This window comes from Micromonospora sp. NPDC023888 (assembly GCF_040639415.1).
GTDB lineage: Bacteria > Actinomycetota > Actinomycetes > Mycobacteriales > Micromonosporaceae > Micromonospora.
On the sequence record NZ_JBEZZW010000005.1, the window covers coordinates 57,672 to 246,789 of the forward strand.

At 70.6% G+C, this 189,118-nt stretch carries 150 protein-coding genes, 1 tRNA gene and 5 pseudogenes (1 of these 156 running past the window's edge); 88 read left to right on the top strand and 68 right to left on the bottom strand.

Going from position 1 to position 189,118, the window contains the following annotated elements:
• Together argG and AB0F61_RS06085 are read left to right on the top strand one after the other, a co-directional pair.
• Positions 1-988: the 3' portion of an argininosuccinate synthase gene (gene argG, locus AB0F61_RS06080; RefSeq protein WP_357803765.1), read on the top strand. Its footprint begins 464 nt before the window's first position; the window shows 988 of its 1,452 coding nt (coding positions 465-1,452); its start codon lies off the left edge, out of view; the stop codon is at positions 986-988.
• Between the two features lie 38 nt (positions 989-1,026).
• The gene (locus tag AB0F61_RS06085; RefSeq protein WP_357803766.1) at positions 1,027-2,835 is read left to right on the top strand and encodes a PucR family transcriptional regulator ligand-binding domain-containing protein; all 1,809 of its coding nucleotides are present in this window, start codon (positions 1,027-1,029) and stop codon (positions 2,833-2,835) included.
• Positions 2,836-2,938: 103 nt separating this feature from the next.
• Here the strand turns inward: AB0F61_RS06085 and AB0F61_RS06090 are convergent, their stop codons facing one another.
• Positions 2,939-4,288 (bottom strand): hypothetical protein, encoded by a 1,350-nt coding sequence (locus AB0F61_RS06090; RefSeq protein ID WP_357803768.1) that lies wholly within the window; start codon positions 4,286-4,288, stop codon positions 2,939-2,941.
• A gap of 82 nt (positions 4,289-4,370) precedes the next feature.
• Here AB0F61_RS06090 and murD point away from each other — a divergent pair, with 82 nt between their 5' ends.
• Positions 4,371-5,720: a UDP-N-acetylmuramoyl-L-alanine--D-glutamate ligase gene (gene murD, locus AB0F61_RS06095; protein ID WP_357803770.1), complete on the top strand. Its 1,350-nt coding sequence runs from the start codon at positions 4,371-4,373 to the stop codon at positions 5,718-5,720.
• A gap of 40 nt (positions 5,721-5,760) precedes the next feature.
• Here the strand turns inward: murD and AB0F61_RS06100 are convergent, their stop codons facing one another.
• Complete coding sequence (locus AB0F61_RS06100) at positions 5,761-6,789, bottom strand: sigma-70 family RNA polymerase sigma factor (RefSeq protein WP_357803772.1); 1,029 nt, start codon at positions 6,787-6,789, stop codon at positions 5,761-5,763.
• A 221-nt stretch (positions 6,790-7,010) separates the two neighbouring features.
• Between AB0F61_RS06100 and AB0F61_RS06105 the strand changes: the two genes are divergently transcribed.
• Positions 7,011-7,415 (top strand): SgcJ/EcaC family oxidoreductase, encoded by a 405-nt coding sequence (locus AB0F61_RS06105; protein ID WP_357803774.1) that lies wholly within the window; start codon positions 7,011-7,013, stop codon positions 7,413-7,415.
• A gap of 73 nt (positions 7,416-7,488) precedes the next feature.
• Positions 7,489-8,922, top strand: a complete 1,434-nt coding sequence (locus AB0F61_RS06110; protein ID WP_357803776.1) for an MFS transporter — start codon at positions 7,489-7,491, stop codon at positions 8,920-8,922.
• A gap of 42 nt (positions 8,923-8,964) precedes the next feature.
• Here AB0F61_RS06110 and AB0F61_RS06115 read toward each other — a convergent pair whose 3' ends face one another.
• Positions 8,965-9,930 carry a hypothetical protein gene (locus tag AB0F61_RS06115; RefSeq protein ID WP_357803778.1) on the bottom strand — a complete coding sequence of 322 codons (966 nt, stop codon included), beginning with the start codon at positions 9,928-9,930 and terminating at the stop codon, positions 8,965-8,967.
• Positions 9,931-10,002: 72 nt separating this feature from the next.
• On the opposite strand from AB0F61_RS06115, the gene AB0F61_RS06120 reads away from it, so the two are divergent.
• Positions 10,003-10,872 (top strand): hypothetical protein, encoded by an 870-nt coding sequence (locus AB0F61_RS06120; protein WP_357803780.1) that lies wholly within the window; start codon positions 10,003-10,005, stop codon positions 10,870-10,872.
• Between the two features lie 38 nt (positions 10,873-10,910).
• A complete protein-coding gene (locus AB0F61_RS06125; protein ID WP_357803781.1) occupies positions 10,911-11,717 on the top strand; it encodes a hypothetical protein in 807 nt (268 codons plus the stop codon).
• A 146-nt stretch (positions 11,718-11,863) separates the two neighbouring features.
• Here the strand turns inward: AB0F61_RS06125 and AB0F61_RS06130 are convergent, their stop codons facing one another.
• Both AB0F61_RS06130 and AB0F61_RS06135 read right to left on the bottom strand, forming a co-directional pair.
• Entirely contained in the window at positions 11,864-12,793 is a 930-nt protein-coding gene (locus AB0F61_RS06130) for an SDR family oxidoreductase (RefSeq protein WP_357803783.1), read from the bottom strand.
• Positions 12,794-12,882: 89 nt separating this feature from the next.
• The gene (locus AB0F61_RS06135; protein ID WP_357803785.1) at positions 12,883-13,875 is read right to left on the bottom strand and encodes a BadF/BadG/BcrA/BcrD ATPase family protein; all 993 of its coding nucleotides are present in this window, start codon (positions 13,873-13,875) and stop codon (positions 12,883-12,885) included.
• A gap of 201 nt (positions 13,876-14,076) precedes the next feature.
• Here AB0F61_RS06135 and AB0F61_RS06140 point away from each other — a divergent pair, with 201 nt between their 5' ends.
• Genes AB0F61_RS06140 through AB0F61_RS06160 form a run of 5 tightly spaced genes read left to right on the top strand, consistent with a single transcriptional unit; the run spans position 14,077 to position 19,110 of the window.
• A complete protein-coding gene (locus AB0F61_RS06140) occupies positions 14,077-15,030 on the top strand; it encodes a MurR/RpiR family transcriptional regulator (RefSeq protein WP_357803786.1) in 954 nt (317 codons plus the stop codon).
• Positions 15,027-15,776: an SIS domain-containing protein gene (locus AB0F61_RS06145; RefSeq protein ID WP_272612466.1), complete on the top strand. Its 750-nt coding sequence runs from the start codon at positions 15,027-15,029 to the stop codon at positions 15,774-15,776. The genes AB0F61_RS06140 and AB0F61_RS06145 overlap by 4 nt, the downstream gene beginning before the upstream one ends.
• Before the next feature lie 26 nt (positions 15,777-15,802).
• A complete protein-coding gene (gene ngcE, locus AB0F61_RS06150; RefSeq protein ID WP_357803788.1) occupies positions 15,803-17,254 on the top strand; it encodes an N-acetylglucosamine/diacetylchitobiose ABC transporter substrate-binding protein in 1,452 nt (483 codons plus the stop codon).
• An 18-nt stretch (positions 17,255-17,272) separates the two neighbouring features.
• The gene (locus AB0F61_RS06155; RefSeq protein WP_357803790.1) at positions 17,273-18,181 is read left to right on the top strand and encodes a sugar ABC transporter permease; all 909 of its coding nucleotides are present in this window, start codon (positions 17,273-17,275) and stop codon (positions 18,179-18,181) included.
• Positions 18,181-19,110 carry a carbohydrate ABC transporter permease gene (locus AB0F61_RS06160; RefSeq protein WP_357803792.1) on the top strand — a complete coding sequence of 310 codons (930 nt, stop codon included), beginning with the start codon at positions 18,181-18,183 and terminating at the stop codon, positions 19,108-19,110. The genes AB0F61_RS06155 and AB0F61_RS06160 overlap by 1 nt, the downstream gene beginning before the upstream one ends.
• 6 nt (positions 19,111-19,116) lie before the next feature.
• Here the strand turns inward: AB0F61_RS06160 and AB0F61_RS06165 are convergent, their stop codons facing one another.
• Both AB0F61_RS06165 and AB0F61_RS06170 read right to left on the bottom strand, forming a co-directional pair.
• Entirely contained in the window at positions 19,117-20,808 is a 1,692-nt protein-coding gene (locus AB0F61_RS06165; protein WP_357804108.1) for an ABC transporter ATP-binding protein, read from the bottom strand.
• Positions 20,809-20,858: 50 nt separating this feature from the next.
• Positions 20,859-22,586, bottom strand: a complete 1,728-nt coding sequence (locus tag AB0F61_RS06170) for an ABC transporter ATP-binding protein (RefSeq protein WP_357804111.1) — start codon at positions 22,584-22,586, stop codon at positions 20,859-20,861.
• 120 nt (positions 22,587-22,706) lie between these two features.
• Here AB0F61_RS06170 and AB0F61_RS06175 point away from each other — a divergent pair, with 120 nt between their 5' ends.
• Positions 22,707-24,416: a bifunctional 3'-5' exonuclease/DNA polymerase gene (locus AB0F61_RS06175; RefSeq protein WP_357804113.1), complete on the top strand. Its 1,710-nt coding sequence runs from the start codon at positions 22,707-22,709 to the stop codon at positions 24,414-24,416.
• A 367-nt stretch (positions 24,417-24,783) separates the two neighbouring features.
• Positions 24,784-25,377: a nucleotidyltransferase family protein gene (locus AB0F61_RS06180; RefSeq protein ID WP_357803794.1), complete on the top strand. Its 594-nt coding sequence runs from the start codon at positions 24,784-24,786 to the stop codon at positions 25,375-25,377.
• Positions 25,378-25,394: 17 nt separating this feature from the next.
• On the opposite strand, the gene AB0F61_RS06185 is transcribed toward AB0F61_RS06180, so the two are convergent.
• The gene (locus AB0F61_RS06185) at positions 25,395-26,456 is read right to left on the bottom strand and encodes a LacI family DNA-binding transcriptional regulator (protein WP_357803796.1); all 1,062 of its coding nucleotides are present in this window, start codon (positions 26,454-26,456) and stop codon (positions 25,395-25,397) included.
• A gap of 16 nt (positions 26,457-26,472) precedes the next feature.
• On the opposite strand from AB0F61_RS06185, the gene AB0F61_RS06190 reads away from it, so the two are divergent.
• On the top strand, positions 26,473-27,678 hold the full coding sequence (locus AB0F61_RS06190; RefSeq protein WP_357803798.1) for an MFS transporter: 1,206 nt from the start codon (positions 26,473-26,475) through the stop codon (positions 27,676-27,678).
• Positions 27,679-27,891: 213 nt separating this feature from the next.
• Positions 27,892-29,181 (top strand): choice-of-anchor A family protein, encoded by a 1,290-nt coding sequence (locus tag AB0F61_RS06195; RefSeq protein ID WP_357804116.1) that lies wholly within the window; start codon positions 27,892-27,894, stop codon positions 29,179-29,181.
• A 58-nt stretch (positions 29,182-29,239) separates the two neighbouring features.
• Here the strand turns inward: AB0F61_RS06195 and AB0F61_RS06200 are convergent, their stop codons facing one another.
• From AB0F61_RS06200 to AB0F61_RS06255, 12 genes are all read right to left on the bottom strand, one after another.
• Entirely contained in the window at positions 29,240-30,649 is a 1,410-nt protein-coding gene (locus AB0F61_RS06200; RefSeq protein ID WP_357803799.1) for a GH1 family beta-glucosidase, read from the bottom strand.
• Positions 30,646-32,877 (bottom strand): alpha-xylosidase, encoded by a 2,232-nt coding sequence (gene yicI / locus AB0F61_RS06205; protein WP_357803800.1) that lies wholly within the window; start codon positions 32,875-32,877, stop codon positions 30,646-30,648. The genes AB0F61_RS06200 and yicI overlap by 4 nt, the downstream gene beginning before the upstream one ends.
• Positions 32,874-33,761 (bottom strand): carbohydrate ABC transporter permease, encoded by an 888-nt coding sequence (locus AB0F61_RS06210; RefSeq protein WP_357803802.1) that lies wholly within the window; start codon positions 33,759-33,761, stop codon positions 32,874-32,876. Before AB0F61_RS06210 ends, yicI begins: the two co-directional genes overlap by 4 nt.
• A gap of 1 nt (position 33,762) precedes the next feature.
• On the bottom strand, positions 33,763-34,731 hold the full coding sequence (locus tag AB0F61_RS06215; RefSeq protein WP_357803803.1) for a sugar ABC transporter permease: 969 nt from the start codon (positions 34,729-34,731) through the stop codon (positions 33,763-33,765).
• 67 nt (positions 34,732-34,798) lie between these two features.
• Positions 34,799-36,103, bottom strand: coding sequence for an extracellular solute-binding protein (locus tag AB0F61_RS06220; RefSeq protein ID WP_357803804.1), 1,305 nt, complete (start codon positions 36,101-36,103; stop codon positions 34,799-34,801).
• Positions 36,104-36,180: 77 nt separating this feature from the next.
• Complete coding sequence (locus tag AB0F61_RS06225) at positions 36,181-37,212, bottom strand: LacI family DNA-binding transcriptional regulator (protein ID WP_357804119.1); 1,032 nt, start codon at positions 37,210-37,212, stop codon at positions 36,181-36,183.
• A gap of 294 nt (positions 37,213-37,506) precedes the next feature.
• Positions 37,507-38,418: an amidohydrolase family protein gene (locus tag AB0F61_RS06230; protein ID WP_357803806.1), complete on the bottom strand. Its 912-nt coding sequence runs from the start codon at positions 38,416-38,418 to the stop codon at positions 37,507-37,509.
• Positions 38,415-39,224, bottom strand: a complete 810-nt coding sequence (locus tag AB0F61_RS06235) for a metal-dependent hydrolase (RefSeq protein WP_357803809.1) — start codon at positions 39,222-39,224, stop codon at positions 38,415-38,417. Before AB0F61_RS06235 ends, AB0F61_RS06230 begins: the two co-directional genes overlap by 4 nt.
• A 103-nt stretch (positions 39,225-39,327) precedes the next feature.
• Entirely contained in the window at positions 39,328-40,950 is a 1,623-nt protein-coding gene (locus AB0F61_RS06240) for a protein kinase (RefSeq protein WP_357804122.1), read from the bottom strand.
• 128 nt (positions 40,951-41,078) lie between these two features.
• Complete coding sequence (locus AB0F61_RS06245) at positions 41,079-42,803, bottom strand: serine/threonine-protein kinase (protein WP_357803810.1); 1,725 nt, start codon at positions 42,801-42,803, stop codon at positions 41,079-41,081.
• Positions 42,804-42,886: 83 nt separating this feature from the next.
• Positions 42,887-44,221 (bottom strand): glycosyltransferase family 4 protein, encoded by a 1,335-nt coding sequence (locus AB0F61_RS06250; protein ID WP_357803812.1) that lies wholly within the window; start codon positions 44,219-44,221, stop codon positions 42,887-42,889.
• 138 nt (positions 44,222-44,359) lie between these two features.
• Positions 44,360-46,303, bottom strand: a complete 1,944-nt coding sequence (locus tag AB0F61_RS06255) for an amylo-alpha-1,6-glucosidase (RefSeq protein WP_357803814.1) — start codon at positions 46,301-46,303, stop codon at positions 44,360-44,362.
• Positions 46,304-46,345: 42 nt separating this feature from the next.
• On the opposite strand from AB0F61_RS06255, the gene AB0F61_RS06260 reads away from it, so the two are divergent.
• The gene (locus tag AB0F61_RS06260) at positions 46,346-49,051 is read left to right on the top strand and encodes a glucosidase (protein WP_357803816.1); all 2,706 of its coding nucleotides are present in this window, start codon (positions 46,346-46,348) and stop codon (positions 49,049-49,051) included.
• Positions 49,052-49,359: 308 nt separating this feature from the next.
• Here AB0F61_RS06260 and AB0F61_RS06265 read toward each other — a convergent pair whose 3' ends face one another.
• Entirely contained in the window at positions 49,360-50,016 is a 657-nt protein-coding gene (locus tag AB0F61_RS06265; protein WP_357803817.1) for an HAD family hydrolase, read from the bottom strand.
• 125 nt (positions 50,017-50,141) lie between these two features.
• Between AB0F61_RS06265 and AB0F61_RS06270 the strand changes: the two genes are divergently transcribed.
• Both AB0F61_RS06270 and AB0F61_RS06275 read left to right on the top strand, forming a co-directional pair.
• Positions 50,142-50,921 (top strand): hypothetical protein, encoded by a 780-nt coding sequence (locus AB0F61_RS06270; protein ID WP_357803818.1) that lies wholly within the window; start codon positions 50,142-50,144, stop codon positions 50,919-50,921.
• 84 nt (positions 50,922-51,005) lie between these two features.
• Positions 51,006-51,473, top strand: coding sequence for a hypothetical protein (locus tag AB0F61_RS06275; RefSeq protein WP_357803821.1), 468 nt, complete (start codon positions 51,006-51,008; stop codon positions 51,471-51,473).
• 5 nt (positions 51,474-51,478) lie between these two features.
• Here the strand turns inward: AB0F61_RS06275 and AB0F61_RS06280 are convergent, their stop codons facing one another.
• Positions 51,479-51,973, bottom strand: coding sequence for a GNAT family N-acetyltransferase (locus AB0F61_RS06280; protein ID WP_357803824.1), 495 nt, complete (start codon positions 51,971-51,973; stop codon positions 51,479-51,481).
• 11 nt (positions 51,974-51,984) lie between these two features.
• The gene (locus AB0F61_RS06285; protein ID WP_357803826.1) at positions 51,985-53,187 is read right to left on the bottom strand and encodes a low temperature requirement protein A; all 1,203 of its coding nucleotides are present in this window, start codon (positions 53,185-53,187) and stop codon (positions 51,985-51,987) included.
• Between the two features lie 217 nt (positions 53,188-53,404).
• Here AB0F61_RS06285 and AB0F61_RS06290 point away from each other — a divergent pair, with 217 nt between their 5' ends.
• The 3 genes from AB0F61_RS06290 to AB0F61_RS06300 all read left to right on the top strand — a co-directional run bounded on the left by AB0F61_RS06290 (position 53,405) and on the right by AB0F61_RS06300 (position 55,983).
• Complete coding sequence (locus AB0F61_RS06290; protein ID WP_357803829.1) at positions 53,405-53,983, top strand: TetR/AcrR family transcriptional regulator; 579 nt, start codon at positions 53,405-53,407, stop codon at positions 53,981-53,983.
• A 157-nt stretch (positions 53,984-54,140) separates the two neighbouring features.
• On the top strand, positions 54,141-54,851 hold the full coding sequence (locus AB0F61_RS06295; RefSeq protein WP_357803832.1) for an HAD family hydrolase: 711 nt from the start codon (positions 54,141-54,143) through the stop codon (positions 54,849-54,851).
• Positions 54,852-55,197: 346 nt separating this feature from the next.
• Positions 55,198-55,983, top strand: a complete 786-nt coding sequence (locus AB0F61_RS06300; protein ID WP_357803835.1) for a L,D-transpeptidase family protein — start codon at positions 55,198-55,200, stop codon at positions 55,981-55,983.
• Positions 55,984-56,007: 24 nt separating this feature from the next.
• Here the strand turns inward: AB0F61_RS06300 and AB0F61_RS06305 are convergent, their stop codons facing one another.
• From AB0F61_RS06305 to AB0F61_RS06325, 5 genes are all read right to left on the bottom strand, one after another.
• Positions 56,008-56,283, bottom strand: coding sequence for a hypothetical protein (locus AB0F61_RS06305; RefSeq protein ID WP_357803838.1), 276 nt, complete (start codon positions 56,281-56,283; stop codon positions 56,008-56,010).
• A gap of 47 nt (positions 56,284-56,330) precedes the next feature.
• Positions 56,331-56,762: a hypothetical protein gene (locus AB0F61_RS06310; protein ID WP_357803841.1), complete on the bottom strand. Its 432-nt coding sequence runs from the start codon at positions 56,760-56,762 to the stop codon at positions 56,331-56,333.
• 188 nt (positions 56,763-56,950) lie between these two features.
• On the bottom strand, positions 56,951-57,652 hold the full coding sequence (locus AB0F61_RS06315; RefSeq protein WP_357803843.1) for a VOC family protein: 702 nt from the start codon (positions 57,650-57,652) through the stop codon (positions 56,951-56,953).
• Between the two features lie 125 nt (positions 57,653-57,777).
• Positions 57,778-57,960, bottom strand: coding sequence for a DUF397 domain-containing protein (locus AB0F61_RS06320; RefSeq protein ID WP_357804124.1), 183 nt, complete (start codon positions 57,958-57,960; stop codon positions 57,778-57,780).
• A complete protein-coding gene (locus AB0F61_RS06325; RefSeq protein WP_357803846.1) occupies positions 57,954-58,754 on the bottom strand; it encodes a helix-turn-helix transcriptional regulator in 801 nt (266 codons plus the stop codon). Before AB0F61_RS06325 ends, AB0F61_RS06320 begins: the two co-directional genes overlap by 7 nt.
• A gap of 278 nt (positions 58,755-59,032) precedes the next feature.
• Between AB0F61_RS06325 and AB0F61_RS06330 the strand changes: the two genes are divergently transcribed.
• Positions 59,033-59,287: a flavin reductase gene (locus tag AB0F61_RS06330; RefSeq protein ID WP_357804126.1), complete on the top strand. Its 255-nt coding sequence runs from the start codon at positions 59,033-59,035 to the stop codon at positions 59,285-59,287.
• A gap of 14 nt (positions 59,288-59,301) precedes the next feature.
• On the opposite strand, the gene AB0F61_RS06335 is transcribed toward AB0F61_RS06330, so the two are convergent.
• Positions 59,302-59,997: a hypothetical protein gene (locus AB0F61_RS06335; protein ID WP_357803849.1), complete on the bottom strand. Its 696-nt coding sequence runs from the start codon at positions 59,995-59,997 to the stop codon at positions 59,302-59,304.
• Positions 59,998-60,000: 3 nt separating this feature from the next.
• Positions 60,001-60,378, bottom strand: coding sequence for a PadR family transcriptional regulator (locus AB0F61_RS06340; protein ID WP_357803852.1), 378 nt, complete (start codon positions 60,376-60,378; stop codon positions 60,001-60,003).
• A gap of 214 nt (positions 60,379-60,592) precedes the next feature.
• On the opposite strand from AB0F61_RS06340, the gene AB0F61_RS06345 reads away from it, so the two are divergent.
• From AB0F61_RS06345 to malQ, 5 genes are all read left to right on the top strand, one after another.
• A complete protein-coding gene (locus AB0F61_RS06345) occupies positions 60,593-61,879 on the top strand; it encodes an ABC transporter substrate-binding protein (RefSeq protein ID WP_357803855.1) in 1,287 nt (428 codons plus the stop codon).
• The gene (locus AB0F61_RS06350; RefSeq protein WP_357803858.1) at positions 61,876-62,859 is read left to right on the top strand and encodes a sugar ABC transporter permease; all 984 of its coding nucleotides are present in this window, start codon (positions 61,876-61,878) and stop codon (positions 62,857-62,859) included. The genes AB0F61_RS06345 and AB0F61_RS06350 overlap by 4 nt, the downstream gene beginning before the upstream one ends.
• Position 62,860: 1 nt before the next feature.
• Entirely contained in the window at positions 62,861-63,697 is an 837-nt protein-coding gene (locus tag AB0F61_RS06355) for a carbohydrate ABC transporter permease (RefSeq protein WP_357803862.1), read from the top strand.
• Between the two features lie 10 nt (positions 63,698-63,707).
• Entirely contained in the window at positions 63,708-64,916 is a 1,209-nt protein-coding gene (ugpC, locus tag AB0F61_RS06360) for a sn-glycerol-3-phosphate ABC transporter ATP-binding protein UgpC (protein WP_357803865.1), read from the top strand.
• A gap of 142 nt (positions 64,917-65,058) precedes the next feature.
• A complete protein-coding gene (gene malQ / locus AB0F61_RS06365; protein ID WP_357803868.1) occupies positions 65,059-67,275 on the top strand; it encodes a 4-alpha-glucanotransferase in 2,217 nt (738 codons plus the stop codon).
• A gap of 98 nt (positions 67,276-67,373) precedes the next feature.
• Here the strand turns inward: malQ and AB0F61_RS06370 are convergent, their stop codons facing one another.
• Complete coding sequence (locus tag AB0F61_RS06370; protein WP_357803871.1) at positions 67,374-68,483, bottom strand: winged helix DNA-binding domain-containing protein; 1,110 nt, start codon at positions 68,481-68,483, stop codon at positions 67,374-67,376.
• 137 nt (positions 68,484-68,620) lie between these two features.
• On the opposite strand from AB0F61_RS06370, the gene AB0F61_RS06375 reads away from it, so the two are divergent.
• The 4 genes from AB0F61_RS06375 to wrbA all read left to right on the top strand — a co-directional run bounded on the left by AB0F61_RS06375 (position 68,621) and on the right by wrbA (position 71,157).
• Positions 68,621-69,013 carry a hypothetical protein gene (locus AB0F61_RS06375; protein WP_357803874.1) on the top strand — a complete coding sequence of 131 codons (393 nt, stop codon included), beginning with the start codon at positions 68,621-68,623 and terminating at the stop codon, positions 69,011-69,013.
• Positions 69,014-69,133: 120 nt separating this feature from the next.
• The gene (locus tag AB0F61_RS06380; RefSeq protein WP_357803877.1) at positions 69,134-69,892 is read left to right on the top strand and encodes a HipA family kinase; all 759 of its coding nucleotides are present in this window, start codon (positions 69,134-69,136) and stop codon (positions 69,890-69,892) included.
• Complete coding sequence (locus AB0F61_RS06385; protein ID WP_357803880.1) at positions 69,889-70,257, top strand: DUF3037 domain-containing protein; 369 nt, start codon at positions 69,889-69,891, stop codon at positions 70,255-70,257. Before AB0F61_RS06380 ends, AB0F61_RS06385 begins: the two co-directional genes overlap by 4 nt.
• A 282-nt stretch (positions 70,258-70,539) precedes the next feature.
• Entirely contained in the window at positions 70,540-71,157 is a 618-nt protein-coding gene (gene wrbA / locus AB0F61_RS06390; RefSeq protein WP_357803883.1) for an NAD(P)H:quinone oxidoreductase, read from the top strand.
• 86 nt (positions 71,158-71,243) lie between these two features.
• Here wrbA and AB0F61_RS06395 read toward each other — a convergent pair whose 3' ends face one another.
• Entirely contained in the window at positions 71,244-73,163 is a 1,920-nt protein-coding gene (locus tag AB0F61_RS06395; RefSeq protein ID WP_357803885.1) for an anthranilate synthase family protein, read from the bottom strand.
• Between the two features lie 208 nt (positions 73,164-73,371).
• On the opposite strand from AB0F61_RS06395, the gene AB0F61_RS06400 reads away from it, so the two are divergent.
• The 3 genes from AB0F61_RS06400 to AB0F61_RS06410 all read left to right on the top strand — a co-directional run bounded on the left by AB0F61_RS06400 (position 73,372) and on the right by AB0F61_RS06410 (position 77,840).
• Positions 73,372-74,784 carry an FGGY family carbohydrate kinase gene (locus AB0F61_RS06400; RefSeq protein ID WP_357803888.1) on the top strand — a complete coding sequence of 471 codons (1,413 nt, stop codon included), beginning with the start codon at positions 73,372-73,374 and terminating at the stop codon, positions 74,782-74,784.
• Between the two features lie 99 nt (positions 74,785-74,883).
• Complete coding sequence (locus tag AB0F61_RS06405) at positions 74,884-77,421, top strand: nitrate- and nitrite sensing domain-containing protein (protein ID WP_357803891.1); 2,538 nt, start codon at positions 74,884-74,886, stop codon at positions 77,419-77,421.
• A 5-nt stretch (positions 77,422-77,426) separates the two neighbouring features.
• Positions 77,427-77,840, top strand: a complete 414-nt coding sequence (locus AB0F61_RS06410) for a roadblock/LC7 domain-containing protein (RefSeq protein ID WP_357407359.1) — start codon at positions 77,427-77,429, stop codon at positions 77,838-77,840.
• A gap of 81 nt (positions 77,841-77,921) precedes the next feature.
• On the opposite strand, the gene AB0F61_RS06415 is transcribed toward AB0F61_RS06410, so the two are convergent.
• Entirely contained in the window at positions 77,922-79,265 is a 1,344-nt protein-coding gene (locus tag AB0F61_RS06415; RefSeq protein WP_357803893.1) for a GH1 family beta-glucosidase, read from the bottom strand.
• Between the two features lie 842 nt (positions 79,266-80,107).
• On the opposite strand from AB0F61_RS06415, the gene AB0F61_RS06420 reads away from it, so the two are divergent.
• Positions 80,108-83,014 carry a glycoside hydrolase family 48 protein gene (locus tag AB0F61_RS06420; protein WP_357803896.1) on the top strand — a complete coding sequence of 969 codons (2,907 nt, stop codon included), beginning with the start codon at positions 80,108-80,110 and terminating at the stop codon, positions 83,012-83,014.
• A gap of 317 nt (positions 83,015-83,331) precedes the next feature.
• Here the strand turns inward: AB0F61_RS06420 and AB0F61_RS06425 are convergent, their stop codons facing one another.
• Positions 83,332-84,048, bottom strand: coding sequence for a DUF3159 domain-containing protein (locus AB0F61_RS06425; RefSeq protein ID WP_357803899.1), 717 nt, complete (start codon positions 84,046-84,048; stop codon positions 83,332-83,334).
• A gap of 83 nt (positions 84,049-84,131) precedes the next feature.
• Here AB0F61_RS06425 and AB0F61_RS06430 point away from each other — a divergent pair, with 83 nt between their 5' ends.
• Both AB0F61_RS06430 and AB0F61_RS06435 read left to right on the top strand, forming a co-directional pair.
• The gene (locus AB0F61_RS06430) at positions 84,132-85,019 is read left to right on the top strand and encodes a phosphatase PAP2 family protein (protein ID WP_357804130.1); all 888 of its coding nucleotides are present in this window, start codon (positions 84,132-84,134) and stop codon (positions 85,017-85,019) included.
• An 8-nt stretch (positions 85,020-85,027) separates the two neighbouring features.
• Positions 85,028-85,696, top strand: coding sequence for a maleylpyruvate isomerase N-terminal domain-containing protein (locus AB0F61_RS06435; protein ID WP_357803902.1), 669 nt, complete (start codon positions 85,028-85,030; stop codon positions 85,694-85,696).
• A 150-nt stretch (positions 85,697-85,846) separates the two neighbouring features.
• On the opposite strand, the gene AB0F61_RS06440 is transcribed toward AB0F61_RS06435, so the two are convergent.
• Positions 85,847-86,710, bottom strand: a complete 864-nt coding sequence (locus tag AB0F61_RS06440; RefSeq protein WP_357803905.1) for a DUF1028 domain-containing protein — start codon at positions 86,708-86,710, stop codon at positions 85,847-85,849.
• Positions 86,711-86,761: 51 nt separating this feature from the next.
• Positions 86,762-87,976 carry a low temperature requirement protein A gene (locus AB0F61_RS06445; protein WP_357803908.1) on the bottom strand — a complete coding sequence of 405 codons (1,215 nt, stop codon included), beginning with the start codon at positions 87,974-87,976 and terminating at the stop codon, positions 86,762-86,764.
• 153 nt (positions 87,977-88,129) lie between these two features.
• Here AB0F61_RS06445 and AB0F61_RS06450 point away from each other — a divergent pair, with 153 nt between their 5' ends.
• Both AB0F61_RS06450 and AB0F61_RS06455 read left to right on the top strand, forming a co-directional pair.
• Positions 88,130-89,113, top strand: coding sequence for an LLM class F420-dependent oxidoreductase (locus AB0F61_RS06450; RefSeq protein WP_357804133.1), 984 nt, complete (start codon positions 88,130-88,132; stop codon positions 89,111-89,113).
• Positions 89,110-89,901 carry an SDR family oxidoreductase gene (locus AB0F61_RS06455; protein WP_357803911.1) on the top strand — a complete coding sequence of 264 codons (792 nt, stop codon included), beginning with the start codon at positions 89,110-89,112 and terminating at the stop codon, positions 89,899-89,901. Before AB0F61_RS06450 ends, AB0F61_RS06455 begins: the two co-directional genes overlap by 4 nt.
• Positions 89,902-89,911: 10 nt before the next feature.
• On the opposite strand, the gene AB0F61_RS06460 is transcribed toward AB0F61_RS06455, so the two are convergent.
• From AB0F61_RS06460 to AB0F61_RS06480, 5 genes are all read right to left on the bottom strand, one after another.
• The gene (locus tag AB0F61_RS06460; protein ID WP_357803914.1) at positions 89,912-92,260 is read right to left on the bottom strand and encodes a transglutaminaseTgpA domain-containing protein; all 2,349 of its coding nucleotides are present in this window, start codon (positions 92,258-92,260) and stop codon (positions 89,912-89,914) included.
• Positions 92,236-93,405, bottom strand: coding sequence for a DUF58 domain-containing protein (locus AB0F61_RS06465; protein ID WP_357803918.1), 1,170 nt, complete (start codon positions 93,403-93,405; stop codon positions 92,236-92,238). Before AB0F61_RS06465 ends, AB0F61_RS06460 begins: the two co-directional genes overlap by 25 nt.
• A 14-nt stretch (positions 93,406-93,419) precedes the next feature.
• A complete protein-coding gene (locus AB0F61_RS06470; protein WP_357407216.1) occupies positions 93,420-94,415 on the bottom strand; it encodes a MoxR family ATPase in 996 nt (331 codons plus the stop codon).
• Between the two features lie 27 nt (positions 94,416-94,442).
• Complete coding sequence (locus tag AB0F61_RS06475) at positions 94,443-97,067, bottom strand: fibronectin type III domain-containing protein (protein ID WP_357803921.1); 2,625 nt, start codon at positions 97,065-97,067, stop codon at positions 94,443-94,445.
• A gap of 176 nt (positions 97,068-97,243) precedes the next feature.
• A complete protein-coding gene (locus AB0F61_RS06480) occupies positions 97,244-100,018 on the bottom strand; it encodes a tetratricopeptide repeat protein (RefSeq protein WP_357803924.1) in 2,775 nt (924 codons plus the stop codon).
• Between the two features lie 233 nt (positions 100,019-100,251).
• Here AB0F61_RS06480 and AB0F61_RS06485 point away from each other — a divergent pair.
• Positions 100,252-100,335 (top strand) — tRNA-Leu (locus AB0F61_RS06485).
• Between the two features lie 454 nt (positions 100,336-100,789).
• Here AB0F61_RS06485 and AB0F61_RS06490 read toward each other — a convergent pair.
• Positions 100,790-100,909, bottom strand: a complete 120-nt coding sequence (locus tag AB0F61_RS06490; protein WP_357804135.1) for a hypothetical protein — start codon at positions 100,907-100,909, stop codon at positions 100,790-100,792.
• A gap of 202 nt (positions 100,910-101,111) precedes the next feature.
• Here AB0F61_RS06490 and AB0F61_RS06495 point away from each other — a divergent pair, with 202 nt between their 5' ends.
• Positions 101,112-102,287: a metallophosphoesterase gene (locus tag AB0F61_RS06495; RefSeq protein WP_357803927.1), complete on the top strand. Its 1,176-nt coding sequence runs from the start codon at positions 101,112-101,114 to the stop codon at positions 102,285-102,287.
• A gap of 365 nt (positions 102,288-102,652) precedes the next feature.
• On the opposite strand, the gene AB0F61_RS06500 is transcribed toward AB0F61_RS06495, so the two are convergent.
• The 3 genes from AB0F61_RS06500 to AB0F61_RS06510 form a co-directional block, all read right to left on the bottom strand.
• The gene (locus AB0F61_RS06500) at positions 102,653-103,030 is read right to left on the bottom strand and encodes a DUF2254 family protein (RefSeq protein ID WP_357804138.1); all 378 of its coding nucleotides are present in this window, start codon (positions 103,028-103,030) and stop codon (positions 102,653-102,655) included.
• Positions 103,031-103,180: 150 nt separating this feature from the next.
• Positions 103,181-104,035, bottom strand: coding sequence for an alpha/beta hydrolase (locus tag AB0F61_RS06505; RefSeq protein ID WP_357803930.1), 855 nt, complete (start codon positions 104,033-104,035; stop codon positions 103,181-103,183).
• Between the two features lie 11 nt (positions 104,036-104,046).
• Complete coding sequence (locus AB0F61_RS06510; protein WP_357803933.1) at positions 104,047-104,880, bottom strand: alpha/beta hydrolase; 834 nt, start codon at positions 104,878-104,880, stop codon at positions 104,047-104,049.
• 208 nt (positions 104,881-105,088) lie between these two features.
• Between AB0F61_RS06510 and AB0F61_RS06515 the strand changes: the two genes are divergently transcribed.
• The 8 genes from AB0F61_RS06515 (at position 105,089) to AB0F61_RS06550 (ending at position 116,755) form a co-directional block, all read left to right on the top strand.
• Positions 105,089-107,962: a BTAD domain-containing putative transcriptional regulator gene (locus AB0F61_RS06515; protein ID WP_357803936.1), complete on the top strand. Its 2,874-nt coding sequence runs from the start codon at positions 105,089-105,091 to the stop codon at positions 107,960-107,962.
• A 92-nt stretch (positions 107,963-108,054) separates the two neighbouring features.
• Positions 108,055-108,639, top strand: coding sequence for a helix-turn-helix transcriptional regulator (locus tag AB0F61_RS06520; protein ID WP_357803939.1), 585 nt, complete (start codon positions 108,055-108,057; stop codon positions 108,637-108,639).
• A 260-nt stretch (positions 108,640-108,899) separates the two neighbouring features.
• Positions 108,900-109,166, top strand: coding sequence for a hypothetical protein (locus AB0F61_RS06525; protein ID WP_357804154.1), 267 nt, complete (start codon positions 108,900-108,902; stop codon positions 109,164-109,166).
• Positions 109,167-109,339: 173 nt separating this feature from the next.
• Positions 109,340-110,137, top strand: a complete 798-nt coding sequence (locus AB0F61_RS06530) for an ATP-binding cassette domain-containing protein (protein WP_357804141.1) — start codon at positions 109,340-109,342, stop codon at positions 110,135-110,137.
• Positions 110,134-110,895, top strand: a complete 762-nt coding sequence (locus AB0F61_RS06535; RefSeq protein ID WP_357803941.1) for an ABC transporter permease — start codon at positions 110,134-110,136, stop codon at positions 110,893-110,895. Before AB0F61_RS06530 ends, AB0F61_RS06535 begins: the two co-directional genes overlap by 4 nt.
• A gap of 45 nt (positions 110,896-110,940) precedes the next feature.
• Entirely contained in the window at positions 110,941-111,723 is a 783-nt protein-coding gene (locus AB0F61_RS06540; protein ID WP_357803944.1) for a MerR family transcriptional regulator, read from the top strand.
• Between the two features lie 521 nt (positions 111,724-112,244).
• On the top strand, positions 112,245-114,425 hold the full coding sequence (locus AB0F61_RS06545) for an MMPL family transporter (RefSeq protein WP_357803946.1): 2,181 nt from the start codon (positions 112,245-112,247) through the stop codon (positions 114,423-114,425).
• A gap of 362 nt (positions 114,426-114,787) precedes the next feature.
• Positions 114,788-116,755, top strand: coding sequence for an amino acid transporter (locus AB0F61_RS06550; RefSeq protein WP_357803949.1), 1,968 nt, complete (start codon positions 114,788-114,790; stop codon positions 116,753-116,755).
• 53 nt (positions 116,756-116,808) lie between these two features.
• On the opposite strand, the gene AB0F61_RS06555 is transcribed toward AB0F61_RS06550, so the two are convergent.
• The 3 genes and pseudogenes from AB0F61_RS06555 to AB0F61_RS06565 form a co-directional block, all read right to left on the bottom strand.
• On the bottom strand, positions 116,809-118,668 hold the full coding sequence (locus AB0F61_RS06555) for a KUP/HAK/KT family potassium transporter (RefSeq protein WP_357804144.1): 1,860 nt from the start codon (positions 118,666-118,668) through the stop codon (positions 116,809-116,811).
• A gap of 256 nt (positions 118,669-118,924) precedes the next feature.
• A pseudogene (locus AB0F61_RS06560) lies at positions 118,925-119,068 on the bottom strand (bifunctional D-altronate/D-mannonate dehydratase); the annotation flags it as partial.
• 68 nt (positions 119,069-119,136) lie between these two features.
• On the bottom strand, positions 119,137-120,123 hold the full coding sequence (locus AB0F61_RS06565) for a LacI family DNA-binding transcriptional regulator (protein ID WP_357803952.1): 987 nt from the start codon (positions 120,121-120,123) through the stop codon (positions 119,137-119,139).
• Between the two features lie 222 nt (positions 120,124-120,345).
• Here AB0F61_RS06565 and AB0F61_RS06570 point away from each other — a divergent pair, with 222 nt between their 5' ends.
• The 11 genes from AB0F61_RS06570 (at position 120,346) to AB0F61_RS06620 (ending at position 133,920) form a co-directional block, all read left to right on the top strand.
• Positions 120,346-121,668, top strand: a complete 1,323-nt coding sequence (locus AB0F61_RS06570) for an extracellular solute-binding protein (protein ID WP_357803954.1) — start codon at positions 120,346-120,348, stop codon at positions 121,666-121,668.
• Complete coding sequence (locus AB0F61_RS06575) at positions 121,669-122,664, top strand: sugar ABC transporter permease (RefSeq protein ID WP_357803957.1); 996 nt, start codon at positions 121,669-121,671, stop codon at positions 122,662-122,664.
• On the top strand, positions 122,661-123,515 hold the full coding sequence (locus AB0F61_RS06580; protein ID WP_357803960.1) for a carbohydrate ABC transporter permease: 855 nt from the start codon (positions 122,661-122,663) through the stop codon (positions 123,513-123,515). The genes AB0F61_RS06575 and AB0F61_RS06580 overlap by 4 nt, the downstream gene beginning before the upstream one ends.
• Positions 123,512-124,345, top strand: coding sequence for a TIM barrel protein (locus AB0F61_RS06585; protein WP_357803963.1), 834 nt, complete (start codon positions 123,512-123,514; stop codon positions 124,343-124,345). The genes AB0F61_RS06580 and AB0F61_RS06585 overlap by 4 nt, the downstream gene beginning before the upstream one ends.
• Positions 124,342-125,520, top strand: a complete 1,179-nt coding sequence (locus AB0F61_RS06590; protein ID WP_357803965.1) for a Gfo/Idh/MocA family oxidoreductase — start codon at positions 124,342-124,344, stop codon at positions 125,518-125,520. The genes AB0F61_RS06585 and AB0F61_RS06590 overlap by 4 nt, the downstream gene beginning before the upstream one ends.
• Positions 125,517-126,383 carry a sugar phosphate isomerase/epimerase family protein gene (locus AB0F61_RS06595; RefSeq protein ID WP_357803968.1) on the top strand — a complete coding sequence of 289 codons (867 nt, stop codon included), beginning with the start codon at positions 125,517-125,519 and terminating at the stop codon, positions 126,381-126,383. The genes AB0F61_RS06590 and AB0F61_RS06595 overlap by 4 nt, the downstream gene beginning before the upstream one ends.
• 229 nt (positions 126,384-126,612) lie before the next feature.
• Positions 126,613-128,856 carry a discoidin domain-containing protein gene (locus AB0F61_RS06600; RefSeq protein ID WP_357803971.1) on the top strand — a complete coding sequence of 748 codons (2,244 nt, stop codon included), beginning with the start codon at positions 126,613-126,615 and terminating at the stop codon, positions 128,854-128,856.
• A 259-nt stretch (positions 128,857-129,115) separates the two neighbouring features.
• Entirely contained in the window at positions 129,116-129,925 is an 810-nt protein-coding gene (locus AB0F61_RS06605) for a DUF1996 domain-containing protein (RefSeq protein ID WP_357803974.1), read from the top strand.
• Positions 129,926-130,186: 261 nt separating this feature from the next.
• On the top strand, positions 130,187-131,989 hold the full coding sequence (locus tag AB0F61_RS06610; RefSeq protein WP_357803977.1) for a discoidin domain-containing protein: 1,803 nt from the start codon (positions 130,187-130,189) through the stop codon (positions 131,987-131,989).
• 21 nt (positions 131,990-132,010) lie between these two features.
• On the top strand, positions 132,011-133,309 hold the full coding sequence (locus tag AB0F61_RS06615; protein ID WP_357803980.1) for a DUF1996 domain-containing protein: 1,299 nt from the start codon (positions 132,011-132,013) through the stop codon (positions 133,307-133,309).
• The gene (locus AB0F61_RS06620) at positions 133,306-133,920 is read left to right on the top strand and encodes a DUF305 domain-containing protein (RefSeq protein WP_357803982.1); all 615 of its coding nucleotides are present in this window, start codon (positions 133,306-133,308) and stop codon (positions 133,918-133,920) included. The genes AB0F61_RS06615 and AB0F61_RS06620 overlap by 4 nt, the downstream gene beginning before the upstream one ends.
• A 215-nt stretch (positions 133,921-134,135) precedes the next feature.
• Here the strand turns inward: AB0F61_RS06620 and AB0F61_RS06625 are convergent, their stop codons facing one another.
• The 4 genes from AB0F61_RS06625 to AB0F61_RS06640 all read right to left on the bottom strand — a co-directional run bounded on the left by AB0F61_RS06625 (position 134,136) and on the right by AB0F61_RS06640 (position 137,529).
• On the bottom strand, positions 134,136-134,789 hold the full coding sequence (locus AB0F61_RS06625) for a hypothetical protein (protein WP_357803985.1): 654 nt from the start codon (positions 134,787-134,789) through the stop codon (positions 134,136-134,138).
• 521 nt (positions 134,790-135,310) lie between these two features.
• On the bottom strand, positions 135,311-135,730 hold the full coding sequence (locus AB0F61_RS06630; protein ID WP_357803988.1) for a barstar family protein: 420 nt from the start codon (positions 135,728-135,730) through the stop codon (positions 135,311-135,313).
• Between the two features lie 275 nt (positions 135,731-136,005).
• On the bottom strand, positions 136,006-136,449 hold the full coding sequence (locus AB0F61_RS06635; RefSeq protein ID WP_357803991.1) for a GIY-YIG nuclease family protein: 444 nt from the start codon (positions 136,447-136,449) through the stop codon (positions 136,006-136,008).
• A 201-nt stretch (positions 136,450-136,650) separates the two neighbouring features.
• Entirely contained in the window at positions 136,651-137,529 is an 879-nt protein-coding gene (locus AB0F61_RS06640) for a pentapeptide repeat-containing protein (protein ID WP_357803994.1), read from the bottom strand.
• 278 nt (positions 137,530-137,807) lie between these two features.
• Here AB0F61_RS06640 and AB0F61_RS06645 point away from each other — a divergent pair, with 278 nt between their 5' ends.
• Positions 137,808-137,975 (top strand): hypothetical protein, encoded by a 168-nt coding sequence (locus AB0F61_RS06645; RefSeq protein WP_357803996.1) that lies wholly within the window; start codon positions 137,808-137,810, stop codon positions 137,973-137,975.
• A gap of 32 nt (positions 137,976-138,007) precedes the next feature.
• Here AB0F61_RS06645 and AB0F61_RS06650 read toward each other — a convergent pair whose 3' ends face one another.
• Positions 138,008-138,928: a helix-turn-helix transcriptional regulator gene (locus tag AB0F61_RS06650; RefSeq protein ID WP_357803998.1), complete on the bottom strand. Its 921-nt coding sequence runs from the start codon at positions 138,926-138,928 to the stop codon at positions 138,008-138,010.
• Positions 138,929-139,030: 102 nt separating this feature from the next.
• On the opposite strand from AB0F61_RS06650, the gene AB0F61_RS06655 reads away from it, so the two are divergent.
• Positions 139,031-139,981, top strand: a complete 951-nt coding sequence (locus AB0F61_RS06655) for an aldo/keto reductase (protein ID WP_357804001.1) — start codon at positions 139,031-139,033, stop codon at positions 139,979-139,981.
• Positions 139,982-139,993: 12 nt separating this feature from the next.
• Here AB0F61_RS06655 and AB0F61_RS06660 read toward each other — a convergent pair whose 3' ends face one another.
• Complete coding sequence (locus tag AB0F61_RS06660; protein WP_357804146.1) at positions 139,994-141,109, bottom strand: epoxide hydrolase family protein; 1,116 nt, start codon at positions 141,107-141,109, stop codon at positions 139,994-139,996.
• A gap of 98 nt (positions 141,110-141,207) precedes the next feature.
• On the opposite strand from AB0F61_RS06660, the gene AB0F61_RS06665 reads away from it, so the two are divergent.
• Positions 141,208-141,777 (top strand): TetR/AcrR family transcriptional regulator, encoded by a 570-nt coding sequence (locus AB0F61_RS06665; protein WP_357804003.1) that lies wholly within the window; start codon positions 141,208-141,210, stop codon positions 141,775-141,777.
• A 219-nt stretch (positions 141,778-141,996) separates the two neighbouring features.
• Here the strand turns inward: AB0F61_RS06665 and AB0F61_RS06670 are convergent, their stop codons facing one another.
• The gene (locus AB0F61_RS06670) at positions 141,997-142,932 is read right to left on the bottom strand and encodes a hypothetical protein (RefSeq protein WP_357804005.1); all 936 of its coding nucleotides are present in this window, start codon (positions 142,930-142,932) and stop codon (positions 141,997-141,999) included.
• 105 nt (positions 142,933-143,037) lie between these two features.
• Here AB0F61_RS06670 and AB0F61_RS06675 point away from each other — a divergent pair, with 105 nt between their 5' ends.
• The 3 genes from AB0F61_RS06675 to AB0F61_RS06685 all read left to right on the top strand — a co-directional run bounded on the left by AB0F61_RS06675 (position 143,038) and on the right by AB0F61_RS06685 (position 149,153).
• The gene (locus AB0F61_RS06675) at positions 143,038-145,260 is read left to right on the top strand and encodes an AAA family ATPase (protein ID WP_357804008.1); all 2,223 of its coding nucleotides are present in this window, start codon (positions 143,038-143,040) and stop codon (positions 145,258-145,260) included.
• Entirely contained in the window at positions 145,257-146,600 is a 1,344-nt protein-coding gene (locus tag AB0F61_RS06680) for a hypothetical protein (RefSeq protein ID WP_357804011.1), read from the top strand. Before AB0F61_RS06675 ends, AB0F61_RS06680 begins: the two co-directional genes overlap by 4 nt.
• Positions 146,601-147,008: 408 nt before the next feature.
• Positions 147,009-149,153, top strand: a complete 2,145-nt coding sequence (locus AB0F61_RS06685) for an MMPL family transporter (protein ID WP_357804013.1) — start codon at positions 147,009-147,011, stop codon at positions 149,151-149,153.
• Positions 149,154-149,355: 202 nt separating this feature from the next.
• Here AB0F61_RS06685 and AB0F61_RS06690 read toward each other — a convergent pair whose 3' ends face one another.
• The 3 genes from AB0F61_RS06690 to AB0F61_RS06700 all read right to left on the bottom strand — a co-directional run bounded on the left by AB0F61_RS06690 (position 149,356) and on the right by AB0F61_RS06700 (position 152,145).
• Positions 149,356-150,807 (bottom strand): HAMP domain-containing sensor histidine kinase, encoded by a 1,452-nt coding sequence (locus AB0F61_RS06690; RefSeq protein WP_357804016.1) that lies wholly within the window; start codon positions 150,805-150,807, stop codon positions 149,356-149,358.
• Complete coding sequence (locus AB0F61_RS06695; RefSeq protein WP_357804019.1) at positions 150,804-151,496, bottom strand: response regulator transcription factor; 693 nt, start codon at positions 151,494-151,496, stop codon at positions 150,804-150,806. Before AB0F61_RS06695 ends, AB0F61_RS06690 begins: the two co-directional genes overlap by 4 nt.
• Before the next feature lie 433 nt (positions 151,497-151,929).
• Positions 151,930-152,145, bottom strand: a complete 216-nt coding sequence (locus AB0F61_RS06700) for a hypothetical protein (protein ID WP_357804023.1) — start codon at positions 152,143-152,145, stop codon at positions 151,930-151,932.
• Positions 152,146-152,271: 126 nt separating this feature from the next.
• On the opposite strand from AB0F61_RS06700, the gene AB0F61_RS06705 reads away from it, so the two are divergent.
• On the top strand, positions 152,272-153,015 hold the full coding sequence (locus AB0F61_RS06705) for a VOC family protein (protein ID WP_357804026.1): 744 nt from the start codon (positions 152,272-152,274) through the stop codon (positions 153,013-153,015).
• Between the two features lie 260 nt (positions 153,016-153,275).
• Here the strand turns inward: AB0F61_RS06705 and AB0F61_RS06710 are convergent, their stop codons facing one another.
• Positions 153,276-154,196 (bottom strand): immunity 49 family protein, encoded by a 921-nt coding sequence (locus AB0F61_RS06710; protein ID WP_357804029.1) that lies wholly within the window; start codon positions 154,194-154,196, stop codon positions 153,276-153,278.
• Positions 154,197-154,563: 367 nt separating this feature from the next.
• On the opposite strand from AB0F61_RS06710, the gene AB0F61_RS06715 reads away from it, so the two are divergent.
• Positions 154,564-157,740, top strand: coding sequence for a BTAD domain-containing putative transcriptional regulator (locus AB0F61_RS06715; RefSeq protein WP_357804032.1), 3,177 nt, complete (start codon positions 154,564-154,566; stop codon positions 157,738-157,740).
• Here AB0F61_RS06715 and AB0F61_RS06720 read toward each other — a convergent pair.
• Positions 157,724-157,991, bottom strand: a pseudogene (locus AB0F61_RS06720) (ABC transporter permease); the annotation flags it as partial. The gene AB0F61_RS06715 and the pseudogene AB0F61_RS06720 sit on opposite strands and share 17 nt — an antisense overlap.
• Before the next feature lie 292 nt (positions 157,992-158,283).
• On the opposite strand from AB0F61_RS06720, the gene AB0F61_RS06725 reads away from it, so the two are divergent.
• The 5 genes and pseudogenes from AB0F61_RS06725 to AB0F61_RS06745 all read left to right on the top strand — a co-directional run bounded on the left by AB0F61_RS06725 (position 158,284) and on the right by AB0F61_RS06745 (position 162,707).
• A complete protein-coding gene (locus tag AB0F61_RS06725) occupies positions 158,284-158,901 on the top strand; it encodes a pyridoxamine 5'-phosphate oxidase family protein (RefSeq protein WP_357804035.1) in 618 nt (205 codons plus the stop codon).
• A 125-nt stretch (positions 158,902-159,026) separates the two neighbouring features.
• Positions 159,027-159,380 (top strand): annotated as a pseudogene (locus AB0F61_RS06730) (excinuclease ABC subunit UvrA); the annotation flags it as partial.
• Between the two features lie 224 nt (positions 159,381-159,604).
• On the top strand, positions 159,605-160,024 hold the full coding sequence (locus AB0F61_RS06735; protein WP_357804158.1) for a hypothetical protein: 420 nt from the start codon (positions 159,605-159,607) through the stop codon (positions 160,022-160,024).
• Between the two features lie 346 nt (positions 160,025-160,370).
• Positions 160,371-161,969 carry a GAF domain-containing protein gene (locus AB0F61_RS06740; protein WP_357804038.1) on the top strand — a complete coding sequence of 533 codons (1,599 nt, stop codon included), beginning with the start codon at positions 160,371-160,373 and terminating at the stop codon, positions 161,967-161,969.
• 144 nt (positions 161,970-162,113) lie between these two features.
• The gene (locus AB0F61_RS06745; RefSeq protein WP_357804040.1) at positions 162,114-162,707 is read left to right on the top strand and encodes a universal stress protein; all 594 of its coding nucleotides are present in this window, start codon (positions 162,114-162,116) and stop codon (positions 162,705-162,707) included.
• 313 nt (positions 162,708-163,020) lie between these two features.
• Here AB0F61_RS06745 and AB0F61_RS06750 read toward each other — a convergent pair whose 3' ends face one another.
• Positions 163,021-163,662, bottom strand: a complete 642-nt coding sequence (locus AB0F61_RS06750) for a response regulator transcription factor (RefSeq protein ID WP_357804151.1) — start codon at positions 163,660-163,662, stop codon at positions 163,021-163,023.
• Positions 163,663-163,876: 214 nt separating this feature from the next.
• Here AB0F61_RS06750 and AB0F61_RS06755 point away from each other — a divergent pair, with 214 nt between their 5' ends.
• The 6 genes from AB0F61_RS06755 (at position 163,877) to AB0F61_RS06780 (ending at position 169,280) form a co-directional block, all read left to right on the top strand.
• Positions 163,877-164,107, top strand: a complete 231-nt coding sequence (locus AB0F61_RS06755; protein WP_357804043.1) for a hypothetical protein — start codon at positions 163,877-163,879, stop codon at positions 164,105-164,107.
• A gap of 23 nt (positions 164,108-164,130) precedes the next feature.
• Positions 164,131-165,078 (top strand): universal stress protein, encoded by a 948-nt coding sequence (locus tag AB0F61_RS06760; RefSeq protein ID WP_357804046.1) that lies wholly within the window; start codon positions 164,131-164,133, stop codon positions 165,076-165,078.
• A 64-nt stretch (positions 165,079-165,142) separates the two neighbouring features.
• Positions 165,143-166,015 (top strand): slipin family protein, encoded by an 873-nt coding sequence (locus tag AB0F61_RS06765; protein ID WP_357804050.1) that lies wholly within the window; start codon positions 165,143-165,145, stop codon positions 166,013-166,015.
• Between the two features lie 123 nt (positions 166,016-166,138).
• Positions 166,139-166,822: a DoxX family protein gene (locus tag AB0F61_RS06770; protein ID WP_357804053.1), complete on the top strand. Its 684-nt coding sequence runs from the start codon at positions 166,139-166,141 to the stop codon at positions 166,820-166,822.
• A 456-nt stretch (positions 166,823-167,278) separates the two neighbouring features.
• On the top strand, positions 167,279-167,785 hold the full coding sequence (locus AB0F61_RS06775) for a flavodoxin domain-containing protein (protein WP_357804056.1): 507 nt from the start codon (positions 167,279-167,281) through the stop codon (positions 167,783-167,785).
• Positions 167,786-168,245: 460 nt separating this feature from the next.
• The gene (locus AB0F61_RS06780; RefSeq protein WP_357804059.1) at positions 168,246-169,280 is read left to right on the top strand and encodes a magnesium transporter CorA family protein; all 1,035 of its coding nucleotides are present in this window, start codon (positions 168,246-168,248) and stop codon (positions 169,278-169,280) included.
• A gap of 209 nt (positions 169,281-169,489) precedes the next feature.
• Here AB0F61_RS06780 and AB0F61_RS06785 read toward each other — a convergent pair.
• Positions 169,490-170,521 (bottom strand): annotated as a pseudogene (locus AB0F61_RS06785) (transposase); the annotation flags it as partial.
• 22 nt (positions 170,522-170,543) lie between these two features.
• Between AB0F61_RS06785 and tnpA the strand changes: the two are divergent.
• From tnpA to AB0F61_RS06810, 5 genes and pseudogenes are all read left to right on the top strand, one after another.
• Positions 170,544-170,959: pseudogene (gene tnpA / locus AB0F61_RS06790) on the top strand (IS200/IS605 family transposase).
• Positions 170,960-171,332: 373 nt separating this feature from the next.
• Complete coding sequence (locus AB0F61_RS06795) at positions 171,333-173,738, top strand: phosphoketolase family protein (RefSeq protein WP_357804062.1); 2,406 nt, start codon at positions 171,333-171,335, stop codon at positions 173,736-173,738.
• 38 nt (positions 173,739-173,776) lie between these two features.
• Positions 173,777-174,778 (top strand): nitroreductase, encoded by a 1,002-nt coding sequence (locus AB0F61_RS06800; RefSeq protein WP_357804065.1) that lies wholly within the window; start codon positions 173,777-173,779, stop codon positions 174,776-174,778.
• 104 nt (positions 174,779-174,882) lie between these two features.
• A complete protein-coding gene (locus tag AB0F61_RS06805; protein ID WP_357804067.1) occupies positions 174,883-177,666 on the top strand; it encodes a cation-transporting P-type ATPase in 2,784 nt (927 codons plus the stop codon).
• A complete protein-coding gene (locus tag AB0F61_RS06810) occupies positions 177,593-177,925 on the top strand; it encodes a cupin domain-containing protein (protein ID WP_357804070.1) in 333 nt (110 codons plus the stop codon). Before AB0F61_RS06805 ends, AB0F61_RS06810 begins: the two co-directional genes overlap by 74 nt.
• A gap of 135 nt (positions 177,926-178,060) precedes the next feature.
• On the opposite strand, the gene AB0F61_RS06815 is transcribed toward AB0F61_RS06810, so the two are convergent.
• Positions 178,061-178,405: a hypothetical protein gene (locus tag AB0F61_RS06815; RefSeq protein WP_357804073.1), complete on the bottom strand. Its 345-nt coding sequence runs from the start codon at positions 178,403-178,405 to the stop codon at positions 178,061-178,063.
• 173 nt (positions 178,406-178,578) lie between these two features.
• A complete protein-coding gene (locus AB0F61_RS06820) occupies positions 178,579-179,709 on the bottom strand; it encodes a LacI family DNA-binding transcriptional regulator (protein WP_357804075.1) in 1,131 nt (376 codons plus the stop codon).
• Positions 179,710-180,274: 565 nt separating this feature from the next.
• Here AB0F61_RS06820 and AB0F61_RS06825 point away from each other — a divergent pair.
• Positions 180,275-182,983, top strand: coding sequence for an RICIN domain-containing protein (locus AB0F61_RS06825; RefSeq protein ID WP_357804078.1), 2,709 nt, complete (start codon positions 180,275-180,277; stop codon positions 182,981-182,983).
• 97 nt (positions 182,984-183,080) lie between these two features.
• On the opposite strand, the gene AB0F61_RS06830 is transcribed toward AB0F61_RS06825, so the two are convergent.
• The 4 genes from AB0F61_RS06830 to AB0F61_RS06845 all read right to left on the bottom strand — a co-directional run bounded on the left by AB0F61_RS06830 (position 183,081) and on the right by AB0F61_RS06845 (position 186,191).
• On the bottom strand, positions 183,081-183,362 hold the full coding sequence (locus AB0F61_RS06830) for a hypothetical protein (protein WP_357804080.1): 282 nt from the start codon (positions 183,360-183,362) through the stop codon (positions 183,081-183,083).
• A 147-nt stretch (positions 183,363-183,509) separates the two neighbouring features.
• Entirely contained in the window at positions 183,510-183,773 is a 264-nt protein-coding gene (locus AB0F61_RS06835; RefSeq protein ID WP_357804083.1) for a hypothetical protein, read from the bottom strand.
• Positions 183,774-184,261: 488 nt separating this feature from the next.
• On the bottom strand, positions 184,262-185,095 hold the full coding sequence (locus AB0F61_RS06840; protein WP_357804086.1) for a hypothetical protein: 834 nt from the start codon (positions 185,093-185,095) through the stop codon (positions 184,262-184,264).
• Between the two features lie 484 nt (positions 185,096-185,579).
• Positions 185,580-186,191 carry a TMEM175 family protein gene (locus AB0F61_RS06845; RefSeq protein WP_357804088.1) on the bottom strand — a complete coding sequence of 204 codons (612 nt, stop codon included), beginning with the start codon at positions 186,189-186,191 and terminating at the stop codon, positions 185,580-185,582.
• A 598-nt stretch (positions 186,192-186,789) separates the two neighbouring features.
• On the opposite strand from AB0F61_RS06845, the gene AB0F61_RS06850 reads away from it, so the two are divergent.
• Entirely contained in the window at positions 186,790-188,163 is a 1,374-nt protein-coding gene (locus tag AB0F61_RS06850) for a peroxidase family protein (RefSeq protein ID WP_357804092.1), read from the top strand.
• Positions 188,164-188,259: 96 nt separating this feature from the next.
• Positions 188,260-188,994: an SDR family oxidoreductase gene (locus AB0F61_RS06855; protein ID WP_357804095.1), complete on the top strand. Its 735-nt coding sequence runs from the start codon at positions 188,260-188,262 to the stop codon at positions 188,992-188,994.
• The last annotated feature ends 124 nt before the right edge of the window (positions 188,995-189,118 follow it).

The following is a 189,118-nucleotide window of genomic DNA, read 5'->3' on the forward strand; positions in this document are numbered from 1 at the left end:
GCCGTGGCTCGACACCGCCTTCGTCACCGAGTTGGGTGGGCGTAAGGAGATGTCGGAGTGGCTGCTCGAACGCGGCCTGCCCTACCGGGACAGCACCGAGAAGGCGTACTCCACCGACGCCAACATCTGGGGCGCCACGCACGAGGCGAAGACCCTGGAGCACCTCGACACCGGCATCGAGACGGTCAGCCCGATCATGGGCGTCCGGTTCTGGGACCCGGCGGTGGAGATCCCGACCGAGGACGTCACCATCGGCTTCGACCAGGGCCGCCCGGTGACGATCAACGGCAAGGAGTTCGGCAACGCCGTCGACCTGGTGCTGGAGGCCAACGCCATCGGCGGCCGGCACGGCCTCGGCATGTCGGACCAGATCGAGAACCGGATCATCGAGGCCAAGAGCCGCGGCATCTACGAGGCGCCCGGCATGGCGCTGCTGCACTACGCGTACGAGCGGCTGGTCAACGCCATCCACAACGAGGACACCCTGGCGAACTACCACAACGAGGGCCGCCGCCTGGGCCGGCTGATGTACGAGGGTCGCTGGCTGGACCCGCAGGCGCTGATGCTGCGCGAGTCGTTGCAGCGCTGGGTCGGCACGGCGGTCACCGGCGAGGTGACCCTGCGGCTGCGCCGGGGCGAGGACTACTCGATCCTGGACACCACCGGCCCGGCCTTCAGCTACCACCCGGACAAGCTGTCGATGGAGCGTACCGAGGACTCGGCGTTCGGCCCCTCGGACCGGATCGGCCAGCTCACCATGCGCAACCTGGACATCGCCGACTCCCGGTCGAAGCTCGAGCAGTACGCCAACCTCGGCATGGTCGGCGGGGGCACCCCGCAGCGGATGGTCGGCGCCGCGCAGGCGGCCTCGACCGGGCTGATCGGCGCGATGCCGGAGGGCGGCGCGGAAGCCATCGCCTCCCGGGGCGTCGCCTCCGCCGACGACGAGGCACTCGACCGGGCCGCCATGGAGTTCGGCGTCGACTGATCGAACCCGCGCCGACCCTCCGTGACGTCGCCCGGCGAATGTCGAGATCCGGCGTCACGGAGGGTAGCGTGTCGGCCGTGTTCCCTACCGTGCGTGAGGTCCTCGCCCTGGACCCGGTCCGCCACGGCGCACCGCGCATGGTCGCCGGGGACGCCGGGCTGGACCGGCCGGTCCGCTGGGTGCACGTCGCCGAGGTGCCGGACATCGCCACCCTGCTCGGCGGCGGAGAGCTGGTGCTCACCACCGGCATCGGCCTGCCCGGGGACGACGCCGGGCTCCGCGCGTTCATCGGGGACCTGGCCGACGTCGGCGTCTCCGGCCTCGTCGTCGAGCTGGGCCGCCGTTACGTCAGCGGGGTGCCCCGGGTGATGGTCGCCGCCGCCGAGAGGCGCGGGCTGCCCCTGGTGGAGCTGCGCCGCGCCACCCCGTTCGTGCGGATCACCGAGGCGGTACACGCCCTGATCGTCGACGCGCAGCTCACCGAGCTGCGCGCCACCGAGGAGATCCACCAACGCTTCAACGACCTGTCCGTCGAGGGCGCCGACACCGCCGAGGTGATCCGGCAGGCGGCCGAGCTGTCCGGTTGCCCCGTGGTGTTGGAGAACCTGTCCCGTCAGGTGCTGGGGTACGACCCGGCCGGGGAGAGCGCCGAGCTGCTGCTGGACGGCTGGGAGCAGCACTCCCGGCGGATCCGACCAGCCGGTCGGACCGCGTACGACCCGGACAGCGGCTGGCTGGTGACGGTCGTCGGCGCCCGGGGGCAGGACTGGGGGCGGCTGTTGCTGCGCTGGCCGGCCAGCGGCGACGTGCCGAGCGCCCAGGCCAGCGAGCCGACCGCCGGCCCGCCCACCCGGTTGACCATCCTGATCGAGCGGGCCGCGTCCACCCTCGCGCTGGGCCGGTTGATCCGCCGCGACGCCGAAGGACTGGAACGGCAGATCCACCGCACCCTGCTCACCGCGCTCCTCGACCACTCCCGACCGGTGGACGAGGTCGCGCTGCGGGCCAAGGCGCTCGGCCTGGTGCTCGACCGCCGGCACCTGGTGGGCGTGATGGTCCGACACCGGGCTGAGGACCCGGCCGGGGAGAGCGGCCCGGAGGCCGCACCCGCCCGGCTGCGCGACCTGTCCGAGGCGGTCGGCCAGGCACTGCGTGAGGCGAAGCTGACCGCGCTCACCAGCGCGGTGGACGACAATTCGGTGGGTGTGCTGCTGGCCCTGACCGACCCGGCCGCCGAGGACCGCGCACTGTCCGCGTTCGCCACCGCACTACGTCGGGTACGCCTCGACGCCGGTGCCGGTCGCGCATCCTCCGGCGGCGACCCGGCACGGACGGCGGCCGGTATCGATCCGTCCCCTGTGCCGATCGGTGTCGATGGATCCCGGGGTGTCGGTCCAGGTGCCGTGATCGTGGCCGCTGGATCGGGGGTGGGCACCCTGCGGGAGGCCCGGCGGTCGCTGGTCGAGGCGCGGCAGATCGCCGAGGCGGCCCGGCGGGACCCGCGTGACCTGCCGATCTTCCGGCTGCCCCACGTCGGCCTGGCCGGGCTGCTGCACCTGCTGCGCGACGAGCCCCGGTTGCAGACCTTCGTGGAGCGCGAACTCGGCGCGCTGCTTGAGTACGACGCCCGCCACCCCCGGGAGCGGCTGCTCGACACCCTGCGCACGTACCTGGATCAGGGTCGCAACAAGTCCGCCGGTGCTGCCGCCGCCCACCTGTCCCGACCGGCCTTCTACGAACGACTGGCTCGCATCGCCCGCATCCTCGACGTGGACCTCGACTCGGTGGAGGCCAGCCTCTCCCTACACGTAGCCCTGCTGGCCCTGGAAGCAGTCCGAACCCCCTAACCCCCACCCATCGCCTGCGGTGATCAAGAGGTTTGCGTCAGAAATCTCGCGCACCATGACGCAAACCTCTTGATCAACCGGGCGCGGGCGGGTGGGGACCGGGTCAGAGGAGGGGGGTCAGGGCCTTGGCGTAGGTGGGGGGAATGTGGTTGGGGCCGCCCGGGGTGAAGACGTCCGAGTGGGCCACCGCGGACCAGGCCGTCGCCGGGACGGCGTCGACCAGGGCCCGGATCACCGGGGCGTCGCGCCACTGGTCCTGTTCGGCGAGCAGACCGAGGGCCACCACCGACTCCTCGACCTCGCCCACGCACTCGAACGGCTTGTGCCCGTCCACACCGAGCAGCTCGCGGTAGCCGGGGATCTGCTCCGGGTCGGCGAGCAGATCGCCGCCGAAGATGTGGGTGATCCGCTCACGCGGCATGAACGGCGCCATCGCCAGGAAGACGAACCGGCACTTCGGGCAGTCACGGCACCAGCGCTCGCTCGCGTCCCGCAGCTTGAACGCGGCGTTGCAGCTCGTCACCACGTCGTCGTACCTGGTGAACTCGGCGAACAGTCGGGCGATGTGCAGCTCGGACAGCGAGCGCAGCAGCGAGAAGTACGGTTCGGTGAGGCCGGCGTGCTCGGCCAGCGACGCCCGCAGCAGCCCCTCCGCCTCGACACCCTTGGACCACTGGTGGTTGATCTCGTGACCGTTCCAGACCAGGTTCGGGTCGGACGCCGAGCGCTCGTTGGACATCACCACCGGGCCCAGCCCGTGCAGCACCGCGGTCGCCACCGCGATCAGCGAGTTGATCGCGGTCACCGGGATGTGCCCGTTCAGCGCGCCGGCCGCGTTCAGGTCGAACAGCACCGGGTCGATCCGCCGACGGGCGGCCAACGGGACCAGTCCGGACGCCTCGTTCACCGAGACGATCACGTGGTTCGGGTTGACCGAGAACGGCACCGGATCCAACTCGGCCCGGCGCAGCGCCTCCAGGCTGACGATCGAGTCCTTGCCGCCGCCGACCGCCGAGAGCGGACGACGATCGGAGTCGTCGTGAACGCGCGGTGCGTCCGGTGAGCCGGCCGGCACCTCCGGGCGCAGCTCGAGCACGTGCGGCAGTTGGTTGCGGTACGCGTACTCGGCGAGGCCCTTGGTGTAGACGGCCGTGACGTAGTCGACGGTGGCCGCGCCCAGCGGCGCCGGCAGCACCAGCCGGGGCGGCGCGGCGGTCTTGTAGTAGCTGACCCCGGCGACCAGGTGCAGCACCTCCAGCACCCGGCCGAGGGTCGCCACCGTCTCGTCCGACGGCGGCTCCGCCGGCAGCGGAAGGGTGATCACCTCGGTGAACCGCTGCTCACCGGCCGGACCGGTGAGCGCGTAGTCGAACAACACCTCACCGGTGGCAAAGTCGATCGAGTAGGACGGGAAGGTGAAGGCGTCCATCCGCCGGAGCTGCTCGTTGGGCACACGCCATACTAGGCCCTGGTTCGTCCGGCCGTGTCCGGACCGGGCCCGCCCTGCTGCCGCCGCGACCCCCGAGGAGAGCCCAGTGCGCCTGTCTGACCTGCGCGGACGTACCGTCGCCGTCTGGGGCACCGGCCGGGAGGGCCGCGCCGCTGTGACGGCCATCGCCGCGCACGGCCCGGCCGAGCTGGTCGCCGTCGACGACAGCGCGAACTTCCTCTCCCTGCCCTGGGACGGCCCGCTGGCCGAGGCGGCGCCGCTGGTCACCGGTGAGGCGGGCTTCGTTCGGCTGGCCGCCGCCGACGTGGTGGTCCGCTCCCCGGGCGTGCCGCAAACCCACCCGTGGCTTGTCGAGCTGCGCCGACGCGGGGTCCTGGTCACCCAGGGCACCGCGCTGTGGATGGCCGACCACGCCGCGCGCACCGTCGGGGTCACCGGCAGCAAGGGCAAGAGCACCACCTCCAGCCTGATCAGCCACCTGCTCACCGCAATGGGCCGGCCGAACGTCTTCGGCGGCAACATCGGGGTGCCGACGCTGGACCTGCCGGAGGCCGAGCTGTACGTGCTGGAGCTGTCCAGCTACCAGTGCAGCGATCTCACCGACTCGCCCCGGGTGGCGGTCGTCACCGCGCTGTTCCCCGAGCACCTGGACGCGCACGGCGGGGAGCGGGAGTACTACCGGGACAAACTCAACCTGCTCGCCCACGACCCGCAGACGATCGTGGTCAACGGCGGTGACCCGCGGCTCGCCGCCGAGCTGGGGGACCTGCCGGCCGTCCGCGCCGGCCGCCCGGACAGCGTCCACGTCGCCGCCGGCACCGACGGCACACCCTGGTTCCACCTCGGCGACCAGCCGCTCTTCCCACGCGCCGTGCTGCCGCTCGTCGGCCGGCACAACGAGGGCAACCTGTGCGTCGCCCTCGCCGTGCTCGACGCGCTCGGCATCGACCTGGTGACCGAGAAGGATCACCTCGCCGTCGCGGTCGCCGAGTTCCAGGGGCTGGCCCACCGGCTCACCGAGATCACCGACCCGTCCGGGTTGACGTTCGTCGACGACACCCTGGCCACCAGCCCGTACGCGGCCATGCACGCCATCGACGCGTACGACGGGAGGCCGTTGACCGTGATCGTCGGCGGCAACGACCGGGGTCTTGACTACACGCCGCTGGCCGAGCACCTGGCCGAGCGGGAGCTGACCGTGATCGGGATTCCGGACAGCGGCACCCGCATCGTCGAGGCGCTCGCCGGCCTGCCGAAGGTGCGTACCGAACTCGTCGACGACCTGGTGGACGCGGTGCGACTGTCCCGCGAGGTGACGCCGGCCGGCGGGGTGGTGCTGCTGTCCCCGGCCGCGCCCAGCTACGGCCGGTTCCGCAACTTCGAGCACCGCTCCGAGGTCTTCGCCCAGGCCGTGGCCGACACCGCCGGGGCCTGACCAGGGCGAACCGGTACGCCTGGGATCACCATGAGCGGGACTACCGTCCTCCGACGGGCCGGCCGGCCTCGTCGAGGCACGTCGGGAGACCGCAGGGCTCGAAGAGGCTCGCGTCGTGGAAGGAGACGATCCGGGAGACGCCCGTGGGGGTGGCGGTGAGCACCTGGAGGCTGTGGGGGTGGTGGAGCCCTTCGGCGCCGCGGGTGTAGGTGGCGAGCGCCGGCTGGCCGTTGGCCGTGGCCGGAATGGCGCGGATCGCGCCGGCGCGGCCGAACACGGTGGTGGCGAGGAAGCGAGTGACAGCGTCGCGTCCGGCGAACCAGGTCAGGTGTGGCGGCATCTCCATCGTGACGTCCTCGCGCAGCACCTGGAGCAGTGCTGCCGTGTCCGCGTTCTGGAAGGCCCGTGCGTACCGGTCGAGCAGCATCCGGTCGGCCGGATCGGCCGGTTCGGCGAACATGTCCTCGGTGAGGCCGGTGCGAGCCAGGTGGGCGCGGGCCCGGGCGAGCGCGCTGTTGACCGCGTCGGTGGTGGTGTCGAGCAGGTCGGCGACCTCGGAGGCGTGCCAGGCGAGCACGTCGCGCAGGATCAGCACGGCCCGCTGTCGGGCCGGAAGGTATTGCAGAGCTGCCACCAGGGCGAGCCGGACGCTACTGCGTGTGCTGACGATCGTGGCCGGATCCGTGACAGGCAGTTCCGCGTCCGGCAGCGGGTTGACCCAGGCGACGTCGGGGCCGGCGACCGTCAGCGGCTGGTCCGGGTCGCCGGACGGGCCCAGGCCAGAGGGCAGGACCCGCCGACTGCGGTGCTTGAGTGTGGTGAGGCAGGCGCTGGTGGCGATGCGGTACAGCCAGACCCGCAGTGACGATCGGCCCTCGAAACCGGAAAAGCCGCGCCAGGCCCGCAGGTAGGTCTCCTGGACGACGTCCTGGGCGTCGTGCGTCGAGCCCAGCATGCGGTAGCAGTGCGCCAGCAGTTCGCGGCGGTACGGCTCGGTGAGCCGGGAGAACTCCTCGTCGGCCGTCCCCGCGTATGTCCCCCGCACCGGGGCCTGCGCTGCCTGGGTCATGTCGTCACTCCACCCGTCTGCGGCCTGACCTGTCTTGATACAGACCCGCGGTCCGCCGGAAAGTGATCGGTCCGGGCTTCAGTGTGGCAAAGGCCACGTCGTCGTCGGTGGCCGACCAGCCCGGTCCATGCGCTGAGTCTCCACTCGTGACCGGCGAGTTGCCGGGTCGCCTGGTCCCCAGGCCACCCAGGGCGCCTCCCAGATCGACGAGAGGACGACCAATGAGCTCCACCACGAGCCAGGACACCGCTGAGCAGGCGGTGCGAGCGGTGATCGACAGCGTCTCGGCCGCATGGGCGGACAACGACGTGGCCGCGTTCGTCGCCCACTACGCCGACGACGCGACAGCGGTACTGCCCGGGGTCGCCCTGCTGAGCAGGGCGGTGATCCGTACCGCGATGGCGGCGGCGTTCGCCGACCAGCTCAAGGGCACCCGCCGCGTCCATCGCGTACAGGGCGTGCGGTTCCTCGACGACGTCACCGCGATCGTGATCAGCCGCAGCGTGACCGTCGACGTCGGCGAGGACGAGCCAGGCGCCGATCGCTGGTCGATCGCCACGTGGGTCCTGTCCGGCCGCTCCGGGCGCTGGCTCATCGAGGCGTACCACGACTGCCCCGCCGCCTGACCGTCCCGCCTCGTCCACCCCTGTGTCGAGGCGGAACCCGAGCCCCGGCCAGACGACTCTTGGAGAGAAGAACGTGAACCAGACAGGAACAACAACGCCGGCACAGCGGTGGGTTCTGGCCCTCAGCTCGCTGGCATCGTTCATCGTGGTGCTGGACATGCTGGTGGTGGCGACCGCGCTGCCCGCTGTCCAGCGGGACCTTGGCGCGTCGCTCGAAGAGCTTGAGTGGACAGTCAACGCCTACACGCTCAGCTTCGCGGTCCTGCTGATGACCGGGGCGGCGCTGGGCGACCGCTACGGGCGGCGTCGCCTGTTCGCGATCGGGCTGGGCTTGTTCGCCGTGGCCTCGGCCGCCTGCGCGCTGTCCACCCAGGCGGGCCCGCTGATCGCGGCGCGGGTCGTGCAGGGCGCCGGCGCGGCGATGATCATGCCGGTCGCGCTGGGCGTGCTCAATGGTGCGTTCCCGCCCGAGCGGCGTGGTTGGGCGACGGGCATCTACGGCAGCGTGACCGGGCTCGCGGCGATCGCCGGGCCAGTGCTGGGTGGCGTCGTCAGCCAGCACCTCGCCTGGCAGTGGATCTTCTGGCTGAACGTTCCGATCACGCTTGTCGCGATTCCGCTGGTGCTCGGCCGGATAGCCGAGACCCGCGGGCCCGGCGGCACGCTCGATCTTCCGGGCCTGGCCCTGGCCGCCGGGTCGGCGCTGGGCGTCACCTGGGCCCTGGTGCGCGGCAACGCGGCCGGATGGACCAGCGCCGAGACCCTGTCGACGCTGGTCGGGGGGATCCTGCTCGGTGGCCTGTTCATCGTCAGGGAGCTGAGGACCACGGCCCCGATGCTGCCGATGCGATTGTTCCGCGCACCGGCCTTCTCCGCCGGCAACGCCGCGGTGTTCTTCATCAACGCGTCGCTGACCAGCGCGATCTTCTTCACCGCCCAGTTCCAGCAGGTCGCACTCGGCCACGGTGCGGTGCAGGCCGGCTTGCGGCTGTTGCCGTGGGGCATCGCACCGTTCCTCATCGCGCCACGGGCGGGCGCGCTCACCGATCGCATCGGCGAACGGGTGCTGGTCATCGCCGGTACGCTCCTGCTCGGCGTCGGCATGGGATGGATCGCGCTGATCTCCGAGCCCGGCATCGGCTACGCCACGACCGCCGTGGCGATGACCATCGGCGGCCTCGGGTTCTCGCTTGCCCTTCCCGCCGTCACCAAATCGGTCGTCAGCCGCGTCGCGCCGCAGGACATCGGTCGGGCCTCGGGCACCTTCAGCACCCTCCGGCAGCTCGGCGGCGCGTTCGGGGTCGCCCTCACCGGCGCCGTCTTCGCCACGGCCGGCGGCTACTCCACCGCTGGTCTGTTCAGCGACGGCTACGTCCCGGCGATGAGCGTCTCCGCCGCGCTCGCCTTCGCGGGCACCGCTGTCGCCATCGTGCTACCGCGACACCGCCGCCTCGCGCCGGCCACGATCACCGGACGTGTCGCACCTGCCGAATCCACGACGGGATGACCAGGCGGCTGGCTGACACCGTGGCGCGATCCGCCGCCCAGGTCAGTGCCGGGCGACCTGGTCGTGCAGGGCGCGCATCGAGCGGATCGCCGAGCGGATCTCCTGGAGGTAACGCCCCGGGGTGAGGGTCTGCTCCGGTAGGACCGCCAGGTCGGCCAGCGCCGGCTCCACGCCGACGGTGTCGATGCCGCACCCGTACGGCAGGGCCAGGGTGCGCAGCGCGTCGCAGTGCTGGAACGGCACGTAGATCGGCGCGGTGACCATCAGGATCTGGTCGCCCGGGGCGACCCGCGCGCGCCCCGCCCAGAAGCGCTGGGTGTCGGCGGTGTGGGCCCGCCGCCGCTGCGGTTCGCTCGACGGCGCGGCCAGCACCCGTACCGGTGGCAGGCCCGCCGGCCGGTACGTCCGCGACGACCAGGAGTGGTGCGGGTGACCGGCGTCGACGCCGGCCTGCTCGGTGGGGGCAGCCACCCCGAACACCCGCCGGACCGCGGTGTCCAGCACGTCCACCTCGGTGTCGTCGGCGGGCAGGCCCGCATCGACGAGCGTGCGTCGTTCCCAGTCCGACAGCGGCCGGAAACTACCGAGCACGGCGACCTCGCCGGTCACCCGCAGACCGGCGCGCAACAGGTGCGCGGCGTAGGCGACCCGGCGCACGCAGGCGTGCCCCAGACCGCCGAGGACGACCAGGTGGGCGTACACCGCTCGGGTCGGCGGCACCGGCCGGACCAGGCCGAGCGCCGCCGCTGCGGCGAGCACCAACTCGACGGTCTCGGGGTCGAGGTCCGGCTCCCGGGCCTCGGGCCGTTCCCGGCCGCCCCGGAAGTCCCAGTGCGTCGCCGAGAAGTCGTCGAGAAACCGCAGCACCTCGGTCAGATCACCGTCGGGCCAGGTACCGCCGAAACGGGCGACCAGACCCCGGATCGGGTCCGCGCCCACCCAGCGGGCGACGCCGGCGGCCGGGTCGCCCGGCGCACCGACAGGCAGCGGTACGGGCAGCTCGGGCACCGCAGGATCGTACCGGGGGCCCTTGTCGTCCCGTCGTACGCTGACCTCAGTCGGCGCCCGGGAGGTACCTCGATGTCCGATCTGCTGCGCCGCCCCCGTGCCGGCCGGATCGCCTCGGCGGGTGGATTCGTCCGGCTGCTGGCGCACACCGACCCGGTCGCGTTGGTCGGCATCCTGCTGTCCCTCTCCCTCTCCGTGATACTTGACCTGACCAACGCGGCAACCGGGGTGGAGTCGCTGCTGGCCGGGCTGATGGGCACCACCATCGCGCTGCTTGTCGACTCGGTGGCCCGCGCCGAGCGCCGGTTCCACCTGCGGACCCTCCTGGAAGGACCGCACTGGCTGGTCCACGCGGTGCCGGAGGTGGTCACCGGCAGCCGGGAGGCGGTCGAGCGGTATCCGGGCACCCGGGTCGCCGAGGAGGCCCGGCGTCGCTTCGAGCGGTTGCGGGCCGAGACCGAACAACTGCGCGTCGGCCGGGTCGTCCGGCCCGGTGGCGACTGTCAGGACCTGCTCGGGGGCACCCGCGAGTGCGTACGCCGGCTGGACGCGGTGACGAACGTGATGCCCAGAGCCAGCGGCGAACTGAGCTGGTGGCGCGGCGAGATCGGCCGCCACTACTGGGCGGCGAACACCGAGGCGTTGGCCCGGGGCGTACGGATCACCCGGGTGTTCCTGCACGCCGGCCTGACCGACGAGCTGACCGAGTTGGTGCGGGCCCAACGCCAGGCCGGGGTGCGGGTGGGCCTGTTGCCGTGGGGCGTCGTCGATGCCTCCCGGCACGTCAACCTGACCCTGTGGGACGGCACCGCGTGCTGGGAGGGGCGGATGAGCGCACACGGCGAGATCACCGAGAACCAGTTCTCGGTGAACGCCGGGGACCTGGCCCGGTTGACCGACGTCTTCGAGGCCTGCGTCGAGGCGGCGACCTTTCTCGACTGATCGAGACGTCGACCGACGAGGACCGGGGCGGGCCGCCGATGACCGTGCAAGCCGTACTGCTGGTGACCGCGGTCGTCTGGGCGGTCAGTCTGATCCGGTCGGTGCGGATGCGTGCGCTTGTCTACAGTCTCCCGCTGCCGATGACGCTGGCCCTGGTCGGCACCGGACACCGGGTGCAGGGCGCGCAACTGCTCGGGGTGCTCGGCCTCAACCTGTTCTTCGTCGTCGTGGCGGTCACACACCACCGGCTGCGGTGGCCGATTCTGGTCGCCGACGCCGCCGGGATCATCGGGTACGTGGCGCTCAGCACGGGCCTGCTCGCCGTACCGGTGCCGTTCTGGCCGGCGCTTGTCGGCACCGTGGCGCTCTGGGCGGTGACGATGCTGCTGCTGCGCCGACACGCCCCTGTGCCAACAGCGGCACCGTCGTCGGCTGGGCCGCTGCCGTCGGCGGAGCGGCAGGCGAGGGCCGGGCCACAGGTGGCGGAGACGGGCCAGCGAACCCGCCTACCGGCGCCGGTCAAGCTGCTCGTGATCCTGCTGGGTGCGACGCTCACCGGGCTGCTCGGCGAGCTGCTGCGCGCGATGGTCGTGACCTTCCCGTACTCGGGGGTGCTGGTGGCCATCGAGAGCCGCCGCGACCTGGTGGCGTTCACCAGGCACTTCGCCCGCAACAGCCTGGCCCTGGTCGGCTTCCTGGCGGCGTACCACCGCTGGCAGGACACCTCGACGGTCACCGCGCTGGCGGCCGGCTGGGTGACGTTCGCGGTGCTGGCTGCGGCGCTGCACGCGGCAGACGCCGGTGGCGCGGCCCGTCGTCGCGTGGCGCTGCCAGCCGCCGGATGAGCGTGCCGCCGGACGCGGCGCAGGGCCGTCTGTCCGGATCAGTCGGGTGGGAGCGAGAGCTGCCCCCTGTCCGAAATTGAACATCGCGGCGGACGCCCGAACCCGCGGGACCGGCTCGGCGCCGACGCGCCGAGCCGGCCCCGTCCTCAGACCGCGAGCGCCCCGCCGTCCACGGGGAGGAGGACACCGTGGATGTGTGACGCCTCGTCACTGGACAGGAAGATCACAGCCGCGGCGGTGTCCTGCGCGGTACCCGTACGCCTGTCCGGGTTGTTCTCGGCGATCTTCTCCAGGAGGGGGCGGAGGTTTTCGTTCCCCTCCGTGATGGTGGGTCCGGGCGCGACGGTGTTCACCCGCACCCCGTCAGCGGCCAGCTCTGCGGCCCACGACCTCGTCAGCGAGTGCAGGGCTGCCTTGCTGGCGCCGTACAGCGAGGTGAACTTGATTCCGTCCACGCCGCCGATCGAGCCTATGTTGATCACCGAGCCTCCGCCGTGCTCCACCATGCCGGGCACCAGGGCCGCCGTCAGAAGGAACGGGGCCTTGATGTTGACCTCCAGCACCTGGTCGATCTGTTCCTCGGTCGACTCGGTCATGGGGTGGGGCGGCACGAGAAAGGCCGCGTTGTTGACCAGGATGTCGATGGGCCGACCCGCCAGGGCCGTCGCCTCCTGCGCAAGGCGGCGGACCTCCGAGCCACCCGCAGACAGGTCTGCCTCGACGAAGTGGGCGATACCGCCCTCCGCGACGATTCCGTCGACGATCTGAGCACCCTGCTCCGGGCCAAGTCCGGTCACGACGACGATGGCGCCCTCGCGGGCCATCGCCTCCGCCACGCCGCGCCCGATTCCGCTCGTCGAGCCGGTGACGAGTGCGGCGCGCCCCTTGAGGCGATTCATGTCGGTACCTCCGGTTCTTGCGGTGATGTCGGTGGACGCGGGACGGCTGAACCTCTCGTCGGATCCATCGGACCTTGCTTGCTCAAGCAAGTGTATCTCGGTCATTGCCGAGCGAGTAGGGCTTCGGTGCAATGCCAGCACCGGAGCGCGGGTGCCGAGACCGCATTCGAGATGCATGAGCCCAACGGGTCTCGTTGCGGTGATCGTCGGCAACCAGTGATCGCCTGATGGGCTTACTGGTCTGCGCGGCGCGGGCCGTGGGGTGGTCAGGTGGTGGGGAACAGGCGGGCGTGCAGGGCCGCCGGGTCGGTGACCTCGGGCAGGTCGCGGGCGGCGAGCCAGGCCGCGGCGGCGGCACCGTCGCCGGCGGTGTGCAGTGGCGCGTTCGGCCAGTGCCGGGCCAGCTCGGTTCGGACGGCGGTGGCCAGCGGGGTGTCCGCGGTGAGCAGTCCGCCGCCGAGCACGACGGGTGTCGTCGCGTCGGCGGGGCGGATCCGGCTCACGCTTTCGGCCAGGTGGGCCGCGGCCTCGGCGATCAGTGCGACGGCGACGGGTTCGCCGTGGCCGGCGGCGGTCACGACAAGTGGCGCGAGTTGGGCAAGTTCGACGGGGGCTCGGCGGGTGACGGTCTGGATGACGGCGTCCACGGTCATGCGGGGGCGGGCGGCGACCTCGGCGTTGCCCAGCAGCTCGGTGAGCACCGCCGTGGACAGTGCCCCGGGTGTGCGGCCGACGTCCAGGTCGGCGAGCAGTCGGCGTACCGATTCGCGGCCGAGCCAGAAGCCCGAGCCGGTGTCGCCGAGGAGCCAGCCGTGACCGTCGGCGATCCGGTCGAGCCGCAGGTCGTGGACCTGCGCGGTGATCGCGCCGGTGCCGGCGATGAGCACTGTTCCGTCTGGTGCGGCGCTGCCGGAGGCGTAGGCGACGAGGGCGTCGCCGTGCACCGCGTACGGGCAGCGTAGGCCGGCGTCGTGCCAGGCCCGGTCGAAGGCTGCCCGGCCGGCGGGGTCGGCGAGCAGGCGGCCCGCCCCGGCCAGCCCGATGGTGCCGGCGACGACCCGTGCCGGGTCGAGGCCGGCGAGCGTCTCGCGCAGCGCTGTCGACAACTCGGCGGCCGCCCGTTCGGCGCCGTGACTTGTGGGGTTGCCGCCGCCCGCCCGGCCGGCGCCCACACGGTGCCCGGTGAGGGTCAGGGCGGTCGCCCGGGTGGACGTGCCGCCGACGTCGAGACCGATCACGAGGGCGTCGAGCTTCGGCACGGGACTCCTTGGGTGGTGCGGTGATTGGGGCCTGTTCATGCTGGTCGGCGGCGTCTTGCGGGGCAAGTTCCGGCGGGCGCAGCGGGCTGTGCGCCAGGTAACAGTTTGAAAACTTCGCCCACAGTCTTGACACGGAGGGGCCTTCAGTAAGAACTTTTACCACTAACAGTTAACAGTCTTTTCGGAAAGGTGAGGCGACCCATGGTTGATCACGAGGTGGACACCGCCGCGGGGACCGCGGTGGTCGACGCCCACGTGACCGACCGAAGGAACTCGCCCTCCGACGGGGTGCTGGCCCGCGTCCGCAACGGGCTCGCCGAGCTGACCGGCGCGCTGCGCCGCGTCGCCGAGCACGTGCTGAGCGACCCGGAGGCCGCCGCCCGATCCACAATCGTCGAGCTGGCCGAGCGCAGCGGCACCTCCCCGGCGACAATCACCCGCTTCTGCCGGGCGATGGGCTTCGAGGGGTACGCCGACCTGCGGCTGGGCATCGCCTCCGAGACCGGTCGGGCCCGCTCGGCCGGCTGGACCGTCGACATCGGACGCGAGATCCAGCCGAGCGACCCGCTCGCCCGGGTGCTCGACCAGATCATGGCCGCCGACACCCGGGCCATGCACGACACCGCCACCCTGCTCGATCTGAGCGAGGTGGAACGGGCCGCCGTGGCGATAGCCGGGGCCAGCAGGGTCAACATCTTCGGCGCCAGCGGCAGCGCGCTCGTCGGCGAGGAGATGCAGTTCAGCCTGCACCGCATCGGCGTGGCCGCGTGGGCGTGGAACGACGTGCACGAGGGGCTGGCCAGCGCCGCGCTGCTGCGCAGCGGAGACGTGGCGCTCGGCATCTCGCACACCGGGCAGACCCGGGAGACGATCGAGATGCTCGCCGAGGCGGGCAGCCGGGGCGCCACCACGCTCGCGCTCACCGGCTTTCCCCGCTCACCGTTGGCCGAACTGGCCGACATCGTGCTGCTGACGGCCAGCCAGGCCACCACCTTCCGGCCGGACGCGCTCTCCGCCCGGCATCCCCAGCTCGTGGTGCTCGACCTGCTCTACATCGCCGTCGCCCAACGCACGCACGACCGCGCCCACGCGGCCTTCCGGCGTACCGCGCAGGCCGTCGACGGGCACAAGGCAGCGAAGGGAGCCCTGTCATGATCAGCGCCCAGGGGTACGCGGACGCCGTCCGCCCGGTGCTCGACCGACTGCTCGACTCGGAGGCCGACGGGATCACCCGGGCCGCCGATCTCATCGCCGACAGCCTGCGCGACGGCGGGGTGCTCCAGGCGTTCGGCGCCGGGCACTCCGAGGCGTTCGCCGCCGAGCTGGTGGCCCGGGCCGGCGGGCTGGTCCCCACCAACCGGCTCTCGGTGCGGGACCTGGTGGTGCACGGTGACGCCCCGCGTGACGTGCTCGCCGACCCGAAGCTGGAACGCGACCCCTCCATCGCCCACCAGATCTACGCGCTCGCGGCGCCACAGCCGCGTGACGTGTTCGTGGTGGCGTCCCAGTCCGGCATCAACGGCTCGGTGGTAGAGCTGGCGGCGCTGGTCACCGAGCGCGGTCATCCGTTGATCGCGGTCACCTCCGTCGAGCACACGGCACGGGTCGCTCCACGGCATCCGTCCGGTCAGCGGCTCGCCGACCTCGCCGACGTCGTGCTGGACAACGGCGCGCCGTACGGCGATGCACTGCTGCCGCTCGAGGGCGGCGGCGCGGTCTGTGCGGTCTCCTCGGTCACCACGGCGCTGCTGGCGCAGTTGCTGACCGCGGAGGTCGTACGACGGTTCCACCAGGCCGGAGAGGTGCCCCCTATCTACCTCTCCGCCAACGTCCCCGGTGGGGACGAGCACAACATCGCCCTCGAGTCGCGGTACGCCGGGCGTCTCCGGCGTACCGCCTGACCCGAATTCCACAAGGAGAGACGACGATGTCGATTACCCCCGAACACCCGGCCGCACTCGACCGTCGCACGGTGCTGCGTCGCGCCGCCGCCGTGGGCGTGCTCGCCACTCCGGCCATCGGCCTGCTCAGCGCCTGCGCGACAAGCGGCGGCGACAAGGAGAACGAGCAGGTCGCCGGTGGCACCAAGAGCGAGAAGAACCCGCTGGGCGTCAAGGAGGACGCCGCGATCGAGGTGGTCATCTTCAACGGCGGTTACGGCGAGAAGTACGCCACCGACGTGCACGAGCCGCTCTACAAGACGGCGTTCCCCAAGGCGGAGATCAAGCACCAGGCCACGCAGGCCGTCTCCACGGTGCTCCAGCCGCGGTTCGCGTCCGGCAACCCGCCGGAGTTCGTGAACAACTCGGGTGAGAAGTTCCTCGACTTCGGTGCGCTCGTCAACGACGGCCAACTCCAGGATCTCACCGAGCTGTGGGACGCGCCGTCGGTCGACGACCCGAGCAAGAAGGTCCGCGACACCATCATCCCGGGCGTCGTCGAGCAGGGCATGTTCAGCACCGCCGACGGGCAGCGCAAGCCGTTCGTCCTGTACTACGTGTCGACCGTCTACGGCATCTGGTACTCGGGCAAGCTCTTCAAGGACAACGGCTGGACCGCGCCCACCACCTTCGACCAGTTCAAGGCGCTCTGCGAGCAGATCAAGGCCAAGGGCATCACCCCGTACGGCTACGCCGGTGCGAACGCGGCCTACTACCAGTGGAACGTGATCCTCACCCAGGCCGCGAAGATCGGCGGCGCCGACGTCCTGAAGAACATCGACAACCTGGAGGACGGCGCCTGGAAGCAGGATGCTGTCAAGCAGGCTGCGGCGGCGTGGGCGGAGATCGGCGCGAAGTACTCGGACAAGAGCTTCGAGGGGCTCAAGCACACCGACGTGCAGCTGCGACAGAACCAGGGCAAGGTCGCCTTCTACCCGTCCGGCGACTGGCTGGAGAACGAGCAGAAGAAGGACACGCCGGCGGGCTTCACCTACCAGCTGATGCCGGTGCCCAGCCTCACCGCGTCGGACAAGCTGCCGGCGGCCGCTATCCGGGCGGCCGGTGGCGAGGGATACTTCGTCTCGTCCAAGAGCAAGAACCCGCGTGGCGGCATGGAGTACATGCGTCAGATGCTGTCGAAGGCGGGTGCCCGGGGCTTCACCGAGACCGTCGGTGCGGCCACCGTCGTGCCGGCCGGCAGCGAGGGCTTCCAGTTCCCGCCGGGTGTGGCCAGCGCGCAGGCGGCCCTGAAGGCAGCCGGCAAGGACGTGTTCAACATGCTCTTCGACAACTGGTACAAGGAGCTCGACACGGAGGCGCGGACCGCCACCAACGAGCTGATGTTCGGTCGGATCAACGCGGACGCCTTCGTGGAGCGGATCCAGAAGCGGGCCGACGCGATCAAGAAGGACAGCTCGGTCACCAAGTTCAAGCGTTGATCGATCGGAGCTAGGGTCATGCGGCACGGCAAGTATCCATTCGTGATCGGGTTCCTGATCGCCCCGGTCGCGCTGTACGTGACCTTCGTGATCTGGCCTTACGCGCAGGCGTTCCAGATCTCGATGACCAACTGGCGGGGGCTCTCCGCCCCGCAGTGGGTGGGCTTCGACAACTACCGGAGGCTGCTCGACGACGGCGCCTTCTGGAAGGCGGTCCAGCACCACGGCGTACTGCTGCTTGTCCTGCCGCTGATCACCATCGCCATCGCGTTGTTCTTCGCCTTCCTGCTCAACGTGGGTGGCAAGAGCAGCGGAGGGCAGCGCCAGGGGGTCTGGGGGGCGAAGTTCTACCGGGTGGTGTTCTTCTTCCCCCAGGTCCTGGCGGTGGCCATCATCGCGGTGCTGTTCCAGATGGTGTACCGGCCGAACGAGTCCGGCCTGATCAACGGCGTACTGATGAAGCTGGGCCTGGACCCGATCCTCTTCCTGGTCCAGCCGAATCTGGCCCTCTGGTCGATCATCGCGGTGCTGGTCTGGCAGGGTGTGGGCTTCTACGTGGTGCTCTTCTCGGCCGGGATGGCCTCCATCCCGGGTGAGATCTACGAGGCCGCGGAGATGGACGGGGCGAGCAGGGTGACGCTGTTCTTCCGGGTCACCCTGCCGCTGCTGTGGGACACCCTCCAGGTGGCCTGGGTCTACCTCGGGATCGCGGCGTTCGACTGCTTTGCCATCGTGGCGGTGCTGTCGGTGGACAGTGGCGGCCCCGACGGCGCCACCACCGTGCTGGCGATGGAGATCTACCGCAACGCGTTCGTCTACTCGAAGTACGGCTACGCCTCGGCGATGGGCGTGGCGCTGTTCTTCCTCACCCTCACGTTCGCGGCGCTGACGCTGCGGCTCACCAAGCGGGAAAGCGTGGAGTACTGATGAATCCGCAGTCGACGCTGCCGCCGACCCCGGCGGCGACACCGCCGAAGACCGGTGACCCGTCCGCCCCCGCCGGGCCGGGGCGCAAGGGCCCCCGCTCGGAGGTACGGCTCTTCGCCGGCCTGGGGCACGTCGCGCTCGCCGTGTGGGCGGTGATCGTGATCGTGCCGATCCTCTGGACCTTCCTCGCCGCGTTCAAGAACACCAGTGAGATCTTCAGCAGCCCGTGGACGCTCCCGGCGGAGCTGCGCTGGGAGAACTTCGGGCGGGCCTGGACGAAGGCGCACGTCGGGCGGTACTTCCTGAACAGCGTTTTCGTGGTGTCGTGCAGCACGTTCCTCACCATGCTGCTCGGCTCGATGGCCGCGTACGTGCTGGCGCGCTACAAGTTCTGGGGCAACCGGGCGATCTACTTCCTCTTCGTCTCGGGGTTGGCGTTCCCGGTGTTCCTCGCGCTGGTGCCGCTCTTCTTCACCGTGAAGAACCTGGGCATGCTGGACACCTACCGCGGGGTGGTGCTTGTCTACAGCGCGTACTCGTTGCCGTTCACCGTGTTCTTCCTGGCCGCCTTCTTCAAGACGCTGCCGTCGTCGGTGGCCGAGGCGGGCATGATCGACGGCTGCGGGCACACCCGGCTGTTCTTCCAGGTCATGATGCCGATGGCGAAGCCGGGCCTGATCAGCGTGGCGATCTTCAACATCATCGGTCAGTGGGCGCAGTACCAGCTCCCGTTGGTGTTGCTCTCCAACGCCAAGGACAAGTGGGTGCTCACCCAGGGCATCGCCGACATCTCGGTGAACGCCGGCTACGAGGCCGACTGGTCCGGGTTGTTCGCCGCGCTGACCATCGCCATCCTTCCGATGATCATCGTGTACGCGGTCTTCCAACGCCAGATCCAGGCCGGTCTCACCTCCGGCGCGGTGAAGTAGAGCCGGTCACCGCTCGTCGATCTGGGTGTGCCAGGAGCGCCACAGATCGGCGTACGCCCCGTCGGCAGCCACGAGATCGTCGTGGCTGCCGATCTCGGTGATCCGGCCGTCGGCCAGCACGGCGACCCGGTCGGCGTCGTGCGCCGTGTTGAGCCGGTGCGCGATCGCGATGACGGTCCGCCCGACCAGCACGGCCGCCAGCGCCCGTTCGGTACGGCGGGCGGTGCTCGGGTCGAGCGCGGCGGTCGCCTCGTCGAGGATCAGCGTGTGCGGGTCGGCGAGCACCAGCCGGGCCAGCGCGAGCTGCTGTGCCTCGGCGGCGCCGAGCTGCCGGGCCCCGTCGCCGAGCTGAGTGTCCAGGCCGTCGGGCAGGTCGGCAGCCCAGTCGGCACCCACCGTGACAAGCGCGGCGCGCATCTGCTCGTCCGACGCGTCGGGGGCGGCGAAGGAGAGGTTGTCGCGCACCGAGCCGATGAAAACGTGGTGTTCCTGTGTGACCAGGGCGATTCGCCGTCGACGTTCGGCGGGGTCGAGGTCGGTGACCGGGCAACCACCGATGCTGACCACGCCCTGGCGCGGCGCGTCGATCCCGGCCAGGAGCCGGGCCAGGGTGGACTTGCCGGCACCCGACGGACCGACGACGGCCAGCCGCTCACCCGGCTGTACCTCCAGGTCGATGCCGTGCAGCACGTCCGGCCCACCGGAGTAGGAGAACCGCGCCCCGCGTACGACGACCCGTTCGCCGTGTGACGTGGCCGCCCGACCGGGTGGCTCCGGCGGGACCATGCCGACGCCGAGCACCCGGGCGTACGAGGCGAAACCGCGCTGCGCCTGCTCGGTCCACTGCAACAGCCGGTCCAACGGCTCGATCGCCTGTTGCAGGTAGAGCGCGGCGGCGACCACCGCGCCGAGGGTGACCAGGTCCCGGGAGAGCAGGTAGCCGCCGACGAGCAGGACCAGGGCGATCGGCAGCGGGTAGCTGGCCTCGACGACCGAGAAGAACACCGTACGCAGCGCCAGGGTCGCCCGCCGGGCCTGCCACAGCCGGGCGATCCGGTTGGTGCCGTGGCGGATCCGTTCGTCGGTCAGCCGCAGCGCCTCCACGGTGCGGGCGCCCTCGGCGGTGGTGGTGAGCGTCTCGGTCAACTCGGCCGCCGCCGCGCCCTCGGTGAGGTAGGCGGGACTGGCCCGGCGCAGGTACCAGCGGGTGGTCGCCACGATCGACGGGAGCCCGGCCAGCGCCGCCAGGCCGAGCAGCGGATGCAGCAGGAAGACCGCCCCGAACAGCAACGTCAACTGCACCGAGGCGATGACGATGGTGGGCACCACGTCCCGCACCGTCGTCCCGACCGTCGACACGTCGACCGAGCTGCGGGTGGCCAGGTCGCCGGAGCCGGCGCGCTCGACGACCGAGACCGGCAGGCCGAGGGTCCGGGAGACGAACTCCTCCCGCAGCTCGGCGACGGCCCGTTCGCCGAAGCGGTGGCCGGCGTACTGGGCGTAGCGGGAGAGGAGCGCGCTGACCAGGACGCACCCCGCGATGGCCAGCGCCAGCCGGTCCACTGTGGACACGTCCGCGCCCGCGGTGACCCGGTCGACGATGGTGCCCAGCAGCCACGGCGGGGCGAGCCCGGCGACGGCGGCCGCGCCGTGCAGCGCCAGCACGACACCGACCGTGCGGCGATGCCGGCTGATCATGTCGCGCAGGGCCCGACGTACGGTGCTCCGGTCGGCCACCGGCAGCCGGCTCACCGGTGGGCCGCCTCGGTGTCGGTGGGCTGGTCGAGATCCGCGCGGCCCCGGGCCACCAGGTGCCGGTAGTCGGCGTCGGAGTCGAGCAGGTCGGCGTGGCTGCCGGTGGCGGTGATCCGGCCGGCGCTCAGGTGTGCGACCAGGTCGGCCCGGCCGAGCAGCAGCGGCGAGGTGGCGATCACCACTGTCGTGCGCCCGGCCCGCGCCGCGCGCAGCCGTTCGGCGATCCGGGCCTCGGTGTGCGCGTCCACCGCCGACGTCGGGTCGACGAGGATCAGCACCTCCGGCTCGGCGAGGAGCGCCCGGGTCAGGCGGACCCGTTGGCGCTGACCGCCGGAGAGGGTCCGGGCTCGGGCATCCAGCGGGGTGTCCAGCCCGGCGGGCAGGGCGTCGACGATGTCGTCCGCCGAGGCGGTCCGCAGGGCCGCCCGGATCCGTTCGTCGTCGGCCCCGGGGCACAGCACGTCCCGCAGTGTCCCGGCGAAGAGGTACGAGTCGTGGTCGGCGACCATGATCCGGGAGCGGACCTCGTCCAGGGCGACAGCGGTCAACGGCACGTCACCCCAGGTGGTGTCGCTGACGGCGTACCGGCCGAGCCGGTCGGCAAGCGCCACGGCCGCCGCCGGGTCGTCGGCGGCCACCCCGGTGAGCCGGCCGGCGGGCACGGTCAGGCCGGTCTCCGGGTCGTGCAGGTCGGCGGGGCCGACCGGTGCGGCCAGGGCATCCGGCCGGCGTGCGTCGGGCACCGAGCCCGACCACCGACGACCCGGGCCACCGACGTCGTCCGCTGTCACGTTGAGCAGGTCGACGATCCGCCGGGCGGCGACCCGCCCCCGGATCATCTGGTGGCTGCCCTCCAGCAGGAACCAGACCGGCACGATCAGGGTCGCCACGTAGCCGTAGACGGCGACCAGCTCGCCGATCGTCACGGCACCGGTCACCGCCATCCGCGCCGTCAGCCACACCACCGCGGCCAGGAACAACCCGGGGATGGCGACGGTCGCCGCGTCGATCCAGCTGTTCACCGCGCCGACCCGGTAGCCCTCGGCGCGCAGGTCCTGGGATCTGGCCACGTACCGCCGGGCGAACAGGTCCCGGCCGCCCACCCCGGCGAGCACCCGCAGCCCCGCCACGATGTCCCCGGAGCGGGCGGTGAGCGCGCCCTGCTGCCGACGGTAGACCGACTCGGCCCGCTCCAGGCGGCGCAGCAGGGGCCCGACGACCAGGCCGACCGCCGGCACGCCCACCAGCACGCAGAGCGCCAGCAGCGGAGAGATCGACCAGAGCACCACGGCGATGATCCCGTACGCGACGACCGCGCCGACGCCCGGCCCGGTCAGCGTCAGCACCTGCGCGGTCCAGTCGATGTCGGAGCCGCCGATGGTGGACACCTCGCCCGCGCCGACCCGGCGCGGCAGCACCGCGCCGATCCGGGACAGGTGGCGCAGCAGCACCTCTGCCGAGCGTGCCTTGGCGTCCTCCCGGATGAAGGTCATCGTGCGGTGCCGCATGATGCCGAGGTAGGACAGGCCCACTCCGGCGACGACGATCGCCGCGATCCAGAACGCCAGGGCGCGGGCGTCCCCGGTGCGCAGCCCGTCGTCGACGGCGCGGTAGATCAGGTAGGGCCGGGCCGAGAGCCCGACCATCCAGGCCGTCCCGAACAAACTGCCGCGCAGCACCCGCCACGGTTGGCAACGGACCAGCCACCAGAGGTAGCGCATCGGACCCCGGGTGTCGGGAGTGCCAGGATCGGAATGCGGGATCTGCGGAGGCACCCGACCACGCTACCGAGCAGCTCCGCCGCCCGCCCGACCCGTTTCCGGTGAGGTGCGCCTCCGTTTCTGTCGCAAGGGGGAGGCAGAATCACGTTCGTGCTGGTGGCGGTGGTGTCCGACGAGCGGGGCGGGGGAGTGCTGTGCCCGCTGGCTGCCGACGGTCGACCGACCGGCCCGGCCGAGGTCGTCACCGATCTGGTCGCCGCGGTCGCCGCCCGCGAGGCCGCCGAGCACCCGAGGTGGGTCTGGTCCACCGCCACCTCGGTCTACCCGACGCTGCTGCGCGCCGGCGTCCGGGTCGACAGGTGTCACGACGTGGAGTTGACCGAGGCGTTGCTGCTCGGGCAGGCGGGCCGCTGGGGTGAGCCCCGCTCGCTGGCCGCGGCCTGGGCCCGGTTGACCGGCGCGCCGGTGCCGCCCGACCCGCCGCCGCGCGCCGCCGCGCCCCCCGGGCACGGCCAGGCCGCGCTCTTCGACACGCTGCCCGGCCCGTCGGGGCCGGGCATCGACGCACTGACCCGGGTGTACGCCGACCAGCTCGCCCGCATCGCCGCGACCGAGCACCCCGGCCGGTTCCGGTTGCTGGTGGCCGCCGAGTCGGCTGGCGCGCTGATCGCGGTGGAGATGGGTGCCGCCGGGTTGCCGTGGCGTGCCGACGTGCACGACGAGATCCTGCACGAGCTGCTCGGCGAGGCGTCCCCGGTCGGTGGCCCGCCACGGCGGCTCGCCGAGCTGGCCGCGCGGATCGCCGACGCGCTCGGCGTACGCGGCCTGCACACCGACTCCCCGGCGGAGCTGCTGAAGGCGTTCGCCCGGGTCGGGGTGGAGCTGCCCAACACCCGGGCCTGGGTGCTGCGCGGGGTGGACCATCCGGCGGTGCCGCTGGTGCTGGAATACAAGGAGCTCTACCGGATCTGGACGGCGCACGGCTGGGCGTGGCTCGATCAGTGGGTGCGGGGCGGCCGGTTCCAACCGGAGTACGTGCCGGCGGGTGTCGTCTCCGGCCGGTGGGCCACCCGGGGTGGTGGCGCGTTGCAGATCCCCAAGGTGATCCGCCGGGCGGTGGTGGCCGATCCGGGCTGGCGGTTGGTGGTCGCCGACGCCGGCCAGTTGGAGCCGCGGGTGCTGGCGGCGGTGTCCGGCGACGCGCGGCTGGCGGCGGCGGGCGGGGCCGGTGACCTCTATGCCGCGCTGGCGCGCGACTCGTTCGGCGGTGACCGGGCCAAGGCCAAGGTGGCCCTGCTCGGCGCGATGTACGGGCAGACCGGTGGTGCGGCGGTGCCCGCGCTGGCGGTGCTGAAGCGCAGCTACCCGACGGCGTTCGGTTACGTCGAGGCGGCGGCGCGCACCGGTGAGGCGGGTGGGCTGGTGCGGTCGTGGCTGGGGCGGACGTGTCCGCCCGGTTCGCTGGGGTTCGGTGATCCCGACGACGCGCCGTCCGACCCGGACGCGGCGGCTGATCCACGCGGTCCCCGGGCTCGTGCCGCGCGGTCCCGGGGGCGTTTCACACGCAACTTCGTCATCCAGGCGACCGCTGCCGAGTGGGCCTCCACGTTGCTGGCCACGCTGCGTACGGAGTTGGCGGGCACCGACGCGGAGCTGGTCTTCTTCCAGCATGACGAGGTGGTCGTGCATGCGCCCGCCGCGCAGGCGGAGGCGGTCGCCGAGGTCGTCACCCGGTGCGGCGAGCTGGCCTCGGCGCTGCTCTTCGGTGCGACGCCGGTCCGGTTTCCCCTTGATCTGTCCATCGTGGACTGCTACGCCGACGCGGCCTGACCCGCGCGGGCGTGGCAGCCCGGCCGCGGCAGTCGCCGCGCTCGTCGGCCTCGCCCCGGTCGTGCCGTACGCGCTCGCCGTGCGCGGCGGCGGCTGGGTGGCCCGACGGGTGCCCCGGTAGTGGGCGGCTCGACGGTAGCGCTGTCTGCGGAGGCGGGTTGACCGCTGCTCGGTGCTCGGCCTCGCCGGTCCGGCGGACCGCGTCGTCGTGATGGCGGAGCTGCCGGGCGTGTAACGGTTGTGCTATTTCTCCTTTTCGCCCCGCTACTCACGGCCGGCCGTCCTCGTTGCAGTGTCCGTAGGAGGGGGCGGATCGGTCGCGGTCGCTCCCATGCTTGAGGGGGCGCAGCTGAACGGGATCGCAGGAATGATCATCGCCGCGGGCGGGGGACGACGGATCGGTGGTCCCGAGGCGCTGCTGCGCCAGGGCGAGAAGCCGCTTGTCAACCAGATGATCGACACGATGACCGAGGCGGGCTGCGAGCGGATCGTGGTCGTGCTGGGTGCCGCCGCTGAACAGGTCCGGGAAACCGCCGACCTGGGCGGGGTCACAGTCGTGATCAACAAGGCGTGGGGCACCGGGGTCGGCTCGTCCATCCGGGCCGGCCTGGCCGCCATGGACGACGAGGGGATCGAGGCGGTGGTGGTGGTGCCGGTCGACATGCCGGGACTGACCGCCGTCGCGGTCCGGCGGGTGGCCGCGTTGCCGTACCCCGATGTGTTGGTCTGCGCCACCTACGACGGGCTGCGCGGCTACCCGATGCTCTTCGGCCGCCGGCACTGGTCCGGCATCGCCACGCTGGCCAGCGCCGACGTGGGCGCCCGACCGTACCTGCTGGCGCACAAGGACCAGATCGTCGACATCGCCTGCGACTCGGTGGCCGACGGCAGTCGGGTCGACACCCCGGAGCTGATGGAGCTGTACGGGCTCACCGTCCCGCCCCAGCGCGTCGAGGTGTAGGCCGCCAACCGGCGGTGTCAGCGTGGACGGCGCGTGGTGGTGCGTGCCACGACCTGCCACTGGTGCCGCGTCGGGGCCGGGGTGGGAAGCCCGAGCGCTACGCGGGCGCAGTGGGCGCCCTGCTCGCGCAGGGACTGGGCCAGGGTGGTCAGTCCGGCGTCCGCGGCCGCGTCCGCGTCGTCCCAGCCGGTCAGGGTCAGGTCGTCGGGAATGCGCAGGCCGGCTCGTGTGGCGGCGCGCAGGGCCCCGAGGGCGAGTTCGTCGCTCATCGCGGCGATGGCGTCCGGCGGCTCGGCGCCCTGGAGCAGCTCAAGGGCGAAGGTCTCCCCTTCATTGCCGCGGTTGACGGGGCAGCTGGCCAGTCGCAACTGGCTGGCGGGATGGCCCGCGTGCGTCCAGGCGTCGCGGAAGCCCTCCCATCGGTGGCGGGTGACCGGGAACGTCACGTCGATCACGTCGTCGCCGGTGAGCAGTTGGCGGGTGCGGGCGCGATCGAGCGGAAAGCCGAGCACGAGCGGGCGGCGGGCTTCGGCGAACGCGGTCCGCCCGATCGCGGTGGCGGCGGCCCGGTCGTCGATACCGATCACCGGCATGCCCCGCCCGTGCGGGCCGGCGTGGACCACCGCGGGCAGGCCGGTGTCGGCGACGGCGTCCAGGACGGGATCGTCGTCGCTTGTGGTCCAGACGACGAACCCGTCCACGGCTGCCTGCGCGACGCGCTGGGCGTCGGTGGGCGCGCCGGTGATCGGCACCAGGGTGAGTCCGACGCCCTCGGTGGCGCACACGTCGGAGACCCCCGCGAGGAAACGCGCCGCCTGCGGGTCGTCGAAGGCGTAGCTCAACCGCTCGCCGAGCACGACGCCGAGGGTGCCGACCCGCCCGCGACGCAGCCCGCGGGCGGCCGGGTGTGGCCCGGGGTAGCCCAGCTTCCGCGCCGCCGCGCGCACCTTCGCCGCAGCCTCGGCGGAGACCCTCCCGGGCTGCGAGTAGGCGTAGGAAACCGTCATCGGCGAGACACCGGCGGCGGTCGCCACCTGCCGCAGAGTCGGCCGCTTGGGGTTGTCCGCGGGGCGGTTCATGGCACAGACTCTATCTGTGTATCGATACACAACGCGGCAGCGGCCGACCCCGTCACGGCGGCGGACCGAGACCGAGACGTTCATCCGGGACGCGCCGACCAGGCTCTCGTACGCCGTCCTGGCCTGCTGGACGTTCTGGCTGTACGCCTTCGGGCCGGCGCTGACCCTCCTGCGTGCGGAGCTGGGCTTCTCCTACACGCTGCTCGGCGTCTACGAGTTGTTGTGGGCGGCGGGCGCGGCGCTGTCCGCGGTGGGGTTTCTGTGGGCGGCTCGCCGCCTGTCCAGGGGTGCGCTGCTGTGGTGCTCGGCCCTCGCCACCGTGTGCGGTGCCGGTCTGTTCACAGTGGGCGGCAGCACAGCGCCCACCCTGCTCGGAGCCGTCGTGTTCGGTCTGGCCGGCACCACGATGCTCACCGTGGTCCAGGCGGTGCTCTCCGACCGGCACGGCGACCGGCGGGACCGGGCGTTGACCGAGGCCAACGTGGGCGCTGGCGCGTCGGCGGTGTTCGCCCCGCTGGTCCTCGGCGTGCTGGCAGCCAGCGCGGTGGGCTGGCGCGTCACGTTCGCGTTGCCGGCCGCCGTCCTCGTGCTGCTGTACCTGCGCTACCGCCGCCAACCGCTACCGGCGGCACCGCAACCCGCCGCCGCGAAGGAAGTCGGAGGGCTGCCGCTGGCCTGCTGGCTGTTCGCCGTGCTGACCGCGGTCAGTTCGGCGATCGAGTTCTGCCTGGTGTACTTCGGCCCTCAGTTGCTCATCCACGCCGGCATGTCCGCCGCCGCTGCCAGCACCGCGCTGAGCAGCAACTACCTCGGTATCCTGATCGGCCGCCTGCTCGGCGCGCGGCTCACCCGCCGCCCCGACCGCGCCGTCGCGCTGCTGTACGCCTCACTGGCGGTCACCGGCCCCAGCTTCGTGCTGTTCTGGCTGACCGACCAGCCGGTCCTCGCCGTCCTCGGGCTGTTCCTGTGCGGGGTGGGCATCGCCAACCTCTATCCGCTCGCGCTCGCGCTCACCCTCGGCGCGGCCGGCGGGCAGGAGGACCGGGCGAACGCCCGCTCGCAACTGATCCTCGGCGTGGTCGCCGGCGTGTCTCCCTTCCTGCTCGGCGGCCTGGCGGACCGGTACGGGCTGGTCACCGCCTTCGCCCTTGAGCCGGTGCTGATCGGCGCCTGCCTGCTGCTGCTGTGGGGCGGGCTCCGTGCCCGCCGCGCCAGCACGTGAGCCAGCCGATGCGCCGGCGTACGGCGTCTCGCCCGTGCGGGCGATTTCGGCATTAGATCACCTTTTGGGTGATTCTGCGGGCCGCGCGTCCCCGCCGGCGAGACGGCTCGTTACCGGTTCGTGACCTTTGGTGAGACAGTGCGAATGAGAGCGCGTACCGGGGCGGGCACCCGACGCCTGCTCCTGCCCGTGGTGGCAGGGGCGACAGTCGCCATGGTGGCGCTGCTGGCGACCACCTCCGACGCTCAGCCCCGACAACCGCTCGATCCGGTGGCCGGCACGCAGGGCTTCCTGGTCGTGACCGCCGGAGACGCGCGGCTGCTCGGTGCCGAGAACGAGGGGACCGTGGCAGTCGGGGGCAACCTCAGCTTCGGCAACTATCAGGTCGCCACGAACAACGCCGGGTCTTTCGTGGTGCCGCCGGACGCTGCTCCGACGGCCCTCCTGGTGGGCGGCCGGGTCGACTTCGCCGCCAGCGTCCCCGGGTCGCGGCTACAGGTGTTGCAGAACGGCTACGTGAAGATCGGCGACCTGACCGGAACGTTTGTCCGCGACACCGACAACAACGCCGCAGCGGTCAACACCAGGGTCCTGCCGGCCGACAACTACGAGGCGACACCGCGGGTCGAGCTCGTGACCCGGCAACCTGTGGCGAGTGTCGGGCCCTCCTCGCCGCTTGATTTTGTCAGCGCGTTCGAGGGTTTCCGCGCGACCGCCACCAGTCTGTCCACCTGTCAGGGGAACGTTGTGCTGACCACCCCGGAGGGTGCGCCGTTGCCCCGGCCCGTTCCCCCGGGCAGCAACGCGGTGGTCAACCTCGCCCCGGGTGTCACGAACGTGCTGAATCTGTCGGCCAGCGACCTCGCCAACATCTCGGTGCTCACCTTTGCCGACCAGCCCAGTGCCGACACGCCACTGCTTGTCAACGTGGACACCAGCGACGTCGCTGACGCGTTCGTCTGGCGGGTGCCGAACTTCGCCGGAATCGGCGGAGAACAGGCCAGATCTATCCTGTTCAACTTCTCGACTGCCACCTCGATCACGCTCACCGACGACAGCGCGACGCTGGAGGGCACGATCTACGCGCCCAACGCCGCCCTGAATGCCGCGACGAACAGCAACATCGAGGGAAGCGTCATCAGCCGGACGCTGACGCACGACGGCGGGGAGATCCACGATTTCCCGTTCTCGACGCTGCTGAACTGCTCCCAACCGACGCCGACGCCAACATCGACGACACCGACACCCACACCGACGGGGCCGACACCGACACCGACGGGGCCGACGCCGACACCAACCGGGCCGACACCGACACCTACCGGGCCGACCTCCGCACCGACGACCCAGCCGCCGGTGAGCCCGACGGGTTACCCGACCAAGCACCCGTTGCCGGTCACCGGCACCTCGTCCTGGTCGATGCTCGGGATAGGGACCGCCGGAATCGGCCTCGGCGTGGGCCTGCTACTGCTGGCCCGGCTGAGACTGCGACGTAACGAAAACTGACAGCAGCGATGGTGGGCCCAGGGCAAGGTCCTGGGCCCACCATCAACGTGCGGTCGAGTCAGTCCTGCGCCGAGTCCAGCTTTCCGGTCTCGGCGAGCCGCTGGTACCAGTGGGCGCTGTCCTTCCAGGTACGGACCTGGGTGTCGTAGTCGACCCGGATGATCCCGAAGCGGCGGTCGTAGCCGTAACCCCACTCGAAGTTGTCAAGCAGCGACCAGACGAAGTAGCCGCGCACGTCGGCGCCCTGCGCGCGGGCGTCGGCCATCGCGCCGATGTGCCGACGCAGGTAGTCGATCCGCCGGTCGTCGTGGATCCGCCCGTCGGCCGACACCACGTCGTCGAACGCCGCGCCGTTCTCGGTGATCATCATGGGCTGGCTGGGGTACTCGCGGTGCAGGCGTAGCAGCAGCTCCGTCAGGGCCGGCGGGTCGATGTTCCACCCCATCGCCGTGTACGGGCCGGGCTGCGGCAGGAAGTCGACGTTGTCGGCGGCGACCCACGGCGTCGAGGTCGAGGCACCGTGCCCGTCGGCGTCGGACCGGGCCGACACACCGTCCCAGGCCCGGACCAGGGTGCTCGAGTAGTAGTTGACCCCGAGCACGTCCAGCGGTACCGCGATCAGCTTCTCGTCACCCGCCCGGACGAACGACCAGTCGGTGACGGATGCGGTGTCGGCGAGCAGATCGGCCGGGTACTCCCCGTCCAGCATCGGGCCGAGGAACGCGCGGTTCGCCAACGCGTCGATCCGCCGCACCGCGTCCCGGTCCGCCTCCGAGTCCGACGCGCCCCGGATGACGTGCAGGTTCAACGTCACCGACAGCTCGGCGGCCGGAGCCAGCTCCCGGACCACCCGACCGGCCAGCCCGTGCGCGAGGTTGAGGTGGTGCACCGCGGCCAGCGCCGCCGCCGGCTCGGTACGACCCGGAGCATGCACACCGGAGGCGTAGCCCAGGTACGCCGAGCACCACGGCTCGTTGAGCGTCGTCCAGGTGTGCACCCGGTCGCCAAGCGCGCCGACGATGCCTGCCGCGTACTCCTGGAAGCGCAGCGCGGTCTCCCGCGCCGCCCAGCCACCGGCGTCCTCCAGCTCCTGCGGCAGGTCCCAGTGGTACATCGTCGCCACCGGGCGGATGCCCCGCTCCAGCAGACCGTCCACCAACCGCGAGTAGAAGTCGATGCCGGCCTGGTTGAAGCGGCCCGAGCCGCCCGGCTGCACCCGCGGCCAGGAGATCGAGAAACGGTACGCGCTGAGCCCCAGATCGGCGATGTGCCCGAGGTCGTCGGCCCACCGGTGGTAGTGGTCGGCGGCCACGTCGCCGGTGTCGCCGTTCAACGTCCGACCCGGTGTGTGGCTGTAGGTGTCCCAGATGGACGGTCCGCGACCGTCCTCCGTGACCGCACCCTCGATCTGGTACGCCGCCGTCGCCGACCCCCAGACGAAGCTCTCCGGGAAGTGGTGTCGCGTCATCGTTCCGTCCCCTGGATCTCGCAGCTGTAGCCCGTCGAGGCGCCGGCAACCAGTTCGACACTGGCCGTCGCCGCCTCGTAGCGCACGTCGAACTCGGCGCCCGGCCCGTCCCCGGGTGACGGTACCCGTACCCGGGTCCGCTGCCCCTCCGCCGGTGCGTACAACCGCAGCCGCACATCGTCGGCCCACTCGTAGTCCGGTCGGTCGGTGCGGGAGCCGAACGGGATGACCGCGCCGGGCCGGGCCAACACCGGCAGGCTGTCGACCGCGTGCTTCTCGGTCACCCACGCCGGGCCGGTGACCTGAGCGCCGCTGACCAGGTGCGTCCAGGTGCCGGCGGGCACGTAGTAGGTGACGGTGCCGTCGGCGCTGAACACCGGCGCGACAAGCACGTCCGGGCCGAGCATGTACTGCCGGTCCAGGTGTGCCGTGGCCGGATCGTGCGGGAACTCCAGGAACATCGGGCGCATCACCGGCGTACCGTCGCGGTGCGCCTCCTGCGCGGCGGCCGCCAGGTACGGCATCAGGCCGAGCTTGAGCCGGGTGAAGTGCCGCAGCACGTCGACGGCCTCGTCGTCGAACGCCCACGGCACCCGGTACGACCCCGAGCCGTGCAGCCGGGAGTGCGAGGAGAGCAACCCGAAGGCGACCCACCGCTTGAACACCGCCGGATCGGGGGTGCCCTCGAAGCCGCCGATGTCGTGGCTCCAGTAGCCGAAGCCGGACGCGGCCAGGGACAACCCGCCGCGCAGTGACTCGGCCATCGCGACGAACGTCGACTCGCAGTCGCCACCCCAGTGCACGGGGAACTGCTGCCCGCCGGTGGTGGCCGAGCGGGCGAACAGCACCGCCTCGCCCTCGCCGCGTTCGGTCTCCAGCAGCTCGAAGACCGCCTTGTTGTAGAGGTAGGAGTAGTAGTTGTGCATCCGCTGCGGGTCCGAGCCGTCGTGCCACACCACGTCGGTCGGGATGCGCTCGCCGAAGTCGGTCTTGAAGCAGTCGACGCCCATGTCGAGCAGGGCCTTGAGCTTGCCGGTGAACCAGCGCACCGCGTCCGGGTTGGTGAAGTCGACGAGCGCCATGCCGGCCTGCCACTTGTCCCACTGCCAGACCGACCCGTCCGGGTTGCGGACCAGGTAGCCGGCCTCGCGGCCCTCCTCGAAGAGGTACGACCGCTGCGCGATGTACGGGTTGATCCAGACGCACACCTTCAGGTCACGCTCGTGCAGCCGGCGCAGCATGCCCTCCGGGTCCGGGAAGGTCGCCGGGTCCCAGACGAAGTCGACCCAGTGGAACTGGCGCATCCAGAAGCAGTCGAAGTGGAACACCGACAGCGGCAGCCCGCGCTCGGCCATCCCGTCGACGAACTCGGTCACCGTCTTCTCGTCGTACGAGGTGGTGAACGACGTGGACAGCCACAGCCCGTACGACCAGGCGGGGACCCGGGCCGGGCGGCCGGTGAGCGCGGTGTAGCGGCGCAGCACGTCCTTCGGTGTGGGCCCGTCGATGACGTAGTAGGTCAGTGACTGCCCCTCGACGCTGAACTGGGTCTGCGCGACCACCTCGGAGCCGACCTCGAACGACACGTGCTCCGGGTGGTCCACGAACACCCCGTAGCCGGCGCTGCTGAGATAGAACGGCACGTTCTTGTACGCCTGCTCGCTGGCGGTGCCCCCGTCGGCGTTCCAGATGTCGACGGTCTGCCCGTTCTTCACGAACGGGCCGAAGCGCTCACCCAACCCGTACACCGTCTCACCGACACCGAGGGCGAGCCGCTCGTGCACGTGGCGGCGGCCCTCGGCGTCGGTGACGACGCCGACGCTGCGGGCGGTGGACGCGGTGACCACCCGGTCGCCGTGCAGGAACTCGACCCGCCACCCGTCGACGAGCGCGACCCGCGCGGTCAGCTCACCGGTGGTCAGCGTCGCGCTGAGCCCGGTGACGTCGACGACGACCGGGTGCGACTCGTCGGTGCTCAGCCCGAAGTGCGGCTCGCGGGGCAGCCCACCGGTGTGGTGGGCGATCGTCACCCCGACGACGCCCGGGGCGGGGGAGAAGAACCGGACGGTGACCAGGGGCCGGTTCAGGGTGTCACCGCGACCGGTGATCTGACCGGTCGGCGCGAAGACGGTGAAGCCGCGCTCGTCCGGCTCGACCGACTCCACGACGCCGGGGCGTAGGACGCTGACACCGGGGCGCAGTTGCCAGTACCCGTCGGTGAACTTCACTTCTCGGCTCCTGCCGTGATGCCGCGCGCCAGGGTGCGCTGGAAGATGAGGAAGAAGAGGATGGCCGGCACCAGGCTGATCAGGGCGCCGGCGTTCGTGGTCGGAGCGTCCATCAGCCGGTCACCCTGAAGCGACGCGAGCGCCACCGGGATGGTCTGCGTCTGGTTGTCGATCAGCATGACCAGCGGGATGAGGAACTCGTTCCACGTCCAGATGAAGAAGAAGATGAGCAGCACGGAGAGGGTGGGGCGCAGGTTGGGGAAGACCACCCGCCACAGCACCGTCCACTTGCCGGCGCCGTCCAGCGCCGCCGCCTCCAGCAGCGAGCGGGGGAACGTGCCGAGCACCGAGGCGAGCAGGTAGGTGCCGAACGCGCTCTGGATCACCGTGAAGATGATGATCACCGCGAGTCTGGTGTTGTAGAGCCCGACCTCCTTGGCCGCGTAGTACAGCGGGTAGATCAACGCCTCCTGCGGCAGCATGTTGGCGAGCAGGAACAACCCGACGATCCAGAGCCGGCCACGGACCCGGCCGATGCCCAGGGCGTACGCGTTGAGCAGTGACACGGCGACGCCGAGCACGGCCACCGAGCCGGCGATGAGCGCCGAGTTCCAGAGCTTGAGCGGGAAGTTCACAGTGGTCCAGTACGTGCGCAGACCCTTGGTGTAGAACTCGCTCGGCCAGCTCAGTGGGCCACCCGACGAGTAGTCACCGGGCGACTTGAACGCGTTGAGCAGCATGAACGCGAACGGCACGAGCATGACCAGCGCGCCGAGGACGACCAGGGCGAGCACCACCCAGCGGCTGACGCCGCGGTGGTGTCGATCGGGTACCTGCCGGCGCGGCGCGACCGGCGCAGGGCTCGGTGTCAGTGTGACGGCCATGTCAGATCCCCCGGTCCCGGCGCTCGCTGCGCGCCTGCATCCAGATGAAGACCACGGCCACCAGAACGATGATCAGTGTCAACACCGTGGAGATCGCGGAGCCGTAGCCGACCTGCAACTTCTTGAAGAACGTGTAGTACGCGAAGTAGGACGGCACGTTCGTGGCATTGTCCGGGCCGCCCCGGGTCAGGGCGAAGATCGGCCCGAACACCTTCAGCGCGGCGATGGTGCAGGTCAGTGCCACCACGAAGGTCTCCGGCCGGATCTGCGGGAGGGTGATCGCACGGAACCGGTGCAGCCAGTTCGCGCCGTCGACCTCGGCCGCCTCGTACAACTCGGGGTCGACCCGTTGCAGCGCCGCCATGAAGACGACCACCGGGTAGCCGATCTGCACCCAGATCATCACCGCCATCACGGCCGGCAGGGCGGTGCCCGGGTCGCCGAGCCAGTCGTGGCGTAGCGCGCCGAGTCCGACCGCGTCGAGCAGGCTGTTGAACGCCCCGTCGGGGCGCAGGATCCAGCCCCAGACGATGCCGGCCACCACGACGGGCAGCACCTGCGGGAGGTAGAACGCGGCCCGCAGCGCGGCGGCGGTGCGCGGCTTGAACCGGCGACCGATGACGTCGAAGAGCACCGCGGCGAGCAGCAGCCCGAGCAGTGTGGGCACCACCACCATCGCGACGATCATCCAGACGGTGTTGCGGAACGACGCCCAGAACACGTCGTCCTGCAACAACTGCTGGTAGTTGTCCAGGCCGACCCACCGGGGGTCGCCGATGCCCGACCACTTGGTGAGCGACAGGTAGAGGGTGCCGATCAGCGGCGCGCCGATGACCAGGACGAAGAGCACCGCTCCGGGGAGCAGGTAGAGCCAGTACGCCGCATCGCGGCCGCGGCGTCTGCGGCTGGGCGGGGGCGGGGTGGGCGTCGCGGCCGGCGGTGTGGCGGCGACGGTCTCGGAGACTGCCATGGAAGATCCTTCCCGGCGGGGCGGGCGGGCGCGCCGGTCGTGCCGGTCGCGCCCGCCGCTCGCCGTGTCACTTGCTGGTGATCTCCTTGACGCCATCGGCGTACGGCTTGGCGATCGTGTCGAGGACCTGGTCGGGAGTCTTCGACCCGTTGATCAGGGCCTGGAAGCCGGAGACCAGCACGTCGTAGAAACCGGGGACCGGCCAGTCCGGGTAGAAGGCGAGCCCGTCGGACTTGCTGACCGTGTTGAAGTCCTCGATCAGCTTGCGGTCCTTCGGGTCGGCGATCTTCGACGCGTCGGCGGCGACCGGGACACCACCGTTGTTGCCGATCAGGTCCTGGATCTCCGGACGCAGGGTGATGTCGATGAAGTCGTACGCCAGGCTCTTGGCCTTGCTGTTCTCCGGGACCACCCACAGGTTGCCGGAGGAGCCGGCCTGCAGGGTGTTGCCGGGGAAGAGGAAGGTGTCCCAGTTGGCCTTCATCTCGGTCTTGAACCGGCCGTACCACCAGCTACCCGAGACGATCATCGGAACCTTGCCGCCGATGAAGGCGGTGCCCATGTCCTCGGCCTTGAGACTTGCCGAGTTCTTGGCGACGTAGCCCTTGCGCACCCACTCGGCGAAGGTGTCCGCGCCGTACTTGAGCGGGTCGGCCTTGAAGTCGACCGGGTTCTTGTAGAGCTGGTAGTTGTCGACGAACTGCCGGTCGCCCTTGGACAGGGCGAGCTGGTAGAAGAGCTGCCCGGCCGGGTACTCGGCGCCGGCCATGCCCAGCGGGGTGACGCCCTTGCCGACGAAGGTGTCCATCGCGGCGGTCATCTCGGCCATGCTGGTCGGCACCTTGACGCCGTTGCGCTGGAACAGGTCCTTGTTGTAGTAGACAGTGACGTACTCGCCGTAGTTCGGCACGCCGAACCACTTGCCCGAGCCCATCACACCCTTGTCGCTGTACCGGGCGGTGGTCTGCAGGCTGGGGCTGAGCTTGCCGGCCCAGCCCCGCTTGTCGGCCTCGGCGCTCAGGTCGGAGAGCAGGCCCTGGGTGGAGAGCAGGCCGGCGGTCGCGTTGCCCTTGTTGTACTCCATGATGTCCGGGCCTTCGGACGAGTTGATGATCATGCCGGCGTTCTGCTGGATCTGCTCGAACGCCTTACGCTCGAAGCGCACCTCGACGCCCGGGTGCTCGGTCTTGAAGATCTCGATGGCCCGGTTCCAGCCGACCCCCATGGCGCTGTTCTCGCTCTCGTAGTGCCAGAGCTTGAGGGTCTTGGCGTCGCTGTCGTCCCCGTTGTCGCCACCGCCGCAGGCGGCCACGGTGGTCGTCGCGGTCGCCGCCAGGGCGAGCGCGGCGACGATCCGGCGGAATCGCTGCATTACTATCCTCCTCGTTGAGTATCTAGCGGTACTGCATCGGGCCCGTCGTCGCGTTGCCGCGCGGCGGCGGGCCGTTTCTACTTGTCAGCCCCCATGAGTTGGCGGCTTCGTGGCGCGGCTGTCGAGCCCCGGATCTCCAGCGAGCACGGCAGTAGTTGCTGGTGGAGCCGGCTGCCGTCGCCGTCCAGGTGGCGCACCAGCGCCTCGATCGCCATCCGGCCCAGTGCCGAACCGGGTGACGTCATCGCGGTGAGCGCCGGGGTCGCCAGCTCGGCGACCTGCGGCGAGGTGACCATCGAGACGACGGAGACGTCGTCGGGCACCGACAACCCGCGGCCGGTCAGCTCGCCGAGAATGCCGAAGATCGCGGTCTCGTTCATGGCCAGCACGGCGGTCAGCTCCGGGGCCTGGGCGAACGCGTCGGCCAGGGCCGCGCGACCGCCGGCGGCGCTGTCCTCGGCCGCGATCATCAGCGGGTCGAGACCGTGTCCGGTCATCGCCGCGACGAAGGCGTCCCGGGTACGCAGCGCGGGCCCGTAACCGCTGGTCAGCGTCGCGGCCGAGTGGTTGACGTAGACGATCCGCCGGTGCCCGAGGCCGACCAGGTGCGCGACGGCCTCCCGGACGGTCTGGTCGAAGTCGATGTCGACGTAGGAGAGCGCGCTGGTGTCGCCGGTCCGACCGATCAGGACCAGCGGTACGCCGGCCTCCTGGAGCACGGTGACGCGCTCGTCGGCGAGCTGGACCTCCATCAGCACGACGCCGTCGAGCATCCGCTGGGTGGCCAGCCGACGCAGGTCGTCGAGATCGCCACCGCCGACCGGTGAGAGCACCAGGTGGTAGCCGGCGGCGCTGGCCGCCGAGGCGGCACCGGTGACGAAGGCGGTTTCGGTGGCGCCCAGGCCGCGCTCGTCCATCGGCATCAGCAGGCCGAGGATCCGGCTGCGCCGGCTGGCCAGGCCACGGGCCATCGCGTTGGGCTGGTAGTCGAGCTCGGCCATCGCGGCGAGCACCTTGTCCCGGGTGGCCTGGGAGATCGGCCGAGCGCCGGTGAGCACGTACGAGACGGTGCTGACCGAGACCTGCGCGAGGCGGGCGACGTCGTGCATGGTAGCCACGCGTACCTCCTCTGGCCGGGGGTGGGATCGCTCCCGCCTGGTCGTCGAAACGCTTCGACGAAGCGGTTCGACAGGACGCTAGGCCACCTGTTACGGCGACGTCAATAGCCGATGTCGAAAAGACTTCAGCGGTCACGCGACGCCCGCGCCCGTCCCTCCCACAGGCCGAGCGCTGCCGCTGGTGCGTCCCGGAGAGGCGCGCAGCTTCCCTGATGTTGCTGCCTCCGGCGCGCGGGAGGCAGCAACTACCCGGTAGTTGCGCGGATCTTGCTCAGTGATGTCGGGTCAGGCCAGGTCGAACAGTGCGGCGGCGTTGTGCCAGCAGACCGCGCGTAGCCAGTCGTCGCCCAGCTCCAGCCGGGCCAACCCGGTGAGTTGGTCGGCGTACGGGTAGGGAATGTTGGGGAAGTCGCTGCCCAGCAGCACCTTGCCGGACAATCCCAGCTCACGCAGCCGGGGCAGTTCGTCGTCGGGGAAGGGGACGAACTGCTCGAAGAAGGGCGTGAAGGCCATCGTGGTGTCCAGCCGGACCCGCTCGTACGCCTCCGCGAGATCCATGAACGCCAGATAGTCCGGGGCGCCGAGGTGCGCCACCACCGCGGGCAGCCGAGGATGGCGGGCCAGCAGCTCGCCGAACTGCTCCGGGCCGGTGTGCGCGGTGCCCACGGGTGCGTGGCCGGCGTGCACCACCACCGGCACACCCGCGTCGGACAGCATCCCCCACACCTGGTCCAGCGCCGGATCCGTCGGCGCGAAGCCGCCGACCTGGACGTGCACCTTGAACACCCGGGCCCCGTCGGCAAGCGCCGCCTCGACGTACGCGGGCGCGTCCGGTTCCGGGAAGAAGGTGGCCGAGGGCAGGCAGCCCGGGGTGACCCGGGCGAAGTCAAGCGACCACCGGTTCAGGTCCGCGGCCATGCCCGGCCGATGGGCGTACGCCAGGGCGCTGAACGCCCGCACGCCGAGACGGTGCAGGTACGCGACCCGCTCGGCGTCGCTCCACCGGTACCGGATCGGCCACTCGGTGCCGACCAGCGGGCCGGCCGCGTCGAAGTACGCCCAGATCCGGCGCAGCAGGCGCGGCGGTAGGAAGTGCACGTGCACGTCGGCCAGCCCGGGCAGCCCCAGCCCGCGCCAGAACTCCGGCACCCACGCGTCGGCGGCTGGCGGCGGCGGCTCCGGCACCGGGTCGGTCATATCTCGATGTCGAACCGGCTCAGCACCGAGGGCGCGATCAGGCCGACCGTGGCGAGCGCCGACACGACGGTCAGTGCGATGCGCATCCCGACCACCTCGGCCTTGCTGCCGACCCGCAGGGCGATGCTGTTCGGTAGGCCGATCATCATCCACATCCGCCGCTTGATCGGGATCGGCCAGAGGATCGGCACGCCCGCTCTGGTGATCATGTCGCCGAGGATGTGCACGAAGCAGCCCACGCCCAGGGCCGTGCCGATGAGCGGATAGCCGCGACCACCCGGCAGGTTGGCGAAGGTGAACCAGGCGGCCCCGGCCGACGCGAGGGTGATGATCACCCATCCGGCGCGTTCGGCCCACTCGTCGAACAGCCCGCGCAGCGCCAGGCCGAACATGAAGAACAGGATGGTGATGACCGCCCACTTGCCGTACGCCGCGCAGAGCGCGGTGGTGCCCCAGCCGACCAGCAGGGTGAACGGCAGCGTGTGGGTCAGCGTCCGGTGCCCGTTGTTGCGACGCGGGTCCTTGCTGAGCTTCGTGGCGTAGTAGACCCCGAGCGAGATCTTCTCCATCACCTCGGCGGCGAAGAGCGAGAAGACGCCGAAGGTGCGCGCCACAGTGGCTCCACCCTGGTTCTTGGTCACCTTGCCCGACATGTCGAGGTCGGGAAAGAGCGCGCCACCGGCGCACACCGCGGTGCCCACCGCCAACGCCAGCGGCGACTGGTGATAGTCGGCGAACTGGTCCAGTGCCCAGGACCCGGCCAACCACGCCGCCGCGCCGGACAGCGCGTGTTGCGGTCCCATCATCTCGGCTCACCCTCCCCAGGGATCTTGAGCGCCCAAAACTACGCCACTGTAGTAAGCGTCGGCGCCGCAGGGGCATCACCCGGAAGGTCCACATCGGACCGGGTCACATCGCGGGGGTGAAGCTCTGCCGGATCATCGGCAAGTATGCCGCGTTGACCTGCCAGTCGAACTCTTTTGTCAACCACGAGACGGTGTAGGAACGTTCGGCCGAGGTGTTGGCCAGCAACCGGAAACTGTGCAACTGGTCGCCGGCGGCGTTCTCCCAGCCGCACTCCCAGACCGCGCCGCCCTCGAAGATGTCCATCGCGGAGATGTCCACCCGGCGGTAGCCGTTCAGTAGCGCGTCGCCGGTGGTGAGCCGGGCCTCCTCGGCCTTCCAGTACGCCACCGGGTCGGCCCGCGCCGGCCCTGCCTCGACGCTGAGCACCCGGGCGCCGTCCTGTTCCCGGAAGCAGGTCACCGCCCCCTCGGTCCAGCGCGCCCAGCCCACCGGCACGGCAATCCGAAACCCGGTCGGGTCGTCGTGCCAGGTCCAGCCCTCGCGCAGTCGGTACGGCGCGTCCGCCGGAGGCGACATCGAGGCGACCGGAGTGGACGTCGGTGGTGGTGGCGGTGGCGCCGCGCAGGCGAACGCGGCCGGCCGGGCGGTCGGCGCGCCGCCTCCCGACCCCGACGGTGGTGTCCGCTCGGAGGTGCGGTCGACAAGTGCCAGCGTCACACCCCCGGCGACGAGCAGGGCGATGGCCGCTGCGCCCACAACGATCAGACGCCGCCTGCCGGGTCGGGTACCCGGCGGGGGAGCCGGTGCGGGCGAATCGCCGGACGCTACGTGCGGGTCGACCGGCTCGGGCAGGATGGCCCGGCTCGCGCTGCGTACCGCGGCCACCGCCGAGGACGGCGTCGGCCCGACCGGCTGCTCGGGGGCCGCCGCGGCGCTGCGCAGCAGTGGCTCCACCTCGGTGGCGGTCAACCGCCGCCAGGGGTCGCGTTGCAGCAGGCCGGTGAGCGCGGGGCGCAACGGGCCGGCGCGGCGCATCGGATCCGGTGGGTCGGTGGCGAGCGCGCTGAGGGTCGCCATCGCGCTGGACCGGGCGTACGGGGACTGCCCCTCGACCGTCGCGTAGAGCGTCGCGCCGAGCGACCACAGGTCGGTACGCGGATCAGACAGCCCTTCGCGGGCCCGCTCCGGCGCGACGAACTGCGGCGAGCCGAGCACCGTGCCCGGCCCGGTCATCGCACCCTCTCCACCGTCGAAGGTGGCCAGCCCGAAGTCGGTGAGCACCACCCGCCCGTCGTCGGCGACAAGCACGTTGTGCGGTTTCACATCACGGTGCAGCACCCCGGCGGCGTGCGCGGCCCGCAGTGCGGCAAGCACCGCCAGCCCGATCTGGGCGGTGCGCTGCGGGCTCAGGGGCCCCTCGGTGCTGATGATCTGCTGCACCGACCGGGACGGCACGTACTCCATCACGATCCACGGGCTCTCCCGGTCGTGCACGACGTCGTAGATGCGCACCACGTTCGGGTGGTTGAGCCGGGCAGCGGTGCGTGCCTCGCGCAGCGTCCGCAGCCGTGACTCCTCGCGTTCGGCCTCGGTCAGCCAGGACGGCGGCACGACCTCCTTCACCGCGACGTCGCGGTGCAGCATCTCGTCGCGAGCAAGCCACACCCGACCCATCCCGCCGGTGCCGACCAGGTCGAGCAGCCGGTACCGACCCGCGATCAGCATCTGATGCACGGTCGCTCCCCCTTGGTCACCCCGTGTTACACGATAACCACAGGTGCCCGCCTTCTCATCCGCTGAGCGGCCTCGATCCACGCCGGACGGTGGTCCGGATCATGGCCGTACGGTGCAGGTCAGCGGGGTGGTCGGAAACTCTTTCGCACCACTGCCCAGTCGGCGTCGGCCGCCGCCCAGTCCTCGTCGGCGGTGATCCAACCCAACGTCCAGGGGTCGGCGCCGGCGACGAGTTGCCGAGCGTGCAGCAGTGGCCCGTCCGGTGCCCGCCAGCGGCACTCCCACTCCGCGCCGCCGTCGCTCGCGGCGAGTCGGATCTCGTCGTACTCCGGCAGTGCCCCGGCCCCGGCCGCCGCGTCGCGGACCGCCCGCAGCCCGACCAACGGATCGGCGGCACCGCCCGTGGCGACGCTGAACGCCCGGCCGGTCGCCGGGTCCTGGAAACAGGCCACCACCCCGTCGCGGAAGTAGTGCCAGGTCGCCGGCACGGAAACCCGGAAGCCGGCGGTGTCGGCGTGCCAGACCCAGCCGGACGGCGGCCGGAACCGTTCGCCGGGGCCCGGCGCGCGGGCCGGCACCGGCGCGCCGCCGACGTCCGGGCGGACGCAGGCGAACGGTGGTGGGGCCACACCGGGCCCGCCGGGTGGCGGTCGGTGACGGTCGGGGCCGGGACCGTGCGGCCCGTCCCGGCCGCCGCCGTCGGGTGGGGCGTACGGCGGTGGGGTGGAGGGTCGGGCGACGGTGTCGGTGGGCTGGTCAGCGGTGACCGCCAGCGCGGTGCCGACGCCGGCCGCCACGGCCACCAGTAGTGACACGGCGACCAGCGTGGCCCGCCGCGTCGTGCGCCGTCCCTTCGCTCCGGGGAGCACCGCAACCGCATCTCCCGCTCCGGCGGCCTGACCGGGCTGGGGTAACGGAATGGTGGGCTCCTGGCCGGCGGGCTCGTCGGTCGCTGCGGACGATTCGCCAGTCGCCGGGTCTCGCCGGACCGCCGACCCCGACGACGCCGCCGAACCCGACGCCGGGGGCGCGTCGGTGTGGCCGGTCGCGGCCCTGAGTAGCAACCGGCGGGCCGCGTCGTGGTCGAGGCGGTCGCGCGGGTCGCGGCGCAGCAACCCCGCGAGTACCGGCGCGAGCGCCCCGGCGTGCGGGGCCGGGTCCGGCGGTCCGGCGGCAAGTGCGCTCAGGGTGGCCATCGCGGTGCTGCGGGCGTACGGGGAGCGGCCCTCCACGGCGGCGTGCAGGGTCGCCCCGAGGGACCACAGGTCGGCGGCGACCGTGGACGCCCCCTCGGCCGCGCGCTCCGGGGCGACGTACTGCGGGGAGCCGAAGACCATGCCGGGGCGGGTCGTCACGCCGTCGCCGCCGTCGAAGGTGGCCAGCCCGAAGTCGGCGAGCATCACCCGCCCGTCGTGCGCCACCAGCACGTTCTGGGGCTTGATGTCGCGGTGCAGCACCCCGGCGGTGTGCGCGGCGTGCAGCGCGTCGAGGACGGCGAGGCCGATCCGGGCGGCGTGGGACGGCTCCAGTGGCCCTTCGGCGTCCACCACGTCCTGCAACGTGCGGGACGGGACGTACTCCATCACGATCCACGGGCTGCCGTCGACCGGGATGACGTCGTAGAGCCGGACCACTGCGGGGTGGTTGAGCCGGGCCGCGGCGCGCGCCTCCCGCAGGGTGCGCGAGCGCAGTTCGGCCCGGTCGTGGTCGGCCAGCCACGTCGGCGGCACGATCTCCTTGACCGCGACGTCGCGGTGCAGCATCTCGTCGCGGGCCAGCCACACCCGGCCCATGCCCCCGCGCCCCAGCAGGTCGAGCAGCCGGTACCGACCGGCGATCAGCACCTACGCACGCTCCTCCTCAGCCGCTGTCCGGGCTACACCCTAACCAGCGGATCGGGAGTCACCTATCGATAGTCCGACTCGGCTCAGCAGGCGGCGTGGTCGACGCGTGCCAGCAGATTGCCCTCCGGGATGGCGATCCGGGCACGTCCACCAGCCAGTCCGGCGGAGGCGCGCCGGGCCTGGAGCGGGTCGTGCTCCCGGCGGGCCGCGGCGTAGCTGGCGGCCGTGCGGGCGGCGATCGTGGTCCACCCGTACTGTTCGCCGACCATGGTGCGGGCCCGGCGCGCCACCCGACGCGCGAAGACCTCGTCGTCGAGCAGTTGACCGACCGCGCCGGCGAGCGCGTCCGGGTCGCTGTGCGGGAACGTCACCCCGGTCACGCCGGACTCCACGATCTCGGCGAGGCCGCCGGTGCGGGCCACCGCCAGTGGGGCCCCGGCGGCTGCCGCCTCCAGCGCCACCATGCCGAACGGCTCATAGAGGCTGGGCACCACTGTCGCGTCGGTGGCGCCGAGCATCGCCGGCAGTTGGGTGGAGTCGAGGAAACCGGTGAACCGGACCGTCGAGCAGAGCGCCAGCCGCCGGGCCTGGGCTTCCAACTCGGGCCGGTACGGGCCGTCGCCGGCGATCACCACGCGCAGACCCGGGTGCCGCTCGCGCAGCCGCGGCACCGCGTGCACCAGGTGCTGGACGCCCTTCTCGTAGACCAGCCGTCCCGCGTACCCGATCAACGGGCCGTCCCCGGCGAACCGGGCGCGGGCCGACGCGACCGCCCGCGGACGCGCCCGCCAGGCCCGGCCGTCGACCCCGTTGGGCACCACGTCGATCTGGGTGGTCGGGATGTCGAACAGGGCCTTCACCTGCTCACGCATGTAGCCGGAGCAGACGATCACCCGGCCGGACTCGTTGCTGAGCCACTGCTCGACGCCGTGGATGGTGCGGTTCATCTCCTCGGGCAGCCAGCCCTGGTGCCGGCCCGCCTCGGTGGCGTGCATGGTGGTGACCAGGGGCAGGTCCAGGTGCTCGGCCAGGGAGATGGCGGTGTGGGCGACGAGCCAGTCGTGGGCGTGGATGACGTCGTAGGCGCCGGCCTGGGTGGCGCGCAGTGCGGTGCGGGTGAGGGTGTGGTTGAAGGCCATGGTCCAGGCCAGCAGGGAGCTGGTGGCGAGGGGGAACGTCACCGGGTCTTCGGGGGCGCGCAGGATGCGCACGCCGTCGGCGTACTCCTCCATGGGTGCGCCGTCGGTGTGGCGGGTGACGACGGTGACCTCGTGGCCGGCGGCGGCGAGCGCGACGGAGAGTGCGTGCACGTGTCGGCCGAGGCCGCCGACGAGCACCGGCGGGTACTCCCAGGACAGCATCAGCACCCGGAGCCGCCGGGCGGGGTGGATGTCGATCACGTGGGCGTCGGGTGACATGCGGCCCCCTTTGAGTTGTCCCCGGGCGCGCGCCGACCGACACCGGAAGTCGATGTCGCCGTCGCGTCTGGATCGGGGCCAATCCTGCCGGGACCGAGATAACCGGCGGCGACACCACCGTTGCGGTCGTGTAAAGCGCTACTGGCCCTTTCGGCGCACCCGCAGCAGCTCGGCCACCGACCACGCCTGGAAGGGGCAGCCGGTCGCGGCGTGCGGCGCGAGGCCGTCGGCCGTCTCGCTTACCGAGCCTAGTCCATATTCGGTCAGATGTGACTCAATCCCAACGAACGTGTCATCGACTGACATCTTCCCCCGGCGGGCGGCGTCGACATAGGGGCCGAGCAGCCACGGCCACACCGTGCCCTGGTGGTAGCCCCCGTCGCGCTCGGCGGGGCCACCCCGGTGCCGGCCCACGAACTCCGGCGAATCCGGGGCGAGGCTGCGCGGCCCGAGCGGGGTGAGCAGCCCGTCCGCGACGCGGCGCAGCGTCGCCTCGTCCGGCTCCAGCGGCGCGAACGGCAGAGACCAGGCCAGCAACTGGTTGGGACGCAACGCGTCGTCGTCGTGCAGGGCCGCGCCGCCCAGCGGGTACGCCGGCGCGGGCGCGTCAAGCACGTCGTGCAGCCAGCCGGTCGGCGCCGGGAAACGCTCCCGGAACGAGGCGGTCGCCTGCCCGTGCCGTCGCCACAGCTCGTCGGCGTTCTGCCCGGCCAGCTCGGTCAGCTCGGCGAGCCCAGCCAGCCCGTTGATCCACAACGCGTTGACCTCGACCGGCTTGCCGGTACGCGGGGTGACCGGCACCCCGTACACCCGGGCATCCATCCAGGTCAGCGCGGTGCCGGCGGCACCCTGGCTGAGCAGCCCGTCGGCCGGGTCGACGTGGATCCCGTACCGGGTGCCGGCGGTGTGAGCGTCGATCACCGCACGCAGCGCGGGCAGCAACTCGTCGCCCAGATCGGTGTCACCGGTGACCGTGACGTGCCGGCTCACCGCGTGCAGGAACCACAACGTGCCATCGACGGTGTTGTACTCCACCCGACCGGTGTCGGCCGTGTTGGCCAGCATCCCCTCGGACAGCGTCGCGGCGTACGACCGCAGCAGTGCCCGGCCCAGGTCGGCCCGTCCGGTGCAGAGGAACAACCCCTCGTACGAGATCATCGTGTCCCGGGACCAGGCCCCGAACCAGGGGTAGCCGGCGACCACATCCACCGCCGCGTCGTCGGTGCGCACCACGAACGCGTCGGCGGCCAGCGCCAGGGTGGCCTCCACGTCGTCAGCCGGCTTCGCCGTCGCCACCACCTGACGGTTGCGCCGCCGGGCCGTCGCCACGATCTCCTCCGCCGCCGGTGGCTCCAGGTCGAGCGGATCGGCCCAGGCCCGCACCGACACCGTGTCGCCGGGGCGGTCCAGTTCGCCGACGAAACGCCCCGCGTACCAGAGGTCCTCGTCCGGGTGCAGGCCCCGGTTGGCCTCCTCGCGGTGGTGCACGCCCAGCCACCACTGGCCCTCGGGCGACCACCCCGGGCCGGCCAGCCGGTACGCGCCCTCGACCACCGCGCCGCCGGCCACCGACTCGACCTGCGGGGTCGGGCCGTCGGCCCGCCGCTCGCCGTGCGCGTCGCGCCAGGTGCAGGCAGCGGACAACTCCAGCCGGACGGGTCCGCCGGCGACCAGCCGGTGTACCACCGCCACGCAGGAGCGGCCGGGCAGCATCGCCACCTCCCGCTCGATCACCACCGCGCCGATCCGCCACCGCCACCGGGGTAGCCCGTCGACCAGGTCGAAGCGTTCCAACAGCTCGAAGCCGCGCGGGTCCACGTCCCCGGAGGACCACTCGTGCGCGCCGAGCCGGACCCGCGCCCCGGACGGCAGGGTGACCGCCGGGTCCAGACTGACCAGTCCCACGTTGCGGGACGCCGGGGTTTCGCCGGGGACAACGAGCAGACCGTGGTAGCGCCGGGTCCGCAGCCCGGCGACGGTGCCCATCGCATATCCGCCGAGACCGTCGGGAACCAGCCACTCCCGGCTGGCCGCGCTGGTCAGATCGCCGCAGAGCTGCGGGCCGAAGTGAATGTCAATCAACTTTCCTCCACCGGCGGCGGGGTGTAACACGCCACGACGAGAATGGCCGCTGTGGTCAAGTACCGCGGCGACGTCAAAGATGTGCACGTGATCACTGACCGATCGTCCTCCGACGCCTCGCCACCCGACGCCGAGCGGCTCCGGCTCGCTCAGGCCGACTCGGGGGAGCAGGACTGGCGCGCATGGGGTCCCTATCTGTCCGAACGGGCGTGGGGGACGGTACGGGAGGACTACAGCGAGCACGGTACGGCCTGGGACTACTTCCCGCATGACCACGCGCGGTCCAGAGCCTACCGGTGGAACGAAGACGGGATGGCCGGCGTCTGCGACGAACGACAGACGTTCGCCTTCGCCCTCGCGCTGTGGAACGGCAAGGACCCGATCCTCAAGGAACGGATGTTCGGCCTCGGCGGCGACAGCGGCAACCACGGTGAGGACGTCAAGGAGTACTGGTGGTACGAGGACTCCACGCCCACCCACTCCTGGATGCGCTGGCGCTACCACTACCCGCAGGCCGCCTTCCCGTACGACGAACTCGTCGCGGTGAACGCGTTGCGTGGCCGCGACGACACCGAGTACGAGCTCGTCGACACCGGGATCTTCGACGACGACAGGTACTGGGCGGTGACCGTCGACTACGCCAAGGCGTCCCCGACCGACCTCTGCATGGTGGTGACCGTCACCAACCGGGGCGACCAGGCGGCGACCCTGCACGTGCTGCCCACCCTGTGGTTCCGCAACACCTGGGCCTGGGGCCTGCCCGGCGGCGACCGCATCCCCCGACTGACCGGCCAGGGCACCCGGCTCGTCGGCGAGCACCGGGTGCTCGGCCAACTGCTGCTCGAAGGTGACGGCGGCCCGGTGCCGCTGCTCTGCGACAACGACACGAACGCCGAACGGCTCTGGGGCCTGCCCGGCCGCTCGCCGTATCCCAAGGACGGCATCAACGACCACGTGGTCAACGGGGCGGACACCGTCAACCCCGCGCGCGAGGGCACCAAGGGCGCCCTGCACTACGTGCTCGACGTGCCGGCCGGCGGGCAGCGCCAGATCCGGCTGCGGCTGACCCGTACCGCGTCGCCGCCGGCCGCCGCACCGCCGCCCCCGGCCGACCTCAGCGAGGGCTTCGAGGCCGTGGTGTGGGCGCGGCGGGCCGAGGCGAACCGGTTCTTCGCCGGCGTGATCCCACCGGCCGCCACGCCCGACGAGGCGCTGGTGGCCCGGCAGGCCATCGCCGGGCTGATGTGGGGCAAGCAGTTCTACCACTTCGACGTCAAACGCTGGCTCGAAGGCGACCCGGGCTCGACACCGCCGGCCGGGCGTCGACACGGGCGCAACAGCGCCTGGTGGCACATGACCAGCTTCGACATCATCTCCATGCCCGACCCCTGGGAATATCCCTGGTACGCGGCCTGGGACCTGGCCTTCCACTGCGTGAGCATCGCCCGGGTCGACCCGGGCTTCGCCAAGGAGCAACTGCTGCTCCTGCTGCGCGAGTGGTACCTGCACCCCAACGGGCAGATCCCGGCGTACGAGTGGGCGTTCGGTGACGTGAACCCGCCCGTGCACGCGTGGGCGGCGCTGAAGGTGTTCGAGATCGACGGAGGGCGCGACTACGAGTTCCTGGCCCGGGTGATGCACAAGCTGCTGCTCAACTTCACCTGGTGGGTCAACCGCAAGGACACCGGCGGCAACAACGTCTTCGAGGGCGGTTTCCTCGGACTGGACAACGTCGGGCCGTTCGACAGGTCGGCGGCGCTGCCGGTGGCCGGCGTGCTGGAGCAGTCCGACGGCACCGGCTGGATGGCCATGTACGCGCTCAACCTGCTGGACATGGCCATCGTCCTCGCCGAGCACGACCGGACCTGGGTGGACACCGCCACCAAGTTCTTCGAGCACTTCCTCTACATCGCCGCCGCCGCGTACGAGCAGGGGTTGTGGGACGACGAGGACGCGTTCTTCTACGACGTGCTGCGTCTCGCCGACGGCACGAAGGTGCCGCTGAAGGTCCGTTCCGTGGTCGGGCTGCTGCCGTTGGCCGCGACCACCCGGCTCACCGCGAAGACCCTGCACCGCCTACCGGAGCTGGGCGCGCGGTTGCGCTGGTTCCTCACCAACCGCCCGGAGTACGCGAAGGTGATCGGCACCCGCCGCCTCGGCCCGGACGGTCGGCAGCAGCGACTGCTGTCCATGGTCGGCCAGGAGCAGGTGGTCCGGCTGCTCGCCCGGATGCTCGACCCCGACGAGTTTCTCTCCGACTTCGGCCTGCGGACGCTGTCCCGAGCGCACCTGGACAAGCCGTTCTCGGTCACCCTCGGCGGGCAGGAGTTCTCCGTCGGCTACGAGCCGGCCGAGTCGACGAGCGGACTGTTCGGCGGCAACTCGAACTGGCGCGGACCGATCTGGATGCCGACGAACTTCCTCCTGATCAGCGCCCTACGCGACTACGCGGCGTTCTTCGGCGACGACCTCCAGGTGGAATATCCGACCCGCTCCGGGGTGAAACGCACGCTCGACGAGATCGCCGACGACCTCTCGGCCCGGCTGATCTCGCTCTTCACCCAGGACGACTGGGGTCGACGGCCCATCTACGGTGCCGCTCAGATGTTCCAGACCCACCCGGACTGGCGCGACCTGATCGCGTTTCCCGAGTACTTCCACGGCGACAACGGTGCCGGCCTGGGCGCCTGGCACCAGACCGGCTGGACAGCCCTGGTGGCCGACCTGATCCTCACCCTGCGCCGCTGACCGCCCACCCCGCACACCCCTCCAACCCATGCGGGAGCGGAGGTCCGCGTCGCGCCCCCGCCGCGTCGCGCCGCAAGATCCGCACAAGTTCCCTGATGTTGCTGCCTCCCGGCCGCTGGAGGCAGCAACATCAGGGAAACTGCTCGGATCTTGGAGGCAGGGGCGCGGGCGCAGGCATCGGCGCTGGACATGGGCATGGGCACGGGCACGGGCGATGGGCCTTCCGACGCTGCCGTGGCGCGATGTTCGTGGCTCGGCGAGGTGCTGCTTCTGCTCTGGTCCGGTGGCGGGCCGAACGGTCGAGGGCGCTAACCGCCTGCCGCGTTGTGCTTCGCGACCAGGCTCGGCAGCTCGTCAAGCGAGTCGATGCGGAAGAGCGACTGCGCGGCCACGTCGGGGAGGTCGAGGATGTGACCCCACGGACCGCGCCGGATCAGGCACGTCCGCATCCCGACCTCCTGGGCTGGGCGTACGTCGTTGTCGGGCCGGTCGCCGACGTACAGGATCGACGACGCGTCGCCGCCGCCGGCTTGAACGACCCGCTCGAAGAAGGCCGGTGACGGTTTCGCCACCCCCCAGCCGTGCGACGTGCCGATCACGTCCACGGGGAGGTCGAGGGCGTGCAGGGTCGCCTCGGCGTGCGCTGGCTGGTTGCCGGCCAGGCCCAGGAGTAGGCCCTGTTCCTTCAGTGAGGTCAGGCATTCCCGCGCGTCGGGGTAGAGATCCTCCTCGCCGAACGACTCCGCCTTGCCCGCGGCGGCCCGGCGTTCAAGCTCGGTGTCGAGGTCGAAGTCGGGTCGGAAGGCCCGGAACGTCTCCTGGTAGTCCAGACCTCTGGCGATCACCGAACCGAGGACGGCCGAGAGCGTGTGCCGTGGCACTCCGAACCAGTCGGCCCAGGTCTCGAACTCACGGGACTCGTCGAGGATCGTCCCGCCAACATCGAAGAAAACCGCGGTTATCACTGTGCCCCCGCCCCCGGTGGTGATGTCGGTGCAGCATAGACGCGGCCGTCGCTTGTGGACATGGGGCGATGGCGTGGGCGCTCACGTCGTACCGTGTGCCGGTGCATGTACTGGACGATTCGACGGTGTCAGCCAGGGTGGCCCGTTTCCTCGGCGCGCATGGGGAGCGGTGGCCGAGCACCCCGGTCGAGCAGATCCGGCGGTTGGCGAGTGGGGACGGACCGGACGGACCGCTGGCCGTGGTGCCCGACGAGCTGGTCGCGGTCGCCGTCGCGTTCGAGGAGCGCTATGGCGGGCTCGCCTACCGGCTCAGGCCGGGCAGCAACCACATGGAGTACGGCCTGGAGGGTGAGGCGTACTTCCGCTGGACTTCCGACCTAGGGTGGATGTTCCCGGCAGTCCTCGATGGGGCCTGGACGTGGGGCCTCGATGTCCTGCTCGACGGGCGGACCGCCATGGCCCCGGGCAACTGGCCGTACCGGCTGATCGACCGCGCCGTGGAGCAGCGGCTCGAGAAGCACGCGCTCCTGGCGGAGGTGCAGCTCTGGCCGCACGTCACGCTCACCTACGAGACGGCGACCCTGGTGTCGCCGGCGGTCACCCTGGGCGGTGTCCCCGAGGTGCGCGAGGCCACCGGCCCAGCCGATCGTTGGTGGTACGACGGCGAGGTTGCGGCGCACCTCTCGCTTCGTGGCTGGCCCGCCGGGAATGACTACTGGGTGTTGCGGTGCTTCTCCCGGACGAGAGAGGGGTTGTCCGGCGTGCTCGACCAGCTCAGTGAGATCGGCGAACGGGACGACTGGTGCACGATCTGTAGCCGGGCACTGCAGCCGTCGAGGCACTCCTACGTCCCGCAGGGCGGCGAGCCCGGCCTCTGTCTGCCCGCACCCTCGGATCACCCGTAATCCGCTGCCGAGTGCGCCGCAGAGGTTTCCCGGCGCTTCGTCGACGGCGGTGAACGTGTCGCTGATTCACTATCGTGAACGTCCATGGGGGAGTCCGCCGAGCCGGTGGGCGAGGTGCTCGTACTCGGGCAGTCGCGGGTCTGGCCCGCCGTCGCGGTGCCGGTCGCGATCATGGTCGGGGTGATCGTCGTCGCGGTGCTGCTCGACTGGGTCAGCTGGGGCGCGTTGGTGCTCGGTGCCGCGTCGATAGTCCTCGCGTTCGTCCACCGGCGAAACGCGGTCTTGGCTGACGACACAGGGGTGCTGGTGCGCGATCGTGGCGGCCTGCGCCGCTCGTACGCGTGGCGTGAGATCGAGCGGATGGGCTGGCAGGATTCCGGGATGTGGGGGAGTTCCCTGGTGGTCTATCCGCGAGGCCGCCCCTACGACGTGCCGGGTCCCAATGCGTCGGTCATCGTGGCACGCATCTGGCGACCGAGACGCCCGGACCTCGCCGACCCGATGCCGGCGCTGCTCGAGACACATGGCATCAAGACGATAAGCGAGCCCTGATCCGTTCATGGTCGACGTGGCTGGTCGACCACTGTCAGCCGCAGCGTCCGAGCGGCCGTGGGTTCGAAGCCCAGGGCCCGGTAGATGGACTCCCCGTCCTCGCTGGCCTTCAACTCGATCACCGTCACCCCACGGTGGTGATACCAGCCAAGTAGGGCTTCGAGGCAGGCTCGGGCGTAACCGCGCCGGCGGTGGCCGGGGTCGGTGGCGACGTTGAAGACGTACCCGATTGTTCCGCCGGGGTTGATCGGGCCGCCGAGTCGGTGCTCGATGACGCCGACCACGCACGCGGCCAGCTCGTCGGGTGCGTCTGGCTTGTCGACGACGTACGCCGCCAGTGACCCCTCCGGATCCGCCAGGCGCTGGCGCAGCACCCGCAGCGCTTCGGCCTGCCACGGGCCGGGCTCCGGTGCGCGCCCGTCCATGGCGGTCAGCAGCACCCCGCGCAGCCGTACCAGTTCCTGGGCATCGTCGATGGTCGCGCGGCGTACCGTGATCACACGCCCGGATCCTAGTAGGGCGGGGTGGGCGTCTCCGGTGCGCGCCGACGTGACCGTCGGGAGTCCGCGCCAGCCACCGCGAGCAGCACCACGGCGGCGGCGACACCGGCGGTGAGCGGGTTGAGGTGCGTCGTTGCCGGTATCAGCAGGCCGAGGGCCAGTAGGCCAGCCAGCCGGGAGCGGGAGACCCGGGCGAAGACCTGGTATTCGAGGGCTGATCGTCCGGCGAGGAAGACGACGGGGCCGCCGAGGATGGCGATGAGCCACGGCGTTGGCAGGTGCCCGATCGGCTCGGTGATGAGCAGTTCGAAGCCAACGCCGGTGAGCACGATCCCGGCGATCATGACCAGGTGGGAGAACGCCATCTCGGTCGCGAGCCGATCGGCGTGGCACGAGCGGTCGACGGCAGCGTCCATCACCTTCCCCGCCAGGTGGAAGTAGATCCGCCAGAGCAGGACGGTGCTCGCCAGTGCCAGGACGAAACCGGCCGTCTGGTCGGCGTGGAATTCGCTGCCGCTGAACGCCAACCCGATGACGAAGATCGCCTCACCGATCGCGATGAGGAGGAACTGCTGGTATCGCTCGGCCAGGTGCCCGGCCGCGATTGCCCGGCCGCCGATCCGTTGCGCCCCGACGCGGGGGGTCGGCCACCCGAGGTAGAGCCCGGTGTAGTCGATCAGCACGGCGATGATCCAGAGTGGCCCACGGATCGTGCCCTCGTCGGCCAGACCACCGACGATCCAGAGCGGCGCGCTCAGACCGAACCAGAACAGGACCCGGAAGGTTTGCCGGGGATCGGGCCGGCCGTGCCCGGCGACGTGGAAATAGACCACCCGGCCGATCTGGAGGCTCACGTAGGTGGTGGCGAACAGGGGTGCCCGCGCGCCGAAGCCGTCGGGCACCGCGACCGCCATCGTCATGGCGCCGACCGCTGTCATCACGATGACGATCTGGACGATCGGCGCCTCCGGGTCCAGCCAACTGGTCGACCAGACGGTCAGCGACCAGACCGCCCAGAGCGCCAGGAACAGCAGCAGGGCCTGACCGAGCCCCGCGACCACGCCGCGCTCACCGGCGGTGAAGTCGCTGATCACCCGTGCCGAGATCCGGGTGAGGGCGAAGACGAAGACCAGGTCGAGGAAGAGTTCCAGAAACGTCGCTCGTTGCCGACTGGCGGCGTCGCGCACCAGCCCTCCGTCGCGCTGCTCGCTCATCCGTCGACCGCGGGCCGGTGCCGTCGAACGACCACGTGGCCTCCCGTCGCGATGATCCCCTCACCTAACGACCGACGGTCGGCGGTGCAACGCGGGGACGGAGGAACGGACCCGTTCGCCGTGGCTGATGTTCGGGGCGGTCTGGGATGCCAGCCCGAACAGTCGCCAATCCGTCACCGGGCGACTGCGGTAGGTGCCCGCCCTTACGCTCAACTGCGTGCCCGGACCTGCTGAGAAGGCCACCGAACAGGACCGGCGTGACCTCATCGTCACTGTCGCGCGGGAGCTTGCCGAGGCGGAGGGCTGGGCGGGGGTGAGCACCCGACGGCTCGCCGAGCGGACCGACATCGACGTCGGTGACCTCTACCGGCACTTCGCGGATCTTGACGCACTCCTCGCCGCCGTGGCCGTCTGCGCCTTCGCCGACCTCGCCGCCGATCTGGCGGAGGCACACGCGGAGGCCGCCGGCAGCCCCGAGGGGGCCTGGCCGGCGGTCGCCAGCGCGTACCTGGACTTCGCGTACACGAATCCTGAGGTCTATGACGCGATGCTCGCGCTGACCCCCGACCTGGCCCTCGGCGTCGACGGCGTCCCGGCCGCGCCGCGGGCGGTCTTCGCCGAACTACGCGCGGCCCTGACCCCGCTGGCCGAGGGGCGCGATCCGGACACCCTCGCCGAGGTGGGTTGGAGCCTGCTGCACGGCGTGGTGATGCTCACCCGGGGCGGTCGACTCCGACCCGAGGGGCAGGAGGAACGCGAGGTGTTGATCGCCCAGCGGTTGCTGCGGTGGCCGTGACGAGCGGCGTCGCCGTGCTCGTCATGAGCTGTCCGGAGTTCCTCGACCGCCGAGAGCCCCGGCCGAGACGGTTCACGAAAAAATCCGAAATCCACTGCGGATCTCCCGCCTATCCTGTCCCTTCGACGGGGCGGCGAAGTCTCGGGGAGGGGACGGGATGACCGACGGCGCGGTGGCGCGGCGGCAGGCGCAGGTGCTGATCTTCGATGCGGACGACACGTTGTGGGAGAACAACGTCGTCTTCGAGCAGGTGATCGACGACTTTCTTGAGTGGCTCGACCATCCCACGTTGGACCGCACCGAGATCCGGATGATCCTCGACGACATCGAGCGGGCCAACACGGTGGCGCACGGGTACGGCAGCAAGGTCTTCCTGCGCAGTCTGGCGGAGTGCCTGGAGCGGCTGCGCGAACGACCGGCCACCGACTCCGAGCGCCAGGAGATCGAGCGACTGGCGGTCGCCCTCGTCGAGCACCAGGTGGAGCTGATGCCCGGGGTGGCCGACGCGCTCGACGAGCTGGCCGGCCGGCACGAGCTGCTGCTGCTCACCAAGGGGGACCAGGCGGATCAGCAGCGCAAGCTGGACGCCTGCGGGCTGCTGCACCACTTCCGGGCCGCGCACATCGTGGCCGAGAAGGACGTCGAGACGTACCGGTGGTTGGTCCGGGAACACCGCCTTGATCCGGCCCGCGCCTGGATGATCGGCAACTCCCCGAAGTCGGACATCCTGCCGGCACGCGCGGCCGGGTTGAACGCGGTCTTCATCCCGAACGAGAACACGTGGGTGTTGGAGCACGACGAACTGGACCCCACCGACGCCGGGGTGTTGCGGCTCGCCGCGTTCCCCGATCTGCTGCGGCACTTCTGAGTGTGCCGAAAGCCAACAGCGTCAGCGATCATGGTCGCGTTACGCCGGCTTGTCTGATTTTCACACTGAGATCAGTCACGCCGTCGGTGGCCCGCCACGGCTTGTCCGCCCGGTCCGGGTCGGCCTAATCTGGCCCGGCGCTCACGGCCTTCGGGGTGTCTGCCGAGGGCGCGCCGGCGTTCGGCGGCTGGCACCGTGGAGCTGAGTGCCGGAGCTGTCCGCTCCCATCCGGACGGCCGAGGGTCAGGGACGGGTAGTTGCGGACCCGGCCCTGACCCGGCCACGGATCCACAAGCATCGACGACCGGGGCAGACCGTGCGCCGATTGGACTGTCAGGATGAATGGATGAACCGCAGAGCCCTCCTGGTAGGCACTGCCGCCGGTCTGGCGGCGTCGGCCCTGCTCGCACCGACGGCCCCCGCGCTCGGCGCGACCCGGCCGGCGCCGCCTTGGGGCACCGCACCGTTGCCCCGCCGCACCCGGCCGAGCACGCCGCGCCGCAACCTGGCCGCCCGGTTGACCACCCTGCCGACGGAGACTCGGCAGGTGATCGTCGTCGGCGCCGCCAGGTACACGACCAGTTACGCCACGCTTGAGGCGTACGCGCGGATCAGGGGCCGGTGGCAGCCGGCCTCGGCGGCGTTGCCGGCCCGCCTCGGCTCCCAGGGGTTCAGCGACAACCACGTGGAGGGCGTGCCGACCACCCCGACCGGTGTCTACTCGTTCGGCCCCACCATGTACGGCATCGCCGCCAACCCGGGAGTGCGATACCCCTATCGCCAGGTGGTCAGCGGCGACTGGTGGAACGAGAACCCGTCCTCCCCGCGCTACAACACCTTCCAGCAGAGTGCGACCAGCCCGGGTGGGGCCAGCGAGGCGCTGTGGCGGGAGGTCCCCGCGTACACGCACTTCGCGGTGATCACCTACAACATGCCGCCGAACGTGCCGACCCCGATCCCCAACGCGGGCAGCGGCATCTTCCTGCACGAGTTCAGCACCAGCGCCGGCAACGCAACGGCCGGCTGTGTCTCGCTCGCCCACGACCATCTGGTCAGCGTGCTCAACTGGCTGGACCCGGCGCTCTCGCCGCGCATCGTGCTCAGCCCGTACGCCCAGCTCGACCGATACTGACAAGTGCCGTGGCGGGGTCTGGCCTCAGGAGTCCCCGCCCCGGACGATCGCCACGGCCACTCGGCAGAACTCGTCCATGTCCGGGTTGAACCCGGCCGCGATGTCGGGATGCAACCCGGAGCGGGTCTCCTCCAGCAGTCGCTGGCAGACCTGCTCGACCGGCTCGCCGCCGTAGCCGGCGCGGACCCGGTCGGTGGCCGCCTGAAGCGCCGAGGTCAACTGCTCTTCCAGCGGGCCCCGCAGCTTCTGCTGCACAGGGTCGAGCCCGCGTGGGTCGAGCGTGACATGTGGCTCCGACATCGGTGCTCCCTTCGTCGGCGTCCGCGGTACCCCACCGCGGTCGTCGGTCAAACCCCGTCCGGTACGGCGGCGACCCGCACCTGGTACGAGAAGTCGTCGGCCGGCTTCTCCTGGTACGACAACCGGCGGATCTGCCGGTCGTCGTGGTAGAGCGCGACGTCCACCAGCACACCGAGGTGGGTGAGGCCGACGGACGACACCCGCTTCTTGTCCTGCAAGACCGCGCAGACGCCGCCGAGCAGGGTGCTGGCGTCGCCCGTACGGTGCCCGGGCGGGCACCGTAGGACCAGCTCCACCTCGATCGGCCCGGGCAACGGCGTCCAGCCGGTGCGCTGAGCCGCCGTGAGAGCGGCCTGGAGCAGGGTGCGGACCCTCGTCGCCTGCCGATGCCCGGCCGCGAAGATGGACAACGCTTCGGTCTTGACCGGTGGCAGGCCGCTCACCTCGAATGTCAGGGCGAGAGCGCGGGTGTCCTGCACGACGGCACCTCCTCGTTGGGACGATCCTGCCGAACCGGGGGAGCGGCGGTGGGACGTTCCCGCGATTACCAACCGATCGGGCAGGCTGGGGGGTCGGCCGGAGGCGTGTCGACGGCGGCGGCGAGCGCGCTGGCTGCGGCGTTGAGGAAAACGCTAGCCGACGCCGCCCGCCCCCGGTAGTCGGCCAGTCACCCGATGGGGTGCGGCGGAAAGGCGCAGAACTCGTTGCCCTCCGGGTCGGCCAGCACCCACCAGCGGGCGCGGTCGTGTGGCTCCCGCAGCAGTGTCGCGCCCGCGTCGATGAGCGCCGTGGGCTCCGGGTCGACCAGGTCGACGTCCCAGTGCAGCCGGTTCTTGACCGTCTTGGGTTCGGGCACCCCGGCGAAGACCCAGTAGTCCCAGGGGAAACCGGCCGCGCCGCTGACGGCCGCGTGGGTCGACTCGTCCTCGACGGTGCCGCCGAGCACACCCGCCCACCAGGTCGCCTGCGCGACCGGGTCGGCCGAGTCGACGACCAGCTCGAACGGGCCCGGCCGGGTGCCCTTGCGAGCCGCGAACGTGCAGAACTCGTTGCCCTCCGGGTCGACGAGCACCCACCAGGTGGCCTCGCCGGCCGGTTCGCGGACCAGCCGTGCGCCGGCCGCGAGCAGCGGCGCCGGGTCCGTGCCGGCCAACCGCAGATCCAGGTGTACGCGGGTCTTGCCGACCCGCGGTTCGGGCACCTTGTTCACCCAGATCGACTCGGCGTTCGAGCGCGCCGAGCGGGGGTCCACCCGGGTGTCGTCGTCGCCGGCGTCGGCCACGTCACCGTCGAGCAACCGGGCCCAGAAGCCACCCAGGGCGAGCGGGTCCGCGGCGTCGAGACAGAGATCCTTGAAGCGCGCGATCATCGTTCCAGCATGCCCGGTCCGGGCGGAGCTGTCAGCGCTCACTGCCGCGTTGCCGCCGGGCCGGGTAGATCTTGGACAGTGCCCGTCCTGTCCGGACGGACACTGTCCAAGATCTCCAGACTCGTTCAGTGTCGCTTGGCGTACTCGACGAACGCCTTCCAGGCCGTCGGGTCGACGTGCAGGGTGCCGCCGTCGCGGTCCTTGGTGTCGCGCACCAGCACGACGGCCGGCAGGTTGTCGGCGACCTCGACGCAGGATCCGCCGTTACCGCCGGACCGGGTCGACTTTCGCCACTGTGGGGTCAGCATGCCCATGACTTCGCCACTTCCTTGATCAGCTCGGTTGACTGCCGGCGGGGGAGCGCCTCGTTCCGCACGATCTCCCACGTCTTCGCCAGCTTAGCGACGTCGGTCGGTGCATCGACGAACTGCGCGGTGAGCTGGTTGTCGGCGTGAGCCACCCGCTCACCGTCCGGCATCTCGGCGATGATGAACTGCCCGGCCAACCCCAGATACATCCCAGCATCCACCGGCACGACGTGCACCTGGATATGCTCCGCCGCCGCCAACTGGGCCAGGTGCTCGCACTGCTCGACCATCAGCCCCGGCTGGTCGAGCACCGGCCGGCGCAGCACCGCCTCGTCCAGGACGGCGATGAGCTGCGGCGGCCGCGGGCGTTGCAGGATCGCCTGCCGCTCCAGTCGGGAGGCGACGATCCGCTCCACGTCCTCGGCGTCGAACCGGCCACCGGCCAGTGTGGCCCGCGCGTACCGCTCGGTCTGGAGCAGGCCCGGCACGTACGCCAACTCGAACCAGCGCAGCGTGGTCGCCTCGCGCTCGAACTCGATCCACTCGCGCAGCCAGGCCGGCTCGGCGTCGAGCCGGGCCAGCCTCTCCAACATGCGTTGGAAGCGTCCAGCGGTCGGGTGGTGAGTGTCGATGGCCCGCATGTACTCCTTCGTGGGCGCCCGTCCGCCGGTCTCCACCGAGCTGACGTGTGAGCCGGAATAGCCGATGCCCCTGCCGAAGTCGTCCTGACTGAGCCCGAGCCCCGCGCGGAACAGGCGCAGCTCCTCCAACACGTAGTCGGTGACGGTCCCCATCGAATCCCCAACCTTCGCTCACTGTGGGTCGGCATGTCTCTCACGGCTGCTCGACTGTGCGGCTGAGCTGCACGGATGCCGCGAGCACGTATCGACCGTAGTCGGGTCCTCGCAAACTGTCACCAGTGGCGGGCTCGCTGGTGGCCGGGACGGCGGCGGCGGGCTCTGCCCGGGGTCGCTCCCGTCTCTCCCCCTTGCGGGAGCGGCCCCTTCCCCACCCCCGAGGAGGTCACTGTGCCGAGCCCGACAGACCACCAGGTCGAAACGCGGTGGCGGTGATGGTGGTCCGCCCGCCCGTCCCGCACGTCGCCATGCGTCCGCTGTGGCGGTGCCGGAGCTGCGGCCGGGAATGGCCCTGCCAGCCGGCCAAGCTCGCCCTGCTGTCGGAGTACCGGACCAGCAGGACCGCGCTGCTCATCTACCTCGGCACCCTCATGAACGAGGCGACGGGCCAGCTCACCCAGCTCCACCCGGACCACCCGCCGGCCCGGATGACCGAGCGCTTCCTCTCCTGGGCGAGGGCCCGGGGCTGACGTTGCTCGTACCCTCAGGCGGGGTTGACCCTCGTGGCTTCTGGGGGCGAGGAGCCGGCGGCGGTCCGGCCCTCGCGAAGTGACAGGCGACGTGCCAGCACCGTGGCGCCCGCGAGCGCGGCCAGGACCATGGCGATCTCCGTGACCACCACTGGCGGTGCGAAGCTGTAGTCGGTGGCCCAGGCGAAGGCGACGGTGACCGGCGTGACGACGATGCCGGCCACCGGCACGAGGACGCTCATCAACTGAGCCGTCCGCCGGATCCTGGGCAGGTCGCGGAGCTGGATCCGCACCGCGATGACCGCTCCCGCGGCGACCACCGCGGCCGGTATGCCGTATGCGACGGCGACGGCGAGCTGGATCGGCACGTCGATCGAGCGGGGGATATCGATCAGGTGGACGAACACCGGGTAGGCCGACTCCAGGAGGCCGTATCCGAGCACGGCACCGAGCACCGTGCCGATCAGCGCGGTGCCGACGACTCGGCCGTAGTCGCCGCGCACCCGTCGGACGCCAGCCTCGTCGGCGAGCCGCCGCGCGAAGCCGGCCACGTCCCCGCCGATCAACTGCGCGGGATCGCCCCCATCGGCGGCCGCAGCCCGCAGGTCGAGGCGCAGGTCGGCGGCGAGTGCCGCCCGATCGGCGGAGCCGACCCCGTACCCTCGCCACGCCCTGTCGGCTTCGCCCAGCAGGCGGTCGATGGTGTCCATGGGTCAACTCCTCGTGGGGTTGTGGTCGAGCGGGCAGAGAACGGCGTCGACGGTGTCGGTGAAGCGGTGCCACTGTTTCTGCCAGGCATCCAGGTGGGTCCGGCCGGACCCGGTGAGCGCGTAGACCTTCCGGGGCGGCCCGGTCGGACTGACCTGCTGTTCGTGAGCGACGAGGCCAAGTCGGCGCATTCGGGTCAGCAGGGGATAGATCGTGCCGTAGCTGATGGCCCCGAACCCGGCCGTCTCCATCCGCCGCACCAGCTCGTAGCCGTGCGCGGGCTCGCGGGCCAGCAGCGCCAGCAGGCACATGTCCAGCGCGCCCCGCAGAAGCTGGGTGTGCCTGTCGTTGTCGTCGATGGACTGGCTCTCCGCCGCTACCATGCGACACATACTACCTCGCTAGTTGGCGTCACGATATACCGGAACGGGTTCCCGCTGTGACAGCCAGGTTTCGCGACTTCGCGGGTGGGGCAGAGTAGCCGCACAGAGCATCCGGGCCGGGGCGTTTTCGCAGCTCGTCGACTTGGACATGACTCGCCGTGCGCCGGGGCACGGACGCCCTCCCCGGTCTTTCGCCGAGGAGAGGGGGAGGGCGATGACGGACCCCGAAACGGCTCGACACCGACGCCGGCCGATTGTTCGGCTGGGGGCGGCGGCCGCCGCGTTGGCGCTCGTCGCACCGCTCGCCGCGTGCGGCGCCGGCGACGACGGCGGCCCACCGACGCTCAACCTGTACTACCCGCCCGAGCAGAACCTGCAAAAGGTCGTCGACGACTGCAACGCGCAGGCACAGGGGCGGTACGAGATCGCCTACCAGGTGCTGCCCCGGCAGGCCGACGACCAGCGGGTGCAGATGGTGCGCCGGCTGGCCGCCGAGGACAGCGGCATGGACCTGCTCGGGCTGGACGTGACCTGGACCCAGGAGTTCGCGAGCGCCGACTGGATCCGCGAGTGGACCGGCCAGGACAAGGCCGAGGTCGAGCAGGGCACCCTCGCCGGGCCACTGGCCACCGCCCGTTACGAGGACAAGCTGTACGCGGCGCCAAAGAACACGAACGTCCAGTTGCTCTGGTACCGCAAGGACCTGGTGCCGCAGCCGCCGACCACCTGGGACCAGATGATCAGCGCGGCCCAGCAGCTCAAGGACCAGGGCAAGCCGTACCAGGTGCTCACCATGGGCGCCCAGTACGAGGGCCTTGTCGTCCTCTACAACACCCTCGCCGAGAGCGCCGGAGGAAAGATCCTCAACGACGACGGCACGAAGGCCGTGATGGACGACGGCACGGTCCGGGCCTTGGAGCAGCTCAAGAAGTTCGCCACGTCGGGCGTGACCTCACCGTCGTTCAGCAACGCCACCGAGGACCCGGTCCGGCTGGAGTTCCAGTCCGGCTCGGGCGCGTTCCAGGTGAACTGGCCGTTCGTCTACCCGGCCCTTCAGGAAGCCAACCCGGACCTGGCCAAGCAGGTCGGCTGGGCTCGGATCCCCGGCATCGACGAGGGCACCCCCAGCAAGGTCACCATCGGCGGAGTCAACCTGGCGGTCAGCTCCTACTCCAAGCACCCGGAGCTGTCCTTCGAGGCGGCCCGCTGCATCCGCAGCGCCGAGCACCAGAAGTTCTCCGCGATCAACGACGGCGTGCCACCCACCATCGAGGCGGTCTTCAACGACCCGGAGATGACCAAGGCGTACCCGATGAAGGACACCATCCTGGAAGAGCTGAAGGAACCGGCGACCCGTCCCCTGACGCCGGCCTACCAGAGCATCTCCACAGTGATGTCGGCGATCCTGTCGCCGCCGTCGGCGATCCGTCCGCAGCAGACAGCCGACGAGCTGCGCGACGCCATCGCCGACGCCCTCCAGTCCAAGGGGGTCCTGCCGTGAGCATCAACGCCACGCCGACCGGCGCCGACGTCGCCGTCGAGGAGACCCGTGCGCCCGCCACCGTGCCCACCCAGCGAGGTGGCCGCCGCAAGCCGCCGCTGAGCGAGAACAAGAAGGCCGAACGCAAGCTCGGCTGGCTGCTCTGCGCGCCCGCCGCGCTGGTGATGGTCGCGGTGACCGCGTACCCGATCATCTACTCGGTCTGGCTGTCGTTGCAGCGCTACGACCTGCGCTTTCCCGACCAGCGCGAGTTCATCGGGCTGGAGAACTACGTCACAGTGCTCAGCAACGAGTTCTGGTGGACCGCGTTCGGGGTGACCGCCCTGATCACGGTCATCACCGTGGCCGTCGAGCTGGCGCTCGGCATGGGGTTGGCGCTGATCATGCACCGCACGCTTGTCGGGCGGGGCCTCGTGCGCACCTCGGCGCTCATCCCGTACGGCATCGTCACAGTGGTCGCGGCGTTCTCCTGGCGGTACGCCTGGACGCCCGGCACCGGCTACCTGGCCGACCTGTTCAGCGACGGCGCACCGCTCACCGAGCGGGCCAGCTCGCTGGCGATCATCATGCTCGCCGAGATCTGGAAGACCACACCGTTCATGGCGTTGCTGCTGATGGCCGGGCTGGCGCTGGTCCCCGAGGACCTGCTCAAGGCCGCGTCCACCGACGGGGCGACCGGGTGGCAGAAGTTCACGAAGGTGATGCTGCCGGTGATGAAGCCGGCGATCCTGGTCGCCCTGCTGTTCCGCACCCTTGACGCGTTCCGCGTCTTCGACAACATCTTCGTGCTGACCGCCGGGGGCAACGAGACCTCATCGGTGTCGATGCTCGCCTACAACAACCTGATCCGGGGGCTGAACCTCGGCATCGGCTCGACGATGTCGGTGCTGATCTTCATCACCGTGGCGATCATCGCGTTCATCTTCGTGAAGCTGTTCGGCACCGCTGCCCCCGGCAGCGACGACGGGGAGAGGCGCTGACATGGCTGTCGAAACCACCACGCGGGCGAAGCTGCGCTGGGGTCTGCTGGACGTCCTCGTGGTCGTCTTCGCGCTGATCCCCGTCCTGTGGATCGCCTCGCTGTCGTTCAAGACGTCGGCCACCCTCACCGACGGGAACTTCGTCCCCCGCGAGTGGACGCTTGACAACTACCGGACGATCTTCGACACCGACCAGTTCGTCCGGGCGCTGATCAACTCGATCGGCATCGCGCTGATCGCCACGCTCATCGCGGTGGTGCTCGGTGCCATGGCCGCGTACGCGATCAGCCGGCTGGACTTCCCCGGCAAGGGGCTGCTGGTCGGCGTCTCCCTGTTGATCGCGATGTTCCCGCAGGTGTCGCTGGTGTCACCGCTGTTCGAGATCGAGCGTCAGCTCAAGATCTTCGACACCTGGCCCGGGCTGATCCTGCCGTACATCACCTTCGCGCTGCCGCTGGCGATCTACACGCTGTCGGCGTTCTTCAAGCAGATCCCGTGGGACCTGGAGAAGGCCGCGAAGATGGACGGCGCCACCCAGGCCCAGGCGTTCCGCCGGGTGATCGCCCCGCTGGCCGCGCCCGGGTTGTTCACCACGGCGATCCTGGTGTTCATCTTCTGCTGGAACGACTTCCTGTTCGCCATCTCGCTGACCTCCACCGAGCGGTCCCGCACGGTGCCGGCCGCGCTGTCGTTCTTCACCGGCGCATCGCAGTTCGAGGACCCCACCGGGGCGATCTGCGCCGCGGCCGTCGTGATCACCGTTCCGATCATCCTGTTCGTCCTCTTCTTCCAGCGCCGCATCGTGTCCGGCCTGACCTCCGGCGCAGTCAAGGGATAGGTGAGTAGTCATGGCTGACATCGTGCTCGACAAGGTGAGCAAGAGTTTCCCGGACGGGACCGTCGCCGTGCAGGACGTCGACCTGGAGATCGCCGACGGCGAGTTCGTGATCCTGGTCGGCCCCTCGGGCTGCGGCAAGTCCACCACCCTCAACATGATCGCCGGCCTGGAGGACATCAGCTCCGGCGAGCTGCGCATCGGCGGCCAGCGGGTCAACGACAAGGCCCCCCGGGACCGGGACATCGCCATGGTCTTCCAGTCGTACGCCCTGTACCCGAACATGACGGTGCGGGAGAACATGGCGTTCCCGCTGCGACTGGCGAAGCTGGACAAGGAGACCATCAACCAGAAGGTCGACGAGGCGGCCAAGGTGCTGGAGCTGACCACCCTGCTGGACCGCAAGCCGGCCAACCTCTCCGGCGGCCAGCGCCAGCGGGTGGCGATGGGCCGGGCGATCGTCCGCCAGCCCAAGGCGTTCCTGATGGACGAGCCGCTGTCCAACCTCGACGCCAAGCTGCGGGTGCAGATGCGCACAGTGGTGTCCCGGTTGCAGAAGCAGCTCGGCACGACCACCGTCTACGTCACCCACGACCAGACCGAGGCGATGACCCTCGGCGATCGGGTGGTGATCATGCGCGGCGGCGCGGTACAGCAGGTCGGCGCTCCCCAGGAGCTCTACGACCACCCGCGCAACCTCTTCGTGGCCGGCTTCATCGGCTCCCCGTCGATGAACTTCCTGCACGCCGCCGTACAGGACGGCGGGCTGCGCACCGCGCTCGGTGACGTGCCGCTCGGCGACCGGGTCCGCCGCGAGCTGGAGGCCGCCGACGCACCCCGGGAGTTGATCCTCGGCATCCGCCCCGAGCACTTCGAGGACGCCGAACTTGTCGACGACGACACCCGCCGCCGGGGCATGGAGTTCGAGGCGCCCGTCGACATCGTCGAGTCGATGGGCTCGGACAAGTACGTCTACTTCACCGTGGAGGGCGAGAAGGCCACAGCCGCCGAGCTGGAGGAACTGGCCGCCGACGCCGGTGCCGCCGACTTCGCCGGTGCCGGCGGCAACCTGGTGACCCGGCTGTCCGCGGAGTCGCCGGTGGCCGAGGGACAATCGCGCCGGGTCTGGTTCAACCTGGAGAAGATCCACCTGTTCGACCCGGCCACCGGCCGCAACCTGACCCTGCACGAGGGGCGGGCGGCCGGCGCGCTCGCCGACTGACAACGTCCTCGGTGCGCTCAGGCCGACGACCGTGCTCGACCCTGGGGTCGGCGGGCGAACCCGCCGGCCCCCGGCCGCGTCCTGCGGGGCACGCCCGGCCGTGGCAGGGTGGTCGGAGATCGCGTCGTGAAGCGGGGTACGCATGAATCGACAACTGGCCGCGCTGGCGAAGGCGCACGGCGTGTCCACCTGGTACGAGGACTGGCGGCACCGCCGCGTCGAGGTCGCGCCGGAGACCGTGGTGGGCGTACTCGGCCTGCTCGGTGTGGACGCCACCAGCCCGGCGGCCATCGCCGACGGTCTCGCCGCCGCCCGCGCCGTCGACCGCGACGCGCTGCCGGAGACGGTAGTGCTCACCCACGGCGCCACCCGGGCACTGCCCGGCCCGGGGGTGGTGACCCTGGAGGACGGCGGCCGACGCGCCGTCGACAGCGAGCTGCCGCGAGACCTGCCGCTGGGCTGGCACCGGCTGGCCTGCGCCGGCCGGGAGGCGACGCTCGTGGTGGTGCCCCGCCGGCTGCCGGCGCCGCCGCGCACCTGGGGTTGGCTGCTCCAGCTCTACGCGCTCACCTCGGAACGCTCCTGGGGCATGGGCGACCTCGGCGACCTCGCCGACTTCACCGGCTGGGCCGGTGCCACAGGTGCGGGCCTGGTACAGCTCAACCCGCTGCACGCGGTCGGGCCGGCGCACCCGGTCGCCGCATCGCCCTACTCACCCGCCAGCCGACGCTTCGTCAACCCGCTCTACCTGCGGGTGAGCGACACCGCCGCGTACCAGGCGGCGGACCCGGCGACCCGGGCCGTGGTCGACGCCCTGCGCCCCGAACGTGGTGACCTGATCGACTACGACGAGGTGTGGACGGCCAAGCGGCACGCTCTGGAGCTGCTGCACCCGTACGCCCAACCGGTCGACCTCGCCGCGGACCCGGCGCTGGCGAGCTTCGCCACCTGGTGCGCCCTGGCCGAGCGGCACGGCAACGACTGGCGGGCCTGGCCGGCGGAGCTGCACCACCCGGACGCCCCGGCGGTCGCCGAGCAGCGCCGCCAACTCGCCGACCGAGTGGCCTTCCACGCCTGGCTGCAACACCTGTGCGATGAGCAGCTCGACGCCGTGACGGCGGCGGCCCGCGCGGCCGGGATGCCCGTCGGCGTGGTGCACGACCTGGCCGTCGGTATCGACCCGGGCGGCGCGGACGGCTGGCAGCTCGCCGACGTGCTGGCCCAGGGCGTGCGGGTCGGGGCCCCGCCCGACGACTTCAACCAGCTCGGCCAGGACTGGGGGCTCGCCGCGTGGCGCCCGGACCGGCTCGCCGCAACCGGGTACGCGGCGTACCGGGACATGCTGCGCCGGACCCTGCGGCACGCGGGCGGCCTGCGGGTCGACCACGTCGCCGGCCTGTGGCGGCTGTGGTGGGTGCCGCCGGGCGGCGGGGCCGCCGAGGGCACCTACGTCCGCTACGACGCCGAGGCGATGCTCGGCATCCTCGCCCTTGAGGCGCAGCGGGCCGGTGCGGTGGTGATCGGTGAGGATCTCGGCACCGTCCAACCCGCGGTGACCCGAGGGCTGCGCGGGCGCAACATGCTCGGCTCGACGGTGCTGTGGTTCGCGCGCGACGACGAGGGTGGCTTCGTCCCACCGGCCCGGTGGCCGCGCAACGCTCTCGCCACGATCTCCACCCACGACCTGCCGACCGCACCGGGCTTCCTGACCGGCGAGCACGTGCGGGTACGCGACGAACTGAAGCTGCTCGACACCGACGCGGCGGTGGAACGGGCCCGCGCCGTCGCGGACCGGGAGCGGCTGCTCACGATGTTGCGGGCCGAGCGCCTGCTGCCCGATGCGGCGCTGCCCGACCCGGAGCTGCCCGACCCGGAGCTGCCTGGCCCGGAGCTGCCTGGCCCGGCGCTTGCCGGCCCGGCCGCGACACCCGGTCCGGCGCTGTCCGGTCCGGCGGCGACATCCGGCCCAGAGCTGTCCGACCCGGCCGCGACACCCGATCCGGCCCTGAGTCAGTCGGCCGTGACATCCCCCGACGGCGAGGTGGTGGTGGCGATGCACGCCGCGCTCGCGGCTAGCCCGGCCCGGCTGCTCGGCGTCTCCCTCTACGACGTGCTCGGCGAGGTGCGCCAGCCCAACCTGCCCGGCACGGTCGACGAATATCCCAACTGGCGGTTGCCGCTGCCGGCCACCCTGGCGCAGATCCGCGCGGACCCCCGGGTGGCCCGGGTCGTCGCCCTGCTCAACACGGCACGTCCGCGATCGGGTGATGGGCGGTCGGCCCGCCCACGATCGGGTGACGCGCGGTCGACACGTCCACCATCGGGTGACGCGCGATCGGCGCGCCCGCCCGAGGACTGACGCCCGACCGGCCGGGCCAGACTGGACCAGACCAGGCCAAGCCAGACCAGAGCAGGCCAGACCGGGCTTAGCCGCTGTCCGTTGGTGGCGCGCAGCGGTCAGGCCGGCCAGTCGAAGCGGGGAGGCAGCCCGAGGAAGTCGGCGTACCGCCGCAGCGCCTGCTCGACGCGGGCCCGCTCGTCCGCCGCCATCGGGGTCAGTGGCTGGATCGTGATGGTGACCGCGGACCGGCCCACCTTGCGTTTCCACAGGCCCACCACCCGGCCGGCGCGGACCACTGTGGCCTGGAAGATGCCGTTGTTGCCCGGCACCACTGCCGCCTGGTGCGCCGGGTCGAGCATCAGCGTGCGGTCACGGTAGCCGAGCAGGTACTCGTCGAAGCCGGGCAGCACCACCACGTCGTCCACCGCGTCGCGCGGCGCGTCGGCAAGGGCCGCGTCGACGTGCATCGGCTCGCCGTCCACCCGGACCGGGCTCAGCACGTCGCCGGCGGCGGCCAGCCCGCGCCGGGCGTCGGTCACTGTGAGGCCGGTCCAGCCGGCGAACTCGCGGGCGGTGACCGGCCCGTGCCCGCGGACGTAGCGGTGGGCGAGCAGGGCCAGCGCCTCGTCCCGCTCCAGCCGGCGTGCGTCGGGCGCCCACTCGTCGAGCAGGGCGAAGGTCTGTTCGGTGCCGACGTTCGGTGCCACACAGGTCACCCCGCGCACACTGGCGAACCAGAGCAGGTGGTAGCCGCGTTGACCGTCGGTGCCCAGGCCGGCTTCGCGCAGGGTCGCCAGGCACTCCGCGCGGGTGAGCCGGCCGCCGCCGGCCAACGCGGTGCCGAGGACGTCAAGCGCCCGATCCGCGTCGGCCTCCGTCAGCCCGAGCTGTGCCCGGCGGGTCGCCGCGCCGGCAAGTGACCGAACGCCGGTCAGCTCCAGCATCCAGCGGGCGTCGGCGGGTGGGACGAGGTGCACGGTGCCCCGCATCGGCCAGGTGCGCAGCGCCTCACGCCGTTCCAGGGCCGCCTGCACCTCCGCGACGGTCCAACCGGGCAGCCGAGCGCCAAGTGACCACAGCCCGCTGGCGAGATCCTGTGCCTGCATCGCGCCGAACCACTCGACCACCTCGGCGACGCCAGTGGGTCGGGTGCTCGGATGCGGGCGCAGCAGCAGGCTTGTCATCCGCAGCGCCAACGCGTCGGCGGCGCTGAGGTCCACAGGCATCGGGCGGTCCTTTCGTGGCTGGACGGCCAGCCTAGAGCCGGCCACCGACACCGCCGCAGATCGGAGGCGTAACGGTGGTCGTCGGGGGAATGCGGCTCGCCGGAAGTGCGCGCGCCGCGCGTACGGAAGGGACTCTCATGACTGCCGCAAGCGAGCCGGCCCGGGGTGCCGGCGCACCGGCCGGATCCCGGACCCATCGGGGGGACGCCAGCGCGAAGACGAGCGCTGCCGCCACCTTCGCCCTGGTGTTCGGGGTGGCCGGTCTCTTCAGTGTGTTGACGGCGATCCTCGCCTGGTTGGGGCTGGTGCTCGGCATCATCGGGATCATCCTCGGCATCGTCGGCCTCAAGATGGCGCGCCGACCCGGGGTCACCGGTCGTGGCGTGTCGATCGGCGGGCTGGTGCTGAGCATCCTGGCCGTGCTGATCGGCCTCGGACTGGCCGCGGGCATCACCACGTTCGTCAACAACGAGAACGCGGTGGACCGGCTCCAGACCCAGGTCGACAAGCTGCGGGACAAGCTCGACTGATGCCGCGTCGGCTCGGTCCAGGCCCGTGAGCGCGATGATCCTGCGGCATCAGGCTGATCCAGAGGCACTGCGCTCACCGGGCCGCCACCCGCCACGGCGCGTCACAGTAGGGTGGGCGGCGTGCTCCGCCAGGTCACCGCGATCCGCTACGTCACCCCGCTGCGCGAGGGTGGGTCGCTGCCGGGCGTGGTGGAGGCCGACGACCTGGGCACGTACGTGGCGAAGTTCCGCGGCGCCGGCCAGGGGCCCAAGGCGCTGATCGCCGAGGTGATCTGCGGCGAGCTGGCCCGCCGTCTGGAGCTGCGGGTGCCCCCACTGGTCGTGCTCGACATCGACCCGGTCATCGGGCGGGCCGAGCCCGACCAGGAGGTGCAGGAGTTGCTGCGCAACAGCGGCGGCGCCAACCTGGGGATGGATTTCCTGCCCGGGGCGCTGGGCTTCGACCCGCTGGCGCACCCCGTCGACCCGGTGCTGGCCTCCCGGGTGCTCTGGTTCGACGCGTACGTGGAGAACGTCGACCGGAGTTGGCGCAACCCCAACCTGCTGATCTGGCACCGGGAGTTGTGGCTGATCGACCACGGGGCCTCGCTGTACTTCCACCACAACTGGCCCCGAGCCGAGGCGGCCGTGCACCGTGCCTACCGGGCTGACGACCACGTCCTCGCCCCGTACGCCTCCCGGCTGGCCGACGCCGACGCCGAGCTGGCTCCCCGGGTCACCCCGGAGTTGCTCACCGAGGTGTTGGCGCTGGTGCCGGCGGAGTGGCTGACCGCCGCCGACTTCGAGACGGCCGACGCCGCTCGCGCCGCGTACCTGGAACATCTGTCCCGCCGGGTCGCCCGCACCGCCGACTGGCTGCCGCAGGGGAGCGCGGCATGAGGCAACCCTTCGAGTACGCGCTGATCCGGCTGGTGCCCCGCATCGAGCGGGGCGAACAGATCAACGTCGGGGTGCTGCTCTACTGCCAGCAGCGGGACTTCCTGGCCGCGCGTACACACCTGGACGCCGACCGGGTCCGCGTGCTGGCGCCGGACGTCGATCTGCCGGCGGTGGCCGCGGTGCTCTCCTCCTGGGACCGGACGTGCTCCGGCGACGGGCCGGCGACCCGGATGCGGCTCGGTGAGCGGTTCCACTGGCTGGTCGCTCCGCGCAGCACGATGATCCAGACCGGGCCGGTGCACACCGGGCTCACCGTCGACCCGGCGGCCGAGTTGGAACGGTTGATGGCGGCCCTGGTCCACTGAGCGGCGGCAGCCGGCGACGGGCCCCTGATCGCGCTGCGCCAGCGTCGTTGCTGGCGGAGCGCGATCCCCCGTTCAGGTGCCCGGTGCGGGGCGGCGGCTGGTTCCCACCGGCACCGGTGGCATCAGGATCGCCGTCCGTAAGGGTCGTGGGGTCGAAACAGTCGGGAAGTTGCGGAAAACTTGAGCAGGCGGTCCGGAACAGGGGTCCGCGCGTCCTGCCGTTAGAGGTCACGCCCACCGGGTAGTCGCGGGAGCTGACCCGAGACGAGAAGGGGACATCTGATGGCTGCCCAGACCAAGGTAGCGGTGATCTACTACAGCGCCACAAGCATCACGTACCAGATGGCGCAGGCCGTCTGCGAGGCCGCCGGAGATGCCGGCGCCGACGTGCGCCTGCGCAAGGTACGCGAGCTGGCGCCGGACGAGGCGATCCGGTCCAACTCCGGCTGGCAGGCGCACCATCTGGAGACCCAGGATGTGCCCGAGGCGATGGTCGACGACCTGGCCTGGGCCGATGTGGTGATCATGGGTGCGCCCACCCGGTACGGCATGGTCGCGGCCCAGCTCAAGCAGTTCATCGACACGACCGGCCCGCTCTGGGCCCAGGGTGCGCTCGCCAACAAGGTCTACGCCGCCTTCACCTCGACGGCGACGTCGCACGGCGGGCAGGAGACCACGCTGACCTCGCTCTTCAACGTCTTCTACCACTGGGGTGGCGTCGTGGTCCCCCCCGGTTACACGGACACCAGCCAGTTCATCGCCGGCAACCCGTACGGTGCCTCGCACACGAGCAACAACGGCGAGATCGCCCCGGACGCCGTGGCACTCGGCGCCTGCGCGCTCACCGCGCGGCGTGCGGTGCTGATCGGATCCGCGTTGAAGGCGGGCCTGGCCGGCTGACGGCGGGAGGGGACCGGTGGCACGGGCGGGGGCTCTCGGCCCGTCCACGCCACCGGTCACATCAGCCCTACCCGGCGACGGGACGGCTATGCGTGCCCGCCGGTGGCGGACAGCTCATCGGCGCGCGGTGCCGGCAGCAGACCAGTCAGCAGCTCGGTCAGCACCGCGAGCCCGTCCGGGCTGAGCACCGACTCGGGGTGGAACTGCACCCCGGCGAAGCCGCGCCCCCGGAGGGCGTGCACGGCGCCGTCGTCCGCGTCCCGGGCCAGTTCCACCGGCCCGTACGCGCTGGCCAGCAGGTCCGCGTCCGCGCGGGCGGTGAACGTGGAGTAGAACCCGACCCGGCGGACCCGGCCGAACAACGACACCTCCCGCTGCATGCCCTGATAGGGCGCCTCCCGGCGGTGCAGGGGCAGCCCCAGCAGCCCGGCCAGCACCTGATGGCCGAGGCAGACCGCGAGGGTGGGACGGCCGGTCGCCAGCAGCTCGGTCAGCAACTCCCGCACCGCCACCATCTTCGGCTCGTCCAGGCTGCCCGGGTCGCCCGGCCCGGGACCGACCACCACCAGGTCGTAGCCGTCGACGGGGCCTCCCGCGTGCCACGGCCGCAGGCTCACCGCGAGGCCCAGCGCGCCCAACTGGTGGGCAAGCATCCCGGTGAAGGTGTCCTCCGCGTCCACGATCAACACCCGTCGGCCGGCCAGGCCGGGCAACCGCGACGCGTCCGGCGCCCGTTGGTCAAGCCAGAACCGCGCCAGCGGCGCGTTGCGCGCGGCCAGCGCGTCGCGTACCTCCGGGTCGTCGGCCAGCCGCGCGACGGGGCTGCCGCCGGTGGACGCCGCCGGCCCGAGGCCGAGCGCGGCCAGCACACCGGCGGCCTTGGCGTGCGTCTCCGCCACCTCGCCGGCCGCCGTCGAGTGCCGGACCAGGGTGGCGCCCACCGGCACCCGCAGGTGACCGGTGGGGGAGATCTCGGCGGTACGGATCAGGATCGGCGCGTCAAGCGTCTGCCGACCGGCCTCGTCGTGGCCGAGCAGGGCCAGCACACCGGCGTAGTACCTGCGGCCGCGACCCTCGTGTCGGGCGATCACGCGGCAGGCGTTCTCCATCGGGCTGCCGGTCACGGTCGGGGCGAACATCGTCTCGCGCAGCACCTCCCGAACGTCGCGGGTGCCCCGCCCGGCCAGCAGGTACTCGGTGTGCGCCAGGTGCGACATCTCCTTCAGGTACGGGCCGATCACCTGGCCGCCGTCCTCGGCGACGGTGGCCATCATCTTCAGCTCCTCGTCGAGGACCATGTACAGCTCCTCGACCTCTTTCGGGTCGGCGAGGAAGCGCAGCAGTGCCGCCCGGTCGGCGGTGCCACCACCGGACCGGAAGGTGCCGCTTATCGGGTTCATCATGACCAGCCCGTCGTCGACGCTCACGTGCCGCTCCGGGCTGGCGCCGACGAGCGTCCGGGTGCCGGTGTGCACGACGAACGTCCAGTACGCGCCGCGTTCGGCGACAAGCAACCGGCGTAGCGCGGCAAGCGCGGCCACCAGTGGTCGGCCCTGCACTGTGGCGTGCAGGGTGCGGTGGATGACGAAGTTCGCCCCCTCGCCGCGGCCGATCTCCTCGGCGAGCACCCGCTGCACGGTGCGGGCGTACTCCTCGTCGGTGACGTCGAAGGCGGCGTCGGTGGTGCGGACCGGTTCGTCGGGCAGTGCGGCCAGGGCGTCGGCCAGCGGGATCCGCCGATGCTCGCGGATCTGGAGGCACTCCAGCGCGGCGCCGTCGTCGACGCAGGCGAAGCCCCGCTCGGTGATCTGGCGGTACGGCACCAGGGCCAGCGTCCGCGCTCCGGGCGTGCCCGGCGGCAGCGGAATGTCGGCGAGGCGCTCGACGGTGTCGACGGGGCCGGTGAACAACTCCAGCTCGTCGGCCCCGTCGCGGCGCAGCAGCGCGAAGGGGCCCGGGTCGCCGCCGCTGGTCACGGCGGTGAGCAGGTCGGTCAGGTGGGTCATCGGAGTCTCCGTGGGGCCGGGCGCCGCCGGTCGGGGCGGCCATCCGGGCCGGGGAGAACCGGCGGCCGCCTCGATGGCGGCCGCGTGGATGGAGCTACGCGCGGAGGGTGGCCGCCGGGTCGGCGGGCCACCAGCAGGTCAGTTGCGCGAGCATGTGATCCACCCTACGCGCCCGGAGGCCGCCTGACACCGGGTAACTTGACCGGCGATGAACATTCTCGCGCTCGATCTGGGTACCTCCTCGGTACGCGGGCTCGTGCTGGACTCCGACAGCCGTCCGCTGCCCGGTGCCCTGGCCCGGCGCAAGGTCGACCTCGCCATCGGCGACGACGGCACCGGCACGCTGTCCGGCCCCGGCTACCTCGCCTGCCTGATCGAGTGCCTCGACGAGTTGGCCGACGCCGGGCACCTGCACGACGTCGACCTGGTGGCGATCTCCGCCCAGTGGCACTCGGTGCTCCCGCTCGACCGCGACGGCACCCCGATCGGCCCGGTGGTCACCTGGCTGGACACCCGGCCCGCGCCGGTCGGCGGCACGTCCGGACCGTCCGACCCGGACGGCTTCCATCAGCGCACCGGCTGCTGGTGGCACCGCTCGTACTGGTCGATGCGGTTGCCCTGGCTGCGCGAGCAGTCCGGCACCCCGATCGCCCGGTTCGTGGGCCTGCCCGAGTACGTGCTGGGCGAGCTGCTCGACGACGCGCCCATGTCGGTGTCCCAGGCCTCCGGGACCGGTCTGCTGGACCTGCGCACCCTGCGCTGGGACGAGGAGGCGCTGACCCTGGCCGGGGCGCGGCCGGGGGACCTGCCGCCTCTCGGCGAGTTGGACTGGCACGGTCGGCTCCGGGCCGACCTGGCCCGCCGGTGGCCGCAGTTGGCGCAAGCACGGTGGTCACCGCCGGTGGGCGACGGTGGGGCGTCGAACGTCGGCTCGGGCTGCGTCGATCCGAGCCGGGCCGCGGTCACCGTGGGCACCTCGGCGGCGGTACGGCTGATGCAGCGGATCCCGGCGGGCGAACCGATGCCCCGGCTCCCCGAGCGACTGTGGCGCTACCGGGTCGACCACGACCACGTGGTCACCGGCGCGGCGTACGGCTGCGGCGGCAACCTGTTCGCCTGGGCGAACCGGGAGCTGCGGTTGCCCCAGGGTGCTGAGCTGGACGCGGCGCTGGCGCTGGTGCCGGCCGGTGGTGGCCGACCTGCCGACCCCCGTTTCGGTGGCGACCGGCCGCCCGGCCTGGCGCCGGCGGGCAGCGGCCAGCTCCGCCAACTCAGTTTCAGCACCACCGCGGTGGACATCCTGGCCGGTCTGATGCAGGGGCTGTGTGAGCTGGTCGCCGAGGATCTCGTGGTGCTGGAGTCCACGATCGACAAACCGGTGGGTGTGGTGCTGGGCGGGGGTGCGGTGGCCGCCTCGGTGTGGTGGCGGCAGGCCTTCGCCGCCGCGTTGGCACCGCGACCGGTGTCGCACCAACGCAACCCGGAGATCGGTGCCACCGGCGCGGCACTTGTGGCGTTGGGTCGGTTCGGAGACGCGATCGAGCTTGCCGACATCGGCCGGACGGACGAGCTGGTCTTGCCGACCACGGCAGGACGTTCCCACCCGCAGTATCCTTCCTGAACTTCCGCGTCGCCCGGGCCGTTGACAGCGCTCCCGAGCCTGGTTGGATGGACTGCGCTCCCCGGACCGCGGTGGACGCGGTAGGACCGAGGAGGCAGGGTGGCGGTGGGTTCCGACCCGGCGAACGGCACGGTGTCGAACCACCGCCGACGCCGCTTCGACGTCCGAGTCGTACCGCATCGACGGCGGTCACCGTTCCGGCTGCGGGACTGGCGGATGAGCACGAAGCTCGCGACGGTGCTGATGGTGCCGTCGATGGCGTTCCTGGTGCTCGCCGGGGTGCAGACAAGCGCGTTGGTGGGGCGGACGACGGCGTTGAACGACTTCTCCCGCCAGGTCGGCATCGGCCGGCAGATCACCGCGGTGGTGCACCAGCTCCAGCAGGAGCGCGACCGCTCGGCGGGCGAGCTGGGTGAGCTGCGCAAGGGCGGCGACCGGGAAATTGCGGTGACCAACCTGAGGCCGTTGCAGGCGGCGACCGACCGGGCCATCGGGGACCTGCGTCGGGCCGCCGAGCCGCTCGCGGACGCCGACGCGTCCTGGCGGGTCGCCTTCTCCGAGGCGGTGGAGGCGTACGAGCAGGTCGTCGACATCCGGCCGGCGATCCCGCCGGCGGTGCTCAGCAGCGACACGATCCTGAGCAACTACCACCGGGCGGTCGGGGCGATGCTCGACCTGCTCGCCGAGCCGACGCCCGGTCAGGACCAGCCCGCGTTGAACGACGCGGTCCTGCGCTACGTGCAGTTGGCCCGGGTCAAGGAGATCTCCTCCCGGCTCCGGGCCCAGCTCTACGCCGCCTCCCGCGCCGGCGGGTACGGCACCGAGGACCGGGTGCTCCTCACGGATCTGCGCGGCCAACAGTTGACCGCGCTCGGCGCGTTCCGGGTGGCCGCGACGAACGACCAGATCCGCCGCTACGACGAGACCACGCAGAACCCGGCGTTCCAGGTCGCCACGCGGCTGGAGGAACGCAGCCTGCCGGCCAGCGACGCGGCGCCGAAGGTGCTGCCGTCGGAGCAGTGGTGGACGTCCAGCCAGCAGCGCCAGGACCTGCTGCGCCAGCTTGAGGCGGGGGTGCTCGACGACGCGGTGCGCCAGGCCGACGACGCCAGCAACGGTCAGCTACGGACCACCCTGCTCGTCGTCGGCGGAGTCGTCGCGGTCCTGCTCGTCGCCCTGCTGATCTCGTTGCTCGTCGGGCGGTCGGTGGCCCGTTCGATGCGGCTGCTGCGTAGTCAGGCGCTGCGGATCGCGCAGGTCGAACTGCCGGACGCGCTGGACCGCCTGAAGACCGTCACCGGTGGGGTGCCCGGCATCGACGTCGCGCCGGCGGTGGTCCGCTCGCTCGACGAGATCGGTGAGCTGGCCGAGGCGTTCGTGGCGGTGCACCGCAGCGCGGTCACCGTCGCCGTCGAGCAGGCGCTCATGCGGCGCAACGTCAACGCGATGTTCGTCAACCTGGCCCGCCGCAGCCAGGTGCTCGTGGAACGCCAACTGGAGCTGCTGGACGACCTGGAGCGTGAGGAGAGCGACCCGGACCAGTTGGAGAACCTGTTCAAGCTCGACCACCTGGCCGCCCGTATGCGCCGCAACGACGAGAGTCTGCTGGTGCTCGCGGGCACCGATTCGACCCGGCGGTGGAACCGGCCGGTTGGTATCGGGTCGATGCTGCTGGCCGCCGCCGCGGAGATCGAGCAGTACCAGCGGGTCCGCATCGAGTCGGTGGCCGACGTGTACGTGGTCGGGCACGCCGTCGGCGAGCTGGTGCACATGTTGGCCGAGCTGCTGGAGAACGCCACGGCCTTCTCCCGCCCGGACACCCTCGTGGTGGTGACCGCCAGGGTCGAGGCCGCTACCGCGCTGATCGAGATAGTCGACAGTGGTCTCGGGATGAGCCCGGCCGCGCTGGCCGAGGCGAACGCGGTGCTGTCCAGCCCTCCGGCCGCGGATGTCGCGGCGGTGGAGCGGATGGGACTTTTCGTGGTCAGCCACCTGGCCGCCCGACTGGGCGTCCGCGTGCGCCTCGACGGCGGTCACGACGGCCTGGTCGCCCGGCTCGTGCTGCCCGCTGGGCTGTTGGCGCCGGCGGGTGCGGTGGAGCTTGATCCACCGGCGCCGGCCCGGATGCTGGCCACGAGCGCCGCGCGGGGAATGGCCGCACCGCCCGGGAACGCCCGGGAGGCAGGTGCCCCGGGGCCGGACCTCGGTGCCACTGACCTGCCGGTGGCCGGCCGGCGTCCGGCGGTGACCGTGCCGCGTCAGGCCCGTCCGGTGCCGCTGCGCTCCGAGGATGTGCTGGCCCCGGCCGCCGCGAACGGCGGCGGTGCGGGCTGGTGGTCGCGGCAGGGTCCGCCCGCGTCGGCGGTGCCCGCGGCGGCGGCGCCGCCGGCCATTCCGGTGACCGGCGGCACGAACGAGCGGGGGCTGCCGGTCAGGGTGCCGATGGCGCAGTTGAGCGCGGTCACCCGCACGGCACAACCGACCTCGGCGCCGAACCGCGTCGACCCGGACCCGGAAGCGGTCGGCGGCATGCTTTCCCGGCTCTACAGCGGGGTGCGGCGCGCCGAGGCCGAGGACACCACCGAGATACCCGTGCCACCGTCCGGGGGGCACGACGAAGGGGGACGACGACAGTGACGACGTTGAGCCAGGAGGCGCGTGACCTGAGCTGGCTGGTGAGCGCGTTTGCGGACCGGGTGCCGGGCGTGGCGCACGCGGTGGTGGTCTCCTCGGACGGGCTGCTGGTGGCGATCTCCGACCACCTGCCCCGCGACAACGCGGACAAGCTCGCGGCGGTGACCTCCGGGCTGATGAGCATCACGGCGGGCGCGGCGCAGATGTTCGACGGTGACGTCGTCAAGCAGACGGTGGTCGAGATGGGCCGCGGCTACTTCCTGGTGATGCAGATCCGCGACGGTTCGATCCTTGCCACCTTGGCGGCCGGGGACGCGGACATCGGTGTGGTGGGCTACGAGATGGCCCGGTTGGCCAAGCAGGCGGGGGAGATGCTCACCCCGGCGCTGCGAGCGGAGTTGCAGCAGGCGCTGCCCCGCTGACCGGCCGGTCCGGGACCCGGACGGTCACCGGCTCACCCGAGCCGAGCCGTCCGGGCCCGGCATTCTCCGGTGGCCGCCCGCTCAGAAGCCGCCGTCGGTGATGACGGAGCGGTACCAGGTGGCGCTGCTCTTGAGCACCCGCCGCTGGGTCGGGTAGTCCACGTAGACGAGCCCCCAGCGCTGGTCGTAGCCCGCGTCCCACTCGAAGTTGTCAAGCAGCGACCAGACGTGGAAGCTCTCCAGTGGCACCCCGGCGGCGATGGCTCGGTGCACGGCGGTGAGGTGGTCGCGCAGGAAGCTGATCCGGCCCGCGTCGTGGACGGTGTCGTCCGCCGCCAGCGTGTCCGGTGTGGGCAGGCCGTTCTCGGTAATGGTGAGTGGGATCGGACCGTAGTCGCGGGTGACCCGGGTCAGCAGGTCGTACATTCCCTCGGGGTAGATCTGCTGCCACTCGGCCTCGGAGGTCGCCCAGCGTCGCACTGTGCTGCCGTCGCCGGTGACGTAGATCGGTGTGTAGTACTGCACGGCGAGCAGGTCGACCGGCGCCGAGATGATCTTCAGGTCGCCGTCGCGGATGCCCTGGACCATCCGGCTCTGCGGGCCCAGGTCGGCCAGCAGGTCCTCGGGGTAGCTGCCCCGGAGCAGGGAGTCGAGGTAGAGGCGGTTCTCGTAGCCGTCGTAGAGGTGGGCGGCGGCGGCGGCCTGCGCGGAGTCGTCGGCGGGGTAGCAGGGGTGCAGGTTGAGCGCGGGGCCGATCCGGCTGTCGCTGCCGCTTGCCCGCAGCGTGCCGACGGCGAGCCCGTGCGCGAGTTGCAGGTGGTGGGCGACCAGGTAGGCGGCGTCCGGGTCCTGCCGGCCGGGGGCGTGGTGGCCGGTGAGGTAGCCGTTCTGCACCACGGTCTTGGGCTCGTTGATGGTCAGCCACGCCGGCACCCGGTCGCCCAGGGCGCGGAAGACCACGTCGGCGTAGTCGGCGAAGCGGTGGGCGGTGTCGCGCGACTCCCAGCCGCCGGCGTCCTGTAGTGCCTGCGGGAGGTCCCAGTGGAACAGGGTGGCCATCGGGGCGATGCCACGCTCGTGCAGGCCGTCGATGAGCCGGCGGTAGAAGTCGAGCCCGCGCTGGTTGGGCAGACCGCTGCCGTCGGGCTGGATCCGTGGCCAGGAGATGGAGAAGCGGTAGCTGCGCAGCCCGAGGTCGCGCATGAGGTCGAGGTCCTCGGTGTACCGGTGGTAGTGGTCGGCGGCCACGTCACCGGTGTCGCCGTTACGGGTGCTGCCCGGGACGCGGCTGAAGGTGTCCCAGACGGACTCACCGCGCCCGTCCTCCTTCGCGGCGCCCTCGATCTGGTACGCCGAGGTGGCCGCGCCCCAGCCGAAGTTGTCGGGGAAGCGCAGTGGGCCGGCGGGCCCGGTAGGTATCGACATGGATTCTCCTCATGGATACGGGGCCACCGCCGAGATTCGGGAGCGCTCCCAGAATAGGCCAGGGGCGGCCGGCCCGGTCAGCTGGCCGTCATGGCGGCCGGCGATGGCGGGTCGAGGCGGTTGGGGGCCCCAGACAGCGAACGAGGCCGCCGGGCGGCGCGGCGCGCCTGTCCCGTCGGCCTCTTTTCCCATCGTGTACGGGGGTTTAGTGTGGGGACGGGGGAGGGCAACCCCCGTCCCCACCGTAACTGCACACACACGGGCGGAATTTGGGTCCTGCCGTGCGTGTCGCGCGGGAGCCGGGCCACGCGAGTGGCTCTGGTTCCACCTCCCTCCGTAAGGCGGGACGATGGCTGACGACGGCGTCCGGGCTGGCCCGTCGTCGGCCCTCGGGCTGGTTCGCCGGGCCCGTCAGAAACGACCCCAGCGATCTTCTTGTTGGAACCTTGTCGATGGAAGCGCTCCCATCGACCGATGTTGCGACTGTAACGCCCGTCACGGCTTTGTGAAAGACCCAAAACGAGATCGAAACAACGAGCTGAACGAGTGGCGTCTGCGCTTGTTGTGGGAGCGCTTCCATGGCAGACTGTCGATTCAACGCGACAGGAGCCACATCGCGTGAGCGCGGGTTCACCGAGGGCAGCCGGCAGCACTATTCCGGTCACGGTCACCCGATCGCAGCCGGCGGGACCCCCTCCCGTGCGGGCCGCACCGCCCTACCCCGGCCGGGCCCGGGGGAGACCACCTTCCCGGCGCCTCGAATCTCCCGCGGACCACCACCCACGCGGGCAGGCGCCTTCGCCGGGGACCGTCCCGGCCTGGTCCGAGGAGACACCGCGCACATGAGACAACTGGCAAGACGCCGTCGAGTGGCGATCATCGCTGCCGCCGCGCTCGCCGCCGGCGGGGTGACCCTGCCCGCCGGCGCCGCACAGGCCGCGCCCGCCTGCGACGTGGTCTACGCGACCAACGACTGGAACAACGGCTTCACCGCGAACGTCACCATCAAGAACCTGGGTGACCCGGTGAGCAACTGGACGCTCAAGTGGACCTTCCCGACCAGCGGTCAGCGGGTCACCCAGGGCTGGTCGGCCAAGTTCAGCCAGTCCGGCAGCGAGGTCACCGCGACCAACGAGTCGTACAACGGCAACCTCGGCACCGGGGCCTCCACCACCATCGGCTTCAACGGCTCCCACTCGGGCAGCAACCCGAAGCCCACCTCGTTCACGCTCAACGGCACCCCGTGCAACGGCACCCCGGCCAACCAGCCGCCGACGGTCTCCCTCGGCCTGCCGGCCGGGCCGTTCACCGCGCCGGCCGACGTGCCGCTGACCGCGACCGCCAGTGACCCGGACGGGACGATCAGCAAGGTCGAGTTCTACCGCAACGGCCTGCTGATCAACACCGACACCTCCGCGCCGTACGCGTACACGCAGGAGGACCTGCCGGCCGGCAGCTACACGGTCCAGGCCAAGGCGTACGACAACGCCAACGGCATCGGCGTCGCCGAGAAGGCGTTCACCGTCGGCGCCGCCAACGGCCCGACACTTGTCGCCACGCCGTCCGCGGTGAGCGTCAGCGAGGGTGGCACCTCCACCTTCAACCTGAAGCTCAGCGCCGCGCCGACCTCAAACGTGCCGGTCACCCTCACCCCCACCGGCGACGCCGACGTCACGGTCTCGCCGACCACCGCCACGCTGACCCCGAGCAACTGGAACACCGGGGTCACCGTCACGGTCGCCGCGGCGGAGGACACCGACACCCTGGGTGGCGCCGCCACCATCACCGCCTCCGCCACCGGCCTCGCCTCGCTGGCGGTCACCGCCACCGAGATCGACAACGACACCCCCGGCGGGGACAACGCCTACATAGCGAAGTTCCTCGAGCAGTACGGCAAGATCAAGAACTCGGGCTACTTCAGCCCCGAGGGCGTGCCGTACCACTCGGTCGAGACGCTCATCGTCGAGGCGCCGGACCACGGGCACGAGACCACCTCGGAGGCGTTCAGCTTCTGGATCTGGTTGGAGGCCCAGTACGGCCGCGTCACCCAGAACTGGGCGCCGTTCAACAACGCCTGGACGGTGATGGAGAAGTACATCATCCCGTCGCACGCCGACCAGCCCACCGCGGGCTCCGCCGGCACCCCGCAGTACGCCGCGGAGTACAACCTGCCCAGCCAGTACCCCTCGGCGTTGCAGCCCAACGTCCCGGTCGGCCAGGACCCGCTCCGCTCGGAGCTGCAGTCCACCTACGGCACCGGCGACATCTACGGCATGCACTGGCTGATGGACGTCGACAACACCTACGGCTTCGGCCACTGCGGTGACGGCACGACCAAGCCGGCGTACATCAACACCTTCCAGCGGGGCACCCAGGAGTCGGTGTGGGAGACCATCCCGCAGCCGTCCTGCGACACCTTCAAGCACGGCGGTCAGTACGGCTACCTCGACCTGTTCGTCAAGGACACCGGCGCCCCCGCCAAGCAGTGGAAGTACACCAACGCCCCGGACGCCGACGCCCGCGCCGTGCAGGCCGCGTACTGGGCGCTGACCTGGGCCAAGGCGCAGGGCAAGCAGGCCGACGTCGCCGCCACCGTGGCCAAGGCCGCAAAGATGGGCGACTACCTGCGGTACGCGATGTTCGACAAGTACTTCAAGAAGATCGGCAACTGCATCGGGGCCAGCACCTGCCCCGCCGGCAGCGGCAAGGACTCGGCGCACTACCTGCTGTCCTGGTACTACGCCTGGGGCGGCGCGTACGACGCCAGCCAGAACTGGTCCTGGCGGATCGGCTCCAGCCACAACCACTTCGGCTACCAGAACCCGTTCGCGGCCTGGGCGCTGACCAACACGCCGGAGCTGAAGCCGCAGTCGTCGACAGCGGTCGCCGACTGGACCAAGAGCTTCGACCGGCAGCTGGAGTTCTACACCTGGCTCCAGTCCGCCGAGGGTGGCATCGCGGGCGGCGCCACCAACAGCTGGGACGGTAGCTACGCCCAGCCGCCGGCCGGCACCAGCACCTTCTACGGCATGTTCTACGACGTCGACCCGGTCTACAACGACCCGCCGTCCAACCAGTGGTTCGGCATGCAGGCCTGGTCGATGCAGCGGATCGCCGAGTTGTACCTGCAGACCGGCAACGCGAAGGCCAAGGCGCTGCTGGACAAGTGGGTGCCGTGGGCGATCGCCAACACCACTGTCGGCACCAACTGGTCGATCCCGTCGGACATGGCGTGGACCGGTCAGCCGACCACCTGGAACCCGTCCAGCCCGCAGCCGAACACCGGCCTGCACGTCGAGGTGATCAGCAAGGGCCAGGACGTCGGCGTCGCCGCCTCCTACGCCCGGATCCTGATCGCGTACGCGGCGAAGTCGGGCAACGCGGCGGCCAAGACGACCGCCAAGGGGCTGCTCGACGCGCTCTCCGCCGCCAGCGACGCCAAGGGTGTCTCCACCACCGAGAAGCGTGGCGACTACCGGCGCTTCGACGACAAGTACGACGCCTCCACCGGGCAGGGCGTCTACGTCCCGCCGGGCTGGACCGGGAAGATGCCGAACGGCGACGCCATCGCCGCCGGCAAGAGCTTCCTCGACCTCCGGTCCTTCTACAAGAACGACCCGGACTGGCCGAAGGTGCAGGCGTACCTGGACGGTGGCGCGGAGCCCAGCTTCAACTACCACCGGTTCTGGGCACAGGCGGACGTCGCCATGGCGTACGCCGACTACGGCAGCCTGTTCCCGAACGGCTGACAACGACCCGGGGTGGGTGGCGTGGACCGCCCACCCCGGGATCCGGCCCGGGGTCCGAGGAACGACGGACCCCGGCCGGCGGACGGCCTGACACCCACGGTCAGGCCGGGGTGGGCCGGCCATCTGGCCGACGCAGCGGATCGGCTGGCCCACCCCACCGCCCGGACTGGAGCCAACCGCAAAAAAGCCCAGAAATTCGGGCCGTCACGGGATCACGCCGAGGTCCGCAACGGAGTAACGTACGTCACCGGAGAGGCCGCTCCCCCCGTGGCGGCCTCTCCACTTTTTTGCCCGCACAGCCCCGTATCGGCGGTGGTTCAGCCCGCCGGTGCCGTCGGCTCTCCGTCGACCGGATGGCGCAGACCGGGGTGCCCGGCCGGCAACGACCGCCGCAGCACCACCCAGCTCAATGCCAGCGCCGCCGCGACCAGCGGCCAGGTCAGCGCCACCCGGGCCACCACCAGCGCGAGCACCTGCCCACCGAGGTACAGCGGCACGAACACCGCCAGCCGCACCAGGTAGGTCGCCGTCCACACCCAACTCGCCCGGCCGTAGCCGCGCAGCAGCGCCCGGTCGCGCCGCCACCGGGTGCGCTGACCCAGCACCCCGCCGACCAACACACCGAGCAGCGGCCAGCGCACCACGATGCTGACCGCCCAGACGAGAGCGCTGGCGGCGTTGGACAGCACCTGAATGAGAAAGAAATCCTCGGCCCGGCCGGTGCGCGCCGCGATCAACGCCGCGACGCAGACCGCCAGCAGACCGATCAGCACCGAACGCGGCCGGTCACCCCGACGCAGCCGTACGCCGGCCACCACCGCGCTCACGGCCAGCGCCGCGCCGATCCCACCCCACAGCGACTCGCCGCCCAGCAACCAGCCCGCCGCGAACGCGAGCGGTGGCAGGGTGGCGTCGACGGCACCGCCCCGGCCGCCCAACAGGTCTGCCAGCGACTCGGCCCGCGCGCCACGGCCCACCTGCTGGTCCGGGTCCGGTGCGGCCCGACCACTGCCGTGCTCCGGTGTTCCGCCCATCCGCCGCCTCCTCGCTCTGGCACAACCTAACCGTCAGCGGGCGGAGGGCCACCGGTCGGCTGGCCGACACCTGCCGCTACGGTGTGCGGATGCGCGCGACGGCACGGGGTTGGACCGCGGTCTGGTTGGTCGTCCTGGCCCTCGTCCAGGCGGCCGCTCTCCTCGCCGTGTGGCGGGTGGCCCTGCACACCGAGATCGGCCAGTGGGTGGACACCGTCGCCCTCACCGGCAACCGGATCGGGCAGGACACCATCGAGGGCCCCGTCGACCGGATCCTCAACGCGATGTCGGTGGTCTCCCTGCTGGCCGCCACCGCGATGATCGGGTTCATCGCGCTGATCCGGGGACGCATCGCCCTGGCGATCACCGCGACCCTCCTGATCGCCGGGGCGAACGTCTCCACCCAGTTGTTGAAGTACGGGCTGAACCGGCCCGACTACGGCGTCGACCCGGAGCGCGCCGCGGTGGGCAACAGTCTGCCCAGCGGCCACGCCACTGTCGCCGCGGCGGTGGCCGTCGCGCTGGTGCTCGTGCTGCCGGCCAAGGTGCGGGCGGTCGGTGCCTTCCTCGCCGCGGCCTATGCCGCCACCGCCGGCGTCGCCACCCTCTCCGCCGGCTGGCACCGGCCCAGCGACGCGATCGCCGCGTACCTGGTGGTGGGTGTCTGGGCGGCGGTGGCCGGGCTGGTCCTGCTGATCACCCAGCGGGAGCAGGCCGAGGTAGCCCCCGGCGACGCGCACCGGACGGCCGTGCTGGTGCTCGGGGTGGGCGGGGTGCTCGCCCTGGTCGCCTGCGGGCTGTCCCTCACCTGGCTTGTCGAGCTGCGCGACACCGGCCCGGACGAGTTGGGCCGCCAGCCCCTGTTCGTTGGGTACGCGGGCAGCGCCGCCGGGATCGCCGGCACGATGGCTGTGGTGATGGCGTTGGTGCTCACCGTCGTGCACCGGCTGGTGCCCAGGGTCAAGGGCTGACCCGACCGATGGACCCGGTCCGCGCGGCGTTCTCCGCGGAGTGCGCGCAGCTCACCGAGATCCTCGCCGACCTGGTCGACGCGGACCTGGACCGGCCCACCGACTGTCCACCATGGACGGTTCGGGAGTTGATCGCGCACGTGCGCACCGGAGTCGGCCGGCTGACCGACATGCTCGCCGCGCCGGCCCCACCCCGAGCCGAGGTCGACGCGGCCGGTTATTTCAGCAGGGCGAAGTTCACCCCGTCTGTCGACGCCGACCGGATCGCCGGGGGCCGCCGCGACGCGTCTCAGGTGGACCGGGCGGCGCTGGCGACCGAGTTCGACAGCGCCTGGCGCGCCACCGCCGCCGCGGTCGCCGCCGCGCCACCCGATCGCGTCGTACGGACCCGGCACGGCGACCCGATGGACGTCACCGAGTTCCTGCGGACCCGGGTCGTCGAGGTCGGCGTACACGGCCTGGACCTGGCCGCCGCGCTGGGCCGGCCGCCCTGGCTCACCCCACCGGCGGCCGGGGTGATCGCCGACCTGCTCACCGGGGGCCGACCGACACCGGCCGGGTTGCGCTGGGACGAGCTGACCCTGATCCGCAAGACCACCGGACGAGCGGCGTTGACCGCCGCGGAACGGTCCGCGATCGACGCCGCCGGCTTCCGCTGGCTCGCCTTCGGCCGCTGACCCGCTCGCTGGAGGCGTTGGTCGGTGTTCGTGGGTTGCTGCCCCGCGCGCTGGAGGCGTTGGTCGGTGTTCGTGCGGCGCTGACCCGCTCGCTGCTGTCTCGGCAGACGTTCCGGCCGCCGGCTTCGGGCGGTGCCGCCCGGTGGTCGGTCAGCTCGCGGAGCGGGGCGCGGGGACGTGCGGGGCGACGCCGCGCAGATGGGTCAGCACCACCGGGTCGATCCGCCCCGGCACCAGCCGCTCCTCCAGGTTCTCCAACCCCGCCCAGGAGACCAACGCCGCCTCGGTGCCGCCGTCGGCCACCGGATGGCCCAGCGCGGCGAGCAACGCCGCCACCTCGTCGGCGACTGCGCCGGACAGGTCGAGCAGGGTGGCCGGGTCGGGCCGGCTGAACAGCATGGTGTGCACGGCGAGCAGTCGACCCAGCTCGGTGACCGGGTCCGGGTGGTCGTCCACCCGAAGGTCGACAAGCACGTCGCTGGTGCCGCCGTACCCGCCGCCGCGCTCGACCACCAGCAGGCCGGCGCTCTGCCGGCCGCGCCGGTCCCCACCGGCCTCGTCGCCGGCCCGCAACGCGGCGATCAGCCGCTTGGCGAACGGCAGCGCCGAGCCGGCCAGCCAGGCGTCGCCAAGTGCGTCGACGACCTCCGGGCCGGTGAGCACGTTGCCCTGCGCGGCCCAGCCGTCACCGGTCCGCCCGCCCGCCCACGGGTGGCAGGCCGGCCCGGTCCAGGTGGCACCCGGACCGTCGACTCCTACCACGCCGAGCTGACGGTGCTCCCGCTCGGGATCCGCGGCGATCAGCCCGGCCACCACGTCGGCCGGGGCCACCCCGGTGCGCAGCAGGGTGAGGCCCTGCGGACGGTAGGCGAGGTTGACGTGCGCCTGGGTGGCCAGCGCGCCGACCTCGGCGGCGGCGGCCGGCACCAGCGCCCCGGCGGCGAGGAACTTGCTGGCGACTGCAACGCCGTGCAGGCGACCGTCGGTGGAGCGGGCGACGAGCGAGAAAGTCACCCGCCGAGACTATCCTTCCCTGCTGGCCGGTCATCGCCGTGCGCCAGCGGTTCAGAGCGGTGGCGTGGCGGGCTCCGGTGGAGTGCCGTGCGCCCGACGGGCGTCGGCCACGGCTACCGCGGTCAACACCAGCACCCCGACTCCGGTCGCCACCACTCCGGGCAGGAACAGCAGCGGCACCGCCGACGCCACCAGCACCAGCAGGGCGATCCACCGCGACGGGGAGACGCGTGCGAACACCTCGTACTCGAAGCGGGCCCGGCCGGCCAGGAACAGCGCTGGCCCACCCAGCACCATGGCCAGCCACGTCCCCGGGATCCGGTCCAGCGGGTGTTCGATGATCAGCTCGTAGCCGATCGCGGTCGCGGCCAGGCCCACCACCATGATCAGATGGGTGTCGGCTGCCGAGCGACCGATGGCGGCGGGATGCCGGGCCTTCGACACCGCCTCGGCCAGGAGCTGCCCGGCCCGCTGGACATAGATCCGCCACAGCATGATCGACGTCGCCAGGGCCAGCGCGAACGCCCAGGCGTGCCCCGACCCGTACGGTCCCTTGCTGTAGGTGAGACCAGCCACCAGGAGTGTCTCGCCCAGCGCGACCAGGAAGAACTGCTGGTACCGCTCGGCCAGGTGCTCCCCGGCGACCTCCCACTTCGAGACCGTCGACCGGCCCAGCCCGGGCACCGGCCAACCGAATCGGGCAGCCACGTACTCGATGACTATCGCCGCCGTCCAGAGCAGCACCTGCGCGTCCGTGGCCAGCAGCGCCCCGGCGATCCACAGCACCCCGGTGACGGCGAACACGACCGCCATGCGCACCTTCAGCCAGCGGTATGGGCGCGGCCCGAGCGCTATCGACAGGATCACCGGTCGAGAAACCTGCGCGACCACGTACGCCACCGCGAACATCAACCCGGTCCCGCTGAACGCCCGGGGGATCGCCACCCCCATCACCATCCCGGACACCAGCGCGGTCAGCACCACGATCTGCAACGCGAACCGGTACGGGTCGTATCGGCTGGTCGTCCAGGTGGTGCCCTGCCAGAGTGACCACAGCGCGAGCAGCAACAGCAGCGTCTTGCCGCCGCTGGTGACCGCAGCCCAGCTGTTCTCCCGGGCCGGCCCACCGGTCAGATCCTCGAACGCGTGCGCGGCGATGCGGGTGAGCGCGAAGACGTAGGCCAGGTCGAAGAAGAGTTCCAGGAAGGTCGCCCGGCCCGGGTCGCGCTTGACCGACTCCAGGTGGCCCGCCGCCCTGGAACCCATGGTCAGCGGCCTGCGCAGTCGGTCCGGTCCACCTCGAAGTCGTAGCATCCGCGCCGGCACGGTCGACCGGAAACCGGCGATTCTGCCCAACCCGGGGATCTTGCCCGTGCCCCCGTCAACGGGCACGATCGATCGGTGACGAATCGATGGGGCATGACGGTGCCGCTTGGCGGTATCGCACTGGCGCACCACGACGCGGCCTACGCGGCCCTCGACCGGGCCGGGTTCACCGACGTCTGGTCGTCCGAGGTCGCCGGGACCGACGCGTTCACCCCGCTGGCGCTCGCCGCGGCCTGGCAGCCGGGGCTGCGGCTGGGCACCGCGATCGCGCCGGTCTTCACCAGGGGCCCCGGGCTGCTGGCGATGAGCGCGGCGGCGCTGGCCGAGGCCGCGCCGGGCCGGTTCGCCCTGGGCATCGGCGCGTCCTCACCAGTGCTCGTGCGGGACTGGAACGCCGTGCCGTTCGACGAGCCGTTCCGCCGCACCCGCGACGTGCTGCGCTTCCTGCGAGCCGCGCTGCGCGGCGAGACCGTCGACGAGGTCTACGACACGTTCACCATCCGCCGGTTCACGCTCGAACACCCGCCGGCGGTGCCGCCACCGATCCTGCTGGCCGCGCTGCGCCCGGGGATGCTCCGGCTGGCCGGTGCGGAGGCCGACGGCGTCATCCTCAACTGGCTCAGCGCCGACGACGTGCCACGTGCCCTCGGCGAGTTGGGCGAGCGGCGCGCCGGCTTCGAGGTCGCCGCCCGGATCTTCGTCTGCCCCACCGAGGACGCCGCGTACGCCCGAGCGCTGGGCCGCCGGCTCATCACCAGCTACCTCACCGTCGGCGCGTACGCCGAGTTCCACCGCTGGCTCGGCCGGGACGAGGCGCTCGCGCCCATGTGGACGGCCTGGGCCGCCGGTGACCGGCGCGGCGCCAGCGCGGCCGTGCCGGACGACGTGGTCGACGCGTTGGTGCTGCACGGCGCACCGGAGCGGTGCCGCGCCGAGGTGCGCCGCTACGCCGACGCCGGTGTGGACGTGCCGATCCTGGCGCTGCTGCCCACCCCGGAGGTCACCGCTGGCGGCGCGCCCGCGCTGCTCAGCCTCATCGCCCAGTTGGGGGCCGACCCCGTAGGAGCGTCCGCGTGAACCTCACCGACCGGATCGTGGTGGTCACCGGCGGGGCCGGCGGCATCGGGGCGGCGCTGTCCCGCCGCTTCGCCGCCGAGGGGGCCGCCGCCGTGGTGGTCGCCGACCTGGACGCCGACGCGGCCGACGCGGTGGCCGAGGGCATCGGCCCGGTCGCGCACCCCATCGCCCTCGACGTCACCGACGAGGAGCAGGTACGCGACCTGGTCGCCGACACCGAGGAGCGCTACGGCCGGATCGATTTGTTCTGCGCCAACGCGGGGGTGACCACCGGCGGGGGAGTGGAGGTCGACGACGCCGGCTGGGACCGGGCGTGGCGGGTGAACGTGCTCGCCCACGTCTACTCGGCCCGCGCGGTGCTGCCCGGGATGCTCGCCCGGGGCGGCGGGCACCTCCTGCACACCTGCTCGGCGGCGGGCGTGCTGACCGCGGTGGGCGACGCCGCGTACACCGCGACGAAGCACGCCTCGGTCGGGTTCGCCGAGTGGCTCGCCATCACCTACCGGGACCGGGGCATCCGGGTCAGCGCCCTCTGCCCGCAGGGCGTGGACACGCCGATGCTCGCCGGCGGGATCGTCGAGGGCCACCTCGGTGCCCGGGTGATCGCGGCGTCCGGGGCGGTGCTCACCCCGGACCAGGTCGCCGACGCGGCCATCGTCGGGCTCGCCGAGGAACGTTTCCTGATCCTGCCGCACCCGGAGGTCGCCGACTACGCCCGCCGCCGCGCCGAGGACCCGGACGGTTGGCAGGCCGGCATGCGCAAACTCATCCGCCGCCTGACCACCTGACCGAGCCCGATCACCCGGGGGAGCGGCGGGACCGGCGGGCGCGGCGCAGGGGAGTGGGGTGCACCGACCAGAGGACACGACGCCACCAGGGACGCGCGGAGCGCAGGGTGTTCACATAGGCCATTGCCACCTCGGCGGCGCGGGCGGCCTGGTCGGGCGTCGCGGCACCCGGGGCGAAGCCCACCTGGTTGAGCAGGGCCGCCAGATCGTCGACGGCCGGCCCGTCGGTCGTACCGTCGGCGGTCGTGCTGTCGGCGGCCGTACCCGCTCGGGCCTCGGCGAGGGCCTCGCGGGCGTGCCCGGCCACCTCGGTGGCCGCCAGGTCGTCCCCGACTGGCCGGCCGGCCAACCGGAGCGCGTCGGTGACCTCCCGCCAGGCGCCGGCGATGCGTTGACCGGGATCACCCTGGACGAGCCGGGCGCGGGTGAGGGAGCGGCGCATCGCCAGCAGGGTGAGCAGCAGCGCCCCCACCAGCAGCAGCAGCCCACCGCTGCCGCCGGCGACGAGCAGCGGAGTGGACACGCCGCCCCGACCGGGCGGCCCGTCACCGGCGGCGACCGGCTCCGGTGACGCGGTCGGCTCGACGGTGGGCGCCGGCGCCTCCGACGGCGGTGGATCCTCAGGTGTCTGGCGGAAATCCTCCTCCACCGGCCTCGGCTCCTCGTTCGGGCGGGGCAGCGGGTCGAACGGCACCCAGCCCAGCCCGTCGAACAGCACCTCCGGCCAGGCGAACGCGTCACCGGCGAGCACCGGCCCCTGCCCGCCGGCCCGGAAACCCACCACCACCCGGGTCGGCAGCCCGGACAACCGGCCGAGCACCGCGAACGCTGCCGCGAACTGCTCCGAGGTGCCCTCCTGCCCGCCGCCCGCCCGGGGCCCGAAGAGGAAGAAACCCAGATTCGGGTACGCGTGCCCGCTCGGCGCGTCCGCCACCACCCGGTAGTGCTCGGCCAGGAACTGCTCGATCGCCAGAGCCCGCGCGAACGGGGCGCCGTTCTCCTCGGCGAGTTGCGCGGCCAGCCGGCGCATCGGGTCGGGCACCCCGTCGGCCACCCGCAGCACCCGGGCCACCTCCTCGCCGGCGGGCACGTTCGCGCTCGCCAACAGGTTCTCGTCCGGCTGTTCCGCGGCGGAGGTCACCGCGTACCGCAGCCCCGGCGTCAACCCCTCCGGTCGGATCAGCGTCCCGCTCGCCGGGTCGTACGCCACCCGGGCGCCGCTGACCTCCCGGGGGGTTGCCACGGCGGGCAGCAGTCGACCACTCAGCTCCGCGACGGTGATCTGCTGGCGGACCGTCTCCACCGTGCTCTCCCGGGACGGGGCGGCGGCCGGCAGGATCCGCCCGGCGTTGCGGTACGTCGCGCCGACCCGCCAGGTCACCCCGTCGTAGTCGCTGAGCACCGCCAACCGGATGCGCACACCGCCACCGGCCGGCTCGGCCCCCGGCGCGGCGTCACCGGACGCCGGAGGTGAGACACCGGCGCGCTCCGTGCTCACGTCGAGGAGCTTCTGCTCCGGGTGCAGCGCCCACCCGGAGATCCGGATCAACGGGTTCTCGTCGAGCGTCTGCACCTGCGGCGGCTCCACGTACCGGCGCGGGTCCACCGGCCGCCCGTCGACCTGGCCGGCGACGACCGGTCCGAGGAGCGCGACCAGCCCGACCACGAGCGCCACCCCGAGTGCGGCGCTGGCAGCCAACCGCAGCCGCACCGCCGCGCGTACCCGGGGGGCCAGCTCGGCGGTCGGATCGACGGCGGCCGGTGCCGCACCGGTGGGGGCCGCCAGACCGACCGCCGCGACCGCGACGAACGCCACGGTCACCCCGACCGCCGGGGCGGCATTCGGGCCCACCACGTAGAGGGCGGCGGCGTAGAGCCCCGCCGCCGGCAGGTAGCCCAGCAGCACCCGGCCGGTGCGCAGCGCGACCTCCGCGCCGGCCAGCCCGGCCAGCCAGGCGGCGACCACTGGCACCAGCACCGTGTCCGGGGTGGGCTCCACCGGGATCATCGCGGTCAGCAGCCGCGGAATACCGTTGCGCGCGGCGTCGCCGGTGATCTCCAGCAGACCGCCCGGAAGCTCGGCCCGGTTGGCGGCCAGCCGCAACGACCAGAGCGTCCACCCGGCCATCGCGGCCACCGACACCGGTGCCACCAGCCAGGACGGCAGCCGCCGGGCGGCCACGCTGACCAGCACCGAACCAGCCGCCGCACCGACGACCAGCCCGGTCAGCAGGCCCCCCGCGTACACCCGGGCCAGCACCACCCCGGCGAGCGCGGTCAACCCGACAAGCGCCAGCGGGACCACCGCCGCCCGCAGCACCCGCACGGCGCCCGTCACCACCGGCGTACCCCGTCCCACTCGGCGGCGAACTGCGCGCCGTCCGCCGCGTCGACCACCACCAGGCCGGCCGCGCCCGGCGGCGTCGGCTCGGCCGCGCCGAACACCCCGACCACCACCGACGGGTACGCCCCACGCAGCGCGCCGACATGCCCCAGATCGTCCCGCCCACCCGGCCCGGTCAGGAAGATCAGCGTGTCACCGAGCCGGTCCTGGCGCAGCCGGGTGGTTGCCGCGCGGACCGCCTCGTCGGCGTCCGAGAGTTCGGCGGCGGCGAGCCGGTCCAGTGGACCGAGCGCCGAGCCGACGTCCGTCACCCCGCCCGGCGCGCCCGACTCCGCGCCGGCGAACAGCAACACCACCGGCAGGTCGGCGCGGTGCGCGGCGGTGACGATCGACGCCGCCGCCTCGCAGGCCGACTCGAACGACTCCGCCACCCCACCCACCCGCTGCGGGTGCGCGGCGGCGCGATTGTCAAGCAGCACGATCAGGTGCGGCAGGCTCGTGTCCACGTTCTCCCGCACCATCAGCTCACCCACCCGGGCGCTGGTCCGCCAGTGCACCCGGCGCAGCTCGTCGCCGACCACGTACTCCCGCAGCGAGTCGAACGTGATCGAGCCGTGGGGCACCCCGTCCACCCGGCCGTCGAGGCTGCGCCCCGCGCCGCGCGGCACCGCCGTCAGTGGGTGCACCCGGGGGTACACCCAGACCGGCACCGCCGCGCCGTACGGGCGGGCCAACGCCACCAACCCCAGCGGATCACGCCGGGTCACCCGCAGCGGCCCCACCGGCACCACCCCACGCCGATGGGTCGGCACGTCGTAGCGGACCTCGGCGTCCCGACCGGGCCGCAGGCGCAACACCGGCACCGGCACGCTGCGCTCCCCGCACCGGTCCTCGGCCAGCAGGTTCGCCGACCGCAGCCGACCCGCGTTGCGCACTGTCAACGTCATGCTCGCCGGCTCGCCGCGCGCCACCCGGTCCGGATCGGCGTGACGGGTCACCGTCAGCCGGGGCCGCCAGGCCGCGACCAGCGCGGCGTAGCCGACGGCCGCGCCGGCCGCCGCGCCGAGCAACGTCAACTCGGGGTACGCGAACCGGAAACCCGCCCCCAACAGCACCACGGCGGCGACGAGCAGCCCGATCCCACGGGCGGTGATCCCCATCGCGCTGCTGCCGGTCAGCCCTGCACCGGAGCGGGCTGCCCCGACGGCAGCGGCACCGGCACCGAGGCGACGGCCTGACGCAGCACCTCGGCCGCGGTCATCCCGCGCACCTGGGCGTCCGGCGTCAGCAGCAACCGGTGCGCGAACACCGCCTCGACGAGCGCCTTCAGATCCTCCGGCATGATCCAACCCCGCCCGTCGATGAGCGCGTACGCGCACGCCGCACGGGTCAACGCGATCACACCCCGGGGACTGACCCCGACCCGCACCTGCGGGTGGGTGCGGGTCGCGGCGGCCAACCGGACCGCGTACGCGTACAGCGGCTCGGCGATGTGCACCCGGCGGGCCATCCGGACCATCTCCCCAACGGTTGCGGTGTCGGTGACCGGGGCGAGCGCCTCCGGGGAACGCACGGTCGCGCCCCGCAGCACCTCCACCTCGACCGCCTCGTCCGGGTAGCCGACGGACAGCTTCACCAGGAAACGGTCCAACTGCGCCTCGGGCAGCCGGTAGGTGCCGTCCATCTCCACCGGGTTCTGGGTGGCCACCACCAGGAACGGCGACGGCACCGGGTGCCGGACCCCGTCCACTGTGACAGTGCGTTCCTCCATCACCTCCAGCAGCGCCGACTGGGTCTTCGGCGACGCCCGGTTGATCTCGTCGGCGATGACGATGTTGGCGAAGACCGGCCCCGGATGAAACTCGAAGTCCCGGCTCGCCTGGTTGAAGATGGTCACCCCGGACACGTCCGACGGGAGCAGGTCGGGCGTGAACTGGATGCGCCGCCACTGACCCTTCACCGTGGCGGCGATGGCCCGCGCCAGGGTCGTCTTACCGACCCCCGGCACGTCCTCCAGCAGCACGTGACCCTGCGCGAAGAGCGCGGTCAGCGCCAGCCGCACCACCTGCGGTTTGCCGAGCACCACCGCGTTGACGTTCTCGGCCAGCCGGGCGGCCAGGGCGGCGAAGCCCTGCACCTCCGGCTGGGTGAGCGGCTCGTGGGTGTTCACGGTCGGCGGTGCTCCTTGCCTGGTGGTTCAGCAGGTGGGCAGGACGTTGATGTTGTCGCCGCCCTCCAGGTTGAGCCAGGCCCACGGGATGTAGTTCTTCCCGCTGTACTCGACCTGCACCCACCAGGTGCTGCGCTTGTCGTTGTTGTAGATGTAGGCGTAGACCTCTTCACCCGACTTCTTGCAGTACGCCTTCAGTCGGGTGCCGGGCTTCGCCCAGCCGACCTGCTTGTCGTTGTCCTGTTCGGCAACCTTGAAGATCTCGTTGCCGTTGCGCCCACTCACGTCCTGGTCGCAGTAGGTCGACTCCGGCCCGGAAGCGCCGTTGCGACAGGTCGCGATCCCGTACAGCGGTTGGGTGGTCTGGTTCTTCGTGGCCGTGCCCTTGCCGGCGGCGTTGGTGGCGGTCACCGTGAACGCGTACGCCGTGCCCGGCGTCAGGCCCGTCATCGTGATGCTGGAGCACGCCCCGGTCTTCGTCGGCTCACCCGGGGTGCTCACCGCGCAGGTGGCCTGACCGCCGCCCGCGTCCACAGTGAACGTCACAGTCGCCGCGGTGGCCGTCGACGACGAGCCGGTCACCGTGACGCGTGGCTCGGCGACAGTGCGGGCGGTGGCGGTGGCCTCCGGACCCGGGCCCGCCTCGTTCACCGCCTTCACCTTCACCGTCACGTTCTGGCCGTTGCCCAACCCGGTGACTGTCGTGCGGGTGTCGGTCACCTCGCTGACCCGCCCGCCGACGTCCACCACGTATTTCGACACCGGTCGACCGTTGGCCTCGGCCGGCGCCCACTGCACCGTGACCGCGCCCGGCTGGTTGGCGACCGTGCCGGCCCGCAGGTCGAGCGGCGCACCGGGCGCCGCGAAGGGCACCACCGTGTTGCTGACCGGCGACGCCGCCGAACCGGCGCCCTTGTCGTTGACGGCGACAACGGTGAACGCGTACTGGGTGCCGAACTCCAACTCGCCGGCGGGCACCACCAGCTCCGTCTTCGTCGACTCGCCGACCGGCGCGTTCGTCCCCGCCGAACTGGCCGTCACCGCGTACCGCGCGATGGTGTTGCCCTGACCGTTCGCCGCCGGCCACTTCACCAGCACCGTGCCGTCCGGCCGCTCCTGGGCGGTCACGCTCGCCGGCGGGTCGGGCACCGCGGCCGTCGGGGTCACCGGGTTGCTGTTGCGCGGCGGACCGTCGCCCTTGGCGTTGACGGCGTGCACAGCGAACCGGTACGTCTCGCCGTTGGTCAGACCCTTGACCTCCACCGCGCGTTGGTTGGCGCCCACCTCCAGGCGCTGCCCGGCACCCTCCACCACGTACTTGATGATCTCGGCGCCGTTGGCGGCGGCCGGCCGCCAGCTCACCCGCGCCTGGGCGTTGCCGGCGGCGGCGGTGACACTGCGCGGCGCGCTCGGCTTGCCCACCCGGGGCTTCTTCGGCGGGGGCGGCGGAGCGGCGACCGGTGGCGGGTCACCGCCGAGCACGTCGTTCGCGTACTTGTCGACCTCGCGCACCTGGTGCTTGTCGTCCACCACGCGGGCGGTCGCCGAATCGGGAGAGTTGATGAACAGGTGGTTCTCCCGCACCTCCAGCTCCAGCGGCCCGTTCGCCCGCCCACTGATGGTCTCGACGAGCTGACCCCCCGCGTCGAAGGTGTAGATCTTGCCGGTGGCCTCGTCGGCGCAGTAGAACCGGCCCGCCCAGGCCACCGCCGGGCTGAGCCGGTCGCCCTCACCCGGCACCGTGAACGCCCGCTCCTCCCCACCGTCACCCACCACCAGCACCCGCCGCTCGGCGGGCACGGTGACCGGGACCCGCTGCCCGCTGGTGCGCGTGGGCATCGCCGCCGCACCGGACAACGTCAACGGCGTCGGGTGAACCTTGCCCTGCTGCACCCGCACCAGCTTCCCGGCCGTGCGGTCGAGCACCGCCACCCCCTCATCCAGGGTGGACACCGACAGCTCGTGGCTGGCCTCGGCGACGTCGTACGACTCGATCTGCTTCGGGCTGAGCCCGGCGCCGGCGGGCGCGGCCGAGGCCGGCGCGGACGGCAACGTGGCGGCGGTGATCGCCGAGACGGTGCCCTGGCTCGGCACCGCGATCCAGAGCCGCCCCTCGCCGTCGAACGTGCCGCCGGTGATGCCAGGTGGATAGTGCACCGGCTCCCCGACCGGGGTCAGCGACCGCGGGTCGAGCTGCCGCACGATGCCCTGCACGGCGTCGACGACGAACGCCGAATCTTCGTGCAGAGCGACACTCACGCCCAGGCCGGGGGTGGTCCGGGTGGTCGCGGTGAGTTGCAGGGTGGCCAGGTCCAGTGAGCTGACCTGCCCGGTGTGCAGGTCACGCAGGACCAGCAGCCGGTCGGTCTGGGTGATCTGCATCGGGTGCCGGACGGCTCCGGGGATCTCGGTGCGCGTGTCGACCCGGGCGGTGACCCCGTTGACGCGGGCCAGCTCGCTGCGCGCCGCGCTCCACAGCCACGAACTCGCGTCGTAGTTGGCCACCGCGTTGTCGGCCGCGCCGAGCCCGAGGACGGTCAGCCCCATGGCCGCCAGCAGCGCGGCCACCGTGCCGACGGTCACCAGGCCGCCGCGCAGCCGGGACCGGGATCGGGGGGCGTCGGTCTGAACGGCGTCTTCGATGCTGGCCACAGCCGGCTGCCTCCCGTGAGTCGTGGCAGGTGGCGTGCCTCGCGGCAACCCCTCCCCTGAGCCGGGTGCCATCATATGGCGCTGCTGGTGACGGGGGAACCCGCACCGTCACCCCTGTGGATACCGAGCGTGTGCGCAATGGACGCCCAGCTCAGCTCGGTTCAGCGCGGCACGCCTCAGCTCGGCGACGGCCGGCCGCTGGACGGAGTGGCGCGCTCCCGCGTCGTACAGACCTGTCCCGAGGTGGCGAAGCTGTCGGTGGAGTAGACCGCCAACACGGTGAAGCAGTGATCCACCCGCGAGTTCAACCCGTTGACCGTGTAGCTGGTCTTACCCGGGTCCACGGTGGCCATCACCCCCAGCGGCTGCCCGGCCCGACCTGCGGCCACCATGAACGGCACCGCACCGCCGGACGGATCCGTCCAGGTCAGTGTGATCGTGGTCGCGTCGTCGCGGAGCTTCAGATCGCCGGGAGGTGGCCCGACGGTCGCCTGTGCCGCAGCGGTCGGCGCGGTTCCCGCAGGCGGCGGGTCGTCGCGGGTCAGCACCACCGCACCCAGGCCGGCCACCGCCACGACGGCCACCCCGGCCGCCACCGCCGCGCCGATCAGCGTCGCCCGGCTGCGCGCCTCCGATCCACCCGCATCGGGGTACGACGGCCGGTACCCGTCGGGCACCGGGTGGTACTGCTGTCCCGGGTACGGCACCTGGATCTGCTGGTGCTCCAGGGCTGGGTACTGGTCGTGTGTCGGATAGTGGCCCCGGCCCGGGTATTGATCGGGGGTCGGGTACTGGTCAGGGTGGTGCGCTGGTGCCGTTCGCGGTGCGGTCGGCCGCGACCCCACCGCCTCGACGCCCGCGTCCGTCGACCACGCTGCCGGCGTCGGCTCGGCCGACGGCCTGGTCACGCTCGACTGTGCGTCGGCGGACGGGGCCGACAGGGCCTGATCCCTCGTCGGGTCGCTGTCCGGCCTGACCGACGGGATCACCTCGGTCTGATCGGACATCGTGGACTGGGTCCGCTGCGACGGCACCACCGGAGCAGCGCCGCCACCCAGCCCGAACTCACCGTCCGCGCCACCGTCGTCGGCGTCCGTCGGAGACCCCTCGCCGGGGTCGGCACCGGGAGTGGGCAGAGGTTGCGGTGGGGCGTTGCGGCTCCACGGCGGCGCGGTCAACCCCCACGGTGGTACGGGCGGCGCACTCACCGGAGGTGCGGACACAGGGTGCCCGAAGCCGGGTGGTGCGGAGACCGGGTAGCTGTGCCCGGGTGGTGCGGAGACGGGGTAGGTGTGTCCGGGTGGTGCGGAGACCGGGTAGGTCTGCCCGGGTGGCGCGGAGACGGGTTGTCCGTGGCCGGGTGGTGCGGAGACGGGATAGGTGTGTCCGGGTGGCGCGGAGACGGGTTGTGCGTGTCCGGGTGGTGCGGAGACGGGGTAGGTGTGTCCGGGTGGCGCGGAGACGGGTTGTGCGTGTCCGGGTGGTGCGGAGACGGGGTAGGTGTGTCCGGGTGGCGCGGAGACGGGTTGTCCGTGGCCGGGTGGTGCCGAGACGGGGTAGGGATGCGCTGGCGGTCCGGACGTCGGGGACGGGTGCGCCGGTGGTCCGGAGACCGGGTACGGGTGGCCGGGCGCCGTCGCGACCGGTGGTGCGGCGGCAGGTGACCCGCTGACCGGGTGGGCTGGTGGTCCGCTCACCGGATGCGCCGGCCCTGGCCGTCCGGCCGCTGGGAACGGTCGGCCCGACGATGTCGCGTCGATGGTGGACGCGTCGACCGGTCCAGTCGCCCCGGCTGGTCCGCCCGCGGCTCGGGCAGCCTCCTCGGCGAGTAGCGGTTCGATCTGTCGTACCTGGATCGTGGGGTTGTCCCACGGAGGCGCCGGCGTCCCGGACGTTGACGCGGTGACGGCCGGTGTCGGGGCGGATGGGGCCGACGGCTGGTGTGGCACGTCGACCGGCTGGTCGCCTGTCCGCTGCCGGGGCGGCGCGGTTGGCCCGGACGTCGGTCGCTGTGGTGGCTGGTGACCAGACGGCGGTGGCTGGCTTTCGGCCCTCGGCCGGGGCGGTTGGCCCTGGACGCTCGGCTGGGTTGGCGTGCCTTCCGCTCGCATTCGGGGCGGCTGGCTCTCGGGCGCCGGCCGGGGTGGCTGGCTGACGGTTGGCCGGGCGGAGTCGGGAGGTTGCTCGTCGGCGCGTTGGCGGGGTGCCATCGCGGGTGCGGCGGGCGGCGGGCCGGGCTGTGTCGGCATGCGCGGGGCAGGCGCGGGCGTACGCCGAGAAACCGGAGCCGGCCCTGCGGCGGCGGGGCCGGGTGCGGCGGGGCCGCGTACCCCTGGAGGGGTGGCCCGGGGTGTGGCCGGCGGTGGCGGCGGAGCCCACGGCGAGTTGGCGGGCGTCGGGCCATCAGCGGAGGGCCGCATCGCGGCCAGGGTCGCCATGGACAGGGTCGGGCCGGACAGTGCCGACCGGATGCCGGACTCCGCCGCCGCGTCGGCCGGACCGTGCTGCTCCGGGGGCGTCGGCGCGGACGGGCCGAGGTAGGCGCGTGCGGCGCGTACCGCCGGGTGGTGCTCCCCGAGGGTGGCCGGGCCGGCGGTGGCGACGCGGGTGTAGTTGCGGCGGGCCTCGTGCCGGTTGCCCAGTTCCTCGGCGACCTCGGCGAGTTCGAAGGCGAGCGCGAGCATCACCGGGTCGGAGTGCTCCCAGCGCCGCTCGCCCGCGGCGAACGCCTCCTCCAGCACCCGGCGGGCGGCGAGCGGATCATCCGCCTCGCGGTGCAGCCGCGCCAGCAGGTGTGCGGTGTGCAGCATCTCGGGATGATCCTCGCCGTACGGCGGGGGAGCGGATCCAAGCGCCTCCGCGAGTAGCTGCCGGGCGGCCCTGAGGTCGCCCGTGGCGCGCAGGGCGAGGGCGCGGTGCTGGGCGGCTGCCAGGGGGGAGGGATGGGACACGTGGCAATGCTGCCGTCAGAGGGCGGCCGGACGCTACCCGGACACGCCCTGGGCGGCGAGTCGGTGGGTGCGCAAGAGGTGGTGTGAGCAGCGGCAGAAGTGCCGGCAGAGAGGCGCCGGAAGGCGATGTGCATGATCCACCAGCGGCGTGTACAGTAACTCCCCGTGCGGCCCGCCGTACCGACCATCGGGTGACAAGATCATCTGGTCGGCAAGGTAGGCTGAACGTGTAGGTCCGGGTGGCGGAATGGCAGACGCGCTAGCTTGAGGTGCTAGTGCCCGTATAGGGCGTGGGGGTTCAAGTCCCCCCTCGGACACAAACCATAACCCCACGGTGCGCGCTGAGATCCACTGCAGCGCGCACCGTTTGCGTTTCGGTCTGGTAGGTGAGTCGGAGTCCGAGTTGCCGGTAGACCTCGGCTTTGTCGTCGGGGTCGGCGTCGCGCAGCACGGCGTCGAGGGCGGCCCGGTACTGGGCGAGCTTTGCGTCACAGGCCGCGATCGTGGTCTGTGCTGTGGCCGTCTGTTGCGTTGTGTCCGTTGGTTGGGCGTCGCACATGGCGGTGATCGTTTGGTCGAGGTGGTCCGGGGTGAACGCGGATGCCAGCCACTCGTCGAGCGGGTCGGTGAGGGCGTCCTCGCGCAGGTAGACGTTGCGGGGGTGTTCGACCTCGTTGGCCAGGGCGTATTCCTGCGGGAAGCGTCAGCGGTAGTAGGCGGCGCCGTGGTTGTACTGGCCTTGCATGCGTCGCTGACAGACGGCGCAGTAGATCATCCCCCGGAAGACGTAGGGGTTGCGGGCGCGGCGTTGGCGCTCCTGGCGGTGAGTCCCTCGGCGATGGCGAATAGTCCGTAGCCGGCGAGGAATTCGTCGAAGATCCGGCGGACGATGGGGGAGGTCTGGGCATCCGGGGGCGCGGATCAGGCGCAGACTCTCGGCCGGGGCGTCGCCCGCCACCCGCTGGCCGTACCCGAACGAGGCACCCCCGGCTCGCGGGTCGATTACCTACGGGGGCGGGTCCTTCACGGTTTCCGGCGTGGTCGATCCGGCCCGGACCGTGTCATGCTGCACGGACCCGAACGGAGGACGACGATGGCTGCTGGCGATGCCGTACAGGTGAGGCCGGCGCGAGGGTCGCTGCGACCGCTGGTGTCCGGGGCGACGCTGGTCGCGCTCCTGGCGTTGCTGTTCGGGCTGCCATGGTGGACGTTGACGGTGGCGGCGCGGTGGCCGGCGCCGGTGGTGGCCGCCGGCACGAGCGTGTTCGTCGTCGCGCTGGTCGCGTTCCCCGTTCTGATGTATCTCGGGCACGGCCGCCGGCGGCTGGACGCGGCGGCCCGCGCGGGGGACACGCTCCTTGGCCTGGTCTGGATCCTGTTCGTCTGGGCGCTGCTCGGCAATGTGGCCCGGCTCCCGCTGGCCGCCGCGGGGGTCGCCGATCCGGTGCGGTCCCGGGCTGTGGCGGTCGGTGTAGCGGTCGTCTCGGTCGTCCTGGCCGTCTGGGGGTACGCCGAGGCGATGCGAGTGCCTCGGGTCCGGCGGGTGGACGTCACCGTGGATCGGCTGGGTGCCGGTCTCGACGGCGTCCGGGTGGTGCTGCTGACGGACACCCACTATGGACCGATCAACCGGGCCCGCTGGTCCGCCCGGACCACCGAGGTGGTCAACGGGTTGGCTGCCGACATCGTCTGCCACACCGGCGACATCGCCGACGGTACGGTCGACCAGCGCCGGGCGCAGGCCGCGCCGCTGGGAGCCGTCCAGGCGCGGCTGGCCCGGGTGTACGTGACGGGCAACCACGAGTACTACGGCGAGGCGGAGGGCTGGGTCGAGCACATGCGGACCCTCGGCTGGGAGCCGCTGCACAACCGGCACCTTGTGGTGGAGCGGGGCGGCGCCCGGCTCGTCGTCGCCGGGGTGGACGACGTGACCGCCGCCTCGTCCGGCGTCGCCGGTCACCGCGCCGACCACGCCGCGGCGCTCGCCGGCACCGACCCGCGGCTGCCCGTGCTGCTGCTGGCGCACCAGCCCAAGCAGATCGACGACGCGGTCGCGGCCGGCGTGGATCTGCAACTGTCCGGGCACACCCACGGCGGCCAGATGTGGCCGTTCCACTACCTGGTCCGGCTCGACCAGCCGGTCGTGCAGGGCCTCAGCCGGCATGGCCAGACCCAGCTCTACACGAGCCGAGGGACCGGTTTCTGGGGTCCGCCATTCCGGATCTTCGCGCCGAGCGAGATCACCCTGCTCACCCTCCGAGTGAGGTAGCCCCGACCGGGCCAACACCTACCGCCTCACCTGAACGTGATCCGGACCGCCCCCGGTCAACCCCGCTGGCTATCCCCGGGCCCCGGGATCCACCCGCATGCACCCGATGCCCAGTCGCCTCGCTTGGTCAATGCGGCGCTCACCGACAGACCGAGGCACAAGACCTCCAGGGTGAGTGCGATCGTGAGGATGACGCGCTGGCTCTTTCCGAGGGTGACGCCCAATCCGACGAGCGGGCCGTCGACGAGCGTCTCCACCGTGGGGCGCTGGTCGCGAGGGTGAACCCGTCCTGTTCCGCCGGTTGGGTGCCGACCCGGGACGTGAACTGCGAAACGACGTCAATTGAAGGGTGTCAGGGCAGGTTGTCAGCGGCCGGCGTTGGTAGCCGACGCCGGATCGCGGCGTGGTGGACGGGAAGCGCGACGGCGGCCACGCCGTGGACGACGGCGTCCAGCCGGCGTTGGACGCGGGGCTGCTGCCGGGAGACGAGTCGAATGTCGTCGATGATCATCGCCAGGACGGTGTCGTACGGGATGCTCCTCATCTGGGCGCGCACAGTGCCGTCGTCGTCGCGGACGATGTGGGTCGGGGCGGGTGGCGAGCCGGCGCAGGAGGCCGTGTGCTTCCTGCGCCCCCCGTACGGCGGTGGCATCGTTGATGCTGGGGGACAGCGCACGTTCGGCGATGTCGGCGAGCTGACGGAAGCCGAGACCGAGGCATCCCGGCGAGGTCACCGAGGTCATCCTGGAGGCGGCCCGGTCGACCGCCTGACGGGACCTCGTCACATCGGCAGCAACAATGGCCGCGTGAGCCGAACCGGTCCACGCGGCCACCCCACGCACAGGGGCGGCCGGGGCATCGCGGTGAGCGATACCCCGGCCGGTTGTCGTGTGTCAGTCGGTCGCCTTGGCAGCCGCCTCGATCTGATTGGTGACCGCGCCCGCATCCGTGACCATGGACAGGTGGGGGGCGTTGATCTCGATGGTGTGTGCCTTGGCCCTCTTGGACATGGCGATCTGCTGAGCGGCAGGGATGACAGCGTCCTGCTTGCCGACCACCGACCACGAGGGGATGGTGCGCCAGGCCGGCTCGTTGGACTCCTCGACCAGGGCGTTGAACGCCAGCGGGCGCTGCCGGGCGGCCAGCACCGCCACGTCCTTGGCGGGAATGGTCTTGTCGGCGAACGCCTTGCCGAAGATCGACGGCTTCACGTAGAGGTTGACGTTGTGCGGGTCGTCACCGGGGATCGCGACCTGGTCGAAGACGGTGGACGCTTCGGCCGCGAAGACCGAGCCCGGCATGGCCGAGGTCAGCGACAGCACGGTGTCGTGCGTGTCCGGGAGGTACGCGTCGACGTACACCAGGGCCTTGACCTGTTCGTCGCCCAGAGCGGCGTTCGTGATGACCATGCCGCCGTACGAGTGCCCGACGAGGACGATTGGTCCGGTGATGGTGTCCAGGTACGCGCGGAGGTTCTCGCTGTCCTTGCTCACACCCGACAGCAGGTTCGGCGGCGTGACTACCCGGTAGCCGTCGTCCTGGAGCTTTGCCGTCACCTTGTCCCAGCTCGACCCATCCGCCCACGCGCCGTGCACGAGCACGACGGTCGGCTTGGCCGCCGCAGGGCGCGAATGGAGGAAGCTGTTACTCGTCGAGGCCTGGGCGGTGCCGATGCCGGCACCAGTCAGGGTGAGGGCGCTGATGGCCACGCCTACGTAAATGAGGCGGCGCCGCAAGGACAATTTCACGGTGTTTCCTTTCACTTCTGAAAAAAGTCGAGCAGGGCGGCGTTGACCTGATCGCTGTGGGTCCATGCAATGGCGTGCGGCCCGCCCTCGATGACGAGCAACCGCGTATCCCCGATGAAGGCGGACAGCCGCTGGCCGGTTACCCCGATGGGTAGGACTTGGTCCTGGTCGCCCTGAATCACGAGTACCGGCACGTCAATTTTGGACAGGTCGTCACGGAAGTCGGTGAGCCAGGTCGGGATACAGGCCACCGCCGCGAGGGGAGATCCGGCCACGGCCACGGTCAAACTTGCCTGGAACGCCTCGTCGCTGACCAGCGAGCCACCGTAGACGTCGAGGTTGTAGAAGTTCTCCAGGAACTGCTTGAGCCACCCGTTCCGGTCCGCCCGCGCGGCCTGGATGAACCCATCGAACAACGACTGCGGTGCGCCTTCGGGGTTGTCGTCCGTCCGCAGGAGGAACGGCGGGATCGGCGACATCAGTACGGCCTTCGCGACCCGCCCGGTGCCATAGCGACCCAGGTACCGGGCAACGTCGCCGGTTCCCATCGAGTGACCCACGAGGATGGCGTCGCGTACGTCCAGTTTCGTGAGCAGCACGTTTACGTCGCCGGCGAACGTGTCGTAGTCGTATCCACTGGCGGGCTGGCTGGAATTGCCCCAACCCCGCCGGTCATACGTGATGACCCGGTAACCGGCTGCGAGCAGTGCGGAGACCTGCTTCTCCCAGGCCTGGCCGCTCAGCGGGTAGCCGTGACTGAGTACCACTGGCGTACCGGCGCCGTGATCTTCGTAATGGATTTCGATCGGGTTGGCTCCCTCTGAGCCAACGGTGACACGGGGCATGCGCACTCCTTGGGCTTGCGTTCCGCGCTGGAACCTTGCCAAAGATATGGTTATGGAGCGTTTCGCGAATCACCCGAATCACGTAGTCCCCGTGTTTGGCGACCGACTTGACGGACAACGAGAGATGGGGGATGCGGGGGACCCGGGGCAAACCGCAGGCTGGGCCGAAAAGCGAAACCGCTGCCCCTCCATCTCTAGGATGTCAATCGTGACGACGCCCGACCGCAGGCTCCCGGACGCGCCGCAGTCCCACTGCGAGTTCAAGGTCTTCGGCGGTCTTGGCTGCCGGCGGGACGGCTCGGACGTTGATCTTGGCCCGGTGCGCCAGCGGATCATCCTGGCCAAGCTTCTCGCCGCCGGGGGTGACGCGGTCAGCCTCGACAACATCATCGACAGCCTGTGGGACGAACAACCGCCGGCCAGCGCCGCCAACCAAATTCACCGGCACGTCGGGAACCTCCGGCGGATTCTCGAACCGGACCTGGACGTCCGCGCAACCGGTCGATACCTCCTACCGGCCGGTACGGGCTACCGGCTGCTCCTCGCGACCGAGGCCTCCGATCTGGCCATGTATCGCGAGTTGGTCCGGCGGGCCCGTGAGGCGCTCGCCGGCGGGGATGCCATGGCCGGTGTACGGGCGTACCTGACCGCTCTGGAGCTTGGCCGCAGCCCCGCGTTCACCGACCTGCCAACCAGCGCGTTGAGTTCGCCGGAGTTCGTCGCCATCGAACGGGAGCGCGTCGCGGTGGCGCTCGCGGCCAGCGAAGCCGCGATCGCCCACGGCATGGCCGGCACCGCCTTGACTCCACTGCTGAGCGTTGCCGGCGCAGCGCCGCTGGACGAGGCGCTACAGGCGTGCCTGATGCGCGCGTACGTGGCCACCGGTCACCGGGCGGAAGGGGTACGGGTCTTCGAGCGAACCCGTCAACGTCTCGCCGAGGAACTGGGGGTGGACCCGGGGCAGGAACTGCGGGAGGCGTATCGGGAACTGCTCGCCAGCGGCTGGACCCTGCAGGAGGAACTGCGCCCGCCGGAGGCTCCCCGGCCCGCACAGCTGCCGCCGCAGGTCGCGGGCTTTGTCCGCCGAAACGACGTGGCCGCCGTGCTCGACGACCAACTGCCTGACGCACTCAGCGACGCGACCATCGTGATCACCGTGCTCGGCGGCATGGGTGGTATCGGTAAGACCGCGCTCGCCGTGCACTGGGCCCACCAGATCGTCAGCGAGTTTCCCGATGGCCAGTTGTTTCTAAACCTGAGGGGTCTCGATCCGGACGGACGGGTCATGTCATCGGAGGAGGCGCTCGCCACGTTGCTCGCGTCCCTGGGCGAGCCGGCGGTCTCGTCACCGCAGGAGACCGTCGACGCGCAGGCAGCTCGTTACCGCAGTCGCCTCTTCGGTCGTCGCCTCCTGATCCTTCTGGACAACGCGCGCGACTCCGATCAGGTCCGCCCGTTGCTGCCAGCCTCCCGGGGCTGTCTGGTCATCGTGACGAGCCGCAACCGGATGACGAGCCTGGTCACCCGGGAGGGCGCACGTTACCTGCACGTCGATCGGCTGACCGGGGCCGAGTCCCGCCAGCTTCTGATCAACCGCCTCGGCGCCCGTCGCGCCACCGCGAACCCGGAGGCGTTGGACAAGGTCATCACGCTCTGTGCCGGGCTGCCGCTCGCACTGGCGATCGTCGCGGCCCGGGTGGCCCTCAATCCGGCCCTGCCATTGAGCGCGGTCCTCAGCGACGTCTCGGCGCCGTCCGCCAGGCTCGACGCGTTGTCCAGCGCGGACTCGTCCGACGATGTCCGGTCGGTGTTTTCGTGGTCGTATCGCGCCCTCGATCCGTCAGCGGCTCAGGTTTTTCGTGCCCTCGCCGTCCATCCGGGTCCGGGGATTCCGCTGGAGTCGGTGGCCAGTGTCGCCGGAGTCGGTCGCGCACAGGCGCGCGAACTGCTCATGGAATTGGTGACCGCAAATCTGCTCGACGAGTCGCAATTAGGGCTTTACGGTCTGCACGACCTGTTGCGGGCCTACGCGGGCGAGCTCCTCGACGAGGATCAAGAACGACCGGGGTACGAGCGGCGTCTCGTCATGCACTACCTGCACTCGGCCCGCGCCGCTTATGCGAGCCACCACCGGCAGCCAATCGGCACCGTCCGCGAACCGCCGTCGGATGTGACGCCTGAATCGTTCGACAGCGTGCCACAGGCTGCCGCCTGGTATGCGCGGGAACGGTCCGCGTTGTGGGCGACGATCGATCTGGCCCTCACACACGGCCTGGGGCGCGACGCGGCGGCTATGGTCCTCGCCGCCTCAGCACCGGGCAGCAACTCCATACCCGCGGGCCGGACACAGACCGTACTCGCGATCCTCGACCTGGTCAGCGTGCTCGGCGAGCCGCTGATGGAGGCGGAACTTCTTCGTACCGTCGGTGAGGCCTTCGCCCCGCTGCCACAGGCCGACGAATATCTTCGTCGAGCCTTGTCCATCTTCGAAGGCGCCGAAGAACTCACTGGTCAAGCCGAGGTCCTGCGAAACCTCGCCGTGCTCTCGTTGTCGCGCGGCGACCACGACGCCGCCAACGCGTGCGGTGAACGCTCGGTGGGTCTTGCTCGGCAGACGGGGCACCAGGAACTGCTCGCCGTTTCGCTGCTGACACTCACGAGAGCGCTCCTGGGGTCCGGCCAGTTCGAGGCTGGCACGCGGGTCGCGGACGAAGGGCTGGCCATCGCAGTGGCGAGGCACCTCGATCACCTGAAGATCTACTACGCCCAGCTCATTGCGGAGTCCTCCTGGAAACTCGGCCGGCTCGAACGAGCGGCGACGGTGTCGGAGTGGGGGTTGACGGAAGGCGTCTGTGAGTCGAACGGTCCCCGGTGTGCGGTCGCGGCGATCCTCGCGCGGGCCGCATTCGACCTAGGCGACCTGGTGCGCGCGGAGCGGGGGTGCCAGCAGTTCGAGAACCTGATCGCCGACAACGGCTTCCGGGAACTTGTCGAGTTCTCCGGCATCGAGGAGGCCGAGGCATATCGGACCATGGTCGCGTATGTCCGGGCCCGGCTGAGCTTGATGAGGGGCGCGTCGTGAGCGGGTAGGGCGAGCACTCAGTCTGCACTCGTCGTGCACGGCGGTGGGATCGGATGGTCGTCGAGGCCCCGAACCCTCGCCGGAGGAGCACCATGCACTGCGCCGTAGCCGAGCCCGCCCGAGCCCTTCCCCGTGCGGTATTGACCCCACGCCAGGAACAGATCGCCATGCTGGTGGCGGCAGGCTCCACCAACGTCGAGGTGGCGACGCACCTGGTCATCAGCACCCATACCGTCAAACACCACCTACGCGGAGTGTTTCACAGGCTGGGCGTAGCATCTCGCCGGGAGCTGCGCAGCACGCTGGCCCACCACGACTCGACCAGCCGTTTCGCCAAGTGCTGCTGCCTCACCAGCCAGGAGCGCGACATCGCGCGCCGGGTTTCGAGCGGTGCGTCGAACCGCGAGGTGGCGGCACAACTGTTCATCAGCCCCAGCACGGTGGACTACCACCTACGCAAGATTTTCCGCAAGCTCGACATCACCTCACGCCGAGAACTGGCGAGACGAGGCGCACCTGCCGCGCCCCGATCGGATAACGCACCGTCGGCCACGAAGTCTGGGCCTGGTCGGTCGGAACCGCACTCCGGTTTGCCCTCACCACAGCCGGCTCAGCCTCATCTGGACATCACAACTGCGCTGACCACACCAAGCCGAGCACGCCATGTTGGCGCGTGAGTAAACCGCTGCCACGACGAGCCACATCGTGGCAGGTCGTCTGCCCACTCGTTGCCTGCCAACAAGCAGGAGCCCCTTTCCCTGACTTACAGGGAAAGGGGCTCCGACCTGGTATTTCAGGCCGATGCTCCGGTCGCATCGATTGCGGCGGAACCCAGACGGATCTGATGTGTCCGGAGCACTGCGGCAGCAGGATTGTCGGCAGGGCGCGCGGCTCAGCCTCAACTACCGCACCACCGTCGTATAGCCTGCGCTTCGCGATGGCGGTGCTCGACGGCGGCGACTACGTCGACCTCGAAGAGCAGCCGGAAATCACCGGGTACCGTCGGCGCGATCGGGGCCGAGGCCAGCGGTGGAGACGGTGGAATCGCTCGGTGGAAGCTACCAGCGATCGTGGCAGTCCGCGTTCTCGCCGGCCCGATGAGCAGCTCGTTGAGGCGCTCGTACCGCTCCCGCTGCCAGCCACCGGCGCGTATGTCGTCAGCGAGGTGTACCGCGTTGGCGGCGCACCGTCGGGCCGCGTCTGACAGGGTGATCTGTGCTCGGTCGGCTCAGCGCTGCCGCCCGCCGGCAACCGACGTCGAGAGTGAGTCAGGCACTCTCGTCGGGAGCGTCATGCCACAACTGTCATTGGGCGAACAATCGAATCCGCGCCGTGGGCTTGACCCTGACCCTGCGTCAACCCTCCATGCTGGCTGCCATGAGCATCCCGCCACCAACAGGTCAGGTCGAGCAGCCCGCGATCCACGTGCACGGCCTGGAAAAGTCGTTCAAGCAGCTGAAGGTCCTGCGTGGCGTGGACATCGACGTGGCTCGGGCCAGCATCTTCGCCCTGCTCGGCTCGAACGGGGCAGGCAAGACCACGGTGGTGAAGATCCTCTCCACGCTGCTCAAGGCCGATGCGGGGACCGCCCGAGTCAATGGTTTCGATGTTGCGGCCCAGGCCGCCGACGTACGCGAGTCCATCAGCCTCACCGGACAGTTCGCGGCGGTCGATGAGATCCTCAGCGGGCGGGAGAACCTCATCCTGGTGGCTAAGCTCAGGCACCTCAAGGGCCCGCACGCGATCGCGGACGATCTGCTGAGGCGCTTCTCGCTGACCGAGGCGGGCACCCGGAGGGTGGTGACGTACTCCGGTGGCATGCGTCGCCGTCTGGACATCGCAATGAGCCTGATCGGGAACCCGCCGGTGATCTTCCTTGACGAGCCGACGACGGGGCTGGACCCGGAGGCGCGCATCGAGGTCTGGCAGGCCATCAAGGAACTCGCCCACGGCGGCACGACGGTGCTACTCACCACTCAGTACCTCGACGAGGCTGAGCAGCTCGCCGACCGGATCGCGATCCTGCACGAGGGTCGGATCATCGTGAACGGCACCCTCGACGAGCTCAAGCAGCTCCTCCCACCCGCGAAGATCGAGTACGTCGAGAAGCAGCCCAGCCTCGAGGACGTCTTCCTCACTCTCGTCGGCGCCCGAACGAACAAGGAACAACGATGAACAAGCACTTCGTCGGCGACACCGCCGTTCTCCTGGGACGCTCACTGCGCCACATCGCCCGCAGCCCGGACACCATCATCACCACCGCGATCATGCCGATCGCCTTCATGCTGCTGTTCGTCTACGTCTTCGGCGGCGCGATCGAGACCGGAACCGACTCGTACGTGAAGTACCTGCTGCCCGGCATCCTGATCATCACGATCGCCTCCGGCATCTCCTACACCGCCTTCCGGCTCTTTCTGGACATGAAGGGGGGCATCTTCGAACGGTTCCAGTCCATGCCGATCGCCCGCTCATCCGTGCTGTGGGCGCACGTCCTGACCTCGCTGGTCGCCAACCTGATCTCGCTCGTCGTCGTCATCGGCGTCGCCCTGATCATGGGCTTCCGTACGGGGGCGGGCGTGTCGGGCTGGCTCGCGGTCGCCGGCATCCTGGTCCTGTTCACCCTGGCGCTGACCTGGATCGCCGTGATCCCGGGTCTCACCGCGAAGACGCTGGACGGCGCGAGCGCGTTCTCCTACCCGCTCATCTTCCTGCCGTTCGTCAGCTCCGCCTTCGTGCCCACCGAGTCCATGCCCGGCCCGGTGCGCGCCTTCGCCGAGCACCAGCCGGTGACCTCCATCGTCAACGCGATCCGGGACCTGTTCAGCCAACAGCCGGTCGGCACCGACATCTGGATCGCCCTCGCCTGGTGCGCCGGAATCCTCGTCCTGGCCTACCTGTTCGCCAACCTCACCTACCGTCGCAAGGTCTCCTGAGACGATGCCGACCAGGGCCGCACCACCTGCGGGCAGGATCAGAGCATGCTGACGATCGGTCAACTCGCGACGTACGCGGGCGTCACGGTGCGGGCGGTGCGGCACTACCACCAGATCGGCCTCCTGCCCGAGCCGGAGCGGGACGCTTCGGGCTACCGGCGGTACGGCGCGACGGCAGTCGTGTCCCTCATCAAGATCCGCACCCTCGCCGACGCCGGCGTGCCGCTGTCGCAGATCAGTCGGATGCTCGAAGCCGACGCACCAGCCTTCGCCGAAGCCATCCGGACCATCGACAACCACCTGTGCGACGAGATCCAACGGCTGGAGACCAGCCGCACACACATCGCGCAGCTCACCGCCGGGGACAGCCTGGCGCTCCCACCGGAGGTGGCCGCGTATCTCGACCGGCTGCGGGCCATCGGGGCGTCACAGCGGATGGTGGAGGCCGAACGGGACGGATGGATCCTGGTCGCGGCGCGCTGGCCCGACCGCATCGTCGAGTGGATGCCCGGCAAGATCGCCGCTCTCGATGATCCGCAGGTCGTCCGGCTCTATCGGGTGCTCTCGGAGATCTTCGACGGTGACGAGGAGGACGACCCGCGGCTGGCGGAGGCCGCCGACATCATGGCCTGCCTGGCAGAGCAGGCGTACGCCGCCAGCGAGGTCATGCCCGGCGAGGAGGTCGAGGACGAGCTCCCGCACGACCTGATCGACGCGCTTGCCATCGAGTCCGACCCGCGGGTACGGCGGCTGCGGGAGCTGATGCGCGAGCGCGGCTGGTCCGGGTGGAACCGGATGGAGCGGCTGCCGAAGCCGCCGTCCGACTGACCCGCCGGCGGCGCCGCTTCGCGCGCCTTGATGTCGGCCCTCGCGTGGGTAGGAGGCCTGGGATCAGGCATGGATGATCTGGTCGTGCAAGACCTTGACACCCGCGGCATTGGTCGCCCGGCGTCGCTCGCGCTGACTCGGCCCACCCGCACGCCAGCGCCGGCTGGACGCGGGCGGGCCTGTGCTGGGCGGTTGGCAGGCTTCGTTGGCGGCTGTGGTCGGGTCGGCATTCGAGGCGCGCAAGGGTGGCGCCATCCTGAGCCAGGATGGTTGCATGCTGAGCCAAGCGGTGCCACAATGGCACCACAAAAGGTCGGGCATGCGGCGAGATCCGCACGTCGCGGCTTTCATCAGACGACGCAGTGGAGGTCTCCCGTCACGGCCGCAGGCCGCGACGCCGTAGAACAGGCACTGCCTCCGTGAATGGCAAACCCAGTCCGCTGTTCTTCGCCGCCTGGTCCGCAGTGCGTGGCGGGTGGACGTCGCCGGCAACTCATCACCCATGACAGGAGTTCTCCCGGATGTTCGCCAGATTCGGACGCGCCATCGTCCTCAATCCATGGAAAGTGATCGCGGTATGGCTCGTGCTGCTCGTCGGTTCGTTCTTAGCGCCGTCCCTGGCTGATCAGGTCAGCACCGATCAGGCCAGCTTCCTGCCGTCGCGCTACGAGTCGGTGCAGGCGCAGGAGGTGGCAGAACGCGCGTTCGGCCAGGGCGACGGGGCGAGCGCCACCATCGTCGTCAAGCGCGGCGACGGACAGCCACTCGGCACCGCCGACACCGACCGGGTCAATCAACTCGCCCAGACGATCCAAGGCGCCGGCATCGACCGCATCGGCGCCGCGGTCACCGGGCCGCAGGCCGTCTCGCCGAACAAGCTGGTGCAGCTCGTCAACATCTCGCTCACCGGTCCACCCGCCGACCCGGTGCTCGGCGACGCGGTCGTGTCGATCCGCGACAAGGCAAAATCCACCCTGGAAGGTTCGGGCCTGTCGTACGCGGTGACCGGAGACGCCGCCCTCCTCGTCGACAACCAGGACGCCTTCGACACCGCGCTGCTGGTCGTCAGCATCGTGACCCTTGCCCTGGTCGTCGGCCTCCTGCTCATCATCTACCGCAGCCCGGTCGCGGCCTTCCTGCCGGTCGTGGTCGTCGGCGTGGTCTCCGCGGTGTCGAGTGCGGTCATCACCCTGTTCGTCAAGGCGTTCGGCATGCAGGTGGACCAGTCGCTGCTGACCATCCTCACCGTGGTGCTCTACGGCGTCGGCACCGACTACATCGTCTTCCTGCTGTTCCGCTACCGGGAGCGGCTACGTGCCGGTGACGCCCCGAAGAACGCGCTCGCCACGGCGGTCAGCCGGGTCGGCGAGGTCATCGCGTCGGCTGCCGCGGCGATCGTGATCGCGTTCGGTGCACTCCTGCTCGCGGTGTTCGGCGGCTTCCGGAGTCTCGGCCCCGGCCTTGCCATCGGGGTGGTCGTCATGGCGATCGCCGCGGTCACGCTGGTGCCGGCCATCGTCTCGCTCATCGGCCCCAAGGTGTTCTGGCCGTCGAAGTCGTGGCAGCGTGCACCTCGGGGCAGCGTTTTCCAACGCCTGGGCCGCTTCACCGGACGTCGGCCGGCGGTGGTCGCCCTCGCCTCGGGCGGCGTCATGGTCGCGTTGGCGCTGGGTGTGTTCGGCCTGAAGGTCGACTACGACCAGGTCGCGCAACTGCCCGCCAACACCGAGTCGGCGCGCGCCCTGGAGGACCTGAAGACCGGGTTCCCCGCTGGAGCCCTCAACCCAACCACCGTTTACGTCCGCGCCGACAACGGCCAACGCCTCGACCCGGCAACACTCACCGGTTACGCGCAGTCATTGGCCCAGGTACGCGGGGTCGGCAGCCTGATGCCCGGTCCCGACGGCAGCCCCGCCACCGTCAGCTCGGACGGCACGGTCGCCCAGATCAACCTGCTGCTGAGCACCAGCCCGTACTCGAATGCGGCCCTCGACCTGGCCGGTGACGACCTCCGGCAGGTCGCCCACGACCAGGCCCCCGCCGGAACGACCGCGCTGGTCGGCGGCGTCAGCTCGGTCTTCGCCGACATCCGCGACGCGAACAACCGCGACCTGTGGGTGATCTTCCCGGTGGCCGGGGTGCTGATCGCCGTGATCCTGGGGCTACTCCTGCGCAGCATGGTCGCCCCGGTGTACCTCATGATCGCCGTCGGCCTCGGCTTCATGGCGACGCTCGGCGCGACCGTCCTGGCCTTTCAGGGCATCGGTGGCCGGTCGGGCCTGTCGTTCTCTCTGCCGATCATTTTGTACCTGTTCGTGGTCGCGATCGGCACCGACTACAACATTCTCATGATCGCCCGACTCCGCGAGGAGGCACGAGCCGGAAACGATCCGCGCACCGCCGCCTCGTTGGCGATCCACCACGCTGGACCGTCGGTGGCCGCCGCCGGTCTGATCCTCGCCGGCACGTTCACCTCGATGCTGTTCGCCGGGGTGTCGTTCCTGACCGAGATGGGCTTCGCGGTCTCGGTGGGAATCGTGCTGTCCGCGTTCATCATGTCGCTGTTCCTCGTTCCCGGGGTCACCGCGCTCCTTGGCCACGCCGCCTGGTGGCCGGGGCATGGTGACGCCGTCCGGTCAGTTCCGTCGGCGGGGCCGACCTCGGCCGACGAACCGAGGCCAGAGGACGCATCGGTGCGCTGAACGATCGCGACACGCGGTGGGCGCGGGCCGAGCGTCCCGCCCACCGTGTTGTCCGACAACGTTCCCCAAGCCGTATGCGATCGTCTTTGCGCGCCGTGACCGGAAGTCCCGACGTGCACGTCAGCGATCGCCCGTGGCCGGGCATTGGGATGAGTCGCCGCCCAGTGGTGTGGGTAGTGTGTCCGCTGTTTGCCGCACTCGTGATCTTGCGATGGTCGTGAGGCGAGGCGACCGACGCAGGGGACGGAGTCGACATGGGTACTAGGCCGGACGAACATCCGCGGCCGCGCCGCAGGCAGAACGCGGCCCGCAGTGCTGCTACCGATCGAGTCGCTCATTCGCGCCCAGGTGCCCGAGCGGCGATGCCCGCTCAGGTGGAGGTGCCCAGCTCGCTGCGCCCGCCGTCGAAGAGCGTGACGCGGTGGCTGCTCAAGCATCGCGTGCAGCCGCCCGGTCCGGAGAGCGGCGAGTCGCACGCCACGCCCCATGCCTGGTGGAAGGTGATGTGCCTGACCGGGGTGGACTACTTCTCCACCCTGTCGTATCTGCCCGGCATCGCGGCCCTCGCGGCGGGGGCGCTCTCACCGGTGGCGACGCTGCTGATCGTGGCGTTGACCTTGTTCGGGGTGCTGCCGATGTATCGACGGGTGGCCGGGGAGAGCCCGCACGGGCAGGGGTCGGTGGCGATGCTGGAACGTCTTCTGCCCTTCTGGAAGGGCAAGCTGTTCGTGCTGGTCCTGCTGGGGTTCGTGGCCACGTCGTGGATCATCACGATCACCCTGTCATCGGCGGACGCCACGGTGCACCTGCTGGAGAACCCCGTACTGCCCGACGGGTTCCCGCACGGCACAACCGCGGCGGTGGTCGTGACGGTGGTGTTGCTGCTGGTCCTGGGCGGGGTGTTCCTGCTCGGTTTCAATGAGGCCGTGGGTGTGGCCATCCCCTTGGTCGCGGTGTTCCTCGGGTTGAACGCGGCGGTTGTCGTGGCCGGCCTGACGGCGATCGTGCGGGATCCGGCGCTGTTGTCCGGGTGGACCGACGCGCTGACTGCGGGAACCAGCGGCGTTGGTGACGTCATCGGCCCTGCGGTGTTGGCCTTCCCGCTGCTCGTGCTCGGGTTGTCCGGCTTCGAGACCGGGGTGAGCATGATGCCGCTGGTGCGCGGTGACGGTCTCGACGCCGAGCAGCGAATGGCCGCGCGGATCCGTAACACCCGCAAGCTGCTCACCACCGCCGCGTTGGTCATGTCCGGCTACCTGATCGCCACCACGCTGGTCACCACCGTGCTGATCCCGGCGGAGGAGTACCAGCCCGGCGGCGCGGCCAACGGTCGGGCGTTGGCCTACCTGGCCCACGAGCGTCTCGGCGAGGCGTTCGGCACCGTCTACGACGTCAGCAGCGTGCTGATCCTGTGGTTCGCCGGCGCGTCGGCGATGGCCGGGCTGATCAACATCGTGCCCCGCTACCTGCCCTCCTACGGCATGGCCCCGGAGTGGGGACGCGCCGTGCGGCCGGTGGTCATCGTCTACACGCTGATCAGCATCGCGATCACTGTCGCGTTCGCCGCCGACGTCGACGCCCAGGCCGGCGCTTACGCCACCGGGATCCTGGCGATGATGGTCTCCGGCGCCGTCGCGGTCACCATCTCCGCGCTGCGCCGCCGGCAACGCGCCGCCACCGCCGGGTTCGCCGCGCTGACCGCCGTGCTGGGTTACGCGCTGGTCGAGAACGTCATCGAGAAGCCCGACGGCATCGCGATCTCCGGGTTGTTCATCGCCGGCATCATCACCGTCTCCCTGATCTCCCGGATCTCGCGCACCACCGAGTTGCGCGCCGAGCACATTGAGTTCGACGACACCGCCCGCCGGTTCATCGCCGACTCGATCGCCCACGACGGGCGGCTGCACCTGATCGCCAACCGTCGCCAGGGCGGTGACGCGAAGGAGTACCGCCTCAAGGAACGCGCCCAACGCGGCCTCAACCCCGTCCCCGGAGCCGCCGACGTGCTGTTCCTCGAGATCGACGTGGTCGACCCGTCGGAGTTCAGCGGCGTCCTGCATGTCACCGGCGTCGACGTCGGCGGCTACCGGATCCTGCGCACCACCGCCCCGGCCGCCCCGAATGCCATCGCCGCGATCCTGCTCGGCCTACGCGACGCCACGGGTGTACGACCGCACGCCCACTTCGAATGGTCCGAAGGCAACCCGGTGGCGCACCTGCTGCGCTACCTTCTGCTCGGCCGCGGCGACACCCCACCGGTCGTGCGGGAGATCATCCGTAAGGTCGAGTCCGACCCTGCCCGCCGTCCCGGCATCCACGTCGGCGGGTGACGCACTGACCAGCCGGTTGGGTGGCATCCGCGGGGGCGCGTTCGAAGCGGCGTCTAGACGGGCACTTCGGCGCTGAGGACGATGGTGAGGTCCTCCGGCAGGTGCAGGAATTCGGCGTGACTGGCGGCGTTGTGGGCCAGAGCGATGAACAGCCGTTTACGCCAGACAGCCATTCCCGGGCTACGGGTGCACCGCAGCGTGATCCGCGAGACGAAGTAGGAGATTTGTTCGCAGTCGATGCCTTCGGCGAGGGGATGAGTGGCGGCGCGGCGCAGGACTTCGGGGAAGTCGGTGGGATCTTGGAAGCCGAAGACGGCGCTGATGTGGATGATGCCGTCGTCTGGGTCGCCGAGGTCGTCGATAGTTATTCGCTGATCCCACGGGATGTGGGGGACGTTCGCGGTGCTGCCGGTGACGATGACGATCTTGTCGTGGCGGATGTGGTTGTGCGCCACGTTCGCTCTCAGCGCCAGGGGAGTGGTCTCCTTGTTCGGGTGGGGGAACACTGCGGTTCCCGCCACCCGTGGGGTGTTGGCGGCGTGCAGGCCGTCGATGAAGTCGCGTAAGGGGCCTTCGCGCTCGGTGCGGCGGGCGGTGACCAGTTTGGCGCCGCGCCGCCAGGTCAGCAGGATCGTGAACAGGACGAGTGCGATGAGCAGCGTCAGCCAACCGCCGTGGGTGACCTTGGCGAGGTTCGCGGTGAAGAAGGTCAACTCGAGGCTGCCGAAGACGACCCCGAACAGGATCAGTCTCCAGGCGCTCCAGTGCCACTGGACCCGCGCGACGACGAGAAACAGGGTCGTGGTGATCAGGAACGTGCCGGTGACCGCCACCCCGTACGCGGCGGCGAGGTTGGTGGATGAGCCGAACGCGAACACCACCACGAGCACTGCCACGAACAGAGCCCAGTTCACACCCGGCGCGTAGATCTGGCCGTACTGGTGGCGCGAGGTCTGCCGGATGCTCAAACGCGGCAGGAAGCCCAGCCGCATGGCCTCCCGGGACACCGAGAACGCTCCGGAGATCACCGACTGGGACGCGATGACAGTGGCCACGGTGGCCAGGACGACCATCGGCAGTTGCGCCCAGTCTGGTAACAGGAGGAAGAACGGGTTCTCGCGGCTAGCGGGTGCCCGCAGGATCAACGAGCCCTGTCCGAGGTAGTTGAGCGTCAAGGCGGGGAACACGATCAAGAACCAGGCCCGGCGGATCGGAGCGCGACCGAAGTGTCCCATGTCGGCGTAGAGCGCTTCGGCGCCGGTGATCGCCAGCACCACCGCGCCCATCGCGATGAACGCGATGACGGGGTGTTCGACGAAGAACAAGACAGCGTAGGTGGGGGACAACCCGGCCAGCACGCCTGGATGGCGGATCACCTCAGACGCGCCAGCGACGCCCAGACAAGCGAACCAGAGCAGCATGATCGGCCCGAACACCGATCCGACCCGTCCGGTGCCCCACCGCTGGATGGCGAACAGCAGGGTGAGGATCACCGCGGACACCGGGAGCACCGCCGCCGTCCACGCCGGTGAGATGACCTCAAGGCCCTCCACCGCTGACAAGACGGAGATCGCCGGGGTGATCACGCTGTCGCCGTAGAAAAGTGCGGCACCCAGGGCGCCCAGCGCCAGCACAGCGGCGGCGCGCCTCTCGCTGCTCTTGACCAGAACTCTGCCGGCGAGCGCGGCCAAGGCCATGACCCCGCCCTCGCCTTCGTTGTCGGCCCGCAGGATGAAGATGACGTACTTGACCGACACGATCAGGATGATCGACCAGAACACCAGCGAGATCACGCCGAACACGTCCGGCGTGGTCGGCACGAGACCACGATCGAGAGTGAACACTGTCTTCAGCGCGTACAGCGGGCTTGTCCCGATATCGCCGTACACCACGCCCAACGCGCCCAGGGTCAGCCCGAGCCCTGCAGTGCGGCGCCTCGTAGACGCTGTCCGCGATGCCGGCTCGCCGCTCTGCGCCGGCTGCTGGCTCGGGCTGGGCCGTTCGTCGTCCGGTCGCTCCGCCACCTCATAGGCATACCAACCAACACGCCGCCAGCTGGGTTGTATGTCGGAATCGGTGGCAGCGGGGGCACCGATCTGCGCACCACCGCTGCGCGCCCGTCATCTAAGACACCTATCCACGTGCATCGCCCTGAGCAGGCCCTTCAGGCTGAAGGTAGGACGCGACCGAGAGTTCCCGGCCGTTGAGGGTGCCGTCGCCGAGCCCGGTGAGTCCCTCGTCGGTGGTGATCCTCAGGGTGACGAAGTTGCGGTCGGGGCTGGTGACGACGACGTCCGCTGCGACGATCTTCACGCAGGTGCCTTTCTCGACAGGGGTGTGAACGGGGGCCGGTCGTCCGGGAGAGGCGGCCCGGCGAGTGGTCACCGGCGCGGGGCCGGCCCGCTGGACTGCCGGATGGTCAGGTGCGTGGGCAGCAGCACGGTCTGACGGGACGCCGTTTCCCCCAGGTGCTCAAGGTGGTCCAGCAGCATCGACACCGCCACCCGGCCGGCCTGTTCGATCGGCGCGGTGAGGGTGGTCAGCGGGGGGCTGCAGAAGTCGGCACCGAAGATGTCATCGCAGCCCACCACGCTGATCTCGCCGGGGACGTCGACGCCGCGTTCGGCCAGCCGCCGCAGGATGCCGATCGCCAGCAGGTCGTTGAAGGTCACGCCGGCGGTGGCGCCGGTGTTCAGCAGCGCGTCCGCGGCGACCGACCCGGAGCTGCGGGACACGCCGAACGGTCCGACGCGGGCCGCGGTGAGGCCGTGTCGGGCCATCGCGGTCCGCATCGCCCGCCACCGGGCCTCGTTGGCCCAGGAGGACGGCGGTCCGGCGACGTACGCGATCGCCCGGTGGTCCAGCGAGACCAGGTGCTCGACGGCCTGCATCACCCCGTCCGGGCTGTCGATGACGACGCTGCGCACCCCGGGGACGTTGCGGTTGACGGTGACGACCGGCAGTTCGGCGGCGATGACGGAGAGGGTCTGCTCGGGAAGGCGGGAGGCGGCGAGGATCACCCCGTCGACCGACCGGCGCACCTTGTGCAGCAGATGGTTCTCCAGCTCGGCCGAGTCCTCGGTGTCGATCAGCAGCAGGGCGTGGCCGGCGGCGCGCAGTTGTTGCTGCGCGCCTCGGATCAGTCCGAAGTAGAACGGATTCGTGGCGTCCGAGACGAGCAGGGCGACCGTTTCGGTACGCCCCGACGACAGCGCCCGCGCCTGGGTGTTGGGTACGTAGTTCAGCTCGCGGGCGGCGGCCTGGATGCGTTCCCGGGTGACCCGGTTGACCCGGTCGGGCCGGCTCAGCGCCCGGGACACGGTGGAGGCGGCAACGCCGGTGAGGGCAGCGATGTCGTTGATGGTCACGCGGCCCTCCCGGCGTACCGCCGCACGGGGAGAGGACGCGCCTTCGGGGTTCATGCACATCAGCAGAGCATCGATGGCAATTAATGGCAATCGGTTGCCACCCGGTTTCCATGGTTGTTACGTTTCCTCGCACGTTTCATCGAACCGGGGGACTTCCCGGGTGTCTGGCTATGTGATTTCCACGCCATTCCTCTCCGGGCATCCACCACCCAAGGAGCAGAGATGAACGCCATCCGTGCACTTCTCGCGGCGGCCCTGGCCGTCACGGTCGCCATACCCGTCACCGCCTGCGACCCCGGTAGCTCCGCCGAGGGCGGCAGCACGATCAACGTGCTCATCGGGGCGAACTCGATCTATCCCAAAGAGCAGAAGCAGTGGTTCGCCGACGTCTCGGCGAAGTTCCAGCAGCAGGCCGGGGCGAAAGTCACGTTCGAGACCTTCGCCAGCCCCACCGACGAACTCACCAAGATCCAGACATCGATGCTCTCCGGGCAGGGGCCGGACATCTATGCCCTCGGCACCACCTTCACCCCGACGGCGTACTCCACCGGCGCCTTCGTCGACCTCACCGCCGACCAGTGGACGAAGATCGGCGGCCGGGACCGGTTCCTGCCGGCCACCCTCGGCATCTCCGGCCCGGACGCCATGCACGAGGTCGGCATCCCCTTCACCAGCCGCCCGTTCGTCATGGCGTACAACAAGGAACTGCTGGCCGCGGCGGGCATCGACAAGCCGGCCAGCACCTGGGACGGCCTGCGGCAGCAGGCCAGACAGCTGACCGGGGCCGGCAGGTACGGCCTGGCCGTGGCCTACGGCGACGGCTTCGACCCATGGAAGTTCATCTGGGCGATGAGCATCCAGGCCGGCAACCCGCTGGTCTCCGACGGCAAGGCGCGGCTGACCGATCCGGTCACGGTCAAGGCCTACCAGACGTACCTTGGCTGGCTCGCCACCGACAAGGTCGTCGACCCGGCGGCGACCGGCTGGAAGAACGCCCAGGCCATCGCCGCGTTCGGTGCCGGCAAGGCCGCCTTCCTGCCGATGGTCTCGGCGACCTCGAAGGTCACGCTGGACAAGTCCGCGGTCGCCGGCAAGTACGGCTACGCCGTCATGCCGACCGTCCCGCCGGGCGCCACCAGCCTGCCGTCGGGCGGCGTCGGCGCCACCAGCATCCTCTCCGGTGACAACCTGGTGATCGCCAAGTACAGCAAGAACCAGGACCTGGCGCTGCGCCTGGTGAACATGCTGACCACCGCCGAGTCGCAGGAGGCCTACTACCGGACCTTCGGCGAGTTGCCGACGAACGCGGAGCTGGCGAACCGGCTGGTCGCCGACCCAGCGCTCGCGGCCATCGTGGACTCCGCGTCGAAGGCGCACGGCACCCCGTTCCACGGCGGGTGGAGCAAGGTGCAGCTCGCGCTGGTCAACGTGGTCGTCCAGTCGGTGCCGAACCTCGCCGCCGGCAAGGTCGACGACGCGTCCCTCAACGCCCTGCTCAGCCAGGGCCAGTCCGAGGCGCAGGCCGCGCTGGACAAGGCGAAGTAGATGACGGTCAACGACCCAGTGACCGCGGACGCTCCGGGCACCGGCGATGCGCGCCGGGCCGGGGTGGCCCGCCCGTCCCCGCCGCGCCGCCCGTCCCCGCCGCGCCGCCGTCGCGGCGCGACCGCCGGCGGTGCCGCGGTGTGGCTGCTCGCGCCCGGCGGCCTGCTCACCCTGACCGTCATCGTCGTGCCGTTCGTCGTCGCGCTGGTGATGTCGCTGCTCGACCTCGACCAGTACACCTTCCGGCAGTGGCTGTCGGCGCCGTTCGTCGGCGCCGGCAACTACGTCGAGGCGGTGGGCCGCACCAGCCTGCCGCACGCCATCTGGGTCAGCGGGTCCGCGGCGGTGATCGCGACGCTGCTCGCGTTGCCGCTGGGGGTCGTTGCCGCGCTGACCACCCACCTGCCGTTCCGCGGGCGGTCGCTGATCCGGTCCCTCTACCTCATCCCGTACGTGCTGCCCGCCTTCGTCGTCGGCACCATCTGGCGGATCATCCTGCAACCCGACGGGGTCGCCAACCAGGGCCTGGCGACCCTGGGCATCGCCGGCGGCCTGTGGCTGAACGGGCCGAAGAGCTACCTTGCCCTGATCGTCGTGCAGGCCTGGTCGGGCTGGCCGCTGGTCTACCTGCTCGCCCTGGCCGGCCTGCAGGGCATCGACGACAGCCTGCACGAGGCCGCCGCGCTCGACGGCGCGCAGTGGGGGGCGAAGCTGCGCCACGTCATCCTCCCGCTGCTGCGCCCCCCGGTCGCGCTCGCCGCGATCATCTCGCTACTGCACATGGTGAACAGCTTCACCCTGCCGTTCGTGCTGTTCGGCGTCCCGAGCCCGCACGACGTGGAGGTGCTGCCGGTGCTCACGTACGTGGAGAGCTTCCAGAACCTGCGGTTCGGGCTGAGCGCGGCGATGGCCGTGATCTCGCTGGCGCTGATCCTGGTCCCGCTGCTGGTCTATCTGCGCACCGTCAGACTCGACGCGCCGGAGGCCGCCGCATGAACCCCGTGCTTCGCCTGCTGCCGCGACCACTGCAGATCGGCCTGACGGTGTTCCTGCTGACCATCGTCGGCGCGCCGGTCGGCTACGTCTTCCTCGCCTCGGTCAACACCGACCTGGCCGTGGCCGCCGGTGAGTTCTGGCCGGATCGGGTCAGCGTCGGCAACTACGTTCGAATCTGGTCGACCGTTCCGCTCGGCCGAGGGCTCGCGAACAGCCTGCTCGTCGCCGGCACGGTGGCGGTGACCTGCGCGGCGATCGCGGTCTTCTCGGCGTACGTCCTGGTCCGGCACCGGTTCCGGGGCCGGCGCACCGTGCTGCGCGCGCTGCTGGGCATGCAGTCGATCCCCGGCACGCTGCTGCTCCTGCCGGTCTTCGTGCTCTTCGCGACGATCGGCAACAGCCTCGGCGTGCCGACGATCGGCACCCGGTGGTCGCTGGTCGTCACCTACCTCACGTTCGGGCTGCCGTTCTCCACCTGGATCATGGTGACCTACCTGCGTGAGCTGCCCGGCGAGCTGATCGAGGCCGCCCGCGTGGACGGTGCCGGGAGCTGGCAGATCCTGCTGCGTGTCGTCATCCCGCTGAGCTGGCCGGGCCTGGTCGTCGCGGCGATCTTCGCGTTCCTGCTCGGCTGGAACGACGTGCTGTTCGCCTCGGTCATGACCGACGTGGACACCCGCACCGCGGCGGTCGTGCTGCAGGTCTTCGGCGCCGCGCAGGAGGGCGGGGCGATCCCGCCGTACGGGCAGATGATGGCCGCTGCCCTCGTCTGCGCGGCCCCGGTGGTCGCCCTCTACCTCGCCTTCCAGCGGTACATCGTCGGTGGGCTGACCGCGGGAGGTGTGAAGTGACGGCGTGGACGCTGTCCGGCTTCGGCGACGAGATCGATCCCGACCCGGCGGTGCAGCTCGCGGTGCTCGGTGCCCTCGGTGCCCGGCACATCGAGGTGCGCAGCGCGTGGGGCACCAACGTGGTGGAGCTCGGCGACGCCCAACTGGACGCCCTGGCGGAGGCGGTCGACGCGCGCGGCATGGCGGTATCGGCTGTCGCGTCGCCCGTCGGGAAGGTCGACGTGACCACCGAGGACGGCGGTGAGATCGACCGGCTGCGCGCCGCCGTGGCGGCCGCGCACCGGCTGGGCAGCCGGTACGTCCGGATCTTCTCGTTCTACCGCCCGGCCGGGGTCGCCCCGGCCGAGATCCGCGCGGCGGTGCTGGCGCGGATGCGGGCCTTCGCGGCCCTCGCCGAGGACTCCGGCGTCGTGCTGCTGCACGAGAACGAAAAGGACATCTACGGCGATGTGCCGCGGCGGGTCGCCGACCTCGTCGAGTCGGTCGACTCGCCCGCGCTGCGCGTCGCCTGGGACAACGCGAACTTCGTGCAGGTCGGGGTGCGGCCCTACGACGACGGATACGCGCTGCTGCGCCCGCACCTGGAGTACCTGCAGGTCAAGGACGCAATCGCGGCCACCGCCGAGGTCGTGCCCGCCGGCCACGGCGACGGCCAGCTGTTGCGGACGCTCACCGCGCTGCGCGACGACGGCTATGCCGGCTTCGCCTCCCTCGAACCGCACCTCGCCAGCCAGCACGCCCTCGGCGGATTCTCCGGCCCCGCCGAGTTCGGCCGGGCGGCGCGCGCGTTCGTGAACCTCACCGCCTCGATAGGAGTGCATCTTCGATGACCGTCCTCAACGTCGTGATCACGGGCAGCGGGGTCATCGCCCGCACCCACGCCGGGGCGATCCTGCGGCACCCCGGACTGCGCCTCACCGCGCTCGCCGACCCGGACCCGCAGGCCAACGACCGGCTCGCCGGGTGGATCGGCGAGCAGGGCGGCCCGCCGCCGGCCCGGTACGCCTCGCTGGGCGAGGCCCTCGCGGCCGAGGCGGCGGACCTGGTAGTGGTCTGCACGCCCAGCGGCACGCACGCCGACCTCGCCGAGGAGGCCCTCGCGGCCGGCGTGCACGTGCTCGTCGAGAAGCCCCTCGATGCCTCACTGCCGGCGGCCCGCCGCATCGCCCGGGTCGCCACGGACGCCGAGGCGGCCGGTCAGGTCTGCGCGGTGGTCTGCCAGCACCGGTTCGACCCGGCGAGCGTCGCGGTCGCCGCCCGGGTGCGCGCCGGCGACCTGGGGCGGCTCACCTCGGCGGTGGCCAGCGTGCCGTGGTGGCGGGGCCAGCGGTACTACGACTCGGCGGGCTGGCGCGGCACCTGGGAACAGGACGGCGGCGGCGCCACCATAAACCAGGGCGTGCACACCGTGGACCTGCTGCTGTGGCTGTTCGGCCGGCCCGAGGAGGTGTTCGCCTACACCGGCGTCCTCGCCCACGAGCGGGTCGAGGTGGAGGACGTCGCCGTGGCGGCGATCCGGTTCGCCGACGGGGCGCTCGCCGTGCTGCACGCCACCACCGCGGCGTACCCGGGCCTCGGCGTGCGGTTGCAGGTGCACGGCTCCCAGGGGTCCGCGGTGATCCACGACGACCAGCTGGAATACCTGCACACCGCCGACGGCCCGGACCCGTCCGCGTACGCCGACGGGCCCGACCGGTCCGGCGACGCCGTGCCACCGTCGCAGCTGCGGGGGGCGACCAAGCCCGACGACGCCTTCGTGACCGGGCACCTGCGGCAGTACCACGACACGGTCGAGGCGATCCTCGGCGGCCGGCGACCGGGGGTCACGGCGGTCGACGCGCTGCTCGACGTCGCCGTGGTCAAGGCGGTCTACCTCTCGGCGCACCTGCGTCGGCCGGTGTCGGTGCCGGCGGTGCTGGCCGGCGACTTCGACGACGTGCTCGCCGCCGTCGAGGGCCCCGCGGCCACGGTGTCGTCCGTCCTGCGGGCGGGGGTGGCGCGATGAGGTGGTCGGTGTTCACGGCGTCCACGCCGGACTGGACGCCGGAGGAGACGGTCGGGCAGTTGGCCGCGCAGGGCTGGGACGGTGTCGAGTGGCGGGTCACCGACCAGGAACCGGCCCGACCGCCCGGGTTCTGGGCCGGCAACCGGGCGACCGTCCCGTTGACCGGGCTGGAGGGTGAGCTGACCCGGATCGCCACGATCACCCGCGAGGCCGGGCTGGCGCTGTCCGGGCTCGGGGCGTACGTGCCGGCGGCCGACCACGGCAACGTCGAGCGGGTGTTGGCCGCGGCCGCCGCGCTGGGCGCGGAACGGGTCCGGGTGACCATGCCGCACCTGGGCAGCGGCGACTATCGGGAGCTGATGGCCGGTACCCGCCGGGACCTGGAGTGGATCGCCGGGCGGGCGGCGGAGCACGGGGTGACCGCGCTGGTCGAGCTGCACCACGGCACCATCGTCGCCTCGGCGTCGGCGGCGATGCGGCTGCTCGACGGCCTGCCGCCGGAGCATGCCGGGGTCATCCACGACATCGGCAACCTGACCATTGAGGGGTTCGAGGATCCGATGGCCGGTTTCCAGCTGCTCGGCCCGTACCTGGCGCACGTGCACGTGAAGAACGTCGCGTGGCGGGTGAGCGGCACCCGGGACGACGGGGGACCGCGCTGGTCGGCCGAGTGGGCGCCGTTGCGGGAGGGGCAGGCCGACCTGGCGGCCTATCTCGGCGCGCTGCGTCGGGTCGGCTACGACGGGTGGGTGACGGTCGAGGACTTCTCCACCGCCGTGCCGCTGGCTCAGCGGACCCGGGACAACCTGGCCTACCTTCGGGAGTTGGACCTTCGGGTACGCGCGGAGAAGGCGGGACGCTGATTCCCTGAATTGACGGGAATTCATGCTCTGTGGTTCCGGTGTCGATCGAGTGTGGCAAATGTTGGCAACCGATTGTCGGGCACTGGTGGCGCCCATAGTGTCCAGACAACCGCCACTGGTGCGCGATCCGTGGGCCATCGTCGAGGGCCCCTCGGTACCCGTCCCCACGGAGCCACCGCCGCCTGGCCGTCGGCGGTGGCTTCCATCCTGACCCCATCAGGGAGATGTCATGCAACGCTCCGTCAGCAGGGCGAGCCGGACCGGCAGACGCCGGTGCGCGCTCGCCGCGGCCGTGTCCGGCCTGGCCGTGTTCGTCAGCTACGCCCTCGCCGTGACCACCCCGTCCGCCACCGCCACCGCCGCCGCAGCCGGCTGCGGCACCGCCAACGTCGCACTGAACCGGCCGGCCACCGCGTCGTCGGTGGAGAACAGCCGGCTGTCGGCGGCCAACGCCGTGGACGGCAGTGCCACGACCCGCTGGTCCAGCGCGTTCAGCGACCCGCAGTGGCTCCAGGTGGACCTCGGTGCCAGCACCGATGTCTGCGAGGTCGTCCTCACCTGGCAGACGTCGTACGCGAAGGCGTTCCAGATCCAGGTCTCACCCAACGGGGTCGGCAACTGGTCGTCGCTCTACTCCACCGCCACCGGCAGCGGCGGCACGCAGACCATCCCGGTCAGCGGCACCGGCCGCTTCCTGCGGGTGTACGGCACCACCCGGGCTACCGGCTACGGATACTCGATCTTCGAGCTGGTGGTGCACAGCGGGTCGACGCCCACGACCCCGCCGCCCACCACCGCGCCGCCCACGACCGGCCCGCCCACTCCCGGTGGGGGCGACCTCGGCTCCAACGTCATCGTGTTCGACCCGTCGATGTCGTCGTCCAGCATCCAGTCGAAGCTGGACCAGGTGTTCGCCACGCAGGAGACGAACCAGTTCGGCACGCAGCGGTACGCGCTGCTGTTCAAGCCCGGCTCGTACACCGGCCTCAACGCCCAGTTGGGCTTCTACACCTCGATCGCCGGCCTCGGGCAGAACCCGGCCGACGTGCAGATCAACGGTGACGTCACCGTCGACGCGGGCTGGATGGCCGGCAACGCGACGCAGAACTTCTGGCGCTCGGCGGAGAACATGTCGATCACTCCGGTGTCGGGCCGTGACCGGTGGGCGGTGGCCCAGGCGGCGCCGTTCCGGCGGATGGACGTGCACGGCGGAATGACCCTCGCCTCGCCCAACTGCGGGTGGGCCAGCGGCGGGTACATCGCCGACAGTCGGATCAGCGGCACGGTCAGCCCGTGCTCGCAGCAGCAGTGGTACACCCGGGACAGTCAGGTCGGCGGCTGGAACGGCGGCGTCTGGAACGTGGTCTTCTCCGGTGTGGCCGGGGCGCCCGCCAACACGTTCCCGAAGCCGCCCTACACGGTCGTGCCGAAGACCCCGGTCAGCCGCGAGAAGCCCTACCTGTACACGGACTCGTCGGGCGCCTACCGGGTGTTCGTCCCGTCCCTGCGTACCAACAGCTCCGGCGTCACCTGGGCGGCCGGCAACACCGCCGGCACGTCGCTGCCGCTGACCCAGTTCTACGTCGCGCACCCGGGCGACTCGGCGGCCACCATCAACAGCGCGCTCGCGCAGGGCCTGAACCTGCTCTTCACCCCGGGGGTCTACCACGTCGGCCAGACCATCAACGTGACCCGGCCGGACACCGTCGTCCTCGGCCTGGGCTTCGCCACCCTCATCGCCGACAACGGGGTCACCGCGATGAACGTGGCCGACGTCAACGGGGTCAAGGTGGCCGGGCTGCTCTTCGACGCCGGCACCACCCGGTCGCCGTCGCTGCTCCAGGTCGGCCAGAGCGGCGCGAACGCGGACCACGCCGCCAATCCGATCTCGCTCCAGGACGTGTTTCTGCGCGTCGGCGGCGCCGGCCCGGCCGCTGTCACCAACGCCCTGGTGGTAAACAGCAACAACACGATCATCGACCACATCTGGGCCTGGCGTGCCGACCACGGCGCCGGGGCCGGGTGGACCACGAACCCGTCCGACACCGGCCTGGTCGTCAACGGCGCCGGCGTCACCGCGCTCGGCCTGTTCGTCGAGCACTTCCAGAAGTACAACGTGATCTGGAACGGCAACGGCGGCCGGACCATCTTCTTCCAGAACGAACTGCCCTACGACCCGCCGAGCGCGGCAGCCTGGTCGCACGACGGCATCACCGGCTACGCCGCCTACAAGGTGGCCAACTCGGTGACCAGCCACGAGGCCTGGGGGCTCGGCAGCTACTGCGTGTTCACCGCCGACCCGTCCATCGCCGCCTATCACTCCTTTGAGGTTCCGGTCAATCCCAACGTCAGGTTCCACGACGTGCTGACGGTGTCCCTGGGCAAGGGTTCGATCACCCACGTCATCAACGACACCGGTGACGCGGCCCTGCCGTCCTCCGTGACCCCGCACAACGTGATCAGCTACCCGTGAATCATCGAATGTCCGGCCGGCCCGGGTCGGCCGGACACCTCTGTGCGGGTTGTTACGCGGCACCGTCGGCCAGCCCTTTTGGCAAACTGATGGCAACCAATTGTTTCAATCTCGGGCCATTGTTAGCTTTTGGAAATAGATGCTCGTTCCTACGTCCAAAGGAGATTCGATGAGCATCAGGTCGCTCTTGTCCAGAGCCGTTTCGGGAGGGCGTCGGAGAGTTGTCGCCAGGCCGCTCGCCGCGGTTTTCCTGAGTGTCGTGGTAATCGCCGCGGTCGGTGGAAACGGCACGGCGTTCGCGGCGGACGACCCGCCCTTCGCGCAGTATCAGGAGGCGCACGCCAACTGCGACGTCAACCACCGGCTCAGCGACGACCCGATCGTCTTTCCCGGTCTGCCCGGTGCGTCGCACAACCACACGTTCATCGGCAACCCCACCACCAACGCCAACTCCACCCCGCAGTCCCTGGTCGGTGGGGCCACGTCCTGTCAGGACACCCTCGACGCGTCCGGTTACTGGTTCCCGACGCTGTCGCAGAACGGCGCGCCGGTGCCGAACAGCATCGTCACCGTGTACTACAAGTCCGGGGTGAAGGACTACCGCACGGTCAAGCCTTTCCCAGCCGGGTTCAAGCTGCTCGTAGGGGACGTGAAGACGCCGGACGCGGCGCACTTCGGGGGCAGCTGGTCGTGCACCGGCTACAAGGGCACCGACTGGCCGGCCTCCTGCCCCTCCGGGTCGTCCCTGGTCGTGCGCCTCAAGGCGCCGAGTTGCTGGGACGGCGTGCACCTGGACGTGCCCGACCACAAGTCGCACATGGCCTGGCCGGTGAGCGGGGTCTGCCCGGCCGACCACCCCGTCCCGCTGCCGATGCTGGAGATCAAGCTCCCGTACAAGCTGGCGGGCACCAGCACCGCCGGCCTGGCATATTCCTCGGGGGCCAGCTACTCATTCCACTACGACTTCATGAACGGGTGGAATGCGGCCCGCCAGGCCTATGTCGTGGCCTACTGCATCAATGGGGGTCGGCAGTGCAACGGTTACGGTGAGGACCCCAAGAAGCCGTAGCGGTCAGGTGGCGTCGATCGTGGCCGGTGCTCCGTGTCGAGCGGGAGTCGCCCGGCCACGATCGGCCGCGTCCGGAGGCGGCCGGCCCCGGCGCCACGACCATCCGCCGCCCGTCAGCGTATTCATGCTGATCAATCAGATTTCATTGACATCCGTGGTCGGCAGGGTTAAGAGTGAGTGACGTCGGAGAGCGCTCTCTTGCGAGTTGGGCCCGAAGCAGTGAGCTGTCGGTCCCGCCGCCGCCACCCCGAAGGAGTACCGATGAATCGGACTCTCGCCCCGTCCCTCACCCCGTTGTCCCGAGCCGGGCGTGGCCGCCGCCTCGCGGCCCTCGGCAGCGCACTGCTCCTGCTGCCCGGCGCGTACCTGGCGATCCTGGCGCCGCCGGCCGACGCCGCCGACGCGCTGCTGTCCCAGGGGCGGCCGGTCACCGCCTCGTCGACCGAGTCCGTGGCGTTCCCCGCCTCGGCGGCCGTCGACGGCAACGCCGGCACCCGCTGGTCCAGCGCGTTCAGCGACCCGCAGTGGCTACGGGTCGACCTGGGTGTCTCCGCCACCGTCAGCCGGGTGGTGCTGCGCTGGGAGGCCGCCTACGCCCGCGCGTTCACCATCGAGACATCGCCCACCGGCACCGACACCTGGACGACGATCCACACCACCACGGCCGGCACGGGCGGCGTCCAGGACCTCGCGGTCACCGGCACCGGCCGTTTCGTCCGGATCAACACCACCCAGCGCGCCACCCAGTACGGCGCGTCGCTGTGGGAGTTCGAGGTCTACGGCAGCACCGGCCCGCCGCCCACGACCCCGCCGCCGACGACCCGGCCGCCCACGACCCCGCCGCCGACGACCCGGCCGCCCACGACCCCGCCGCCCGGCGGCGCGACGCTGCTGTCGTACGCCAAGCCGGCGGTCGCGTCGACCAGCCAGAACGACGGCGCGTGCTTCGGCTGCACGCCGGACAAGGCGTTCGACTACGACCCAGCGAGCCGCTGGGCGACGAGTCCCACAAACGGCTGGGTCGACCCGGGTTGGATTTACGTCGACCTCGGCGCCACCGCCACCGTGACCCAGGTCGTGCTGCAGTGGGATCCCGCGTACGCCAGGTCGTACCAGATTCAGGTCTCGCCGAACGCGTCCACCTGGACCACCGTCTACTCGACCACCACCGGGAAGGGCTTCAAGGAGACCATCGACGTGACCGGCACCGGTCGGTACGTGCGGATGTACGGCACCGCCCGCAGCAGCCAGTACGGGTACTCGCTGTGGGAGTTCAAGGTGTACGGCACCGGCGGCAACCCCACCCCGCCGCCGACGATGCCTCCCGACCCGACGTTCCCGGCCACCCGGCTCGTGTTCGCCGACGAGTTCAACGGCGCCGCTGGCGGCAAGCCCGACCCGACCAAGTGGACGATCGATACGGGCACCGGCCAGAACAACGAACTCCAGTACTACACGAACAACGACAACGCCAGCCTGGACGGCGCCGGCTCACTCGTCATCGAGGCCCGCCGGGAAACCGTCAACGGCCGCTCGTACACCTCGCACCGGATGAACACCGGCAGCAAGTTCCAGGTGCAGTACGGCCGGATCGAGGCCCGCATCCGGGTGCCGAAGGGCAACGGGCTCTGGCCGGCGTTCTGGATGATGGGCGCCGACTTCCTCAGCGGGCGGCCGTGGCCGTACAACGGGGAGGTCGACATCATGGAGGTCCTCGGCCGCAACACGCTGGAGGCCTACTCGACCCTGCACGCGCCGGCCTACAACGGCGGCAACGGGTACGGCCAGAAGTACCCGTCACCGGGCGGGGTGGACCTCTCCGGCGGCTTCCACGTCTGGTCCGCCGAGTGGGACAGTCGCGGCATCACCTTCAAGATCGACGGGCAGACGGTCTTCGTCGCCAGCAAGGCCACGGTCGAGTCGACCCGTGGGCCGTGGGTCTTCGACCACCCGTTCTACCTCATCCTCAACCTCGCCGTCGGCGGCGACTTCCCGGGACCGGTGGACGGCACCACGCCGTTCCCGTCGCGGATGCTCGTCGACTACGTCCGCGTCTACCAGTAGCCCGGCCCGGAAGGAGTCCTCGTGTCCCTGCCAACATCTCCGACACCGGCTCGCGGGCAGCTGCGTACCGCCGTGCTCGCCGTGGCGCTCGTCGCCATGCTCGGCGGCTACCTGGTCGCCACCGGCATCCGGGCCGACGCCGCCGACCCCCTGCTGTCCCAGGGCAGACCGGCGACGGCGTCCTCCACCGAGAACGGCGGCACGCCGGCCGCCAACGCCGTCGACGGCGACAACGGCACCCGCTGGGGCAGCGCGTTCAGCGATCCGCAGTGGCTGCGGGTCGACCTCGGCGCCACCGCGACCGTCAGCCGGGTGGTGCTGCGCTGGGAGGCCGCCTTCGCGCGGGCCTTCACGGTGCAGACCTCGGCCGACGGCACCGCCTGGACGACCGTCTACAGCACCACGACCGGCTCCGGCGGCGTACAGGATCTCGCCGTCTCCGGCAGCGGCCGGTACGTCCGGGTCAACGCGACCCAGCGGGCCACCCAGTACGGCGTGTCGCTGTGGGAGTTTCAGGTCTACGGCGGGGGTGGCGCTCCGCCGCCGACCAGGCCGCCCGGCGACGTCGTCCGGGTCGCCGAGTTCCTCGCCGACTGTCCGTTCAGCCACCGGCTGCCGGACGACCCGATCGTCTTCCCGGGCCTGCCCGGCGCCTCGCACATGCACAGCTTCTTCGGCAGCAGGGTGACGAACGCGTACACCACCGTGAACGACCTGCTCAACGCCAACAGCAACTGCAATCCCTCGGTAGACACCTCGTCCTACTGGATCCCGACCTTCTATGTCGACAACCAGCCGGTCGAGCCGTCGATCGCCACGTTCTACTATCTCGGTGAGGGCGTCCGCCCGGACGTGACCGCGCGGATCCAGCCGCTGCCGCTGGGTCTGCGCATCGTCGCCGGGAACGCCAAGGCGACCGCGCCGGAGCAGAGCATCGCCCGGTGGTCCTGCCTGCACCATGGCGAGGTACCCCCGTCGAAGAACTTCGTCAGCTGTCCGGCCGGCAGCATGATCGAGTCGTACCTGGACTTCCCGCAGTGCTGGGACGGGGTGAACCTGGACTCGACCAACCACCAGAGCCACATGGCGTACCCGGTGAACAACGACTGCCCGGCCAGCCACCCGGTGCCCGTGCCGAAGCTGCGCCAGGTGATCCGGTACCCGGCGAACGGTGACACGGCCCGCTTCCGGCTCGCGTCCGGTGCCGGCTACACGATGCACGGCGACTTCTTCAACGCCTGGCCGGTGGCGGAGATGGAGCGCCGGGTACGGGACTGCATCCGCCCGATCATCAAGTGCGGCGTCAGCGGGACGCCGTGACGGTCGTACCTCCTCGCCGGCCCGGCACCGGGCCGGCGAGGCTGTCCGCCCTGCTTGCCGGGCTGCTGCTCGCCCTCGTGCCGGCGGCCGGCTGCGCCACCGGGCCGGCCACGGAAAGGGCCGCGCCGGCCTCCGTCGTGTCGACCCCGGCCACGGCGACGCTCGGCGGCACCGACGTGGCCTGGATCCAGTTGATGATCCCGATGAACGAACAGGTGCTCAAGGCGCTCGACCTCGTACCCGGGCAGACCACCGACGAGCGGATCCGGGACCTGGCCGGGCGGATCGCGGCGGGCCGGCGCGCGGAACTCGACGACCTGAGGCGGCTGCGGGGCAACGCGGGGCTCCCGGCGGTCAACCAGCACGAGGGGCACGACCTGCCCGGCATGGTGATCCCGGCCGACCTCGTCGTGCTGCGCTCACTGCGCGCCGCGGCGTTCGACCGCGCCGTGCGGGAGACCCTGCGTGAGCATGTGGAGCAGGGCGCGCGGCTCGCGGACGCCGAACAGACCAACGGGGCCGATCCGGAGACCCGGCGGCTCGCGGAGCGGATGCGGCACACCCGGGTCACCGAACTCGGCTGGCTCAGGCGGACGACGGCCACGCCGTGACCCTGTCCGCCACGTCGGACGCCGGCGGCGACCGCGGGTGGTTCAGGCGTCAGCAGCCACAGGTGTGGTAGAGGATGTCCCAGTGGTTGCCCTCGTCGGTGTAGAGGGTGCCCGACGGGGCCTGTAGCGTTCCAAAACGTCGCGGGACGAGGCGTTCCGGCGCGCTCGAACGAGTCGTCAAGGTGAGCTTGACGCCGTAGGGCGTGGCGGTTCGGTCACCGGGGCGGTTCGACGTTAACCAACTCGGCGTCCAGCAGATCGGCTGCTTCCTCGACGGTGGACACGAACTCTTCCGGTGGGATCCTGGCGACGAAGACCTTGCCCAGGTCATCCGGAAAGGGATGGTCTGGCCGCCAGAACGCGAAGATGATCACTAGGTCGTCGTCCAGGTAGGCGTACTTGGAGACGTTGTCGACGGTCTCGCCCCACTGCATGAACCAGGACTGCTCCCGAAACTCTGTGTCGTCTGCGTGGAGCAGCCGGAAGATCTCCTCCGGTGTGCGGCCCGGGAAGGGACAGGGCTTGACCTCGCGTCGGCGCACCTGCGCCGCGCTCGACCGCATCACGCGGATCAAGTACGGGAGGAAGGCGTAGTTGTCCTCGGTGGTCAGCCTCGTGCCAGCCGCCCACAGGTCGACGACGCGGAGTTGGTGCGGCTCGACCTCGCCGATCTCCACCGCGAACGTGGCCCGGTCACCGAAGCGTCGTGTCATCAGCCCACGGGCGTAGTCATAAGGAAGGCCGTGCCTGACAGGGTGGCTTGCCATCCCTCGGCCAATGCCTTGCGGACAATCGCAGCGACCGCCGACGGGAGAACGGGCACGGCCGACCCACCAATCCAGCCGAGAGCCCTTCTTGACCAACGCCATGACGACCCTCCTCGACGTCAGATGACCGTGCCCGTAGCGTGTCCGATGCGGCGGTCAGTATGGGGCAGCGCGGGACGCCCGATCAGCGAGGCAGACACACCGCGTGCCGCTGCCCCCACAATGTGGCTACGCCCCGTGTAGATCAACGCGATTCTCAAGCTGAGCGTCGGCCGCTGCCCTAGTCACCTTGCTTGGGCTGGAAGTAGCGCTGATTGATCCGTGCAGCGCCGCCGGGTTTCCCAGCCAGAATCTGACGCCCCTGCCAGTCGACGGTCCGCTCATCACTCCAACCTACGCAGAAGTGCAGTCGCCCTCCGGCGTAAAGGTTGCCAGGTTGCCACAGCGTCATCGGTAGCAGATCAACCAAAAGGGCTTGCATGGCGTGAGGGTAGCCGTAGACCCGCCGAGAGGCTGCCGGCCACAGCGAGTGACAGACTGGGAGTCGAGGCCAGCGGAGGCGTGGTCCTGGTGAGCGGATGCCGCTGGGGTTGGGCGGCGACGGTCAGAAGGGACCCGAACGGTTAGAGCAACTCGAGGATGATCCCGTCCTCGGATTCACTGCCTCCTGGGCCGTGTTCGTGGATGATCTCTACGATCATGTCGAACAGCGTCTGCCCTTGGCGACGCTGTGCGTCCCTGAGCCTGGCCTTGATGCTCGCGCGGTGCGATGGGTGGCAGGTGAGGAGGATCTGCTCCAGCCAGCGGGCCGTCGCATCATGACCGAGCGCGATCCGGGAGGAGTCAGAGTTGACCCACTTGAGTACCCATCCGGTCTCGGGGGTACCGAAGCCGCCGCGGAGGATGTCGTTGAAGGCATCGAGGTTTCCGTTCCAGGTGCCGTGGCAAAGCAGCTGCGAGAACTCGCTTACGAAGCCGGCGAAATCGACGAACGTGACTCCGTCGATGACGAGCACGGGAAGGGCATCGCTCTGCTTGGTCACGGGGCAAGTATGGGTGCGACCCCAGCATCCGGATCGGCCGCTGACAAGGAGCGGCGTCCGTAAGCGCACCCGGTTGACAGCCGGACCCGTCTGAGCAGGTCGGGGGCGCCTTAGGCTTAAGGCCACGTCCGAAGGCGTGTTGCAGATCGATGTGGAGCGTTGCGGGTGAGCTTGCTGGAGTCCGCCCAGCGCGCGCCCAGCACAGCCGACGACTGGAGTCGATGGGCCCGAACCGACTGGAGCGCCTACCTCGCCGCCCGGGACCAGGGCCAGATCTAGGTCGACGACGGGTAGCACTCCCTGGCGCACTTGGATGCGATGAACCCCGTCAGCTCGGGGTCGCCCTCGAACCATTCGCGCTGGCGGGGCAGGAGCAGACGGTTGAACCGCCGATGGAGCTCTTTCTCCCGTTGCCGACGTTCTGGCTCGCTGTCTACGGCGATGACGTGCAGCAGCTCCAGGCCGTGGGGGTTGGCGCCGTGGAAGGGTTGCATCCGCTTGTACGGATCTAGGGCCTGACCGATCTTGATGTAGGGGCCGCTGGCGATGAAGTACACGCCGGCGTAGCGGTGCGGCAGGCCGGGGTCACCGAAGTCGCCGAAGACCTCCTGGCTGGCTTCGATCATGGCTTCTTTCGGATCGCTGCCGTACTTGTTGATCACCCGTCGGTATCGGCCGACCAGCCGCTGCCTGTCCTGGTATTCGTCGTAGGTCGTCATCGCATCGATTCTCCCCTGGCGACGCCGGTCGTGACCAGGCCGGTCTGCGCGGTGCCCACAACAGTGGCGAGCTCGTCACCGAGCAGGCTCGCATACCTACTCGGGCCCAGAACAGGTCTCGGCCCGCCAAGATCAGAAAATACCGCAGGGCCTGATTACCGCACCGGCACCGGCTCACTGTGCGGAGTTGTCCTGACACACTCACCTGATTGGCTTGCACTGCGGATCCGTAACTGGAAGGAAAGGCGTCTGCGGCGGCCGCGCTATTCCTTCCGGGAGCACTGTGCTGCCATCGAGGAAAGTGCACGGAAGTTGTTCAGGATTTATGTCCGCGGCGGTCAGGTCCGCGCTGTTCAGCTCCGCGCCGCCCAGGTCTGCGTTGCTCAAGTCCGCGCCGTACAGGCGCGCGGCGGTCAAGCGCGCGTTGCGCAGATTCGCGTTGCGCAGGTCTGCGGTGCGCAGGGTCGCGCCCCGCAGGTCCGCGTCGCTCAAGTTTGCTAGGACCAGGTTCGCGTCGCTCAAGTTCGCTTCGCGCAGGTCCGCGCCGCTCAAGTCCGCTTCGCGCAGGCCGGCGCCGCTGAGGTGGGCGGAGAGCAAGGAGGCGCGGCTAAGGTCGGCTCGAGAAAGGTCGACATGGCCTTCGCCGTCGCGGAGCGGGTCACGGCGTGCAAGCACGGTTAGGGCCGCCTGGATGTCTACAGGCCGAGGGGGGAGTTGCCATACAGGCAAGCTGTTCCGAGTACGGCGGGGTGCCGGCGCGTGGACGCGGATGAACGCGCTGAGGATGTCGACAACCGCCGGTTGGTCATTGGCGGAGTCGCGCATGATGCGTTGCAGGGCGTAGATCGCTCCCAGCCGGACGTCAATCTTTTGCGGGCCGGACTGGCCGAGCTGGTCGACGGCCTTGGTGAACCGATCGGTAATTTGGCCCTGCTCGGCCAGCTGCTGCTGGAGCAGGCCCAGCCGCTGCTGGTTGCCGTTGTAGACGCTCGTCCCGATCAAGCCACCGCCGACCACGAGCACTGACAGAAGGCTCGCTATCGCGGTCCACTTTTGCCACTTGTCAGGCTTCGTGTGCACCTGGCATACCGGAGTCAGCTTCCCCCCAGCTGACGCAACTCCGGACGCGGACAGCCGGCGCGGCAGTACGCGAGGCGGTGCAGCGGCCTTTAGCCGCCGGGACCGCGATTGGCGGTCAGACCCGGCGGGTGGCCACGCTGGCCCGCCTGTTCTCCACGCGGTACGGACAGCGGCGAGGCGAGCACGGAAGGTTTGCACGACTCCATTGGACCCTGCGGCTTCCACCAGTGCTCGCCCACATCAGAGCGCCCCGACTGCAGCGCGGCTGGGACAGCCCGGTGCCGCTGATCGTGACGGCCATCGTCTTCGCCGCCAACATGCTCGGATTGTTCCTGCTGATCGGCTGCCTGCGACCCGCTGCCGCCCCTCCCGCACCAGCGTGGCGAGATGACGATCAGAATCTTGTTTCCCGTACGACCGGAGAACCGCCGCCCAGCCTCAGGTGACCGGCGCAAACCTGCCGGTGATCGTCGGGTGGTTATCGCCGTACGGAATCGGCGTTTTCTGTTGTTGTTCTGGTTTTCTCAGCTGGGGTGACCGACCAGCTGGCGAGGAGTTTGAGGCGGTCCTCGGACGGGGTGCCGGGTTCGGCGGTGTAGATCATCAGGTTGTGCACGGCGCGGCCGGGCAGGGGCAGGTCGAGGTCCTGGAAGGTCAGCTCCAGGTGGCCGACCTCGGGGTGCTGGAGTCGTTTGACGCCGTCGTGGCGGATCAGGACGTCGTGCGCGGCCCACTGGTCGCGGAACTCCTGACTGAGTGTGGACAGCTCGCCGATGAGGTCGCGCAGCGCGCGGTCGCGGGGCTCGCGGGCGGCCTCGGCGCGCAGCAGGGCGGAGGTGGCGTGGCCGGCGGCGGTCCAGTCGACGAAGAAGTCAGGGGAGCCGGGGTCGAGGAAGATGTAGCGGGCGAGGTTGGGGCGCCCACGCTTGTCGGCGGTGGCGCTGGCGAACATCGGCGCGTGCAGGGCCTGGGCCAGAGGGTTGGCGGCGATGACGTCGGTGCGTCCGTTGCGCACGAACGCCGAGGACATCGTCATGGAGTCGAGCATCCATTGGACTCGGGGCGGGACTTCGACGTCGCGGCGACGCGAGGGCGTGCGACTGCCGGCCCGCGAGGACCGGGCCAGGTCGAACAGGTAGGTGCGTTCGTCGTCGTCGAGGCGCAGGGCGCGGGCGACCGCGTCGAGAACATCCTCGGACACGCCGCCGATGTGCCCCTTTTCCAGCCGGGTGTACCACTCGGTGCTCACGCCGGCGAGGACGGCTACCTCCTCGCGCCGCAGCCCGGCGACCCGGCGGCGGGCGCTGGTCGGCAGTCCGGCCTGCGCCGGGGTGATCCGGGCGCGCCGGCTGGCGAGGAAGTCGCGGATCTCGTCGCGGTTCCCGGGCTGCTGGTCCATGTCTTTCACGGTATCCGCTGGTCACGACGCGAAAGGGGTCGAGGCTGTACCCCCATAGGCTCGACCTTCTCCGGTGGCGGGCGTCGCGGTCTGCTGGTGGACATGACGAGCAAGACACAGACAGAACCGACGGTGGCGCTGGGCACGTGGGCCTGGGGAGACAGCGGCGAGGGCGACGGCTACTTCGGCAGCCGGCTCACCGCGGACGGGCTGCGCGAGGTTGTCGAGAAGGCGCAGGCGAACGGGTTTACCCTGTGGGACACTGCGGTGGTGTACGGCATGGGTCACTCCGAGACGGTCCTCGCACAGGCGCTGGAAGGCTACGACCGTGGCGAGTACCAGCTGTCGACCAAGTTCACCCCGCAGGCCGCGGGCGACGGCGGCGATCCGGTGGCGGAGATGCTGGAACAGAGCCTTGACCGATTGCGTACGGAATATGTGGATCTTTATTGGATCCACAATCCCGCCGACGTGGCCCGCTGGACGCCGCAGCTGATTCCGCTGCTGCAGAGCGGCAAGATCAGGCAGGTGGGCGTCTCGAACCACAATCTGGAGCAGATCGCGCTGGCCGACGAGATCCTCGGCGAGGCCGGTTTTCGTGTGGAGGCGGTCCAGAACCACTACAGCCTGCTGTACCGGGGATCGGAGCGCGCGGGCATTCTCGATCACTGCCGCGAGAATGACGTGCGGTTCTTCGCCTACATGGTCCTCGAGCAGGGGGCACTGACCGGACGGTACGGCGTGGCCCATCCGTTGCCGGCCGGCACGAACCGGGCGGCCGCGTACAACGACGTCCTGCCCAAGCTGCAGGCGCTGACCGAGCGGATGCGGGCGATCGGCGCGGACCGGGGCGCGTCGGCCGCCGACGTCGCCACCGCCTGGGCCATAACCAAGGGGACCACGCCGATCATCGGGGTCACGAAGGCCGACTACATCGACGGGTTGGTCCGGGCTCGCGGCATCGAACTCGCCGATGAGGAGATCGCGGAGTTGGAGGCGCTGGCCGACGCCACCGGCGTCGACACGCGCGGCTGGTGGGAACAAGCCATGTAGGCGGCTCTTCGATCAGGAACGAAGTGTGCGCAGGCCGGTGCGGATCTCGCTGACCATGATCTCGGGTTGTTCGAAGGCCGCGAAGTGTCCGCCCCGGCCGGCCTCGCCGTAGTGGATCAGGTTGCCGTAGGTGTCTTCGATCCAGCTTCGCGGCAGGCGGGGGATGTCCTTGGGGAAGACGGTCACCGCGACCGGAAGGGTCAGCTTCGGGCCGGCGAACGTGCTCGAGCGGTTCTCCCAGTAGATGCGGGCGGACGACGCCGCGCTGTTGGTGAACCAGTAGAGCGAGATCGCGTCGAGCATGTCGTCGGTGCCGAGCTCGTCGTCGGTCTTGGACTGGAACTTGTCATAGATCCAGGCCGCCTGACCGGCGGGCGAGTCCGCCAACGCGAATCCGATGGTCTCCGGTTTCGTGCCCTGAAGGTGGTTCGCCCCGCCGAGATCACCGGTGTAGTGGGCGAGGGTCTCCACGGCGTCGCGCTGTTCGGGCGACAAGGTGTCGGGTATGCGGTCGGGAAAGGCGAACTGGGTGTTCAGGTGAATGCCGAGGAGCCCCTCGGGCCGCATGGCCCCGAGGGCGGTGGTGACGGCGGCGCCCCAATCGCCGCCCTGCGCGGCCCATCCGGTGTAGCCGAGGCGTTTCATCAGCTCCGCCCACGCGCTCGCGATGCGCGGCACCGTCCACCCGGTCGTCGCCGGTTTCCCCGAGAACCCGAACCCGGGCAGCGACGGAATGACCACGTCGAACGAATCGGCGACGTCCCCGCCGAACGCGACCGGATCGGTCAGCGGGCCGATCAGCTTCAGGAACTCGACGATCGAGCCCGGCCAGCCGTGCGTGAGGATCAGCGGCATCGCGCCGGGATTGCTGGACCTGACGTGGATGAAGTGGATGTCCAGGCCGTCGATCTCGGTCAGGAACTGCGGGAATCGATTGAGCTCGGACTCGAAACGCCGCCAGTCGTAGCGGTGCTCCCAGTGGTCGGCCAGAGTTCTGGCGTTCTCCAGGCGGACCCCTTGGGACCAGTCGTCCACCGTCTCCGGGTCCGGCCAACGGGTTCGGGCCAGTCGCTGCTTCAGGTCGTCGATCTCGGCGTCGGGGATCGAGACGGTGAAAGGGCGGATCATCGCTTCTCCTTCGTTGCACACTGGTGTGCAGCCTAAGTGATTGCACACCAGTGTGCAATGATGCTCCCGTGCCGGCCGAGTCCTCCCGTACGCGCTTGATGAACGAGACACGCCAACGCATCCTCGACGTCGCCCTCGACGTGCTGGGCGACAACCCGGAAGCGGGAATGGGCGAGATCGCCACCGCCGCCGGCGTCGTGCGCCGCACGGTCTACGGCCACTTCCCCACGCGCCTCGACCTGCTCCGGACACTCATGGAACGGGCCGTCGCCGAGATGACAGCCGTGCTGACCGAGGTCAACGCCGGCGGCATGGAAGCCGAGGCGGCGTGGGTCGCCTTCGTCGCCCGCGTCTGGCCGGTGACACACCGCTACCGGGTGCTGCTGGCGCTGCGCCGCGGCGAGTACGGCGAGACCATCCACGGGCTGCTCGGCCCGGTCGACGAACTCCTCGCCGACCTGGTGAAACGCGGCCAGGACAGCGGCGTGTTCGCACAGCACCTACCGGCCGGGATCTTGAGCCAGGTCACTTACGGCGCCGTGTTCGCCATCGCCGACAACGACCTGCCGAACGGAACCCTCGACGCCCGGGCAGCGGCGATCACGAGCCTGCTGATGCTGGGAGTCCCCGAGACGCGCGCCATCGCCCTCGTGGACGAGCAACCCTGACTGTTCCCGTCCGGCGCTCTTCGGGGATCCACCCGTTCGCGGCCGCCGGCGCTCCGCACGGCTGGCTCGGCAGCTGCTGCGACCCGGAGCACTTCGAGCTGTCTGTGACCTGCCCCGATCGGCGCGGGGCGGGGCGCCGCGGGGCGGCGCGGGTGCTGATGCGACGCGGCGGCGTCTACCGCGGCCATGTGCACGCCCGACGTCGACCCGCACAGGCGGTCAATGCCGTCCGTTGTTCACGAGTGCCAGTGCCAGGTCGTACGCCTCGACGAACTTGCCGTGCGCCACCCAACTCTTGGTCCGCATGTGCCGGGGCCAGTCCTCCCGGCGGTCGAGCAGGCGCGCCAGCGGGATGTGATACGGCCGCTCCATGCAGTGCAGCCCATCGGTGGAGATGACCCACTGGTCGTTGGGCATCTCGACGACCGGCCCCAGTTCCACCGGCAGCCGGCCGGTCTGTGCGGCGACCGCCGTCCGCAGCGTGTCCACCAGGGCGCCGGCCCACCCGCCGAGCAACGCGTCGGCATCCACCACGAGGGCCGCCGCGATGCGGCCGGCCAGGTCCGCCTCGTTCTCGCCAGCACGCCAGTCGAGCGTGTCGATCGGTTGACCGTCGGCCCGTTCCAGCCCCACCGGCAGGCTGGCCGCCTCGGCCGGGGATCGGGGCGCCCGGACCCGCAGCCGCGCGCCGGACGCCCGCACCTTCACCCGTACCCCGCGCGGCGCGATCGCCGAGACGGAGTCGGCCTCGACAAGTACCCGGGCCACGGCGCGCTGGGTCGGCGACCGGTCGGCGGCGGCGAACGCCTCGTCCCGGCGCTCGCCGAGTCGCTCGATGTCGTCCCGGCTGGTCGCGCTCAACGCGTCGATCATCGCGGCCGTGGCCGAGACCTCGGTGCGCACCTGCGCCAGGTCGCTGGAGATCGATCGGGTCTGCTCCTCGGTACGGCGCATCCGCGCCTCCAACATTCGGCCGAGAAACAGCAGCGGCATCAGCATCACCAGTGCCGAGCCGAACTGCTGGAGCAGGCCGGGCACGTAGGACCGGCCTGCGATCAGCCAACCGGCCACCACCATCCCGGCGCCGACCAGTGTCGCCAGGATCGGCAGGGTGGTGTTGGGGTCGCGGGCGAGCCGCCAGAACCTGACCAGCATGTGCCTCATTCCCCGGGTGGCGGTGCTCGGTTACCGTCGGGAAGGGACGGCGACGGTCCGGTGCTCCGGGCCGCAGGTTGGTTCCATCATCCCTGGACGGTGCCGATGCGCGCGACCGAGACCAAAGTGGTCGGTGTGCCGGTGGCCTACGGACTGGAGACCTTCCGCAACCGGGTCGACGAGCTCGAGCACATCGTCGAGGCGCTGGTGCGGCCCGACACCCGCGTCGTGACTGTCGTCGGCCGGCGCGGCATCGGCAAGAGCGCCCTCGCCGCCAAGGCCGCCGAGCGGCTGATGACGGCCGTCGACGGACATCGTCCCGGCGGCATCGTCAACGTCAGCTCCCGCACCTCCGGGATCAGCCTGGAGCGGATCTTCCTCGACGCCGCCCACCTGCTCGGTCCTGCCGAGGAGGAGCGCCTGCTCCAGGTCTGGTCCAGCGGCCGTTCGGCGGCCGACAAGGTACTCGAACTCTTCACCGCGCTGGCCCCGCTGCGCTGCCTGATCGTCGTCGACAACCTGGAGGACCACCTCACGGACGAGGGGGAGCTGACGGACGAGGACCTACGGCTCCTGCTCGACCTGGTCTTCCGGGCACCGCGCCCGCCGCGCCTGCTGATCACCAGCCAGGTGCCGCCCGCCCTGCCCGCGGCGGTCCGCCGCTACGAGGCCCGCCTCCGGCTGGACCAGGGGCTCCCCACCGAGGAGGCGGTCCAGCTGCTGCGCGACCTCGACCGCTCCGGAACGACGGCGCTGGGCCACGCCAGCGGTGCCGAACTCGCCGACATGGCCCGCAAGGTGTACGGCATCCCCCGCGCGCTGGAACTGGTCTTCGCCGCGATGAGCGACGACTACCTGACCATGCCGTCGCTGGGCGAGATGCTGACTTCGTTCGGCAGCCGCGGCGACATCGTGGCCGGCCTGGCCCAGGACCGCTACCACCGCCTCGACGAGCGGGCCAGGATCGTGCTGGACGTGCTCGCGGTCTTCCACCGTCCGGCGTCGGTGGAGGCGGTCGCCTGGGTGCTCCGGCCGATCGCGCCGGCCGTCGACGCCGCTCCGGCCCTCGCCACGTTGGCGCGTACCCACATGGCGACGCTGGACCGGCGGTCCCGCACGTTCGTGCTGCACCCGCTCGACGCCGACCTGGCCTACGCCGGCCTGCCGGAGTCCGGCGTGCTCGGCCGGCGGTCGCTGGAACGGCGTGTCGCGCAGTATTACCTGCACGAGGCACCGGACGAGTCGCGGTGGGAGGTCGTCGACGACGTGTCGGCGTACCGCTGGGCGTTTCACCACTGGGTCAAGGCGTACGACTACGGCCTGGCCGCGCGGTTGCTGGAGCAGATCGGCGAGTTCATGGTCTGGCGCGGATCGACGGCCGCCGTGATCGAGATGCACGCCGAGGTCGACGGCCACCTTACCGACGACGACACCATCCTGGCGCACCTGCTCGGCTTCGGTTTCGCCCGCACGATCGGTGGCCCGGTGGCCGCCGCGGTGCCGTTGCTGGAGCGCGCCGAGGAACTGGCCCGGGCCGACGGGGACGAGCGGAAGGTGGAGAACGCGCTGCGCCTGCTCGCCGGCGCGTACCGGCCTGCGGGTCGGCTCCAGGAGGCGATCACCAGCGGGCTGGCCGCTGCCGACCTGGCGCACCGGCTCGGCAACTACCACAACGAGAGCCACTCCCTGATCAACGTCAGCCTCGCCCACAGCTACCTGGGCAACATGGGCGACGGGCTGCGCACCGCCGAGCGGCTGCGCGAGCTCGGTGAGGCACACGACGACGACCTGCTGGTGGCGCGGGCGCGGGACGCGAAGAGCGCCGCCTACCTCGTCGGGCGACGGTGGGCGGAGGCCCGGGACGAGGCGGTCGCCGCCATCGGCGCGTACGAGCGCACTCGGGTCACCGAGGCGATCGGGTACGCCCGCAACGTGCTGGGCCTCGCGCAGCTCGGGCTCGGTGACACCGGGACGGCGACCGACACTTTCCAGCTTGGCCTGGCCGACGCCTTCACCTCCGAGCAGCCGAGGGTCGAGGGCTTCTGTCGGTACAACCTCGCCTGGGTCTACTGGTCGACGGGGCGACTCCAGGAGGCCACCGGCGAGGCACAGCTCAGCCGGCGCGCGTTCGAACGGGCCGGTAGCGCCGAAGAGCCGGCCGCCGCCGCGCTCGCGCTCGCCGCCGCCGCGATGCTGGCCGGCGACGTACCCGAGGCGTCCGCGCGGCTGGCCGAGGCGGCCCGGCATGTCGGTGCGAACCCGGACCTTTGCCCGGCGGCATGGCTCAGCGCCGAGGCGGAACGATTGACGAGAGCGGGTGCGGAATGAGTGGACCGGAGGAACTCGTGGGCGCGGCCCAGCTCGCCTACTTCCACGGTCGGGACCGGGATGCCGTCGCGTTGTGCGAACAGGCGCTCGACCTGCTCGACGCCGAACCGGTACGTCGACCGGAGCCCCGGGTCCGAGCGCTGCACGTGCTGCTCTCGGCCACCCAGCGCTGGTGGGGCGCCGAGGGGTCGCCGCAGCGGCCGACCGCCGAGTTGGTGGCGGCGGTGCTGGACACCGCGGACGACAGCGGCGACCCGCTGCTGAAGTCGATGGCCCGGCACGCGCAGGGCGCGTACCTGATCGCCACGAACAGCCTGCCCGAGGCGATCTCCGTGCTGGAGGAGGCGGTCCGGTACGCCCGGGAGAGCGGCGACCCGCTGGCACAGGTCGACGCCATCGCCGAACTCGGCCACCATATGGCCGGCAGGGACCTGCACCGCACGCTGGAGCTGCTCACCGAGGCGCACGCGCTGGTCGACGGGCTGGACAGTCGCGACATCGGGGTGCTGGTGCGATCGGGGCGGATTGCTGGCTTCCTCGGGGTCGGCCACTTCGACGCGGGGAACTTCGACGAGGGCGAGAGCTGGCTGCGCCGGGCGCTCGCCGACCTGGAGACCGCCGGCATCCTCGACCAGTTCCTCATGATGTCCAACTACCTCGGACAGCTCCTGGTGGCCGCGGGCCGCTTCGCGGAGGGGCGGGAGGTGCTCGGCCGGGCGATCGACCGTACGCCCCGGGAACCGGACGCCAGCACTCACCTCGGCTACAACCTCGGCCTGCTCGGAAAGCTGGAGTTGGAGAGCGGCCGGCCGGCCGAGGCGGCCGGCCCGATCAACGAGGGGTGGCGGCACCTCCGCCAGACCCGGCACGCGAGCGTCCGCCCGATCCTGCGCAACTACCTCGCCGAGCTGCTCATCCACCCAGGCTACGAGCGGCGGGCCCCGGCGGCCGCGGACCGGCTGCTCGTGGAGAACGAGGAGGACGCGCGTCGGACCGGCTTCCTGCGCAGCGAACTCAACGCGCTGATCCTGCACGCCCAGGTGCGGCTCGAACTCGGTGACCTGCCGGGCGCCGTCACACTGGCCGAGCAGGCGGCGATCCGGTTGGAGAAGGTGGGGGCGCTGCCGGCGCTGCGCAGCGAGGAGGTCCACCTGGTGCACCACGACGTGCTGCGGCGTGCCGGCCGGGACGCCGACGCGCAGCGGGCGCTCGCCCGGGCCCGGGATATCCTGCTGGCCAAGGCCGAGACGATGGCCGACCCCGAGCACCGCCGCGCCTTCCTGACCCGGGTGCCGGTGAGCGCCGCGATCCTGGCCGCGACCGACCGCTGGGGGTCGTGACCCAGCCGGGGGCGCCGGCGCCTTCGGCTGCTGCCGTACGTACGGTGACACGACTCAACCCCTGGCTGGCCGCCACCCCTCGGCAACGCCGCCGGAGCATTCACCTGCAGCCACACATTCTTCAGGTCCAGGAACCGCTCACCGACGCGCAGCGACTGCGGTGGAGCCGACGACGCGCCCGCATGCATGCGGTGCGGGCCGGCAGCTGGGGGCGCCGCACTGTTGTCGGCGTCCGACCCGCAAGCGGCGACAGCAGCGAACGCTGTCACCAGCGTCATGGCGCCCGCCGCGAACCTCCACCGTGGACTGTCGAATTTCCGCTCTGATCACGGGATTAACGGTCGTCTCAGATTCGCTCGGTACGAAGTTGGCCTCAGACAAGCGATGCAACCCGTCAGGAGGCTATTGATGTCAGTCAACGCAGCGCCGCCCAGGGAAGCGCCGCCCGGTCGGTTGGCAGGTCGGTGGGTGCCGTGGCTCGTGATCGGTTTGTGGCTGGCGCTGGCGGCGGTCATGGTGCCGTTGAGCGGAAAGCTGAGCTCGGTCACCACCGACAGAGCCGTGGACACCCTGCCGGCCGGCGCCGAGTCCACCAAAGTGGCGGTGCTGGAGGACAGCCTCCCCGGCGGCGAGGACAACACGTTCGTCTTCGTGTACCACCGCGCCGGCGGCATGACCGACGCCGACCGCGCGACGGTCGAGCGCCACTACAACACCCTTGCCGAGCGGTACCCGCCGAAGGCGGCGGCCGGCGAGGACGACGAGGGCCCGGCGACAAGACTCTCCACCGACGGCAAGGCGATGATGTTCACCCTCGACGTGAGCACGACCTACGGCGCACCGGAGGCCATCGTCGGCCCGTTGCGGGACGCCGCGAAGGACCGCCCCACCGGCCTGGAACTCGACGTGACTGGCCCGGCCGCGATCGACGGCGACATGGACGCTGTCTTCGACGGCATCGACCTGCAGGTCTTCCTCACCACCGTCGTCGTCGTCACGGTCCTGCTTATCCTCACCTACCGCAGCCCGGTGTTGTGGTTCATCCCGCTCTTGGTCGTCGGCGCGGCCGCACTGACTGCAATGGCGACCGTCTACCTGCTCGTCAAGGGCTTCGGCATCGTGGTCAACGACCAGAACTCGGCGCTGCTGACGATCCTGGTGTTCGGCGTCGGCACGGACTACGCGCTGTTGCTCATCGCTCGATATCGGGAGGCACTGCACCACCACGAGAACGTCCGGGTCGCGATGGTCCACGCGTTGCGCGGCGCGGCGCCGGCGATCGTCGCGTCCGCGGCCACCGTGGTCGCCGGCCTGCTCTGCCTGCTCGTCGCGGACCTGAACAGCACCAGCGGGTTGGGCCCGATCGGCGCCGCCGGCATCCTGTGCGCGCTGGTGGCCACGCTGACGCTGTTCCCGGCGGTGCTCGTGGTGCTCGGCAGGCGAATCTTCTGGCCGGCCATCCCGCGGTTCAGCACGGCCGTGCAGGACAAGCCGGGGCTGTGGGGACGGCTCGGCACCGGCATCAGCCGCCGACGGTGGGTGGCCACGCTCGGCTCGTTCGGAGTCCTCGGCGTGCTCGCCATCGGTCTGACAGGTAACACCGGCGCCCTGCGGGAGCAGGACCAGTTCCTGTCCGCTCCGGAGTCCGTCACCGGCTTCACCGTTCTCCGCCAGCACTTCCCGGAGCTCGGCGGCCAGCCGATGACGATCTATACGCGGCCGGCGTACCAGGAGCGGGTGGTCGACATCGTCAAGCGCACTCCCGGCGTGGCAGAGGCCGTCCCGGGCCAGACCGTCGGAGGCTGGGCCGACATCTCCGTGTTCCCGACCGACGCGCCGGACACCGCCGCGGAGTACGACACGATCAAGCGGGTGCGCACCGCTGTGCACGCGGTGAACGGGGCCGAGGCGATCGTCGGCGGGCCGAGCGCGGAGAACCTCGACACCGAGGTGACCACCAGCCGCGACGAGAAACGGGTGATCCCGCTGGTGCTCGCCGTCGTCCTGATCGTCCTCGGGCTGCTGCTGCGCGCGATCCTGGCCCCGCTGGTCCTGATGGCGACTGTGATCGTCTCGTTCGCGGCGGCCTTCGGCGGCAGCGTGTTCGTCTTCGACACGATCCTCGGGTTCAAAGGTATCGACTATTCGGTGCCGCTGCTGGCATTCATGTTCCTGGTGGCGCTCGGCGTCGACTACAACATCTTCCTGGCCAGCCGGGCCCGGGAGGAGACCGTCCGTCTCGGCACCCGAGAGGGCATGCTGAAGGCCCTGTCGGCCACCGGTGGCGTCATCACCTCGGCAGGGCTGGTCCTGGCGGCCACGTTCGCGGTCCTCGCCACACTTCCGCTGGTGATGCTGATCGAGGTCGGGTTCCTGGTCGCCTTCGGCGTGCTGCTCGACGCCCTGCTGGTGCGGTCGGTCCTGGTGCCCGCCCTCACCCTCCTGATCGGCCGGCGGATCTGGTGGCCGAGCCGGCTGTCCCGTCGAGCGGCAGGCCCGCCGATCGGTCGACACACGCTCGCCGACGAGGAGGAGCCCGCGCTGCAACGGTGAGCGCGGCGGCACGGACGAGATCCGGGACGGGCATCGCGCCCGTCCCGTGTCCTTTCGTGGGCCCGACGGCCGCCGCCCTCCGGTCCTGCGCGACGCGCCGGGTGGGGTCGGCGCACTGCGGTGTCCGGCCCCGAAGGTGACGGCGCGGGGTCGTGACCGAAGGCGGCCGTCTCTTGTCCTGCGCCGCACCGCCGGGACGGGGTCAGCGCGCCGCGGTGCCCTCCCCGGCGGCGCGGCGCGCGATCGGGGCGGGCGGGGCCGCGGCCGGAAGGTCGACCCGAAGCAGCGCGCCACCGCGGGTGGAACGGGCGACAGCGGCCCGGCCGCCGTGGGCGTCGACGACCCGCTGCACGATCGACAGCCCCAGACCGGATCCCGGCAACCCCCGGGCGCTGTCGGCACGGTAGAACCGGTCGAACACCCGCGGTACGTCGACTGCGTCGATGCCCGGCCCGGCGTCGTCGACCTCGAGCACCGCCGACGCGCCCTCGGCACGCAGCCGGACCTGGACCGGCTGGTCCGCGGGGGACCACTTGCCGGCGTTGTCGATGAGGTTCAGCACCGCCCGCTCGAGCGCAGCGGGACGCGCGCTCACCCACACGGAGGTCACGTCGAGCGCGACCTCGATGTCAGGCACGCGGGAACGCGCCCGGGTCGCGGCGGCCACCACCACGTCGGCGAGGTCGAGCAGTTCGGTGCTCTCGTCGCTGACGTCACCGCGCGCCACCTCGGTCAGTTCGGTGGCAAGGGTGCTCAACTCGGCCACCTGGGCGCCGAGATCGTTGAGCAACCGGGTCCGGCTCTCCGCCGACAGTGCGCTGTCCAGGGTGCCGCGGCGATCGAGCCGGATCAGCAGCTCGACGTTGAGGCGCAGGCTGGTGAGCGGGGTCTTGAGTTCGTGGGCGGCGTCCTCGGCGAGCAGCCGCTGGGCCCGCCGGGAGTCCCGGAGCGCGGCGAGCATCTCGTTGATCGACTGGCTCAGCCGCCGGATCTCCCCACCGCCCTCATCCGGGATGTCGGCGTCGAGAACCCGGGTGTGCGCGACACGTACCGCTGCGGCAGTCAGCCGATCGATCGGTGCCAGCCCGGCCCGCGCCACGGTCCGCCCGACAAGGGCGCCCCCGGCCACGCAGAGCAGCCCGATCAGCAACATCCCGAACCCGAACCGGTTGATCGGGCTGTCGTCGCTGTTGCGGGCCACCTGGACCGCGCCGTCGCCCGCCCGCAGCGTGTAAATGCGGTAGCCGTCCTCGTCGCTGTCGTTCGACTCCATCAGGTCGGCCGACGCGCCCTGCGCCACGCGCCCGGCGCGCCCGCTGACCGGAGGCAGCGCGGGTTGGCCGACCGGCGTCCGGGTCGAGCCGTCGGGCAGGATGAGCCGTACCAGCCGACCGGCCCCGGGATACGGCGGTAGCTGAATTTGCGCCACACCGGCGTGCTCCGCGTCCATCGCCAGGACGCGAGAGTCGGCGCGCAGCTGATCCTCGGCGGTGTCCTGCAGCTCCCAGTCCATTAGCTCGCTGGCCACCTGGAAGGCCACGAACACGCTGACCGCGATGGCCGTCGCCGCGATCACCGTCAGCCTGGTCCGCAGGGACCGCCGGCGCCACCACCGGGTCAGCCGGCGCGGTTCCCGGCCGGCGGGCCTGCTCACGGAGGAGTCTCCCGCAACGTGTATCCCAGGCCGCGCAGCGTGTAGATCAATCGCGGCTCACCCTCGGCCTCCATCTTGCGGCGCAGGTAGCTCACGTACACCTGGAGGTTGTTGGCGGTGGCGCTCATGTCGAAGCCCCAGATCGCCTCGAACAGCGCGTCGCGGGTCAAGACCCGGGTCGCGTTGCGCACGAGAACCTCCAGCAGGGAGAACTCGGTCCGGGTCAAGCGCAGCGGCCGCCCGCCACGCCACGCCACGAACCTGTCGGGATCGACCCGGACGTCGGCGAACGACAGGATCTGCGACTCCCCGTCGGCCGGCGTGCGCCGGCGCAGCAGGGCCCGCACCCGGGCCAGCAACTCCTCGGTGGCGAACGGCTTGGGCAGGTAGTCGTCAGCGCCCGCGTCGAGCCCCGCGACCCGGTCGGAGACCTGGTCACGGGCGGTCAGCATCAGCACCGGCAGATCCCGACCCGCGGCCCGCAACCGCCGGCAGGTCTCCAACCCGCCGAGGCGAGGCATCATCACGTCGAGGATCAGCAGATCCAGCGCGTCACCGCCCGCCCCACCGACCCCGTCGAGCACAGCGAGACCGTTGGCGACGGTGCTGGTGTCGTAACCCTCGACCTGGAGCACCCGCTCCAGCGACTCACGGATGGCCCCGTCATCATCCGCGATCAGGATCCGCACGCCGGCCCGCCCCCTTTCCAGTCGATGCTTTGCCGCTCATCCTTCCCGGTCAACCTGAAGCCAGGATTAGAACCGTCGCCTCTGGTGCCCGCGGGCCGTGCCCTTAACGGATGCCTGAGCCCAGACTTGACCACTGACGGGACGGCAACGAACCGTGGGACCGCCGGCACGGATATTTGCGAGAACGGAGTGCCGGCGCGCCACCCGCAGGTGTGCGTCCACCAACTGCTCCACCAGTCCCTCGCCCCACCCTCTGTGTGAACTCTTCGGTGGACCCGAAGGCGTCAGCGTTGGCGTCTCCGTAGAGGCGGTAGGGCGCTCCCGCTCATGCCAATGGGACACGCGCGATCGTGGCTGGCAGCCGCGCGAAGGCAGTGCGGCGGCTGATCGCGACGCTGCGGATCGCCGCCGGCCAGCCGGTGACCGTCGTAGGTCAGAGGTAGCTGACGCCGGTCAGGTCCGCGGCTGCCGCCCACAGCCGCGTGCCGACGGCCGGTTCGGTGGCCTCCTGGCTGAGCCGGGCCTCGGTGACTCTGCCTCGCGTCTCCCAGAGCCCGGACGGGCCGAAGAACTGTCCACCCCGCACGCCGGGCTCGGTCGCAGCGCGCAATTGCGGCAGCGCGCCCTGCGCCACCGGCTGGGTTGCCATCACGGTGGGCAATTGCCGCGTTGTAGACGGCGTCGATCGCAGCGGCCAACGGATCGTCACTCGCCAGGGCCATCAGTGCGGGGAACGCGGCGGCCTGCTTTCGCCGGAGACTATAAGGTGCGCGACGTGGCGATTCGACTCGTGCAGGTGAACTTCAAATCCCGGGATAACTCCGCGCTCGGCCGGTTCTGGGCCGAGGCGCTCGACTGGAACGCGTCCAGTGGGGGAAACGGTGCGACAAGCGTGACGCCCGCGGGTTTCGTCTGGACGAAGCCCGACGCCCCCGTCTGCATCGACGTCATCGACGTCCCGGACCCCGAACTGGTGCGGTATCGCACGCACATCGATCTCGCCACCACCTCTGCGGCCCATCAGGCGGAGTGGGTCGCGCGACTGAAGGAACTCGGTGCGACGCCCGCCGACGTGGGCCAGGGCGACGTGCCGTGGACGGTGCTGGCCGACCCGGAGGGCAACGTGTTCTGCGTTCTGGAGCCTCGGGAGATCTACCGGGACACCGGGGTGATCGCGGCGGTGGTCGTCGACTGCGCGGACCCCGGCGTCATGGCCCGGTTCTGGGGCGAGGCGCTGGGCTGGACCCTGCGCGAGCTGACGGACGATCGTGCGCGGCTGCGATCGGCCGAGGGCGTCGGGCCGTATCTCGAGTTCCTCCGCTCAGCCGAGGTGAAGACGGTGCGACACCGGGCCCATCTCGACGTGGTGCCGTACAGCGGCGGCGACCAAGCGGCGGAGGTGGCACGGCTGCGGACCCTCGGCGCAACGCCAGCGGACGTCGGTCAAGGGGACGTCTCGTGGGTCGTCCTCGCCGACCCGGAGGGCAACGAGTTCTGCGTCCTGGCTCCGGGCGGCTGACTGTCCGTGCCGCACCCGCCGCTCGCGGTGCGTCTACGTCAGTCACGCAGTACGACGTGGGCACGTCTCGCCACCGCTGATGCGATGTCGATGTACACCCTCCGGCCACTCCGTTGATCCGCAGCCGCTGCGGCCTGCCGCCCTCGCCGGCGCCTACCTCATTGAGGTCAGAGCGGGTTTACCGATACACCGAAGGGCGCTCAGGCAGTAGCCGGGGCGCCCTTCGCGCGAGAGGCGTGGCTCTAGCCGAGCGGCGCCACCTACGGCTGCGGGGCAGCCACTAGTGCTTCGGGCAGATAGGCGGACCGGATGCCCAACTGCCAGCCGTGCGCGAGATGGGCGAGGGCGGTCAGTGTGACGGCCCCGACCGGTAGCAGGCTCCGTGCGGCCGGGTCGGTGCCGACGCTCTCGCGGTGCGTCACGAGGCGTTGCTGAAGGGCCTGCTCGAACGCGGGCTGGTCGTCGTCGAGCAGGACACGCAACAGCCGCTGGTCCGGTGTCAACATCCCCGCTGCGTCGAGCTGCTCGGCCGCACGCGTGCGCTCGAAGGTCGTTGGCTTCTGCAGTGGCGCCGGCTCCGGACGTGCGTCGGAATAGCCTGCCTGGACAATGGTCAGGTATCCGCACAGAGCATCCATCTCGGCGAGGTCAGCCGCGGCAGACACCGACTCGCGCTTCGAGTACGGAACGCCGTCACGGATGGCGGGAGCGTAGTCGTCGCGCAACAGGGGGCCAATCGCGCGGTCCGGCTCCCACAGCAGTCCACTGAGGATGGACCACGCGAACGCGTCGGTCCACGTCCGCGCCGAGGTCCCGGGTAGGGCCGGTTCCCACGCCTCCTCATAGTGCAGCTCCTCGCTGTCGAGCGTCCTTGTCGCGAGCGGGAGGGGTACCGAAAAGTCACCGTCAGGGAAGCAGGCGAGGCTCAGCACGCCCATCGTGCACTCGGCAGCTGTGATCAGGGCGGTGCGCGACTCGAGCGTACGTAGAGCCGGGTCCGGCAGGGTGCGCGCGGCGAGGTGGTCGGTCAGCTCCTCGCCGAGTTCCCGGAGCCCGCGCCGCAGCGGCATGTCGCCGTAGCGCATGTCGTGCCACCTGCTGAAGGCCCGCCCCGACATGTCCTCAAGTGCCTGCATAATTCGCTGCTCCGCGACTGAATGACGCGTCACTTCAATCGTCATGCGTACCATCCTGGCAGGTCCACGACAGCGCGGTCTCACGCGCCCAGCCGACCATGGATCAGGCGGAAACGACTGCTGTTGGCGGCTGAACCTGTGGCACTGGACGTGGGCAGAGGAGCCGCGTCCGCCGATGTGAGATATCGACGACTGCGCGTGAGTGCGGAGCGATCGACTCAACCATGGGGGGATAGGTCGTCCGGCGTCTGGACGCGCCTGCGTTGACGGCTGTGGTTCTGGTGCTCAGCATTTGTTGCTGCGTCCTGTCGGGATCGACTGCGGGGCGCCGCTGGGTCATCCGCCAATCGATGTCAGTAGCGACGGTGCCCGTCGTCATCAGGGCACTGCCGCCCGTGGCAGGATCTGCCGAGTGAAGATCGGGATGCTTGGGCGTTTCGAGGTTCGCACGGACGATGGCGCTCTGGCCGACGTGCCGGGCGCGCGGCTGCGCGGCCTGTTGATCGCCCTCGCGCTGCAACCTGGTCGCGTGGTCCCCAAGGCGGCGCTCGTCGACTGGATCTGGGGTGAACATTCCCCCGCCGACGCGACGAATGCCCTGCACCGTCTGGTTTCCCGGCTGCGCAAGGTGCTGCCGGAGGGATCGGTTGAGGGACAGGCGGACGGCTATCGGTTGGCGGTGGGACCCGACGACGTCGACGCCGTGCGTTTCGAACGCCTCATCACCGCTGCCCGGGTTCGAAATGACGACGACCCGCAACGGGTACGTCTGCTGCGTGAGGCGATGGCGTTGTGGAGCGGCACCGCCATGCAGGATGTCGATCTGCCGGACAGCGCGGCGTTCGACGCGGCGGTCACCCGGCTCGAGCGGCTACGCCTGACGGCCATGGAGGATCGGTTCGAGACGGAGATCCGCCTGGGCCATGGCGCGGAGCTAGTCGCGGAACTGACTGACCTGGTGGCCGCACAACCGCTGCGAGAGCGACTTGTCGCGGCGCTGATGCGGGCACTTGTCGCGACGGGTCGCGACACCGAGGCGCTGCTCGTGTACGAGCGCACGAGGGAAGCGCTGGCTGACACGCTGGGTGTGGATCCCGCACCGGAGCTGTCCGCGCTGCACGTCGCGCTCCTGCGGGGTGAGGTGGGACGGCGGGAGGAGGAGCGGAACACGAATCTGCGTGTCGAGCTGACCAGCTTCGTCGGCCGGGACGCCGACGTCGCCGCGGTCTGTGAGCTCATCGGCGACCATCGGCTCACCACCCTGATCGGGCCGGGTGGGTCGGGGAAGACCCGGTTGGCCACGGAGACCGCGCGCACGCTAGTCGGCGACCTGCCCGACGGGGTCTGGCTGGTGGAGCTCGCGGCCGTCGGCGCCGACGGTGACGTGGCGCAGGCCACGCTCGCCGGGCTCGGTCTCCGGGATGCCCTGCTCGGCGAGACACCGGGCGCGGAGCCGACGGATCGGGTCATCGCCGCGGTCCGCGACCGGGCGATGCTGCTGGTGCTGGACAACTGCGAGCACGTGATCGAGTCGGCGGCGACATTCGCCCATCGGGTGCTCGGAGAGTGCCGAGGGCTTCGGATTCTCGCGACGAGCAGGGAACCACTCGGCATCACCGGTGAGTCACTGTGGCCGGTCGCGCCACTGGTCCTGCCCGCGCAGAACGCGAACCCGGGTGAGATCGAGTCCGCGCCGGCCGTACGGCTGCTGCGGGACCGGGCCGGCGCGGTGCGCAAGGATCTCGCGGCCGACGTCGACACGTTGGCGACGATGGCGCGCGTCTGCCGTGCGCTGGACGGGATGCCACTGGCCATCGAACTCGCCGCGGCCAGGTTGCGCACCATGTCCCTCGATCAGCTCGCCGACCGGCTCGACGACCGGTTCCGCCTGCTGACCAGTGGTAGCCGCACGGCACTGCCGCGGCACCGGACGCTGCGTGCCGTGATCGACTGGAGCTGGGAGCTGCTCACAGACGCCGAGCGAGTGGTGCTGCACCGGCTCTCGGTGTTCTCCGGTGGGGTGAGCCTGAAGGCGGCCGAGCGGGTCTGCGTCGGCGACACGGTCGAGACGGATCAGGTGTTCGACCTGCTGACCGCGCTGACCGAGAAGTCACTGGTGCTCACCGAGGGGGAGAGAGCGCCGCGCTACCGGATGCTCGGCACGATCATGGAGTACGCCCAGCAGCGTCTCGCCGAGGAGGGGGAATCGGAATCGGCCCGCCGCGCGCACCTCGCGTACTTCACCGAACTCGTCGAGACCGCGGAGCCGCATCTCTACCGCGCTGAGCAACTGGAATGGCTTGCCACGCTCGATGCCGAGCACGACAACATCACCGCCGCGATGCGCGGTGCGATCGCGGCCGGCGAGGCCGACGGGGCGATGCGGCTCGCTGCCGCGGCCGGCTGGTACTGGTGGCTCGGCGGGCACAGGGCGGAGGGCAACGAGCTGATCATGGCGGCGGCTGCCCTGCCGGGCGAGGTGGCCGACGAGAGCCGGGCCGTGGTGTACGCACGCGCCGTCCACGCCGGCGTACACGCTGGTCGTTCCGTTCGTGACCTCGCGACCTGGGGGCCGGGCGATCAGCACCAGGCGGAGGAGTGGATCCGCAAGGCGTACGAGATCAGCCAGCGTGTCCCCAGACACCACCGCGCGCTGAGGTTCGTCGCCGCACTGGAACGCCTGTTGCACGCCCCGGACGCGGCCATGCCCGCGTTCGAGCAGCTGCTCACCGACGAGGATCCCTGGCTGCGCGCCCTCGCCCGGCTGCACCTCGGCAGATTGCGGATCGTGCTCGGCCATGACGGCTACGACGCCGACGTGCACCTGGAGACGGCGCTCGGCGAATTCCGTGCCCTCGGTGACCGGTGGGGGACGTCATTCGCCCTGACCGAGCTGGCGAACCGGATCGCGATGCGTGGCGAGTTCGCCGGTGCCTGCGAGTACTACGAACAGGCGATCGCGGTCGTGACCGAGGTCGGCGCCAGCGAGGATGTCGTCTCGATGCGGTCGCGGCAGGCCCAGTTGTACTGGCTGTCGGGGGATGCGGAGTCGAGCGCGGCCGCTCTCGCGGAGGCGCAGCGGCTCGCCGAGCAGGTCTCCTGGCCGAACGCGCTGGCGGAGCTGGCGCTGGCAAGGGCGGATCTCGCCCGCTGGCGCGGCGACGCCGAGCAGGCACGCCGGCAGCTCGAGGTCGCGACAGTGATGCTGGGCGACGAGGCCAGGCGTGCCTACGTACGCGCCGTGGCACATGACCTGCTCGGCTACCTTGCCGAGGACCTCGACGAGGCTCGCGAACACCGCATCGCCGCCTTTCGCACGGCGACCGAGACGGGACACGGGCCCCTGATCGCCCAGGTCCTTGTCGGGGTCGCGGACCTGGCACTGCGCCTCGACCAGTACGAGCAGGCCGCGCGGTTGCTCGGGGCGAGCGCCCGAGTGCGCGGACTGCCGGATCTTTCCCATCCCGATGTGGCGAGGATTGAGCGGACGGTGCGGCGCGGCCTCGGCGAAGCGGTGTTCGCCGAGGCGGCGCTGGAGGGCGCCGGGGTGGACTGGGGTCGGTTGGTGACGGTCACGCTCGCTTCGTGAACGTGGATCGGGCCCAGAAGTAGCCGACGCGGGCGATGCCGACGCGCCAGGCGAGGGCGGGGATCACGTCGCTGGTGGCTGGTGCGCCGTTGAGGCATCCGCAGGGTTTCGATGATCGGCGTGAAGGGCTGGTACTGCGCGAACTCCCGCAGGCCGGGTCCCATCTTGTCGGCCGGCACGATGGCGCTGCTGAAGAACGGCAGCATGACCAGTGGTACGGAGGCCAGACCTGCCGTTCCCGGGGATTTGGCGGAGTCCAAGCACCACGAGCCCTTGCCGGCGACGGGCGGATCCAACCCCGAACCCGCCCTCGCGGGCGCGGGCGGGTGACACCCGTCCGGCACCGGCCCTCTGGCGCCGGCCGGGAGGTCCGGTTCCGAGGGTGACGCCGCTCGGGAAGCCACCCCTGCGGCGGCGTTCCGGTGGCATCCGCAAGATGGATGAGGATATGTGACACAAGGTGTCAGGATTTGAATTGAGGATGGGGTTCATCGGGCCGCCGTCGACGGTCCGCGTGGACCGACACCATGGACGGATAGATGGATGAGGAACTCCGTGCGCGAAACTCCAGAAGAGCTCAAAGAGCTTCAGGCCCTCCTTGACGACTCCCTCTCCCGCTCCGCCGCGCACCTCCGCTCGATCATCAACACCGAGCGCACTCTGACCGCGCAGCAGCTCACCCAGGTCCTCGCCGGCATGTGCACTCTCGCCCTGTCCACCGTGACGGCGAAAGGTGAGCCCCGGATCAGCGGTGTGGATGGGCACTTCCTGCACGGAAAGTGGCACTTCGGCACGGCGCGCGGCGCCGCCAAGGCTCGCCACCTCGCGGCGCGGTCCGCCGTCAGCGCCGCACACATGCGCGGTGAGGACCTGGGCGTGTTCACGCATGGCAAGGTGGAGACCCTCAACCCTCGGGACAGTGAGCCGGCCGCGGACTGGCCGGAAGTGTTGGCGTACCTCAAGGACTTCTACGGCGATGACGTCTTCGACTGGGACAACGACGTCGTCTACTACCGGCTGCATCCGCACTGGATGACCGTCTTCGCCCCCGACACCGCGAAGCTCACTGCGGAATCCGAGACCTCATCCGCAGTACGGCCGCACCGGGGTCGGGCGACGGCTGACAGATCTGGTGCAGCGACCGCTCAACGCCACCGATGACGGCCTGCCGGGCAGTGGCGTGATCGATGTGTTCGGCACGGGTGGGTTGGCCGCTGTGCCCAGGCCATGCCGCGTTGCGAGAGGGTGAACAAAGGTTGACTGCATTCGTACGGGACGTCGCGAGTATGGGACGCGAGACGATTGAGGTGGTGGGGGCTCGTACCAACAATTTGCGGGACGTGTCCGTGAGTATTCCCAAGGGGCGGCTCGTCGCCTTCACCGGAGTGAGTGGCAGCGGCAAGACTTCGCTGGCCATCGACACCCTGCACAACGAAGCCCAGCTGCGGTATCTGGAGGGGCTTTCGCCGTTCGTACGGCAGTACATTACCCAGCGTAATCGGCCGAAGGTTGATCGTATCCTGGGCCTCGGCGCGACGCTCGCGGTCGACCAGCGCCGTCTGAACCGCAACCCCCGCTCCACGGTTGCGACGATCACCGGCATCGACGGGCACCTGGGGCTGCTGTACTCGCGCCTTCCAGGGATCGGCGCAGATTCGGCGGCGGCGGTTGAGGACGGGCATCTGACGACCGCTCACTTCGACCGATGTCGCGACGGCGGACACTCCGACCGCAGGCTTCTTCCGGCGGTACGCGGCGGGCCTGCCGCTCCTGGGGATGCGGGACGGCGGCCGCTTCTGAGGGGTCGGGACGCACACTACGTCACGGCTGCGCTGTCGCCCCGCCTCTCTACATCGACCAAGCATTGGACGCGCTGCAGGTTGCGATCCGGCGCAGGCACTTCAACGTCCCACCCCGCGCCCGCGGCGCCGTCGCACCGACCGATACGCTGCTGCGCTATCGCAATGGACAACCCGCCACCTATCGGCGCTACGACCTGATGTGGACACGCATCGGCCGGCAGTTGCCGTGGGTAGCCGCCCAGGGAATCACCACGCACTGGCTGCGCCACACCACCCTGACCTGGGTCGAACGCCACTTCGGCTACGGTGTGGCCCGCGCCTACGCCGGACATACCGACAGCCGCGGACCCGCCACCACCACCTACATCAAAGCCGATCTGCACGCCGTCGCCGCCGCGCTGGCTGCCCTCACCGGTCAGCCGCACCCGCTGGCCGGCGGATCGGAAGGCCAAGCCTTGCCCGTACCTCTTGCCAAGGGGTGACCGGCCACCGGCCCGACTACGTTCGCTCACAATCCCGATGTGCGGAGATGAGGCCAGGCTGGCCGGACCTCATCCCTGAAGGTGCGTCATCGTCGAATCTGTTCCGGCTGCCAACAGGGCTAGTGTGAGGAGGGTGAGCGCACCGGGCGAGTCAGCGCAGGCCGCCAGCCTGGACGGGGCCGCAGCGTCGGCGCCGCGCCAATGGCCCCATCATCAGGCTCGAATCGCCCCCGAAGCCCCAATCGCGCTGAGTCCGGCGTTTTCGACGTCCGTTCGCAGCACGGTAACCCGGTGGGGGAGCATGGCCGCTGAACCTCGCCTGAATTGCACCGGGCCGGTGACATGAATGGCGGGCCGGGAACGTTTGTCGCCGCTGCTGCAGGCCGTTGTCGGCATCGGTAGCGATCTCGACCTGCGCAGCACACTGTCGCGGATCGTCGTGGCAGCCTGTCAGGTAGCGGGCGCCCGTTACGGTGCCCTGGGCGTCATCGGACCCGACCGCAGCCTCGTCGACTTCATCACCGACGGGATGACCGTCACCGAGCGAGACCATATCGGCGACCTTCCCACCGGCCGTGGCGTGCTGGGTCTGCTCATCGATGAGCCACTGCCGATCCGGTTGCCGGACATCAGCCACCATCCCCGTTCCCTGGGTTTCCCGCCCGGCCATCCGGTGATGCGCTCCTTCCTCGGGGTTCCGGTCCGCATCCGCGACCAGCTGTACGGCAACCTCTACCTGACGGAGAAACGCGGTGCCGCCGAGTTCAGCGACGCCGACGAGGAGATCGTCATCGCCCTCGCCGCCGCGGCCGGGATCGCTCTCGACAACGCCCGGCTGTACGCGGCGGCGGGCCGGCGCCAGCGCTGGCTCCAGGCGACTGCGGAGATCACTGACACCCTCGTCGGCCAGGTCGATCGCAGCGACGTGCTGCGGCTGGTGGTGGACCACGCCCGCGAGGTCGCCGACGCCGCGCTCGTCGCGATCCTGCTTCACAACGAGACGACCGGGGAGCTGCGCGTCGAGGTCACCGCGCCGCCGAACGCGGCGCTGGACCGGGCGTCGATCCCGCTCGACGGTACGCCGTTCGAGCAGATCATTGCCGCCGGCGGCCATGTCCTGATCGACAATCTGGACGTCGCTGCGGTCTGGCCCGCACCGTTGCCGACAGGCCCGGCGCTGCTGGCGCCGTTGGCGATGACCGGCGCGGTGCAGGGGGTGCTCGTGGTGATCCTGCCGACGAGCAGCGTGGGCTTCGACAGCGAGTCCGACATCAACATGATCACCACGTTCGCCTCCCAGGCTGCCCTCGCCGTCGAGCGGGCACGGGTGCAGGAGGAACGCGAGATGATGGTGGTGCTTGCCGATCGAGAGCGCATCGCACGGGACCTGCATGACGTGGTGATCCAGCGGTTGTTCGCCACCGGTCTCGGACTGCAGGGGCTGACGCGCCGAGCCGAACCTCCAGACGTCCGGAACCGCCTGGACCAGTCCATCGACGAACTCGACGCGACCATCCGCGACATTCGCAACGCCATCTTCGGCCTGCACAAGCCAGCCCCCGGATCGGTGCGCGCCGCGCTGACAGCGGCCGCCGACGATGCGACGAAGAGCTTGGGTTTCCGACCGCACCTGACCATCACCGGGGCTGTTGACCTCGCCGTCCCAGATTCGCTGCGCGCCAACCTGATCGCGGTCCTGGGAGAAGCGCTCTCGAACATCGTCCAGCACGCCCGCGCGACAACCGTCACGATCGCTGTCGCGGTTGACGCAGGTCGCCTCATTCTGCGGGTGGCCGATGACGGCGTCGGCATCGGCGCAGCAACGGGCGGCAACGGGCTCGGCAATCTCCGCAGCCGCGCCGAGGAGCGCGGCGGCACCTTCGTCGTCGCCGACATCCACCCCCATGGCGCCATGCTGGTGTGGGACGTGCCCCTCAAGGGCTGACCGCTCCGCAGTTCCTTCACCGCCTCCAGGTCCTACCAGGTCTTACGGCACTTCGCGCATCTGCTGTCGTCCGCGATCCTGGGGACACGGCCACCCATTGCCCGGTCGAGTCCGGCAATGCCGGCCGCAGACAGGAGGCCATCGATGGCAGAGTCCAGGGGGCAGGTCGTGGTCGGCGTCGATGCCGACGCCGACGCCCCCACCACCGCCGTCATCGCCGCCGGAGCGCGAGAGGCTACGCGGCTCCACCTCGGCCTGCTGCTGGTCCATCCGCTCCCGGCATCGCCACCATGGTTGGTTGGCCTCGAGCCACCGCGTGCCGGCGGTGCGCCGCAGTTGGCCCAACGCCTGCTCGATCACCTGGTCGAGAAAACAGCGGCTGCCCACCCCGGCATCGTCGTGCGCGGCATCCTGCGCAGCGGCAGCCCGGCGAGCGCGCTGCTCGCCGGCTCTGCCAAGGCAGCGCTCATTCTGGTGCCACTGCATACGGCGGCCGATGAGATGCTTCGCGAAGCGACCGTCGGCGGGGAATCAACGTATCCAGACGTCACGGTGGTGCGGAAAGTGCTGTACGGCGACAACCCCGTACGTGCCCTCAACAATGCCGCCGCTGATGCCGACATTGTCGTCGTCGGCGCCCGCGGTGGTGGTGGCATCGGCAGCCTGCTGCTCGGTTCGATCAGCGACGGCCTGGTGCGGTACGCCACTCGCACCGTTGCCGTTGTCCGAGATGAATGATCGCGCGACCGGGCCGAGCGGCCCGCGGTCGGCGGGTCCGTTGGCCCTGAGTCTGCGCGGCAGATCGGGCTGTACTGAAGTCCGATCGACGAGCAGAGCATCCGGGCGTCTTACCTCAACGGGTACTAAGGAGTCCCGCAAAGGTGACCGCGCTGCAGCAGCAGCACCGCGCCATTCCGATCACGGTCGGCAACGGAGTGCCAGCTGCCAAGCCCGCCGAGGCCGTGAAAATTGCCAAGCGCTAGTCGCAAACCCTGAGCGGACGACGTGGCCGGCCCGCCGTACGTCGCAGGGCCTGCCACGTGTCGTCCGATCAGCGGGAGCTGCCCCGCATCAGGTTGGTGGCGAGGACTGCCGCCTGGGTGCGCCGCTCGAGGCCGAGTTTCGTCAGGACGCTCGAGACATAGTTCTTCACCGTCTTGTCCGCCAGGAACATCTCCTGCGCGATTTCCTTGTTCGTCATGCCCTGCGCGATGTGCCGAAGGATCTTCAGCTCCTGGTCGGTCAGCGACTTGAGCTCATCGGGCGCCTCCACGCCATCACGGATGCGCGACAGCACTCTGGCGGTGACCGCCGGATCGAGCAGCGACTGCCCGGCGGCAACCCGGCGCACCGCGTCAAGCAGATCGATACCACGAATCTGCTTCAACACGTATCCGGCAGCCCCGGCCATGATCGCCGCGAAGAGAGCCTCGTCATCGTCGTACGACGTCAGGATCAGCCCATGAATGCTGGGGTCGATGGCGCGCACGTCCCGACACACGTCGATCCCGTTGCCGTCAGGTAGGCGGGCATCGAGGATCGCCACGTCCGGCCGCAGCGCCGGTATGCGGTGCGCAGCCTCCACCGCTGATCCGGATTGCCCGACGACCTCGATGTCACCGTCCTGAGTCAGCAGCTCACAGATGCCGCGACGGACAACCTCATGGTCATCGAGCAGAAAGACACGGATCATCTTCTCGTTGTACTCCTTGGCGGTCTCTTTGAGCAGGGTCCAACGGCCCTTCCTGCGTCGAGGCCGGCGGGCCGTCCCGCTCGACGATAGCTTCGTCGAGCGGGGATTGACCTGGGGTACAGCGTTCGGCACGCGCCAACGCGGGTACAACGGCCCCCACCGGCAGGGCCCACCGCCTCTGCCCCGCGCGGCAGTGCAAGCGCACGCTAGCCATATGCAGACCGACAGCGACACGGCGATCACGGCAGCCACCCGCGAGCGGGTGTTTCGCACCACTGGCGCCGCGCCGTCGATCGTCGACACGCAGCGGTGGCGCGGGGACGTCGACGCGTCAGGTCTGCACCTGTACGCCGACCGCGAGGCGCTCCGGGTCGGGCACGCGCTCGCCGGGCAGCTGGCAATCGCAGCCTGGCGCACCGGCAACAACTTCCCGCTGCGCCCGTGAACGTCGACCAGACAGGAACTCTCATGTCCCAGATTCCGCTCATCGTGGCAGGGCTGGACGGCTCGCCGTCCAGCATGGCGGCCGCCGAGTACGCCGCCACCCTGGCGCTCCGCCGGGGAGCCGAGCTGCGGCTGGTGTCGGGCAACCTCACCCCGTTCTACGGTTTCGGACCGACCATGATGTCCGATCCCTACCTGGGCGGCGTGGATCAGGGCGACGAGGAGGCCGGCAACGTACTGCTGCGCGACACCTCCGAGCGGCTGCACAAGCAAAACCCGGAGTTGGGGGAGGTGCAGTGCCAGCGGATCGCCGGCGGCGCCGCGTCGGTGCTCGTTGAGCAGTCGCGCACCGCTGCGGTGACCGTGGTGGGCGCCCGTGGCGTCGGCGGCTTCGCTGAACTGCTGCTCGGCTCCGTCTCGGCGCAGCTCGCCGCGCACGCCCACGGCCCGGTCATCGTGGTCCGGCCCCCGGTCGCAGACACCGTCATCGAGCGTGGCCCCGAGCAGCCGGACCTGCCTGTGCCTGCCCTCGGTCCGGTGCTGGTCGGCCTCGACGGTTCACCGGCCGCGGACGCGGCCCGGGACTTCGCGGCCACCGAAGCCGACCAGCGGCAGGTGCCGCTGATCCTCGCGCATGTCTACTGGCCCGGCCTGTGGGAGCGCTTCGCCGGCAACGATGTCGACGCGCAGGCCGCCGCGGAGCGCGCCGCCGAGCAGGAAGCTCAGCAGATCCTCGCCGACGCCGCCGAGACCGTGCAGGCCAGCCACCCGCACGTGGACGTGCAGTCCCGGCCGATCCGCAGCCTCAACGCCGAGCACAGCATGGTCGACGCGTCCCGTGACGTGGCGTTGACCGTCGTCGGTTGTCGTGGCCGCGGTGGCTTCGCCGCGCTGCTGCTCGGCTCGGTCAGCGGCGCGCTCGTTCACCATGCCCACGGGCCGGTGGCGGTCATCCACGCCGGCAAGCACTGATCACCGGCTCATCCCTGCACGCAGACGGCTCCGGGTTTCCGGTGCCAGCAAGGGGAAACGCATCATGACCACCACCATTTGGATCATCGGCGTGGCGCTGGCAGTGCTGCTGCTGGCGCTGTCCCTCAAGGTCGTCAAGCAGTACGAGCAGGGGGTGCTGTTCCGGCTCGGACGGGTCATCGGCGTCAAGAAGGCCGGGCTTACCGCGATCATCCCGATCGTCGACGTGCTGCACCGGGTCAGCCTGCGCATCATCACGATGCCGATCCAGTCGCAGGGCATCATCACCCGTGACAACGTCAGCGTCGACGTCTCCGCCGTCGCGTACTACCGCGTCACCGACGCGGTCAAGTCGGTGGTGGCGATCGAGAACGTCGAAGCCGCCATCAACCAGATCGCCCAGACCACGCTGCGCAAGGTCGTCGGCCAGCACACCCTCGACGAGACGCTGTCCGAGACCGACCGCATCAACCTCAACATCCGCGAGATCCTCGACGTCGCCACCGAAGAATGGGGCGTCGCCGTCACCCTGGTCGAACTCAAGGACATTCAACTGCCCGAGAGCATGAAACGGGCGATGGCCCGCCAAGCCGAAGCCGAGCGGGAAAAGCGCGCCAAGATCATTGCCGCGGAAGGTGAGGCGCTTGCCGCCGACGCCCTCGGCACCGCCGCCGACATCATGATGGCCCACCCGCTCGCCCTGCAGCTTCGCAACCTGCAGAGCCTCGTCGAGCTCGGCGTCGACAAGAACTCCACAGTCGTCTTTCCCGCCCCGCTGATGTCCACCATCGGCGAGCTGGGCTCGTTCCTCGCCCGGGAAAACGCGGCCGCCGCCGCAACCCCGTCAAGCGTGACAGCCCTGCCAGCTCCTGACCAGCCGCGGCCTGCCCAGCCCACACCCAACGGCAAGGCCCAGCTCGCCGACGCCACCCCGTAGAAGACCATCGGTCTGGTCGCCATCACTCGCAACAACGGACGACGGCCGGGCTCAGTCAGCCGACCCATCGGGCGCACGCCCGGCGGGACACCGCACCAAAGCCCAAGAAGGAATGTGAGTGCGATGGTCGACATCGCCCGGAACCACAACGCCGCCACCCCTACCGCAGCCGGCCCCACAATGCCACCGACCGGGCCCCTGGCCGTCGCCGTGCCCGACACCGCGGCCCGCCGGACCGCCCACGGCCAGCATTCTGTAGACGTCGATGCCCGGGCCACCGGTCGTGAGTCGTCGGCGGCACTACCCGGTGCCGAGAGCCGCTCCGCTGTGGCGGCCCGTTACCTGCTGGCGGGCATTCGGATCGCGCTGGGCTGGGTCTTCCTCTGGGCCTTCCTGGACAAGCTGTTCGGGTGGGGATTCGCCACCCCGTCGGCGCGGTCCTGGCTCAACGGCGGTAGCCCCACCGCGGGCTTCCTCGGCGGCTCCGAGGGCCCGTTCAGTGGCTTCTTCACCGCCATCGCCGGCAACGCTGTCACCAACGTGCTGTTCATGGGCGCGCTGCTAGCCATCGGCACGGCGCTGATCCTCGGCATCGGGATGCGGCTGGCTGCTGTCGGCGGCGCGATCCTGGTCGTCATGATGTGGGCAGCGGTGTTGCCGCCGTCGAGCAACCCGTTCATGGACGACCACCTCATCTACGCGGCCATCCTGATCGTCCTGGCCCTGCTCGGTGCCGGGAACACCCTGGGCTTCGGCAAGGCGTGGTCGGCCACCCCGCTGGTCCGTAACGCGACCTGGCTCAAGTAGCCAGAACTGCTGCGGGTCACCCGATGTCGCGGTGGCCCGCAGCGCCCGGCCTCCGGCGCCCGGCGACAGCGCTTCGGGCGGAGGCTCACAGTGTTGCTCCGGCCCGGGTGACTGATCAGGGCCCGATGCCGACTTTGTCGCTGAACGAGGTCCCATTCTGAGCGACCAATTCCAGCATGAGCCGCCTGTAGTCGTGCCCGGCTGGTGGGACCGGCATCGGCGCCGCCGCGGCAGTCGCCGCCGCCAGTCTGTACGGCCTGATAGCCGCTTGGGCGACCCCACGGGGAGCGGTCACCGCACGCTGTTCCAACAGCCCGAGCTGTTCTACCAGCTGATGACCACCACCGTGCTCGGGAGGACGTAGCGGGGCCACCGCGCGTGCGGTTACGTAGCCGCGATCTCGCCATTGGGTACGGCAACCGCCGGCCTACCAGTTCAAGGAAAGGGTTGTCAGCCATGAGGGTTCTCGTCGCCGCCGCAAGCAAGCATGGATCCACTGCAGAGATCGCCGCTCACATCGCGACCGCCCTACTGGGCGGATTGCCGTCCGGTTCCGTCGTCGATGTCGCCGCTGCGGCAGAGGTCACGGACGCGACTTCCTACGACGGACTGGTGCTGGGGAGCGCGGTCTATATGGGACGTTGGTTGGAAGAGGCCCGCAGCGCGGCCGAGCGGATCACGTCGAACCCACCGCATTCGGTGTGGCTGTTCTCCAGCGGCCCGATCGGTGATCCGCCCAAGCCCGTTGGGGCGCCGGCCGAGGTCAGTGGCATCGTCGCGTCCGTGCACGCACGCGATCATCGCGTCTTCGCCGGTCGTCTCGACCGTCACCGCCTCGGCCTCGCGGAGAGGGCCATGGTCATGGCCTTACATGTCGCGGTCGGCGACTTCCGGGACTGGTCGGAGATCGACACCTGGGCTGGCCGGATCGCCGCTGAACTGCGACAGTCCGTCGCCGGGTAAGCCCTCCGACACCTGGCATTCCTGCCGCAAAGAAACACCCCGTGCATCGCACGCGCCTGGTCAACGGCGCGTGTTGCGGATGTCGCTCTGGACCCCGGTGGCGCTTCGCCCACCACCGTCGTTACGGGCTGTCAGGCGCGAGAGCAAGTCCATCAGCGGGACGGACGGCAGCGTTTCAGCGCCCCCGTCGGTGCGCGAGCAGCCGACGTCAGGGCCAAAAGCCCGGAGGGGCCGCGGGAGGCCGGTGGAACGTTCGGGTCTTGTGGCCCTGTCCGACACGCCGCTTCCCGGGGCACGGTTGAGTCGCGCACGACGGTCGGGCCGAGCTTGAAACGTTCCGGCAACGAGGTGAGACAGGAGGCGGCGACGTGGGGACAGGCGCAGAGCGGATGACCGTCGTGGGGATCTCTCCCGGCGCGATCGCGGGGGACAGGGCCCGGACATCCCGGAGCTTGCTGCGATGACTGCGGTTGCCGAGGCCGTGCCCGATGATGTGGGCGACCCGACCGGACCAGAGTCCCGCGTCCGCACCCGGTTGTACGAGAACAGCGTTTGCGTCGCGCGGGACTTTTCGGTCGCTGAGATCTCCGCACATCTCACCGACCCGACGTCCGTGGTGTGGCTCGATCTGTGTCGGCCCACCGCTGGCGACTTCGAGATGGTCGACACCCAGTTCGGGTTGCACGAGCTCGCCGTCGAGGACGCCCTCCAGGAGTCGCAGCGCCCGAAGCTCGACCGGTACGCCACGCACCTGTTCATCAGTGCCTACGCGGTCAAGATCGAGTCACCGGGCATCCGGCTGCGTACCAGTGAGATAGCCGTGTTCCTGACCGACCAGGCGCTGATCACCGTGCGCAAGGACGAGGGCTTCGACATGACGCCGGTCCTTGCCCGCTGGGACTCCTCGGCCGATCTTGCCGGTCACGGCGTCGCGTTCCTGCTCCACGGCCTGCTCGACCATATCGTCGACGGGCACTTCCGCGCGGTCGAGCAGCTCGACGAGGGCATCGAGCGGCTGGAGGAGCTGCTGTTCGGCCAGCGCCGAGCGCAGATCCAGGCCGTGCAGCGGCGCTCCTTCGAGCTGCGTCGCGACCTTGTTGTGCTGCGTCGGGTGGTGCTGCCGATGCGGGAGGTCCTCAACAGCCTGCTGCGTCGGGACCTGCATGTCGTCGACGAGGTGATGACGCCGTACTACCAGGACGTCTACGACCACGTCCTGCGGGTCACCGAGTGGACCGAGTCTCTGCGCGACCTCGTCGCGACGACAGTCGAAACGAACCTGACGATCCAGGCGAACCAAATGAATCTGATCATGAAGAAGGTGACCAGCTGGGCGGCGATCATCGCCGTCCCGACTGCGGTGACCGGCTTCTACGGCCAGAACCTGCCGTACCCCGGATTCGGCTCCCAAGGGGGAGTGCTGGCCTCCACAGTCTTGATCGCGGCGCTTTCGGCCGGCCTGTACGGGGTCTTCAAACGCAAGGACTGGCTTTGACGCCCTCTCCGCCCTGAAGGGCGGAGATTCCGGTCTGCTACACCCCCGAAGGGGCAAGCTCCCGGCGGGTTACCGCTTCCCTGCGCGGTGCCGGCACGGGTGCCGGTCTTTATCTGCGCTCGACGGTCGTTGAGGTCCGCCCGTCCGGCGGCCCTGATGTTCTTGGCGGCGTTCACGTCTCGGTCGTGCAGGCTGCCGCATGGGCAGCCCCCCGTCCGGATGTTGAGCGCCATCTTGTCGTTGATCCGGCCGCAGTCCGAGCACATGCGGGTCGACGGGAAGAACCGGTCTACCCGGGCGAAGGTGCGCCCGTGCCGGGCGGCCTTGTACTCCAGCATGGCCGCGAACTGCGACCACCCAGCGTCGTGCACCGACTTCGCCAACCGTGTCCGGGCGAGACCGGTCACGCACAGGTCCTCGACGAACACCGCTTGGTTGTCGCGGATGATCTGCGTCGAAAGCTTGTGCTGCCAGTCCCGCCGGGTGTCGGCCACCTTCGCGTGCGCGCGGGCGACCTTCCGGACGGCCTTCTTGCGGTTGTTGCTGCCCCGCTGCTTGCGGGACAAGCCCTGCTGCAACCGGCGCAGCTTGCGGGCTGCCCGGCGCAGGAACTTCGGCGCGGTCACCTTCGTCCCGTCGGACATCACTGCGAAGTGCGTCAACCCCAGGTCGATGCCGACCTCCGAGTTCAGCTCGGGCAACGGCTGGTCGGCGGTCTGCACCACGAACGAGGCGAAGTGCCGGCCGGCGGCGTCTCGGACCACCGTCACCGACGTCGGCGCAGCCGGCAGCTCCCGCGACCAACGGACTTCCAGATCGCCGATCTTCGGCAGCCGCAGTCGACCGTTGTCGAGGACCTTGAACCGGGCGTTGGCGGTGAACCGGACGGCCTGCCGGCTGTCCTTGCGGGACCGGAACCGGGGAGAGGCGACCTTGCGACCCTTGCGCTTGCCCGACAGCGAGGCGAAGAAGTTGCGGTAGGCCTTGTTCAGGTCCGCGAGGGCCTGCTGCAACACCACCGATGACACCTCGCCCAGCCACGCCCGCTCCGGGGTCAACTTGGCCACGGTAACCCGCTTGGACAGCTCGGCGTCCGTCGGGTACGACAGGCCAGCCTCGTGTGCTTCCTGTCGCACGCGCAGCCCGTCGTTGAACACCACCCGCGCGCACCCGAACGCCTTCGCCAGCGCCTCGCGCTGGGCGGCATCCGGGTAGAGCCGGTAGTTGTACCGAAGCTGCACGCGTCGAGTCTAGCGTTGGTCTATGGCTGATCTCGGAGACGTCCGCACTGGTAGACACTGCACTTTGCGTTGCACGCCCACTTGGTCTTCGTGACCAAGTACCGGCACCGAGTCTTCTCTGACCAACACCTCAAGCGGATGGAGGACATCATGCGGACGGTGTGCGCCGACTTCGACACCGAGTTGGTCGAGTTCAACGGCGAGGAGAACCACGTCCACCTGCTGGTGAACTTCCCGCCCAAGGTCGCCTTGGCGAAGCTGGTCAACTCTCTCAAGGGTGTGTCCAGCCGGCGGCTGCGCCAAGAGTTCCCTGACCTCGTCCACCACTACTACCGCGCCAACCGCCTGTGGTCGGCGTCGTACTTCGCCGGCTCCGTCGGCGGGGCACCCCTGAGCGTCCTGCGGCAGTACATCGAGCAACAGAACCGTCCGGCCTAGGGCACGCTCGGGCCTTGACGGCCCTCCCGCGCGGGCTTTCACCACCGCCCTGAAGGGCGGTGCACTAGCACGCATTTCGGTAGCAGCCGGAGGAGAACGGCCCGGCATAAGGGGTCTTCTGGCCCTGACGATCTGGCGGTGGCGAGCACAAGCTGAGCAGCATCGGCGAGCTCGGCTCTCTCCGAGAGCAGCGCGGCGCTCCCGTCCCCGCTGCACCGATCAGTCGTGGCATCGCGCCAATGGTCAATGGCAAAGCGTTGGCCGGGACCTGCCCTGACGGTGGTCCGCATGACCGCCTCGCGCCTTCGGTAGACCGTCGTCATGTACGGCGTACCGCAATGTTTCGCTATCGACAAGAAAGGCGGCGGTCCTGATGACCGCGACCCGCACCGCACCTTTGGGCACCGCATCCGCCTTCCACGTGGCGGCGGGGGAGCCGTTGGGTTCCGACGAGTTGCAACGCATCGACGCGTACTGGCGGGCGGCGAACTACCTGTCGGTTGGGCAGATCTATCTGATGGGCGACCCGCTGCTGCGCGAGCCGCTGCAACCGGCGCAGGTCAAGCCGCGGCTGCTGGGGCACTGGGGCACGACTCCCGGACTGAACCTGCTCTACGCCCACCTGTCACGGATCATCGCCGCCCGTGGACAGGAGGTCATCTACGTGACCGGGCCCGGCCACGGCGGCCCCGGGCTGGTCGCGAACACCTGGCTGGAAGGCACCTACTCGGAGATCTATCCGCGGATATCGCAGGATGCGAACGGTATGCAGCGGTTGTTCACCCAGTTCTCCTTCCCTGGCGGCGTTCCGTCCCATGTCGCGCCGGAGACGCCAGGGTCGATTCACGAGGGCGGTGAACTGGGCTACTCGCTGTCGCACGCCTACGGCGCGGCCCTGGACAACCCTGATCTGGTCGTGGCGTGCGTCATCGGCGACGGTGAGGCCGAGACCGGGCCGCTGGCCGCGTCGTGGCACTCGAACAAGTTCCTCGACCCGGTCGGTGACGGTGCCGTGTTGCCGATCCTGCACCTCAACGGCTACAAGATCGCCAACCCGACCGTCCTGGCCCGCATCGGCGACGACGAACTCAGCAAACTTCTCGAGGGGTACGGCCACAAGCCCTACCTCGTCGCCGGCGACGACCCCACCACCGTCCACCAGATCCTCGCCGCCACCCTCGACGTCGTCTTCGACGAGATCGCGGACATCCAGCGGGCCGCCCGCGAGGTTGGGTTCACCGATCGGCCCCGCTGGCCGATGATCGTGCTGCGTACCCCCAAGGGGTGGACCGGCCCTCAGGTCGTCGACGGGCTGCAGGTGGAGGGGACGTGGCGTGCCCACCAGGTCCCGCTGACGGCGGCCCGCGACGACGCCGCCCACCTCGACGCACTCACCACGTGGATGCGCTCGTACCGGCCCGAGGAACTGTTCGACGCCGACGGCGCGCCGCAGTCCTGGGTGGTCGACTGGCTGCCCCGGGGTGAGTTGCGCATGTCGGCGAACCCGCACACCAACGGCGGACGGTTCCCCCGGGACCTGGAGCTGCCCGACTTCCGCGACTATGCGGTCAAGGCCGGTGAGACCGCCGAGGCGACGCGGGTGCTGGGCGGGTGGTTGCGCGGCGTCATGGCAGCGAACGTCGAATACCGCAACTTCCGCCTCGTCGGCCCGGACGAGACCGAATCGAACCGGCTCGGTGCGGTCCTCGGCACCACCGGCAAGGCGTGGCAGGCCCGGGTCGACGAGGTGGACCAGCACCTGGACCGGCACGGCCGGGTCATGGAGATCCTCTCCGAGACCACCTGCCAGGGCTGGCTCGAGGGCTACCTGCTGACCGGCCGGCACGGGTTGTTCTCCTGCTACGAGGCCTTCATCCACATCGTCGACTCGATGTTCAACCAGCACGCCAAGTGGCTCAAGACCACCCGGCACCTCGGCTGGCGCAAACCCGTGCCGTCGCTCAACTACCTGCTCACCTCCCACGTCTGGCGCCAGGACCACAACGGCACCTCCCACCAGGACCCCGGCTTCATCGACCACGTCGTCAACAAGAAGGCCGAAGTCGTCCGGGTCTACCTGCCACCGGACGCCAACACCCTGCTCTCGGTGGCCGATCACTGCCTGCGCAGCCGCGACTACGTCAACGTCATAGTCGCCGGCAAGCAACCCGCCCCCACCTGGCTGGACATGGACGACGCCGCCCTGCACTGCGCCCGCGGCCTCGGCATCTGGGACTGGGCGAGCAACGACGACGGCGACCCCGACGTGGTTCTCGCCGCCGCCGGGGACGTACCGACCTACGAGATCCTCGCCGCGACCGACCTGCTTCGCCACCACCTGCCCGACCTCAGGGTGCGGGTGGTCAACGTCGTCGACCTGATGCGCCTACAGCCCGACTCCGAGCACCCGCACGGCTTGCCCGACCCGGAGTTCGACGCCATCTTCACCACCGACCGGCCGGTCATATTGGCCTACCACGGCTACCCGTGGCTGATCCACCGGCTGACCTACCGGCGCACCAACCACCACAACCTGCACGTGCGGGGCTACAAGGAGGAGGGCACCACAACGACACCGTTCGACATGCTCGTCGTCAACGACATGGATCGTTTCCACCTCGTCATGGACGTCATCGACCGGGTTCCCGGCCTGGGCCGTAAGGCAGCCGTCCTGCGTCAGCAGATGGTCGACAAGCGCGCCGAGCACCGCGCCTACGTGCGGCGTACCGGTGAGGACCTGCCCGAGATCCGCGACTGGGTGTGGCCGCGCACGCCCTGACCGGCCGAACGTCCAATCACGCAGAAGGAGATCCGACCATGAGCACTGACGCTTCCATCCGGGCCGCCGACACCCGCGCCGAGGCCCGGGCGCTGTCCGCCGCCGCCGCAACGGCGGGGCACGCCCCGTCGATCCACAACACACAGCCCTGGCGGTGGCGTGTGACCGGCAACGAGCTGCACCTCTACCTCGATCACAGCCGGGGCCTCGAGATCACCGACCCCGACTCCCGCCTCGCCGTCCTGAGCTGCGGTGCCGCGCTGCACCATGCTCTGGTCAGCCTCGCCGCAGCCGGCTGGCACACGCTCGTCACCCGTCTGCCCAACCCCGCGCACCCCGATCACCTCGCGCAGGTACGCATCGACCACCGAATACCGGTAACCCCGGCCGCGGTACGCCATCTGCACACCATCGCCCTACGGCACACCGACCGCAGGCCCGTCGTGAGTGACCCGGTCGCCGCCGGCAAGCTGCACACCATCGTCACGGCCGTCGAATCCGCCGGCGCTCACCTACATCTGCTCCAACCCGACCAGGTGTACGACCTGGCAACCGCCGTCGATCACGCTCAGCGCACCGAGGCTGACGAGGTCGCCTGGCAGGCCGAGCTTGCCTACTGGACCGGCGGAACGCGGCCGCTGGGCACCGGCATTCCGGACTCCGCCATCGGTGATCGTGCCTCGCAGACGACCGTGCCCGGCCGCGACTTCGGCCACTACGGGGACCTGCCCATCTCCGATGGGCACGAGAACGCCGCCACGTTCGCGATTCTCTACGGGCTCGAGGACGGCAGGCTCGACTGGCTTCGCGCCGGCGAGACGCTCTCCGCCGCCTGGCTCACCGCCACCGAACTCGGGGTATCCGTCCTGCCGTTGAGCGCCACCATCGAAGTGGCCGTCACCCGTGAGCATCTGCGGCGTCTGCTGGCCGACCTGGGCCACCCGCAGCTCGTGCTGCGCTTCACGACCGCGGACCCGGCCGGCACCGCCGCTCCGCACACCCCGCGGATCCCCGCCGAACAGGTCATCGAGCGGGCCTGACCAGCCGTCGCGCACCACCGGCCCCGCGAGGCTGTCACCACGATTGAAGAAGGCGGCGAACCACAATGACCGTATCCAAGACGCCTGTCGTATCGGATGTGGGCGTGGAACCACGGTCGAACCTCGATCTGCGCCCCGCCTCGGCCGACGCCGGCGGCCTGTCGTCGGGCGATGCCGCCGCGCGGTTGGCGCGTGACGGCGGCAACGTGCTGCCGACGCCGCAACCCACACCGCTGTGGCGAAGGATCGCCACGCAGTTGCGCGACCCGCTGGTGCTGGTCCTGCTCGCCGCGGCCGGGTTCACCCTGGCGACTGCCGACTTCACCGACGCGGCCGTCATCCTGCTGGTCATCGCCGTCAACACCACCGTGGGCGTGCTTCAGGAGATCAAGGCGGAGCGGGCTATCACCGCCCTGTCCGCGCTGACCGCCCCGGCCGCCCGGGTGGTCCGCGACGCCCGGCAACGCGAGGTTCCCGCCGCGGACCTCGTCATTGACGATCTGCTGGTCCTGGCCGAAGGTGACGTCGTACCGGCGGACGCCCGCCTCGTGGAATCGGTCGTGCTGCTCGTGGACGAGGCGGCGCTGACCGGAGAATCCGCGCCCGTCGACAAATTCCTCGCCGCTACCGAAGCGGACTCGACGCCAGCCGCGTCGGCAGTCGTATCGGCGGGCACGGTCGTCGTCCGGGGCCGCGGACGTGCCGTCATCACCGCGACCGGCGCGGCCAGCGCGATGGGCCACATCGCCGCCATGATGGTCACCAGCCCAGGCCGGACGCCCCTGCAGCGTCGCTTGGCCGGCGTTGGCCGCCAACTCGCTGTCAGCGCGCTGTTGCTCTGCGGGCTGGTCCTGGCCCTCGGTCTGGTCCGCGGACAACCGCTGCAGCTGATGATCGTCACCGCGATCAGCCTGGTGGTGGCCGCCGTACCGGAGTCACTGCCGGCCGTGGTCACCCTCAGCCTGGCGCTGGGCGCACGCCGGATGACCGCCCGCCATGCCGTGATTCGCAGGCTGCCGGCGGTGGAGACCCTCGGATCGGTGACGATCCTGGCCACCGACAAAACCGGCACCCTCACCGAAGGCACCATGGTCGTCCGGCAGCTGTGGACCCCACACGGGGACGCCTCGGTCAGCGGGTTCGGCTTCGCTCCGGACGGGCGGATCCACCGAGACGGCGAGGCCATCGTCGCCGACCACGCCGACGACCAGGCTCCCGACCTCGTGGAGCTGATGCGGGCGGCCGTGCTCTGCAGCGACGCGTCGCTGCGAGCGCCCAGCCCCGACAACGACGACTGGATGGCGGTCGGTGATCCCACCGAAGCGGCGCTACTGACCGCCGGCGGCAAGCTCGGCATCGACGCCGACGCACTGCACCAGACGTCGCCCCGGCATGGTGAGGCGCCATTCGACAGTGACCGCAAACGGATGAGCACCGCACACCGGTTGGCGGACGGCCGCATACGGATCATCTGCAAAGGGGCCCCGGAGGCGCTGCTGCAGCCGGCGATCATCACCGACCACCCCGACGTGCTGCGTCAGGCCACCGACCGCGCCGACACCCTCGCCCGCCAGGGATACCGCGTCCTCGCCGTGGCCCAGGCCGAACGCGACACCATGCCCGGCGACGACGCAGGTTACGAGCACGGCCTGCGACTACTGGGCCTGGTGGCGATCCTCGACCCGCCGCGCGCGTCTGCCGCAACCACCATCGCGGCGTGCCGCGACGCCGGCATCACTCCGGTCCTCATCACCGGTGACCACCCCGCCACCGCCACCGCCATCGCCACTGAACTGCACATCATCGACGCCGGCGGGACGGCGGTGGACTGTCGTACCACCGATCCCGGCCCGGCAGCCACCCGCGGCGTGCGGGTCTTCGCCCGTGCCACCCCGCAGCAGAAGGTCGCCATCATCGACGCCCTGCGTGCCGCCGGTGAGGTCGTCGCGATGACCGGCGACGGCGTCAACGACGGCCCGGCACTGCATCGCGCCGACATCGGCGTGGCCATGGGCAAGCGCGGCACCGAAGTCGCCCGCCAAGCAGCCGACCTGGTCCTCGCCGACGACGAACTCGCCACCGTCGTCGCCGCCGCGCAGGAGGGCCGCCGCGTCTATGCCAACATCCGCAGGTTCCTGCTCTACGCCCTGTCCGGCGGTGCCGCCGAGATCGCCGTGATGCTCATCGGGCCATTCGTCGGCCTGCCCCTGCCGCTGCTCCCAGCCCAGATCCTCTGGATCAACCTGCTCACCCACGGCCTGCCCGGCCTGGCAATGGGCAGCGAACCCGCCGACCCCGACGCCATGCGCAAGCCCCCACGCCCACCGGCTGAAACTGTCCTCGGCGCCGGACTGTGGCAACGCGTCCTGCGCGTCGCGGCGGTCATCGCCGCCGTCACGATCGGCGTCGGCGTGTGGGCGCACACCACCGACCGGCCGTGGCAGACCCTGACGTTCCTCGCTCTGGGCCTCACCCAACTCGCTGTGGCCCTCGGATCACGCGCTCGCCCCGGCACCGCGGCCAACCCCATGCTGTTCGCCGCCGTCGGCGCCGCCCTGCTGCTGCAACTAGCCGCCATCTACGCTCCGCCGCTGCGTCAGCTGCTCGGCACCGAACCGGTCACCGTCACCGACCTGCTGATCGTGACGGCCGTGTCCGTCCTGGGCTACGCGGCCATCCGCCTCGACCACCGCATCCACTCGGCCCCGCCACCAGCAGCGAAGGTCAGCGGGGCCCTTCCCGAAGCCCCGGAGTCGACCTCAAGCGGCCGGGTGGGTCACGAGAACCCGTACGACGAGACTGACAGGAACTCTCATGCAGAAAATCTCCCTGACCGCACTGGCCCGCCAGCAGCTCGAACTCGCGCAGATCGCCTCCAGCGGCCGTAGCAGCTCCACCGTTTACGGTGGACACGAGCACCAACTCCGCCAGACGATGATCGCGCTGACCGTCGGTCAGATGCTCAGCGAACACGAGAACCCCGGCGAGGCCACGGTCCACGTCCTGCACGGCCGGGTCCGGCTCGGCGCTGGCGAAACGTCCTGGGACGGCGCATCTGGTGATCTGTTGATCGTGCCGGATCGCCGGCACACGCTGGAAGCGCTCGAAGACGCCACGGTGCTGCTCACTGTCGCTAAGCACCCATGACCGGCCCGCTTCACCGCCCATCCCACCGCCGTAGTGCAGGGCCTACCGGCCATTCATCAGCGCCCACTGGAGGTACCTGTCGCGCGTTGTCGCCGCAGCCGGGCCTGGTGCACGGCGGACGTACGGCACAGTTGGTCAGGTAGACGTTCGGGTTGGCGGCATGGAGCTTGCGGGCCGCGGCGGCGAACTCGTCCGGGGCGCCCTGACCGGCGTTGACCACCTGACTTTGACGGCCGGGTACTTCTGCTCCAACAGCGCCATCTCTTGCGCGATCTCCGGAACCCAGGCCCAGAACGTCAGCTCGGTCGCGGTCGACATCGCCTTGTCGATGTCGACCTGGCTCACCGCCGCGACTGCGGAGGTACCGCCGCCCCTGCCGTCGCCGCCGCACGCGGCCAGCGCGGCACTCAACGACACCGCTCCGGCCGCGGCGAGCAAGGTTCGACGGCTTACCGGGAACTGTGGGGACGATGTGGACATGGCGAAGTCCCATCAAAAGGACAGGGGGGGACCGGCGCGCCGGGCAACGGAGTGCTGGGGACAGGGGGTATCGAGAGAGGTGCGCGTCCGCGCGGGTGCTACCGCCGCTCGTCAGCGACGGCCGGTGCGGGCCTCGGGTGACGTGCCGCCGTAGGTGAACGGATTGACGCTGATCAGGGCTGGATGGATGGGACTTCGGTGCCGGCGGGCTGACCGTGCGGGCCACCGAGGGCATGGGGGATCGCTCGGCGGCCACGTCCCGGGATCGGCCGGGGCGGTGGTGGCGCCGTCGAGGCGCGGACGACGAGCTCGACCGGTTGGTCGGCCGCCGGTGGAAGCTCGACGTCCGGCTTCTCGATGACCTGTACCAGCAGCGCGAGGCCCTGCCGCGCGGGCGCGTCGATCGGCTGCCGCACGGTGGTGAGCGGGGGAGTGACGTAGGCGGCGACCGGGATGTCGTCGAACCCGACGACGCTGATGTCCTCGGGCACCCGGCGCCCGGCCTCGAGCTGCGCGCGGATGAGACCGATCGCCATGTCGTCGTTCGCGGCGAACACCGCGGTCACGGTGCCGTCGCCGGCCAGTTCCCGGCCCGCCGCGTAGCCGGACGCGGCCGACCAGTCGCCCTCGACGACCGGCGGCTCGTCCGCGCCGTGGGCTCGCAGCGCCTCGCGCCAGCCGGCGAGACGGTCCCGTGCCGAATACCACCGCTGCGGGCCGGCCAGGTGATGGACGGTCGCGTGCCCCAACTCCAGCAGGTGCTCGGTCGCGGCCCGCGCGAGCCGGCCCGCGCCGACCCTGGCGGTCACCACCTGCGGCGCGGTGAAGGTGGGCGGCGCGCCGAGGACCAGGACCGGCACGTCCACGCTGATGAGGCCGACGCCCTCGTCGATCGGCTCGGAGATGACGACGCCGTCCACGCCCTGGTCCAGCAGCGACGCCAGGGCGCTCGCGATGCCGCCCGGGTCGCCCTCCATCGTGGTGGACACCCGCAGCGTGTAGCCCACCTCCCGGACCGCCCGCTCGATGCCCATGAGCCACGACGCCGGCCCGTACAAGGCGCTGCCGAGCGTCACCACGCCGATCGACCGGGTCCGCCCGGAGGCCAGCGCCCGGGCCGCCTGGTTGCGCCGGTAGCCGAGTTCCTCGGCGGCGTCCAGGACCCGCCGGCGCACGTCGGCCGAGACATACGGCTCGTCGTTGAGGACCCTGGACACCGTCTTCTGGGAGACGCCGGCCAGCCGCGCGACGTCCACGCTGCGCGGCGTCGGAGGGCTTCCGCCCGGCCTCGCCAGTCGCGTCATGGCACCTCCCATCGCCGGCCATAGTCCTGTATGATTGCGCAGTCATGTCTACGCGATCAGACACTCACCGTTAAGAGCCCGCAACCCGCCCGTGACGCTGGCGAAGCACGTTCCTTACCAGCACCCTAACTCCCGTTTCGAACCGAACAATCAAGCCGGGCCGCCCGCCGACTCCACCGAAGACCACAGTGCTGCTGTCCACGCCTTCAGCGTGTCAGCGGCCGGGCGTCGCAGAGGCGAATCGGTTCGCTATTCGGTCGGCGCCGCGTCGCTGGGTCGGCGATACGGAATACCTGGGCGCGATGCCCTAGCGCTCCAGAAGGGCCGTACTCATCGGCGGCCACTCGAAGCCTGCGAGGCGTCAGGAGCAGGAAGTAACCGTCCTGAAACCTTGACTTCACGCCCGACGCACCCATTAATACATGTGTATGTATTTGGGCCGCAGCCACCCTTCCCGGGTGGTCGGCGACGCCGGCAGATTTGTCGAATCGATTCGAGTATCGGCCTTGAGGCCGTGCCCTGAACCGGTGTTGCGGAGCTGGCGGATGAGTCACAGGAGGTAACCGTGCATCGTACGAACGTCCACTGGGGTGGCCGATTGTCGGCGTCGGCCAGAGGGCTTGCCGCGACCGTGGCGCTCGGCCTGACCCTGACGCTGGGCGGCCTGCCCCTGGCGACCCCCGAGCCGGCCCTGGCCGCGCCGGGCGCGATGGGGGCCGTGGCGGCCGCCGGTGTTGACGGTGTGGCGGCCGGGAACGCCGCGGTCGCCTCGGTCGACCTGGCCGGGACGTGGAGCTTCACGCCCGCGGGCCGGGCGGCGACCTCGATCACGGTGCCCGGTGGCGGCTGGTACAAGCAGGGCTTCACCGACGTGAACGAGGCGGTGTACTCGCGCAGCATCACGGTGCCGGACTCGGGGCAGCCGCAGTCGACCTGGATCGAGTTCGGCGCCGTCAACCACCAGGCGACACTGTCGGTCGACGGCCGGGTGGTCGCCACCCAGACGACCGCGTTCACCCCGTCGAACTTCGACATCAGCGCATACGCGGCGCCCGGCACCACCCACACGATCACGGTGAACGTGAAGGGCCGCGGCGCGTTGAAGGCATCCAACGGCCGGTACCTGGTGCCCGACGCCGCCACGTGGTCAGAGGCGATCCCGCAGGGGATCTTCGGGTCCGCGTTCCTGCGGGTGTACCCGGCGGTGTACGTCAGCGACACATTCGTGCGTACGTCGGTGGCGAACAAGACGCTGACCTACGACGTGACGGTGCGTAACACGTCGGGCAGTTCCCGGTCGGTGACGTTGACCGGGTCGCTGTCGTCCAAGAACGGAACGGCTTTCAGCTACCCGGCACTGCCCAGCCGTACGGTCACCGTGGCGGCCCGCTCGACCGCGACCGTGACCGTCGGGCCGGTCGCGTGGAACCTCGACAGCACCTCGTACTGGTGGCCCAACGTGCCGTACCGGTCGGGGTACCGGGCGCAGCTGCACGGGCTGACGGTGCATGCCGCCACCGACGACGGCCGGACGAGCGACGCCGAGTACCGGTTCGGGTTCCGGGAGGCCACCCAGAACGGTGACTACTACTACCTCAATGGCGTGCGCGTGAACTTCCGCGGCGACAACCTTCAGGGTGGCGACTATGACCGGATCAACAACGGCGGCAAGGGCGACGCGTACCACACCCTGCCCGGCTTCCTGCCCCCGTCGTCCGGCAACGGCGGCTGGCCGCAGGCGGTGGACAACTACCAGCGGCTGAACTACAACGTGGTGCGCATCCACCAGGAGCCCGGAAGCCCGTACATGTTGGATGTCGCCGACGAGATGGGCCTGATGATCATTGACGAGGTCGCGATTCGCGGCTCCCAATCCTCGCAGGAGTGGCAGAACTCCGTCGGGCGCGAGAATATGATCAACCACGCCCGTGCGCTGGTCCTGCGCGACCGCAACCACCCCGCGATCATCCGCTGGAGTCAGAACAACGAGCCGAACCAGAGCGGCCAGGATTCCGAACAGTTCGAGAAGGACCTGTACGCGGCGATGAACGGCGCCGACGGCACCCGGCCGATCATTGTCGAGGTGGGCGTCGGCAACAATGTCAGCCTGTATCCCGGGATGACGTACGCCAACTTCGCGGTGATCCCGCACTACGTCGACGGCTTCGGCAGGTACGGGGAGGGCCTGGTCAGCGTGAACGGGCGGCCCGACGGCGAGGGCGAGTTCATCTGGCCGGCATGCAACAACAAGCAGGGCTTCGAGTGGTTCGCCACGGCAACGCTGGCCAAGCGCGGCAAGGGCGCCACCGACCTGCGTCCGTACACGCTGCTGTCCGCCTGGGCCAGCGTCGTGCCCGGCGTGCGGTCCACCGACTTCACCCCGGAGGAGGGCGGTCACCCGATCTACGGAGCGGACAACCTGCCCGACCCGTGGAGCAACCCGCAGATCCAGCGCGTGCAGGCGGCGTTCAACCCGGTGGCCGCGGTCGACCTCCCGTACTGGTCAGCCTCCGGCAATTCGGACTCGAACGGCACCTTCCCGCTGCCGCAGGCGGTACCCAGCTACGCCCGCAACGCCACGGTGACCCGCAACATCACCGTGTTCAACGACGACTTCACCAACACGTCGGTGGGCTTCGCCTGGACCGCCCGGCTCGACAGCCCCACCGGCGCGGTCGTCGCGTCCGGCAGCACGACCCTGACCGTCCCGCTCGGCTCGCGGGTGACCCAGCCGGTGTCCTTCACCACCCCCGCCACCGGCAGCCGCGTGTACCTGCAACTGTCGACCACGAAGTCCGGCAGCACCGTCTTCACCGACTCGGTCGAGTACCTCAACCTCAGTGGAAGCGGCGGAACCGGGCCCGCAGCAGGCACCTACCGCATCGTCAACCGCAACAGCGGCAAGCCCCTCGCCATCGCCGGCAACTCCACCGCCGACGGTGCCAAGGCGGTCCAGCAGAGCGGCACCCCCACCTGGACGATCAGCACCACGCAGGACGCGTACACCCTGCGCTACACCGCCTCCGGAAAGGTGCTCGACGTCAACGCCGGCAGCACCACGACGGGCCTGCAACTACAGCAGTGGTCGGCAAACGGCGGCACCAACCAGATGTGGTACCTGCGGCCCACCGGTGACGGCTACTACACCATCGTCGCCCGCAGCAGCGGACTGGCAGCCGACGTCTCCGGTGCCTCGACCAGCGACGGGGCGCAGGTCGTGCAGTGGACCGCCAACGGCGGGACCAACCAGCAGTGGCAGTTCGTACCCGCCTGACCAGTGGCAGAGGTGAGTGTCAAGTTCGGCCGCCGGTGACCGTCTGACGGTCGTTGTGAGGTCTACTCGGGCGCGGGGGCTCCCGCGCCCGAGTAGATCACGTCCCGTTGAGGGCGGTGCTGTAGGCGCCGTCGCGGTGCAGCGCGTGGAGGTACGGCGTGACGTCACTCGGAATCCGTGCGTCCAGCAACGTGAAGAGCCGGTCCAGATACGGGCGGTTCTGCGGGTGCGGACGCTGCCTTGACCGACAACGGTCGAGGCAGCGCGGCGGATCCGGGTCATGCTGGCGCGTGGCGCCGTCGCTGCTCGGCTTCGAGCTCGGTCGCGAGTGCGGATCGCTCGGTTCGATGTCGACCGAGAAGCTCAGCGCTGTAGGCACTCCACGCGGCCTCCTGGTCTGCGGTCATTTGGGCACCGTCAACCTCGGACTCGACAGTTGGATGAGCGTCGAGGAATGCTCCGAACAGCAGACCCATTTCCCGGCTGTGCCGACGGTTGAGCTCGATGCGTCGCGGGTCCATCGTCCTCACCTCTCCGACAAATTCTCGCAGAGCGTCAACTGGTCGAACGCGACCAAGGCTATGCGCGTGGGCTCGTCCGGCGGGTGCACCCGCAAGGTGTGATGGGGGTTTGGCTCATCGTCAAGGACGACAACCGTTTCGATCCCGGCCGGTAGGCCGGCGGGCCAGTCGATTTCATCGGTGGGTTCCTCGACGAGGACCTGGGCGAGCTTTCCTCGCAGACCTGTCTGGTCGTAGCGCAGCGGAGTGAGGCCCTGATTCTCGCTCATGTGCTGATCCCTTCCTCGCCTTCGGGACCTCGCGTCGGCGGCCGAGCTCTTGCGGCATCTCCGCAGCACCTACCCAACCACCCAACCACAGCTTACGATCTGCCCGGCACTGGTCGGTGCCCCCGCAAGCCTGCAACCTGACCATGGACCTGGGCGAGCGGAGCGGCGCGTGGCGATTCCCGATCCGCGACCGCGACGGCCGGCACACCGCCACCTTTGATCACGTCTTCGCCGCTGAAGGCATCAAAGCGGTCACCGCAACCGGCGGCCAGCCCTACCCAGTCGGCGGCCAGCCCGAGCGGACCGCAGGCCGATCCGGCGCCGGCCGCCAGGGGCTGACCGGCGCACTGGGGAGAACGCGCCGCGCACCCGGAATGCCGCCGACCTAGGGCAGCCGGGGGCGCCTGAGGGGTCCGATGCCGACGGTGGCGAGCGGGCCGACGAGCGGGGTAGCGGCCTTGATGGTGCGTGGCGCGGGAGCGTGGCGGCTATCCGGCCCGGTACCGGGCAATCGCGGCGGCGGCGGCCTTATCGTCCTCGTAGTAGCGCATGAACCGCTCCGCAGAGCCGCCGGCCTCCAGCGCGTTCAGCGCGATGGCCCGGACCTCCCGTGCCATGTCGGGGTCGCCCGATCCGCCCGCGTCGTCCGGGATGTCGAGAATGGCTGCCATCACCGGTGTGACCACTGGACCGTGGTGGCCGGAGACTGCCCGCACCAGGTGGGCACGTTGTGGCCAGGTGTCCAACGAGGGGTACGCCTCGACCAGAGCCTTGAGCAGATCTTCTCCGAACGGTTGGCGTAGCTTCTCGATCGCGTCGCGGTCGCCGGCCCGAATCGCCGTCAGCAGGGCGCGCAGCAGACTGGCGTCGCTGATGTCGTACTGCCGGGCTCGGACGTCCTCCACCCGGTGCTCCCCGTTCACAAGGGTCACCGCGGCGGCAAGTTCGAAATACCACAGGCGGTCGGCGTACATCTCCTGTTCGATCGCCCCGGCGAGGTCGTTGCGCCCGTGCTCGCGGAGCCGGTCGACGGCGTAGCGGAGATAGTCGCGGGTGCCGCCGACCACCGTCGTCCCGTACGGCAGACGCCGTCGCGGCAGCTCGTACTCGCCGGCCAGCGCGGTGACCACGAGCAGCCGCTCGCCGTCGTCGCCCGGCATCCGCCACACCGCGTCGAGCTCGTCAGGTTCGGTCGGATCGCCGTCCATGCCCCAGAGGCGTACCGCTTCGGGAAACACCTGTTGCACATAGCTCGTGGCGCACAGCCGGGCGATCGTCCGATCCGCCTCCCACACCGCGCGGCTCGTCGCTTCGTGATCCATCCGGCCTCCTAGCTTCGCCGCCGGCCCCGGCGTCAACCCGACAGGTTACCGCCGAGGAGGGGCCGGGCGCTTCGGCGATACCTGGGACAGGTTCTCGTGCACAAACTCGACGCCGCGACGGCGTCCGCACCCACCGCGTCGGTACCAGGTCGGCTATCTCGTCGAAGGGTGCCTTCTGCGGCCACATGCGGTTGTCGAGTTGGTTAGGCATCCGCCCCCGCCCGTCATCCTTGTGCATCGAAGCGGCGGCCTACCCCCGGTGACGATCTCAGGCGTATCTACCACGATCACAGTGATGGCCCTGTCGAGCCGGCACCGAACGCTGTGGCCGGACCTGCGCGCTGCGCCCCGGCGGAGGGCCGAGGGGCGACGGACCCGTTGTCGATCGCGACGTGGATGCGGGCCGCGTGCGCTCCGGTCCTTGCAGCGCGCGAAGTTCCCTCCGTTGCCCACAGGATCGCTAGGCGCCGGTCAATCTCTCGCCTCAGTCCGCGGTCTCGTGCTGGCGGACTACTCGGTCAATGCGGCGGTCGGGAATGATCCAGCTGATCGCCGTGGCGACGAAGCACGTCAGGGCAGTCCAGACGCCGATGCGGCCCTGGTCGATCGCCAGTGCGCTGAGTATCCCGACGAGGTAGAGCGCGGGGGAGAGCTTGCCCTTGAGGTCACTGCCGACGGCCCGCCTCAGCGGCGAGTCCGGTCCCTGCCGCCGAATGATCACGGCTTGGAGCACGCGGTATGCGATGGCCGCGCCGAGCAGATTCAGGCCGTAGATGACGACCGGGGTCGGCTCGAACCTCGACTCGTCCATCCAGGCTGTCGTGAACGGGAACAGCGACAGGCAGAACAGCAGTGCCGAGTTCGCCCACAGCACCCCGCCGCTGACCTGCCTCACCAGATGGAACATGTGATGGTGGTTGTTCCAGTAGATGCCCACATAGACGAAGCTGAGGAGATAGGTCAGCAGCCCGATGCCGGTCGTGTGAAGAAGGCCGCTGAGGCTGTGGTCCTCCGGCACCTTCAGCTCGAGGACCATGATCGTGATGATGATGGCGAGCACGCCATCGCTGAAGGCTTCGAGTCGACCGGTCCTCACCGCTCTGTCGTCCCTTCCCCTTTAGCGGTCCCTTTATCCGAGGCTGTCATATTCTGTCCTTGTTGGTGGTGGCCGGCGGAGGATCGCGGCTGCGGTTCTGTGTCGTCACCGTCCACGACCGGGCAGCCGTGGAATCTGTGACAGGCGGCGGCAGCGTTGCCACACCCAGATTGGGCTGTGGTCGCCCGAACCCGTCGACACGAGTTCGGACCGATGCGTGGGCGTCGTTTGCCGGAAGCCGCTCAATTCCTGAGGCCGGACAGCGGGGCGGGTGGTGACAGCGCATCTCCCGTACGTGTCCTGAGACACCTCGGCCAGCGTGTCACAGGTCGCGGGGCTGCCGTGTCTTTGCTGGTGTTCACCCGCGTACCGGGTGGAGAAGAGGAAATTCCCGGCCCAGCGATGACGCCTTCTTGACCAGGATCGAGCGCAACGCCAGGGGAGAGTTGACGGACGTCGCCCTCGCTGTATCGATCGACGGGTTGTTCAATCCGGCGGATGCCTAGCGCGAGGAGGCGGGCCTCCGCAGCCTTCTCGGTGCTGGCGCGACCCTGGAGGACGGACGGCTCACGGCCGGCCGAACGATACGGAGATCGAGATGCCTGAAAGCGGTAGCCGGGTGGCCGCCCGCGACCATTGCCTCAGCCTGGTGCGCGCCGTGGACCGGCCCACCGGGGCGGCCCGCTACGGACGTATGTTCCCGGGCCTGGGCCCGCTGGGCACCGACCCCGGGCTGCTGATGCGCGCGGGTGGCGACGGCGGGATCTGCGACGCCGCCCCGGTCCTGGACCAGTTGAACCGGGACGGCGACGACGCCACCGAGGCCGCCGGGTGGCCCTTCTTCGGCCAGCTGATCGCCCACGACATCACCGCTGACCGTTCCTCCATCACCGGCGGCGTCGACCCCGAGGTGCTGCGCAACGCGCGCTCCCCGAAGCTCAACCTGGAGATCATGTACTCGGACGGCCCGATCGGCTCGCCGTACCTGTTCGACGTGGGCGACCCGGCGAAGTTCCTGCTCGGCGAGGACGGCGGCGACGTGCCGCGCAATCGGCAGGGCGTGGCCCTGATTGGCGATCCGCGCAACGACGTGCATCTGTTCGCGCTAAGTCTGCACGTCGCGCTGCTGCACGCGCACAACCACGTGGTCGACCTGCTGCGCGAGAGCGGCGTTCCCGAGGCCGACGTCTTCGACCGGGCGCGGGTCACACTCACCTGGCATTACCAGTGGATCGTGGTCCATGACTTCCTGCCCAGGCTTGTCGGGGCGAGCCTGGTCGAGCAGGTGCTCGCCGAGGGCGGCCGGTGGTTCGCGCCGCCGCCGGGGCAGGCGTACATTCCGCTGGAGTTCGCCGACGCGGCCTTCCGCTACGGCCACGGCCAGATCCGGCACACCTACCGGCTCGTCGACGGCGGTCCCGCGGTGCCGCTCTTCCCCGATCTGGTCGGGTTCGGCCCGCTGCCCGCCGGTCGGCGCCTGGATCTGGCGCAGATCTTCGATGTTCCCGGCCACCCACCGGCGCAGCGCGCCAAACGCCTCGACGGCCGGCTCGCCGCCAGCCTTATCGGCCTGCCCGAGCGAGTCACCGGCGTGGTCGACACTGCCGCCTACCGCTCGCTGGCGGTACGCGACCTACTGCGCGGCGGAACCACCGGGCTGCCCAGCGGTGAGGCAGTTGCCCGGCTGGTTGGCGCAGCGCCGCTGACCCCCGACGAGTTGGGGCAGGCCTGGCCGCACGGCACTCCGCTGTGGTTCTACGTCCTCAAGGAGGCCGAGCACCGCGGTGGCGGCGACCGGCTCGGCCCAGTCGGCGGCCGGATCGTGGCGGAGGTCTTGATCGGACTGCTCCGCGCCGACCCGGCTAGCTACCTGAGCCTGGAACCGGACTGGCAGCCGACCCTGCCCGCCGCTGGAGCACGCTTCGGCCTGACCGACCTGCTCGCCCTTCAGCGGCATACGTCCGGTGTGTGACCCGCGCCCTAGTCACAACCGGCGGTGCCGTCCGGTCATAACTGGCGTAGCCGGGTGAACGCTCGGCCTCCCGACCAAGACAGAGGTGTGAGAGACATGAAAATCGCCGTACTGGGTGGTACCGGGCTCATCGGGTCGCAGGTCGTCAAGATCCTTCAGGCCGAGGGGCACGAGGCGGTGCCGCTGTCTCCGTCCAACGGCGTGGACCTGCTCACCGGCGAGGGCCTCGACGCCGGGCTCAAGGGCGCCGACGTCGTGCTGAATCTGACGAACTCGCCGACGTTCGACGAGGCTTCGGCCGACTTCTTCCGCTCGACCATGGAAAACCTGCTGGCGGCCGCGCAGCGCGCGGGCGTCGGCCACGCCGTGATCCTGTCGATCGTCGGCGTGGACCAGGTGCCGGACCTCGCCTACTACCGCGCCAAGGTGCTGCAGGAGGAGATCCTGAAGGCTGGCCCGGTGCCATACTCGATCGTCCGCGCCACCCAGTTCTTCGAGTTCGCCGGCGCGATCCTGTCCTGGACCGCCGACGGCGACACGGTGCGGCTGCCAAGCACGCCGGTGCAGCCGATGGCGTCGGCCGACGTCGCGAAGGCGGTGGCCGAGGTCGCCGTGGGCGCGCCGCTGCAGGGCATCCGGAACGTGGCCGGTCCCGAGGTCTTCACCCTCGACGAGTGGGGCCGGATCACGCTGGCCGCCAAGGGGGACAAGCGCACGGTCGTCCTCGACCCGGCCGCCGGCATGTTCGGCGCGGTGCCCGGCGACGTCCTGATCGCCCCGGAGGGCGCAGTCCTCGCGACGACCACCTACCGCGACTGGCTGACCCGCTAGGCGTGTTCATAAGGGCGGTCGAGCCGAGGCGGAGTCCGGGCGGCGATCCGGCAAGGCGCGGTTTCGTTCGGATACCGGTGTTGTATCGGCCCGCGTGCAGCTGTTGCCGAGGCGCTCGAAGCCA

Excerpts from the sequence above, each read along its gene's own strand:
- AB0F61_RS06085 (WP_357803766.1), top strand. The coding sequence starts at position 1,027 with ATGTCGAGATCCGGCGTCACGGAGGGTAGCGTGTCGGCCGTGTTCCCT.
- AB0F61_RS06100 (WP_357803772.1), bottom strand. The coding sequence starts at position 6,789 with ATGACCCAGGCAGCGCAGGCCCCGGTGCGGGGGACATACGCGGGGACG.
- AB0F61_RS06105 (WP_357803774.1), top strand. The coding sequence starts at position 7,011 with ATGAGCTCCACCACGAGCCAGGACACCGCTGAGCAGGCGGTGCGAGCG.
- AB0F61_RS06120 (WP_357803780.1), top strand. The coding sequence starts at position 10,003 with ATGTCCGATCTGCTGCGCCGCCCCCGTGCCGGCCGGATCGCCTCGGCG.
- AB0F61_RS06125 (WP_357803781.1), top strand. The coding sequence starts at position 10,911 with ATGACCGTGCAAGCCGTACTGCTGGTGACCGCGGTCGTCTGGGCGGTC.
- AB0F61_RS06130 (WP_357803783.1), bottom strand. The coding sequence starts at position 12,793 with ATGCATCTCGAATGCGGTCTCGGCACCCGCGCTCCGGTGCTGGCATTG.
- AB0F61_RS06140 (WP_357803786.1), top strand. The coding sequence starts at position 14,077 with ATGGTTGATCACGAGGTGGACACCGCCGCGGGGACCGCGGTGGTCGAC.
- AB0F61_RS06145 (WP_272612466.1), top strand. The coding sequence starts at position 15,027 with ATGATCAGCGCCCAGGGGTACGCGGACGCCGTCCGCCCGGTGCTCGAC.
- ngcE (WP_357803788.1), top strand. The coding sequence starts at position 15,803 with ATGTCGATTACCCCCGAACACCCGGCCGCACTCGACCGTCGCACGGTG.
- AB0F61_RS06155 (WP_357803790.1), top strand. The coding sequence starts at position 17,273 with ATGCGGCACGGCAAGTATCCATTCGTGATCGGGTTCCTGATCGCCCCG.
- AB0F61_RS06160 (WP_357803792.1), top strand. The coding sequence starts at position 18,181 with ATGAATCCGCAGTCGACGCTGCCGCCGACCCCGGCGGCGACACCGCCG.
- AB0F61_RS06165 (WP_357804108.1), bottom strand. The coding sequence starts at position 20,808 with ATGATCAGCCGGCATCGCCGCACGGTCGGTGTCGTGCTGGCGCTGCAC.
- AB0F61_RS06170 (WP_357804111.1), bottom strand. The coding sequence starts at position 22,586 with ATGCGCTACCTCTGGTGGCTGGTCCGTTGCCAACCGTGGCGGGTGCTG.
- AB0F61_RS06180 (WP_357803794.1), top strand. The coding sequence starts at position 24,784 with ATGATCATCGCCGCGGGCGGGGGACGACGGATCGGTGGTCCCGAGGCG.
- AB0F61_RS06185 (WP_357803796.1), bottom strand. The coding sequence starts at position 26,456 with ATGAACCGCCCCGCGGACAACCCCAAGCGGCCGACTCTGCGGCAGGTG.
- AB0F61_RS06195 (WP_357804116.1), top strand. The coding sequence starts at position 27,892 with ATGGTGGCGCTGCTGGCGACCACCTCCGACGCTCAGCCCCGACAACCG.
- AB0F61_RS06200 (WP_357803799.1), bottom strand. The coding sequence starts at position 30,649 with ATGACGCGACACCACTTCCCGGAGAGCTTCGTCTGGGGGTCGGCGACG.
- AB0F61_RS06210 (WP_357803802.1), bottom strand. The coding sequence starts at position 33,761 with ATGGCCGTCACACTGACACCGAGCCCTGCGCCGGTCGCGCCGCGCCGG.
- AB0F61_RS06215 (WP_357803803.1), bottom strand. The coding sequence starts at position 34,731 with ATGGCAGTCTCCGAGACCGTCGCCGCCACACCGCCGGCCGCGACGCCC.
- AB0F61_RS06220 (WP_357803804.1), bottom strand. The coding sequence starts at position 36,103 with ATGCAGCGATTCCGCCGGATCGTCGCCGCGCTCGCCCTGGCGGCGACC.
- AB0F61_RS06225 (WP_357804119.1), bottom strand. The coding sequence starts at position 37,212 with ATGCACGACGTCGCCCGCCTCGCGCAGGTCTCGGTCAGCACCGTCTCG.
- AB0F61_RS06230 (WP_357803806.1), bottom strand. The coding sequence starts at position 38,418 with ATGACCGACCCGGTGCCGGAGCCGCCGCCGCCAGCCGCCGACGCGTGG.
- AB0F61_RS06235 (WP_357803809.1), bottom strand. The coding sequence starts at position 39,224 with ATGATGGGACCGCAACACGCGCTGTCCGGCGCGGCGGCGTGGTTGGCC.
- AB0F61_RS06240 (WP_357804122.1), bottom strand. The coding sequence starts at position 40,950 with ATGCTGATCGCGGGTCGGTACCGGCTGCTCGACCTGGTCGGCACCGGC.
- AB0F61_RS06250 (WP_357803812.1), bottom strand. The coding sequence starts at position 44,221 with ATGTCACCCGACGCCCACGTGATCGACATCCACCCCGCCCGGCGGCTC.
- AB0F61_RS06260 (WP_357803816.1), top strand. The coding sequence starts at position 46,346 with ATGGCCGCTGTGGTCAAGTACCGCGGCGACGTCAAAGATGTGCACGTG.
- AB0F61_RS06275 (WP_357803821.1), top strand. The coding sequence starts at position 51,006 with ATGGGGGAGTCCGCCGAGCCGGTGGGCGAGGTGCTCGTACTCGGGCAG.
- AB0F61_RS06285 (WP_357803826.1), bottom strand. The coding sequence starts at position 53,187 with ATGAGCGAGCAGCGCGACGGAGGGCTGGTGCGCGACGCCGCCAGTCGG.
- AB0F61_RS06295 (WP_357803832.1), top strand. The coding sequence starts at position 54,141 with ATGACCGACGGCGCGGTGGCGCGGCGGCAGGCGCAGGTGCTGATCTTC.
- AB0F61_RS06300 (WP_357803835.1), top strand. The coding sequence starts at position 55,198 with ATGAACCGCAGAGCCCTCCTGGTAGGCACTGCCGCCGGTCTGGCGGCG.
- AB0F61_RS06305 (WP_357803838.1), bottom strand. The coding sequence starts at position 56,283 with ATGTCGGAGCCACATGTCACGCTCGACCCACGCGGGCTCGACCCTGTG.
- AB0F61_RS06315 (WP_357803843.1), bottom strand. The coding sequence starts at position 57,652 with ATGATCGCGCGCTTCAAGGATCTCTGTCTCGACGCCGCGGACCCGCTC.
- AB0F61_RS06320 (WP_357804124.1), bottom strand. The coding sequence starts at position 57,960 with ATGCTGACCCCACAGTGGCGAAAGTCGACCCGGTCCGGCGGTAACGGC.
- AB0F61_RS06325 (WP_357803846.1), bottom strand. The coding sequence starts at position 58,754 with ATGGGGACCGTCACCGACTACGTGTTGGAGGAGCTGCGCCTGTTCCGC.
- AB0F61_RS06330 (WP_357804126.1), top strand. The coding sequence starts at position 59,033 with ATGGTGGTCCGCCCGCCCGTCCCGCACGTCGCCATGCGTCCGCTGTGG.
- AB0F61_RS06335 (WP_357803849.1), bottom strand. The coding sequence starts at position 59,997 with ATGGACACCATCGACCGCCTGCTGGGCGAAGCCGACAGGGCGTGGCGA.
- AB0F61_RS06340 (WP_357803852.1), bottom strand. The coding sequence starts at position 60,378 with ATGGTAGCGGCGGAGAGCCAGTCCATCGACGACAACGACAGGCACACC.
- AB0F61_RS06345 (WP_357803855.1), top strand. The coding sequence starts at position 60,593 with ATGACGGACCCCGAAACGGCTCGACACCGACGCCGGCCGATTGTTCGG.
- AB0F61_RS06355 (WP_357803862.1), top strand. The coding sequence starts at position 62,861 with ATGGCTGTCGAAACCACCACGCGGGCGAAGCTGCGCTGGGGTCTGCTG.
- ugpC (WP_357803865.1), top strand. The coding sequence starts at position 63,708 with ATGGCTGACATCGTGCTCGACAAGGTGAGCAAGAGTTTCCCGGACGGG.
- malQ (WP_357803868.1), top strand. The coding sequence starts at position 65,059 with ATGAATCGACAACTGGCCGCGCTGGCGAAGGCGCACGGCGTGTCCACC.
- AB0F61_RS06370 (WP_357803871.1), bottom strand. The coding sequence starts at position 68,483 with ATGCCTGTGGACCTCAGCGCCGCCGACGCGTTGGCGCTGCGGATGACA.
- AB0F61_RS06375 (WP_357803874.1), top strand. The coding sequence starts at position 68,621 with ATGACTGCCGCAAGCGAGCCGGCCCGGGGTGCCGGCGCACCGGCCGGA.
- AB0F61_RS06385 (WP_357803880.1), top strand. The coding sequence starts at position 69,889 with ATGAGGCAACCCTTCGAGTACGCGCTGATCCGGCTGGTGCCCCGCATC.
- wrbA (WP_357803883.1), top strand. The coding sequence starts at position 70,540 with ATGGCTGCCCAGACCAAGGTAGCGGTGATCTACTACAGCGCCACAAGC.
- AB0F61_RS06395 (WP_357803885.1), bottom strand. The coding sequence starts at position 73,163 with ATGACCCACCTGACCGACCTGCTCACCGCCGTGACCAGCGGCGGCGAC.
- AB0F61_RS06400 (WP_357803888.1), top strand. The coding sequence starts at position 73,372 with ATGAACATTCTCGCGCTCGATCTGGGTACCTCCTCGGTACGCGGGCTC.
- AB0F61_RS06415 (WP_357803893.1), bottom strand. The coding sequence starts at position 79,265 with ATGTCGATACCTACCGGGCCCGCCGGCCCACTGCGCTTCCCCGACAAC.
- AB0F61_RS06420 (WP_357803896.1), top strand. The coding sequence starts at position 80,108 with ATGAGACAACTGGCAAGACGCCGTCGAGTGGCGATCATCGCTGCCGCC.
- AB0F61_RS06425 (WP_357803899.1), bottom strand. The coding sequence starts at position 84,048 with ATGGGCGGAACACCGGAGCACGGCAGTGGTCGGGCCGCACCGGACCCG.
- AB0F61_RS06435 (WP_357803902.1), top strand. The coding sequence starts at position 85,028 with ATGGACCCGGTCCGCGCGGCGTTCTCCGCGGAGTGCGCGCAGCTCACC.
- AB0F61_RS06445 (WP_357803908.1), bottom strand. The coding sequence starts at position 87,976 with ATGGGTTCCAGGGCGGCGGGCCACCTGGAGTCGGTCAAGCGCGACCCG.
- AB0F61_RS06450 (WP_357804133.1), top strand. The coding sequence starts at position 88,130 with ATGACGGTGCCGCTTGGCGGTATCGCACTGGCGCACCACGACGCGGCC.
- AB0F61_RS06465 (WP_357803918.1), bottom strand. The coding sequence starts at position 93,405 with ATGGGGATCACCGCCCGTGGGATCGGGCTGCTCGTCGCCGCCGTGGTG.
- AB0F61_RS06495 (WP_357803927.1), top strand. The coding sequence starts at position 101,112 with ATGGCTGCTGGCGATGCCGTACAGGTGAGGCCGGCGCGAGGGTCGCTG.
- AB0F61_RS06500 (WP_357804138.1), bottom strand. The coding sequence starts at position 103,030 with ATGACCTCGGTGACCTCGCCGGGATGCCTCGGTCTCGGCTTCCGTCAG.
- AB0F61_RS06510 (WP_357803933.1), bottom strand. The coding sequence starts at position 104,880 with ATGCCCCGTGTCACCGTTGGCTCAGAGGGAGCCAACCCGATCGAAATC.
- AB0F61_RS06520 (WP_357803939.1), top strand. The coding sequence starts at position 108,055 with ATGCACTGCGCCGTAGCCGAGCCCGCCCGAGCCCTTCCCCGTGCGGTA.
- AB0F61_RS06525 (WP_357804154.1), top strand. The coding sequence starts at position 108,900 with ATGGCGGTGCTCGACGGCGGCGACTACGTCGACCTCGAAGAGCAGCCG.
- AB0F61_RS06530 (WP_357804141.1), top strand. The coding sequence starts at position 109,340 with ATGAGCATCCCGCCACCAACAGGTCAGGTCGAGCAGCCCGCGATCCAC.
- AB0F61_RS06535 (WP_357803941.1), top strand. The coding sequence starts at position 110,134 with ATGAACAAGCACTTCGTCGGCGACACCGCCGTTCTCCTGGGACGCTCA.
- AB0F61_RS06540 (WP_357803944.1), top strand. The coding sequence starts at position 110,941 with ATGCTGACGATCGGTCAACTCGCGACGTACGCGGGCGTCACGGTGCGG.
- AB0F61_RS06545 (WP_357803946.1), top strand. The coding sequence starts at position 112,245 with ATGTTCGCCAGATTCGGACGCGCCATCGTCCTCAATCCATGGAAAGTG.
- AB0F61_RS06550 (WP_357803949.1), top strand. The coding sequence starts at position 114,788 with ATGCCCGCTCAGGTGGAGGTGCCCAGCTCGCTGCGCCCGCCGTCGAAG.
- AB0F61_RS06570 (WP_357803954.1), top strand. The coding sequence starts at position 120,346 with ATGAACGCCATCCGTGCACTTCTCGCGGCGGCCCTGGCCGTCACGGTC.
- AB0F61_RS06575 (WP_357803957.1), top strand. The coding sequence starts at position 121,669 with ATGACGGTCAACGACCCAGTGACCGCGGACGCTCCGGGCACCGGCGAT.
- AB0F61_RS06580 (WP_357803960.1), top strand. The coding sequence starts at position 122,661 with ATGAACCCCGTGCTTCGCCTGCTGCCGCGACCACTGCAGATCGGCCTG.
- AB0F61_RS06590 (WP_357803965.1), top strand. The coding sequence starts at position 124,342 with ATGACCGTCCTCAACGTCGTGATCACGGGCAGCGGGGTCATCGCCCGC.
- AB0F61_RS06595 (WP_357803968.1), top strand. The coding sequence starts at position 125,517 with ATGAGGTGGTCGGTGTTCACGGCGTCCACGCCGGACTGGACGCCGGAG.
- AB0F61_RS06600 (WP_357803971.1), top strand. The coding sequence starts at position 126,613 with ATGCAACGCTCCGTCAGCAGGGCGAGCCGGACCGGCAGACGCCGGTGC.
- AB0F61_RS06610 (WP_357803977.1), top strand. The coding sequence starts at position 130,187 with ATGAATCGGACTCTCGCCCCGTCCCTCACCCCGTTGTCCCGAGCCGGG.
- AB0F61_RS06625 (WP_357803985.1), bottom strand. The coding sequence starts at position 134,789 with ATGGCGTTGGTCAAGAAGGGCTCTCGGCTGGATTGGTGGGTCGGCCGT.
- AB0F61_RS06635 (WP_357803991.1), bottom strand. The coding sequence starts at position 136,449 with ATGACGACCTACGACGAATACCAGGACAGGCAGCGGCTGGTCGGCCGA.
- AB0F61_RS06650 (WP_357803998.1), bottom strand. The coding sequence starts at position 138,928 with ATGGACCAGCAGCCCGGGAACCGCGACGAGATCCGCGACTTCCTCGCC.
- AB0F61_RS06655 (WP_357804001.1), top strand. The coding sequence starts at position 139,031 with ATGACGAGCAAGACACAGACAGAACCGACGGTGGCGCTGGGCACGTGG.
- AB0F61_RS06660 (WP_357804146.1), bottom strand. The coding sequence starts at position 141,109 with ATGATCCGCCCTTTCACCGTCTCGATCCCCGACGCCGAGATCGACGAC.
- AB0F61_RS06665 (WP_357804003.1), top strand. The coding sequence starts at position 141,208 with ATGAACGAGACACGCCAACGCATCCTCGACGTCGCCCTCGACGTGCTG.
- AB0F61_RS06670 (WP_357804005.1), bottom strand. The coding sequence starts at position 142,932 with ATGCTGGTCAGGTTCTGGCGGCTCGCCCGCGACCCCAACACCACCCTG.
- AB0F61_RS06675 (WP_357804008.1), top strand. The coding sequence starts at position 143,038 with ATGCGCGCGACCGAGACCAAAGTGGTCGGTGTGCCGGTGGCCTACGGA.
- AB0F61_RS06680 (WP_357804011.1), top strand. The coding sequence starts at position 145,257 with ATGAGTGGACCGGAGGAACTCGTGGGCGCGGCCCAGCTCGCCTACTTC.
- AB0F61_RS06685 (WP_357804013.1), top strand. The coding sequence starts at position 147,009 with ATGTCAGTCAACGCAGCGCCGCCCAGGGAAGCGCCGCCCGGTCGGTTG.
- AB0F61_RS06700 (WP_357804023.1), bottom strand. The coding sequence starts at position 152,145 with ATGGCAACCCAGCCGGTGGCGCAGGGCGCGCTGCCGCAATTGCGCGCT.
- AB0F61_RS06710 (WP_357804029.1), bottom strand. The coding sequence starts at position 154,196 with ATGACGATTGAAGTGACGCGTCATTCAGTCGCGGAGCAGCGAATTATG.
- AB0F61_RS06725 (WP_357804035.1), top strand. The coding sequence starts at position 158,284 with ATGAGGAACTCCGTGCGCGAAACTCCAGAAGAGCTCAAAGAGCTTCAG.
- AB0F61_RS06740 (WP_357804038.1), top strand. The coding sequence starts at position 160,371 with ATGGCGGGCCGGGAACGTTTGTCGCCGCTGCTGCAGGCCGTTGTCGGC.
- AB0F61_RS06745 (WP_357804040.1), top strand. The coding sequence starts at position 162,114 with ATGGCAGAGTCCAGGGGGCAGGTCGTGGTCGGCGTCGATGCCGACGCC.
- AB0F61_RS06750 (WP_357804151.1), bottom strand. The coding sequence starts at position 163,662 with ATGATCCGTGTCTTTCTGCTCGATGACCATGAGGTTGTCCGTCGCGGC.
- AB0F61_RS06755 (WP_357804043.1), top strand. The coding sequence starts at position 163,877 with ATGCAGACCGACAGCGACACGGCGATCACGGCAGCCACCCGCGAGCGG.
- AB0F61_RS06760 (WP_357804046.1), top strand. The coding sequence starts at position 164,131 with ATGTCCCAGATTCCGCTCATCGTGGCAGGGCTGGACGGCTCGCCGTCC.
- AB0F61_RS06765 (WP_357804050.1), top strand. The coding sequence starts at position 165,143 with ATGACCACCACCATTTGGATCATCGGCGTGGCGCTGGCAGTGCTGCTG.
- AB0F61_RS06770 (WP_357804053.1), top strand. The coding sequence starts at position 166,139 with ATGGTCGACATCGCCCGGAACCACAACGCCGCCACCCCTACCGCAGCC.
- AB0F61_RS06775 (WP_357804056.1), top strand. The coding sequence starts at position 167,279 with ATGAGGGTTCTCGTCGCCGCCGCAAGCAAGCATGGATCCACTGCAGAG.
- AB0F61_RS06780 (WP_357804059.1), top strand. The coding sequence starts at position 168,246 with ATGACTGCGGTTGCCGAGGCCGTGCCCGATGATGTGGGCGACCCGACC.
- AB0F61_RS06795 (WP_357804062.1), top strand. The coding sequence starts at position 171,333 with ATGACCGCGACCCGCACCGCACCTTTGGGCACCGCATCCGCCTTCCAC.
- AB0F61_RS06800 (WP_357804065.1), top strand. The coding sequence starts at position 173,777 with ATGAGCACTGACGCTTCCATCCGGGCCGCCGACACCCGCGCCGAGGCC.
- AB0F61_RS06810 (WP_357804070.1), top strand. The coding sequence starts at position 177,593 with ATGCAGAAAATCTCCCTGACCGCACTGGCCCGCCAGCAGCTCGAACTC.
- AB0F61_RS06815 (WP_357804073.1), bottom strand. The coding sequence starts at position 178,405 with ATGTCCACATCGTCCCCACAGTTCCCGGTAAGCCGTCGAACCTTGCTC.
- AB0F61_RS06820 (WP_357804075.1), bottom strand. The coding sequence starts at position 179,709 with ATGACGCGACTGGCGAGGCCGGGCGGAAGCCCTCCGACGCCGCGCAGC.
- AB0F61_RS06835 (WP_357804083.1), bottom strand. The coding sequence starts at position 183,773 with ATGAGCGAGAATCAGGGCCTCACTCCGCTGCGCTACGACCAGACAGGT.
- AB0F61_RS06840 (WP_357804086.1), bottom strand. The coding sequence starts at position 185,095 with ATGGATCACGAAGCGACGAGCCGCGCGGTGTGGGAGGCGGATCGGACG.
- AB0F61_RS06850 (WP_357804092.1), top strand. The coding sequence starts at position 186,790 with ATGCCTGAAAGCGGTAGCCGGGTGGCCGCCCGCGACCATTGCCTCAGC.
- AB0F61_RS06855 (WP_357804095.1), top strand. The coding sequence starts at position 188,260 with ATGAAAATCGCCGTACTGGGTGGTACCGGGCTCATCGGGTCGCAGGTC.